This window comes from Escherichia sp. MOD1-EC5189 (assembly GCF_002966045.1).
Classification (GTDB): domain Bacteria; phylum Pseudomonadota; class Gammaproteobacteria; order Enterobacterales; family Enterobacteriaceae; genus Escherichia; species Escherichia coli_F.
In genome coordinates this window covers 1-212,491 of the sequence record NZ_PTRX01000008.1, presented here as the reverse complement: position 1 = coordinate 212,491, position 212,491 = coordinate 1, and the positions used below count along the sequence as shown (strand labels likewise).

Here is a 212,491-nt window from a genome sequence, read left to right as displayed (position 1 = left end):
CGGGTCGTTAGCTCAGTTGGTAGAGCAGTTGACTTTTAATCAATTGGTCGCAGGTTCGAATCCTGCACGACCCACCAATGTAAAAAAGCGCCCTAAAGGCGCTTTTTTGCTATCTGCAATATTTTCTTTCATGCTATCAAAGCATTAACTAATCTCTCCAGCGCTGGTGTTGCCTGTTGCTGTTCATAAACAATATACAAGTCTGCTGGAATACGTTCCTCGAGTGGACGAAATACCACCCCCGGCCAGCTCATTTGGGCATAGCTATCTGCCATTAATGTTACACCCAGCCCCATACTGATCATCGCCAGTACGGTTTGCGGCTCTACGGCCTCGCGGACGATCATCGGTGAAAACCCCGCCTGCTGACAGACACGCTGTAAAAACGCCCAGTCGGAATGGACCGATGGCAGCGTCACAAAGTATTCATTGCGTAATGCCATTAACGGGATAGCGTTTTCGCAAGCCAGATAATGATCTTCCGGTATTGCCACCAGAAACGATGATTCGTGTAATCGCAGGCTGGTAAATCCTACTGTTGGTTCAATCGCCATCCGCCAGATACCAGCGTCCAGTTCCCGCCGCTCAAGCAACGCCATTTGCATCCCTGGGGATTTTTCACGAAATGAGACATGAACATTAGGGCACTCTTTCAAAAACCGCCGCATTGCCGGACGCATTCGCCCCCACATCGCGGTTCCCACCACGCCCAGCTCAATACGCCCTGCTTCACCACGACCAATCTGTTCTACTCGAGCCAGCGCCTGGCTGGCGTTAGCCAGCAATCGACGTGACTCTTCCAATAAAATTTTTCCTGCATGAGTGAGCGCCACACTGCGCGAATGCCGAACGAACAGCAAAGTGCCCAACTGTTGTTCCAGATCTTTGATATGAATACTTAATGGCGGTTGCGACATATTCAGCCGCGCAGCGGCCCGCCCAAAGTGAAGTTCTTCTGCGACCGCAAGAAAATAGCGCAATAACTTGAGATCAATACGATGTGTACTTTCCATAATTATTGCGCTCCATACGGTATGGGTAAGGCTGCAAACTTAGCACATTGCAATCAAGGAAAACCCTGTTTACATCAGTGAGCCAATGATTTCTGTGCCATTTTTTCAGGTTCATGTTTATAACGGAAGAACAGGGCAAAAATCACCGCCAAGGCCAGTGCATACGCAGCAAATACCAGCCAGATGGTTTGCCAGTCTTTAACACCATCAACCGTGAAATAGTCAACCGCCATGCCACTCAGAAGAGAACCAACCCACGCCCCAACGCCATTGACCATGGTCATAAATAATCCCTGGGCGCTGGCGCGGATCCTGGAGTCCACTTCTTGCTCGACAAACACTGAACCGGAAATATTGAAAAAGTCGAACGCGCAGCCATACACAATCATCGACAGCAGCAATAATACAAAGCCACCTGGTGACGGATCTCCAAAAGCAAAGAATCCAAAACGTAATGTCCACGCTACCATACTCATCAACATGACGGTTTTGATGCCAAAACGCTTCAGAAAGAAAGGAATAGTCAGAATGAAGCCGACTTCCGCCATTTGTGATACCGAGAGCAGAATGGAAGGATATTTCACCACGAAGCTATCAGCAAACTCAGGGTTGCGGGCAAAATCATGCAGAAAAGGATTACCAAAAACGTTAGTAATTTGCAGGACCGCCCCTAATAACATGGCAAATAAAAAGAAAATCGCCATACGTGGATTTTTAAATAACACAAACGCATCCAGACCTAATTTACTGGAAAGCGTCGTACTGGCCTTATGTTCCGCCACTGGAATTTTCGGTAACGTTAACGCATAGACCGCTAGCACTAGAGATGCTCCGGAGGCGATATACAACTGCACACTGCTTAACTCCAGATGCAATAAACTCACCAGCCACATTGCGACAATAAATCCCACGGTACCATAAACACGGATTGGCGGAAAACTGGTGACCGGATCTAATCCGGCCTGCGCCAAACACGAATAGGAAACACTGTTGGATAACGCAATCGTGGGCATGAAAGCCATCGCGTTAAGCAACATCACCCAGAACATCATATTCGGTTCAGTTACAGAGGCGGCATAAAAAAGCACCCCGGCACAAATTAAGTGACACAGCATATAGGTACGTTCAGCCCGTAACCATTTATCGGCAATAATGCCCATAACGGCTGGCATAATAATGGCCGCAATACCTTTAGAACTGTATGCCATACCGACATCAGCCCCGGTAAAATGTAAGGTGTTTATCATGTAAGAGCCGAGGGTAACTAACCAACTCCCCCAGATAAAGTATTGTAAGAAAGACATTACCTTTAAACGCGTTGCGATATTCATTTTTTATTTCCTTATCGCAGTGAGATGGCCCCATCCGCGAGGCCATTTTTATTGTTTTCAGGCGATTTTGCGTAAGAATCCGCAAATCAGATTAATAAAGTTTTGCCGTGATAACTCCGCTGCAGCCAGGGTTTGGGCATGCGACAATTTCACATCACTTAAGCCTTCTGCCATATTGGTTATTGCGGACACGGCAACGACTTTCATTTCGCAATGACGTGCGCTAATCACTTCAGGCACTACAGACATACCCACAACATCGCCACCAATCAGCTGCATCATGCGAATTTCTGCCGCCGTTTCGAAGTTCGGCCCCGGATAAGAAACAAAAACCCCTTCTGTCAGCGGAAAACCTCCTTCCTGCGCGACGGTTTGTAAAACGGCGCGGTAATCAGCATCGTAAGCATTCGCTAATGAAAAAAAGCGTTCGCCAAAACGCTCATCATTAAGGCCTGTCATCGGTGTGCCTGGCATCGTATTAATGTGATCTTTCAGCGCAACCAGACTACCCGCACCGACTTCTGGACGAAGCGAACCTGCAGCGTTGGTGCAGAACAACAATTCACAGCCCAACAACTTGAACGTGCGAATAGCATCAGTCATGACTGTCATTCCCCGGCCCTCATAAAAATGACCGCGACCTTTCATGCAGGCTACAGGCACACCAGAGAGCACTCCGAGGACCAACTCTCCTGCATGGCCATGTACGGTGCTCACCGGAAACCCCGGCAAATCGCTATAAGAAATGGCAACAGCATCTTCTATTTGTTCAGCTAACGCTCCCAGCCCCGATCCCAAAATAAACACCACGCGTGGGGTAAAATCTGGTTTATGTCGACGAATGATATCTGCGCAATACCACGGGTTTTGTGAAAAATGAGGTTGGGTCATGGAAAGTCCTTATAATATGCATTATTCGTAAGATATGAGTCGCATCTTTTTATAACGAGAAAAAGTCGCGAGTGACCAATACATTTTCCTGTGATATTCAATATGATTTTGAAATCGATCATATCGTTCCCCAGCAGAGAAATATAACGGCCGTATAATTTTCTTTGGAGGTTAACCAAAAGCTGATTATCAGGCAATCACTCACCTGATAATCAGTAAAATTAACTATTATTTTTCTGTGTTACCAATCAATGTTTCAAGCTCCGCAAATGAATGCGCCACCGTTGACGACCAGGTAATCATTAAATTCAAATAATCTGTCGCGAGCGCAGATTGATACTTTTGTTGCTTGCTACAATAAACTATCGATTGCTGTCCTAATGCATAGGCAATACCATTCATAATACCGGTGTCGACATTCGGCTCGAAGGTATCGGAATAAAAGATGGCCTGTCTGGATTTTCTTAAGTTATCAATATCAGTCGCAATATCATTCATATTGTCGCCAACGATGAAAGTCTTACCTGCACTAATGATCGCATCTTTGATTTTCTCCAGTAAGCCCCGAGAGGGTTCGGTATACATAAAGTTAGGATCAAGATAATAGTCATACTCAATCGGCAATGGCGTAATCGGTACAGCGGGAGTAATCGTCGTGCCGAAGTCGGCGATTAAATTTTGTTGAAGAATTTGCAACGCACGCTTGATGATATCGTTGGTTTGTTCACGATAGTTGCTGATGCTAGCATCGGAATCTGACACCGAAACCACTTTTGCCACATAATTCATCAGCTTACTTATAGGGTAAAACTCTGAAGAATTCCCCGCTGCCCATATAAGAAAGTCTGTCGTTACCAAGTGAACAGGCATCCCTAAAGCCCATGCATAGCCTACTTCCCATGCACAACCGGAATCATAGGTTCCACCATCGAAATAACCGATAACCCCAACACTATTGTCCATATTCGCGACATCATTAACAAAAATCTCTTCTTCACTGGAGGCACCGGCATCATCACGATATGGAAGAAAAGTATGGATCAGGGGCGGCAACAGCCCCTCGTCAATCCATTGATCAATGATATCATTTAAATTCAAAGCATCTAATCGCCAGGGTGCACAATAAACCCGACACTGGTTATACAATTGATTTGCCATAATATCCTCCTTTGCTAATCCTATAAAACATTATTAATTTTGATAAATTCCGTATCAGGCGAAATGACCGGATGTTGTCGGGTTACTGTTGTGTTTATATTTAAACAACACCATAAATGCGAGAGCCAGAACCAGTGAATATCCGGCAAATACCAGCCAAATGGTTGACCACTGTGGATTGCCATCCGTTGTTAAATAATCGACGACTTTACCACTGATAAAACCGCCCAGAATACAACCAAAACCATTGGCCATCATCAGGAAAACGCCCTGAGCGCTGTTACGAATCGATGGATCAACTTCTTGTTCAACAAATACCGAGCCAGATATATTGAAGAAGTCAAAAGCACAGCCATAAACAATCATCGAAAGAATTAACAGAATGGTACCGCCGAATGAAGGATCGCCATAAGCGAATAAACCAAAACGCAGCGTCCAGGCCACCATGCTCATCAGCATGACATTTTTGATACCGTATTTTTTCAGGAAAAAGGGAATGGCAAGAATGAAGCAGACTTCGGATATCTGAGAAATTGATAACAAAATAGAAGCATGAGTTACAACAACGCTATTGGCAAACTCTGGAACACTCTCAAAACTGTGGAGAAATGTATTACCAAACATCCCGGTAATTTGTAGTTCTGCCCCAAGCAGCATGGCAAAGATAAAGAAAATCGCCATTTTGCTGTTCTTAAACAGTGCAAATGCACGCAGTCCGAGCACGTCTATCATTCCTTGCGCCTGGTTAGATTTCGCCACTGGTACAGTCGGTAATGTCAACGTGAACAGGCTCAAGCCTAACGAAGCTGCCGCGCCGATATACAATTGCATATGACTTAATTCAAAACCTGCCAAACTCACCGCCCACATCGCGACAATAAATCCAATCGTGCCCCAAATACGGATTGGTGGAAATTCTGTCACAATATCCATCCCCGCAGTTTGTATGCGGTAATAGGAAATTGTATTACTCAAACCGAGCGTTGGCATATACACGAGAGAGTTAAGTAAAATGACAATGAACATTGCCGAAGGCGTGGTAACCGATGCAGCGACAAATAATGTTATCGCGCCAAATAAATGACAAGCGGCATATATCCATTTAGCACTAATCCATTTATCGGCCACGATACCAAATAACGTTGATGTTATTAATGCTGCAATACCCAAGGTACTATAGACTGCACCAATATCCTCGCCTTTAAAACGCAGCGTGATAAACATATAGGAACCGAATGTATTGAGCCAACTTCCCCACAAAAAGAATTGCAGAAATGAAAGTACTTTTAATTGTAGTTTTAGATTCACCATCTTCTCCTTCGACTTTGAGCCCCCTTTAAATAACCGGAAATTCATCACATTTACCAATACTTTTTACCACGGATATCAATTGCAATTTGATATCAATCCTGAACACATTCAGATCGACACCCTATCATTACGTGATAATTATGTATTGGTTAGAGATGTCATAAATCTAATAAAATAGACATGCCAAATAATTACAGCATAAATATGTAAGCATATCACATTCATTAAATTTATTACTTAAGTGGAACATACTATGAAAAAACAGCTTCTTGCATTAAGCCTTGGTCTGGTTCCCATGGCTTTTCCGCAAATGTCTTATGCCGAGTTTAAAGGGGGCTTTGCTGACATTGGTCTGCATTATCTTGACTGGACATCCCGCACGACAGAGAAAACCAGTAATAAGTCCCATAAAGATGATTTTGGCTATCTGGAATTAGAAGGTGGTGCTAACTTTAGTTGGGGAGAAATGTACGGGTTCTTCGATTGGGAGAACTTCTATAATGGCCGACATTCAAAATCTGGCAGTGAACAACGTTATACTTTTAAAAGTACCAACCGCATTTATCTTGGTGATACAGGACTGAATCTTTATCTTCACGCTTACGGGACTTACGGTTCACCTGAACGTGTTAACTTCTATGATGATACATTCCTTTACGGGCTTGGATACAATTTTACGGGAAATGGTTACTGGTTTAAGCCATTCTTCGCGAAACGTTACACCGATCAAACCTATTATACCGGTGACAATGGCTATGTTTTGGGCTGGGTTGCCGGATACAGTTTCACGCTTGGTAGCGAAAAATTCAGCCTGACTAACTGGAATGAATACGAATTTGACCGCGACGCTACATATGCAGCAGGTAATGGCGGAAAAGAAGGTATAAACGGAGCAGTAGCGTTTTGGTGGAATGCGACACCGCATTTTACGGCAGGGATTCAATATCGCTACGCAGATAATAAACTGGGTGAAGCCTTCCTCCAGGATGGCATTATTTATTCAATAAAATATCAGTTCTAAACCTGCGTTGATAACACTAAAACGGCTACGGTCGTCAGCAATAATATTACAGCGGTCATCAAGCGCACTCATTGACCGCCCTTATTTGATTCGTTCGGATTTGCTTGCCCAACTCAGCCCGCCAGTCGAAGCGAGCCCCCACTCACTCTCCATTATCGCGCACAAATTGTTAAGCAATTCAGTTTTATTTATCAATCAGAAGAACGCACAATGAAAGCATCGATCATCTGGAGTCTTTATGAAACTTTTTCGTATCCTCGATCCTTTCACCTTAACCCTGATCACAGTGGTGTTGCTGGCCTCTTTCTTTCCGGCCAGAGGCGATTTCGTTCCCTTCTTTGAAAATCTGACCACTGCAGCGATTGCTCTGCTGTTCTTTATGCACGGCGCGAAGTTGTCGCGTGAGGCGATTATTGCTGGCGGTGGTCACTGGCGACTGCATTTGTGGGTAATGTGCAGCACCTTCGTGCTGTTTCCGATTCTGGGCGTGCTGTTTGCCTGGTGGAAACCGGTAAATGTCGACCCGATGCTCTACTCCGGTTTTCTCTACTTGTGCATTCTTCCTGCTACCGTGCAGTCTGCAATCGCCTTCACGTCAATGGCAGGCGGTAACGTCGCGGCGGCGGTTTGTTCTGCGTCGGCATCCAGCCTGCTGGGAATTTTCCTTTCACCGTTGCTGGTTGGTCTGGTGATGAATGTTCACGGTGCAGGGGGCAGCCTTGAGCAGGTTGGTAAGATAATGCTGCAACTGCTGCTGCCGTTTGTGCTGGGACATCTTTCTCGCCCTTGGATTGGCAACTGGGTGTCACGAAATAAAAAATGGATTGCGAAAACTGACCAGACGTCCATTCTGTTGGTGGTTTATACTGCGTTCAGCGAAGCCGTCGTTAACGGCATCTGGCATAAAGTTGGCTGGGGATCATTGCTATTTATCGTGGTGGTTAGCTGCGTTCTTCTGGCTATCGTGATTGTAGTTAACGTCTTTATGGCACGCCGACTGGGCTTCAATAAAGCAGATGAAATTACTATCGTCTTTTGTGGTTCGAAAAAGAGTCTGGCAAATGGCATCCCGATGGCAAACATTCTGTTCCCCACATCGGTGATCGGTATGATGGTGCTGCCTCTGATGATTTTCCATCAGATCCAATTGATGGTCTGTGCGGTGCTGGCGCGTCGATACAAACGCCAGACCGAACAGTTACAGGTGCAGCAGGAAAGCAGCGCCGATAAAGCTTAAAGTGGGCGTTTCAGGGGCTGGACCAGTTGCGTCAGCCCCTCGGTTTTAATCAGCAGCGTGATTTGCATTAGCTCACCGAGCTTCCCTGCCGGGAACTCATCTTTGCGGGCAAACCACAGAAGATACTCCTCCGGCAGGTCGATTAAGCGACGCCCTTTGTATTTGCCAAACGGCATTATCGTATTGGCTATTTCAATCAGCTGCTCTTTTTCCATCTCAGCTACCCAGCAAACGCAGCATTTCCGTTTCGTCGATGACTTCAATGCCCAGTTCCTGCGCCTTCGCCAGTTTAGATCCTGCAGCTTCACCCGCTATCACCAGATCGGTTTTCTTCGACACGCTGCCCGCGACTTTCGCCCCCAGTTCGACCAGTCGAGCTTTAGCGTCATCACGCGACATCTGGCTTAAGCTGCCCGTAAGCACCACGGTTTTACCAGCAAACGGACTGTCAATCTCTTCCGCGTTAATCACCACCGGCGCAGGCCAGTGAACGCCTTCCGCCAACAGCTCGCTGATGACATTGCGGTTGCTTTCTTCGGCAAAGAAGTTGTGAACGTGGGAGGCAACGACAATGCCAACATCAGGCACCTTTTGCAGCTCTTCAATCGAAGCGGCTTCCAGCGCTTCCAGCGTGCCGAAATATGCCGCCAGACCTGCTGCGGTGGCCTCGCCGACTTCACGGATACCAAGTGCATAGAGGAAGCGGGCAAAGGTAGTTTCTTTCGCTTTTTCCAGCGCGTTAACCACATTTTGTGCCGATTTCGGCCCCATGCGCTCCAGTCCGGTCAGTTTGCCTGCGGTGAGTTTGAACAGATCCGCCGGGGTATGGACATATTCTTTTTCAACCAGTTGATCGATGATTTTGTCGCCCATACCGTCAACGTCCATCGCACGGCGGGAAACAAAGTGTTTCAGCGACTCTTTACGCTGAGCACCACAAATCAGGCCTCCGGTACAGCGGGCAACCGCTTCACCTTCCACACGCTCGACGTCAGAACCACATACCGGACAATGCGTCGGGAATACAACCTCACGGGTATCTTCCGGGCGTTCAGAAAGCACGACGTTAACTACCTGCGGGATCACGTCGCCAGCGCGGCGAATCACCACTTTATCGCCAATGCGTAAACCAAGGCGTTCGATTTCGTCAGCATTATGCAGTGTGGCGTTACTCACCAGCACGCCAGCAACATGGACAGGTTCCAGACGCGCAACAGGCGTAATCGCGCCAGTACGCCCAACCTGAAACTCGACATCACGCACGAAGGTCATCTGTTCCTGCGCCGGAAATTTAAACGCTACTGCCCAGCGCGGGGCACGCGCGACAAAGCCAAGCTGTTCCTGCTGTGCCAGTGAGTTGACCTTAATTACCACGCCGTCGATATCAAAGCCCAGCGTCGGGCGGTCTTCTTCCACTTTGTGGTAGAACGCCAGCACCTCTTCCGCCGATTCACAAAGCGTTACCCGATCGCTGACCGGTAATCCCCACTTTTTAAATTGCAGTAAACGGCCAAGATGAGTATCCGGTAGCTCGCCACCTTCAAGAACACCGACGCCATAGCAGAAAAAAGTGAGCGGTCGCTTCGCTGTAATACGCGGATCAAGCTGACGCAGTGAACCTGCAGCCGCATTACGCGGGTTAGCAAACACTTTCCCGCCTGTGCGTCGCGCATCTTCGTTGATCTTTTCGAAGCCGGCCTGCGGCAGGAACACTTCACCACGAACTTCCAGACGCGCCGGGATATTCTCGCCGTGAAGCTTCAGCGGAATGGCGCGAATAGTACGCACGTTTGATGTAATGTCTTCGCCGGTAGTGCCATCGCCACGGGTCGCTGCACTGACTAAAACGCCATTTTCATACAGAATGCTGACGGCAAGACCATCCAGTTTCAGCTCACAGCACCAGGTCACTTTTTCGTTGCTTTTCAGACGATCCTGTACGCGTTTGTTGAAAGCAAGAAAGCTTTCTTCATCAAAGACGTTATCCAGCGACAACATGGGCACTTCATGGCGGATCTGGCTGAAAGCCGCCAGCGGCGCAGCACCTACACGTTGGGTAGGTGAATCAGGTGTAATCAGCTCTGGATGTTTGGTTTCCAGCTCGCGCAGTTCACGCATCAGCCTGTCATATTCAGCGTCGGGAATTTCCGGCGCATCCATCACATGATAAAGATATTCATGATGGCGAAGCGTCGTTCGCAGTTCTGTCAGTTGTTGTTCGATTGATTCCATATCGCACCATCAATGCTAAAAACCCCCGACAAGCGGGGGTTCGAAGAGGAGTTAATTTGCCTTAAGTGTATCAGGCGTTGGCGTCTTTGACTTCGCGGATGATGTCCTGGTACTCGCGCAATTTCTGCGGAGTCATCATACGGCGCTGATCGTCAAGCACTACACCGCCCACTTCATCGGCAATATGCTGCGCAGATTGCAGCATCAGCTTAAAGTTCTGCAGCTCGTCACCGTAAGACGGTACCTGCATAAAGATAGTGACACCCGGAGTAGTGAAATCCTTCATTTCAGGATCGAAGGTTCCCGGTTTCACCATATTCGCCAGGCTGAATAACGCCGGGCCGCTGCCATCCGGGCTAAGATGACGATGGTAAATGTTCATATCGCCAAAAATGAAGCCCGCTTGTTGAATGCTGTTAAGAAGCAGTTCACCGTTTAACTCGCTACCGTGATGCGCCGCGACGTTCATGATAATCACCGCTTCTTTGCGCTTCGGTTTATCCATAACTGGAGCCGGTTCCGCTACAGGCTCAGGCTGTGGTGCCGCTACAGGTTCTGCAGGCTGGAAAGCCTGTTGTGCCGGTTGCGGCGCTGAATGCACTGGCTGCGGCGCTGACGCGACCTGTGGCGCAACTGGCTGCTGCAACGGCTGTTCAGGCTGAGGCTGATAGGCAGGTTGCTGCACGGGTTGCTGCACCGGCTGCGTTGGACGCGGAGCATGTTGCGGCGGTACCTGCGCTTCAGGGGGCTGCTGGACCGGTTGACGCGGCTGCGCAGACGCATAAGGCGGTTGGTACTGGTGTTGCGGCGACGGACGAGCAGCCTCATGCTCCTGGGCGTTAGCCGGAGCATGATTTACGCGGTGAACACGAACCTCACCAACGCCCTCATCATCTTCGACATCCTCGTCATAAGAATCGTCGTCACGTTTTGACTTCATTCGTTTTAATGGCCGATCGCGGAACATAGAAGATCGTTCTTTACGGCTGGTCCAGAAACCATGTACCAGTAAAGCGATTATGGCGATCGCGCCAACAATGATTAATATCAGACGCAAATCCTGCATCATTATATTCTCTGTTGTTCTAACACCTTGCCACCACGGCAAACATTTACTCACTAAGAGTATTTGCCGATTACCTCAAGTGCAAGTGCACTATTAACTTTCACAGCACAAAGATAGATGAAATCGTGCTTTTTGCTGTTTTTTCGAACATATCCTAACTGTCCATTGCGCAATTACCCGGTAAAATACGCAGAATTTTCCTGGGATTGGTCAAAAGGAGCTCATCCTGATTATGGTTTCATCATTCACATCTGCCCCACGCAGCGGTTTTTACTATTTTGCGCAAGGCTGGAAGCTCGTCTCGCAACCTGGGATTCGGCGTTTTGTTATTTTACCGCTGTTGGTCAATATTTTGTTGATGGGGGGCGCATTCTGGTGGCTCTTTACGCAGCTCGATGTCTGGATCCCGACGCTCATGAGTTACGTTCCGGACTGGCTACAATGGCTGAGCTATGTGTTGTGGCCTCTGGCCGTCATCTCCGTGCTGTTAGTTTTTGGCTATTTTTTCTCCACGATTGCTAACTGGATTGCCGCTCCGTTTAATGGCTTGTTGGCAGAACAGCTGGAAGCACGATTGACTGGCGCTACGCCGCCAGATACCGGGATTTTCGGTATCATGAAAGATGTGCCGCGAATCATGAAACGCGAATGGCAAAAATTTGCCTGGTATCTGCCACGCGCAATTGTATTGCTAATTCTTTACTTCATCCCTGGCATTGGTCAAACCGTCGCGCCGGTACTGTGGTTCCTGTTTAGTGCCTGGATGTTAGCCATCCAGTATTGCGATTACCCCTTCGATAACCACAAAGTGCCGTTTAAAGAGATGCGCACCGCCCTGCGCACACGCAAAATCACCAATATGCAGTTTGGTGCTTTAACCAGCCTGTTTACGATGATCCCGCTGCTTAATCTGTTCATTATGCCCGTTGCCGTTTGTGGCGCGACGGCGATGTGGGTCGATTGCTATCGCGATAAACACGCGATGTGGCGGTAACAATCTACCGGTTATTTTGTAAAGCGCTTGTGTGAAACAGGGGTGGCTTATGCCGCCCCTTATTCCATCTTGCATGTCATTATTTCCCTTCTGCATATAGATATGCTAAATCCTTACTTCCGCATATTCTCTGAGCGGGTATGCTACCTGTTGTATCCCAATTTCATACAGTTAAGGACAGGCCATGAGTAAGATTTTTGAAGATAACTCGCTGACTATCGGTCACACGCCGCTGGTTCGCCTGAATCGCATCGGTAACGGACGCATTCTGGCGAAGGTGGAATCTCGTAACCCCAGCTTCAGCGTTAAGTGCCGTATCGGTGCCAATATGATTTGGGATGCCGAAAAGCGCGGCGTGCTGAAACCAGGCGTTGAACTGGTTGAACCAACCAGCGGTAATACCGGGATTGCACTGGCCTATGTGGCTGCCGCTCGCGGTTACAAACTCACCCTGACCATGCCAGAAACCATGAGTATTGAACGCCGCAAGCTGCTGAAAGCGTTAGGTGCAAACCTGGTGCTGACCGAAGGTGCTAAAGGCATGAAAGGCGCAATCCAAAAAGCAGAAGAAATTGTCGCCAGCAATCCAGAGAAATACCTACTGCTGCAACAATTCAGCAATCCGGCAAACCCTGAAATTCACGAAAAAACCACCGGTCCGGAGATCTGGGAAGATACCGACGGTCAGGTTGATGTATTTATTGCTGGTGTTGGGACTGGCGGTACGCTGACCGGCGTCAGCCGCTACATTAAAGGCACCAAAGGCAAGACCGATCTCATCTCTGTCGCCGTGGAGCCAACCGATTCTCCGGTTATCGCCCAGGCGCTGGCAGGTGAAGAGATTAAACCTGGCCCGCATAAAATTCAGGGGATTGGCGCTGGTTTTATCCCGGCTAACCTTGATCTCAAACTGGTCGATAAAGTCATTGGCATCACCAATGAAGAAGCTATTTCTACCGCGCGTCGTCTGATGGAAGAGGAAGGTATTCTTGCAGGTATCTCTTCTGGAGCGGCTGTTGCTGCAGCGTTGAAACTACAAGAAGATGAAAGCTTTACCAACAAGAATATTGTGGTTATTCTACCGTCATCGGGTGAGCGTTATTTAAGCACCGCATTGTTTGCCGATCTCTTCACTGAGAAAGAATTGCAACAGTAATGCCAGCTTGTTAAAAATGCGTAAAAAAGCACCTTTTCAGGTGCTTTTTTGTGGCCTGCTTCAAACTTTCGCCCCTCCTGGCATTGATTCAGCCTGTCGGAACTGGTATTTAACCAGACTAATTATTTTGATGCGCGAAATTAATCGTTACAGGAAAAGCCATAGCTGAATCGATTTTATGATTTGGTTCAATTCTTCCTTTAGCGGCATAATGTTTAATGACGTACGAAACGTCAGCGGTCAACACCCGCCAGCAAAGGACTGTATTGCGCTCTTCGTGCGTCGCGTCTGTTAAAAACTGGCGCTAACAATACAGGCTAAAGTCGAACCGCCAGGCTAGACTTTAGTTCCACAACACTAAACCTATAAGTTGGGGAAATACAATGTTCCAGCAAGAAGTTACCATTACCGCTCCGAACGGTCTGCACACCCGCCCTGCTGCCCAGTTTGTAAAAGAAGCTAAGGGCTTCACTTCTGAAATTACTGTGACTTCCAACGGCAAAAGCGCCAGCGCGAAAAGCCTGTTTAAACTGCAGACTCTGGGCCTGACTCAAGGTACCGTTGTGACTATCTCCGCAGAAGGCGAAGACGAACAGAAAGCGGTTGAACATCTGGTTAAACTGATGGCGGAACTCGAGTAATTTCCCGGGTTCTTTTAAAAATCAGTCACAAGTAAGGTAGGGTTATGATTTCAGGCATTTTAGCATCCCCGGGTATCGCTTTCGGTAAAGCTCTGCTTCTGAAAGAAGACGAAATTGTCATTGACCGGAAAAAAATTTCTGCCGACCAGGTTGATCAGGAAGTTGAACGTTTTCTGAGCGGTCGTGCCAAGGCATCAGCCCAGCTGGAAACGATCAAAACGAAAGCTGGTGAAACGTTCGGTGAAGAAAAAGAAGCCATCTTTGAAGGGCATATTATGCTGCTCGAAGATGAGGAGCTGGAGCAGGAAATCATAGCCCTGATTAAAGATAAGCACATGACAGCTGACGCAGCTGCTCATGAAGTTATCGAAGGTCAGGCTTCTGCCCTGGAAGAGCTGGATGATGAATACCTGAAAGAGCGTGCGGCTGACGTACGTGATATCGGTAAGCGCCTGCTGCGCAACATCCTGGGCCTGAAGATTATCGACCTGAGCGCCATTCAGGATGAAGTCATTCTGGTTGCCGCTGACCTGACGCCGTCCGAAACCGCACAGCTGAACCTGAAGAAGGTGCTGGGTTTCATCACCGACGCGGGTGGCCGTACTTCCCACACCTCTATCATGGCGCGTTCTCTGGAACTGCCTGCTATCGTGGGTACCGGTAGCGTCACCTCTCAGGTGAAAAATGACGACTATCTGATTCTGGATGCCGTAAATAATCAGGTTTACGTCAATCCAACCAACGAAGTTATTGATAAAATGCGCGCTGTTCAGGAGCAAGTGGCTTCTGAAAAAGCAGAGCTTGCTAAACTGAAAGATCTGCCAGCTATTACGCTGGACGGTCACCAGGTAGAAGTGTGCGCTAACATCGGTACGGTTCGTGACGTTGAAGGTGCTGAGCGTAACGGCGCTGAAGGCGTTGGTCTTTATCGTACTGAGTTCCTGTTCATGGACCGCGACGCGCTGCCCACTGAAGAAGAACAGTTTGCTGCTTACAAAGCAGTAGCTGAAGCGTGTGGCTCACAAGCGGTTATCGTTCGTACCATGGACATCGGCGGCGACAAAGAGCTGCCATACATGAACTTCCCGAAAGAAGAGAACCCGTTCCTCGGCTGGCGCGCTATCCGTATCGCGATGGATCGTAAAGAGATCCTGCGCGATCAGCTCCGCGCTATCCTGCGTGCCTCTGCTTTCGGTAAATTGCGCATCATGTTCCCGATGATCATCTCTGTTGAAGAAGTGCGTGCACTGCGCAAAGAGATCGAAATCTACAAACAGGAACTGCGCGACGAAGGTAAAGCGTTTGACGAGTCAATTGAAATCGGCGTAATGGTGGAAACACCGGCTGCCGCAACAATTGCACGTCATTTAGCCAAAGAAGTTGATTTCTTTAGTATCGGCACCAATGATTTAACGCAGTACACTCTGGCAGTTGACCGTGGTAATGATATGATTTCACACCTTTACCAGCCAATGTCACCGTCCGTGCTGAACTTGATCAAGCAAGTTATTGATGCTTCTCATGCTGAAGGCAAATGGACTGGCATGTGTGGTGAGCTTGCTGGCGATGAACGTGCTACACTTCTGTTGCTGGGGATGGGTCTGGACGAATTCTCTATGAGCGCCATTTCTATCCCGCGCATTAAGAAGATTATCCGTAACACGAACTTCGAAGATGCGAAGGTGTTAGCAGAGCAGGCTCTTGCTCAACCGACAACGGACGAGTTAATGACGCTGGTTAACAAGTTCATTGAAGAAAAAACAATCTGCTAATCCACGAGATGCGGCCCAATTTACTGCTTAGGAGAAGATCATGGGTTTGTTCGATAAACTGAAATCTCTGGTTTCCGACGACAAGAAGGATACCGGAACTATTGAGATCATTGCTCCGCTCTCTGGCGAGATCGTCAATATCGAAGACGTGCCGGATGTCGTTTTTGCGGAAAAAATCGTTGGTGATGGCATTGCTATCAAACCAACTGGAAACAAAATGGTCGCGCCTGTAGACGGCACCATTGGTAAAATCTTTGAGACCAACCACGCGTTCTCTATCGAATCTGATAGCGGCGTTGAACTGTTCGTCCACTTCGGTATCGACACCGTTGAACTGAAAGGCGAAGGCTTCAAGCGTATTGCTGAAGAAGGTCAGCGCGTGAAAGTTGGTGATACCGTGATTGAATTCGATCTCCCGCTGCTGGAAGAGAAAGCCAAGTCTACCCTGACTCCGGTTGTTATCTCCAACATGGACGAAATCAAAGAACTGATCAAACTGTCCGGTAGCGTGACTGTGGGTGAAACTCCGGTTATTCGCATCAAGAAATAATTCTTGCCGCAGTGAAAAATGGCGCCGATGGGCGCCATTTTTTTATGCTTCCGTCAGGGGCGGCAAAATCAATTCATCACTACCATGCTGCTGGGTATAGCGCATCACCTCCAGCACGCGTAATCCCGCGCTATGTACCGCGTCAGTTAATTCCTTACCTTTCAACAAGCCACTGATAAGCTGGGCGCAAAACAGATCGCCTGTTCCTTTAAGATCCGTCTTTACCCGAGAATGGGAAATGACATTCACGCTGTCGGCACTGACCACCACCACCTGCATCTCCTGATTTTCTTCGTTACCGGAGGCGCTGGTAATGACCACCCATTTTAAGGTGTCTGAAAGCAAACTTTTTGCTGCGGCAATGGCACTGTCGAGATCGCGGCAATCTTTACCGGTCAGGATTTCCAGCTCAAAGATATTAGGCGTAATACCCTGCGCCAGAGGCAGTAAATATTGTCGGTATGCCTCAGGAAGGTCAGGTTTGACATAAATTCCGCTATCAATATCGCCAATCACCGGATCGACCATAATCAATAAGTCAGGATGGTCTTTGCGTAGCGCAGTCAGCCACTCGGCAAGGATTTTGATTTGCGATGCCGTTCCCATATAGCCCGTGGTGACAGCGCGCAGCTGGCGCAGCGCATCACGCTCCTGAAGCGCACGCAAATAACCGCTAAACCATTCGTCCGGAATCGCACCACCGTAGAAAGTGTCATAATGCGGCGTATTGCTCAGCAATACCGTCGGCACGGCAAAGACATTCAGGCCGTTCTGTTTGATAGCAGGCACGGCAATGCTGTTGCCTACGCTGCCGTACACTACTTGCGACTGCACGGCGACGATATCCGCCTGCAATGCCCTGCTCTTATCGTTAAACAACAACAAACTACTCATTTAATTTTTTCTCCTTGCCGATGATCCTCATCGTATTCCAACCGAAACTTTACCTGATTCTGGCAGTCAAATCGGCTATCACAAAACAAGGATAAGGTAATTCAATGAAGAAAATCATTTGTCTGGTCATTACGCTGCTAATGACACTCCCCGCTTACGCGAAGTTAACCGCCCACGAAGAAGCCCGCATCAACGCCATGCTGGAGGGATTAGCACAGAAAAAGGATTTGATATTTGTGCGCAACGGCGATGAACATACCTGCGATGAAGCGGTTTCCCATTTGCGTCTGAAGCTGGGCAATACCCGTAATCGCATTGATACTGCTGAGCAATTTATTGATAAGGTTGCTTCGTCATCATCGATTAGCGGGAAGCCGTATATCGTGAAGATGCCCGGTAAGAGCGATGAAAACGCGCAACCTTTTTTACATGCGTTAATTGCGCAGACGGATAAAACGGTGCCTGCGGAAGGGAATTAATCCGCTTTGGCAAGGCATTTACAGGAGGTAACATGAAAAAATGCTTTATTTATAACGATGAAAAATCGAATAAATTTTGGTGGATAGATTACGAAGGGGATAGTTTAGCTATCAACTATGGCAAGGTAGGTAGTATTGGTAAATTCCAGACAAAAGAGTTCGATAATGAAGAACAGTGTCTGAAAGAAGCCAGTAAATTGATTGCCGCAAAAATGAAGAAAGGCTATCAAGAAGATCCAAACTTTAACTACATGGATCGCTACTATTTTGATGATGAAGAAATTGGGTTACATGTTAAAACGTCACACCCAAACTTCCAGTGCCATTTTACTGATCCACTTTATGTGTGTTGCTGGGATGAAGAATCTCCTTTTGGCAGCGATGAAGGTGCTGATGCTCTAAACGTTCTTGAAAATAGCCTGCGTAAAGAGCCGGATCTAGATTGTGCTGATTTCCCTCAAATGTTAATTGAAACTATCTGGGGTATGAAATATATCGCTATGGAAAGTATTCTTGAAGAGGATATTCGTGCGCAATTACTAGCCGATGAAATGAGCACTATCCAGAGCAATATGATTACCTACGCAACTGCATTCGGTCAGATTAAAGTCATGGGTAAAATCTCCCATAAACTTAAAAAGATGGGACTCAATGCACTAGCCCGTCATCAGCTTACCGCAAAAATTCTTCAATGGGGTGATGGTCAGGACTCACCAATACTTCAAAAAATGATTGATGACCTTACTACGTTTCCACACGAAAATTAAAAACTGCATTTGTCTGCAGCAACAACTGCCGACAAAGCAGATTATTGACAAAGTGCACTTTGTTTATGCCAGATGCAGCGTAAACGCCTTATTCGGCCTACAAAATATTGCTAATTCAATATATTACAGGAACCTTGTAGGCCTGATAAGCGTAGCGCATCAGGCAGTTTTGCGTTTGTCATCAGCCTCCAATGCTATTAATCCTTAAATGCCCGCCCCCTGACTAAAGTGCTCTTCCCCAAACACCCCGGTAGAAAGGTAGCGATCGCCACGATCGCAGATGATCGCTACCACCACTGCACCAGGGTTGGCTTTTGCCACCCGCAGTGCTCCGGCAACCGCGCCGCCGGAACTTACACCGCAGAAAATCCCTTCCCGCACTGCCAGTTCGCGCATGGTGTTTTCCGCATCACGCTGATGAATATCCAGCACCTCATCCACCAGCGAAGCGTTGAAGATGCCTGGCAGATATTCCTCAGGCCAGCGACGAATGCCGGGAATGCTGCTGCCCTCTTCCGGCTGCAGACCAACAATGGTCACCAGTTTGGATTGCTCGCGCATAAAGCGCGACACGCCGGTAATCGTACCGGTCGTCCCCATGCTGGAGACAAAATGGGTAATGCGACCGCCGGTTTGCTGCCAGATTTCCGGCCCGGTGGTGGTGTAATGCGCATAAGGATTATCGGGATTATTAAACTGATCGAGCAGCTTGCCTTCGCCACGATTCGCCATCTCCAGCGCCAGATCGCGCGCACCTTCCATGCCCTGCTCTTTGGTGACCAGAATCAGCTCCGCACCGTAGGCACGCATCGCCGCGCGACGCTCCTGGCTCATGTTATCGGGCATCAGCAATTTCATGCGATAGCCTTTTAGCGCAGCGATCATTGCCAGCGCAATCCCGGTGTTACCACTGGTGGCTTCGATTAACACATCACCCGGTTTAATTTCCCCGCGCTTTTCCGCCTCGACGATCATCGAAAGCGCCGCACGATCTTTCACCGAACCGGCCGGATTATTGCCTTCCAGCTTTAACCACACTTCACTGCCGTTATCCGGCCCCATTCGTTGTAATTTCACCAGAGGCGTATTGCCTATTGTTTGTTCTAATGTACTCACGATTTCTGTCCATACGTGGTGTTGCCTGATGCGACGTTTACGCGTCTTATCAGGCCTACAGGTTACAAAACCTTGCCATTAAAAAGCCCGGATCGCGGGAAGCGCCTCCGGGCGTTTAACATTCACTCAACCTATCAGGCGCTTTGTGCGAGAGCAAGTTCCTCATCGCGGGTTTCAATACGCTCGTCGCCGTTATACAGCCGCGCATGTTGCAGCCCGACGAACAAACGATCGCCGCGCACCGGCGCATCATCACCACGCATTACCACGGTGAGCGGATCTTCATACCACCCCAGCGGCTGCACGACTAATTGGGTGTAGTGACCTTTCGGGCTGGCTTCCAGCACCTGCACCGGCAGCGGCGAATCGAGGCTGGTGCGGCGGCTGATATCCACTTCCCACGGGCGCAGGAAGAGATCCACCGGCCCCTGATACGCAGGGGTGTATCCCAGCGGCCAGCGGTGCGCACCAACGTGGAACTGCCCACCGCGAATCGTTCCCTGCAAGCGGTTCACTTCGCCCATAAACTCCAGCACAAAACGGGTCGCCGGCTCGCGCCAGACCTGATCCGGTTCATCGGCCTGTTCGATATTGCCCTGGCTCATGACCACCACGCGGTTGGCGACTTCCATCGCTTCTTCCTGGTCGTGGGTCACGAACACGCTGGTGAATTTCAGCTCTTCATGCAACTGACGCAGCCAACGACGCAGCTCTTTACGCACCTGCGCATCCAGCGCGCCAAACGGTTCATCAAGCAGCAGAATTTGCGGTTCGACAGCCAGCGCCCGCGCCAGCGCCACACGCTGTTTCTGGCCGCCGGAAAGCTGGGCCGGATAACGATCCGCCAGATGCGCAAGCTGCACCATTTCCAGCAATTTTGTCACTTTCGCTTTGATGGCTGCGGCATTCGGGCGCTCGCGACGCGGCAGCACCGTCAGGCCGAAGGCGATATTGTCGAACACCGTCATATGGCGAAACAGGGCGTAATGCTGAAACACGAAACCGACTTTACGATCGCGCGCGTGAAGGCGGCTGACGTCGGTGCCGTGGAAACGAATATGCCCGCTGGTTTGATGCTCCAGCCCGGCGATAATCCGCAGCAGCGTGGTTTTCCCGGAACCGGACGGCCCCAGCAATGCGACCATCTGACCAGAAGGAATATCCAGTGAGATATCGTTCAGCACCTGGGTGCGACCAAACGACTTCTTAATATTGGCAATCTCAATGCTCATGATGCTCCTCCTGTTGCGCGCGTTTTTCCTGATTCTCCAGGCGCCACTGCAACATACTCTTTAAAAACAGGGTGATAATCGCCATCAGCGTCAACAGCGCCGCGGCGGTAAAGGAGCCGACGGTGTTGTAGTCCTGCTCCAGCAATTCAATCTGTAACGGCAGCGAAAGTGTTTCGCCGCGAATCGAGCCGGAAACCACCGACACCGCACCAAACTCGCCAATCGCGCGGGCGTTGGTCAGCACCACGCCATAAAGCAGCGCCCAGCGGATGTTCGGCAGCGTGACGCGCCGGAACATCTGCCAGCCAGACGCGCCAAGCAAAATCGCCGCTTCGTCTTCCTGGCTGCCCTGACTTAACATCACTGGCACCAGCTCGCGCACCACAAACGGACAGGTCACGAAGATGGTGACCAGCACCATTCCCGGCCAGGAGAACATAATTTGCAGATTATGTTCATCCAGCCAGCCGCCGAGCGGGCCATTAGAGCCGTAGAACAGCAGATAGACCAGACCGGCAACCACCGGGGACACGGCAAACGGAATATCCAGCAGCGTCAGCAATAACTGGCGTCCGGGGAAGTTAAAGCGCGTCACCAGCCACGCCAGCAGAATCCCGAACACCAGGTTTACCGGGACGGCAATCAGCGCAATCATCACCGTTAGCCAGATGGCATGTAGCATGTCCGGATCGGCCAGATTCTGTAAAACTGGCATCAGCCCTTTGCTGAATGCCTGCACGAAGATGTAAATCATCGGCACCAGCAGGATGAACGCCGAAACCAGCATCCCGATGCCAATCAGGAACCATTTGCCCCAGTTAATCGGGCGCGCGTCATAACGCTTCAACTGTGTCACTTCCGCCATTAATGACCTACCACACGCCGACCAAAGCGACTTTGCAGAGTGTTAATTGAGAACAGCAGCAGCAGTGACGCCGCGAGGATCACCGAAGCAATTGCGCTCGCCGCCGGGTAATCAAACTCCTGTAAGCGAACAAAAATCATCAGCGACGTCACTTCCGTCTTCCAGGCGATGTTCCCGGCGATAAAAATCACCGCACCAAACTCACCGAGACTACGGGTAAACGACAGCGCCACGCCCGCCACCAGCGCCGGAGAAAGTTCCGGCAGCACCACTTTGCAGAAACTCTGCCAGCGCGTTGCGCCGAGCGTTTCTGCGGCTTCTTCATATTCCGGGCCTAACTCCTCCAGCACCGGCTGCACGGTACGCACCACAAACGGAATACTGGTAAAGGCCATCGCCACCGCGATACCAAGCCACGTATAGGTGACTTTGATATCAAACTTCGCCAGCCACTCGCCGTAAAAACCGTTCACGGAAAAGAGCGAGGCCAGCGTTAAACCTGCTACCGCCGTTGGTAGCGCAAACGGTAAATCCATCAGCGCATCAAGCAGCGTGCGGCCCGGAAAGCGGTAGCGGGTTAAAATCCACGCCATCAGCAGGCCGAAAACGCCGTTAAAAATCGATGCCACAAACGCCGACAGCAGCGTCACTTTATAGGCCGCGACCACCTGCGGGTTGGTGATCACCTCCCAATACTGCGCCCAGCTCATCTGAGCCAGTTGCATCACCAGTGCGGAAAGCGGCAGCAGCAAAATCAGGCACACAAACAGCAGACTGGTGCCGAGGCTTAAGGTAAAGCCCGGCAGCACGCGTCTGGAAGAAACTGCAAACATTAGTTACGCCCCGCCGCTAACAGCTTGTCTAACTCGCCGCCGCTGTTGAAGTGGGTTTTCATCACTTCCGGCCAGGAGCCAAATTTATCTTCCACGCGAAACAACTCGGTCTGCGGGAATTTGTCTTTCAGTTTGTCCATGACTTCCGGGTTATTCACGCGGTAGTAATAATCGGTAATGATCGTTTGCGCCTGTGGGCTGTAGAGCCAGTTCAGGTAAGCTTTTGCCGCTTTTTCCGTGCCGTTGGCCTGCACGTTTTTATCGACCCACGCCACCGGGAATTCCGCCAGAATGTTGGTTTTCGGAATCACCACTTCAAAGCCCTGCGCTTCATACTGCTTGCGGATGTTGTTCACTTCCGATTCGAAGCTAATCAGCACATCGCCCAGCCCGCGCTCGGCAAAAGTAGTGGTCGCGCCACGACCGCCGGTATCGAACACTTCCACGTTTTTCAGGAACTGAGTCATAAACTGTTCGGTTTTGGCTTTGTCGCCTCCGTCGGCTTTATCCGCTGCGCCCCACGCGGCTAGATAGGTGTAACGCGCGTTACCGGAGGTTTTTGGGTTCGGGAAAATCAGCTTCACGTCGGAGCGCACCAGATCGTTCCAGTCGTGGATATTCTTCGGGTTGCCCTTACGCACCAGGAAGCCCATGGTGGAGTAAAATGGCGAGCTGTTATTCGGCAGACGCGACTGCCAGTCAGCCGGGATCAGCTTGCCTTTATCATGCAGGATCTGCACGTCGGTCACCTGGTTATAAGTGACAACGTCCGCTTTTAAGCCCTGCAAAATCGCCAGCGCCTGTTTTGATGACCCGGCATGAGATTGTTTTATCGTCAGTTTATCGCCGCCGTTGTCTTTGGCCCATTGTTGCTCAAACGGCGGATTCAGGGCAGCAAACAGCTCGCGGGAGACATCATAAGAACTGTTCAGCAGTTCCGTTGCCTGTACATGGCCCGCCAGCAGCAGAGAAGCGACCAGCGCGAGTGAGTTCTTTTTCAGTAAGTTAACGGCCATTGCGCACCCTTATTAATTAAATGACTTTCTATTAGTCATCATATTTATAACGGACGTGAAAGGAGTAACGGTTTTATATACCGTTTGGTGATTTGGAAGTTGAAAAGGGAATAAGAACTTGGTTCAACAGGCGTAATTGTTGCAGTCAGTTTGGACACGAACAGCGCGGAGAAACCGGAGCGTACACATAGTACGTGAGGATTTCGAGCACTGCCCGGGGCCAAAATGACAAATAAAATAGCCTGGTGAACTTAGTTCAAGACGAAATCCTCCCCACACATGCAGGGAGGAAACAGAGGTGAATCAGATGCCGACGCTAACCGTCTCCGGCAGTGTGCTGCCGCCATCAATCACATTCTGTGTACCGGTTAAATAGCTGGATTCATCGGATGCGAGGAAGGCCGCCAGTTCGCCAACTTCCAGCGGATCGGCGAGGCGACGCAACGGGATTGCTTTCGCCATTTCAGTCAGCACCGATTCCGGATCCTCCGGGTTCGACTGACGCGCGATGCTTTCCGCCATTGGCGTGCGAACATATCCTGGGCAGATGGCGTTAACGCGAATACCAGACTGCGCGTACTCCACCGCCAGCGATTTAGTCAGGCCAACAATCGCCGCTTTCGTTAAGGCATACGCCGTTTCGCCCGGATCGGCCACCATATCGCCAGTGACCGAAGACATCATCACAATGCGACCATCTTTGCGAGCAATCATCTCCGGCAGCACCGCCTTTGTGACGTTCCATACGCCTTTTATATTGATATCAATATGGAAATCGCGATCTTCATCGCTCATATCGAGGAAACTGCCCAGACGACAAACGCCTGCGTTATTCACCAGGATATCAATGCGCCCTTCTTTTTCCTTTGCGCGCTTGATAGCTGCGGCTACCGATGCCGGGTCACGCACATCGGCGACAACCGCCGTACAGCGATGACCACGACCACACAGTTCGTCCGCCAGCTTTTCGATCTCAGGGGAGATATCCAGCAAGATTAGGTTTGCGCCATGACGCGCAAAAGTTCTGGCAATTCCTTCGCCAATTCCCTGCAATGCGCCCGTAATCAGTGCTGTCTTGCCCGTGAGTTTACCCATTTTAATGCTCTCCTTGTTAATACAGAGCGTTACACTCCATTCCCTCTGAAAATACAGGATAAACAAAATATTGCTGCGGATCAGCTCACTAATTCAGGAAAATCTCAATCCAGTCGCTGCTTTATACATCATTTCAGGCGTTGTGTTAGCTCACTGCTGCGCTCAATCATTTTCAATGACTCGACATCATTAAGTTGTACCAGCCCAACAAACAGTAAATCGGTAACCGAATTTTGCGCCGTGCGGGTGGACATCGACGAGCTACGCCATTCGGTTTCACCAGAAACGGTATCGAGGGTGAAATGTGCCAACCGCCGCAGCGGAGAGTCAGTCAGTGAAGTAATGGCAATCACCGTTGCCCCCTGCTTTCGCGCTGCCTCGGCGCATAGCAAAATCTCTTTTTTACTGCCGCTGTAAGAGATAGCGATTTGTACATCACCTTTTTTCAACGCCTGGGAAACGGTAGCTTGTACGTGCGTGTCGGCCTCACAGGCCACGCGATAGCCAATTTTCATCAGTTTGAATGAAAGATCGCGCCCCACCAGCGCCGACCCGCCCAGGCCTGTTATCTGGATAAACGGCGCTTTATTGATGACCTCAATGATTTTTTGCAGCCGCGCGTAATCGAGTAACGCGCAGGTTTGTTCCAGTGCCAGCTCTTTTTCGCGATTCAGTTTGCGGGCAATCACTTCCAGCGAATCGTCACTGGTAATCGAACTGTGCAAGTGCAGCGCCGTGGCATTCGTTTTCTCCCGGCTGGCACTGTATTCGCCAATCAACGCCATACGCAATTCAGTAAATCCTTGCGCGCCGAGCTTCTGGGCAAACTTCACAATACTCGACTGGCTGATGCCGAGCTGTTTCGCCATCTTGCGCGAAGAGACGGATTTCAGCTCACTCACTTTGGCCTGCAGAAAGTCAGCTATTTTTTGCTCGTTCTCGGTAAATTCACTTTCTGCATTGCGTATTTTCGTCAGGTACAACATCTTCCACTCTCCTGGGCTGGCAGCAAAAATTCCGCTTAAGTTCTTATGACGCTCTTCACACTCTGCGAGTGTAGACTCAATGATTCCTTTAAGTCTGTCAATTCGGGATATATGATTCCATCCATCTGCAATTATTTGATCGTAAATAGTAAGGTCACCACCGATGCAACTTGAAAAGATGATTACCGAAGGCTCGAACGCCGCTTCGGCTGAAATTGACCGCGTATCAACGCTGGAAATGTGCCGGATTATCAACAATGAAGATAAAACCGTACCACTTGCCGTTGAGCGTGTACTGCCGGATATCGCCGCAGCGATCGATGTTATCCACGCCCAGGTAAGCGGCGGCGGTCGACTGATTTACATCGGTGCGGGGACTTCCGGTCGTCTGGGTATTCTTGATGCCAGCGAATGTCCGCCGACCTACGGCGTCAAACCGGGCCTGGTGGTTGGTTTGATTGCTGGCGGTGAATATGCCATTCAGCACGCGGTGGAAGGCGCAGAAGATAGCCGGGAAGGTGGCGTTAACGATCTAAAAAATATCGGCTTAACCACACAGGATGTAGTGGTTGGTATTGCTGCCAGCGGTCGCACACCGTATGTGATTGCCGGGCTGGAATACGCACGCCAACTCGGTTGCCGCACAGTGGGCATTTCCTGTAATCCGGGGAGCGCCGTTTCAACCACCGCTGAGTTTGCTATTACTCCGGTGGTTGGTGCCGAAGTGGTTACCGGTTCTTCGCGAATGAAAGCAGGCACAGCGCAGAAACTGGTGCTCAATATGCTCTCTACCGGGCTGATGATTAAATCCGGCAAAGTGTTCGGCAACCTGATGGTCGATGTGGTCGCCACCAACGAAAAATTGCATGTGCGCCAGGTCAATATCGTTAAAAACGCCACCGGATGTAACGCCGAACAAGCGGAAGCGGCGTTAATTGCCTGCGAGCGCAACTGCAAAACGGCCATTGTGATGGTGCTGAAAAATCTCGATGCCGCAGAAGCTAAAAAACGCCTGGATCAACACGGCGGCTTTATTCGTCAGGTTTTAGACAAGGAATAACCCATGGCCAAAGAGATCAGCAGTGAACTTCTGAACACCATCCTTACCCGTGTCGGCGGACCGGGGAATATCGCCAGTTGTGGTAACTGTATGACGCGCCTGCGTCTGGGTGTACATGACAGTTCACTGGTTGATCCCAATATCAAAACGCTGGAAGGCGTGAAGGGCGTCATTTTGACCAGCGATCAGGTACAGGTCGTTTTTGGACCAGGTAAAGCGCATCGTGCCGCCAAAGCGATGAGCGAACTGCTGGGCGAAGCCCCGGTACAGGATGCCGCAGAAATCGCCGCTCAGAATAAACGCCAGTTAAAAGCCAAACAGACCTCCGGCGTGCAACAGTTTCTTGCCAAATTCGCCACTATCTTCACGCCGCTGATCCCCGGTTTTATTGCTGCGGGTCTGTTGCTGGGGATAGCGACGTTAATTGCCACCGTGATGCACGTTCCGGCAGATGCTCAGGGAACGCTACCTGATGCGTTGAATTTTATGAAGGTGTTCAGCAAAGGTTTGTTCACTTTCCTGGTGATTCTGGTGGGCTATAACGCTGCCCAGGCATTTGGCGGCACGGGCGTCAATGGCGCAATTATCGCCGCGCTCTTTTTGCTCGGTTATAACCCTGCTGCCACCACCGGTTACTACGCCGGTTTTCATGATTTCTTCGGTCTGCCCATCGATCCGCGTGGCAATATTATCGGCGTGTTGATTGCCGCCTGGGCCTGCGCCCGCATCGAAGGCATGGTGCGCCGCTTTATGCCAGACGATCTCGACATGCTGTTGACCTCGTTAATCACTCTGCTGATCACCGCCACGCTAGCGTATTTGATCATTATGCCGCTGGGTGGCTGGTTATTCGAAGGCATGTCGTGGCTGTTTATGCACCTGAACAGTAATCCGCTCGGTTGTGCAGTTTTAGCAGGGCTATTCCTGATCGCCGTGGTGTTTGGCGTGCATCAGGGCTTTATTCCTGTTTACCTGGCGTTAATGGACAGCCAGGGATTCAACAGCCTGTTCCCCATCCTTTCAATGGCAGGCGCGGGCCAGGTGGGTGCGGCGCTGGCGCTCTACTGGCGGGCGCAACCGCACAGTGCATTACGCAGTCAGGTCCGCGGGGCAATTATTCCCGGTCTGTTGGGCGTTGGCGAACCGTTGATTTACGGCGTCACCCTACCCCGCATGAAACCGTTTGTTACCGCCTGTCTAGGCGGCGCGGCGGGCGGTTTGTTTATCGGCCTGATAGCCTGGTGGGGTCTGCCGATGGGCTTAAACAGCGCCTTTGGGCCGTCTGGCCTGGTGGCGCTGCCGCTGATGACATCCGCGCAAGGCATCCTTCCGGCAATGGCGGTTTACGCTGGCGGGATTCTGGTGGCATGGGTTTGTGGGTTTATTTTCACCACACTCTTTGGCTGCCGTAACGTCAATCTGGACTGATTATGAAACGGACAATGCTCTATTTTTCTCTGCTGGCTGTCAGCTGTAGCGTCAGCGCCGCAAAATACCCTGTTCTGACAGAAAGTTCGCCAGAGAAAGCAGGGTTCAACGTGGAACGGCTTAACCAGATGGATCGCTGGATTAGCCAGCAAGTTGATGCCGGTTATCCCGGCGTTAACCTGCTGATCATTAAAGATAATCAGATTGTGTATCGCAAAGCCTGGGGCGCGGCGAAAAAGTACGATGGCAGCGTGCTAATGGCGCAGCCTGTTAAAGCTACCACCGAGACGCTGTATGACCTGGCCTCAAACACTAAGATGTACGCCACAAACTTTGCTCTGCAAAAGCTGATGAGCGAAGGCAAGCTGCATCCTGACGATCGGATTGCGAAATATATTCCAGGGTTTGCCGACAGCCCGAACGATGCGATCAAAGGCAAAAACACGCTGCGGATTTCTGATCTGCTGCATCACAGCGGCGGTTTCCCGGCGGACCCGCAATATCCGAATAAAGCGGTCGCGGGCGCGTTATATTCCCAGGATAAAGGCCAGACGCTGGAGATGATCAAGCGCACGCCGCTGGAATATCAGCCCGGCAGCAAACATATCTACAGCGATGTCGATTATATGCTGCTTGGATTTATCGTCGAGTCAGTTACTGGTCAGCCGCTTGACCGCTATGTTGAAGAGTCGATTTATCGCCCGCTCGGCCTGACGCATACGGTGTTTAATCCGCTGCTGAAAGGCTTTAAACCACAGCAAATTGCCGCCACGGAACTGAACGGCAATACCCGCGATGGCGTGATTCACTTCCCGAATATCCGCACCTCCACTCTCTGGGGTCAGGTGCACGATGAAAAAGCATTCTATTCGATGGGCGGCGTTTCCGGGCACGCAGGTTTGTTTTCCAATACCGGTGATATTGCGGTGTTAATGCAAACGATGCTGAACGGCGGCGGCTATGGTGATGTGACGCTGTTCAGTGCGGAAACGGTTAAGATGTTCACCACCAGCTCAAAGGAAGACGCCACTTTTGGCCTCGGCTGGCGCGTGAATGGTAATGCCACCATGACGCCGACGTTTGGCACGTTGGCAAGCCCGCAAACCTACGGTCACACGGGCTGGACCGGGACGGTGACCGTTATCGATCCGGCCAATCATATGGCGATTGTGATGTTAAGCAACAAGCCACATTCGCCAGTTGCCGATCCACAAAAGAATCCCAATATGTTCGAAAGCGGTCAGTTACCGATTGCAACTTATGGTTGGGTGGTGGATCAGGTGTATGCGGCGTTAAAGCAGAAGTAATAAAAAGACCAGCCAGTTGTGTTACTGGCTGGCCTTTAATCATTGAATCAGAAGCGCTTACAGCGCCATCAGTTTGTCCAGCGACGGCGCGAAATAATAGCCGCCAGTGACTGGTTTGGTGAAACGCAACATCGCATCACGCTTACCATCGGTATCGCCAAACATACTCAGCAGTTGCTGCTCAATGTTATGTAAACGCGCGCAGTAGGCACAGAAATACAGACCGTGCGTGCCGCTGGCAGTGCCGTATGGCAGGCTCTGGCGAACAATCTTCAGTCCTTTGCCATCTTCTTTCAGATCAACGCGGGTCAGGTGAGAGGTTTCCGGACGCTCGTCGCCGTCGATCTCTTCGTTATCTTCTTTGGTGCGCCCGATCATCATCTCCTGATCGTGAACGCTCATCCGGTTGAGCTGCTTCAGGTTGTGCTCCCAACGCTGCACAAATACATAGCTGCCGCCCGCATCCACGCCGTCTTTGATAACCGCCACTTCGCGGCGCGTCTCTTCACCCGCCGGGTTTTCAGTACCGTCAACGAAGCCGCTCAGGTCACGCTCTTCAACCCAACGGAAGCCGTGAATCTCTTCTTTCACTTCAATGCAGTCACCAAAGGCTTCCATCGCCGCCTGAGCGACAGAGAAGTTTACGTCATGACGCAGAGAAAGAATGTGGATCAACACATCGAACTGGGTCGTCGGCGCAAGGCCTTTACCGTAGCCCGGAAAATCTTTCAGCTCTTCGGCCCCAACGCCGCCGCTCAGAGCACGCCAGGTGTTGTTACCAAAGGCAACTACCGCACCAAGATGCGCGTCCGGGAATTTCGCTTCAAAAGTTGCCAGTTTGTCGGCAAATGTTTTACTGGCCGCACGCAGGGCGTCAACTTCCCCTTTAACGTTGGCTTCGATCCAAATCGCCGCGCGGCAATGTTCTGGCAAAATGCCACTCTGAACCTGAGACATTGTTCCTCCTGAAAATAAGAATGCCACGCAATCCGTGGCATTGTTGGGCGCTATTTTACGTGTTTTTTTGCGGCGGCGGTTTGTTCAGACGCAAATTAACGCCGCCAGATAATTTTACTGACTTTCCAGTTTTTCAAGGTATCGTCCGAAGGCATTAACCCTTCAGGACCACTCCATTCCCCGCTGAACTGGTAGCTAATATGTTGACTGCCTTCAGCTTTACATTCGACGGCACGATTATCATCACCATCAGCTTTTTGGCAATTGCCAAATGCTTTGCTGTAAAGGTCGCTAAACGGTGTACCGATTTTAACACCGGTGTCAGCAGGAATATCGCTATCCAGCACATCAATGCGGCTGATCGTGCCCTGATCGCCGTTAATTACCATCGCCACGTTGTCGCCTTTCATCACTTCAAAAAAGCGCACCACGTTGCCGTTCGCGGTTTTCATTCCGCTGCGCAGGCGATAATCACCATCAAGCGCATCGGCAATAGCTTGTTCTTGCAGTGGTGTGGACGCCGTTAATTCACCCACGCCCTGCTCGCTCACTTTGGTGGACGACCCAAACCAGTTCCACGGATTAGCGGCAGACCAGTTAACTGACGACATCGTTGAACAGCCGGTCAGCATCAACGGCATAGCGCATAACATTAAACGCAGCGATTTCATGTCACTTCCTTTGGTTATTCAATAACGTTGCTTGGAGTGCAAATTCACCAAAAAGTGCCGTTATTCTTTTTCTTCATTAAAACAAGCGCGTAAACGTCGATTGGTCAAAAGCCAAATTAACGCCACAATATCCGCCACTACCAGCGCCAGACCGATACCGCTAACGGATTCACCGTTCAGCCACAGCCACGGTTGCCAGCAAAGTAAAACCACCTGCGCCAACAGCAACAGAAAATAGAGCACATGCCAGATACGGGGAAATGAAGCCCGCCGACCACTCAGCAAAAACGCCAGCACCGCCGGAATACCGGGAATCAACCCCAGCCAGAAATTATCGTGATCGGGATAAAACAGATTTAGCAGCGCAGTACCCTGCTCGCGCGACGCACCGGCAATGACAAACAGCACCCAGGTTCGCGCCTGAAGCAATAGCACAAGCCAGAAGAGCAAGGGTAAACGCAGGCGACCGTGCGCATCATAATGGACAGGATGAAACTCAGTACTCTTCATCTTCAATCAAACGCTTACCCAGACTCAGCACGTCGGCGTGTTCATATCCCAGGCGTTCATACATTCCGAGCACCATGTCGTTATCTTCCGGCACGTTGATCTGAATTTTCGGGCAGCCGCGAGCAATCAGCTTTTTCTCCAGCCGATTAAGCAACGCATTAGCAATCCCACGCCCACGAAACTCTGGATGCACGCCAAGATAATAAGCAGACCCGCGATGCCCGTCATAACCGCCCATCACCGTTCCGACCACTTCACCGTTTACCTCAGCGACCAGAAACAAACTGACGTCATGGTTCATCTTACGCTCGATGTCCATTTCCGGATCGTTCCACGGACGCAGCAAGTCGCAACGCTCCCAAAGGGTGATGACCTCTTCGAAATCTTCCTGGCGAAATACGCGTATCTCCATGGTATTCGTTACCTTTTTGCGGGTTAAAAGGCTGATTATGGCGTGAACGGTCGAATTAGCCAATATCTGACGAAAATCGGTTGAAAAAGTGGCATAATGGGGAGTTGTCAACTATTGAAATGAAAAGTAAAACAATTCTCAACAGCAAACGGTCGTAACGGATTACGCGATACGATATAACATCTGGAACTTTATTATTACAACTCAGGCCGTATGAGCACTTTTAAACCACTAAAAACACTCACTTCGCGCCGCCAGGTGCTGAAAGCCGGATTGGCTGCCCTGACGTTGTCAGGAATGTCGCAAGCCATCGCCAAAGAAGAACCTTTAAAAACCAGTAACGGACACAGTAAGCCGAAAGCCAAAAAAAGTGGCGGCAAACGTGTCGTTGTTCTCGATCCAGGCCACGGCGGAATTGATACCGGAGCGATTGGTCGCAATGGATCGAAAGAAAAACATGTGGTGCTGGCGATTGCCAAAAACGTCCGTTCCATATTGCGTAATCATGGCATTGATGCGCGTTTAACGCGTTCTGGCGATACGTTTATCCCGCTGTACGATCGCGTTGAAATCGCCCATAAACATGGCGCTGACCTGTTTATGTCAATTCACGCCGACGGCTTTACTAACCCGAAAGCTGCCGGTGCTTCGGTATTTGCTCTCTCTAACCGCGGCGCAAGTAGCGCAATGGCGAAATACCTGTCTGAACGCGAAAACCGCGCTGATGAAGTTGCCGGTAAAAAAGCGACTGACAAGGATCACCTATTGCAGCAAGTGCTGTTTGATCTGGTGCAAACCGATACCATTAAAAACAGCCTGACGCTTGGCTCGCATATTCTGAAAAAGATTAAGCCGGTGCATAAGCTGCACAGTCGCAATACCGAACAAGCCGCGTTTGTAGTGTTGAAATCGCCATCTGTTCCTTCGGTGCTGGTGGAAACTTCTTTTATCACCAACCCGGAAGAAGAGCGGCTGTTAGGCACGGCGGCATTTCGCCAGAAAATCGCCACAGCCATTGCCGAAGGCGTGATCAGTTATTTCCACTGGTTCGACAACCAGAAAGCACATTCGAAAAAGCGATAAGTGATGAAACCCGACGCACACCAGGTTAAACAGTTCCTGCTCAACCTTCAGGATACAATTTGTCAGCAGTTGACCGCTGTCGATGGCGCAGAGTTTGTCGAAGATAGCTGGCAGCGCGAAGCTGGCGGCGGCGGACGTAGCCGGGTGTTGCGTAATGGTGGTGTTTTCGAACAGGCGGGCGTCAACTTTTCACATGTCCACGGTGAGGCGATGCCTGCTTCCGCCACTGCTCATCGCCCGGAACTTGCCGGACGAAGTTTCGAAGCGATGGGCGTTTCGCTGGTAGTGCATCCGCATAACCCGTACGTTCCCACCAGCCACGCGAATGTGCGCTTTTTTATTGCCGAAAAACCGGGTGCCGATCCCGTCTGGTGGTTTGGCGGTGGATTCGACTTAACCCCTTTCTATGGCTTTGAAGACGATGCTATTCACTGGCACCGCACCGCCCGTGACCTGTGCCAGCCATTTGGCGAAGACGTTTATCCGCGTTACAAAAAGTGGTGCGACGAATACTTCTACCTCAAACATCGTAACGAACAACGCGGTATTGGCGGGCTGTTCTTTGATGACCTGAACACGCCAGACTTTGATCACTGTTTCGCCTTTATGCAGGCGGTAGGTCACGGCTACACTGACGCTTATTTACCGATTGTTGAACGACGCAAAGCGATGGAATACGGCGAGCGCGAGCGCAATTTCCAGCTCTACCGTCGCGGTCGCTATGTCGAGTTCAACCTGGTCTGGGATCGCGGAACGCTGTTTGGCCTGCAAACTGGCGGGCGCACCGAGTCTATCCTGATGTCAATGCCGCCACTGGTACGCTGGGAATATGATTATCAGCCAGAAGCAGGCAGCCCGGAAGCGGCGTTAAGTGAGTTTATTAAGGTCAAGGATTGGATTTAATATCATGAAAATAAAAGAAAAATAACCCTATGTTTGTGGCTTGAAATTAATTCTGTTTAATTTGTGTGCCATAGTGACACCCTAATATCTAATAATAATCTCTTTCGACTTAATATCCTCAGGCAAGGAGCGCCTCTATGACTCACCGTATTCCCTGTAAAAGCCCCGCTTGTACATCAACCATTCTTCCGGAAACCGCAGCGCGTACTAACGGATACTGCATGCCCTGCGAGCAGGCCCAACAGCAGCGTGAGCACGACGAATATATCAAGAAAAACAAAAAGATCGTGAATGCGTTTGCTGGGTTAAGCGATCCGGTTGCCATGCTTAAATTAATTCACCAACCGCGGAAATTCGATGCGTTAATCGACTGGACTCCCTGCCCCGTTCCCACCGATGCCCTGTATCAACAGTTGACCGCCGAGCAAGCGCAGCAAATGGCTGATTACGCCACAGAACGCTTTGCATCTGGTGAATATAAGCTCGCTCAGGAGATTTGCCTTTGTCTGGCGGCATTTACCCAGGCGAATCTGAATGCCTATTTCAGAGAATGGATCTCTTACGATGATTTGGACAGTGATTCTTATATGCCTTTCCACCGCGCCCCCACAGATGTACGCGACAGGCTGTTAGAACGGGTTGAGGATGATGCAGAAAACAGAAATTGTATTCTGCAATGTCTGGCATGGATTGGGGATGACATTGTCGTTGAACGTTTTGCCCAATGGCGCAATAGCCCACCGCCGTGGCGCAGCTCCCTTTACATCGCGCCTGAAGAATATGCGCATGAGGCCGGTTGGGAGTTAACCGCTGAAGATCAAAGGCGTAATCTCTATTTTCCTCAATGTTTTCATCTGGAGATGAAAAGCACCGGGTCTTGCGAAGCTTTGCGTGTTGTTGATGAACGCAACGATACCTGTCCAAATTGCGCATTGCCACTAACAAATCTTTTCGACGTTGACCTGAAGGCAACGGGTCTTAGCGATAACGGCAGTTTTCGCGTCGTGACTTGCGAATGTTGCACCGCCTATAGCACCATTTTCGGCTACATGGACTCAAAGGGTAACGCTCATTTGTCTGCAAAAAATATCCCGCCTGCCTGGCTGCCGGATGATGTATCGGAATGGCGTCGACTCCCTGTAAACAGCATGAGACAGGGAAACCTTAGGTCACCGTTATTTGCCGCAGACCCATTTTTACCTGTCTCTTTCTCGCAACTTGGCGGGCATCCAACCTGGATTCAGGACGCGGAATATCCTCTCTGTCCGCAATGTTCCCACACAATGATGTTTCTTGCGCAACTGGATTATGCCGATATTGAACAATATGGCGAAGGGATAATTTACGCGTTTATCTGCCCGGAGTGCCGGACAACAGCGACGTCTTATCAGCAATCTTAGAAATTATTTTGCGCCAGTTTGCTCACGGGAGCATTTAAGAATGTCAGACACATCACATAAAGAAAGTAAATGGCACCCTCATCTGGATATGAGTTTTCTGGGATGTGTGCTGGCATTTGCTATAGAAGTTTATTTTGAAGAACACATTTTTATTCCCCACGGTGGAGGAGCAAGTTTTGGATTGATAGCACTCATCGTTATTAATTTTATGACTATCCCGGTAGTGATCGTGGTAACAACACTATTTTGCTATTTATTTAAAATTTCGCGAAAGCGCGTAAATTGTATGTTGGTATTCCTGCTGGCGTGTATTTTGACAATTGTCGGTTTGTTTATCGCCTATCCCGTTGGGCAATAAAATACATAGCAATTCAACGTAATTTGTAACTTCACTATGGACCGGATCAAACACCATCCTCATCCGGCCCTCACCCTCACTCCAGTTCCTGCATCCGCTGATGCAGCGTCAGTGAAGGCTTTTCTGCAAACAATTGCTGATAATCCGTGGCAAACTGCCCAAGATGCCAGAATCCCCACTGCATGGCGGCATCTTTGACCGTTGTACTTTGCGACCACGGGCTTATCAGCTCGCGGCGTACGGCGTTCAGGCGAATGCGTTTCAGCCACGCATTCGGACCAATGCCTAAAATAGCGTGAAATGCGTTTTGCAAGGTGCGGCGACTGACGTGCAGTTGATTACACAAATCCAGCACCGTCACCGGTTCGGACATGTTTTCCAGCACATATTCACGGGCGCGGGAAAGCAACCGACGGTAACTCTGATGACTGATGCTTTCCACCGTCACCATTGGCTGCGCTTCTTCCAGCATCGCCCCCATCGCCATTAGCAAATTATCCCCCAGCACTTTTCGCACTGCAGGCTGATGGAGATTTTCCGGGTTCTCGCAAAATGTCGCCAGAGCCTGTTGGACAAAGCCCCACAGCGCGGCTTTATGCTGCTCTTTCACTTCCAGCGCCGACTGGTTACGTAACATATGCAGCACCCTTTCCGGGTTATGCAAAAAGTTAGCCTGCCGGGTGATGACATCTTCAGAAAGCACCACGCCAAGGATCGTGTAATCGTCCGGCGTACTTAATTCAAACTCGGTTCCTCCAGGGCGCGTCGCAATTTCTGCGCTTCCCAGACATTGCGAACCAATAAATCCCTGCTCACCGCGCGTCGCCGGAATGCCAAACCAGAACGAGTTCGGCCAGACCAGGCACGACTGACGCAGCGCCAGCCCCGTGTATTCACGGAAAACCTGAATATCATCGAGCAGTATTTCCGTAAATTCACCATGAAACTTGCCCGGATGCAGCTGATCGTAAATCTGCTGCCAGGCGGTAATCGTCAAAGCATGTTCATAGACATCCGTTGTCTGTCGTTGATGAACATTATCCACTTCGACCTTCGGCGTGAGCTTCAGGTTTTCGGGTAAGGGTTCATGATAAAGATGGTGCAAATTGGCTGTACAGGTCTTTTTCATGATGTTAATGCCGGGTGTTGTAGGACACCCGGCACCTCCGACAGGTTAATGGGGCTTGAGACGATAACGACTACTGCGTTTACGTAACGTCCCGGCAGAAAAGAGCTGTTCGAGCGCATTTCTGGCTTTTTCCAGCGGCCAGCCAAAGTGGGCAGCCACTTCTCCTGCCGTCATTCCCTGACGTACTGATGTTAACAGCGCCAACAACTCGTCAGCAGATTCCGCGACGATAACTGGCGCGTCGGGTTCCTTTACGGGTTGCTTCGGCTGGCGGTTAAAGCCAGTAACCAGCCACTGGGTGTCATCGTCTGGCCGACCGATCTCCTTACGGCTGATGACACGCCCGGTACGCATCGCGGCAGCACAACCTGCGTCCAGCGCCGCACGACACGCCGCCAGATCGCCTTCCACCACCAGCGTTAGGCGACCAGGGTCAAGCACTTCGTGACTGAGCAGACGAACGTTAGCTGCTTTGAGCATGGCATCAGCTGCATCTATCGCGGCGACCATGCCGTCCACTTCCAGCAATCCCAGTGCATTGATCATCGGCAACCTCCGTTACGCACGCTGGATTGGATTACGCGCGATTTCCAGCACTGCATCGGTAAAGGCGTTACAGGCTGCTTTACACGCGGCCTGGCTACCGGTTAAAAATGCTGCCGAGTAGTTGGTTTCAGACGGTGGCGGGACATAGGTCACCAGCTGCACGTCGGCAGATTTCAACGCTGCATCAATGCCGTAGGTCGCTTCCAGCGGCGGTGCCACCAGATACGCCAGCGGATCGCCAAGCGTGATCCCGGCGGTTGATGAGAGATAAGAGCCGGTACGCGAAACGACATGCGCCAGGAAGGCTGTGTTTTCTGCATCATTAGCCCACTGGAAAGCAGCGCCATTTTCAATATGCGCAACCATCGCATCCAGACCGGCACGCACTTCCGCCGGGTTTGGCCCCCCGAGCATAATCAGCACTTCACCGGCAGTCGGTGACGGCCCGTGTGCAGCTCCCGCATACAGCGAGCGACCATACACGACTTCAACCATCGCCTGCTTGGTCGCTTCGTCAGCCGCAATGTAGGTGACGTCATCGGAATCAGCAGAAATCAGCCCGAGGCTACGAATATGCGGCGGCAATTTCAGTTCACGCGCAAATTCGGCGTTAACAGAGGCTATCACCCGCATGGCGGTTACCGACGGTCGAATCAAATCTAAAGCTGGCATGATGCCTCCTTATCGGGTCATGTTGATGCCGGATGCTTTCTGCTCCAGCATACGTTTCGCCAAATCCACAATGACGGCTGCGGCTTCAACCGGCGGCGTGCCGCCCTGGTGAATGTTAGAGATACAGGTACGGTCGGCCTCAACGGTGGTTGCCATACGCGGCGAGTAAACGGCGTAGCAGGAGAGACTTTCTGACTGCCCCAACCCCGGACGTTCACCCACCAGCAGGATCACCACTTTCGCGCCAAGAAGTTCGCCAATCTGATCTTCAATCTTCACGCGACCGTAACGCACAAAGAACGGTGTGCCGACTTTCAACCCGGCCTGTTTCAGGCCCGCCATCAGCGGTGGCAGAATCTCTTCATAGTTCACGGTGATCGCATCAGTAGACAGACCATCGGAAATAACCACCTGTACGTCCGGATTGGCAACACACTGCGCTTTCAGCGCTTCAACAGCCTCTGCACACAAGCGGCGGCCCATATCCGGGCGAGTCAGATAGAGATTTTTGTCGCTAATTTCAGAGCGGACCTCCAGCAAGCCCTGCGCTTTCACCCACTCTTCCGGCACTTCTTTCAGTACGGTGTCTTTCGAACGAGAGTGATCGGCCAGGAAACGCAACAGCGCCTGGGTACGCGGACGCGGACCGGCACGACCGGTACAGACGCGAGCCACGGTGCTGCGGCGCAGTTCTGTTAATACGTCTGCGCGATGCGGGTTTTCAACGCCAATCCACGCTTTTGCTTCTGCGGAACCTAAATCCAGCGCGCAGCTTTCCGAGGTCACCGGTGCTGCACAGGTGGTAGTGGCGCATTTTGCTTCTGACGGCGCGGGGGCCGCTTGTCCCATTGACGCCATCACGCTGCGTACAATTTCTTCAATCTGTTTTTGATCCATGATGTGTTATCTCCGCGTCATCAGAAGAACAGTGACGGATCGCCCGCCCGTTTGGTCAGGCGAGCGTTTGCCATAATGCCCATGCTTTCCAGCCAGCGTTCAAACTCCGGTGACGGGCGCAAGTTGAGTAACTGACGCACAGTGGCAGTGTCGTGGAATGCGGTGGTCTGATAGTTGAGCATGATGTCATCGCCCAGCGGCATCCCCATGATGTAGTTGCAGCCTGCGGTGGCGAGCAGGATCATCAGGTTTTCGTTGAGGTTCTGGTCAGCGTCAGCGTGGTTGGTGTAGCAGCAGTCACAGCCCATAGAAATGCCGCTCAGTTTGCCCATAAAGTGATCTTCTAAGCCCGCACGGATAATCTGCCGGTCGTTGTAGAGATACTCTGGCCCAATAAAGCCCACTACGGTGTTGACGATAAACGGATCGTAATGACGTGCCAGCCCGTAGTTACGCGCTTCCATCGTTACCTGATCTGCACCGAAGTTAGCGCCCGCCGATAGCGCAGAACCCTGCCCGGTTTCGAAGTAGAGGCAGTTTTCCCCGGCGATACGGTTAAACTCTGCGCCCACTGCGCGTGCTTCATCGAGCATCGCCAGCTCCACGCCAAATTCTTTCAGCCCTTTTTCGCTGCCGCAGATGCTCTGGAAAATCAGCCCGCCCGGCGCGCCGCGACGGATCGCTTCAATCTGGGTAGTAACGTGCGCCAGCACGCAGCCCTGGGTCGGAATATTGAATTTGTCGATCACGCCATAGATGGTATCCAGCACACGGCTTAAGTTTTCCACGTCGTCCGTTACCGGGTTGACGCCGATCACCGCATCGCCCACCCCGAAGGAAAGCCCTTCGTAGATTTGCGCGGCGATACTTTGCACGTCGTCGCGGGTATCGTTTGGCTGCAAACGGGCGCTGAAGGTGCCCGGAATACCGATGGTGGTATTGGCCTTTTTGATCACCGGCATTTTCTTCGCGCCGTAGATCAGGTCCGCGTTAGAGCAAATCTTCGCTACCGCCGCGACCACTTCCGAGGTCAGCCCTTTGCGGGTAAAGGCAATGTCGTCCACGCTGGTTTCATCGCTCAGCACATACTCACGCAGTTCGCTGATGCTCCAGTTTTTAATCTGGTTGTAGGCCGTTTCGTTAACGTCGTCCTGAATCAGCCGTGTCACGCAGTCATCTTCATAGGCAATCACCGGATTATTGCGGATGTCCGCTACGGTCATTTCCGACAACACCTGCTTTGCCGCCACGCGCTCCTGTGAGCTTGCCGCTGCAACGCCCGCCAGCACATCCCCCGAACGCAGTTCGTTGGCTTTAGCCAGCACCTCTTTTACATCCTTAAACTGATATACATTGCCGAACAATGTGGTCTTTAGTTTCATAAGTCGTTCCCTCAGGAAGGAAATGCGAGTGATTTCACCGTCACCGGCACAACCGATCCGCCAAAAAGAGGCGTACCAATGTCGATATAGTCCCCCGCGCGGACAATCACTTCGTCAATGACTGCCAACGGGAGTTGTTGTAGCTGTGGGCGCAACAACATGCCCAGAGCTTTACCAAAGTCCTGCCCGGCCACCACCAGCAGGGGATGCGGATTCGGAAAACGCGTGACGAAATCGACCAGCGCGTTGATGACCGTCAGTACCGCGGCGTAACGCACAGGCAGCGAGGCGGGAAGCGCCAGCACGTACGCGTCAGTTTTGGGGCAAAGATCCAGCTGAATCAGCGCCTGTTGCCAGGCACTCACCAGATCCGTTTCATCAATTGGGATCGCCACCGGCAAATTGCGCAGCGGCAGTTGTACCCCCTCCAGCCAGATTGTGCTGCCAGAGAGCGAAAGGGTATGTGCACCCGCGCCAATCACCGTGGCGCGCACGGTTTGCGCTGGAAACTGCACGTTCATCTCACGCAGACGAGGATGCTCATGCAGCGCCGTTGCCAGAAGCGGGCCAGTATCGGCAAAACAGAACGGGTCAGCGGGCTGGTGGCGATAACATTCGCCCACGCCGCCAGAAAGCGTAATGATTTCTGGCGTAACACCTGCGGGCAGCAAACCGGTTTGCATCAATGCCTGCGCGAGCGGCGAGAGCGTTCCGTCAATCACTTCGACAATCAGTTCCGCCATCCGCCGGGTAACCTGCACCAGCTGCGCGCCGGTCAGTGAACGGGCGTCAGTGCCTGCACCGAAGCACTCATCCACAATCATCTGCCCCGGTATATGAGCGTAAACCACGCGCCCCTGGCTGTCGGTTTCCAGCAGGCGACCGCCGACGTTGAGGCAAGCGGTGCCGCTGATTTTTCCGGCATCGAACAGGGCGTAGTTCGCGGTGCCACCGCCAATATCGATATTCAGTACCCGACACAGCCGTTGTTCAGAAAGGGTTTGCGCCCCGGCACCGTGACCGGCGATCACGGATTCGAGATGCGGCCCAGCGCTGGCAACGACAAAATCGCCCAGCGACTGAGAGAGCGTCATCACCGCAGGGCGAGCATTGCGGGTTTTCGCGCTTTCACCGGTGATGATGATGGCACCAGAATCAACGCTTTCCGGCGCAATGCCCGCTGCCTGATATTGCTCGAGGATTAAGGTTTTCAGTTCCGCTTCTTTTAAACCGCCCTGTTTATCGACAGGGGTAAAGAACACCGGGCTTTGCCAGCTAATTTCGCGTTTGATGAATTCGTAGCGCGGCACCTGCGACACCGCCGCACGGTTAACCAGCTCCAGGTGGGAGAAGATCACCTGGGTGGTGGTAGTGCCGATATCGATACCGACGCTCAGTAGCTGGCGAGTGTTCACGATTGTGCCTCCGCTTCGGTTTTAGCCGCGGTCGCGTCTTCTTTTGGCACCAGCATCATCGCCACGCCAATCGCCGTTACGCCGCCGATCAACTTGCCGACAATCATCGGGAAGATCATGGCGTTCATGTTGGCAGCGGCGAAGCCTAAGTGGTCACCCAGGGCGAAAGCAGCGGAAACGGCGAAGGCACAGTTGATCACTTTGCCGCGGGTATCCATCTGCTTCATCATGCCAAACATCGGGATGTTGTTGGCAAGCGTTGCCACCATGCCGGCTGCCGCGATGTTGTTCATATTCAGCACTTTACCGACGCTCATCAGCGGTTTTTCAAACCAGCGGGTCAGCAGCAGCACCATCGGATACGCCCCTAACAGCACGCAGGAGATAGAACCGATAACTTCAATGGCGCGCATCACTTCACCGGGTTTATCGCCAGGGGCCATGAAGATCGGATCCAGACCGGGGATCAGTTCCCAACCGAGCAGGAATTTCACTACCGCAGCGGCAAGACCGAGGGTGATCAATGCAACGAGGAACTTGGCGAAGATCTGGAAGCCGTTGATCATTTTTTCCGGGATGAATTTCAGCCCCAACGCCACCAGTACCGCGACGATAAGTACCGGGATCATGTTCATCAGGATCAGGGCAAAGGTGAATTCCACCGGCTGACCGTTGATCTGCACACCGGAGTACATAGCCACCAGACCACCAGCAATACAGCCAATCGGAATGGTCACAATGCCCGCCAGCACGCCGAGCGCCAGATAACGACGGTCAGAAGGTTCGATAATGCCGAGCGCCACCGGAATGGAAAACACAATCGTTGGCCCCATCATCGACCCGAGAATTAACCCAGAGTATAGCCACGCTGCTACGTCGCCGCCCGCCAGCTCTTTGGCGAGGAAGAAGCCGCCCATATCGCACGCCAGCAGCGTTCCGGCGAACATTGACGGGTTTGCGCCGAGCATTTCGTAAACCGGGATAATCACCGGCCCAAGTACGTGGGCCAGTACTGGTGCCAGTGCGGTCATACCGACCATCGCCAGGCCCAGTGCGCCCATTGCCATAAAGCCTTCTTCGAACTGGCCGCCCGATCCTTCGATACTTTTACCAAACTTACCGAGGAAACGAGCCGAACCGCCGAACTGCGACAAGATCCTGTCTACGGCAGCTATCAGCATAAAGAACATCATGATGTACATGATGATTTCGTTAATTCCCATCGCCTTTACTCCCTGTTAATTGTTATTTATTAGCGGATGCGGCGTGAACACCTTATCCGCCCTACATGTGTAATCCCCAGGTCGGATAAGACGCGACAAGCGTCGCATCCGGCACTTGCACCGCGCCATTGGCGGATGCGGCGTGAACGCCTTATCCGCCCTACATGTGCAATCCCCCAGGTCGGATAAGACGCGACAAGCGTCGCATCCGGCATTTATTGCGCCGCTGCGTACAAGCCGACAATCTGCTCCAGGCTGGCGGTACGCGGGTTGCTGCGCAGACAAATATCTTCCAGCGCGGCCTGCGCCCATGCGCCGTAATGCGCAGATGCCGCACCAACATCGCCCAGTCGTTTACCAATCCCGACTTCCGCAATCAGCTCACTTACCGCGTTAATAGCGTCACGATCGTCTGATTTTTTAGTTCGCAGCGCCCGACCAATCTGACTAAACCGTTCGCGACAGACCATCCGGTTAAACTCCATCACCGTGGGCAGCAGCATGGCGTTCGCCAGTCCGTGCGGAATATGCAGCGCCGCCCCCGGCTGATGCGCCATCGCGTGACATAACCCAAGTCCGGCACTGGAAAATGCCATTCCCGCCATGCATGATGCGAGCAACATACTCTCGCGCGCGGCAAGGTCATGACCGTAACCCACTGCTTTCGGCAGTGATTTACCAATCATCGCAATTGCGCCAATCGCCAGGCTGTCTGTAAACGGTGTAGCGTTCAGCGCGCTGTACGCTTCAATGGCATGAGTTAACGCGTCGATACCGGTCATTGCCGTGACATGCGACGGCACACCTTCGGTCAGCGCGGCGTCGAGAATCGCCACATCCGGCATCAGCGAGGCATGGGCTAACACCTGCTTGCGCCCGCTCACCGCGTCGATAATCACCGTTACGTTGGTGGTTTCAGAGCCGGTTCCGGCGGTAGTTGGAATGGCAATCAGCGGCAGACGCGGTTGCAGAACGCTGGTTTCAGACATTTCTGCCAGCGTGCTGTCGGGGTTCGTCACCAGCAACGCAACGGCTTTTGCCGCATCCAGCACCGAGCCACCGCCAAACGCGATCACCCCGTCACAGCCTGATTCACGCAACTGCGCCACGGCGGCACACACGTCGGTGATGCACGGTTCGCCCACCGGACATGGCCAGAGCGTCATGGCGATGCCTTTAACGGCCAGGCTACGCGTCAGCCCGGCGGTCATCCCTGCCTGATGCAAAAAGCTGTCTGCCATCACGAACAGATGTTTCAGCCCACGCGTTTGCGCTTGCTGTCCGCAACTGCTCACCGCGCCCGGACCGCAAAGCGTCACCGGTGGAACGCTAAATGTTTTTACCCGTTGCAGATTCAGGGTATCGAACGCCTGAAAGAGCGCGGTCTGCAATTCATTTTGCATAGATCCCCTCCGCTTTCTCTCGCCCGCTACTGGCGATCGCCAGCGGGGTCATAAACAAACTGTGCTGCGGTAGATGCACCTGTAACGCCGGGAATTGTTTGCAAAACAGTTCCGCCACGCCCGGTTGCATACAGGAGCCGCCCGCCAGCCATAAATCAGTAATGCCCTGCCCTTCAATATGCCGGGCAACAATGTCCGCCATTTTTTCGTACACCGGCTTCACCGCAGGCCAAATCTCGTCACCGTGACCGCGCTTGTACTGCTCTGCCTCTTCCAGCGAAATACGGCGATTTCCGGCGAGAGTCAGAGAAATGTGATGTCCGCCAGTGGCTTCATCCGCCGAGTACGTCACTTTGCCCTTTTTCACGATGGCAATGCCGGTAGTGCCACCGCCGATATCCACTACGCCTGCGTTATCCAGTTGCAGTAGATCCGCGACTGCGGTTGGCTCATCCAGCACATGGCTCACTTCCAGCCCGGCAGACTCCAGCACGTTGATGGAAATACGCGGGTCCGTACCAGGAGGAAATGAGGTCGCCGCATGGCTAAAACGGCGACCAAATTGCTGCTCAAGGATATCGAGATGGCGACGAACAATGGTGACAGCACCGAAGAAATCCCAGACGATGCCGTCGCGGACCACATCGGCCCAGTCGAGGCATACCGCCACCGGCTGACCGTCGCCGTCGACAACCATCGACACCACATCGCAGGTGCCCAGATCCACCCCCAGCCACAGCGGAGATTCCGACGCGGCGGGCGTCTGGTTACACAGCGTTGCCGCCGTTTGCAGCCGCGGGGTAAGCCATTGTTCGTCGTGCGCCATCGGTTACTCCTTAAACAATGCGAAACGCATCGACTAATACACAGCGACGCAGACGGACAAACGTACGCGCGCTGGTTACCCCTTCACCGGTTGGCGTAGTGATGGTCATCGTGGTCCAGCCTTCCCCGCCCAGCCCCAGCCCGGCAATGCACGGTCCGTTCTTAACGAAAATACTGGTATCAATGGCGTTCGCCATTTGGTTCATGTTCTCGATATTGCGCGAGTGCATTGCCGCCGTGTGGTGGCAACCGCCTTCCAGTTTCACCGCCAGCGCAATGGCATCCTCCACGTTGGCGACGCGCACGACCGGCAGCACCGGCATCATCAATTCGGTTACGGCAAACGGATGTTCTTCGGTGGTTTCTACAAACAGCAAGCGCGTTTCTTGCGGCACGTTCAGGCCGATTGCCGCCGCGATTTTCGCCGCATCGCGCCCCACCCAGTCACGGCTGACGGTGCCTTTTCCGCGCTCGTCGATATTTTTCAGCAACACCGGTTGCAGTCGCTGCGCCTGTTCTGCGGTCAGTTTCACCGCGTGCTGGCCTTCCATCAGACTCATCAGTTCATCGGCTACGCTATCAACAACAATCAGTACCTTTTCATCGGCACAAATGATGTTGTTATCGAAAGAAGCGCCTTTGACGATGGACTGAGCGGCACGGGCGAGGTCGGCGGTTTCATCCACCACCACAGGCGGATTACCGGCACCTGCGGCAATCAGACGTTTATTGGTGTGTTTACGCGCCGCTTCTACTACCGCTTCGCCGCCGGTCACCACCAGCAGGCAGATGCCCGGAAACTTGAACAAGCGTTGCGCGGTTTCGATATCCGGGTTTGCCACGGTAACCAGTAAGTTTTCCGGCCCGCCTGCGGCAACAATCGCCTGGTTGAGCAGCGTAATCGCCCGCTGGGAGACTTTTTTCGCCGCCGGATGCGGGGCAAAAATGACGCTGTTGCCCGCGGCAATCAGGCTGATGGCGTTGTTAATTACGGTTGCCGCCGGGTTAGTGGAAGGCGTCACCGAAGCCACCACGCCCCAGGGCGCGTTTTCAATTAAAGTCAGGCCGTTGTCACCGGTCAGCACCTGTGGAGAGAGGCACTCAACGCCTGGCGTACCGCGTGCCTGAGCGACGTTTTTGGCAAATTTATCTTCTACGCGGCCCATACCCGTTTCACTGACGGCAAGTTCCGCTAAATCTCTGGCGTGTTTTTCGCCTGCTTCACGAATAGCAGCAATGGCTAACTGGCGCATTGCCACGCTTTTTAACCCTTGCTGGGCAATTTTGGCCGCCGCAACGGCGTCATCCAGGGAAGCAAAAACGCCCATCTCATGAACGGCGGCGGGCGACGTGTCACTGCTTTGCATTTTCAGCAGTACCGCTTTCACCACCTGTTCAATATCCTGTTGATTCATGATGTTCTGCCTTATTTGTGGAAAATTACCTGACCGCCAGAGACCACCTCATCGACAATGCCAATTACGCACAGATCGACCGGTGACGTTTCGCTTTTATGCGCCTGGCGGGCGGAACTGCCACTCACCAGCAACACCCACTCCCCGGTTCCCGCGCCAATATTGTCGATGGCGACAGCACATTGCCCATCAGGATTACCTTGTGGATCAATCATTTCCACCATCAGCAATTTGTCATGCGCCAGTCCGTGATGGCGTACGGTACAAACAATTTGTCCTGTGACGACTGCCAGTTTCATACCCGCCTCCGTGGCGTATTTCAGGTAAAAACTCCCCCTACCCTCCGCGGAAGGTAAAAGAAAAAGGAGAGAGCGTGACGCCCGGATCGACGTCACACAGGGTGATTACAGGTTGCTGCTATCGCCTTTCAGGCCGATCGGGAAGACCTCTTCCAGATCGCCGTGCGGACGCGGAATAACATGTACGGATACCAGTTCACCGATACGCTGTGCCGCTGCGGCACCGGCATCGGTCGCGGCTTTACAGGCTGCAACATCACCGCGAACCATGGCAGTACACAGGCCGCCGCCAATCTGCTTAACACCAACCAGTTTGACGCGCGCAGCTTTCACCATCGCATCAGAAGCCTCAATCAGTGCAACCAGGCCCCGGGTTTCGATCATTCCTAATGCTTCCATTGTGTTTTCCTCTTTATAGGGGTCCAGAACGGGACCGTTCATTCAACCAGTGTTTGTAAACTGCTTTCGCGGTTCACTTTTGTCTGACGCGGCACAGCTGCCACCAGCGCCAGCTCGATAATTTCCTGCACGCTACAACCACGAGAGAGATCGTGCATCGGCGCGGCAAGTCCTTGTATCAATGGCCCGACGGCACGATATCCGCCAAGTCGTTGTGCGATTTTGTAGCCAATATTTCCCGCCTCCAGCGACGGAAAAACCATCACATTGGCTTTGCCCTGTAGCGGGCTGGCTGGCGCTTTTTGCGCCGCCACTTCTGGCACAAAGGCGGCGTCAAACTGCAACTCGCCATCGACGACCAGCTGCGGTGCGCGCTCACGGACGATTTCTGTCGCTTGCTGCACGTTGGCAACGCAGGGGTGACGGGCGCTGCCGTTACTGGAGAACGACAACATCGCCACGCGCGGCTCTTCTCCGGTGATGGCTCGCCAGGTTTCGGCGCTGGCAAGCGCGATATCCGCCAGTTGTGCCGCCGTCGGCTGTGGCACTACGCTGCAATCGGCAAAGCCCAACGCTGGACCGCTGTACTGTGGCAGCATCAGGAAAATGGAGGAGAGCGTTTTACAGCCTTGCTGCAAGCCGATAATGCGTAATCCGGCACGCAGCACATTCGCCGTGGAAGAGAGGTTGCCCGCGATACAGACATCCGCTTTACCGGCGCTGACCATTGCGGCGGCGAACATCAGCGGATCGGTAAGTTTTTCCAGCGCATCCGGCGGCGTTTTTTCGCCCGCGCGGGCCAGCCAGCGATGAGCAAATTCTTCCCGCATTGCGAGGTTGCTATGAGGATCAATCACCAGTAGCCCGTCCATCGCCACGCCGTGGCTGAGCGCAAACTGGCGAAGTTCAAACGGATTGGCGATAAGAACGGGCGTCGCCAGACTTTGTTGATACAGATATTGCGCGGCTTTCAGCACGCGTTGGTCTAACGCATCAGGAAAAACCACTCTGGCGGGCGCTCGCAACGCCAGTTCACGACAACGTTCAATAATCATTGCGTTTCCCCCAGTCGTTGTTGGATCTGCTTCACCGTTAGCGGCTGCTTCGTTACGCTCAAAATCATCATCACGTAAACCGTGCTGGAAAGGCGGTTCAGCGCCTGCAAGATGTCCGGGCGTAATACTTCAAAACTACGCGTAATAAACACCTGCGCCGCGACGGTTTCGGTTTCCCGCACTTTGGTGCGTAGCAGATTCAGCAACGCCGCATCGCGTCCGTGGCTGGCTTCCGGCACCAGATGATCGTGACCAAGATAGCGCAGCGGCTGGTGAGAAAGCCGATGCAGATCTTCGTCAGAAAGCCCGACAATCGCCTGGCAGGCCAGCGGTTCCCCCAGCGCATCGGCGCGCATAATGTTGCCAAGACGCGAACGGATATCCGCCAGCCACGGCTGCCACGGTTCTGCCAGTTCAATTTGCAGCCACACTGCCAGCGCAATGGTGCTGTCGAGAACAGCGCGAAAACCCAGACGCGGATCGCTTTTGGCGACCATTTTTTCCGCCGACAGGTGAGTCAGCGTGTCCGGCTTTTTCGCCACTGGCTGGTGACACAGTTCGCAGCACGCCTGCGGATGTTCATCACTACTGGTCAGCACGTGAACGGGCTGTAGCTGCTGCTGTTCATCGTCAACAAACAGGCGGCCCTGCTCGTCAATAAACTTGATGCGCAGATGGCGGCTTTCCAGTAACTCCCGGGCAGAGGGCGTCAGGCGACTGTCCGCAGGGAGATGGATCTCTGCGCCTTCGCTGAGCGTATGGTTCGCTCTTAGCCATGCTTCGGTGATGAAATCTTTCATAGGGATTGCCAGTTAGCCGGCCAGGCGACATACAGGAATTTCACGCTGGATGTCGTACCAAATTCGATGCTGGAACCTTTCGGGATAAACATTACGTCGCCTGCTTTAGCGATCATGGTTTCGCCTTCATGGCGAACATGAAGCTCCCCTTCCAGTACCATGTCGATTTCGTCGTAGTTCAGGGTCCACGGGAAGAAGGCGTTCTCCCACTGCATAAAACCGGCGGCCATGCTGCTGCCGTCGTCTCCGGTCACGAGATCAGTCAAGCCTACGCAGTGCGGTTCCGCGCCATCGAAACGACCAAACTTCACGCTGCTGCCATCAATAACTTTGATGCCGCCTTTGCCGGTCACCGATTTAAAACTCGGCTGCATTGCCCCCTGCTCCAGCGACTGTTTTTCCTTCATCACTTTTTCCATCAGCTGCGCGACCAGGCTTTCGGTAAACTGGCCTTCCGGCAGCTGGGCGATGATGGTTTCGCGGATACGCTGGCTTTCAGTTTTATCGGCAGGCACGCTGACGGGAACAGATGCCGCTACTGGCGTCGATTCAGTGCATTCGGTGATGGTAAACCCCAGCAAGTCCGCCACTTCGCGGGCTTCCGGGGTAATAATGCTGGCGCGCAGAACCACAGACATTGCCTGTTCGCCGCGCGCATGTGCTTCACGAATATCATTCGCTGTGATGAGTTTTTTCACCTGCTTCCTCCTGTTCGGTGAGAGATGCCAGATAATTCACCAGTTGCTGCACGCTTTGCGGGTCGTGGCTGTTTAGCTCGAAAATCGGCTCTTCAAAACCAGTTTCAAGCAATAACTTTCGCGTTGCTGCGACGTCAGCATCCGGCATGTCCGTTTTACTGATGACGGCGATTTGCCGTTTGCTGGCACCAATATCCAGCAACCCGGCAGGCAATCGGCTTTCCGGGTCATTCGCGCCGTGGACATAAATCAGCATGTCCACATCCTGTAGCGTGGTAATTAAGGCGTGATACCAGCGGGGATGGCTAAAATATTCACCCGGCGTATCAATATCGCCCTTATCATTAAATTCCACGGCCTGTGTTTTTCTGGCGAGGGTATAATTCCCCTGCAACGCATTAAATAACGTTGTTTTTCCTGCCCCGACGGTACCCACAAACGCAATTCGTTTCATGAATGCCTCGTATTAACTTTTGGTCATTTCACACAGCGTATAATTTAATAAGCGACCTAAACCGCTGACGGTTTGTGATAACGCTTCTTCTACTGCGCCCACCGAGCCATAAATCACTAGTGCGCCGCTAAAACGGTCGAGGAAACCGATATGCACATCGGCAGCTTTCAGTGCTAAATCACCGGCGATCATCGCCGTTTCGCCGGGAGTTAGCGTCATAATGCCGATTGCGCCCGCATCCGGAACGCCGATTTTCTTCGCCAGTTCTTCGCCGGGATGCGCAATGAGATGCGCCAGTGTGACCTGTTTGCCGGGCACAAATTCCTGAATGATGCGTTCTTTATCCATGAGTCGCCGCCTGTGAAAAACTTACATGTATCGTGACAATTTTTCGTCAGAGTAAATAACAAAATTCGGCAAGCGCGTTTAAAAGGTGAGGTAGATCACTAAGAATGGAGAGATATTTACTGTGATGCATAAACTTTCATATGCAACGCATGAATATAAATAAAATAATATCGAGATAGTTTATATGCTGCTTTTTTATTACTCGAAAACTTAGTAATAAGCTTTACTAATATATTGCAGTAAAACCGCTTACCCTGAATATTCAGGGTAAGCGTGAGAGTTAAGAATGAATTACAGCGGTTGGGTTTGCGCTTCAACCACGGCCAGCGCCACCATGTTGACGATACGACGTACGGATGCGATTGGTGTTAACACGTGAACCGGTTTCGCCACACCCATCAGCACCGGACCGACAGTCACACCTTCCGAGCTGGAAACGCGCAGTAAGTTGTAACTAATACGGGCAGCTTCCATGTTCGGCATCACCAGAATATTGGCGGAACCTTTCAAAGGGCTGTCCGGCATACGATCGCTGCGAATCGCTTCCACCAGCGCTGCATCGCCGTGCATTTCACCATCAATCATCAGTTCTGGCGCACGCTCCCTGACCAGTTCCAGCGCTTGACGCATTTTGCTCGACGACGGGCAGTCAGAAGAACCAAAGTTGGAGTGTGACAACAGAGCCACACGCGGCTCAATACCAAAACGACGAACAGTTTCTGCCGCCATCAAGGTGATCTCCGCCAGCTCTTCTGCGTCTGGCTCGTCATTGACGTAGGTATCGGCAATAAAAGTGTTACCACTCGGCAATAGCAGCGCGTTCATTGCACCTGCGGTGTGAACGCCATCGCGATAACCAAAGACATTTTTCACCACGCTGAAGTGTTCATGATAATCACCCACCGTACCGCAAATCATTGCATCGGCTTCGCCACGCTGAACCATGATCGCGCCGATCACTGTCGGGTTACTGATCAGCGCCCGCTGTGCCTGCTCCTGAGTTACACCACGGCGCTTCATGATCTGGAAGTATTCGGTCCAGTATTCTTTAAAACGCGGATCGGATTCGTTATTGACGATCTCAAAATCAACGCCCGCTTTGATCTGCAAGCCCAGTTTTTGAATGCGCATTTCGATCACGTTCGGACGACCGATAAGGATCGGTTTCGCCAGTCCCAGAGTCACCAGTTCCTGAGTAGCATGCAGAACGCGAGCCTCTTCCCCTTCCGGCAAAACAACGCGCTTCGGCGCTTTGCGGGCCTGGGAGAAAATCGGCTTCATAAACAGGTTGGTTTTGTAAACGAACTCAGTCAGCTTGTCGATGTAGACGTCGAAATCAGCAATCGGACGCGTCGCCACACCCGACTCCATCGCCGCTTTAGCGACCGCAGGAGCGATCTTAACGATCAAACGCGGATCAAACGGTTTTGGAATGATGTATTCCGGACCGAAGCTCAGATCTTGATCGCCATACGCCGAAGCAACGACTTCGCTCTGTTCCGCATGGGCCAGTTCTGCAATCGCGCGTACCGCCGCCAGTTTCATTTCCTCGTTGATGGCTGTTGCACCAACGTCCAACGCGCCACGGAAGATGAATGGGAAGCAAAGCACGTTATTAACCTGGTTCGGGTAGTCGGAACGGCCGGTACAGATGATGGCATCCGGACGCACTTCTTTCGCCAGCGGCGGCAGAATTTCTGGTTCCGGGTTCGCAAGCGCCAGGATCATCGGCGCACGAGCCATTTTCTTAACCATTTCCTGGGTCAGCACTTTCGGGCCGGAACAGCCCAGGAAAATATCCGCGCCTTCAATTACATCATCGAGGGTACGTTTGCCGTCATCTACCACCGCATATGCGGCTTTGGTTTCCGCCATATTTGGCTCACGGCCCTGATAGATAACGCCTTTTGAATCACAAACCACGATGTTATGTTTTTGCAGCCCCAGCGCCACCAGCAGGTTCATACAGGCAATTGCTGCTGCACCCGCGCCGGAAACCACCATCCGCACGTCGGAGATGTTTTTCTCCACCACGCGCAATCCGTTGAGGATGGCTGCAGTGCTGATAATTGCCGTGCCGTGCTGATCGTCGTGGAATACTGGAATATTCATCCGCTCGCGCAGTTTCTGTTCAATATAGAAACATTCTGGCGCTTTAATGTCTTCGAGGTTGATGCCGCCGAAGGTCGGTTCGAGCGCAGCGACGACTTCAATAAATTTGTCCGGGTCAAGTTCATCAACTTCAATGTCAAATACATCAATCCCGGCGAATTTCTTAAACAGAACGCCCTTGCCTTCCATCACCGGTTTGCCTGCCAGCGCGCCAATGTTGCCTAACCCCAGCACCGCCGTACCGTTAGAGATCACCGCCACCAGGTTACCACGAGCGGTATATTTGTAGGCTTTTAACGGGTCTTTTTCGATTTCAAGACAAGGTGCGGCAACGCCTGGTGAGTAGGCCAGCGCCAGATCGCGCTGCGTTGCCAGAGGCTTGGTTGGAGAAACCTGGATTTTCCCTGGAACTGGAAATTCATGGAAATCAAGTGCACTTTGTTTTAACTGGTCATCCATTTGGTTGTTCCTTTCACGTAACGTTCACAAATAAAGTGTGTGGGCAACAGCCCCTGCCCACAACGTGGCGCACATTATTACCTTGCCGGAGTCTACAGACTTTGAGCAAGTCCAAACTCTCACCATTAACATAATGTTTTGGTAATAATCCTATAACACTGATGTTACCTGCTTAATCCAGCAATACCATGCCTGTCTGCTATGCTTTTTTGATGCGTTTAGCGAAATTTCTCAGAAGTGTGAATTAACGCACTCATCTAACACTTTACTTTTCAAGGAGTATTTCCTATGAACGAGTTAGACGGCATCAAACAGTTCACCACTGTCGTGGCAGACAGCGGCGATATTGAGTCCATTCGCCATTATCATCCCCAGGATGCCACCACCAATCCTTCGCTGTTACTCAAGGCTGCCGGATTATCACAATATGAGCATTTAATAGACGATGCTATCGCCTGGGGTAAAAAAAATGGCAAGACCCAGGAACAACAGGTGGTCGCTGCATGTGACAAACTGGCGGTCAATTTCGGTACTGAAATTCTCAAAATCGTACCCGGTCGCGTGTCAACAGAAGTTGATGCACGCCTCTCTTTTGATAAAGAAAAAAGTATTGAGAAGGCGCGCCATTTGGTGGACTTGTATCAGCAACAAGGCGTTGAGAAATCACGTATTCTGATCAAGCTGGCTTCAACCTGGGAAGGAATTCGCGCGGCAGAAGAACTGGAAAAAGAAGGTATTAACTGCAACCTGACGCTACTGTTTTCTTTTGCTCAGGCGCGGGCCTGTGCAGAAGCAGGCGTTTTTCTGATTTCGCCGTTTGTCGGGCGTATTTATGACTGGTATCAGGCGCGTAAGCCGATGGACCCGTATGTGGTGGAAGAAGATCCGGGCGTTAAGTCAGTGCGCAATATCTACGACTACTATAAGCAACACCACTACGAAACCATTGTAATGGGCGCGAGCTTCCGTCGCACCGAACAAATCCTCGCCTTAACCGGCTGCGATCGACTGACTATTGCGCCGAATTTGCTGAAGGAGCTGCAGGAAAAAGTTTCTCCAGTAGTGCGTAAATTAATCCCGCCTTCTCAGACGTTCCCACGCCCAGCCCCGATGAGCGAAGCGGAGTTCCGTTGGGAGCACAATCAGGATGCAATGGCGGTAGAAAAACTCTCTGAAGGCATCCGCCTGTTCGCCGTTGATCAACGCAAACTGGAAGATCTTCTTGCCGTCAAACTATAAACCAGCCACGGAGTGTTATATGTCCCGAAAAGACCTTGCCAATGCGATTCGCGCGCTCAGTATGGATGCGGTACAAAAAGCCAATTCTGGTCATCCCGGCGCGCCGATGGGCATGGCTGATATTGCCGAAGTGCTGTGGAACGATTTTCTTAAACATAACCCCACCGATCCAACCTGGTATGATCGCGACCGCTTTATTCTCTCCAACGGTCACGCGTCGATGCTGCTCTACAGTTTGCTTCATCTGACCGGTTACGACCTGCCGCTGGAAGAGCTGAAGAACTTCCGTCAGTTGCATTCGAAAACCCCTGGTCACCCGGAGATTGGCTATACGCCTGGTGTTGAAACCACCACCGGTCCACTTGGACAAGGTTTGGCGAACGCGGTCGGACTGGCGATTGCAGAACGTACACTAGCGGCGCAGTTTAACCAGCCGGATCATGAAATTATCGATCACTTCACCTATGTGTTTATGGGCGACGGCTGCCTGATGGAAGGTATTTCTCACGAAGTCTGTTCGCTGGCGGGCACGCTGGGGCTGGGCAAGCTGATTGGTTTTTACGATCACAATGGTATTTCCATCGACGGTGAAACCGAAGGCTGGTTTACCGACGATACGGCAAAACGTTTTGAAGCCTATCACTGGCATGTGATCCATGAAATCGACGGTCACGATCCGCAGGCGGTGAAGGAAGCGATTCTTGAAGCGCAAAGCGTAAAAGATAAGCCGTCGTTGATTATCTGCCGTACGGTTATTGGCTTTGGTTCACCCAATAAAGCGGGTAAAGAAGAGGCCCACGGTGCACCGCTGGGTGAAGAAGAGGTGGCGCTGGCACGACAGAAACTGGGCTGGCACCATCCGCCATTTGAGATCCCCAAAGAGATTTATCACGCCTGGGACGCTCGCGAAAAAGGCGAAAAAGCACAGCAGAGCTGGAATGAGAAGTTTGCCGCGTATAAAAAGGCTCATCCGCAACTGGCAGAAGAGTTTACTCGCCGGATGAGCGGTGGTTTACCAAAAGACTGGGAAAAAACGACGCAGAAATATATCAATGAGTTGCAGGCGAATCCGGCGAAAATCGCTACTCGTAAGGCTTCGCAAAATACGCTTAACGCTTACGGGCCCATGCTGCCAGAGCTGCTTGGCGGTTCGGCGGATCTGGCTCCCAGCAACCTCACCATCTGGAAAGGTTCTGTGTCGCTGAAGGAAGATCCAGCGGGGAATTATATTCACTACGGGGTACGTGAATTTGGCATGACCGCCATCGCCAACGGCATCGCGCACCACGGCGGCTTTGTGCCGTATACCGCGACGTTCCTGATGTTTGTTGAATACGCCCGTAACGCCGCGCGGATGGCGGCACTGATGAAAGCGCGGCAAATTATGGTTTATACCCACGACTCAATTGGTCTGGGGGAGGATGGTCCGACGCACCAGGCGGTTGAACAACTTGCAAGTCTGCGCTTAACGCCGAATTTCAGCACCTGGCGACCGTGTGATCAGGTGGAAGCTGCGGTGGGCTGGAAGCTGGCGGTCGAGCGTCACAACGGGCCGACGGCGCTGATCCTCTCAAGACAGAATCTGGCCCAGGTGGAACGTACGCCAGATCAGGTAAAAGAGATTGCCCGCGGTGGTTATGTGTTGAAAGACAGCGGCGGCAAGCCGGATATTATTTTGATTGCCACTGGTTCAGAGATGGAAATCACCTTGCAAGCAGCGGAGAAATTAGCGGGAGAAGGTCGCAATGTACGCGTAGTTTCCCTGCCCTCGACCGATATTTTCGACGCCCAGGATGAGGAATATCGGGAGTCTGTGTTGCCTTCTAACGTTGCGGCTCGCGTGGCGGTGGAAGCAGGCATCGCCGATTACTGGTACAAATATGTTGGTCTGAAAGGGGCAATTGTCGGGATGACGGGTTATGGGGAATCTGCTCCTGCGGATAAGCTGTTCCCGTTCTTTGGCTTTACCGCCGAGAATATTGTGGCAAAAGCGCATAAGGTACTGGGAGTGAAAGGTGCCTGATGGTGATCGCCGGATGCTGATTGCCGGATGCTGATTGCCGGATGCGACGCTGACGCGTCTTATCCGGCCTACCGCGTCTTATCCGGCCTGGCGCATCTTATCAGGCTTACATGTCCCCGCTATTATGTTTAACGGGTGATCCACAACGTGGGCCAGGCGTCTGGTCCATGCCAGTTATCGCAGGTGGGTTCTGCAGCGTAACGCACCAGGCGAAAACGCTGACCGTCAAAGCGCCAGCGCGCCTGAATGCCACAATCGCTTAATCCTCGCCCTTTCGCTAAGGTCACCAGTTCACGCGATTTTTCATCGAATGTTGCGTTCATCAGTTCGAGTTCATTGGTCTCCTGACCGTTGTTGAACGGCAAACGCAACCGTACCGGGCGCGAGGCCAGTGGCTTTTTACGCGACACAATCCACGCAAGATCAATGGTGTTATACGCGCCTGCTTCACAGCTAATCATCATTAATGCTTTATCGTCGGTCAGCGCAGTCACATTCACTTCACGACGCAACGGATCAAGCGAACAGCGCAGACCATTCATCCGCCAGTTACCGTAATCCAGCAAATCGTTACGTTCTTCACGAGAAAGCGGAGTCGGCGTCGGGTTCACTACCGCGACCTCTTTTAGCGCAGGCGCTGGCGGTACGCTGAGCGGCGGTTCGTCCCCTTTCTTGATCCACGCGGTTTCACTGCCGAGGCGCTTTTGCTGGGCATCAATAAACAACAACGCTGCTTTTAAGCCACTCAGTGAAATGGTCTGATCGCCGTCGCGTAAGGTGATCGCTTTCCCTTCCTGAATCATCTGCAAAAACGCGGTGATGGTTGTCGTATCATCGGTTACTAATAACCATGGTGAAATCCGCCACGTGTTACCACTCAACGCCAACGGCTCGCCATCTAACAGCAGCCGTGGCGCTATCTCCCCTTCCGACGCATCCGGCGACTTCAACCCGCCGCGCTCAATACGTAAAACGGCATCGGTATGCGCCCCGGCGCTGCGGCTCAGGGTCATCACCAGTCCATTATGATTGCCCGTATTGCGCGCCACACAGAAATTTTGATTATTACAGGTGACCTGCCAGTCGGAAAATGCCCGTTGCGCTGGTGCCGCCCACACCAAAGACGTCGGCAATAAAGCGAAAAAAAAGAGAAGAAAAATGCGATAGCGCATGGACGGTACGACCCCAGAAGTTCAAACAAACAGCACAAGTCGTATCTTCGTTGCGCAGGTAGCGCGGCTCAATCGGATTTATCGGATTGAGCCAATAATAAACAACGAAATATTATTGTTATTTTTCAGTCCATTAAATGTGATGTTTGCAAATAGTTAAGCAATAACACCGTCTTACCGTCACGTATCTCGCCGGTTTTGATCATCTCCAGCGCCTGGCTGAACGGCAGCTCGAGCACTTCAATATCTTCATCTTCGACACCACCGCCCGCATTAGCGCGCTGGCTGTCACTGTATTCGGCGATAAAAAAGTGGATTAGCTCAGTCACACCGCCTGGCGACATATACAGTTCAAATAATTTGCGCACTTCGCCAACTTCATAACCCGTCTCTTCAATCGCTTCTTTACGAATACACACTTCCGGTTCGTCGTTATCCAGCAGCCCGGCGCAGGTTTCAATCAGCTGCCCGCTTTCATTGCCATTAACCCAGGTAGCGACGCGGAACTGACGAATCAGAACCACGGTCTTTTTCTTCGCGTTGTACAGGAGGATCGTTGCACCATTACCGCGATCGTAAACTTCACGTTTATGGCGGATAACTTCGCCATCTTTTCGCGTGAGATCGTAAGTTATGTTGTGCAGGGTGAAATAGTTATCGGAGAGAATTTTGTCTTTGATGAGGGTGATTTGTTGCGTCATACCGACTCCACAGCGCGAAATGAACAATTATCTTACGCTGTGAAGCCGGATTTGTCTGCGCAGGCTATTAGTGAGATTTGACTGATTTTACCCCCAGCCAGTCAATGATCCCCTGTGCCGCATGACGTCCTTCTGCCATTGCGGTAACCACCAGATCCGCACCACGCACGGCATCGCCACCTGCGAAGATTTTCGGATTCGTGGTCTGGTAACGGTACTGGCTTTCAACGTCCGCTACGATGCGGCCCCATTTATCCACCGTTACACCGTGCGACTCCAGCCACGGCATACCATGAGGATTAAAACCAAATGCCATGATCACCGCATCGGCTGGCATCACAAACTCACTGCCTTCCACCGGCACCGGACGCCGACGCCCCTGGGCATCCGGCTCGCCAAGACGCGTACGCAGGAAACGAATTCCGCAAACATGACCTTGCTCATTCAGCTCAAGCGCCACCGGCTGGACGTTAAATTCGAAGTTTGCCCCCTCTTCGCGGGCGTTCTTCACCTCCTTCTTCGAGCCAGGCATGTTAGCTTCATCACGACGATAGGCACAGGTGACGTTACTCGCGCCATGGCGCAGCGCGGTACGCACACAGTCCATCGCGGTGTCGCCACCGCCCAGTACCACGACATTGAGTCCGGCGGTATTGATAAACGGCTCTTCAGGTAACTCTTCAAGTCCCATCACCTGTTTAGTGTTGGCGATGAGGAATGGCAGCGCGTCATAAACGCCCGGCGCATCTTCATTAGGTAAACCCGCTTTCATGGAACGGTAAGTGCCTACGCCAACGAAGACCGCGTCGTATTGTTCCAAAAGCGAATCCAAAGTGACATCTTTACCCACTTCACAATTGAGTTCGAAGTGAATCCCCATCGCGCTGAAGATTTCCCGGCGACGCGCCAGCAGGGACTTATCCAGTTTGAAAGAAGGAATGCCGAAGGTGAGCAGGCCACCGATTTCTGGATGGCGATCGTACACCGTCACCTCCACGCCATTGCGGATCAGAACATCCGCACAGGCTAGCCCTGCCGGACCTGCACCGATAATCGCCACCCGCTTATCCACTTTGGTGACATGGCTTAAGTCAGGACGCCAACCTTTCGCCAACGCCTGATCCGAAATGTAGCGTTCGATGTTGCCGATAGTTACCGCTCCGTGCTCATCGCGAATGGTGCAGGCTCCTTCGCACAGACGGTCTTGCGGACAAACGCGTCCGGTAATTTCTGGCAGGGTGTTGGTCTGGTGAGAAAGCTCGACGGCGGCGTCGATATTTCCGGCTTTCACCAGCTCTATCCACTGCGGAATGTGGTTATGCAGAGGGCAGGTCCATTCACAAACGCTGTGCTCGCCGCACTTCAGGCAACGCGAGGCTTCCCGTTGTGCCTGGTCGGCGCGAAATGGCAGATAAATTTCATCAAAACCAGTTTTGCGCGCTTCAATCGCCAGTTTATCCGGCTCGCCTCGCGCGGGGGTTGCCTGCATTTGCTCGACTTTACTCATCGCCGGCATTTCTGGTGCCCCAGTACTGGCATGCCACGGTTGATGCCCCTGACGTGCGGTGCGCAGGCGGCGAGATTTCGCTATGCCGGAAAGTGCGGCGTCAGTGACCAGTTGCAGAGCGTCCGCCGGACAATTCTCGACACAGGCAGGACCGCTTTCGCGACCTGCACAAAGGTCGCATTTATGCGCCGTGGCTTTAACTTTGCCTGCCGCGACGGGTGTCAGGACGATTTGCATCGTACCAAATGGACAAGCTACCACGCAGGATTTACAGCCAATACACTTTTGCTGATTGACCTGAATGCTGTCATCAACATGGCTGATCGCGCCATTAGGGCAACTACGGGCGCAGGGCGCATCTTCGCAATGGTGACAGGTCACCGCACTACGTTGCTGCTGATGTTTGATAACCGTAATTCGGGGATGAAAATGGTGTTGGCTCAGGACATGTTGCTCATCATTGTGAGCCATGACACAGGCGATTTCACAAGCATGACAACCCAGACATTGCTGACTGTTGGCCATAATAAAACGATTCATAACGACCTTCTTTTTTGGTTGTAAAAACCTTATTCTTTATATGAGTGTTGTTATTACCCGACTTACAGGGGAATCGGCAATGTTCATGTGCCCAGAATAAGTCACTATTTCGCTATAAACTGTGGCAGATCAAATAATCCCATCACTGATTAAATTGCATTTCAGCAAACTGGAACATTAATGATTTTATGTGGAGAAGACGCGTGTGATTGTTAAACGCCCCGTTTCGGCCAGTCTGGCCCGGGCCTTTTTTTACATTGTGCTGCTGTCGATTCTTTCCACGGGTATCGCTCTGCTAACGCTGGCGAGCAGTTTGCGCGACGCTGAGGCTATCAATATTGCCGGATCGTTGCGTATGCAGAGTTACCGCCTGGGCTACGACTTGCAAAGCGGCAGTCCACAACTCAATGCGCATCGCCAGCTGTTCCAACAGGCACTGCACTCACCGGTGTTAACCAATCTCAACGTCTGGTATGTGCCAGAGGCAGTAAAAACCCGTTATGCGCATCTGAATGCCAACTGGCTGGAGATGAATAATCGGCTCAGCAAGGGCGATTTGCCGTGGTATCAGGCCAATATTAATAATTATGTTAATCAGATAGACCTGTTCGTGCTGGCTTTACAGCACTACGCCGAACGCAAAATGCTGCTGGTGGTGGCGATCTCCCTGGCTGGCGGCATCGGTATTTTCACGCTGGTCTTTTTTACTCTGCGCCGCATACGCCATCAGGTGGTTGCCCCGCTGAATCAGCTGGTTACCGCCAGTCAGCGTATTGAACACGGCCAGTTCGATTCGCCGCCGCTGGATACCAGTCTGCCCAATGAGCTGGGACTGTTGGCCAAAACCTTTAACCAGATGTCGAGCGAGCTGCATAAATTGTATCGTTCGCTGGAAGCGTCAGTAGAAGAAAAAACCCGTGATCTCCACGAGGCCAAGCGTCGCCTGGAGGTGTTGTATCAGTGTTCGCAGGCGCTGAACACCAGCCAGATAGATGTGCATTGTTTCCGCCATATTTTGCAGATTGTTCGCGACAATGAAGCGGCTGAATATCTGGAGTTGAATGTCGGTGAAAACTGGCGGATTAGTGAAGGGAAACCAAACCCCGAATTGCCGATGCAGATTTTACCGGTAACGATGCAAGAGACGGTTTACGGCGAACTGCACTGGCAAAATAGCCACGTGTCATCATCAGAACCGCTGCTTAACAGCGTTTCGTCGATGCTGGGGCGCGGTTTGTACTTTAATCAGGCGCAGAAGCATTTTCAGCAGTTACTGTTGATGGAAGAACGTGCCACCATCGCACGGGAATTACATGATTCGCTGGCCCAGGTGCTTTCTTACTTACGTATCCAGTTGACGTTACTTAAACGTTCGATACCGGAAGATAACGCCACCGCACAAAATATCATGGCCGATTTCTCCCAGGCATTGAATGATGCTTATCGACAGTTACGCGAGCTGTTGACCACGTTCCGCCTGACGCTGCAGCAAGCGGATCTTCCCTCCGCGTTGCGGGAAATGCTGGATACGTTACAAAATCAAACCAGCGCAAAACTGACTCTCGACTGCCGTCTGCCAACACTGGCGCTGGATGCGCAAATGCAGGTGCATTTGTTGCAAATTATTCGCGAAGCGGTACTCAATGCGATGAAGCACGCCAACGCCAGCGAAATTGCCGTCAGCTGCGTCACCGCGCCGGACGGCAATCACACAGTCTATATCCGTGATAACGGGATTGGCATCGGAGAACCGAAAGAACCCGAAGGTCACTATGGTCTGAATATTATGCGCGAACGCGCGGAACGACTGGGTGGAACGCTGACTTTTTCACAACCTTCCGGTGGCGGCACGTTAGTGAGTATTAGCTTTCGCTCTGCGGAGGGTGAGGAAAGCCAGCTAATGTAATGCCACCTACTGACCAAAGAATACTTGCACTTAAGGTTCAGTATAAAAGGGCATGATAATTTACATTAACTCCTTTTTTTCTCCACGATTGGTCCGTACCTTGCCGCTACAGTGAAGCAAGGCATGCCAACAACAATACGCAGAAACACGAGGTCCTCTTTTAATGGCGAATTTCTTTATTGATCGCCCCATTTTTGCCTGGGTGCTGGCAATCCTGTTGTGTCTGACAGGAACCCTGGCGATTTTCTCATTGCCCGTTGAACAATACCCGGATCTTGCACCGCCTAATGTGCGAGTAACCGCTAACTATCCCGGCGCATCGGCTCAGACGCTGGAAAACACCGTGACCCAGGTTATCGAGCAAAATATGACCGGCCTCGATAATCTCATGTATATGTCGTCTCAAAGCAGTGGCACCGGTCAGGCATCTGTCACCTTAAGTTTTAAAGCGGGCACCGATCCGGACGAAGCAGTGCAGCAAGTACAAAACCAGCTGCAATCAGCCATGCGAAAGTTGCCGCAGGCGGTGCAAAATCAGGGCGTGACGGTGCGTAAAACCGGCGATACCAACATTCTTACCATTGCCTTCGTCTCTACCGATGGTTCGATGGATAAGCAGGATATTGCCGATTACGTTGCCAGTAATATTCAGGACCCATTAAGCCGCGTGAATGGCGTCGGGGATATCGATGCCTATGGTTCGCAATATTCAATGCGTATCTGGCTGGACCCGGCGAAACTCAACAGTTTTCAGATGACGGCTAAAGATGTCACTGATGCCATTGAGTCACAGAACGCGCAGATTGCGGTTGGGCAACTTGGTGGTACGCCTTCCGTCGATAAGCAGGCGCTCAACGCCACCATTAACGCCCAGTCACTGCTGCAAACACCAGAACAGTTCCGCGATATCACCTTACGGGTGAATCAGGACGGCTCAGAAGTAAGGCTGGGCGATGTCGCCACCGTCGAAATGGGGGCAGAGAAATACGATTATCTCAGCCGCTTCAACGGTAAGCCAGCCTCCGGGCTGGGGGTAAAACTGGCCTCCGGCGCGAACGAAATGGCAACAGCGGAGCTGGTACTCAATCGTCTCGACGAACTGGCACAGTACTTCCCACACGGACTGGAATACAAGGTGGCATATGAAACCACCTCATTTGTTAAAGCCTCCATTGAAGACGTGGTGAAAACGCTGCTGGAAGCTATCGCCCTGGTTTTCCTCGTTATGTATCTGTTCTTGCAAAACTTCCGTGCCACGCTGATACCCACTATCGCCGTGCCGGTGGTGTTGATGGGAACCTTCTCCGTACTTTACGCCTTCGGTTACAGCGTCAACACCTTAACCATGTTCGCGATGGTGCTGGCGATCGGTCTGCTGGTGGATGACGCCATCGTGGTGGTGGAAAACGTCGAACGTATTATGAGTGAGGAAGGACTCACTCCTCGCGAAGCCACACGTAAATCGATGGGGCAGATCCAGGGGGCACTGGTCGGGATTGCGATGGTGCTGTCGGCGGTATTTGTGCCAATGGCCTTCTTCGGTGGCACCACCGGAGCTATCTATCGCCAGTTCTCTATTACCATTGTTGCGGCGATGGTGCTGTCAGTACTGGTAGCGATGATCCTCACTCCGGCTCTGTGCGCCACGCTACTTAAGCCGCTGAAAAAAGGTGAGCATCACGGGCAAAAAGGCTTTTTTGCCTGGTTTAACCAGATGTTTAATCGTAACGCCGAACGCTACGAAAAAGGGGTAGCAAAAATTCTCCACCGTAGCCTGCGCTGGATTGTGATTTATGTCCTTCTGCTTGGCGGCATGGTGTTCCTGTTCCTGCGTTTGCCGACGTCGTTCTTGCCGCTGGAAGACCGTGGCATGTTTACTACCTCGGTACAGTTGCCCAGCGGTTCAACCCAACAACAGACCCTGAAAGTCGTTGAGCAAATCGAGAAATATTACTTCACCCATGAAAAAGACAACATCATGTCGGTATTTGCCACCGTTGGTTCTGGCCCTGGGGGTAACGGGCAAAACGTGGCGCGAATGTTTATCCGCCTGAAAGACTGGAGCGAACGCGACAGTAAGACCGGCACCTCGTTTGCCATTATCGAACGTGCAACGAAGGAATTTAATAAGATTAAAGAAGCTCGCGTTATCGCCAGCAGCCCGCCAGCAATTAGCGGCCTTGGCAGTTCTGCGGGTTTTGATATGGAGTTGCAGGACCACGCTGGTGCGGGTCACGATGCGCTGATGGCAGCACGTAACCAGTTGCTGGCTCTGGCGGCGGAAAATCCGGAGTTAACCCGTGTACGCCATAACGGCCTCGACGACAGTCCGCAGTTGCAGATTGATATCGATCAGCGTAAAGCTCAGGCGCTGGGCGTTGCTATCGACGATATTAACGACACGCTGCAAACCGCGTGGGGTTCGAGCTATGTGAATGACTTTATGGATCGCGGTCGCGTGAAGAAAGTCTATGTGCAGGCCGCTGCGCCATATCGCATGCTGCCAGATGACATCAATCTCTGGTATGTACGAAATAAAGATGGTGGCATGGTCCCCTTCTCTGCTTTCGCGACCTCACGCTGGGAAACAGGCTCGCCGCGTCTGGAACGCTATAACGGTTATTCAGCGGTAGAGATTGTCGGGGAAGCCGCACCGGGGGTCAGCACCGGTACGGCGATGGATATTATGGAATCGTTAGTGAAGCAGTTGCCAAGCGGCTTTGGTCTGGAATGGACGGCGATGTCGTATCAGGAGCGACTCTCCGGCGCGCAGGCTCCGGCGCTGTATGCCATTTCATTGCTGGTGGTATTCCTGTGTCTGGCGGCGCTGTATGAAAGCTGGTCAGTGCCGTTCTCAGTAATGCTGGTCGTGCCGCTGGGCGTTATCGGCGCGCTGCTGGCAACCTGGCTGCGCGGGCTGGAAAACGACGTTTACTTCCAGGTAGGCCTGTTAACGGTAATTGGTTTATCGGCGAAAAACGCCATCCTTATCGTCGAGTTTGCTAACGAGATGAACCAAAAAGGTCACGACCTGTTTGAAGCGACGCTCCACGCCTGCCGTCAGCGTTTACGTCCGATTCTGATGACCTCTCTGGCCTTTATCTTCGGCGTATTGCCAATGGCAACCAGCACAGGGGCCGGTTCCGGTGGCCAGCATGCGGTGGGTACTGGCGTAATGGGCGGGATGATTTCGGCCACGATTCTGGCTATTTACTTCGTGCCGCTGTTCTTTGTGCTGGTGCGCCGCCGCTTCCCGCTGAAGCCACGCCCGGAATAAGCAATTAAAAAGGCGACATACCAATGTGTCGCCTTTTTCAACTTTCCGATAAAGAACCTGTTCAGCAGGTACTTTCTGTTTGTACTTTGTCTCAGGAATTACTTACGAAGCATAACTTCGATAAAGTCTTTCCAGTTCCCCAGTTCACGTTCAATCATAACAACCTCTCTTATAATTATGGGTATTCTACGGAAACAATATACCGTGGTGAAGCTAATTTACTCGATTGCTGCGATGACTACCTCCGGGGGACAAACTTTATGTAAATACTATGGTCCTGCAGCAATGATTTGTATGTGATACACAGCAACATTTCGAGATATTCATACGGAATCTAGTACTGGTTTAATTCTGTTTAAAATACAGGCAGATAACAAGGTGAATATTCTTAATGCTTACGTTAAAAATGTTTAATATTATTTAATAGTTGTTAATTTGAATACTTCGATAATGTTATATTTCTTGATAATCATTTGCAGGCAAAATGTTTTCACCCTTAAATGAGTATTTATTCTCATAAATCGAAAAAGGATTCATTATGGTTACACTTTACGGCATCAAAAATTGTGACACCATTAAAAAGGCTCGCCGTTGGCTGGAAGCCAATAACATCGCCTATCGTTTTCATGATTACCGCATTGATGGGCTGGACAGCGGATTATTGAACGGTTTTATCAACGAATTAGGCTGGCAAGCGTTACTCAATACCCGTGGTACAACCTGGCGTAAACTGGATGAAACCACCCGCAATAAAATCACCGATGCGGCCTCTGCGGCGGCATTAATGACTGAAATGCCTGCAATTATCAAACGCCCATTGCTCTGTGCGCCCGGGAAGCCTATGCTGCTGGGTTTCAGTGATTCCAGTTATCAGCAATTTTTCCATGAGGTGTAGTCTATGTCGTGCCCGGTTATTGAGCTGACCCAGCAGCTTATTCGCCGCCCATCCTTAAGCCCTGATGATGCGGGATGTCAGGCAATCATGATCGAACGTCTGCAGGCGATCGGTTTTACCGTTGAACGCATGGACTTTGCCGATACGCAAAACTTTTGGGCGTGGCGTGGGCAGGGCGAAACGTTAGCCTTTGCCGGGCATACCGATGTGGTACCGCCTGGCGACGCCGACCGTTGGATTAATCCGCCGTTTGAACCAACCATTCGTGACGGCATGTTGTTCGGGCGTGGTGCGGCAGATATGAAAGGCTCACTGGCGGCGATGGTGGTAGCAGCAGAACGTTTTGTCGCGCAACATCCCAACCATACAGGCCGACTGGCATTTCTGATCACTTCTGATGAAGAAGCCAGTGCCCACAACGGTACGGTAAAAGTCGTCGAAGCGTTAATGGCGCGTAATGAGCGTCTCGATTACTGCCTGGTCGGCGAACCATCGAGCATCGAAGTGGTTGGTGACGTGGTGAAAAATGGTCGTCGCGGATCGTTAACCTGCAACCTCACCATTCATGGCGTGCAGGGGCATGTAGCCTACCCGCATCTGGCTGACAACCCGGTACATCGCGCAGCACCTTTCCTAAATGAGCTAGTGGCTATCGAGTGGGATCAGGGTAATGAATTTTTCCCGGCGACCAGTATGCAGATTGCCAATATTCAGGCGGGAACGGGCAGTAACAACGTTATTCCGGGTGAACTGTTTGTGCAGTTTAACTTCCGCTTCAGCACCGAACTGACTGATGAAATGATCAAAGCGCAGGTGATTGCCCTGCTTGAAAAACATCAACTGCGTTATACGGTGGATTGGTGGCTTTCCGGGCAGCCATTTTTGACCGCGCGCGGCAAACTGGTGGATGCGGTCGTTAACGCGGTTGAGCACTATAATGAAATTAAACCGCAGCTACTGACCACAGGCGGAACGTCTGACGGGCGCTTTATTGCCCGCATGGGGGCGCAGGTGGTGGAACTCGGGCCGGTCAATGCCACTATTCATAAAATTAATGAATGTGTGAACGCTGCCGACCTGCAGCTACTTGCCCGTATGTATCAACGTATCATGGAACAGCTCGTCGCCTGATGAGTGGTTCTGCAAGAGGAAATAAGCATGGACTGGCTGGCTAAATATTGGTGGATTCTGGTGATTGTCTTTTTGGTAGGCGTCCTGCTGAACGTGATTAAAGATCTCAAGCGCGTCGACCATAAGAAATTTCTCGCCAACAAACCGGAGCTTCCCCCGCATCGTGATTTCAACGATAAGTGGGACGATGACGATGACTGGCCGAAAAAGGATCAACCGAAGAAGTAAGCTAAGTGGCCGGATAAGGCGTTAATGCCGCATCCGGCAATGGTGAACGATGCCTGATGCGACGCTCACGCGTCTTATCAGGCCTACCAGGCTATTATTGCATCATTTCAATTACATCATCATCGCCAGGTTTGCCACCACTTAGCGCTTCGTCGAAATAATGTTTCGGAATGGTATAACGCAAGTGATCCAGGGCAAATTGCATACTGCGATTGTCGATTGCATGGCCTAAATCCTCTACAATATCCAGCGTCACATCACCACCTGCACTGATTAACGCTTCCTGCGCCGCAACCGCATGCGCCAGATCGATAACCGGATCTTCACCGCCATGAATCAAGTGAATTGTCGTGGCTGTAGACGCGGTTTCTGGCAAGCTGGCATAACGTCCGTTAAAGGCAATGACGCGCGAAGCAAGACCCGGTTCGGCTTTAATGCTCTCCAGCGCCATAATCGCGCCTTGTGAGAAACCGATTAGCGCCGTGGCGTTTGCCCCTACTCCGCTCTGTTTCTGCCAGTAGCGCACCGTCTCAATAAACGTCGGCATGATGGCATCCACACGCGCCTGGCGATTATCTTCCGTAATACCCTGCACCGAAAACCACTGACGCCCCGCCGGATTACCGCTCGGCTCCGCGCCACCGACGCTCACCACCAGTGCATCAGGAAACAGCGGCGCAAACCAGCTGCCGATCTCACCCATCGCTACCGGGTTATCCCCGACACCGTGGAAAAGCAGTAACAACTGTTGTGCAGGTTTATCCGGGCTTTGAACAACAAAATGGTCATGTTTCATGGCGAACTCCTTAACTGATGTCATTAATTTTACGCCGCTGACTCACAATGACCATGGGAGAAAATTGAAGGAGTCAGTGAAAAAATTACCATTGCGTTATGCGATCGCGCAAACGCTCAGTGCGAACATCATCAAGTGCGTATAGCGCCTGCGCGGCTTCTTCGCGTTGACGGACCAGTAACAGCTTACGGCCTGAAAGTTTAAGTGTGGTACATAACTGCGCGTCACTGGCGTTTTTCTGTAAACGACCACGCAGCGCCGGTAATGCCAGTTCACTGGTTTGTAGCAGACGCGTTAAGCAACCTAACGACGTTAATAGCGGACGATGAGCGAAAGCAAAACCGGCCAGTTCAAGCCAGTCGTCCTCAGAAAGGACGGCATCATTTCGTGGATCGACGGGGAGCCTTTCGCCATTCCACTGCGTGAGAGCATGCGCATCGCGACGTAAACGGTAATGCTCACGTTCAGCCAGTTGTTTACCCGCATCACTCATCGGTAACAGTGCCATCGCCGTATAGCAACCGCTGCTGGCTTCACGATGATTACCCATTCGCACCAGCACAAAACCGCAGCGTTGCCAGAAACGCCATAACTCCTCGGTGTAGCCAAAACTCACCGAAAGATAGTCGAGGTCATGCGTATAGTTTAAAGCACGGGCAATAAGCTGTTGCCCAACGCCTTCACGCTGACGAGCTGGATGAACTGCTATCCTGCTGACCCGCCGTCCGCGCAATGTCGCTGCCAGTGGATTGCTGCCGTGCGCCGCCAGCGACTGGGCTACCAGATTACCCCGCGGGCGACGAAAACCTGCCCATACCGCCTGGCTGAGTTCTTGAGATAATCCGCCCTCCTCGACCAGCCACAGCGCCCCGGCGATCTCGTTTTCGCCAGCCGCCTGGAAAAAATGTTGCCCAGGTACATCCATCATGCGGCGTAAATCCAGCGGCGAGGTCCGGTAGTGCGCGCCAGACAATAGCTGATATACCTTTAACGGTGTATCCGGATCGCTTCGCCATAAGGTCTGTTCAAAAGCGGAAATGACGATGTCACCTTGTGGTTCGTGAGTGAAGTTTTCATCGTCAAAAACCAGTGCCTCGCTGACCATTTTTTCCAGCGGGCATCCCTGCGCCCAGCGGATCGGCTGTTGCAATTCGAAACGGTGTAAATGCGGGAAACGCGCACAAAATTTCAGCAAAAAACCACGTCCGGTACCTTCGTAGCCCTGCACCGTAGTGGTTAACAACGTTCGAGGAAAACGCGACACCAGTTGATGCAACAACGGCGCAGGTATGGCTGCGGCTTCATCGACCACCAGCCAGTCGGCTTGCTCATCGCTGGCTAACAAGGCATCCGGCGCAATAAAGCGAAACTTTTCGCCCGCAAATTGTGCCAGTACATCCGTTGCCGCTTTTGCAGGCGCGGTGACAATCGCACTGCCCGCAATACGAGAAATGAGTTGCCCTGCCAGCGCCGACTTACCGCGCCCACGCGCAGCAGTTACCGCCGCCACGCCCGTCGGCATGGTGAGTAGCTGCTGTAAGAGTTGCTGTTGTTCTGGTTGTGGTGCGCCGGTCGCGGGGTGCCAGTCAGTACGGGGAGCAAAATGCGTCAACGTGAATGGCTGGTTTTGCCGCCAGAGGATAGCGCCGTGATCCGCCGTAAGTACGCGTTTGAGGTGCCGGACAAAATGCGGCGTGGCAATAGGGTCAAGGCAATCACTCCAGCGCAGCGAGTCGGCATCCGGTTGGTTTTCCCACTCTTCCCATACAGGGAGTAACAACACCAGCCAGCTTCCCGCTTTCAACGTTCCGCTAAGTGCCGCAAAGGCAGCGGCATCAAAGCCCTGGCGGGCGTCGAATATCGCATGCCGGAACTCGCGTCCAAGTAAAGTTTGTAGCGCCGAGGGAGTACAGTGGTTTTCAGCGACTGGCTGCGGTGAAACCCACAACCAGTCGCCAGGTAAAGCATCACGCAACTTAAGCGCAAGGTTAAAGCACCAACGTTCTTCCCCGCTCAACACCAGCAAGCGGCGGATCCCTTCACGTTTCATTTGCGCTGTTAATGGGTGAAGTGCAGTCAGTTCAGCCATCCCTGTCCCGAAAGTTAAATGCTTTTACCAAAAGTATTGCATTGTGCCGGATCGCCGCTGTCGAAACCACGTTTAAACCAGCTGTAGCGTTGCTGAGAAGTGCCATGAGTGAAACTGTCTGGTACGACTCGCCCCTGACTTTGCTGCTGTAAACGGTCATCGCCGATGGCCTGCGCCGCGTTCAGCGCTTCTTCCAGATCGCCGGTTTCCAGAACGCCTTGCTGCTGCATGCTATGCCCCCAGACACCGGCAAAACAGTCGGCCTGGAGTTCCATACGCACAGATAAGCGGTTCACTTCCGCCTGCGTCGCGTTTTGTTGCAGTTGACGGACTTTCGGCTCGATGCCTAACAGTTTCTGCACATGATGACCGACTTCATGGGCGATAACGTACCCCTGGGCAAAATCGCCATCCGCGCCAAGTTTGTCTTTCATGTCATCATAGAAGGAGAGATCGATATAAACTGTGCCATCCGCCGGGCAATAGAATGGCCCCATTATGGACTGGCCCGCCCCGCAGCCGGTACGCGTCATTCCACGGTACATGACCAGCTTCGGTTGCTGATAGGTTTTACCCATCTTCTCGAATTGCTGTCCCCAGGTGTCTTCCGTGGTTGCCAGAATCACCGAGGTGAATTTTGCGGCTTCGTCTTCATTAGGGCTAATTGACCGCGTTGATTGTTGTTGGGAAACCGGCTGTCCGGTCATCAATCCGGTTAAATCAACGCCATAGTAGCCTGCAACCAGCACGACTATCAGTAAAATCAGCCCGCCTTTACCGCTTGGCAGGCGAAAACCGGGACCGCCCATTGACGGACCACCGGAGCTATTGCGCCTGTCTTCAACATTGTCACTTTCACGTCGCCCTTGCCAACGCATAGATACCTCAACAATATATTCATTATAGAAATGATCGTAGGTGGTTCAGAGGAAGATTACCACAGGAAAGCGGGATGAAATGGCGGAGGAATGAGCGTTCAATGCACATCTTATGAGAGCGGTTGTCTTGCCGTGCCAGCAGCACGGCAAGATGATGAATAGAAAAATCAGTCCAGCTGTACACCCAGGCGGCGGGCAACGGCTTCATAGGCTTCGATCAGGCCACCGAGGCTCTGGCGGAAACGGTCTTTGTCCATTTTCTCCAGTGTTTCTTTGTCCCACAGGCGGCTGCCGTCCGGGGAGAACTCATCGCCCAGAACCACTTCGCCTTTGTACAGACCAAACTCCAGCTTGAAGTCGACCAGAATGAGACCAGCATCATCGAACAGTTTTTTCAGCACGTCGTTCGCTTTGTAGGTTAGCTCTTTCATACGCGCCAGATTCTCTTTGCTCACCCAGCCAAAGGTTTCGCAGTAAGATTCGTTGACCATCGGATCGTGCATGGCGTCGTTTTTCAGGAACAGATCGAACAGCGGCGGGTTCAGCTCAATACCTTCTTCGATTCCAAGACGTTTCACCAGAGAGCCAGCAGCACGGTTACGCACGACACACTCAACCGGCACCATATCCAGCTTTTTCACCAGACATTCGGTATCGGAGAGCAGACGCTCCATTTGAGTCGGGATACCCGCTTCAGCCAGTTTGCTCATAATGAAGTAGTTGAACTTGTTGTTCACCATACCTTTGCGATCAAACTGCTCAATGCGCGCGCCATCCCCTGCTGACGTATCATTGCGGAATTCGAGCACCAACAGGTCCGGGTTTTCCGTGCTGTATACGGTTTTCGCTTTACCACGATACAACTCAGCTTGCTTTTGCATCTTTATCACTCCTGGGTGTGAATTAACGTTTTAAAATCTTTTGCTGTCTGATGTGCCAGATGTTTTGTCGGATGCGGCAAGAACGCCTTATCCGACCTACGTCCGACAAACAAATTTCGTGCGAATTACCGCTAAAATCGCATTTTTCTGCCGACGCACACGTTTGCGTATCATATCAGAAAAAAGGGCCGGATGACTCCAGCCCTGTATTTTTACTTGCTAAACGCAGCCTGGAAGACAGCTACCAGCGCGTCGTTCTGACTCTGAGTCAGAGTATGACCTTTCGGATCGATGAACTGTAGGCTGCTGCGGTTATCTAAATCGCCAACCTGCAGTTTATAGTCACCGGATGCCAGGCCTGGATCGCTCGCGCCCAGTTCCTGCCAGTCGCTGTCAGATAGCGGCTTGTAAGTTACGGCCATGTTGCCCTGCGAACGGGTGCTGTCGGTCACTTTCATGCCCACTTTTTCCAGCGCCGCTGGCAGACGTTGCCAAACCACATTGAACGGCCCGCGTACGACCAGCATCGGTAAACCGGTGTCATCAGCTGCACTTTGTACGTCCATAGTGGTGGAGGCACGATTTTGCGCAGCGTTCGCGGCGTCAGTGGCAGATTTATCCAGACCGGCGGAAATAACGTTCATCATCTCCGTGCTGTAACGCTGCATGGAAGCCGCGTCTGCAACCGGTTTGCCCGCCTGTTCCAGGTTCAGCAGTTTAACCGTAACCGCCTGCTGATAACCTTGCGGTTTAACAGAGATTTGATAACGACCACGATACTGCTCGTCTTCGTCCAGACGGTTCCATTGTACCCAATCGGTGGTCAGCGTCTGACCCGCATCATCACGTTGGGTGATGGTGTAGTTTTTCGCCTGCAGCACGCTAACTACCTGCGGCCACAGAGTATTGCCACGACCATTTTCCACCAGCAATGAAGCGGTATCGCCCGTGAACTGGGTACGCGCGCCAGAAACCAGTGCCAGCGGCTGGGCTGGCGGACGAATGTCCAGCGCCTTACCGACAGCACCACTACCGTTGGTCACCGGGATTGCGTAATCACCGGAGGTCACCGGCAAAATCATTCCAGCCGGGGCATGAAGCTCCGCAAGCGGTGCTGCTTCCAGGTAGGATTCATCACCACTGACCTGGCGCTTATAGCGTGAGTCAGAACTACAGGCTGCGAGTAATAAAACAAGCGAAACACCCGCAACCTTTGCCAGGCGCGACTTTTGAACAGAGTAAGCCATCAAATCTCCCTAAACTTTACAGCAAACCGGCATGCTTAAGCGCCGCTCTGACCGTCTCACGACCACTGTCGGTGATTGGAGTCATTGGCAGGCGCAGCGTATCGGTCGCCACAAGACCCAATTCCTTACATGCCCATTTCACCGGGATTGGATTGGGTTCGACAAATAGTTTGTTGTGTAATGGCATCAGACGCTGATTAATAACGCGTGCCTCGGCAAAATGCCCTTCTGCCGCCAGTTTGCACATCTGGGCCATATCACGCGCTGCGACGTTAGCCGTAACGGAAATAACCCCATGACCGCCTAATTGCATGAAGTCCAGCGCGCTCGCATCATCGCCGCTCAGCAGAACAAAATCATCTGAAACCAGCTCTTTGATCTGGTTTACACGCGTTAAGTTCCCTGTAGCCTCTTTGATTCCGATAATATTTTTTACTTTCGCCAGACGGCCCACCGTTTCCGGGAGCAGATCGCAACCAGTACGGGACGGCACATTATACAGAATTTGCGGCAGGTCAGTATGTTCAGCGATGGCTTTGAAATGCTGATACAAACCTTCTTGCGACGGACGATTATAGTAAGGGGTTACCGTCAGACAGCCGACGATACCACTGTCATTGAAACGCTGCGTCAGGCTAATGGCTTCCGTAGTGGCATTAGCGCCGGTCCCTGCAATTACCGGAATGCGCCCGTCAGCCAGCTCCAGCGTCATCATCACCACATCAGCATGTTCGTCATGATTTAAGGTAGCGGACTCGCCAGTGGTGCCAACAGAAACGATCGCCGAAGTACCGCTGGCGACATGATAATCAATCAGTTTTTTCAAGCTAGCCCGACAGACATTACCTTTTTCATCCATCGGAGTAACAATCGCGACAATACTTCCCGTGAACATGGGCCATCCTCTGTGCAAACAAGTGTCTCAATGGTACGTTTGGTAAGGCATTAAAAGCAAGCAGACAGAACCGTTCTGATTGTTGTATGCATGTTTTTTTTATGCTTTCCTTAAGAACAACTCACCCCTTAAAGGAATAACCAGTTTGACACTGTCATCGCAACATTATCTGGTGATCACTGCGTTGGGTGCCGATCGCCCTGGAATTGTGAACACCATCACCCGTCATGTCAGTAGTTGCGGCTGTAATATCGAAGACAGTCGCCTGGCAATGCTGGGAGAAGAGTTCACGTTTATCATGCTGCTTTCCGGTTCATGGAATGCCATCACTCTGATTGAATCAACGTTACCGTTGAAAGGTGCCGAACTGGATCTTTTAATCGTGATGAAGCGCACGACGGCGCGTCCGCGTCCGCCAATGCCAGCATCTGTCTGGGTTCAGGTCGATGTGGCAGACTCCCCGCATTTAATTGAACGCTTCACGGCACTTTTCGACGCGCACCATATGAACATTGCGGAGCTGGTGTCGCGCACGCAACCTGCTGAAAATGAACGGGCTGCACAGTTGCATATTCAGATAACCGCCCACAGTCCCGCCTCTGCGGATGCAGCAAATATTGAGCAAGCGTTTAAAGCCCTATGTACAGAACTCAATGCACAAGGCAGTATAAACGTCGTCAATTATTCCCCACATGATGAACAGGATGGAGTGAAGTAATGAATCCACTGAAAGCCGGTGATATCGCACCGAAATTTAGCTTGCCGGATCAAGACGGAGAACAAGTTAATTTGACCGACTTCCAGGGACAGCGTGTTCTGGTTTATTTTTACCCAAAAGCCATGACTCCCGGCTGTACCGTACAGGCCTGCGGCTTACGCGATAACATGGATGAATTGAAAAAAGCGGGCGTTGATGTGCTGGGTATCAGCACCGATAAACCCGAAAAACTCTCCCGTTTTGCGGAAAAAGAGCTGCTTAACTTTACGCTCCTGTCTGATGAGGACCACCAGGTGTGCGAACAATTCGGCGTCTGGGGTGAAAAGTCCTTCATGGGCAAAACCTACGATGGTATTCATCGCATCAGCTTCCTGATTGACGCTGATGGCAAAATTGAACATGTCTTTGACGATTTCAAAACCAGCAATCACCACGACGTTGTGCTGAACTGGCTGAAAGAACACGCCTGATTACTTTACTCCATTCCGTGCTGGCTGCGCTTGCGGTCAGCACACCTCACTTCTAGTGATCAAGATCACATTCTCGCTTTCCCCTGCGACACGGGTGTCGAATCCATTTATTGCTGAACGTTAATGACCATCATTTTTGTACCGCTCAGAATCCAGTTAACACATAACTTATTGAATATATTAAATTAATCAGACTGGCATCCTTTATGCAATATGAAATGCAATGTTTCATATCATTTTCAAGGAGCCGACATGAACCGCTTTGTGGTGGCCGAACCACTGTGGTGTACAGGATGTAATACCTGTCTCGCTGCCTGTTCGGACGTGCATAAAACGCAAGGTTTACAGCAACACCCGCGCCTGGCCCTGGCGAAGACGTCAACACTCACTGCCCCTGTCGTGTGTCATCACTGTGAGGAAGCCCCTTGCCTGCAGGTCTGCCCGGTCAATGCCATCTCCCAGAGAGATGATGCGATCCAACTCAACGAAAGCCTCTGTATTGGCTGCAAGCTTTGCGCCGTGGTCTGCCCATTTGGCGCAATCAGCGCTTCAGGAAGCCGTCCGGTGAATGCCCCTGCGCAATATGTTTTTCAGGCTGACGGCTCACTCAAAGACGGCGAAGAAAACGCGCCGACCCAACATGCTTTGCTGCGCTGGGAACCGGGTGTCCAGAGCGTCGCGGTGAAATGCGACCTGTGTGATTTCTTGCCAGAAGGTCCGGCCTGCGTTCGCGCTTGCCCGAATCATGCGTTACGGCTGATCACCGACGATAGCCTGCAACGTCAGATGAAAGAAAAACAGCGCCTTGCCGCAAGCTGGTTTGCCAATGGCGGGGAGGATCCCCTTTCCCTCACTCAGGAGCAACGCTAATGGATGCCCTGCAATTATTAACCTGGTCGCTGATCCTCTATCTGTTTGCCAGTCTGGCTTCGCTGTTTTTACTCGGTCTGGACAGACTGGCTATTAAGCTTTCCGGCATCACATCGCTGGTGGGCGGCGCGATTGGCATCATCAGCGGAATTACGCAATTACATGCAGGCGTAACTTTAGTCGCCCGTTTTGCCACGCCTTTTGACTTTGCCGATTTAACCCTGCGAATGGATAGCCTCTCGGCATTTATGGTGCTGGTTATCTCCTTGCTGGTGATGGTTTGTTCGCTCTATTCATTGACTTATATGCGCGAATACGAGGGCAAAGGCGCGGCGGCGATGGGCTTCTTTATGAATCTTTTCATCGCATCGATGGTTGCCCTGCTGGTGATGGACAACGCTTTTTGGTTCATCGTGCTGTTTGAAATGATGTCGCTGTCTTCCTGGTTTCTGGTCATTGCCAGGCAGGATAAAACGTCAATCAACGCTGGCATGCTCTACTTTTTTATCGCCCACGCCGGATCGGTGCTGATTATGATTTCCTTCTTGCTGATGTGGCGCGAAAGCGGCAACCTCGATTTTGCCAGTTTCCGCACGCTTTCACTTTCTCCGGGGCTGGCGTCGGCGGTGTTCCTGCTGGCCTTCTTCGGTTTTGGCGCGAAAGCCGGGATGATGCCGTTGCACAGCTGGTTGCCGCGCGCTCACCCTGCCGCACCATCGCACGCTTCGGCGTTGATGTCTGGCGTAATGGTCAAAATCGGTATTTTCGGCATCCTGAAAGTGGCGATGGATCTGCTGGCGCAAACGGGTTTGCCGCTGTGGTGGGGCATTCTGGTGATGGCGATCGGCGCAATCTCCGCGCTCCTGGGCGTGCTGTATGCGCTGGCGGAACAGGATATCAAACGGCTGCTGGCCTGGAGTACCGTCGAAAACGTCGGCATTATTTTGCTGGCGGTCGGTGTGTCCATGGTCGGTCTGTCACTGCACGACCCGCTGCTCACCGTGGTTGGACTGCTCGGCGCACTGTTTCATCTGCTCAACCATGCGCTGTTCAAAGGGCTGCTATTTCTCGGCGCGGGTGCGATTATTTCGCGTTTGCATACCCACGACATGGAAAAAATGGGGGCACTGGCAAAACGGATGCCGTGGACAGCCGCAGCATGCCTGATTGGTTGCCTCGCGATATCAGCCATTCCTCCGCTGAATGGTTTTATCAGCGAATGGTACACCTGGCAGTCGCTGTTCTCACTAAGTCGTGTGGAAGCTGTAGCGCTACAACTTGCGGGTCCTATTGCTATGGTGATGCTGGCAGTCACTGGTGGGCTGGCAGTAATGTGCTTCGTCAAAATGTACGGCATTACTTTCTGTGGTGCGCCGCGCAGTACACACGCTGAAGAGGCACAGGACGTGCCAAATACGATGATCGTCGCCATGCTACTGCTCGCGGCACTCTGCGTATTCATTGCGCTTAGTGCCAGTTGGCTGGCACCGAAAATAATGCACATTGCCCATGCGTTTACCAATACCCCTGCCGTCACTGTCGCCAGCGGAATGGCACTTGTCCCCGGCACGTTTCATACACAGGTCACTCCCTCATTACTGTTGCTGTTACTACTGGCGATGCCTTTGCTGCCTGGCCTTTACTGGCTGTGGTGTCGTTCGCGCCGCGCAGCGTTTCGTCGCACAGGAGATGCCTGGGCATGCGGCTACGGCTGGGAAAATGCGATGGCCCCGTCAGGCAATGGCGTGATGCAGCCGCTGCGTGTGGTCTTTTCTGCGCTATTTCGTCTGCGTCGACAACTGGATCCCACCGAAGAGTTAAATAACGGTCTCACGGGATTAACCCGTACCGCGAAACGAACAGAACCCTTTTGGGATGAGCGGGTGATCCGCCCCATCGTGAGCGCCACCCAACGGCTGGCCAAAGAAATACAGCATCTGCAAAGCGGCGACTTTCGTCTCTATTGCCTGTATGTGGTCGCCGCACTGGTTGTGCTGCTAATCGCTATTGCCGTCTAAGGAAATCACCATGAGACAAACTCTTTGCGACGGATATCTGATCATTTTTGCGTTAGCACAGGCCGTGATTCTGCTGGCGCTAACCCCGCTTTTTACGGGGATTTCCCGGCAGATACGCGCGCGTATGCACTCCCGTCGCGGACCGGGGATCTGGCAGGATTATCGCGATATCCACAAACTGTTTAAACGCCAGGAAGTTGCGCCGACATCTTCAGGTCTGATGTTCCGCCTGATGCCGTGGGTATTAATCAGCAGCATGCTGGTGCTGGCGATGGCCCTACCACTATTTATTACTGTTTCCCCTTTTGCGGGCGGCGGCGATCTGATCACCCTTATCTATCTTCTTGCCCTGTTTCGTTTTTTCTTTGCTCTTTCCGGGCTGGATACCGGAAGCCCGTTTGCGGGAGTCGGTGCCAGTCGCGAGTTGACGCTCGGCATTCTGGTCGAACCAATGCTCATTCTCTCACTGCTGGTATTGGCGCTGATAGCGGATTCCACGCATATCGAGATGATCAGCAAGACGCTGGCGACGGGCTGGAACTCGCCACTAACCACCGTACTGGCGTTACTGGCCTGTGGTTTTGCCTGCTTCATTGAGATGGGAAAAATTCCCTTTGATGTTGCTGAAGCAGAACAGGAATTACAGGAAGGCCCGCTGACCGAATATTCCGGTGCCGGGCTGGCGCTGGCGAAGTTGGGGCTGGGGCTGAAACAGGTCGTGATGGCATCACTGTTTGTGGCCCTGTTTCTGCCCTTTGGGCGCGCGCAAGAGCTTTCTCTCACCTGCCTGCTGACTTCACTTGTCGTTACGCTGCTCAAGGTTTTGCTGATTTTTGTTCTGGCCTCTATCGCAGAAAACACGCTGGCACGCGGGCGTTTTTTACTCATTCACCATGTGACCTGGCTTGGCTTCAGCCTTGCTGCGCTTGCCTGGGTCTTCTGGTTAACCGGTCTGTAAGGAGCACTGACGGAATATGGAAAATCTTGCTCTGACGACGTTATTGCTGCCTTTTATCGGCGCACTGGTCGTTTCGTTTTCGCCACAACGTCGGGCCGCCGAATGGGGGATTTTGTTCGCCGCGCTGACCACGCTGTGCATGTTGTCGCTGATCTCCGCGTTTTATCAGGCCGATAAAGTTGCCGTCACGTTGACGTTGGTCAACGTGGGGGATGTGGCGTTGTTTGGCCTGGTCATTGATCGCGTGAGTACGCTGATTCTGTTTGTGGTGGTGTTCCTCGGTTTGCTGGTCACGATCTACTCCACGGGTTATCTGACGGATAAAAATCGCGAACACCCGCATAACGGCACGAATCGTTATTACGCATTTTTGCTGGTTTTTATCGGCGCGATGGCGGGACTGGTACTCTCCTCGACGCTGCTCGGTCAGTTGTTGTTTTTTGAAATTACGGGCGGCTGCTCCTGGGCGTTGATCAGTTATTACCAGAGCGATAAAGCGCAACGTTCAGCACTAAAAGCGTTACTTATCACTCATATCGGTTCGCTGGGGTTGTATCTTGCCGCCGCCACGCTGTTTTTGCAGACCGGAACGTTTGCGCTTAGCGCGATGAGCGAGTTACACGGCGACGCACGTTATCTGGTTTATGGCGGCATCCTGTTTGCCGCGTGGGGAAAATCGGCCCAGCTACCGATGCAAGCGTGGCTACCGGATGCAATGGAAGCGCCTACACCGATCAGCGCCTATCTCCACGCCGCATCGATGGTGAAAGTGGGCGTTTACATTTTTGCCCGCGCCATTATCGACGGCGGCAATATCCCGCATGTGATTGGCGGCGTTGGCATGGTCATGGCACTGGTCACCATTCTTTACGGCTTCCTGATGTATTTGCCGCAGCAGGATATGAAGCGGTTGCTGGCCTGGTCGACCATCACTCAACTTGGCTGGATGTTCTTCGGCTTGTCGCTCTCCATCTTCGGCTCGCGGCTGGCACTGGAGGGCAGCATCGCCTACATCGTCAACCACGCGTTCGCTAAAAGCCTGTTTTTCCTTGTAGCAGGTGCGCTGAGTTACAGCTGCGGCACGCGCTTGTTGCCGCGTCTGCGTGGCGTATTGCACACCCTGCCGTTGCCAGGCGTGGGTTTCTGCGTGGCCGCGCTGGCGATTACTGGCGTGCCGCCGTTCAACGGCTTCTTCAGTAAATTCCCACTGTTTGCTGCCGGTTTTTCGTTGTCAGTGGAGTACTGGATCCTGCTGCCCGCCATGATTCTGCTGATGATTGAATCGGTCGCCAGTTTCGCCTGGTTTATTCGCTGGTTTGGTCGCGTCGTGCCTGGCAAACCGAGCGAAGCCGTCGCCGATGCCGCACCGCTGCCAGGATCAATGCGCCTGGTGTTGATTGTACTGATTGTGATGTCGCTGATTTCCAGCGTATTCGCCGCGACCTGGTTGCAGTAAGGAGATGATGAATGACCGGTTCTATGATCGTAAATAATCTGGCGGGACTGATGATGCTGACATCGCTGTTTGTGATTAGTGTCAAAAGCTATCGCCTGTCATGCGGATTTTACGCCTGCCAGTCGCTGGTGCTGGTGTCTATTTTCGCCACCCTCTCGTGCCTGTTCGCCGCAGAGCAACTGCTGATCTGGTCCGCCAGCGCCTTTATCACCAAAGTACTGATGGTACCGTTAATCATGATTTACGCTGCACGAAATATTCCCCAGAACCTCCCGGAAAAAGCGTTATTCGGTCCGGCAATGATGGCATTGCTCGCGGCATTAATTGTCCTGCTTTGCGCATTTGTCGTTCAGCCCGTGAAGCTACCGATGGCTACCGGGCTGAAACCGGCGCTGGCGGTGGCGTTAGGTCATTTTCTGCTTGGCCTGCTGTGCATTGTCAGCCAGCGCAATATCCTGCGGCAAATTTTTGGTTACTGCCTGATGGAAAACGGCTCCCATCTGGTGCTGGCACTTCTTGCCTGGCGTGCACCGGAACTGGTGGAAATTGGTATCGCTACCGACGCCATTTTCGCCGTCGTTGTGATGGTGTTGCTGGCAAGAAAAATATGGCGTACCCACGGCACGCTGGACGTGAACAACTTGACCGCGCTGAAGGGATAATGAGATGAGTTATTCTGTGATGTTCGCTTTACTCCTGCTCACGCCGCTGCTTTTTTCGCTGCTCTGTTTTGCCTGCCGGAAACGGGGACACTCTGCGACTCGCACGGTGACAGTATTACATAGCTTAGGGATCACACTGCTGCTGATTCTGGCACTGTGGGTGGTCCAAACTGCCGCTGATGCGGGAGAAATATTCGCCGCCGGACTGTGGCTTCATATTGATGGTCTGGGCGGTTTGTTCCTCGCCATTCTTGGTGTGATTGGCTTTCTCACCGGTGTTTACTCGATTGGCTACATGCGTCATGAAGTGGCTCACGGCGAGATTTCACCCGTTACGCTGTGCGATTACTACGGTTTCTTCCATCTGTTTTTGTTCACCATGCTGCTGGTTGTTACCAGCAATAACCTGATTGTGATGTGGGCGGCAATCGAAGCCACCACCTTAAGCTCGGCGTTTCTGGTAGGCATTTACGGTCAGCGTTCATCTCTGGAAGCTGCATGGAAGTACATCATTATTTGTACTGTTGGTGTCGCTTTTGGTCTGTTCGGTACCGTGCTGGTATACGCCAACGCCGCCAGCGTTATGCCGCAGGCAGAAATGGCGATATTCTGGAGCGAGGTTCTTAAGCAATCGTCCTTGCTTGACCCAGCATTAATGCTGTTGGCCTTTGTGTTTGTGCTAATTGGCTTTGGCACCAAAACCGGGCTATTTCCCATGCACGCCTGGCTGCCGGATGCTCACAGTGAAGCGCCGAGTCCGGTCAGCGCCCTGCTCTCCGCCGTATTGCTGAACTGCGCGCTGTTGGTGCTGATTCGCTATTACATCATTATTTGCCAGGCCATCGGCAGCGATTTCCCCAACCGGTTGTTGCTCATCTTCGGCATGTTGTCGGTTGCCGTGGCGGCATTTTTCATTCTGGTACAGCGGGACATTAAGCGTCTGCTGGCGTACTCCAGCGTGGAGAACATGGGACTGGTCGCGGTGGCGCTAGGCATTGGCGGGCCGCTGGGAATTTTTGCTGCGCTGCTGCACACCTTAAACCACAGTCTGGCAAAAACGCTGCTGTTCTGCGGTTCCGGCAATGTACTGCTCAAGTACGGCACGCGCGATCTCAACGTCGTCTGCGGAATGCTCAAAATCATGCCATTTACCGCCGTGCTGTTTGGCGGCGGTGCGCTGGCGCTGGCCGGGATGCCGCCCTTCAACATTTTTCTTAGCGAATTTATGACCGTTACCGCCGGACTGGCTCGTAATCACCTGTTGATTATCGTCCTGCTGTTATTGCTGTTAACGCTGGTGCTGGCGGGCCTGGTACGGATGGCTGCGCGGGTGTTAATGGCGAAACCGCCGCAGGCCGTTAACCGGGGTGAACTTGGCTGGTTGACCACCTCGCCAATGGTGATTCTGCTGGTCATGATGCTGGCGATGGGAACGCATATTCCACAACCTGTCATCAGGATCCTGGCGGGCGCTTCCACTATAGTCCTCTCAGGGACGCACGACCTGCCTGCACAACGTAGCACCTGGCATGATTTTTTGCCTTCAGGCACCGCATCTGTTTCGGAGAAACACAGTGAACGTTAATTCATCGTCAAATCGTGGCGAAGCGATTCTCGCCGCCCTGAAAACGCAGTTCCCCGGCGCGGTGCTGGATGAAGAGCGACAAACGCCTGAACAGGTCACCATTACGGTGAAAATAAATCTGCTGCCTGACGTTGTACATTATCTTTATTATCAACATGATGGCTGGCTTCCGGTCCTGTTTGGCAACGACGAGCGGACACTTAACGGTCATTACGCGGTTTATTATGCCCTTTCAATGGAAGGGGCCGAAAAATGCTGGATCGTGGTGAAGGCACTGGTCGATGCCGACAGTCGGGAGTTTCCGTCAGTCACACCGCGCGTCCCTGCCGCGGTCTGGGGCGAGCGAGAAATTCGCGATATGTACGGGCTGATTCCGGTTGGCCTGCCGGATCAGCGTCGCCTGGTGTTGCCCGATGACTGGCCGGAAGATATGCATCCGCTGCGCAAAGACGCGATGGATTATCGACTGCGCCCTGAACCGACGACTGATACCGAAACGTATCCGTTTATCAACGAGGGCAACAGCGATGCGCGGGTGATCCCTGTTGGCCCGCTGCATATCACCTCCGATGAACCAGGTCACTTTCGCTTGTTTGTGGATGGCGAGCAAATTGTCGATGCTGATTACCGCCTGTTTTATGTCCATCGCGGCATGGAGAAACTGGCAGAAACGCGGATGGGCTACAACGAAGTGACGTTCTTGTCGGACCGCGTGTGCGGGATTTGCGGTTTTGCCCACAGTGTGGCCTATACCAACTCGGTTGAAAATGCACTGGGGATTGAGGTGCCGCAACGAGCGCATACTATTCGCTCGATTCTGCTGGAAGTCGAACGGCTGCATAGTCATTTGCTCAACCTTGGCCTCTCCTGCCATTTTGTGGGTTTTGATACCGGTTTTATGCAATTTTTCCGCGTGCGGGAAAAGTCGATGACGATGGCGGAATTGCTGACCGGGTCGCGTAAAACCTACGGTCTGAATCTGATTGGTGGTGTTCGCCGCGATATTCTCAAAGAGCAACGTCTGCAAACGATGAAACTGGTGCGCGAGATGCGCGCCGACGTGTCGGAGCTGGTAGAGATGCTGCTTGCCACGCCGAATATGGAACAACGCACTCAGGGCATTGGCATTCTCGACCGACAAATCGCCCGTGATTATAGCCCCGTAGGGCCGCTGATCCGTGGCAGTGGTTTTGCCCGTGATTTGCGCTTTGATCACCCCTACGCCGACTACGGCAATATTCCAAAAACGCTGTTTACCTTTACCGGCGGCGATGTCTTCTCCCGCGTGATGGTCCGTGTCAAAGAGACGTTTGATTCGCTGGCAATGCTGGAATTTGCCCTCGACAACATGCCGGATACCCCACTGCTGACCGAAGGCTTTAGCTATAAACCTCACGCATTCGCGCTGGGCTTTGTTGAAGCGCCACGCGGTGAGGACGTGCACTGGAGCATGCTCGGTGATAACCAAAAATTGTTCCGCTGGCGCTGTCGTGCCGCCACCTACGCCAACTGGCCAGTGCTGCGTTACATGCTGCGCGGCAATACCGTTTCTGACGCACCGCTGATTATCGGTAGCCTTGATCCCTGCTACTCCTGTACCGACCGTGTGACGCTGGTTGATGTGCGCAAGCGCCAGTCAAAAACCGTGCCGTATAAAGAGATCGAACGCTACGGCATTGATCGTAACCGTTCGCCGCTGAAGTAAGGACAGAAAATGCTGAAGTTACTGAAAACTATTATGCGCGCCGGAACCGCGACGGTGAAATATCCCTTCGCGCCACTGGAGGTCAGCCCAGGTTTTCGCGGGAAACCGGACCTGATGCCCAGCCAATGTATTGCCTGCGGTGCCTGCGCCTGTGCTTGTCCGGCAAATGCGCTGACTATCCAGACCGACGACCAGCAAAATACGCGCACCTGGCAGCTCTATCTGGGGCGTTGTATTTACTGCGGACGTTGTGAAGAAGTGTGCCCGACCAGAGCCATTCAGCTTACCAATAACTTTGAACTGACCGTCACCAATAAAGCCGATCTCTATACCCGCGCGACGTTCCATCTACAACGTTGCAGCCGTTGCGAACGCCCGTTTGCCCCGCAAAAAACCGTCGCACTGGCTGCAGAACTGTTGGCACAGCAACAAAATGCACCACAAAACCGCGAAATGTTGTGGGCGCAAGCGAGCGTCTGCCCGGAATGCAAACAACGCGCGACGCTGATCAACGACGACACAGATGAACCGCTGGTGGCTAAGGAGCAGCTATGAGTCCAGTGCTTACGCAACATGTCAGCCAGCCCATCACGCTGGACGAACAAACGCAAAAGATGAAGCAGCATTTGCTACAGGATATCCGTCGTTCGGCCTACGTTTATCGCGTGGATTGTGGCGGCTGCAACGCCTGTGAAATCGAAATTTTTGCCGCCATCACGCCAGTGTTCGACGCAGAACGTTTTGGCATTAAGGTTGTTTCATCACCTCGTCACGCCGATATTTTGTTATTTACTGGCGCAGTCACCCGGGCGATGCGTATGCCTGCACTTCGGGCATATGAGTCTGCCCCCGATCATAAAATCTGTGTTTCCTACGGCGCGTGCGGTGTCGGCGGCGGTATTTTCCACGATCTCTACAGCGTCTGGGGCGGCAGCGACACCATTGTCCCCATTGATGTTTGGATCCCCGGCTGTCCGCCAACACCGGCCGCCACCATTCACGGTTTCGCCGTGGCGCTCGGTTTGCTACAACAGAAGATTCACGCGGTGGATTATCGCGATCCCACCGGGGTGACCATGCAACCGCTGTGGCCGCAGATCCCGCCATCACAGCGTATCGCCATTGAGCGAGAAGCGAGGCGGCTGGCGGGCTATCGTCAGGGGCGAGAAATTTGCGATCGGCTCCTGCGCCATTTAAGCGACGCTCCTACAGGAAATCGGGTTAACACCTGGTTGCGCGAAGCCGACGATCCGCGTCTCAATAGTATCGTTCAGCAACTCTTTCGCGTTCTCCGGGGGTTACATGGCTGAGGAGTGTGGGGAAATTGTTTTCTGGACGCTGCGAAAAAAATTTATCGCCAGTAGCGACGAGATGCCGGAACACAGCTCCCAGGTAATGTATTACTCGTTGGCTATCGGTCATCACGTTGGCGTGATTGATTGTCTGAATGTCGCCTTCCGCTGCCCACAGACGGAATACGAAGATTGGCTTGCACAGGTCGAAGAGGAGCAAGCCCGACGTAAGATGCTGGGGGTGATGACCTTTGGTGAGATTGTTATTGACGCCAGCCACACCGCCCTGTTGACCCGGGCATTCGCGCCACTGGCAGATGACGCGACGTCTGTGTGGCAGGCGCGTAGCATTCAATTCATTCATCTGTTGGATGAAATTGTGCAGGAACCGGCCATCTATCTGATGGCCAGAAAAATTGCGTGAGAAGGATTTCTCATTAATAAGGACTGTTGATGGCTATGTCAGACGAGGCGATGTTTGCCCCGCCACAAGGAATAACAATTGAAGCGGTAAACGGAATGCTCGCGGAGCGGTTAGCTCATAAACACGGTAAGGCATCTTTATTACGTGCCTTCATCCCGCTGCCGCCGCCGTTCAGCCCGGTACAACTTATTGAACTGCATGTTCTCAAAAGCAACTTCTATTACCGCTACCATGATGATGGCAGCGATGTGACGGCAACAACTGAGTATCAGGGCGAGATGGTCGATTATTCGCGTCACGCCGTCCTTCTCGGCAGTAGTGGAATGGCGGAGCTCCGCTTTATTCGTACCCATGGCAGTCGTTTTACTCCCCAGGATTGCACACTGTTTAACTGGCTGGCACGAATTATCACCCCGGTTCTGCAATCATGGCTCAATGAGGAAGAACAGCTGGTGGCGCTGCGTTTGCTGGAGAAAGATCGCGATCATCATCGGGTACTGGTGGATATCACTAATGCAGTGTTGTCACATCTTGATCTCGACGATCTGATCGCTGACGTCGCTCGTGAGATCCATCATTTTTTCGGTCTGGCTTCAGTCAGTATGGTACTGGGCGATCATCGAAAGAACGAGAAGTTCAGCCTGTGGTGCAGCGATCTTTCTGCCTCACATTGTGCGTGTCTGCCACGCTGTATACCTGGCGAAAGTGTATTGCTGACACAAACGCTACAAACCCGACAACCGACCTTGACGCACCGTGCAGACGATCTGTTTCTCTGGCAACGCGACCCGTTATTACACTTACTTGCATCTAACGGCTGCGAATCTGCGCTCCTTATACCGCTCACCTTTGGCAACCATACACCGGGTGCATTGTTGCTGGCGCATACCTCTTCCACTCTCTTTAGTGAGGAAAACTGCCAGCTACTACAACATATTGCCGATCGCATCGCTATTACCGTTGGCAATGCCGATGCCTGGCGTAGCATGACCGATTTGCAGGAAAGCTTGCAGCAAGAAAACCACCAGCTTAGCGAGCAGCTCCTTTCGAATCTGGGCGTCGGTGACATTATCTACCAAAGCCAGGCAATGGAAGATTTACTCCAGCAGGTAGATATTGTGGCGAAGAGCGACAGTACGGTGTTGATTTGTGGTGAAACCGGAACCGGCAAAGAGGTGATCGCCAGAGCGATCCATCAACTTAGCCCACGACGCGACAAGCCACTGGTCAAAATCAACTGCGCTGCCATCCCCGCCAGTCTTCTGGAAAGTGAGTTATTCGGTCATGACAAAGGGGCATTTACTGGTGCGATTAATACCCATCGCGGTCGTTTTGAAATTGCCGATGGTGGCACGTTGTTTCTCGATGAAATTGGCGATCTGCCGTTAGAACTTCAGCCTAAACTGCTGCGCGTATTACAGGAGCGGGAAATTGAGCGTCTCGGTGGGAGTAGAACGATCCCGGTGAATGTCAGAGTCATTGCCGCCACCAACCGTGATTTGTGGCAAATGGTTGAAGATCGCCAGTTTCGCAGCGATCTCTTTTATCGCCTGAATGTCTTCCCACTGGAACTGCCGCCACTGCGCGACCGTCCGGAAGATATCCCTCTTTTAGCAAAGCATTTCACGCAAAAAATGGCGCGCCATATGAATCGCGCAATTGACGCCATCCCGACCGAGGCGCTACGCCAGTTGATGTCGTGGGACTGGCCGGGCAACGTGCGCGAGCTGGAAAACGTGATTGAGCGAGCGGTACTACTGACTCGCGGTAACAGTCTGAATTTACATCTTAATGTCCGACAAAGCCGTTTACTGCCGACGTTAAATGAAAATTCGGCGCTTCGCAGTTCAATGGCGCAGTTACTGCACCCGACGACGCCAGAGAATGACGAAGAAGAACGTCAGCGCATTGTTCAGGTATTGCGAGAAACCAATGGCATTGTTGCCGGGCCCCGTGGCGCGGCGACGCGATTAGGGATGAAGCGCACCACGCTGCTGTCACGAATGCAGCGGCTGGGGATCTCGGTTCGCGAGGTGTTGTAATCTGTTTTTGCAGGAGTATGCATGAGAAACAAACTCTCTTTCGACTTGCAGTTGAGCGCCAGAAAAGCGGCAATCGCTGAACGGATTGCCGCCCATAAAATTGCCCGCAGCAAAGTGTCGGTCTTTTTAATGGCGATGTCCGCAGGCGTGTTTATGGCGATCGGATTTACTTTTTACCTTACCGTTATCGCCGATGCCCCGTCTTCACAGGCATTAACCCATCTGGTGGGTGGCCTTTGCTTTACACTCGGCTTTATTTTGCTGGCGGTTTGCGGCACCAGCCTGTTCACCTCGTCGGTAATGACGGTGATGGCAAAAAGTCGGGGCGTTATTAGCTGGCGAACATGGCTGATTAATGCACTTCTGGTGGCCTGCGGTAATCTGGCAGGTATTGCCTGTTTCAGTTTGTTAATCTGGTTTTCCGGGCTGGTGATGAGTGAAAACGCGATGTGGGGAGTCGCGGTTTTACACTGCGCCGAGGGCAAAATGCATCATACATTTACTGAATCAGTCAGCCTCGGCATTATGTGCAATCTGATGGTTTGTCTGGCGCTGTGGATGAGTTATTGCGGACGTTCATTATGCGACAAAATCGTCGCCATGATTTTGCCCATCACCCTGTTTGTCGCCAGTGGCTTTGAGCACTGTATCGCCAATTTGTTTGTGATTCCGTTCGCCATTGCCATTCGCCATTTCGCCCCTACCTCCTTCTGGCAACTGGCGCACAGTAGCGCAGACAATTTTCCGGCACTGACGGTCAGCCATTTTATTACCGCCAATCTGCTCCCGGTGATGCTGGGTAATATTATCGGCGGTGCAGTGCTGGTGAGTATTTGTTATCGGGCTATTTATTTACGTCAGGAACCCTAAAAATCAGCCCGGCGAAACAGTTCGTCGGGCTGAAGATTATTCTTGCGCGATTTGCCCATCGGGCCAGGCGTGAATCACGGCTTTGATCAGCGTCGCCAATGGAATGGCGAAGAATACGCCCCAGAATCCCCACAAACCACCGAAGATCACTACTGATAAAATAATGACCAGCGGATGCAGGTTAACCGCTTCGGAGAACAACACAGGTACTAACAGGTTGCCGTCCAGCGCCTGAATGATCAGATACACCGCGAAGCAGCTCCAGAATTCCGTGCCAGCACCAAACTGGAATAGCGCCACGCCAACCACCGGAATGGTCACCACAAATGCACCAATGTACGGAATAAGTACCGAGAAGCCGACCAGCACCGCCAGCAGCAGCGAATAGTTCAGCCCGAAGAGTAAGAATCCCAGCCAGGTGGCAATCCCCACCACGATCATCTCCAGCACTTTGCCGCGGATATAGTTGGTGATTTGTTGATTCATCTCCTTCCACACCTGTCCTGCCAGTCCACGGTTACGCGGCAGCACCCGACGAACGGCGTTCAACATTTGCTCTTTGTCTTTCAGCAGGAAGAAGACCATCAATGGCACCAGCACCAGATAGACGGCAATGGTCAGCAAACCGACCAGCGAGGCGAGGGAAATTTTCACCACCGAATCGCCCATGGTGAGCATCCGGCTGCGCATATTTTCGGCCATTGCATCAATAATCCCCGCATCCATTAACGCCGGATAGCGGCGCGGCAACGTGGCGGCAAAATCAGAGAGCTTATTGAGCATCCCCGGCATATCGCGGATTAAGTAGATGCCCTGTTGCCAGGCGATAGGCATTACCACGAACGCCATCAATAGCAAAATACCGACGAAAACGACCAATACAATCGATGTCGCCCAACGTCGGGAGCAGCCTATTGATTGTAGGCGCACGGTTGGCCATTCCAGTAAATAGGCCAGCACAATCGCCACCAGCAACGGTGCGAGTAGGCCGCTAAAGAAAAAGATAATGCCAAATCCGGCAACTAAAATAACCAGCAAGGCAATCGCTTCCGGGTCGCTAAAACGGCGGCGATACCATTGCATCAACATTTCGAGCATAAAGACCTTCCCTGAACCTCAAGAGCGGGATTGCGATCCGCAATTGTATCGAAATGTCACAAAAAAGACTTCGCTTTTTATGACGAATTCAGGAAACTGAAAAGTCATTTGAGTGGGCTAATCTTCGCCGTTACACTCAAAGGCGGCGCGGCGGGAACGATATTTCACAGTATCGGTCAAATGACTATCTCCAGAAACACAGGACAGAGGTTATGTTCAGGCAGTTGAAAAAAAACCTGGTTGCTACCCTCATTGCTGCTATGACTATCGGTCAGGTAGCCCCGGCGTTTGCCGATAGCGCAGACACCTTGCCGGATATGGGAACCTCCGCAGGAAGCACGCTTTCCATTGGTCAGGAAATGCAGATGGGCGACTATTATGTCCGCCAATTACGCGGCAGTGCGCCGTTAATTAATGACCCGTTGTTAACGCAGTACATTAATTCACTAGGAATGCGTCTGGTTTCGCATGCCAATTCGGTTAAGACACCGTTTCATTTTTTTCTGATCAACAACGACGAAATTAACGCCTTTGCTTTCTTTGGCGGCAACGTGGTGCTGCACTCTGCCCTGTTCCGTTATTCCGATAACGAAAGTCAACTGGCTTCAGTTATGGCGCACGAAATCTCCCACGTCACCCAACGTCACCTGGCGCGAGCGATGGAAGATCAACAGCGCAGCGCACCGCTGACCTGGGTCGGCGCGTTAGGTTCAATTTTACTGGCGATGGCCAGTCCGCAAGCGGGGATGGCGGCGCTGACCGGTACACTGGCGGGAACGCGCCAGGGAATGATCAGCTTCACCCAGCAAAATGAACAGGAAGCGGACCGCATTGGTATTCAGGTGCTGCAACGCTCAGGATTCGATCCGCAGGCGATGCCGACCTTCCTCGAAAAATTGCTCGATCAGGCACGTTACTCCTCGCGTCCGCCGGAAATTTTATTGACTCACCCGTTGCCGGAAAGCCGTCTGGCGGATGCCCGTAACCGTGCCAATCAAATGCGTCCGATGGTGGTGCAATCGTCAGAAGATTTCTATCTGGCAAAAGCGCGTACGCTGGGGATGTACAATTCTGGACGTAATCAGCTCACCAGTGATTTGCTGGATGAATGGGCAAAAGGAAATGTTCGTCAGCAACGGGCCGCGCAATATGGTCGCGCTTTGCAGGCAATGGAAGCCAATAAATACGATGAGGCGCGAAAAACGCTGCAACCGTTACTGGCGGCTGAACCAGGCAACGCGTGGTATCTCGATCTGGCTACCGATATCGACCTTGGGCAAAACAAAGCCAATGACGCTATCAATCGCCTGAAAAATGCCCGCGATTTGCGCACCAATCCGGTGTTGCAGCTCAACCTGGCGAACGCTTATCTGCAAGGGGGGCAACCACAGGAAGCGGCCAATATTCTGAATCGCTACACTTTTAACAATAAAGATGACAGCAACGGCTGGGATTTACTGGCACAGGCGGAAGCCGCACTAAATAACCGCGATCAGGAACTGGCTGCGCGAGCAGAAGGTTATGCGCTCGCCGGGCGACTCGATCAGGCCATTTCCTTGTTGAGTAGCGCCAGTTCTCAGGTGAAATTAGGCAGCCTGCAACAAGCGCGTTACGATGCGCGCATCGACCAGTTGCGCCAGCTGCAGGAACGCTTTAAGCCTTATACCAAGATGTAATTCGCATTAAAGGAAGAACAATGACCAAACAGGTAAAAATCTACCATAACCCACGCTGTTCAAAGAGCCGGGAAACGCTGAACCTGCTGAAAGAAAACGGCGTGGAGCCAGAAGTGGTGCTCTACCTTGAGACACCCGCCGATGCGGCAACGCTGCGCGATTTGCTGAAAATGCTGGGAATGAATAGCGCTCGTGAATTGATGCGCCAGAAAGAGGATCTTTATAAAGAACTGAACCTGGCTGACAGTTCGCTTAGCGAAGAGGCGCTGATTCAGGCAATGGTGGATAATCCGAAGCTAATGGAGCGCCCGATTGTGGTCGCGAATGGCAAAGCGCGAATTGGTCGTCCACCGGAGCAGGTGCTGGAAATCGTGGGTTAAGAAGTGCTCCATCGCTAGTTGAAGCACATTGCCGGATGCGACGCTTGCCGCGTCTTATCCGGCCGACGAATACTATGGGTGCGCATCCGACAATAAACGTCTTGTCTACAGTTTCAGAATCTCTTTCACAAACGGAATGGTCAGCTTACGTTGCGCGGTAATCGACGCACGATCCAACTGATCCAACGTCATAAATAACGTGCGCATCTCTCTGTCGAGCCGCTTCAGCAAGAAACGCCCCACATCTTCCGGCAGTTCAAAACCACGCAAACGCGCGCGTAACTGTAGCGCCTGCAACTTATCTTCATCAGAAAGAGGCTGCAATTTGTAGATCTGCCCCCAGTCGAGTCGCGACGCGAGATCCGGTAATCCCAGATTCAACTGCCGCGGTGGACGATCGCCGGTGATTAACAACCGTGTTTTACCCGATTCCAGAATTCGATTGTAGAGATCGAAAATCGCCATCTCCCACAACTCATCGCCTGCAATACACTCAATGTTGTCGATACAGACCAGCGACAAATGCTCCATACCGTCGAGCACTTCCGGAACAAACCAGGTGCGTTTATCCAGCGGGACATAGCCCACCGCATCGCCACGCTGCGACAATTCCGCGCAAGCCGCGTGCAGCAGATGGCTGCGCCCCGCGCCTTCGCGTGCCCAGAGATAGATGTAACCGCTATGTTCCTGACGCAGCACGTTTTGCAGCGCGGCCAGTAAAGAGGAGTTATCCCCCGGCCAGAAACTTGCAAAGGTTTCGTCGTCAGGAAGATAAAGTGGCAAAGAGAGCTGTGCCGGTGTGTTCAGAGATACCTCAACCAGGATTTCACAAAATCGCGAGAAGTTTACCACAGAATCCCATGATGTTTGAACCGGGCAGCAACACTGCCCGGTCGGTACATTATTTGTCTGTTATATCCGCGTCTTCTGCGTCCAGCACCACTTCTTCAGGGCGCAGCACACTAATCAGTTTGAAGATCAAACTTAAGCCGATACCGACGATGGTCGCCAGCGCCATACCTTTCAGCTCCGCCGCGCCGATGTTTACCTTCGCGCCACTGACACCGATGATCAAAATCACGGAAGTCAGGATCAGGTTCTGTGCTTTGTTGTAATCCACTTTCGATTCGATCAAAACACGAATACCGGAAGCACCGATGACACCATAAAGCAGCAGCGAAACGCCGCCCATCACCGGCAATGGGATCATCTGGATAGCAGCAGCCAGTTTACCGACGCAGGAAAGCAGGATAGCGAAAATCGCCGCCCCGCCGATAACCCAGGTACTGTAAACACGGGTGATCGCCATCACGCCAATGTTTTCCCCGTAGGTAGTATTTGGCGTGGAGCCAAAGAAGCCGGAGATCACGGTCGACAAGCCGTTAGCAAACATCGAACGGTGCAGACCTGGATCGCGCAGCAGATCTTTTTTGACGATATTAGCCGTTACCACCAGGTGCCCTACGTGTTCGGCAATAACCACTAACGCCGCTGGCAGAATAGTCAGAATGGCAAACCACTCGAAGCGCGGCGTATAGAGAGTTGGCAGCGCAAACCAGTGGGCATTAATAATCGGCGTGGTATCGACAATTCCCATTGCGAAAGAGAGCGCGTAGCCCACCAGCACGCCAATTAAAATCGGGATAATTGCCAGGAAACCACGAAACAGCACGGAACCTAAAACCGTGACTGCCAGCGTGGTAATGGAGATGATGATGGTTTTGGAGTCTGGCGTTTGCCCTTCAGCCGGGAGTAAACCTGCCATACCGGCAGCTACGCCCGCCAACTCCAGACCGATGACGGCAACGATTGCGCCCATTGCCGCAGGTGGAAACAGCACGTCCAGCCAGCCAGTCCCCGCTTTCTTCACGATAAAAGAAACCAGGCAGAACAGCACGCCGCACATAATAAAGCCGCCCAGCGCGACTTCATAACCCAACGGCAATAGTAATAATACTGGCGAAATAAAGGCAAAGCTGGAACCAAGATAAGCCGGGATTTTCCCTTTACAGATGAAGAGATACAGCAGCGTCCCGATACCATTGAATAACAGTACAGTCGCCGGGTTAATATGAAATAAGACGGGCACCAGGACGGTTGCACCAAACATGGCGAACAAATGTTGCAAACTAAGCGGGATTGTTTGTAAAAGTGGCGGTCTTTCACTCACCCCGATAGCACGGCGCGTCATAGTATTATCCTCTGTATTATGTGTTATAGGCGCTTTACTCAAAAAAAAGCCGACTCTTAAAGTCGGCTTTAATTATTTTTATTCTTTATTTCGTACCAAAGATTTTGTCGCCGGCATCGCCGAGGCCCGGAATAATGTATCCGTGCTCGTTCAGTCCCTGGTCAATCGATGCAGTATACAGTTCGACGTCCGGGTGCGCTTTTTCCAGCGCTGCGATACCTTCTGGCGCAGCTACCAGCACCAGAACTTTGATGCTGCTGCAGCCCGCTTTTTTCAGCAGGTCGATGGTCGCGATAACGGAACCACCGGTTGCCAGCATTGGGTCAACGATCAGCGCCATACGCTCATCGATGTTAGAAACCAGTTTCTGGAAGTACGGTACCGGCTCCAGCGTTTCTTCATTACGGTACATGCCGACTACGCTGATGCGTGCGCTCGGAACGTTTTCCAGCACACCGTCCATCATCCCCAGACCGGCACGCAGAATTGGCACAACGGTAATTTTCTTACCTTTGATCTGATCGATTTCTACCGGGCCGTTCCAGCCTTCGATAGTTACTTTTTCCGTTTCGAGGTCGGCGGTCGCTTCGTAAGTCAGCAGGCTACCCACTTCGGAAGCGAGTTCGCGAAAGCGCTTGGTGCTGATATCTTGCTCACGCATCAGTCCCAGCTTGTGTTTGACGAGTGGGTGTTTGACTTCCACGATCTTCATACTCTTTCTCCTTTGAGGGGCAGCCACAAAAAAAATCGACGGATTATACCTCCTTTCTTCAAGGCGGCAATATTATTTTCGTTGACTTTAGTCAAAATGATAACGGTTTGAGATAAAGTTATTTTATATTCAAATGGTTATGGAAGAAGATTATTCCATCCGAAAACGATCCTTTGCCCTGGTACAAGTATTCATTTGCCGCGCGCCTGGGGAAAAGACGTACAAAAAGGTTGTGTAAAGCAGTCTCGCAAACGTTTGCTTTCCCTGTTAGAATTGCGCCGAATTTTATTTTTCTACCGCAAGTAACGCGTGGGGACCCAAGCAGTGACCGATAAAACCTCTCTTAGCTACAAAGATGCCGGTGTTGATATTGACGCGGGTAATGCTCTGGTTGGAAGAATCAAAGGCGTAGTGAAGAAAACGCGTCGTCCGGAAGTGATGGGCGGTCTGGGCGGCTTCGGTGCGCTGTGTGCATTGCCGCAAAAATATCGTGAACCCGTGCTGGTGTCCGGCACTGATGGCGTTGGCACCAAGCTGCGTCTGGCGATGGACTTAAAACGTCACGACACCATTGGTATCGATCTGGTCGCCATGTGCGTTAATGACCTGGTGGTGCAAGGTGCGGAACCGCTGTTTTTCCTCGACTATTACGCAACCGGAAAACTGGATGTTGATACCGCTTCAGCGGTGATCAGCGGCATTGCGGAAGGTTGTCTGCAATCGGGCTGTTCACTGGTGGGTGGCGAAACGGCAGAAATGCCGGGGATGTATCACGGTGAAGATTACGATGTCGCTGGTTTCTGCGTTGGTGTGGTAGAAAAATCAGAAATCATCGACGGCTCTAAAGTCAGCGATGGCGATGTGCTGATTGCACTCGGCTCCAGCGGTCCGCACTCGAACGGCTATTCGCTGGTGCGCAAAATTCTTGAAGTCAGCGGTTGTGATCCGTTAACCACCGAACTTGATGGTAAGCCATTAGCCGATCATCTGCTGGCACCAACCCGCATTTACGTGAAGTCCGTGCTGGAGTTGATTGAAAACGTTGATGTGCATGCTATTGCACACCTGACCGGCGGCGGCTTCTGGGAAAACATTCCGCGCGTATTGCCAGATAATACCCAGGCAGTGATTGATGAATCTTCCTGGCAGTGGCCGGAAGTGTTCAACTGGCTGCAAACGGCAGGTAACGTTGAGCGCCATGAAATGTATCGCACCTTCAACTGCGGCGTCGGGATGATTATTGCCCTGCCTGCTCCGGAAGTGGACAAAGCCCTCGCCCTGCTCAATGCCAACGGTGAAAACGCGTGGAAAATCGGTATCATCAAAGCCTCTGATTCCGAACAACGCGTGGTTATCGAATAATGAATATTGTGGTGCTTATTTCCGGCAACGGAAGTAATTTGCAGGCAATTATTGACTCCTGCAAAACCAATAAAATTAAAGGCACCGTACGGGCAGTTTTCAGCAATAAGGCCGACGCGTTCGGCCTTGAACGCGCCCGCCAGGCGGGTATTGCAACGCATACGCTCATCGCCAGCGCGTTTGACAGTCGTGAAGCCTATGACCGGGAGTTGATTCATGAAATCGACATGTACGCACCCGATGTGGTCGTGCTGGCTGGTTTTATGCGCATTCTCAGCCCGGCGTTTGTCTCCCACTATGCCGGGCGTTTGCTGAACATTCACCCTTCTCTGCTGCCGAAATATCCCGGATTACACACCCATCGTCAGGCGCTGGAAAATGGCGATGAAGAGCACGGTACATCGGTGCATTTCGTCACCGATGAACTGGACGGTGGCCCGGTTATTTTACAGGCGAAAGTCCCGGTATTTGCTGGTGATACGGAGGATGACATCACCGCCCGCGTGCAAACCCAGGAACACGCTATTTATCCACTGGTGATTAGCTGGTTTGCCGATGGTCGTCTGAAAATGCACGAAAACGCCGCGTGGCTGGATGGTCAACGTCTGCCGCCGCAGGGCTACGCTGCCGACGAGTAATGCCCCCGTAGTTAAAGCGCCAGCTCTGCCGCTGGCGTTTTTCAATTCACCTGTAAATCGCAAGCTCCAGCAGTTTTTTTCCCCCTTTTCTGGCATAGTTGGACATCTGCCAATATTGCTCGCCATAATATCCAGGCAGTGTCCCGTGAATAAAACGGAGTAAAAGTGGTAATGGGTCAGGAAAAGCTATACATCGAAAAAGAGCTCAGTTGGTTATCGTTCAATGAACGCGTGCTTCAGGAAGCGGCGGACAAATCTAACCCGCTGATTGAAAGGATGCGTTTCCTGGGGATCTATTCCAATAACCTTGATGAGTTCTATAAAGTCCGCTTCGCTGAACTGAAGCGACGCATCATTATTAGCGAAGAACAAGGTTCCAACTCTCATTCCCGCCATTTACTGGGCAAAATTCAGTCCCGGGTGCTGAAAGCCGATCAGGAATTCGACGGCCTCTACAACGAGCTGTTGCTGGAGATGGCGCGCAACCAGATCTTCCTGATTAATGAACGCCAGCTCTCCGTCAATCAACAAAGCTGGCTGCGTCATTATTTTAAGCAGTATCTGCGTCAGCACATTACGCCGATTTTAATCAATCCTGACACTGACTTAGTGCAGTTCCTGAAAGATGATTACACCTATCTGGCGGTGGAAATTATCCGTGGCGATACCATCCGTTACGCGCTGCTGGAGATCCCATCAGATAAAGTGCCGCGATTTGTGAATTTACCGCCAGAAGCGCCGCGTCGACGCAAGCCGATGATTCTTCTGGATAACATTCTGCGTTACTGCCTTGATGATATTTTCAAAGGCTTCTTTGATTATGACGCGCTGAATGCCTATTCAATGAAGATGACCCGCGATGCCGAATACGATTTAGTGCATGAGATGGAAGCCAGCCTGATGGAGTTGATGTCTTCCAGTCTCAAGCAGCGTTTAACTGCTGAGCCGGTGCGTTTTGTTTATCAGCGCGATATGCCCAATGCGCTGGTTGAAGTATTACGTGAAAAACTGACTATTTCCCGCTACGACTCCATTGTCCCCGGCGGTCGTTATCACAATTTTAAAGACTTTATTAATTTCCCCAACGTCGGCAAAGCCAATCTGGTGAACAAACCACTGCCGCGTTTACGCCACATTTGGTTTGATAAAGCCCAGTTCCGCAATGGTTTTGATGCTATTCGCGAACGCGATGTGTTGCTCTATTATCCTTATCACACTTTTGAGCATGTACTGGAACTGCTGCGTCAGGCTTCGTTCGACCCGAGCGTACTGGCGATTAAAATTAACATTTACCGCGTGGCGAAAGATTCACGCATCATCGACTCGATGATCCACGCCGCGCACAACGGTAAAAAAGTGACCGTGGTGGTTGAGCTACAGGCGCGTTTTGACGAAGAAGCCAATATTCACTGGGCGAAGCGCCTGACCGAAGCAGGCGTGCACGTTATCTTCTCTGCGCCGGGGCTGAAAATTCACGCCAAGCTGTTCCTGATTTCACGTAAAGAAAACGGTGAAGTGGTGCGTTACGCGCACATCGGGACCGGGAACTTTAACGAAAAAACCGCGCGGCTTTATACTGACTATTCGTTGCTGACCGCTGATGCGCGCATCACCAACGAAGTACGGCGTGTGTTCAACTTTATTGAAAACCCATACCGTCCGGTGACATTTGATTATTTAATGGTGTCACCACAAAACTCCCGCCGTTTGTTGTATGAGATGGTGGACCGCGAGATCGCCAACGCGCAGCAAGGGCTGCCCAGCGGTATCACTCTAAAGCTAAATAACCTTGTCGATAAAGGTCTGGTCGACCGTCTGTATGCGGCTTCCAGCTCCGGCGTGCCGGTGAATCTGCTGGTTCGCGGCATGTGTTCGCTGATCCCTAATCTGGAAGGCATTAGTGATAACATCCGTGCTATCAGTATTGTTGACCGTTACCTTGAACATGACCGGGTTTATATTTTTGAAAATGGCGGCGATAAAAAGGTTTATCTTTCTTCCGCCGACTGGATGACGCGCAATATTGATTATCGTATTGAAGTAGCGACGCCACTACTCGATCCACGCCTGAAGCAGCGAGTACTGGACATCATCGACATTTTATTCAGCGATACGGTCAAAGCGCGTTATATCGATAAAGAACTTAGTAATCGCTACGTTCCCCGCGGTAACCGCCGCAAAGTGCGGGCGCAGTTGGCGATTTACGATTACATCAAATCCCTCGAACAACCTGAATAACCCTATGCCAATACACGACAAATCCCCTCGTCCGCAGGAGTTTGCTGCGGTCGATCTTGGTTCAAACAGTTTCCACATGGTTATTGCCCGTGTGGTGGATGGCGCTATGCAGATTATTGGTCGCCTGAAACAGCGGGTCCATCTGGCAGACGGTCTGGGGCCAGATAATATGTTGAGTGAAGAGGCAATCACACGCGGATTGAACTGCCTATCGTTGTTTGCTGAACGCTTGCAGGGATTTTCGCCTGCCAGCGTTTGTATTGTTGGCACCCATACGCTGCGTCAGGCGTTGAATGCTACTGACTTTTTGAAACGCGCGGAAAAGGTCATTCCCTACCCGATTGAAATTATTTCCGGTAATGAAGAAGCCCGTCTGATTTTCATGGGCGTGGAACATACCCAGCCGGAAAAAGGTCGCAAACTGGTTATTGATATTGGCGGCGGATCTACGGAACTGGTGATTGGTGAAAATTTCGAACCGATTCTCGTTGAAAGCCGCCGGATGGGTTGTGTCAGCTTTGCCCAGCTTTATTTCCCTGGCGGGGTCATCAATAAAGAGAATTTTCAGCGCGCTCGCATGGCGGCAGCACAAAAACTGGAAACTTTAACCTGGCAATTTCGCATTCAAGGCTGGAACGTGGCAATGGGCGCTTCCGGTACCATAAAAGCCGCCCATGAAGTGTTAATGGAAATGGGCGAGAAAGACGGGATAATTACCCCGGAACGTCTGGAAAAACTGGTAAAAGAAGTTTTACGTCACCGTAATTTCGCATCGCTGAGTTTACCGGGTCTTTCCGAAGAACGGAAAACTGTCTTCGTTCCTGGACTGGCGATTTTATGCGGTGTGTTTGATGCCTTAGCCATCCGTGAACTGCGCCTTTCTGATGGGGCGTTACGCGAAGGCGTATTGTATGAAATGGAAGGACGTTTCCGTCATCAGGATGTGCGTAGTCGCACCGCCAGTAGTCTCGCTAACCAGTATCACATCGACAGTGAACAGGCCCGACGGGTGCTGGATACCACTATGCAAATGTACGAACAGTGGCGGGAGCAGCAACCGAAGCTGACGCATCCGCAACTGGAAGCGCTACTGCGATGGGCCGCCATGCTGCATGAGGTCGGATTGAATATCAACCATAGCGGTTTGCATCGCCACTCCGCTTATATCTTGCAAAACAGCGATTTACCGGGATTTAATCAGGAACAGCAGCTGATGATGGCGACGCTGGTACGCTATCACCGTAAAGCGATTAAGCTCGACGATCTGCCGCGCTTTACCTTGTTTAAAAAGAAACAGTTTCTGCCGCTGATTCAGCTATTGCGTCTTGGCGTCTTGCTCAACAATCAACGTCAGGCAACCACCACACCGCCAACATTAACGCTGATTACCGATGACAGTCACTGGACATTGCGTTTTCCGCATGACTGGTTTAGTCAGAATGCACTGGTACTGCTTGATCTGGAAAAGGAGCAAGAATACTGGGAAGGCGTGGCTGGCTGGCGATTGAAAATTGAAGAAGAAAGTTCACCTGAAATCGCTGCTTAATGCTTTGCGGGCCGACGAGAAATGTCGGCCCTCGCTGTTCAGGCACTTTCGCGAATGGGTTCGATTTCATTCAGCGTATCAATTAACGGTTGCGGCTTACCAATAAGATAACCCTGCATATAATCTATCCCTAAAGAAAGCACCGCCTCGCGGATCTCTTCGTTTTCAACGTACTCTGCCACTACCAGCATTTTCTTCATTCGCGCCAGGTGACAAATCGACGCCACTATCTGGTAATCCAGACTATTTGACACAATATTGCGGATAAAACTGCCGTCAATTTTAAGGAGATCGGCATTCACATTTTTAAGCCGCGCATAGCTGGCGTAGCCGGTGCCGAAATCATCAATCGCAATCTGGCAGCCTAATTCCTGAAGATGCTGCAAGGTGATTTGCGCCTGCTTAACATTGGTCAGCGCATTACTTTCGGTGACTTCAAAAATAAGTTGCCACGCTTCAATCTGGTATTTAGCCAGCAGCTGACTGACTTCAACAGGAAAACGAGCCTGACATACCGAGGTTGGCGACAGATTAATCGCAAAACGGTGAGCGGGCATCTTCGCTCTGTTTTCAGCCATAAATTGCAGCGTATGCTCAATGACCCACATGTCGATACTCGACGATAAACCAAATTCGTGCGCGACCGGCAAGAAGCTGTCGGGGCTGATCAGTTCATCATTATCACCTTTCATGCGCAGAAGGATCTCATGGTAGACATCACCACGCATACCGGTAATCGGCTGGGCCATCAGGAAAAAATGGTTGTGTTCCAGCGCCTGCTGTAGCCGATTCATCATCGCGACTTTATCTTTCAATTCGCGTTGCAAATACATTGCCCCGCGACGCTGCATATTTTCCGGGGCGTTGGTCACGATGGAAAGTTCGGCGACCGTATTTAGCTCTCCCAGCAGTAAGTAGATATGATTCACCGGCGAGCGCACATAGCAGTAACTGACGCCAATCTGCGGTTGCATCGGCATTCCATCCCAAAAGAAACGAAATTGCTTGAGATGGCTATCCAGTGCGGTAATGCGCTCCTGGTGCGATTCTGTATTCAGTCGCAGCGCGAGATCGTTACCCGAAAGCTGATAAACATCTTCACCCGGTTCCAGCAATGGTGACAGCCAGTGAGAAAGTTTTTGCTTGTATTGAATCCGTAGCATGATGCCATAGTTCTTAACCAGCATTTCCATGCCGGGGATGCGTAAATAACAAAGCGCAGACCAGGGGGCATCACGCAACGCGCGATTCAGGGCGCGAACATTTGGCAGATGAACCACCGGGTCCACATACGCAAGCCGCTGAATGCGTCTGACTACCGCTCGCTGACGGGTTGCCAGTACAGCCATATAATTGACAATAAAAGAGAATACCAGATAACTGGAGGAGGTTATGGTCAGTTGCGTGGTATAGCCAGGATAAATGGGAATGTAATTTTGATAGCTGTGGATGCTGATCATCAGCACGACCGCCCAGAGCAGCGAAATCAACTTATAACCATAGCGCATGGCTCCCCACATCATCAGGGGTAGCAATAATGACAAGGTATAATTGGTGCTGAAAATCGTGCTTTTTTCATTTAACGGCATGCATAACAGCAACAACAACGCACCTAATGCCAATAGCCAGAGCGCGAATTCTTTTTTGGTGACTTTGACATCAACTTGCTGTTTTAATTGCGAATAATAGCTGCGTAAATAAAACGGATTTCGCACCACCCGAATGATGAAGTAGCACAGCGGAACACCAATCAGATTGCCCACCAGTAAGGCCTGATAATTGATTAAGGTCCCGAGGTTAAAAGGCATGACGCCGACCAGATTTTCTCTACTCGCCAGTAACCCTACAAACGCAGCAAACTGGAAAAGTATCAGAAACAGCGTTGCAGGAAACACAATCTGCCAGAATATACGCTGGGAAATTAAACGGGTATCACCATGTGAAACGTTGTTACGCCGGGGAGTAAAGACCCTGTAACCGCCCCAACAGAGAATGATAATGATAATAAAATTAGCTGTTAATGAGAGCGTTTCGTAAAAACCCAGCTCTGAATATTTGCGGACAAAAATCCCTAAGGCGATCCCTGGCAATGCCGCCCAGCTGAAAAACATCATCATGCTGATCATCAGTGCCAAAGGCAGGTAAAAGAGAAAAACCTCACCGGAAGAAATATGCGCGAAAGTATTAATATGGGCGAAAATGGGCAAGATTAAAGAAGGCAGGAACAGCGGAAGCCCCCACCATTTATCACGTATTTTTATATAGGTTGCATTCAGTTTCATAGATGCTCAGCAGAATCCCCCACATCCTGAAGGAGGTGTATTCAGACAGGCATCCCACCTGACTTCGAATGATGATTATTCATCACTATAGAGAGCATTGATTCTAAGTGTCATATGAAAGTTCCAATTGATATATATCAAACAAAATAACCCTGATTAATGAATTATTACGTTTATCATGTTAATTCATCATTATTACATCATCATTGTAAATAATTAAATTAACTTCCATAACATTAAAATATGTATCCACTGACGCTTTTTTACATAACGAAGAATTGACCATTTTGTCCTGTTGTGCCTTAATGTAAGTACCGTCCACGGCGTGGGACATACTTCAAGGAACCTTTTGTGAGTCAGGCAACCAGTATGCGAAAACGACACCGATTTAACAGTCGCATGACCCGTATCGTACTGCTCATCAGCTTTATCTTCTTCTTTGGCCGTTTTATCTACTCGTCCGTCGGTGCATGGCAGCACCATCAGAGCAAAAAAGAAGCTCAGCAATCCACACTCTCCGTCGAATCACCGGTACAACGTTAGCGGTTACCTTCTCCACTTTCACAGAACATAACGGCACCTCGCTGTCGGATGCTTTTGCTCTTTGGGATTATCAAAGCGGCAGATATTCTTTCATCTTAAATTTTACGTCTTTGTCCTGACTGATGTTTATCCTGTTTGGCTGCGAAATAAATATAAAATTAATACATATGTTTTAATGATGTATTTTTATAAATTATTTTCCACATGAATTTTAATAAATTTAATCTATTCCTTTATACGCAATACATTTACTTTCCTCTTTTGATGATCTTAAATGTCTTATTTTTCGTAATGTGTATAACAAGGAATAGTGATGAAATTTAAAAAATGTCTTCTGCCTGTGGCAATGTTAGCGTCATTCACTCTGGCAGGATGCCAGTCAAATGCTGATGATCATGCCGCCGATGTTTATCAAACCGATCAACTGAATACCAAACAAGAAACTAAAACCGTTAATATTATTTCCATTCTTCCCGCAAAAGTTGCCGTAGACAACTCCCAAAATAAACGAAACGCACAAGCCTTCGGCGCGCTTATTGGTGCAGTCGCTGGCGGTGTTATCGGCCACAACGTGGGGTCTGGCAGCAATTCCGGAACGACGGCAGGTGCAGTTGGCGGCGGAGCTGTTGGCGCGGCAGCAGGTTCTATGGTGAATGATAAAACCTTAGTGGAAGGTGTTTCTCTAACGTATAAGGAAGGCACCAAAGTGTATACCTCCACCCAGGTGGGTAAAGAGTGCCAGTTTACGACAGGTTTAGCCGTTGTTATTACCACGACGTATAACGAAACGCGTATTCAGCCAAATACCAAATGTCCTGAAAAGAGCTAATAATCAGGAGGAGTCATGAAGAAAGTTTTTCTTTGCGCCATCTTAGCCTCCTTAAGCTATCCGGCTATCGCCTCATCATTGCAGGATCAACTCTCTGCTGTCGCAGAAGAGGAACAGCAAGGTAAAAATGAAGAGCAAAGGCAGCATGACGAATGGGTCGCGGAGCGCAACAGGGAAATCCAGCAAGAGAAGCAACGTCGCGCAAACGCCCAGGCCGCCGCTAACAAAAGAGCGGCAACGGTAGCGGCAAATAAGAAAGCTCGTCAGGATAAACTGGACGCCGAAGCCACTGCGGACAAGAAACGCGATCAAAGTTATGAAGATGAGCTACGCAGCTTAGAGATTCAGAAACAAAAACTGGCGCTGGCGAAAGAAGAAGCCCGCGTTAAGCGAGAAAACGAATTTATCGATCAGGAACTGAAGCACAAAGCTGCGCAAACCGATGTGGTGCAATCTGAAGCTGACGCAAACAGGAATATGACTGAAGGCGGTCGCGATCTGATGAAAAGCGTGGGCAAAGCAGAAGAGAACAAATCGGACAGCTGGTTTAACTAAGCGATGTCAGTAACTTCAATCCTATGATTCGTGAGTATAAAAAACCCTCTGTAGTAACAGAGGGTTTTGCTAATTCATAGTGCAGGGATCAAATCATTCCCACTCAATAGTCGCCGGTGGCTTGCCGCTGATGTCATACACCACGCGGGAAATACCGTTCACTTCATTGATAATGCGGTTGGAAACGCGACCAAGGAAATCGTACGGCAGATGCGCCCAGTGTGCGGTCATAAAGTCGATGGTTTCGACGGCACGCAGAGACACAACCCAGTCGTATTTACGACCATCGCCCATTACGCCAACAGAACGTACCGGCAGGAACACGGTAAACGCCTGGCTAACTTTGTCGTACAGGTCCGCTTTACGCAGTTCTTCAATGAAGATGGCATCAGCACGGCGCAGCAGGTCGCAGTACTCTTTCTTCACTTCGCCCAGCACACGAACGCCAAGCCCTGGTCCCGGGAACGGGTGACGGTACAGCATGTCGTACGGCAGGCCCAGCTCCAGACCAATTTTACGCACTTCGTCTTTGAACAGCTCTTTCAGCGGTTCAACCAGGCCCATCTTCATCTCTTTCGGCAGGCCGCCCACGTTGTGGTGAGATTTGATGACGTGAGCTTTACCGGTTGCAGACGCGGCAGATTCGATAACATCAGGGTAGATAGTACCCTGCGCCAGCCACTTCACATCTTCCAGTTTCAGCGCTTCTTCATCGAATACTTCAACGAAAACGCGACCGATGATTTTACGTTTTGCTTCCGGATCGTTTTCACCAGCCAGCGCTGACAAGAAGCGATCTTCTGCCGGAACGTGAACAATGTTCAGACCAAAGTGATCGCCAAACATATCCAGAACCTGCTCTGCTTCGTTGAGACGCAGCAGGCCGTTGTCGACGAATACGCAAGTCAGGTTTTTGCCGATTGCGCGGTGCAGCAGCATTGCAGTCACGGAGGAATCCACGCCACCAGAGAGGCCGAGGATCACTTTATCGTCGCCTACCTGCTCGCGGATACGGGCTACTGCATCGTCAATAATTTTCGCTGGCGTCCACAGGGCTTCACACTGGCAGATATCACGCACAAAACGCTCCAGCATGCGCATCCCCTGGCGGGTGTGAGTCACTTCCGGGTGGAACTGTACGCCATAGAAGCGTTTTTCTTCATTTGCCATGATGGCGAACGGGCAGCTTTCGGTGCTGGCTACGGTGATGAAGTCGGACGGGATAGCGGTAACTTTATCGCCGTGGCTCATCCAGACATCGAGCAGAGGTTTACCGTCTGCTGTCAGAGCATCTTCGATACCGCGAACCAGTGCGCTGTCGTTTACGACTTCAACCTGCGCATAGCCAAATTCACGTTCGTTAGAGGCTTCAACATGACCACCCAACTGCATTGCCATGGTCTGCATACCATAGCAAACGCCGAATACCGGTACGCCTGCTTCAAAGACATACTGCGGCGCACGCGGGCTGTTTTCTTCGGTGGTGCTTTCCGGGCCGCCGGAAAGAATAATGCCGCTTGGATTGAAGTCACGAATTTGTGCTTCTGTCACATCCCACGCCCACAGTTCGCAGTAAACACCCAGTTCACGCACGCGGCGCGCAACCAGTTGGGTGTACTGAGAACCGAAGTCCAGAATGAGGATGCGATGCTTATGAATGTTTTCCGTCATTGACGCTTATTCCGAGGCAAGTGAAACAGATAATATAAATCGCCCGACATGAAGTCGGGCGAAGAGAATCAGGAGCCCAGACGGTAGTTCGGGGACTCTTTAGTAATGGTCACGTCGTGAACGTGGCTTTCCTGAATGCCCGCACCGCTGATACGTACAAACTCCGCTTTAGTACGCAGTTCGTCGATAGTACCACAGCCGGTCAGGCCCATACAGGAGCGCAGGCCGCCCATCTGCTGGTGAATGATCTCTTTCAGACGACCTTTGTAGGCTACACGGCCTTCGATACCTTCCGGCACCAGTTTGTCGGCAGCGTTGTCGCTCTGGAAGTAACGGTCAGAAGAACCTTTGGACATCGCGCCCAGAGAGCCCATCCCACGGTAAGACTTGTAAGAACGGCCCTGGTAGAGTTCGATTTCACCCGGGGATTCTTCCGTACCCGCCAGCATGGAACCTACCATCACCGCGCTTGCACCAGCAGCGATAGCTTTCGCGATATCGCCAGAGAAACGAATACCACCGTCAGCGATAACCGGAATCCCGGTGCCTTCCAGGGCTTCTACTGCGTCAGCAACGGCAGTGATCTGCGGTACACCGACGCCAGTAACAATGCGGGTAGTACAAATAGAACCTGGGCCGATACCCACTTTAACGGCACTGCAACCGGCTTCTGCCAGCGCGCGGGCACCTGCAGCTGTTGCCACGTTGCCGCCGATGATTTGCAGGTCAGGATATTTAGCGCGAGTTTCACGGATACGCTGCAGAACGCCTTCAGAGTGACCGTGAGAGGAGTCGATCAGCAGAACGTCAACGCCTGCGGCAACCAGCGCATCAACACGCTCTTCGTTACCCGCACCTGCACCAACCGCTGCACCTACACGCAGACGGCCTTGTTCGTCTTTACAGGCGTTCGGTTTACGCTCCGCTTTCTGGAAGTCCTTCACAGTGATCATGCCGATCAGGTGGAATTCATCATCAACCACCAGCGCTTTTTCAACGCGTTTTTCGTGCATTTTTGCCAGCACAACTTCACGGGCTTCGCCTTCACGCACGGTTACCAGACGCTCTTTCGGCGTCATGTAAACGCTAACCGGCTGGTTCAGATCGGTAACAAAACGCACGTCACGACCGGTGATGATGCCGACCAGTTCGTTTTCTTCGGTAACTACCGGATAGCCTGCAAAACCGTTACGCTCGGTCAGTTCTTTCACTTCGCGCAGCGTCGTGGTTGGCAGAACAGTCTGCGGATCAGTCACCACGCCAGATTCGTGTTTTTTCACGCGGCGAACTTCTTCAGCCTGGCGTTCAATGGACATGTTTTTGTGGATAAAGCCGATACCGCCTTCCTGAGCCAGGGCGATAGCCAGGCGCGCTTCCGTTACGGTATCCATTGCTGCGGAGAGCATAGGAATATTCAGACGAATAGTTTTCGTCAGCTGGGTGCTGAGGTCAGCAGTATTCGGCAGAACGGTAGAATGAGCAGGAACGAGGAGAACGTCGTCAAACGTCAGAGCTTCTTTAGCGATACGTAGCATGGGCAATATCTCGACCAGAGTGGTTAATAAATATTGCCGCGGCATTATACAGAGCGTAACCGATTGCATCTACCCCTTTTTGCAAAAAATGCTTGCTATCCCCGGAGGGCGGGTTACTATCGACTGAATAACCTGCTGATTTAGAATTTGATCTCGCTCACATGTTACCTTCTCAATCCCCTGCAATTTTTACCGTTAGCCGCCTGAATCAAACGGTTCGTCTGCTGCTTGAGCATGAGATGGGGCAGGTGTGGATCAGTGGCGAAATCTCTAATTTCACACAACCGGCTTCCGGTCACTGGTACTTTACGCTTAAAGACGATAACGCCCAGGTGCGCTGCGCGATGTTCCGCAACAGCAATCGCCGGGTGACCTTTCGCCCGCAGCATGGGCAACAGGTTTTAGTTCGCGCCAACATTACGCTGTATGAACCGCGCGGCGATTATCAAATTATTGTCGAAAGCATGCAGCCCGCCGGTGAAGGTTTGCTGCAACAGAAGTACGAACAGCTTAAAGCGAAGTTGCAGGCTGAAGGGTTATTCGACCAGCAATTCAAGAATCCGCTACCGTCACCTGCGCACTGCGTGGGCGTTATCACCTCAAAGACCGGTGCTGCACTGCACGATATTTTGCATGTGTTGAAACGCCGCGATCCGTCTCTGCCGGTGATCATCTACCCGACCGCCGTTCAGGGCGATGACGCACCAGGGCAAATCGTTCGCGCCATTGAGCTGGCGAATCTTCGCAACGAATGTGACGTACTGATCGTCGGGCGTGGCGGTGGTTCGCTGGAAGATTTATGGAGTTTTAACGATGAACGCGTGGCACGGGCGATTTTTGCCAGCCGCATTCCGGTGGTCAGCGCCGTTGGGCATGAAACCGATGTGACGATTGCCGACTTTGTTGCTGATCTACGTGCGCCAACGCCGTCAGCCGCCGCCGAAGTGGTGAGCCGCAATCAGCAAGAGTTACTGCGTCAGGTGCAGTCTGCGCAGCAACGGCTGGAAATGGCGATGGATTACTACCTCGCCAACCGCACACGACGTTTTACGCAGATTCATCACCGTTTACAGCAGCAGCATCCACAGCTCCGGCTGGCGCGTCAGCAAACCACGCTTGAGCGTCTGCAAAAGCGGATGAGCTTTGCGTTGGAGAATCAGCTTAAACGCGCCGGTCAGCAACAGCAGCGATTAACACAGCGGCTGAATCAGCAAAATCCGCAGCCGAAGATTCACCGTGCGCAAACGCGGATCCAACAGCTGGAATATCGTCTCGCTGAAACACTTCGCGCACAGCTTAGCGCCACGCGCGAACGCTTTGGTAATACAGTGACGCACCTCGAAGCGGTGAGTCCACTCTCCACGCTCGCACGCGGTTATAGCGTTACCAGCGCCGCTGATGGCGCGGTGCTAAAACAGGTTAAGCAGGTGAAAGTGGGTGAGACACTGACCACTCGCCTGGGCGATGGCGTAGTGATCAGTGAAGTGAGTGCTGTGACGAAAAGCCGCAAGCCGCGCAAGAAAACCTAATGACGCATTGCGAATCTTATTTACATCTTGGCCCCCATTTACAGACCCGATAAGACTACTGGAAACAAGTCGCAAACCCTGCGGTACTGGATGCCTGAATACCGCAGTTTTGTGTCCCCGCCCCTTCATCCATACCACAATAGAACGAACCGGCCCGATCGGTAGAGAAATAGGGGAAGCTTATCGATGATGGCCATCCCAGCGCGCTAAAACCGCTATGCAATGACTGTAAATCGGTATAGCTCGGTGCTCTACTAAAGTCACCGCACTGCTTTGCAATATCCCATTTTTGAGCATCGATCACATGTGCCAGCGCCCAGATTTCATTATTCACCGTTGGCGCTACTGCCGCTGTAGCCCCTGACGGCAACTCTGATTTCAATAGCGGGCGATGTAACGTCTTGCCACTTACGGTGGCGGTATCCGCCATATGCCCCCAGAAATACGCCGTGGCGACATTCGGACTGGTCGGCACGGTGAAAATCGTGTCCAGCGTCGCCGTTATTGTGGCGTTATCCGTCAGCGTCACCGTCAACGGCGTTTTATATCCTGGCGTATTATCCTGACGAACGGTAAAACTTGCCGTACCGTCCGCCCCTGTCACACCGTCGACTGTATTCCCACTGTCAGCCAGCGTTACCACCGTCCCGCTGGCAGGTTGTACCGTCATATCATCCATCGCCGCAACATCACCATACAATGTCGCCCCGCTGTTACGCGGCACGGCATCACCACGTTTTAAGGTGAAAGCGACATTCGGTACCGGCTTCCCGGCGCTGTCTTTTACGGTAACAACGAGGGGCACGGCTTCACCTTTTTTTACCTTCGCTGCCTGCGTAGTGGCATCTATCGCCGTCGATGTCAGCGTGACGCTGGAGACGGTCGCGCGGGGATTGACCAGACATCCCTGATACCCCGTACTCGCCGTCGACGACTCAAAACCATTATTCAGACTGACAACCAGGGCATTCCCCTGCTTGTTATCCAGTGCCCACCATGCATACTTCGTAGACCAGCCGATTTGAGTCGTCAGCGTGTTCCCCGGATAGCGCGCGTAGAGCGATAATAAATCATCGCTCAATGGCCGACGTGCCGCTTCACAAGGACTGAGGCTGCTATCTTCCCTTTGCGTTGCCTTAAACAACGGCCACACTTCATTGTTATCCGTCACCTGACTGACTCCGGCGCTCGACGGCAGCTCTTTCAACAATTTAGGCCGTTCAAAGACCACGCCGTTTTCCGCCGTTACAGTATCCGGCATATGGCCCCAGTAGGTCGCCATTGCGGAATCCGGGCTGGTGACGACGGTAAAGATCGCATCAATGACGCTGGTAGTTGCGACATCTCGCGCCAGTATAGCGGTGAACGAGATGGCCAGGCCGATGGTCTCAGGCTGTTCAACATTGAAAGTGGCCGTACCATCACTGCCGGTGAAACCTTGCCATTGCGTATCGTGTGCGGCCAGAGAAAACTCCGCCGACACAGGTGTCAACTCTGTCAACGTCATTGCATTTGCCGGCGTGTTCACTCCTGCTCCTGAACGGCTCATCGCTGAACCACGCCTGAGCGTCACGGCCTCTCCCGCCAGCGGGTTACCATCACGGTCTTTGACCGTCACCACAATTGGCAGTGGGTTACCTTTTTTCACTGACGCGCTAGGCCGCCCGCCATTACTGAGGGTTCTGGTGTTATCCATTGCGGATGACGTCAACATTACGCTGACGCCTGCCGGATGCGGCTTCGTCAGGCAAAGCATCAGCGCGTTGTTTGCCGAGCTCTTCGCGATATCTCCTGCGCTCAGGCTGACAGTCTGATACTGCCACGTATATAAATCCGGCATGACCATATCATAAGCCCACCACTTGCCTGCATATATCGGCAGCCCCAGGTCAGTCATTATCGCGCCGTTGGGATGATCATTATACAAATCCAACAATTCATTACTGCGCGGTTGATTCTCCAGCGGACAATCTGTCGATGTTAAATTTTGAACGTTGCTCATATACGACCACACTTCACCATTGCCGTTAGTGCTAATCGATGACCCTGAAGTCGCTTCGGCTTTCAGGAGCGGTCGTCTGAAGGTGACGCCTGCCGAACTGGTAAAGGTGTCCGGCATGTGTCCCCAGAATTTCGCGCTCGGTGAGTCCGGGCTGGTTATCACCGTGTAGATAACATCCAGCGTAGCGGTTTTGGTTGTATCGCGCGCCAGCGTGACGGTTATCGGTGTCGCCAGACCGGTCGTGGCATTCTGGCTCACTTCAAAGGTGGCTGTGCCATCACTGCCCGTTGTTCTGAGCACTTTTGCCCCATTTGCCGTCAGCACAGCGTCACTGTTCGCGGGTATCAATGACTTCACGGTAAGATCGTCCGCACTCGAGTTAACGGTTGCTTTCGAGCGATCCAGCGTCGTTTCACGCGTGAGGGTAAAGTCGGCATAGGGTACCGGATTCCCGGCGCTATCACGTACGGTCACCGTCAGCGGAATCGTCTCACCTTTCTTCGCTACGGCGCTCGGTCGACCACCATTGCTGACCGTTTTTGCCGCATCCTGTGCTGTTGAAGTGATCTCTATCATCGCCGGAACGGTATGCGGTTCCACCAGGCACATCACTACCGCCGTATAACTGGACGATGCCTGAACTGTCTGACCATTAACGAGCGAATATGCCTGGTTGCTCCAGCTGCTGCCAGAAACCGTCATCATGTCGTAGGCCCACATATACCCAGCGGAAGTCGGCAAGCCGAGCACCGTGCCCAACTGGTTGTTAGGGTAATCCGCATACAACCCCTGCATGTCAGTCGTCAGCGGTTGATAACTCTCATCACATCCAGCCTTGCTGGCATCCGTTTTCTCCGTTGCTGTCAGGCGCGACCAGACTTCATTATTGGTCGTTACCGCCGTACCACCAGAAAGTTCAGCCTTGAGGAAAGGCCGTTTGAAGGTGACGCCTTCGCTGCTGGTAAAGGTTTCTGCCATATGCCCCCAGTAGGCCGCCAGCGGTGTATCCGGGCTGGTGACGACGGTGAAGATCACTGGCAAGGTGTTCGACGACACGCCGGTATCGTTCAACAGAGCATAAAAGTCGGTTTTGAGTCCAGTAGACGCATCCTGTCGGAGTGTCATCGTGGTGGTTCCGTCTGGCCCGGTCACGCCATACAGAATGGTCGATGCAGTGGTATCCACCGTCGTACCCGACGCAGTCGTGACCGACACTTTCTGCGATGTTGACGCCACATTTTGGCGATTGACCGGGTTAGCGTGTTTCAGGGCAAACGGCGTATTGCCGACTAAATTCCCCTGAGCATCTTTAGTCGAAATGCGGATCGACACGCTATCGCCTTTCTGCACTTTGATCGCGCTAAGCGTACTGTCAATGCTGACAAATTGCGCGGGGTCTGAGGCCTCCAGCGTAATCTGGCTAGCAGCCGTCAACGGCGTTGTGCGGCAGGTTTGTAGCACGACTGTGTTCGTCGAGATTTGTGAGACTGCACCAGTATTCAGTTGCACCACATTGTAGTAACGGCTCCCTGTTTGCGTATCACTCGGGGTATTGGTGAGATAGGTCGTTTTTACCGGCCATCCCTGCACCGTACTCATCACATTACCGCTATTGGCGTCATACAAAGACTTCAGTCCATCCAGCGTCGGCATATAATCTGTACCACACCCATTCATGCTGGTGTCAGCCGACTGAGTCCAGGTGAATCTTGCCCAATCTTCACCGTTTTCAGCCGTAGAATTTCGACCACTGGTGTTACTCAGCTCTTTCAACAACAGTGGTCGTTTATAGATTGTACCGTCGGAGGCCATCACCGTTTCGGCCATATGTCCCCAAAAATTCGCTTTTGGCGAATCCGGGCTGGTCACGACAGTAAAGACCACCGGTAGCGTCGCCTTGACGCTGCTGGACGTATCCAGTTTTGCCGTGAGATCGGTTCTTAACCCGGTACTGTTATCCTGTTTCAGGGTAAATGTCGTTGACCCGTCTGCACCAGTCACGCCGTAAATCGTTTCACTCGTCGACTGGAAATTATTTCGCGTATTTCCCCAGGCATCCGTCACCGTCAGCGCGCCCACGCTCGCGGTTGCTGATGCGTTAGCCCGACTCACGCTGTTGGCACGCGTCAGGATAAATGCCGTATTGCCCACCAGGTTGCCTTGCGTATCTTTGGTGGTGACGCGCACCACGGATTCTTCGCCTTTTTTCGCTTTTACCACGTTATAGGTGGTATCCAGCGTCGCCGGATCTGCCGCTTCCAGCAGAATTTGGCCCACCGTGGTTACCGGCGTGGTCTGGCAGGTCAGCAGTTGCAGCGCCGTTGATGACACTGCCGCACTCGTGCCATTGCTGAGATCTACCGCCTTGTAGTTACGCTGCTCCATGCTGCCGTTGTCGGACGTGTTGGACAAATAGCGTGTTGCCACCGGCCAGCCCTGCACGGTTTTCATGGTGTTGCCCGCATTATTAGCAAACAGTGAAGTCAGACCGGCTTGAGTCGGAATATAGTTGGTTCCACAGCCACTATACGTCGTGGAAGAACTCGCATAATTAATGTTAAACAACGCCCAGTTTTCATTGTCTTCAGACGTCGATGTTCGCCCAGTCTGATAGGCCAGTTCCTTCAACAACAGCGGGCGTTTAAATACCGTACCGTCCGCAGCCGTCACCGTTTCCGGCATATGGCCCCACATTTTCGCTTTGCTACTATCCGGGCTGGTGACCACAGTAAAGATCGTATCCAGGCTGTCTTTTTTCGTCGCATCAGAGTAAAGCGTCGCCGTCAGCGCCGTTTTGGTGCCGTGAGTATCCGGGCGGGTAATATTGAGGATTTTGCTGCCGTCGCTGCCGGTCATGGCAGTATAAAATCCCGCGGTGTCGTTCAACGTCGTTTCATCCGCCAGCCCACTGTTAATCACCACCGGTGCCACCAGCGCATCGCCACTACCGGCAATATGTTTTTCGCCCGTGCGGGTATAACCGTCTCCGCGACTCAGTTTAAATGGCATATCCGTGAGCGGATTACCCTGCGAGTCTTTTACCGTTACCTTAACCTGTAGCGTTTCGCCTTTTTTCAGCTTCGCCGCGTTATTTCCGGCAGCCCACTGTGCGTTATCAACCACATCCAGCGTAATGCTGCTGGCTGGTTTGTTCGCCGTCGTCAGGCAACTGACGTAAACCGGTGTATCGCCGCCGATGGCCTGTGCGCCGTTATCCAGGGCAATGGTGTAATAGTGCGGCGTTACATCCGCGGGGGAACTGCTCCAGTAGGGCTGACGCTGCGTCGGCCAGCCGTGTGTGGCTTGCACCGCATTACCGTTATTAGCGTCATAGAGCGCACTGAGCTGGGAGCGGCGCGGCAGCATATTGGTTCCGCAACCGCCTTTACTGGTAATGGCCGTACTGGCCTGGCTAACGCGCGCCCAGACTTCGTTTTTTTCCGTTAGTGTGCCATCCGGACTGGCGATTTCTGCTGCCAGCTTAGGCCGGGTAAAGGTTAATGAATCAACGGTAATCGTTTCATCCATATGGCCCCACATCTGCGCCCCACTAACATCCGGGCTGGTTGGGGTGGTAAAAATAACATTGTAATTAATGGCATTTGGTAGATGGGAATTGACCGGCGTAATGCTCAGCACGGTTCTTAACCCCACCCCCTGGGGTTGCTCTATTTCGACCGTTGCCACGCCTTGTGCATCTGTCGTACCTGTGTAGACCATCGACGGCTGTGATGTGCCGTATTGCGTGCCATTCATCGAGATTGCGCCGCTGCTCGGGTCATCAAACCCGCTCACCAGCCCCGCTCGGTTATACCCCATGCCTTTAGTGATGGTGAAGGCAGTAAAGGGTACCGGGGTATTATTGAGCGCGTTAACCGTACGCACGGTCATCACGACGGTGTCTCCCACTTTGGCCTGCGCTTTGGTGCCAGGGGTGACATCGTGATCGGTGCTCACTTCAACCTTCGCGACCATCTCATTGCCCGAACAGGAGAGGTAATTTCGCTTAAAGCCGGGGTAGCTGTCGACGTTTCCGTTCGCCAAATTCACCGATGAATGCGTGGCTTGCTCCACCGCGCTTAGGTAGTTCTGTTGTGCGGTGGGCCAGCCATACTCAGTGCCAATCGCGTTACCGGGATGGGCTGAAAAAAGGCTTTCCAGCCCACTCTGACTTGGCGTATGGCCGACGCCGCATTCAGCCTGCATACTGGTGTCTTGATCGAACAGCGCCCAGTCTTCGTTATTTTCCCGCACCGATCCCAGTTCATGCTCAGTTTCATCCGCCAGCACTGGGCGTTTGAACAGACTGCCAGATACAACAATGCCGCGCATATGGCCCCACATCCGCGCCTTGTCGCTGTCCGGGCTGGTGATCACAGTAAAAATCACGTCTTTGGCATCTGTAGCCGTAAAATTGCTGCGCATTTTCGCCGTGATATGGGTTTTCACGCCTGCGCCGTCGGGCTGACTCAGGGTTAGCGAAGCCTGACCGTTGACATCGGTCATGCCTTCATAGGTGTGAGCATCAACCTGTTGCAAATTCGAACCACCAGTAATCTGCACCGGATGGGCTTCCCAGGCGGAATCGGTTTGATTTTTGCGGTTAACGCCGTCATCCAGATGCAGCGAGAAGTAGTAATACGCCAGTGGTTGATCGTTATTTTTATTGTCGGTGATCGTCAGACGCATCGTGGCGTCTTCGCCCACCTGCGCTTTCATCGCCTGTGCCGTATCATCATAGTTTTCGGGCGTAAGGACGATTTTCGGTTCGACATCAGGCGCGGGTTTATCCACGCAGCTTACAAGAAACGGGGTGCTATCCGGCTTTTGCGTTTCACCACGGTTAGAGACATCCGCCGCATGGTGCTGCCCGGTGGTGCCCGCCAGCGATGACCAGTAATAATCCCCCTGCATCGGCCAGCCAAGGACAGCCTGCACCGACGTGGGGATAACGGTCGCCAGCGCGCCGAAGTGGCGCATGCCGGGCAGCACGGTGCAGTGGCTATCTGCGCCGCTCCAGGTGAAGGTGGACCAGGTTTCGTTGTGATCGACGACCGTGGCGCTTTCATTGCTGACTTCTGCCGCCAGCTTTGGTCGACTGAAGGTGTAACCGTGGGCTTCTACCGTCTCCGCCATATGGCCCCACATCGTGGCCTGCGCCACGTCCGGGCTGGTAAGTACGGTAAAAATCACCGCGGTTTCGCTGGTTTGCGCAATGCCGGAGATGCTAACCACCAGTGGCGTTTTGACGCCAGGGCCATTCGGTTGGCTCACCGTGATGGTGGCCGTGCCGTTGGCATCAGAGGTGCCATGGTATTCGGTAGCCGTCGTCGTTAACTCGGTGCTATCCAGTACCACTGGCGCACTATTATTCACTGCCCCCTGGCGATTTTCAGCATCTTTACGTTTGATAATAAACGGAATATTACCCGCGACGTTGCCCTGACAATCTTTAGTCGTGACGGTGAGCGTGATGGTGTCGCCAACGGTGGTTTTTGCCGCCGCGATCGTTTCGTTAAAACCACTGGCGCTCACCAAGATTAAGTCGCCCTGCGCGGGTGCGATGTTAAGGGTCACTTTCTGGTCCACCAGCGCCACCGTCCCCGCATAGGGATACCCGGTCGAGGTCAACAGGTAGAGCAGTGGGAGGGTTTGCTGCGCATCAATCTGCGGCCAGGCCACCAGCGAGCGTCCGGCGAGCCCCTGAGCACAAAAGCTACGGTTAGCAATGGGTTGTGGGTTAAGGGGCACATCGGGCGTGGCGGCATCGGCCCACACCAGGCTGACGGTAGGGGGTGTTTGATTTTCCCAGCGCAGCGCAGGTGGTGTGGAAAACTGGTCGCCTTCATTGTCCTGAGGATTAGCAACAATCAGGTTAGCGGCGTCATCGTCAACGCTAAATTCATTCGGTTTAGTAGAAAACCCGACATCATGAGATTCGCCAGGATTAAGCTGAACACTGCCCTGATAGACGGGTACGCTGGCGCTGTCGGCAAAAGGAACGGTTCCGTTAAACTCGCCTGTAGAATCAGGATATGTCTGCCATTCCACCCCTGCTCGTGCAAAGTCAGACAGCATAAACGCTGCCAACATGCCCAGAAGCATAATGATTTTCCCTGGTTTCAGACATACCGACATGTAGAAAACTCCAACATGATAAACAAAACATCAACCTGTTTTGCTTAACGCGTCGCTAAGCAAAACAGGCGGAAAACAGCATTCCCGTATGGGAATGCTGTTGTGCGCATTAGTGGTGTTTGTAAATGATAGACAGCGTATAGCCCTGAACGCCGTCGCCGTTTGCCGGGATCGCAAGACCACTCTTACCATTACGATCACTACCGTTAAGGCTGGTTCTTGCTTCTTCGTTAGTTTGTGGGATAACAATTTTATTGTTATCGAAGCTGGCATTAGCAATACCGCCTGCAGCACGGAGTTGTTTACTGTTACCGTTAAAGACCCATGCAAAGTCATAGTTAGCGGTAACGTCCATATCCGTACCCGCGTCATATTTACCGTTCTGGTTTTCATCCGAGTACAGTTTGGCCACATACGTTTTGTTAAGCGCAATGGCCGTATTACCACCGATAAGGTTGGTAGTGGTACCTTCCTCGAAGATGGCAACTTTCAGATTCTGGTTCACAACCGGGCCGGGATCGACATTGTCCGTATCGCTGCCGCCACCGCTGGCCGTTGAAATATCCAGCAGAGTCAGCGACGTTCCCTCGAAGGGATTACCGGTCTGGGTAATGGGCTGGATTTCAACACCGATATAACGCCCACGTTCGTCATTGGTGAGTTTATAACTCGTCTTACCCGCCGCTGCGGTCAGCTCCGTTTTACCGCCACCCGCATTATCGCTGTAGCTGTACCATTTGATAGTGGCTGTCGTTTTCGCATCAATGCCTGCGGGACCATCATCAATATCCCCTTCGGTATCGCCGATATCCCAACCCAGCGTGATGGTATCCCCTGAGTAAAGGCGTTTATCCGTCTCGCTACCCGGAGGACGGGTCCCTTTACCATCTGACGTCACTTTAATGTGATCCGCATCTTCCGAGTTAATCGTGGCATTCCCTCCTTCGCGATAGAGCCAGGGTATGGTCCCCTCGAATTCAGCGGTCGTTCCACTGGCGACCCAGGCGGCATCTTCCGCCATAGCGGCTGGTACGGCACAGTATCCAGCCAGCATCAGTGCCAGCGCGACTTTTGTCAGGCCACGTTTCATATGAGGTTTCATAAACACTCTCCTTGATTAATATTCAGCGGTGGCCCGATCAGCCATGGCGCCGACCCTATTTCTTGCTGTAATTGACCTGCAAACCGTATCCCTGCACACCATCGGTTACCTGAGCATTAAATTTTGCTGCCGCTTCCTTGTTGGTTGCCGGGATCTCTATATCGACGTTCGTGGTATTGGTTTGCGCGCCGGTATTGCCATTTACGCTATTCCCCGTGAATTCCCACTGATAGTCATACTGTTTCATCTCGTCGTCAGTGAGCTTCTCAGAAAGCTGGAACACGCCGTCTTTGTTAGCGTCGCGCCACAGCACAAAGCGATAGCGGCTATTGAGGGGCAACGGTTCTTTGTTGCCGATAAGATTGACGGGCTTAGCTGCACCAACGCGGTAGATAAAAGCATTCAGCCCGCCGATGTCAGAACCCAGGAACGTTACGTCAACATAGTTACTGTCATCGTAAGGGGCGGCTTTCGCCTTCCAGCGGAAAGTGCCGGGCAACGTACTGGAGAGCGTAACGGTCCCCTTTTCTTTATCTTGTTTGGCGATAAAAACGCACGGCACTTCGGTGGTGCAGGGTTTATTCGTCAGCGTCACTTTTTTATCGTTGGCATCAAACAGCTGCGGGCTGAGATTATCCTGCGGCAAGACATTACCGTTACGGTCAGTGTTGTCGCCAAAGCTATCGGTAACGTCGAGATCCATGACGACACCATCTACACCATCTGCTTGCGCACTGGCTTCGTGGCTGTGATTGTTCTCATCCGGTACATTGGCGATGTTGTTAACGATGAGCTCAATTTTACGGTCCTGCTGAACGGTAATTTCCACCACGCCGGAGTTCTGCCGATTGCCTTTTTCATCTTCCAGCGCCAGGCGTACCCGCCAGGTATTGAGTTTTTCCTGGTCGGCTTTATCAGAGCTGTACTGCCAGGCAGGCAGTACCAGATTCCAGTGGTTGTTGTTCCCTTCGGTAAGGGTGTTTTCTTTGATAACCGGCATCACCAGCGTACGTGCAGCATTGTTTTTCGCCTGCCAGGAGGCAGCAACGATTTTGTAATGATGATTAATGAGCGCGTTAATGGTCCACTTACATTTTTCCAGCCCGATGGCTGCTTCTGGCGTATCTTTAATCACGCACTCGGGATGTTCATTCGTCGCATCAGCTTTCAGCCACAAAGTGACATCGAGGGGATCTTTCTCTTTGTATTCCAGAACAATAAAGTTGTTACGTTCAACAAAGTCGTGACGGCTGCCCATGAGCGAGTGAGCCGCGCTTACTTTGTCAGGATCAAGCTGGTCTTTGAGCGGGACGCCAAACTGGTAGTTCAGCGTTGCGTTAACAGAAAGATCGGTATTATCGCCAGTGCCGGCTTTGAAATCCGTTCCTACGGCAATGAGCGGTACGGGCTGGTATTTCACACCCAGCGTGACGGCGAAGGGATCTTTCTCCAGATTATCGGTGCCAAAAAGCGCGACTTCATCACCGTAATACTGTTCGAAAACGATTTTACCGCCAAGCTGCGGGTAAGCAGGTAGCCAGGCTTCGGCGCGAATATCCCAGCCGCGCGCCGGGCGCTCCTCATAAAAATCGAAATCTTCGGAGTCTTTCCAGTCAGAAAGCGGATGATAATAGTTGCCAGAGAATTTTAAATAATCAGTCCAGGCTTCGGCACCTAAACCTAAACGGCGATGCCCACGGGTAAAATCATAATCATAAAATATATTTCCACCCAATAACCATCTATCAAAATTATGTCTTACACCAAGCCCAATATTCCCGGTCGTACGATCTTCTTTTCGTTGTGCAGAAAATTGGCTGAAATAAACAGTAGTTTGATTATCATACCAGGGAACAAAATAGTCGATGGAACTGCCATCCAGATCGCCGCCCTGACCAAGAGAAAGATTCGTTCGGACCTTACCGTAGGGGGAGAGTGTATCCTCAATATAAGATTGTGTCGTAGAGGTAATTTGACTTTGCAGATAGCTTCTGGCCTGGGACTCCAGCGCCTCGGGTGTCAGGTTTTCAAACCCTTGCGTGGCAGAGTTAATGACGTAATCGGCACCACGCTCTTTTAGCGATTTACCCTTGTTAGTTTGTTCTTCCTGTTGTGCGGCCTGACTACCTAAATCAGGTAACGATTCTTTATGCTCAACATTTATCTCTGGAGCCGCAAAAGCAGCTCCAGAGATAAATGTTAGCATAATACAGCGTTTCCATCGCAGCATGCACATCCCCTGTGACATTAATAATGCTTAAAATTAGCTCTAATATTCTATTCCAGATTATTCAGAAAGGCACGCTAGGAAAACTAAATATAATCTTAAATTTATAACACAGTGATTTCGCTCACTTACATTTGCGTTTCAACAAATAAAATAGGATGCAATCATTTATATTATGAATACAAATGATTACACCATATATTTAAATAATATTAAGCAACAATAAATTCAACGCGCTTTTTGGATATTAAACCGTGCCCATGCTGGCAGAAATAATCTACTGCACCACAAGCTTTTAACACCTGTAATGGCTGATGGCAGTCAGGACAAAGCGCCTGAATGGTGAAATCTTTGGCACAAGTTGCACAGTGGGCAGTTTCACCGTTGCGTTCGAGAGGGTTATGGCAGGTTGGGCAGTTGAATTCCATAAATACTCCTCGCCTGTTGTTCAGTTTCCCTCTCCGTTTGGAAAGGGAAACCAGATAAGTGATTACTTACTTTTCTTAATATGCTTCATCAAACGCTTACGCTTGCGCATCTGGGTCGGCGTCAGGGTGTTACGCTTGTTCGCATATGGGTTTTCCCCTTCTTTGAACTGAATACGAATCGGCGTACCCATCACGTCCAGAGACTTGCGGAAGTAATTCATCAAGTAGCGTTTGTACGAATCAGGCAGGTCTTTCACTTGGTTGCCGTGAATCACCACAATCGGCGGATTGTAACCACCGGCGTGGGCATATTTCAGCTTCACACGACGCCCGCGAACCAGCGGCGGCTGGTGATCTTCAACCGCCATGGTCATGATACGCGTCAGCATAGATGTCCCCACACGACGGGTGGAGCTGTCATACGCTTCACGTACTGACTCAAACAGGTTACCAACGCCGCTGCCGTGTAATGCAGAGATAAAATGCACACGGGCGAAGTCGATAAAGCCCAGACGGAAGTCCAGCGTCTCTTTTACTTGCTCTTTCACTTCCTGGCTCAGGCCGTCCCACTTGTTCACTACAATGACAAGTGAGCGCCCACTATTGAGAATAAAGCCCAGCAGGGAGAGATCCTGATCGGAAATACCTTCGCGAGCATCAATCACCAACATCACCACGTTGGCATCTTCAATCGCCTGCAATGTTTTGATTACGGAGAATTTCTCTACCGCATCGGTGATTTTGCCGCGTTTACGTACGCCCGCAGTGTCAATGAGTACATACTCACGCCCATCGCGTTCCATTGGAATGTAGATACTATCACGCGTAGTGCCCGGCATGTCGTAAACCACGACGCGTTCTTCGCCAATGATACGGTTAGTGAGTGTAGACTTACCGACGTTAGGACGACCCACTATCGCCAGTTTGATTGGCAGACTTTGCGGGTCAAAGTCGTCTTCCTCTTCTTCTTCGCCGTTCTCTTCCGCTTCAAATTGCGCCCAGTACTCAGCGTCTTCATCCACTTCTTCTTGTGGTGCGAGATCTTCCATCCACGGCAACAGCACGTGCTCCAGCAGACTTAATACGCCACGACCGTGAGACGCGGCGATAGGATAGATTTCACCTAAACCGAGCGAATAGAAATCAACAACGGCCTGATCCGGATCCAGACCATCGGTTTTGTTTGCCACCAGGAAGGTCGGTTTTTCGCGGGAGCGCAGATGTTTAGCAATCGCTTCATCCGCAGGCATCAGGCCCGCGCGCGCATCCACCATAAACAGTACGACGTCCGCTTCTTCAATCGCCAGCAGCGACTGTTCCGCCATGCGGGTTTCTACACCGTCTTCTGTTCCGTCAATCCCGCCGGTATCAATACAAATAAACTCGCGGCCTTCAATTTCCGCACGACCGTACTTACGGTCACGAGTCAGACCCGGGAAATCCGCAACCAGCGCATCTCGGGTGCGAGTTAGACGGTTAAATAACGTGGATTTTCCTACGTTAGGGCGCCCGACAAGCGCGACCACAGGTACCATGTTTAAAGCCTCATTTTTATAAATCATCAGACAACGCACGCTATATTCGTGTCGTTGTTAAAAACAGGAAAACGGCCCCTGTCCAGGAGCCGTTTTCAAAGTGAACGACAGAGACGATTAACGTGTAATAGAGTACACAGTCCCGTCTTTTGCCTGGATCAGCAGTTTGCCGTCAGCGGCAACCGGTTCAGTCTGGAAACCGGAGCTATCAACTTTTTGCTGGGCAACGAAACGACCATCTTCGACGTTGATCCAGTGCAGATAACCTTCACTGTCACCTACCACCAGGTTGCCATTATACAGCACCGGAGAAGTCAACAGGCGATGCAGCAGATCGCTTTGTGTCCACAGCGTAACGCCGCCATCAATGGTCAACGCCATCACCCGGTCATTTTGATCGACCAGATAGATGCGGTTGCCGTCGACGATGAAATCATTCACCGAACCCAGTTCGCGCTTCCACATAATCTGACCGCTGCGCAGATCAAGCGCCGTCAGGTTACCATTATAGGCCAGCGCGAAAACAACACCGTTAACAATGACGGGAGTCGTGTCAACATCGCTCAGGCGGTCAATTTCGGTAGAACCGGTCGCCTGGGAAATACGCTGCTGCCAAATCATCTGGCCCTGTTCCATTAGCACTGCGCTGACGCGACCATTATCGCCACCCACGACGGCCGCACCAAAAGCCGTTGCTGGCGCAGACTCGCCACGCAAAGAGAGTGAAGGCATATCGAGGTTAACTGTCCATTTGACAGCGCCGTCAGCTTCGTTCAGGGCTTGCAACTGACCGTTACTGGTGTGGATTAACACCAGACCGTCGCTGACCACCGGGCGAGAAAGCGCTTCACCCGCGACTTTAGTTTGCCATGCCACAGTACCATCGCTGGTATTCAGCGCGTAAACCTGCGCCTTTTCGCTACCAATGTAGACATGTCCGCCAGACACGGTCACGCCGCCAGAAAGTAATGCAGGCTCTTTAGAGAACCAGCCATCTTTCTCGGCCAGACTGACAGACCAGATTTCTTTGCCATCATCCGCATTCAGCGCTTTTACTAAACCAGCGCGGTCTGCTGCATAGACAACGTTGTCCGCCAGTGCCGGATGAAGATTGGAATAGAAGTTGCCAATGCCGCTACCCACGGAAGTGCTCCACGCCGTGGTCGGCGTAAACTGGTTTTCAACGGTCGGCAATGGGGACATCTTTACCACATCTTCTTCGCTGTTAAACAGCGAACAGCCGCTTAAAAGGGTAACGGAAAGCAGTCCTGGCAGCAGTAATTTACGCAATTGCATCGGGTCCCTCTCAGATGGACAAATTATTAATTTTCATCTGCATCATTTCGCTCAGTGCCGGGGTAACATCGCTTTTCACGCCAGCTTCCCATGCACTACGCGCACCTTGCTTATCACCTTTGCTCAGCAATGCTTCGCCACGCAGGTCGGCAACAATGGCAGCCCACCCTTCACCTTTGATGGTATCGAGGGTTTTCAGCGCGGCATCAGCCTGCTTGAGCTGTACCTGAACGCGGGCAAGACGCAGATTTATCACGGCTTTGAGATTTTCATCGCTCGTGTCCGCCAATCCCTGTTGTAACTGGGTGGCAGCTTTCTCTAGTTCATTTTTGTCAACAAATTGCTGCGCAAGTTCCAAAGAAGCCAGCGCACCATAGGTATTTTTATTTTCAGCAGCAAATTTTTCCGCCGCCGGGATGCTATCCGGTTTGCCTTCGCTCACTGCGGTAACCGCATTTTGATAGGCAAGAGAAGCGGAGCGTGTAGAATCAACCTGATGGCTGTTCCAGTAGCGCCAGCCAATCAATGCGCCAACGCCCAAAATCACCCCAACAGCCAGTGCTTTGCCATTTTCAGCAAAAAAGCGTTTAACCGCTTCAACCTGGTCGTTTTCGTTCTCGTAAATTTCCACGCTGTCCTTCTCCTTCCTTAACCCAGTAACGTGCGCAAATGCGCGGCTACGCTATCCTGCGCAACTGCCGTTTGCTCACCAGAGCGCAAATCCTTCACTACTGCTGTGCCGTTAGCCACTTCAGACTCACCCAGCACCACAGCAACGCGGGCGCCCCATTTATCAGCACGGGCAAACTGCTTCTTAAAGTTGCCGCCGCCGTGGTTGGTCATCAGTTTCACGCCCGGTAATTCATCACGCAGACGCTCTGCTAATGCCATAGCCGCAGATTGTGTGTCAGCACCTGAAGCCACCAGATATATATCGACAACAGGATCGGCTTTAAATTCCGGATTAACGGCCTGAACTAACAATACAAGACGTTCGAGACCCATCGCGAAACCGACTGCCGGTGTTGCACGACCACCCAGTTGTTCCACCAGACCGTCATAACGACCGCCTGCGCACACGGTGCCCTGGGAACCGAGGCTGTTAGTCACCCACTCAAAAACAGTACGGTTATAGTAGTCCAGACCACGCACCAGACGCTGGTTTACGGTGTAAGCGATACCCGCGCTCTCCAGCAGTTTGCACAGACCAGCAAAGTGCTCACGAGATTCCTCGTCAAGATAGTCACCTAATGCTGGGGCGTCGTTGAGAAGGGCCTGCACTTCCGGATTTTTGGAATCCAGCACGCGCAGCGGGTTAGTGTACATGCGGCGTTTGCAGTCTTCGTCCAGCTTTTCTTTATGCTGCTCAAGGAATGCAACCAGCGCATCGCGATAATTGGCGCGTGCTTCCAGCGAACCGATAGAGTTCAGCTCAAGAGTTACGTGTTCAGAGATACCCAGCGCACGCCACCAGCGGGCGGTGAGCATAATCAGTTCAGCGTCGATATCAGGACCTTGTAGACCGAAAACTTCGCAGCCCAACTGGTGGAACTGACGATAACGCCCTTTCTGCGGACGCTCGTGACGGAACATCGGCCCGATATACCACAGACGCTGTTCCTGATTGTACAGAAGACCATGCTCGATGCCGGCGCGTACACAGCCCGCCGTCCCTTCAGGGCGCAGGGTCAGGCTGTCGCCATTGCGATCCTCAAAGGTGTACATCTCTTTTTCAACCACGTCGGTGACTTCACCAATCGCACGTTTGAATAGCGGGGTCTGCTCTACAATCGGCAAGCGGATTTCACTGTAACCGTAGCTGCCGAGCACGTTTTTCAGTGTGCCTTCAATGCGCTGCCAGATGGCCGTTTCGCCAGGCAGGTAATCGTTCATGCCGCGAATGGCTTGAATGTTTTTTGCCACGTTTATTCTCTTTCTGAATATAAAAATGAACCCTCAACGCGCCCCTCAATATTTCGGGAGCCATGCGGGTTCAATCATACACGGGAAGCGAGGCGCTTCCCATCACGTTATTATTTTTCAACCTGCTGAACGTCAATTCGACGCGCTTCATCCAGTTGGCTGGCTTTCGCACGAATGCGCGCTTCCAGCTGGTCGATCATATCGTTGTTGTCCAGACGGTCTTTGCGCACGCCATCTTCATAGAGGCCGCTTTTCTTGTTGCCGCCGGTGACGCCGAGTGTAGAAACCAGCGCCTCACCTGGTCCATTCACCACGCAGCCGATAATCGAAACGTCCATCGGAGTGATGATATCTTCCAGGCGTTGCTCCAGGGCGTTAACCGTACCGATAACGTCAAACTCCTGACGCGAACAGGTCGGGCAGGCGATGAAGTTGATCCCGCGCGAACGGATACGCAGCGATTTCAAAATATCGAAACCGACTTTGATCTCTTCGACCGGATCGGCCGCCAGCGATACGCGCAGCGTGTCGCCGATGCCTTCAGACAGCAGCAGGCCTAAACCAATGGCAGATTTTACTGCCCCACTACGTGCGCCGCCCGCTTCGGTGATCCCAAGATGCAGCGGTTGATCAATCTGTTTTGCCAGCAGACGATAAGACTCTACAGCGAGGAAGACATCAGACGCTTTGACGCTGACTTTGAACTGATCGAAGTTCAGACGATCAAGATGATCAACATGGCGCATGGCAGATTCCAGCAATGCCTGCGGCGTCGGTTCGCCATACTTTTCTTGCAGATCTTTTTCCAGCGATCCAGCGTTAACGCCAATACGGATCGGAATGTTTTTATCGCGCGCGCAGTCAACCACCATGCGAATACGCTCTTCATTACCGATATTGCCAGGGTTAATACGCAAACAATCGACCCCGTATTCCGCTACTTTCAGCGCAATGCGATAGTCAAAGTGGATATCAGCCACCAGCGGTACGTTAACCTGCTGTTTGATGAGTTTGAACGCTTCTGCCGCGTCCATCGTCGGTACGGAGACACGGACGATATCAGCGCCAACACGTTCCAGCGCCTTAATTTGATTGACCGTAGCTTCGACGTCTGTCGTACGCGTATTGGTCATGGACTGTACGGCGATGGGGGCACCATCGCCAATCGGCACATTCCCAACGTAAATACGTGTTGATTTTCTACGTTGAATTGGAGCCTGGTTATGCATGAAAAATCTCCCGCGTTACCCGTCTGTTACTGCGCCGGTGATTGTTCGGCATTTAGGGTCAGACGCGCAACCTGGTTAGTTCTGATAAAACGACTCAGATCGACAGGTTTCCCTTGATACTGGATCTGTACTGCGGCTGGCGCACCAATTTTCAGTTTGTACGGAGCCTGGCCGGTTAAGTTCAAATTACCGTCTTTACGCTGCATACCGCTAAACAGTTTTTTACCGGTAGCGTCAGTGACTTCCAGCCAGCAATCGGCAGTAAAGTTCATCACCAACGCATTCGGATCAGCCGCTGGCGTGGTCACGCCAGCCTGATCGGTTGGCAACGGCGCAGCACCATCTGGCGTTGTTGTTGCCGTTGGTGCCGGGGTCGCAGCGGTATCAACATTTGCCTGCGAAGGTGAAACAACTGCATTCTGTTGTGAATCAACAGCTGGTGCTGGCGAAGTTATGGCAGGTGTTTGCGTGTTAGTTGCGGTAGTATCCACAGACGCTGGCGGCGTGGACGTCGTAGTCGGGTCTGTGGTTGTCGACGTATCTAACGGAACACTCTGCCCCTGTTCGTTATTACTGCTCAGTTCCGCAGAAGATTGATCGGCCATAGTAGTGATCTCTTCCTGCTGAGCTTTGTGGTCTTGCCACCACCAGGCACCGCTCAGGCCAATAACCACAAACAACACCAGCCAGGTGAAGGTCATCAGCCAGCCGTCACGTTTTTTGCGGCGTTTACCGAGGGAAAAACTCTGCATCGGCGCAACTTTTGCAGCTCGTAGTGGAGCCTGTTTTTCCAGCCCCGGTAGCAGTTCTTCTTCTGGAATATGTACCAGACGCGCATAAGAGCGGATATATCCGCGCAGGAATGTTGAAGCAAGATCGGCAGGTGCCTTATCTTCTTCAATGTCGCGTACCGTGGAAACCTTCAGGCAAAGTCGCTCAGCAACGGCCTGCTGACTAAGTCCTAGTTGTTCGCGAGCATTACGCAGGCGAGCGCCGGTAGTAAGTGCTTCATTTTGGTCGTGCGTGGCTTCAGTATTCATTCGCTGCAGGTACGTTTAAATGAGAATTGAGATGCCGGTGAACCATCATGCTCACCCACACCGCGAAACATCCGTTAAGTTAACCGTTATCATACAGTATAAGACCGTCTGTGTGCTCGTGACAAAGCCCACATTCACTAAGGCTAACTTACTGTTGCATCGTTACATACTGCCTTAAAGTCAGCAAAAACGCACCGTTAATATTGACCAGACAATTGCAACTTAATACTTCATTCATAAAAGATTACGCCACGGTACATAAAGTAACCGTGGCGTAATGGCTATCAGACCGCTTTAATGTCGATGGCCTCACCCTGCATTCGTTTACGCAGGGTACGTTTCGTACGGTCGATAACATCGCCCGCCAACTGACCACAGGCAGCATCGATATCATCACCACGAGTTTTACGCACAATAGTGGTGAAACCGTAGCTCATCAGCACTTTTGAGAAACGGTCGATACGACTGTTTGAGCTGCGTCCATACGGCGCGCCAGGGAACGGGTTCCACGGGATCAGGTTGATCTTACACGGCGTATCTTTCAGCAGCTCCGCCAGTTGGTGCGCGTGTTCAGTGCCGTCGTTAACGTGATCAAGCATCACGTATTCAATAGTGACTCGGCCCTGATTGGCGTTAGATTTCTCCAGATAGCGGCGCACCGCAGCAAGGAACGTTTCGATATTGTACTTTTTGTTGATCGGCACAATTTCGTCACGAATTTCGTCGTTCGGCGCGTGCAGGGAAATTGCCAGCGCAACATCAATCATATCGCCCAGTTTATCCAGTGCCGGAACCACACCTGAAGTAGAAAGCGTAACGCGACGTTTAGACAGACCAAAACCGAAATCATCGAGCATGATTTCCATCGCCGGAACGACGTTGTTCAGGTTGAGCAGCGGCTCGCCCATACCCATCATCACTACGTTAGTGATTGGGCGCTGACCGGTGACTTTTGCTGCGCCAACGATTTTCGCTGCACGCCACACCTGGCCGATAATTTCCGACACCCGCAGATTGCGGTTAAAGCCCTGCTGGGCGGTGGAACAGAATTTACACTCCAGCGCACACCCCACCTGCGAGGAAACGCAAAGCGTGGCACGGTCGTCTTCCGGGATATACACCGTTTCGACGCGCTGATCGCCAACGGCAATCGCCCATTTAATGGTGCCGTCAGATGAACGCTGTTCTTCAACCACTTCCGGTGCGCGGATTTCCGCCACCTCTTTTAGTTTGCCGCGCAACACTTTGTTGATGTCGGTCATCTCATCAAAGTTGTCGCAGCAATAGTGATACATCCACTTCATCACCTGATCGGCGCGGAAGGGTTTTTCACCTAAATCTTTAAAAAACTCCCGCATCTGCTGACGGTTGAGATCCAGCAGGTTGATTTTTCCATCTTTCGTGGTGACGTTTTCAGGTGTGACTAATTGTTCAGACATATGCTATTCCGGCCTCGTTATTACACGTTATGGCCCCTGGAGGGTTGAAAAAAGAAACGCCCCGGTGAGCGGCTGCTCGTCCGGGGGCGCTGCATTGTACAAATTCTGGCGCATGGATGCCACGTTTGCACGCGGCATTTACGAAATTATTAACGCGTGCGCGAGCACACTTCACCTTCGCCGAAGAAATAAGCGATTTCGCGAGCGGCAGATTCGACGGAATCAGAACCGTGAGTACCGTTTTCGGTCAGGCTGTCAGCGTAATCAGCACGCAGAGTACCAGCCAGTGCGTTTGCCGGATTGGTCGCGCCCAGCAGATCGCGGTGACGCTGAACGGCGTTTTCACCTTCCAGCACGGAAACCACGATCGGGCCAGAGGTCATGAATTCAACCAGACCATCAAAGAACGGTTTTCCATCGTGTTCAGCATAAAAGCCACGAGCCTGTTCAACGGTCAGGTGCAGCATTTTGGTGCCGACAATTTTGAACCCTGCAGCTTCAAAGCGCGCAAAGATATTGCCAATGACGTTTTTTGCTACCGCGTTCGGTTTGATGATGGAAAAAGTACGTTCAATAGCCATTTTTACCTCTGTAAATTATTCTGTTGTTGTCTGTACCAGCGTACGAGATGGCGCGGATTATAATGAGCAACAGGGCCGTTGACTATTGATGAAGGTAACATTTTTTTAAAATAAAACGAGTTTAAGCAACAAATATGAGCAAAACAGACTACTGCATGACAAATCTCACTGTCGCCACCTGCCCCATTTCGTCCATTACCAGCAATTGATAATCGCCTTTCTCTGTCAAACGCAGAGTCACGTTACGCCCGCGTTCCGCTAACGGTTCACCATTAAGAAACCACCAGCGTTCACCTGTTCCTCCGCTTAATTGTACTGGTAATGACGCATCAGTAGCTCCTGGCAGACGTTTGATAATTACGCCATCACGCACACCAATCAACTGTAAAGGTACCTGAGCATCGCGACCATAGGGCGGGCAATTTGTTGATGCTCCAGGTAAGCGCGCTACTCGTCGTTCAGCAGCAGGTAGCCAGGGTTCAAGTGGTAATGGCCAGACATTAATCATTTCTTGTCGAGCCTGAGGACAATCAGCAGCAACACGTTTACCTTGCTCATCAAGCCAGATGGGGAAACGAATCCCACTTATTCCTTCTTGCTCCGGTAAAAGTAATGTTGGTGGCTGGCTATCTTCGAGCAGCCAGGTGGCAAGACGACGGCGGCAATTGCTATCGCCTTCTGGCAATGATTGCCCACCCGGCCAGCAGATAACGCCACGGCTTACAGAATCAGGACGCGGGTCTTCCGGCAGATTCGCACTGCGCGACAGTAAGATATTATTGACCTGATTCAACAATGGTACGGCGCTGGCAAAGCCAAACTGACCGACAACGGGCGTACCGTCCGGTCTGCCAGTCCAGATCCCAATTACGTAACGAGCGTTAACGCCAATAGCCCATGCATCGCGATAGCCATAACTGGTTCCTGTTTTCCACGCCAGTGGTACGACGCGTGGCAAAGCGCCATCCGGAAGCGGCTGCGCTTCATCTGCCATAATACGGCGGATAATCCACGCGGCCCCCGGCGACATTAACGGTCGCTCAAGTAATGGGTCCCCCGGCTGTAAGCGCAACTTACCCGCCTTACCGTGGCGAGCAAATGCGGTATACGCTGCAGCCATATCCTCCAGTTTTGCACCTGCGCCGCCGAGAATGAGCGAAAGATTCGGTGCAGCGCCGTTGGGCAGATATAACGGCAATCCAACATTGCGTAACTTTGCCGCAAACCGTTTCGGCCCATAGGCTTCCAGCACCTGCACAGCAGGTAAATTCAGAGAGCGCACCAGCGCCTCGCTCATGCTGATCGGGCCATGAAAACCGCTGTCAAAGTTGCCTGGTCGATAATCACCAGTGCGCCGGGGAACGTCTTGCAACAGCGATGCAGGGTGGATCAAGCCTTCATCCAGCGCCAGACCATAAACAAACGGTTTGAGTACCGATCCCGGCGATCGGATCGCATTGACCATATCGACATGCCCAAAGCGGGAATCATCATTAAGATCAACCGATCCTACCCAGCCGCGCACACTCATATCAGTATGATCAACAACGATCATTGCCAACGAACTGCGCGGTGGCAATCGTCCTTTCCAGTTTTGCGCCAGTTCTTCCAGACGACGCTGTAAACCAGCATCCAGCGTAGTAACGATTTTGTCGCTTTTGCTTTTACCGAGCATCATGCGCGAAAACAGCGGTGCCAGTTGCGGCATTTGTCTGGGTGCCAACCAGATGGGCTCTTCACTAGATTCTTTTACCTGCTCACGGGACCACACACCTTGCGCAGCCATCCGATTGAGCACTTTATTACGTGCGGCCTCGGCACGTTCCGGCCAGCGATCCGGACGCAGTCGGCTGGGCGCTTGTGGTAACACCGCCAGCATTGCCGCCTCGGAATAGCTTAAATTCGCAGGCGATTTTCCGAGATATGCCCAACTTGCCGCACCGATCCCCTGCAACGTACCACCAAACGGAGCGCGATTAAGATACAAGGTCAGAATGTCACGTTTAGACAAGTGCCATTCCAGTTGAAACGCGCGCCAGAGCTGGCGAATTTTGCCGCCAAAAGTTTTGGGGTGAGGATCAAGCAGACGAGCAACCTGCATGGTGAGTGTGCTGCCGCCGGAAATAACCCGTCCCGAAGTGAGATCTTGCCATGCTGCGCGCGCCACCGAGAATGGATTCACCCCCGGATGCTTCCAGAACCAGCGATCTTCATAATTGATCAGTGCTTCAAGGTAACGCGGAGAGACATCTTCGATGGTTACCGGATAGCGCCAGATGCCCTCAGCATCGGCGAAACGCCAGAGTGGCGTACCATCCTGCGCCACGACTACGCGTGCGGGATTGACTTCATGCAATGGCAGGGGCCAGAGTTTATCTGCTCCCCACGCGGCAAAAAAAAGGAGAAAAGGCGCAGCTGCCAGCGCTATCCAGCAGCCGCGTTTGGTTAACAGGCGAGGCATTTACGGTCTGACAATCAACAGATCTTCAGCCGCGCCAGTCGCCCGCCAGTGGGGAACATACATCGATTCCACCATTGGTTGCGGAACATTGTATGTTCCCGGCGTTACCGCCCGCGCCAGATACACCAGCGTGACTGGTTGATATTCATCAACGGCAACCGCCGCCACAAAGCGATCGTCACGGAACTCAATGTGCTTAATGTTCGCTTGTTGCATTTGACTGAGTAGGTTTTGCACTTCGCTACCACTTTGCTCCAAGCTGGCGCTGCCGTTAGCCAGGTTCTGGTTTTCCAGTTCCAGGCCCGCAGGCAGTAAATCAACGACCAAAGCATCCGGCACGCTGTTACTGGCTTTGACCTGCAACCAGACCAGTACCAGATCGCCGCTACGTAACGAATCCAGCGATTTGCTCTTACCGTCAGTGCCAAGAATATGGCGCTCGATTTGCAGCACATTGCTCGCCGGTAAAGGGGCGGATTGCGGATAACCGCTGGCATCCACACGCAGCCATAACGGCTGATCGCCACTGTTGGTCACCTGTAAGGTGGCAAGTTGATCGCTATTCAGATTGCTGGTTTGCGCTTTCTCACCTGTCAGCAGCTCAGCAGAGAAAGACGTTTGCGCCTGCCATTTGCCCGGTAAATCCTGAATCGTACGGGCAGCCAGGAACAGCGCGTTACTTTCCTGAGTTGATAACCAGCGTTCACCGAACGCCTGCTGCGAAAGTGTGTTCAGCAGAGGGTACTGCTCATCGGGTAGCAATTTGTTCTCTTCCAGCAAGGAGAGCATCAATGCGTTGTCGCGCAGTGGACTACCGTAATCACCCAGCCATATCCGCTCATCACTATTGCGCGGCGTTTTCAGCGCCAGCACAATCGCTTCTTCACCACGCGTTGCATCGCCCATGGTTTTCAGCGCAACGCCAAGTTGCAGCAGCGGTAATCCAGACGCAGCATCGGCACGATGCTCCCAGATTTCACGCAGCGCACCCAGCGGTGCCTTTTGCTGACGGGCCAGCACCAGCGCAGCGTAAGACTGTACGGCGAATTTACTGGCTTTGAGATTATCCGCATACGGAATCGACATCATGCCCGGATCTTGTAAATAGCGCAGTAGACGCTCATTCCCCCGGTTAATGGCTTCTGTCGGCACGCTGTAACCCTGCTCACCTGCGCGGACCAGAAAATCCATCACGTAAGCCGTCAGCCAGTACTCTTCATCACCGTTTTTATCCCACAGCGCAAAGCCACCGTTATCACGTTGCATTTGCAGTAAACGAGAAATGCCGATATCGACTGCCGCACGGCGCTTCTCATCACTGTCGCCTTTGATTCCCAACGCCTGCAGTTGGGCTGCGTTGGTGTAAAGTGACGGGAACAGGCCGCTGGCGGTTTGCTCCAGACAACCGTACGGATACGCTTTTAACTCTTTGATATAACGTGCAATATTCAACGGTGGTTTGCCGCTCAACAACAATTGCCCTTCCAGCGTAACAGGCGAGAAGTTTTGCAATCCATCAGCTGGAATCGCCCATGTCTCACCAGGCTGCAACGCCGTACCGTAATTGACGGTTTGTGCCGGAAATGCCGGACGGACACCCATTTTCCACTGCTTATGCTGATCGGCAACGGTTTCGCCCGGTAACGCTAACCCGCTGATAGTGGCCTGAATTTCACCATCACCATAACCCGGCAATGCTCGCACCGGGATAAACAGCGTGGTTCGCACGCCCGGCGCTAATTCAACGGCTGCGGGTGAATCGCTAACCAGTTCAAGCAAGCCACTGGCGGTCAGAGCAACGTTCAGTTTTTGCGGTTTATCGGTAAGATTAGTGATATCCAGCGTCAGACGTGAGGTGTCACCGCTGGCCATAAAGCGCGGCATGTTCAGTTCTGCTATCACCGGTGCGGCAACAACCACTTTGCTTTCGTTGCTACCGAAATCATCTGCTGTCCATGCTTGTGCCATGACGCGCAATTCACCGTTAAAATCACCAATCGGCAATGTAACCGTGCCTTCGCCCTGTTCGTTGAGTGTTACCGGTAGCGCCTGTTGCGCAACAATATTGACGTGATTTACTGGCGGTTTACCACCGCGTTTCAGTTCATCACCATCGCCACCAAAACGCAGAGCTGCCAGACGCCCCTGACCTTCAATGACCTGACCGTAAATATCGTAAATATCTGCGCCATAGCGTTTCTGACCAAAGAATGCCTGCCACGGATCTGGCGTGACATAATCAGTAATATTCAACACACCGCTATCAACCGCAGACACCAGCACATTCACCTGTTTTGGCATCTCACCATTTTTATTGCTGGCTTTAATTTTCACGGTTAATGGCTGATTAGGGCGTATTTTCGCTGGAGTTTCCAGCGCCAGATCGAGACGACGGTTTTCATCGCCAAGCGGCAAATGCAACACGCCAACTGCGCGTTTTGGCGTCGCGGAGCGGGATTTATCGCCAGGACGTACCACCAGCGTACTTAAATAAAGATCATGACGATTCCAGGTTTTATCGACCGGAATCGTCAGATCCAGCCCTTGTGCCGGAACATCAATCTCCTGCCACCACAGCGGCCCTTCACTGGACTCGACCATCGCATAGCCTTTACCCGCCGTTGGCGCGGCAATGTGCAACTTAATGGTATCACCAGGGCGATAACTGGCTTTATCCAGTTTCAGCGTGACACGGTCTGGTCGCACAGCACCGCTACCGTCGCTATTGTCCTGCCAGCTATAGCCAGCCCAGAAACGCACACTACTGACCGCTTCATTCGGCGCTTTGACTTCCAGACGATAAGCGCCCCACTCTACCGGGAAACTGACTTTACCGGTTTCATCAGCCTGAAGATCCAGTGTTTGTTCATTTTCGATCAGATCTTTTTGATCAAACTGTGACTGCCAGCCTTCATCTTCTGACCAGTTCCAGTAGTAATCGCGGCGTTCGCGAATCAGGCGCACTTGTAAGCCAGACACAGCTTTTTTGACGCCCTGTGCATCGCTATAAACGATGTCAAAAGCGGCGTTACTGCCTTCATCAACAATGGGCTGTTTTACCGTACTGTCAGTGCGATAATCGTAAACCGATTTCGAGGCGAATTGCGGACGGATCCCCGGCAATGCATCGGCAGGCCAGATAGCCTGCTCAGCACGGCGCGTCACCGGGCGACCGCCAGACTCCAGCAAACTGCCCTGGAAAATAACCTGTAATGGGGAATGCGTTTCCTTCCACTGGCTTTCTGTAGAAACTTCGCCGCGCCCTTTATCATCCAGCGTCAACTGAACTTCATCCAGCGTGCGCGAAAGGTTTTCAGCAGCTATATCGCCGAATTCGAAACCAGGTAAGGCTGACACAGCTTCACGCAGTGGGCGCAGGAAAAGTTGCCCTTGCAAAGTATTACCATTAGCAGGCGCCCCGTACAGGTAGTAACCCACCACGGAGAATTTTACTTCATCTTTCGGCGTTAGCGGAGTTTTCTCACCGGTCAGATTCAGCGCCATGCGCTCTGGCATAAAATCTTCGACGTGGAAATCCCACATCCGATACTGGTTATCGCCCGTGTTGGCTCGGATATGCCACATGCCGGTGGCCGCATTACTATCGAGTGGCCAGGTAAAGTGATAGAGGCCATTCTCCGGCTGACTAACGACGCTCCTGAGTACCTGCCCGTCGGGTTTAATTACGTCCAGCTTGATGGGTTGATCGGGCAACGCTTTACCGTCTGCATCACGCAATAAACCATTAAGGATGACTGTTTCACCCGGGCGATAAAGATCGCGCGGGCCAAACATGAAAAACTGTTTGTTATAGCCTGGCGCGCCAGCAATGTTAAATTCTGCTAAGTCCAGCGCCGGAAGTTTTAAATCGAGTAGCGTTGTCTGACCGTCTTTACGCGCCAACAGTAATGCCGCGTTTTTATCATTTTCCAGCTGCACATGCCCCTGGGCATCACTGGTTGCCTGAGTCAGAGTCCGCCCTTTCTCATTTAATAATGAGACTTCAACTCCTTGCTGGGCCGCGCCGTTTTCCAGGCTTTGGGTAAAGATATCCAGACGATTGTGATAACGGTGGGCCGATACGCCGATATCACTTAATGTAAACAGCGTCGCGGGATTACTGTAATCGTAACGTCCAGCCTGATTCATCACAGCCAGATACACACCCGCCTGCTGAAGCGGTTTGATATCACCCAGCGGCAGCAATAATTTTTCACGGGTGTTACGCGCAGGATTGAGATCAAAACGTCCGGTATAAACCAGATCCGCCATTTGCAGCAGTTTGTCTGACTGCCAGTTCGCCAGCGAATTTCGGTATTCCCATTGGCTAATAAATGCTGGCAGAGATTCTGGCTTAACACGGAAGAAGTTAACATCGACATTGTTAACATTGAGCGCCATTACCGGCAGCCCTTCAATGACTTTTCCAGGCAGCAGCGAACCACGGCTGGCAAAACCGACGCTGGGCTGGATATCGCGGGTAGTTATAGTTTTTTCGTAATCTTTACTGAAGGTTGCGTTGTTGAGTGCCTTGACCTCCTTGCCAATAGTAACGATCAAATCACGTTTCGGCTCGAGGTGGCGTAAACGCAGCTCTTTAAGATTATCTGACAGCTCCCAGGCCCCATCCACTTTGCCGCTTTTTTTATCAACGACGTGAATAACGCGCGAGAAATCCTGATCCGGGTCGAGAGGGATAGAGAAGGTCAGCACCAGCGTGGCTGCGCCATCGAGTTGGACTTCAGAGAGATCCAGCAATGTCAGCGCCTTACCGGCACTCTGTTGTGCCAGTTTTTGTCGCTCCGGTGCAGAGAGTTTTGCTGAACTCGCGTTTTCTGAAGATGCCGCTTTAGTAACTTCAGAAGGTGCATCTTTTTTCACCGCTGTTGGCGCGTTATCGTTGTTGTCGCACCCTGCCAGCGCCAGCATTAGCATGCAGGCGGCTACGCGTAACTTTTTCATTTTTCATCCCTGCCACAATGGCCCGTTAGCAACGTCGAGTAATTATTATGCGTGAGAATTTACGTTATGTAATTCAGTATCGCGCCCATGGAATCCGAATTTTAGTGAGAATTGTGGCTCAGACAGCCAAATCAGCCTCTTTTGCTTGTCGCTTTTCACTAAACATCCGACAATTTAGCCTAACCCGGCAAAAATGGAGATGCCTATGTCCACGACATGGTTTGTAGGAGCCGACTGGCTCGCCGAACATATTGATGACCCGGAAATTCAGATTATCGATGCCCGCATGGCACCGCCTGGACAGGAAGATCGTAACGTTGCCCAGGAGTATCTGAATGGACATATTCCCGGCGCAGTGTTTTTCGATATCGAAGCGCTTTCTGATCACACTTCCCCGCTTCCGCACATGCTGCCGCGCCCGGAAACGTTCGCCGTGGCGATGCGAGAGTTAGGCGTTAACCAGGATAAGCACCTGATTGTCTATGACGAAGGTAATCTTTTCTCAGCCCCACGCGCATGGTGGATGCTGCGCACCTTTGGTGTAGAGAAAGTGTCGATTCTGGGTGGTGGACTTGCAGGCTGGCAGCGTGATGATCTGCTATTAGAAGAAGGCGCAGTAGAGCTGCCGGAAGGAGAGTTTAACGCCGCGTTTAATCCTGAAGCCGTGGTGAAAGTAACCGATGTATTATTGGCAAGCCATGAAAATACGGCGCAAATTATTGATGCCCGCCCGGCTACACGTTTTAACGCAGAAGTTGATGAACCTCGCCCAGGTTTACGTCGCGGACATATTCCCGGTGCATTGAACGTTCCGTGGACGGAACTGGTACGTGAAGGCGAACTAAAAACGACCGATGAACTGGATGCGATATTTTTTGGTCGCGGTGTCAGCTACGACAAACCAATTATCGTCAGCTGCGGTTCTGGTGTAACAGCAGCCGTGGTTTTGTTGGCACTCGCGACGCTGGATGTGCCAAACGTGAAACTGTACGACGGCGCATGGAGTGAATGGGGCGCACGGGCAGATTTACCGGTTGAGCCCGTAAAATAAGCTTTTTACAGGCAATAAAAAACCGCCGAATTTGGCGGTTTTTTATTGCTGGTCTGGTTCGCGGCCTTTCCAGCAGGTTGACTTGTGTTGCCGGAGCAACGCAGGCACCCCACAGTGTTGAAATACTCTCTTTTATGCCTGGCTAAGTCAAGATAATAAATAGAGTAATTATTCAAATATGAGAGTATTATTCGTGACGGCCCTTTTCGCCGTCTCGCAAACGGGCGCTGGCTTTAGGAAAGGATGTTCCATGACCGTAAATGCAGGCACCCCACAGCGCTTGCTATCGCGGCAATATCGCCAGTGGTGCTGTCGTGATGCGGTCTTCGCATGGACCGCACAATGAAGATACGGTGCTTCTGTATCGTACTTATTGTTTCTGGTGCGCTGTTTTCCGAAGTAAATAATAACCGGAGTCCCTCCGGCAACAATTTACTGATGGTTAACAACCTTCAGAACAGCAAGTAAGCCCGAATGCCGCCCTTTGGGGCGGCATATTTTAAATTATTCGATTCTGTTTAAAATCACGTAGGAATCCACCCCAGCGACGTTCATAGAATGGCGCAATATGTTCGGTAATAAAGTGGCTAATTCCTTTTTCCCCTTTTTTCACCTGGCAAATATCGATGGGTTCATCACCAGGTAATGTATCGGTCGCTACACCTCCCGCCGCCTGAATAATTTCTTCGATATCACCATCGGCTTCAATGCCAATAAGTAAATTAGGCTGTGCCTCTTCGTTCTCTTTAATTGAACAAATAAAAGCACGCTTCACCGGCTTAATGGTTTTAAATAAGGTGGTAAGTGAATCAATCATTTGCGCTGGCGGCTCTGCGACTTCCGATAATATCAGCGATTCACCGCCTTCCAGTACTTCCTGACTACTCAGCGGATTTCCTTCTTCACCAATCAACAAACTGATTTCACGCGGCATAAACTCTTTACCGGTTGGCAATTTGGCATTAAGGAAGAGCGTTTCGCCAAGGGTCATCTCAAACAGTGTGCGAACGGGCATTACGACAAACGCCTGTTCGTCTTCAACCGCCTGTTGCAGTGCTTCTAACGAGGTGAAAAAAGGAATGACGCTGGTACCGTCTTCTTTTTCCCAGTGCTGTAAATCAAGCGCGCTATCTTCAGCCACTGCCTCGCCCTGCGCCGCCGTACCTGGTACCCAGACAGTGGATTCCAGTAGAGTACGGAAAAAGGCCGGGCGGTGCGCCGGTTCGGTTGCAGCTTTTTCCAGCAGGTCTTCAAGTTCGTTTTTTGTTTCGGACATAAGAACCACAATTCATTCAACGTTCGGGGCACAAGTGCCTGATGCGCTACGCTTATCAGGCCTACAAGGGAATCGCAATCTATTGGATGTTCGCAATTTTGTAGGCCAAATAAGACGTTTACGCCGTTAACAGATTAGCAATCGTGCGCACACCCAGCCCGGTCGCACCCGCAGACCACTGTTCAACCGGTGCTTTACGGTAAGTCGCCGAACAGTCGATATGCAGCCAACCTTGCTGATAGTTCTCAACAAAGTGCGACAGGAAGCCCGCCGCCGTACTTGCACCTGCCGGATAAGCAGCACTGCCCGTGTTGTTCAGTTCGGCAAAGTTAGACGGCAGCTGGCTGCGGTGGAATTCAGCCAGCGGCAGACGCCAGAACGGTTCGTTCTCTTGTGAAGCACTCGCCAGCAAGCGACCGGCAAGCGCATCGTCAAAACTGAACAATGCGTGATAATCATTACCCAGCGCGGTTTTCGCCGCACCGGTGAGTGTCGCGGCATCGATAATCAGTTCCGGTTTCTGCGCACTGGCGTCAATCAGGCCATCAGCCAGCACCAGACGCCCTTCGGCATCGGTGTTCATCACTTCAACTTTTTTACCGTTGCGATAGGTAATGATATCGCCCAGCTTGAACGCATTGCCGCTGATCAGGTTATCCGCACAGCAGAGGAACAGCTTCACACGCTTGTTCAGACCGCGCGTAATGGCAAATGCCAGCGCCCCGGTAACCGTTGCCGCACCGCCCATGTCAGACTTCATTGAGTCCATAAACGCGGTCTGTTTGATGCTGTAGCCGCCGGAATCAAAGGTGATGCCTTTACCTACCAGGCACGCGTACACCGGCGCTTCTTTATCGCCAGTTGGGTTGTAATCCAGCGCCAGCAATACCGGGGAACGTTCTGAACCACGCCCGACAGTGTGCAGCCCCATATAACCTTGATCACGAAGATCTTCACCTTTGGTGATCCGGTAAGTCACACGATCGCCTGCGACGTTGCTGATCAGATCAACAGCACGCTGTGCCAGTTGCGATGGCCCCAGTTCTTCTGCCGGTGCGTTGATGGTGTCACGCACCCAGTCGATGATCATCAGGCGGTTATCCAATTCCTGACGCTGGGCATCGTCCAGATCCGGCCACTCCACTTTACGCGTGCCTTTCGGGGCTTTGTAACCTTGCCAGAATGCCCAACAACGATCCGCATCCCAGCCATCACCGCTTAGCTGAACATGCTTGATGCCCAGACCGTCAATCTTGCGCGCCGCACGCTGGATCAGCCCCAGATCGTCTGCCCCGTTCAAATGCAGGGTAATGCCGTCATTATTAATGCTGTAAGTTGCTTTTTCTCCCCAGCGCGCGTCGGCAGGTTGGGTAGAGAGGGTAATCTTCATCGCTTCTGTCATTTTAGTTATCCTTCTTTGTAAAAGGGCCGCCAGTTGGCAGCCCCAGGATTTTTCCGCTAAATGATTCGCGTTGCAGGAAGGCGGCAAGTGAGTGAAGCCCCAGGAGCATAGATAACTATGTGACTGGGGTGAACGAGCGCAGCCAACGCATCTGCGGCGTGAAGCATGACGCGGAAATTATTCGGCTTCGTCCAGCCAGACTAACAAAATCGCTTCGAGGATTTTCTCGTTGGATGCCTGCGGGTCGTCGTCGAAATCTTCCAGATCGCAAATCCACTGATGCATATCGGTGAATCGAACCGTTTTCGGATCAAGATCGGGATATGCATCGTACAGTGCTTCGCCAATTTCGCGGCTATCGGTCCACTTAAGTCCCATACTAACCTCTGTTAATGCTCACGCGCATGGTTGATAGTGTAACGCGGAATTTCGACCACTAAATCTTCGTCGGTAACGCGCGCCTGGCAGCTTAAACGGCTTTCCGGCTCCAGCCCCCAGGCTTTGTCCAGCATGTCGTCTTCCTGCTCTGAGCTTTCCGGCAGCGAATCAAAACCTTCACGAACGATGCAGTGGCAGGTGGTGCAAGCACAGGATTTTTCACAGGCGTGTTCAATCTCGATGCCGTTACGCAGCGCAACGTCGAGAATGGTTTCACCGCTATTCGCTTCCAGAACAGCGCCATCAGGACAGAGATCCTGATGAGGTAAAATAACAATCTTTGGCATATTAAACCTCGTCCACGGAATGGCCCTTCAGCGCACGACGAACCGACTGGTCCATGCGGCGAGCGGCGAAATCCTGGGTTTGTTTGTCTACGTTTTTAATCGCTTGTTCGATGGCGTCAACATCATCGCCCTGCGCCACTTCACTCAGGTGAGCGGCAGCATCGTCAATGACCTGACGTTCTGCGGCGCTTAACAGCGCGGCATCAGCAGCCAGCGCGCCGTGCAAACTTTCCAGCACACGCGCCGCTTCTACTTTTTGTTCAGCCAGCATACGGGCTTTTACGTCCTGCTCGGCATAGCTCATTGAGTCTTTGATCATCGAAGCGATTTCACTGTCGGTCAGACCATAAGACGGTTTAACCTGAATAGACGCCTCAACGCCGGTGGATTTCTCCATCGCCGTCACGCTCAAAAGACCATCAGCATCGACCTGAAACGTTACGCGAATATGCGCGCCGCCAGCCGGTAGCGCCGGAATACCACGCAGCGCAAAACGTGCCAGCGAGCGGCAGTCCTGCACCAGCTCACGCTCACCCTGCATTACATGGATAGACATCGCCGTCTGACCATCTTTAAAGGTGGTGAAATCCTGGGCGCGCGCCACCGGAATTGTGGTGTTACGCGGGATCACTTTCTCCACCAGGCCACCCATGGTTTCGAGGCCCAGCGACAGCGGGATCACATCAAGTAACAGCATTTCGCTGTCCGGCTTGTTACCCACCAGAATATCCGCCTGAATCGCCGCGCCAATAGCGACGACTTTATCCGGGTCGATGGAAGTCAGCGGTGGACGACCGAAAAATTCACCCACCCGTTCACGCACCAGCGGCACGCGGGTAGAACCACCAACCATCACCACTTCCAGTACGTCGTCAGCCTCAACGCCCGCGTCTTTCAGCGCACGACGACAAGCCAGTAAGGTTCGTTTTACCAATGGCGCGATCAGTTCGTTGAATTGTTCACGGCTGATTTCACCCTGCCAGCCCGCAACATTCACGGTCACAGAGTCCGCATCGCTCAGCGCGATTTTGGCCGCAATGGCGGCATCCAGCAGTTCACGCTGAACGCGGTTATCGCTACGGTCAGGAATGCCCGCCTGTTCGCGAATGTAATCTGCTAACAGATGGTCAAAGTCATCGCCGCCGAGCGCGGAATCACCGCCGGTCGCCAGCACTTCGAACACGCCGCGACTTAAGCGAAGAATGGAAATATCAAACGTCCCGCCACCGAGGTCATAAACAGCGATCACGCCTTCCTGACCGGAATCCAGCCCGTAGGCGATAGCCGCAGCGGTCGGTTCGTTAAGCAAGCGCAGAACATGTAGCCCCGCCAGACGCGCCGCGTCTTTGGTGCCCTGACGCTGGGCATCGTCAAAGTACGCCGGAACGGTGATAACGACACCATCCAAGTCGCCAGCCAGGGCTTCAGTTGCCCGCGCCGCCAGTGCTTTGAGGATGTCCGCAGAAACACGCACCGGGTTCAGCAGCCCCGCCGCCGTTTCAATCATCGGCAAGCCGTTTTCGCTGGCCTGGAATTGATAAGGCAAATGCGGGTAGCGTTGCTGGATATCAGCCAGCGAGCGCCCCATCAGGCGTTTAACAGAACTAATGGTGTTGGCGGTGTCAAGCGCTGCGTTAGTGCGCGCGTCATAACCCACCGAATGCCCCTGCTGTTGATAGTGAACAACAGAGGGCAGCAGGTGACGGCCTTCATGGTCGGCTAACGTTTCGGCCTGACCGCTGCGCACTGTCGCCACCAGCGAGTTGGTTGTGCCCAGGTCAATACCGGCCGCCAGACGACGCTGATGCGGCGCAGCACTCAAACCAGGTTCACTAATTTGTAATAAGGCCATGTTTAGCTTCCAGAAATTAAAAATCGAGCAGTTTTTCTTCGAGTTGTTCGGCACTGCTTCGCAGTTTATCGAGAAAACGCAGCTTACGCACGGTATCCGCCGCCGCGTCCCACGTCTCGTTGTCTAACTGTTCAACCATCAACTGATGGCGGGTATCAAACATCTTTTTCACACGTTTGATAAAGCTTTCCAGCCGCGCTTCATCTTTCGCCTGTTCGATCTCGTCCAGTTCTTCGCGCAGCTCCAGCTGTTCCATCAGGAACGCGGTGTCGCGCACAGTATGCTGCTCGCTGGCGAGCTCAAAACCGTGCAAAGAAAGTAAATATTCCGCGCGCATTAACGGATGACGCAGCGTTTGCCAGGCCTGGTTAATGGTTGCAGATTGCTGTACGGCGGCGAGTTGTTCCGCCTGGCTTCCGCTGGCGAATTTATCAGGATGATACTGACGTTGTAGATCCTGAAAACGCAGGCTCAGTGCCTGGGTATCGAGTTGATAACGGGCAGGCAAGCCAAAGAGGGTGAAGTAATCCATAACATTCTCAGGGCTGCGATCCGCCGCAATAACGACGAATCAGGTAAAACAAACCCCACGCGCAGCTGACCACGGTGGGGTTATCGGTATGCGCATCAAACGTGGAAGCTTTCGCCGCAACCACACTCATCTTTGACGTTCGGGTTGGTAAATTTAAACCCTTCGTTCAGGCCTTCTTTTACGAAATCCAGTTGCGTACCGTCCAGAAATTGCAGGCTTTTGCCATCGACCACGACTTTCACGCCTTTGTCTTCAAACACGATGTCTTCCGGCGTCGGTTCGTCAACAAATTCCAGTACATAAGCCATACCTGAACATCCGGAGGTTCTCACACCCAGACGCAGGCCAAACCCTTTGCCGCGGTTAGCCAGAAAGGTATTTACTCGCGCTGCTGCACTGTCGCTCAGTGTAATCGACATAACCAAACCTCAACTCTTATTTTGCTTCACGTTTGCTTTTATAGTCCGCAATGGCGGCTTTGATCGCGTCTTCTGCCAGAATAGAACAGTGAATTTTCACCGGCGGCAGTTCAAGTTCTTCAGCAATATCGGTGTTTTTGATCGCCTGTGCTTCGTCGAGAGACTTCCCTTTCACCCATTCGGTGACCAGGGAGCTGGAAGCGATAGCGGAACCGCAGCCGTAAGTTTTAAAACGCGCGTCTTCAATGATACCTTCATCGTTGACTTTAATCTGCAACTTCATCACGTCGCCACAGGCCGGTGCACCCACCATGCCGCTGCCCACGTTCTCGTCGTTGTTGTCGAAGGAACCCACGTTACGCGGATTCTCGTAATGATCGATAACTTTTTCGCTGTAAGCCATTATAAATTCTCCTGATTCCGATACCGATTAATGATGTGCCCATTCGATGCTGTTCAGATCCACGCCCTGCTTGTACATTTCCCACAGCGGAGAAAGGTCACGCAGACGACCGATGGATTTACGAACTAACTCGATGGTGTAGTCGATCTCTTCTTCAGTAGTAAAACGACCTAAAGAGAAACGGATAGAGCTATGTGCCAGCTCATCGTTCAGCCCCAGCGCGCGCAGCACGTAGGACGGTTCGAGGCTTGCTGACGTACAGGCAGAACCGGAAGAAACCGCAAGGTCTTTCAGCGCCATAATCAGCGACTCACCTTCAACGTAATTAAAGCTGACGTTGAGAATGTTCGGCGCACCGTGTTCCAGGTCACCGTTCAGGTAAACTTCTTCGATATCTTTGATGCCGTTCCACAGACGGTTACGCAGACCGCGCAGACGTTCCATCTCGGTCGCCATCTCTTCTTTCGCGATGCGATAGGCTTCGCCCATACCGACGATCTGGTGAACAGGCAGAGTACCGGAACGCATACCGCGCTCGTGACCGCCACCGTGCATTTGTGCTTCGATACGTACGCGCGGTTTACGACGCACATACAGCGCACCGATACCTTTCGGGCCATAGATTTTGTGACCGGAGAAAGACATCAGGTCAACTTTCAACTGGCTCAGGTCGATAGGCAGTTTGCCCACGCTCTGGGTTGCATCAACGTGATAGATAATGCCACGAGCACGGCACATTTCGCCGATAGCCGCGATATCCTGCACCACGCCGATTTCGTTATTTACGTGCATGATGGAAACAAGGATGGTGTCGTCACGCATCGCTGCTTCGAGTTCTTTCAGGTCGATAATACCGTTACGCTGCGGTGCCAGGTAAGTGACTTCAAAACCTTCGCGCTCCAGCTGACGGCAGGTATCCAGTACCGCTTTGTGTTCGGTTTTGCTGGTGATGATGTGCTTGCCTTTTTTCTGATAAAAGTTAGCAGCACCTTTGATCGCCAGGTTGTCAGATTCGGTAGCACCAGAGGTAAAGACGATTTCTCGCGGATCAGCGCCAACCAGATCGGCAATCTGATTACGAGCGATATCTACCGCTTCTTCAGCCTGCCAGCCGAAACGGTGAGAACGGGAGGCCGGGTTACCAAAAGTTCCGTCCATCGTCATAAACTGCATCATTTTCTCGGCAACACGCGGGTCCACCGGCGTGGTTGCGGAGTAGTCGAGATAAATCGGTAATTTCATTGCTCTATAAACTCCGTACATCACTCAATGCAAGGAACCAGGCTACCGGCTGGATGTACGACCGTGTTTACGGAGCGCGAGACGCCCCGGCCTGATTCTAATATCTTGTTATCTTTAACCTAACTGTTTCGGGTTTCAGCAAGTTGACAAACTTACGAATCTCCGGGAGCTTACATAAGTAAGTGACCGGAGTGAGTATGTGCAGTCAACGCAGATGCAACACGAAACAGGACGGTTAAATTAAGCGCGTAACTTAACGTCGATCGCGTCTTGTGTGCGGGTGCGTGGCGCGTCGTGAGTATGCTGACGACCAGATACATCCAGCACTTCCTGGTTATTAACCAGTTCGCCTAAAGTAATGTTGTTGAGAAAACCGGTGAGGCGGTCGCTCAAATCACGCCACAGCGCGTGGGTCAGGCATTTATCGCCACCCTGGCAGCCGCCTTTACCCTGACAACGGGTAGCATCTACAGATTCATCAACGGCGCTAATTACTTCGCCAACGGCGATGCTGCTGGCATCTTTGCCTAACAGATAACCACCGCCTGGTCCGCGTACGCTGGAAACCAGACCATTTTTACGCAGACGGGAAAACAGTTGTTCCAGATAAGAAAGGGAAATTCCCTGACGTTCGGAAATATCAGCCAACGGTACCGGGCCCGCTTCAGAGTTGAGCGCAACGTCAAGCATTGCGGTCACGGCATAGCGCCCTTTAGATGTCAGTCTCATGTCTTACTTCACCTCAAACTCGCCCCTGCCCGGGGTTTTTTATTGTAAAAGTGGGGGTATTGCATAGCAGGGTCAAGTCTGACATTCCCGAGTAAATTGGTCAACTATTTACTTGACTGATTTAGTCGGGTATTTAACCTTCAGTGCCATTTTTTTATCGTGGCGTTTGTACCTATTATCGGGTGCGGCGTAAACACTTTATCCGACCAGGGGTTCAGTACAATGTAGGCCTGACAAGACGCGTTAAGCGCCGCATCAGGCAACCTCGGTTATTCGGCCTTGTTACCTTTATTCTGCTGCTCAATAGAAGCCAGAATCCCGCGCAGGATATTCAACTCCTGGCTTTCCGGGCGCGCACGGGTAAACAGACGACGCAGCTTATTCATCACCTGCCCCGGATGGTTTTCACGGATAAAGCCGGTTGCCAGCAGCGTTTGTTCAAGATGACCGTAAAAACGTTCCAGATCATCGACCAGCGGATACGGCGTCTCGTCATGTTCAACCTGCTCGCTGTTCTCCTGAGTCGCCAGCCAGGCCATACGGACTTCATAGGCAATAACCTGAACAGCCATCGCCAGGTTCAGCGAACTGTATTCCGGGTTAGCGGCAATGGCGACATGATAATGGCACTTTTGCAACTCTTCATTGGTCAAGCCAACGCGCTCACGACCAAAAACCAGTGCCACCGGCGTATTTGCCGCTTCAGCGACGCTTTTCAAACCGCATTCGCGCGGGTCGAGCATCGGCCACGGCAGCGTGCGCGAGCGTGCACTGGTGCCAACCACCAGGCTACAACCGGCTAACGCTTCGTCGAGTGTATCGACAATGTGAGCATTACCAATCACATCGCTGGCCCCTGCTGCCAGAGCAATCGCCTGGGAGTCAGGTTTCACTAGTGGATTAACCAGCCACAGATTGGTTAAGCCCATTGTTTTCATGGCACGGGCAACAGAACCCATATTGCCGGTGTGTGACGTCTCCACCAGCACAATTCGAATATTTTGCAGCATTGTCTTTCTTCATCTAAAGATTATTTACGCATCTTATCATAAAACGAAGACAGATGCCGATCTCGCTGCTATACTCTGCGCCGTTTTCCCGTTCTTTAACATCCAGTGAGAGAGACCGATGCATCCGATGCTGAACATCGCCGTGCGCGCAGCGCGCAAGGCGGGTAATTTAATTGCCAAAAACTATGAAACCCCGGACGCTGTAGAAGCGAGCCAGAAAGGCAGTAACGATTTCGTGACCAACGTAGATAAAGCTGCCGAAGCGGTGATTATCGACACGATTCGTAAATCTTACCCACAGCACACCATCATCACCGAAGAAAGCGGTGAACTTGAAGGTACCGATCAGGATGTTCAATGGGTTATCGATCCACTGGATGGCACTACCAACTTTATCAAACGCCTGCCGCACTTCGCGGTATCTATCGCCGTTCGTATCAAAGGCCGCACTGAAGTTGCTGTGGTTTATGATCCTATGCGTAACGAACTGTTCACCGCGACTCGCGGTCAGGGCGCACAGCTGAACGGCTACCGTCTGCGCGGCAGCACCGCTCGCGATCTCGACGGTACTATTCTGGCGACCGGCTTCCCGTTCAAAGCAAAACAGTACGCTACCACTTACATCAACATCGTCGGCAAACTGTTCAACGAATGTGCAGACTTCCGTCGTACTGGTTCTGCGGCGCTGGATCTGGCTTACGTTGCCGCAGGTCGTGTTGACGGTTTCTTTGAAATCGGTCTGCGTCCGTGGGATTTCGCCGCAGGCGAGCTACTGGTTCGTGAAGCGGGCGGCATCGTCAGCGACTTCACCGGTGGTCATAACTACATGCTGACCGGTAACATCGTTGCCGGTAACCCGCGCGTTGTTAAAGCCATGCTGGCGAACATGCGTGACGAGTTAAGCGACGCCCTGAAGCGTTAATTTCTCTGGCGGGTGATTTCTCTCACCCGCCCTCGCCTTTCAGGCGCTATTCCGAAATGCTTCCTCACTGCTTTACTTTCTTTCGTCACTCTCCCACCATCTTTCCCCGATTAATGGATGATAAAGAAGTCGCAAGGAAAGGTTATGGCACTGCCAGTGAACACACGCGTTCTCAAAATTCTGTTTATTCTCTTTGTTGTTGCCTTCTGCGTTTATTTAGTGCCGCGCGTTGCCATCAACTTCTTCTATTATCCCGACGACAAAATTTACGGTCCCGACCCCTGGTCGGCGGAATCCGTCGAATTTACAGCTAAGGACGGTACTCGTCTGCAAGGCTGGTTTATCCCTTCTTCGACAGGCCCCGCTGACAACGCCATCGCAACCATCATTCATGCTCACGGCAATGCCGGAAATATGTCCGCCCACTGGCCGCTGGTCAGTTGGTTACCTGAGCGTAATTTCAACGTTTTTATGTTTGATTATCGCGGGTTTGGTAAATCAAAAGGCACGCCGTCTCAGGCCGGATTGTTGGACGATACGCTAAGTGCCATCAATGTGGTGCGCCATCGCAGTGATGTAAACCCACAACGACTGGTGCTGTTCGGGCAGAGTATTGGCGGGGCGAATATTCTTGATGTCGTTGGTCAGGGTGATCGTGAGGGCATACGTGCAGTGATCCTCGACTCCACATTTGCCTCTTATGCAACCATTGCCAACCAGATGATCCCCGGCAGTGGCTACTTACTTGATGAGAGTTACAGCGGCGAAAATTACATCGCCAGCGTCAGCCCGATCCCAGTTTTACTCATTCACGGTAAGGCCGATCACGTTATCCCATGGCAGCACAGCCAAAAGTTGTATGATCTGGCAAAAGAGCCAAAACGTTTAATCTTAATCCCTGACGGCGAACACATTGATGCTTTTTCCGATCGTCACGGTGATGTTTATCGCGAACAAATAGTGGATTTTATCCTTAGCACGTTGAATCCGCAGAACTAACCCATGATCGCTAGCACGATAATCATTCACAAATCCACCTTTAGACGAGCTAATACACTGGTAAGAACGGTTTAAGATGAGAAAAATTCTGTGACGCTTGCCAACATTTCTGATGATTAGCATTCCCTTCGCCATTTCACTGGGCAAACTTTAGCTATTCTTATCAATTATGCTTATGGGAGATCTACAGATGATGCCTACGCTTGCTTCACCATCTGTCCTTTCGGCTCCCCAGCGCCGCTGCCAGATCTTGCTGACACTCTTTCAGCCGGGGTTGACCGCCACCACGGCAACCTTCAGCAAGCTTAATGGTGTGGATGATGATATTGCCAGTCTTGATATCAGCGAAACAGGACGGGAGATCCTGCGCTATCATCAACTCACACTGACTACTGGTTATGACGGTAGCTACCGGGTTGAAGGCACAGTGCTTAACCAACGTTTGTGTTTATTTCATTGGCTACGACGTGGTTTCCGTCTGTGTCCGTCATTTATTACCAGCCAATTCACACCCGCTCTGAAGAGTGAACTAAAGCGGCGCGGAATTTCGCGTAACTTTTACGACGATACCAATCTACAAGCGTTAGTGAATCTCTGCTCTCGACGGCTACAAAAACGCTTTGAATCGCGCGATATTCATTTCCTGTGTCTGTATCTGCAATATTGCTTGCTGCAACACCACGCTGGCATTACGCCTCAGTTTAATCCGCTCCAACGTCGCTGGGCAGAATCCTGCCTGGAATTTCAGGTAGCGCAGGAAATTGGACGCCACTGGCAGCGTCGGGCGCTCCAGCCTGTACCGCCTGATGAGCCACTATTTATGGCATTACTTTTTTCCATGTTGCGAGTTCCCGATCCAATTCGGGATGCGCATCAGCGGGATAGACAATTGCGTCAGTCTATCAAACGTCTGGTAAACCATTTTCGTGAGCTGGGAAATGTTCGTTTTTATGATGAACAGGGGTTATGCGATCAGCTTTATACTCACCTCGCCCAGGCGTTAAATCGCAGTTTGTTTGCCATCGGTATTGATAACACCCTGCCAGAAGAGTTCTCCAGACTGTACCCACGCCTGGTGCGCACCACCCGCGCGGCGCTGACCGGATTTGAAAGTGAATACAGCGTCCATCTTTCTGATGAGGAAAGCGGTCTGGTCGCGGTGATTTTCGGTGCCTGGCTAATGCAGGAAAACGACCTGCATGAAAAACAGATTATTCTACTGACCGGGAATGATAGCGAGCGTGAAGCGCAGATTGAGCAGCAGTTACGTGAACTAACGTTACTGCCGCTCAACATTAAGCATATGTCGGTAAAAGCATTTTTGCAGAGAGGTGCTCCACGCGGCGCGGCACTGATTATTGCGCCTTACACCACGCCGTTACCGCTCTTTTCACCACCGCTGATCTACACAGATCTGACGCTGACAACACACCAACAGGAGCAGATCCGCAAAATGCTCGAATCAGCATGAGGGAACAACTTTCGGGCGCAAGAACATTGCCGGAAGCGCCACCAGCGCCATCACCCAGAACACGCCGTGGCCCAGATATTGATACAGGAAACCGGCGAAGACGGTCATGATGGCGATACTACCGCCCATTGCAACGGCAGAGTAAACCGCCTGCAAACGAATGACTTCGCTACCCTGGCGGGCGGCAATATAACGCATGGCCGCCAGGTGGCAGACCGTGAAGGTGCCGCAATGCAGAATTTGCACCACTATCAACCACGGCAACGCCGTCGTTGCTCCCATAATTCCCCAGCGCATTACGCCGCTAATCGCCGAGATCAGCAGCATATCGCGTGCACTACAACGGCGGAAAAGTTTATTACTCAGCGCAAAAATAATGACTTCTGCCACCACGCCCAGCGACCACAAATAGCCCACCGCTGAAGCAGAATACCCAGCTGCCTGCCAGTAAATAGCGCTAAAACCGTAATAGGCTGCATGCGCTCCCTGTAATAAACAAACGCAGGCCAGAAAGCGCCAGTTCTGGCGGACCAGTGTCAGCCAGGCTGGCCCTCCCGTGCTCTCCTGCTGACGGCTAGCCCCTTGTGGCTGAATCGTTGGACGAATGAGAAATCCGAGCAGCATGGACGCCACGCCCAACGTCAACAGCGCGAGGATCACCCGATAATCCAACATACTGACCAGTTTGCCTGTCAGCGCCGAGCCAATGACAAACGCCACCGAGCCCCACAGTCGCACTTTGCCGTAATCAAGCGGGAACTGTTTTTGCCATGTATTCGCCAGTGCATCGGTCAACGGTACCAGCGGTGAGAAAAAGAGGTTAAAGCCAATCATCACCACCATCAACCACGCTACATGCGCCCCCGCCCAGAAGGCGACAGCAAAGAGAAGTGTCAGCAGTGCCAGTACGCGCAAGGCGGAAATCAGGCGGGAAGGATCGCTAACGCGGGGGGCGATGATCAAACTCCCGAGAAAACGGGCAACCAGACCAGCCCCCAATAACAGGCCGATAGTTTCTGGCGTTAAGCCAATCCCCTTAAGCCAGACGCTCCAGAAAGGTAGAAAAATGCCGTAACTAAAAAAGTATGTGAAATAACCGAGCGCCAACCAGCGCGTGGATTGCAAAACCATGAGTCCCTCCCGTCAGGAGGCGTTAGTCTGGGGTTAATCGAATGTTGGTGCAAGTTGAAAAATAAGAATATTCGAGCCTGCTTCCCGATGTCTGTAACGCCTGTTCGCAAGCACTAAAAAAGCTGCGCCCCACAACGCACCTTGCAAAATTATTGCGTATTTATGCCGTTACGCTTGCCAAACGTTCCTGCACAATGGCGATGAAATCGCGTAATGCCGGTTTCATTTCGCCTTTCTTCCACGCCATTAGTAGGGCAATGGAAGGCACATTTCCGGCAATTGGCCGAAATACCACCTGCCCGGTATTAAAATTATTCATATAACCGGGTATCAAAGTTACGCCAAGCCCCATCCCCACCAAATTCATCGTTACCAGAATATTGGTTGCCACCTGGACGATATTCGGCTGGCTGTTTTCTTGCGCAAACCACTCCTTAACGATCGGCGCAAGCGAACCGGAATACGCCGGATCGGTACTAACGAAATTCACGCCATCCAGCTGCGCGGCGGTGATCTCTTTTTCTTGTGCTAAAGGATGATCAACCGGCAACACTACCACTAATGGTTCGTCAAAAAGTTCCAGATAATCAATCTCCGGGCTATAGACAGGATGGCGCATTAAGCCGACATCCAGTTCACCACGGCGAATTTTTTCTTCCTGTTCCGTGGTAATTAAACTCACCAATTCGATCAAAGTTTCTGGCTGTTTCAGTCGGAACATGGGCAATACTTTTGGCAGTAAATTCACTTCCGCCGATGGCACAAAACCGATGATTAAATGCTTATCTTCCTGAACAATTTTCCGCGCCCGTTGTTTGGCATTTTCCGCTTGTTCCAGGATTGCCTGCGCGTCCTGGAGAAAACATTCTCCCGCCGCCGTCAACGCGACTTTACGTTTATCACGTACCAGTAGCGGAACACCAACACAGTTTTCGAGATCGCGGATCTGGCTGCTTAACGAAGGCTGTGAGGTATGCAGTTTTTCCGCCGCACGGGTAAAGTTCAGTGCCTGCGCCACTGCGACGAAATAGCGTAAATGCCGTAGTTCCATCACCTTCCCCTTGTTATCGAAAAAACGTCTCAGTTGGTAGAAATTAACTATTTCACATATCAGCAACCAACCAGCAACATCCTTATGGCACAAAAATAGAAGGTCAATACATCTTATCTTTCAGGATTAAAAAATATGACCACACCCTCAGATTTGAACATTTACCAACTGATTGACACCCAAAACGGTCGGGTCACTCCGCGTATTTATACCGACCCGGATATTTACCAACTGGAGCTTGAGCGCATTTTCGGTCGTTGCTGGCTATTTCTCGCCCACGAAAGCCAGATCCCTAAACCCGGTGATTTTTTTAACACCTACATGGGAGAAGATGCGGTTGTCGTGGTGCGCCAGAAAGACGGCAGCATCAAGGCGTTTCTCAACCAGTGCCGCCACCGGGCCATGCGTGTGAGTTATGCCGATTGCGGCAACACTCGCGCCTTTACCTGCCCGTATCATGGCTGGTCTTATGGTATTAACGGCGAGTTGATTGATGTACCGCTGGAACCTCGCGCCTACCCACAAGGGCTGTGTAAATCTCACTGGGGGTTAAACGAAGTTCCCTGTGTGGAGAGTTATAAGGGGCTGATTTTTGGCAACTGGGATACCTCCGCGCCGGGCCTGCGTGATTACCTGGGTGACATTGCCTGGTATCTGGATGGCATGCTGGATCGTCGCGAAGGCGGTACCGAAATTGTCGGCGGCGTACAAAAGTGGGTGATCAACTGCAACTGGAAATTCCCGGCAGAGCAGTTCGCCAGTGACCAGTATCACGCCCTGTTCAGCCATGCTTCTGCCGTACAGGTATTAGGGGCGAAAGATGATGGCAGCGATAAGCGTCTCGGCGATGGACAAACCGCCCGCCCGGTATGGGAAACCGCTAAAGATGCCCTACAATTCGGTCAGGACGGACACGGTAGCGGTTTCTTCTTTACCGAAAAGCCAGACGCCAATGTCTGGGTCGATGGTGCAGTTTCCAGCTATTACCGCGAAACCTACGCCGAAGCAGAACAGCGTTTAGGCGAAGTTCGCGCCCTACGCCTGGCAGGTCATAACAACATATTCCCCACACTTTCCTGGCTCAACGGCACTGCCACACTCCGCGTCTGGCATCCGCGCGGCCCTGATCAAGTTGAAGTGTGGGCGTTCTGTATTACTGACAAAGCCGCCTCTGATGAAGTTAAAGCCGCTTTTGAAAACAGCGCCACCCGCGCTTTTGGTCCTGCTGGTTTTCTTGAGCAGGATGACTCGGAGAACTGGTGTGAAATTCAGAAATTGCTGAAAGGCCACCGCGCCCGCAACAGTAAACTTTGTCTGGAAATGGGGCTTGGTCAGGAAAAACGTCGCGACGACGGCATTCCAGGCATTACAAACTATATCTTCTCAGAAACGGCCGCCCGTGGAATGTATCAACGCTGGGCCGATCTCCTGAGCAGCGAAAGCTGGCAGGAAGTGCTCGATAAAACCGCCGCATACCAGCAGGAGGTGATGAAATGAGTGCGCAGGTTTCACTGGAGTTACATCACCGCATTAGCCAGTTTCTCTATCACGAAGCCAGTCTGCTGGATGACTGGAAATTTCGTGACTGGCTGGCGCAGCTCGACGAAGAGATTCGTTACACCATGCGCACCACGGTTAACGCGCAAACGCGTGACCGCCGCAAAGGCGTTCAGCCACCGACAACCTGGATTTTTAATGACACCAAAGACCAGCTGGAGCGGCGAATCGCGCGTCTGGAAACGGGCATGGCCTGGGCGGAAGAGCCGCCGTCACGCACCCGTCACTTAATCAGCAACTGCCAGGTAAGCGAAACCGACACCCCAGACGTGTTTGCTGTGCGGGTAAATTATCTGCTTTATCGGGCACAAAAAGAGCGCGATGAAACATTCTATGTCGGGACTCGTTTTGACAAAGTTCGCCGTCTGGAAGATGACAACTGGCGCTTGCTGGAACGGGATATCGTCCTGGATCAAGCGGTGATCACGTCCCATAATCTGAGTGTACTGTTCTGATGAATCGAATTTATGCGTGTCCCGTTGCGGATGTGCCGGAGGGTGAGGCTCTCCGGATCGATACCTCGCCCGTCATCGCCCTGTTCAACGTTGGCGGCGAGTTTTATGCCATTAACGATCGTTGCAGTCATGGTAATGCGTCGATGTCAGAAGGGTATCTGGAAGATGATGCTACGGTAGAGTGCCCACTGCACGCTGCCAGTTTTTGCCTGAAAACGGGGAAAGCGTTATGCCTGCCCGCCACCGATCCGCTAACCACTTATCCAGTACACGTTGAAGGTGGTGATATCTTCATCGACTTACCGGAGGCGCAGCCATGAGCGATCTGCATAACGAGTCCATCTTTATTACAGGTGGCGGATCGGGATTAGGACTGGCACTGGTCGAGCGATTTATCGAAGAAGGTGCGCAGGTTGCCACGCTGGAACTGTCGGCGGCAAAAGTCGCCAGTCTGCGTCAGCGATTTGGCGAACATATTCTGGCGGTGGAAGGTAACGTGACCTGCTATGCCGATTATCAACGCGCGGTCGATCAGATCCTGACTCGTTCTGGCAAGCTGGATTGTTTTATCGGCAATGCGGGCATCTGGGATCACAATGCCTCACTGGTTAATACTCCCGCAGAGACGCTCGAAACCGGCTTCCACGAGCTGTTTAACGTCAACGTACTCGGTTACCTGCTGGGCGCAAAAGCCTGCGCTCCGGCGTTAATCGCCAGTGAAGGCAGCATGATTTTCACACTGTCAAATGCCGCCTGGTATCCCGGCGGCGGTGGCCCGCTGTACACCGCCAGTAAACATGCCGCAACCGGACTTATTCGCCAACTGGCTTATGAACTGGCACCGAAAGTGCGGGTGAATGGCGTCGGCCCGTGTGGTATGGCCAGCGACCTGCGCGGCCCACAGGCGCTCGGGCAAAGTGAAACCTCGATAATGCAGTCTCTGACGCCGGAGAAAATTGCCGCCATATTACCGCTGCAATTTTTCCCGCAACCGGCGGATTTTACGGGTCCGTATGTGATGTTGGCATCGCGGCGCAATAATCGCGCATTAAGCGGTGTGATGATCAACGCTGATGCGGGTTTAGCGATTCGCGGCATTCGCCACGTAGCGGCTGGGCTGGATCTTTAAGGAAGCACGATGAAAGAAAAAACGATCATTATTGTCGGTGGCGGGCAAGCGGCGGCAATGGCTGCGGCCTCGCTACGCCAGCAAGGGTTCACCGGTGAGTTGCATCTGTTTTCCGATGAGCAACATCTTCCTTATGAACGCCCCCCGCTCTCGAAATCCATGTTGCTGGAAGATTCCCCGCAGTTACAGCAGGTGTTACCTGCTCACTGGTGGCAGGAAAACAATGTTCATCTGCATTCCGGTGTAACCATCAAATCGCTGGGCCGCGACACAAGAGAGTTAGTGTTAACCAACGGCGAAAGTTGGCACTGGGATCAGCTGTTTATGGCAACCGGCGCGGCAGCCCGACCGCTGCCATTGCTTGACGCACTGGGAGAACGCTGCTTTACCCTGCGCCATGTCGGTGATGCCGCCAGACTACGAAAAGTTCTGCAGCCCGAACGGTCAGTCGTAATTGTCGGTGCCGGAACTATTGGTCTGGAACTGGCTGCCAGCGCCACGCAGCGTGGATGTAAGGTGACAGTGATTGAACTGGCGGCAACCGTCATGGGCCGTAATGCACCACCGCCCGTGCAACACTATCTTTTACAGCGCCATCAGCAGGCTGGTGTGAGCATTCTGCTCAATAATGCCATTGAACATGTGGTCGATGGTGAAAAAGTAGAACTGACGCTGCAAAGTGGCGAAACGCTTCGGGCCGATGTGGTGATTTACGGTATTGGTATCAGCGCCAACGACCAACTGGCTCGCGAGGCCAACCTTGATACTGCCAATGGTATTGTCATTGATGAAGCTTGCCGCACCTGCGATCCCGCGATCTTTGCCGGTGGCGATGTGGCAATCACCCGTCTTGATAATGGTGCACTACACCGCTGCGAAAGCTGGGAAAACGCCAATAACCAGGCGCAAATTGCCGCTGCCGCAATGTTGGGGCTACCGCTTCCGCGACTGCCGCCGCCGTGGTTCTGGAGCGATCAGTACAGTGATAACTTACAGTTTATTGGCGATATGCGTGGCGATGACTGGATTTGTCGTGGCAACCCGGAAACTCAGAAGGCGATTTGGTTTAATCTGCAAAACGGCGTGCTTATCGGTGCGGTAACACTGAATCAGGGCCGTGAGATTCGCCCAATCCGCAAATGGATCCAGAGCGGCAAAACGTTTGATGCGAAACTGCTGATAGATGAGGACATCGCGCTTAAATCACTGTAACCAGGATAATTAGCGAATATCTCAACGCCTGGGGCGTGGCGAGGTACCAGAGTGTGTATTACGTTTAAATCACATTATCTTGCAAAGGGATTGGTTATGAACACACTACGTTATTTTGATTTTGGTGCTGCCCGCCCCGTTTTGTTATTAATTGCCCGTATCGCCGTGGTCTTAATTTTCATTATTTTTGGTTTTCCCAAAATGATGGGCTTTGACGGTACGGTCCAATATATGGCCTCGCTGGGCGCGCCAATGCCGATGCTGGCAGCGATTATTGCGGTAGTTATGGAAGTGCCCGCCGCGATTTTAATCGTACTTGGCTTTTTCACCCGTCCGCTGGCGGTGCTGTTTATTTTCTACACGCTGGGTACGGCGGTGATTGGTCACCATTACTGGGATATGACCGGCGATGCGGTTGGGCCAAATATGATTAATTTCTGGAAGAATGTCAGTATCGCTGGCGCATTCCTGCTGTTGGCAATTACCGGGCCGGGGGCAATTTCTCTCGATCGGCGTTAGGAAAGATGCCGGATGCGGCGTGAACGCCTTATCCGGCATTTTATAAATTACAGTAACGCAACCCGCAACGACATCTCTGACGTTGTTGATTCCCCCGGCGCAAGCGCAATGAGGTCACCTCCTTCCGGGCGATGATGGTCATCCGGCGCATGGCTCATCGGTTCCAGACAGAAGAAATCAAACGCATATCCTTTATCAAACGCCGGGTCGGAAACAAAGATGAAATAACATGGTGCAGGCGGCGTCGTTTCCATGATGATGGCATAACCCTCCTGCGACTGCTCAATGCGGGCCTGACCATTCCATCCGGCAAAGCCATTGTTCACCCACTGGTGCGGCAACGGCGCGAGCTGGTTGAAATCCAGCTCCTGCGGTAGCTGCTCGCAAAACTCACCCGCCAGCCACTGCTCCCGCTCCAGCCAGTAACCGCTCGCCTGCGCCTGAATCCGCGTTTGTGGTGACAACGGAAAATAAGGATGCCAGCCGGTACCAAATGGCAGCGTCTCTGCCCCTTGATTGGTGACAGAGAGCGTCACCGTCAGCGTATCTGCCGTTAAATGAAACGCCTGACTTACCCGATAGTGATAAACACCGCTGCGATGTTCATACACCAGACACAAGCTATCATCGCTGCGCGAGACACATTGCCACTGCCCCAGCCAGCCGTCGCCGTGCAGATAGTGCGCATCCCACTCAACATTCGGTTGCAGTTGATACTCACGCCCCTGCCAGACAAAACGGTTGCCACTCACCCGGTTTGCAAACGGCACCAGCGGAAAACAAGAGGCATCGGTTGCCACACCGCTTTTTTTACCGGGACGTAAGAGCGGCGTCGCGTCACGCCAGAAGCCTTCGATGACGCCGCCCCGGTCAGAAACGTCCAGCTTTAGCGGCCCGTGAGATAAGGTATAGATGGTCATCCGCTGACTCCTTAATCCGGGAAGTTAATCACAACTTTCCCGCATTTGCCGCTCGCCATCAGCGCATAGGCATCACCTGCCTGTTCCAGCGTGAAGCGGTGGGTAATGGCGTTACGCGGCCACAGTTTCCAGTCAGTCAAATCATGGGCACATTTTTCCATATGGAACAAACTGGTCACCCAGGAACCAATAATCCGCCGTTGATGGTGCATCAGGTCGGCGCTAACCTCGAACTCGACTTTTCCGGTTTCTCCGATGTAAACCACGCGTCCCCAGTCAGCGGTGGATTGCAAAGCCAGTAAGCGACCTGCGGCATTACCGGAACAATCGAGCGCAACATCCGCGCCACCGTGGGTGAGTTCGGCGATAATCTGCGGCAGACCTTCGGTCGTTGCTAAATAGCCGTGATCCATCACCCCTAACTGTTTCGCCATCGCCAGACGTTCCGGCAGCATATCAACGCCGATGATCCTTTTTGCACCGCGACCTTTCGCCAGCATCATCGCCATCATGCCGACCGGCCCCAGACCGACCACCAGCACGTTATCACTGCCGGAAACTTCGCCGCGCAAAATCCCTTCATACGCTGTACCAACGCCGCAACTGATAAACGCACCATCTTCATAGCTCAGCGCGTCCGGCAGAAGGATCAGATCTTTTTCTTCCGCCAGCAGGTATTCGGCATGACCGCCGTCACGCTGCCAGCCGTAAGCGGCTTTTCCTTCGCCAGTACAAGAGATAGGAAAACCGCGACGGCAGTTCGGGCAAAAACCACAGCCAGAAATGTGATACACCAGCACGCGGTCGCCCTCTTTAAAATGGCGACAACCTTGCCCCATCGCCACAATTTGCCCGCACGGTTCATGACCGTTGATAAATCCCTGGTATAACGGTTTATCGGGAGCCGCCGCTGTGGCGCGGTGTTGATGATAGATATAGTGGACATCGCTTCCGCAAATCCCGGAGGATTTCATTTTAATCAGTACCTGGTTAATCCCCGGTGTCGGCACCGCAACTTCCCGCAGATCGACGGTCGAATTTCCTGGTAAATAAGCTGCCAGCATCGTTTTCATAATTCCCTCATTAACAATACGATTAATTTTCATCCCTGCCGCACCCGCGCCAGGGGCGTTAAGGTTTAGCGTTTCGCTTTACTGCTTCGCTGGGTCAGCAAGATATTCGCCAGAACCGCCACCACGATGATGACGCCGCGCACCACCTGCTGGAAAAAAGAGTTAATCCCGAGCAACACCAGACCGTTACCGATTAGCGTAATCACCAGCACACCAAGCAACGTACCGAACAAGGAACCGCGACCGCCGGAAAGTGCCGTACCGCCGACCACGACCGCAGCGATGACGTCAAACTCCAGACCGTTTGCCGCACCTGCGTTACCAGAACCGAGGCGAGCTGCCAGCAAAATGCCGGTCACCGCCGCTAATAATCCCGAAAGGGTAAAAATAAGAATGCGCACCCGACGAACGTTGATACCGCACAACTGCGCTGCCGTCGCATTACCGCCAACAGCAAAAACCGAGCGCCCGAAGGCGGTTTTGCGGCTGATGAACACAAACAGTGCAAACAACACCATCATGATCAGCGCGGATACTGGCACACCGAGAAATTGTCCCCCCAGCCAGTCCAGTACCTCGTTTTCGTCAATCGGCACTGGCAGGGCGTTAGTCATAAACAGCCCCATTCCGCGCAGGGCGCTCCACAGCCCCAGCGTGGCAACGAAACTGGGCACGTTAAACACGCCGCGCAGCACGCCGGCCAGCGTCCCCATCAGCGCGCCTAACAGCAACACCAGCAGACAAGCAATCGCCAGCGGAACGTTAAATTGCAGCAAAAATGCCAGGCACACCGAGACAAAAGCCACCATCGGTCCAACGCTGACATCAATTTCACCGGAGATAATAATCAGCGTCATCGCCCAGGCGGCGATCCCGATGGTGGCAGCATCGCGCAGCACGTTCATTTGGTTATTCAATGAGATAAAGCCCGGTGCGTTCAGGGAGAAGACCAGATAAAGAATGGCGATTACCACCAGCAAACCAATCTCATTAATATGGCGACTGACAAATTGTTTGAGCGAGACGCTCTTGCCCTGCGGCAATGATAATGACGAAGCAGACATCTTCAGGTTCCTCGGTAAAATTCATCAGTGCACAGACAGAATGGCGGACATCAGCTCATCCACATTGACCGGCGAGTGAAACTCCTGCGAGAACGTACCGTGCTGTAATAACAGGATGCGGTCGCACACCAGCGGCAACTCCTCCACTTCACTGGAGATAAACACCACGCTTTTCCCTTCGGCAGCCAGCTCGCGGACAATACGGTAAATCTGCTGTTTGGCTTCGATATCGACGCCGCGCGTTGGCTCGTCGAGCAATAAAATCTGGCTGGCGGCATAGACCCAACGACCGATCACAACTTTTTGCTGATTGCCGCCAGAAAGCGTGCCAATAGGCGTTTCGCTACTGGCTGCCTTGACCGTCATCCGCTGCATCACCTCTTCGGTCAGGCGGCGGATGGTGGACCATTGCAGCACACCGTTGGCGCTGATTTTTTGCCGATTGGTCAGCACTGTATTTTCGTCAACGCCCAACCAGGGAATGATCCCCGCTTCTTTGCGGTTTTCTGGCGTATAGCCAATGCCGCGTTTCAGCATGTCGCCGTAATCGGGGCGCGTGATTTTCTCGCCGTTGATAACAATTTCGCCCTGTTCATACGTCTCCAGTCCAACAATCGCCTTCAGCAATTCACTGCGCCCTGCCCCCAGCAGGCCAGCAATGCCGAGCACTTCGCCACGACGCAGGGAAAAACTGATCTCCGTAAGTTTTGGTCTGTGGCGTAACGCGCGAACTTCCAGTACGGTCTGGTCCGCAATCTCCTGAGCTACAACCGGTGCAAGATCAACGTGATCGCGCCCGAGCATCAGCGACACAATATGACGGGTTGAGGTGTTTTCGAGCATCACATCGCCCGCCACCTGACCATCGCGCATAACGGTGGCACAGGAGGCAATGCGGCGAATTTCTTCCATCCGGTGGCTGACATAAATCACCGCCACGCCCAGTGCTGACATTTTTTTCACAGCGCTGATCACCAGTTCAACTTCCGTACTGGCAAGCGAGCTGGTCGGTTCATCAAGGATGACCACGCGCGGCTCGCCTTTCATCACCCGCGCAATTTCCACCAGTTGCTTTTGCGCCGGGCTTAGTGTCGAAACAAGTTGTTCAGGGCTAACATCGACGCCCAACGCCTGTAAACAACGTCGGGCATCCTGCGCCATTTGCGGGTAATCAATCATGCCGTTGCGGCGGGGCCATTGACCAAGGCTGAGGTTTTCCGCCACCGTCAGCCCCTCCACCAGACTTAATTCCTGATAAACCGCGCGTACCCCCAGTTCAACGGCACGGCGAGTCAGCGTAGCTTCGTCGCCTTCCAGTCGCGTCTCGCCAATCCAGATATCACCGCTATCCGGACGTTCGCTACCGGTAAGCATTCGAATGAGGGTCGATTTTCCCGCACCGTTTTTACCTAACAGCGCGCGAACTTCGCCTTTATTGAGCGTGAAGTTAACGTTATCCAGCGCAACGACACCGGGGTAACGCTTATTTCCTGCCACCACTTTTGCTACCGGAACTGCCTCTGTTGCCGTGAACATAGGGACCTCTGCGAATCAGCTATTAGGGCAGACCATCAACGTGCGTTGCCAGCCACTGTTTACCGTCTTCCGTTTTGGTATAGAGATCGATTGGCACCTGAATCACTTTTTCACCGTCGGCTTGTTTATTGATAACCTTCAATGTTTGCGCGAAAACAGCATTGCCCATTTTCTTACCGGAAATATCCACTACCGCTTTCAGCACCTGGTTATTTTCCAGTTCCTGTGCAATTTCAGTGGTCATATCCGAACCGAAAACGGCAATTTTTCCAGCCTGATTTTGATTACGTACCGCTTTTACCGCACCGAGTGTCGCTCCACCCGATTCCCCCATAATGGCATTGAGATCTGGCGTGGAGATAATCAGTTTTTCACCAACAGAAATCGCTTTATCTAAAACAGTCCCTTCCTGATTAGCGACAATTTGCGCGCCGGGAACGCGGGCTTTTAATACTTCCTCAAATCCTTTACGGCGCTGCACACAAACTTCAAAGGCTTCGCAATTGATGACAGCAATTTTCGGCTGGTCAATTTTGTTGGCAATAAAATAATCGGCGGCAGCGTTACCCAGTTTTTTACCAAATTCCAGCGGATCGCCAACCAGATATGCCGAGACATATTTATCGACACCCTTTTGATTAATACAGGTGTTGTAGCAAATCACCGGAATACCCGCCTCACTGGCGCGGCGAACGGTGCGGCTACTGCCATTTTCGGACACTGCCGACAAAATAATGGCATCGACATTACGCGCCACGAGGGTATCAACAAAGGTACTTTCTTTCGAAATATCGCCCTGGGCGTTAGTTTCAATTAACTGTACCTGTACTGAAGAATCTTTTGCCGCATCCTGAACGCCCTGGCGCACTCCGGCGTAATATCCCTGGGTATCAAGGTATATTGCACCAATGGTCATTTCTTTTTCCGCAGCGTTGGCAAATAGTGTGCTACCTAATAGCGTAGCCATTAATAATAGATTACGGGTTGTTCTCATTTTTTTAGGCATAGTGCCTCCTGTAGGGTTTTTATTTACAACGGCTTATTTTAATTATTTGAGCGTGAGCGGCAGCGCGTGCCGCTCAAATATTACAGTTAATAGTGTTTAGTGAACGTAGCTAAAAATAAAAGGCATCACGGTGGTGAATAATGCCGCTTTCGGCCAGGCTGGATTAATCGCCGTCAATTCAGCGCGAGCAGATTCGTATTGCGCAATCTCGCCTAATCCCGCAGCCGCCAGCATCGCCACCATCAGACATTTTTCTTTATGTTGCTGTTGTAAATCGCCATACAGCGATAACAAGTCAGGTTGCGAGACGGCAAAGAAATCCGCTTCGATACTGGTTTTCGCCATCTCTTGCGCCCACTGTTTCATTTCAATAAACAGTTGCTGTGCGGTTTGTTGTTCGCCCAGTAATCGCAACGCCATCCCTTGCCAGAAGAGATAATCAACCGGTTGATCGTTGTAATAACTGTGAATGTTAATGGTGCGATCGCCAGTCGCCGCCAGACGTAAACAGCGCGTTGCTGCAGTTTCATCGCCCTGGGCTTTGGCACATATCGCCAGCCAGAACCAGATGTCGTTGTCAGTTTGCCCCGGTAAACGGCCTTCGCTTAAATTCTCCGGATAGTGCAGCGCGGCATGAAGCAGTTCGCTGGCCTGCTGCGGTTGTCTGGCATCAAGGTATTGCCAGGCACGTAACAACTGGTTGAGGATAAACTGACTGGTGACTTTCCCTTCTCCGCCTTCCCACGGATGGAATTTACGCGTGGCGAGAATCTCTGCCGCTTTGTCGGCCTGACCAGTGAGATGCCACAAATTGAGCAATTCTGCGGTCATGTCATCACGTTTCAGGGCGATTTCCAGATTAGCTTCCAGACGCGCCAGACGTTTTTCTGGTGCAGCACCGGTTAACTTATCCAGCAAATCCCGTTCAAAAAGCAGACGAGCATCCTGCGGCGCAAGCTGATAAGCACTATCAAGATAACGCGCGGCCAGTTCATAATCATGCTGCTTATTCCACGCATGGATTGCCAGCCCACGCCAGCCGTCGGCAAACTCCGGCGACATCTCAACGCAACGTTGCCATAAGGCAATTGCTTTGCCGTAGCTGCGCTTGTTGTAGTAGAAACAGGCCAGTAAATGCCGGGCAAACCAGCACTCTTCGATACTCTCCAGCGCCGCCACTTCTTCCAGCGTATTAGGGAAACGGACAAACTGCGGGAAAACATCAATGGCTTTTGCGACCAGTTCTCCGCGTTCAGCTTTTGGCAGCAAACTGGCTTGCAGGTAAAGCGGTAGCGTGCGCTGACAGTCCAGTGCGTTCAGCATCTCTGCCGCCAGAGCGGGCATGCCCCAGTTAATCAGTTGCCCGGCGGTCATCAGGGCGTTAACGTCGCGTCCCTGACACAGACCTCGCCACTGTACGAGGGCAGATTCGCTACGACCATCGAACCAGGTCAGCCACCACAGAGTGGCGTTCAGCGGATAATCACGCAGCAACTTCTCTCGCTGCAAACACGCGTTGTCCTGACGACCACTTAACACCAGCAGCAGGTTATGCAGGCAAAGCACTTCCTGATTGGTTGGGCAGGCGCGAAGACTTTGTTGGCAAAAATCCAGACCAGTGTCGAAGTGACCATTACGCGCCGCCAGTCGTGCCAGACCATAATAGCCACCGGCTTTACTGTTTCCGCTCCAGACCGCACGCCAGAAATCCTCTTCGGCTTGTTGATATTGCCCCTGACGTTCGTAAGCACTGGCGCGAATCAAACTCGCCTGTCCGCACTGCGGGTTTTTGTTCAGCACATGTGCGCGTTTCAGCGCCTGAGTGGCATACGCCACCGCTTGTGGGTAATCGGCGCGGTTATATTCCAGCATTGCCAACGCCAGGTTACAGCGATAATCCAGCTGATCCAGCGCCACACCGCGCAGGTAGTAATCGAACGGTGAACGGCTGGCATGATGATATTGCTCCAGATGCTGACCGATAAACCAGGCTTCATCTGTACTGGTAATCTCTTGTGCTGCCAGTGGCGCTTTGGCGACGTCCGGCAACGGCAACTCTTGTGGCTGATGTTCCTGATAACTCAGTACGATATTGCCATCGGCATCGGAGAGTTCAATGGTTAGTCTGTCAGGATTGATACCATGCAACACGCCCTGAATGGCGGTCGCTGGCGTCAGAGCCACGGCATCGTCGAGTAACGCGTTGCATTTGCCGATTTCGCGGATCGCCAGGCGGCATCCTTTCAACGGGGAGATGGCATACAGCCCCCACTCAATCCCCCGCTCGCTACGCTGGAGTTTAATCACCGCATCGCGGGAGGCGTTTTGCACCATGCCCAGAGAATGATAAGGCAGGAAATACTGCTCGAAACGCTTCTCTTCGTAAGCATCAAGCCAAGTAAAATCGGGCTGGTTATCGGCAAAAATACCCGTCATCAGTTCGATATACGGGCCGTTATTGTCGGTCAGGCTCTTATCCCACGCCTGGCCGAATTCACTGTGTCCCCAGCTCCACTGTTTTTTACCTGGCGCGATGTGGTGATTGGCAACGTGTAGCAAACCGCCATCTTCATCGTGACACCATGCGCCAACAAAATCGTACTGCGATTTTTCGGCCATATACGAAGTCGGCACTGGCACATTTTTATAGCGAGAAATATCCACTCCGGCGGAGTAGTCCACTTTGTAGTAAGTGCCGGTAGCGATAGGGAAAGCTGAAACAGCCCGTTTGCCGTGATCAAACACCGCCGTTACATCCGGCGGGAAAACGCTCTGATGCCCTTCGCCACCTTTCACTGCCGGGTTAGCCCACCACAAGAAATGACGCGGCGTGGCATTGCCGTTATAGACGCGACTGGCAATCTCCAGCGCCGCCCGGTCAGGGCGTAGTGTGAAACCGGTCATCACCTGTAAACCGTGCATCGGCTCCGTTTCGCCGACCCACACCGTCTGTGCGCCGTCTTCATGGGCTTCGATGGTGAAATCAACGGGCATAAAGGTAGTCGGGCGATGGTGTTGTGGCCAGTTAAACTCAATCCCGCCCGAAATCCACGGCCCCAATAGCCCTACCAGCGCCGGTTTAATCACCTCATTGTGATAGACAAAATCGCGCTGTTTCACTTTATCCCACGCGCGATGCACCCGACCGCCCAACTCCGGCAGGATCATCACTTTGATATAGTCGTTTTCCAGCCACACCGCTTGCCAGGATTTCAGGACTTTCTGCTCGCTCAGCGTATCGGTCACGCCGTAGGGATAAACCGCACCGGACGATCCCTGATAAACGCGATTTTCCAGGAACATAGGGTGTATATCCTGCGGACCTGTTTCATAAGTCGGGATCTCAACGCGCTCTTGCCACACTTTTACTGGAGTCATGGTGCCCTCAATATTAACAAGACATACTGAATTAAAAGATTTGTGGCAGTGTATTGAACAATCTGGCAATGTTTTCGCGGAATAATCACGCAATTAACTAAACAAGGTTTAGTGAAGATGAGAGCCTGCATTAACAATCAACAGATCCGCCACCATAACAAATGCGTGATTCTGGAACTGCTGTACCGGCAAAAGCGCGCCAATAAATCAACGCTGGCCCGGCTGGCGCAAATTTCGATTCCGGCAGTCAGTAATATTTTGCAGGAGCTGGAAAGCGAAAAACGGGTGGTGAATATCGACGATGAAAGCCAGACGCGCGGGCACAGTAGCGGTACATGGCTGATCGCGCCGGAAGGTGACTGGACGCTGTGCCTGAACGTGACGCCCACCAGCATTGAGTGTCAGGTCGCTAATGCCTGTTTAAGTCCGAAAGGCGAATTTGAATATTTTCAGATTGATGCACCGACACCGCAGGCTCTGTTGTCCGAAATCGAAAAATGCTGGCATCGCCATCGTAAACTGTGGCCAGACCGTACCATCAACCTGGCGCTGGCTATCCACGGTCAGGTTGATCCAGTGACTGGCGTGTCGCAAACCATGCCGCAAGCGCCGTGGACAACGCCGGTTGAGGTGAAGTATCTGCTGGAAGAGAAGCTGGGCATTCGGGTGATGGTCGATAATGACTGCGTGATGCTGGCGCTGGCGGAGAAATGGCAAAATAATTCGCAAGGACGGGATTTCTGCGTGATCAACGTTGATTACGGTATTGGCTCGTCATTCGTGATTAACGAGCAAATTTATCGCGGCAGTTTGTATGGTAGCGGACAGATTGGTCACACCATCGTTAATCCGGATGGCGTCGCCTGCGACTGTGGACGTTATGGCTGCCTGGAAACCGTCGCCTCGTTAAGCGCATTAAAAAAACAGGCGCGAGTATGGCTAAAATCACAACCGGTGAATACTCAGCTTGATCCTGAAAAATTGACAACCGCACAATTAATCGCTGCCTGGCAGAGTGGAGAACCGTGGATCACCAGCTGGGTTGACCGCAGTGCCAACGCCATTGGTTTGAGTCTGTATAACTTCCTCAATATCCTCAATATTAATCAGATTTGGCTGTATGGTCGCAGCTGCGCCTTTGGTGAGAACTGGCTTAATTCCATTATTCGCCAGACAGGATTTAACCCGTTCGACCGTGACGAAGGACCGAGCGTGAAAGCGACGCAAATTGGCTTTGGGCAATTAAGCCGCGCACAACAGGTGCTGGGGATTGGCTATTTGTATGTTGAGGCGCAGTTACGACAGATTTGATGACGCGATAACGTAACAAGGCTTCCCTAAGGAAGCCTTGATGATCACAAACGAAAAAATGCCTGATGCGCTACGCTTATCAGGCCTACACGGAGATTGCAATATCTTGAATTTGCAATAATTTGTAGGCCGGATAAGGCGTTCACGCCGCATCCGGCATGAACAACGAGCACATTGTCAGCAAATCACCGTTTCGCTTATGCGTAAACCGGATAACGTGCGCAGATGTCGAGAACTTTACCTTTGATGCGCTCGATAACGGCTTCATCATTGATGCTGTCCAGCACGTCACACATCCAGCCAGCCAGTTCTTTCGCTTCGGCTTCTTTAAAGCCACGACGTGTAATCGCCGGAGTACCCACGCGAATACCGGAGGTTACAAACGGGCTCTTCGGATCGTTCGGTACGCTGTTTTTGTTGACGGTGATGTTAGCACGGCCCAGAGCGGCGTCAGCTTCTTTACCGGTCAGGTTTTTATCAACCAGATCAACCAGGAACAGGTGGTTATCAGTACCGCCGGAAACCACTTTGTAACCGCGCTCCAGGAATACTTCTACCATCGCTTTAGCGTTTTTCGCGACCTGCTGTTGGTAAGTTTTGAACTCAGGTTCCATCGCTTCTTTCAGAGCAACCGCTTTACCAGCGATTACGTGCATCAACGGGCCGCCCTGACCACCAGGGAAAACGGCAGAGTTCAGTTTTTTGTACAGTTCTTCGCTACCGCCTTTCGCCAGGATCAGGCCGCCGCGCGGACCCGCCAGGGTTTTGTGAGTGGTGGTAGTCACTACGTGAGCATGAGGAACCGGGTTCGGGTAGACGCCAGCAGCGACCAGTCCCGCAACGTGCGCCATATCAACGAACAGGTAAGCACCGATGCTGTCAGCGATTTCACGCATTTTCGCCCAGTCAACCACGCCGGAATATGCAGAGAAGCCACCGATGATCATTTTCGGCTTGTGTTCTTTGGCTTGTTTTTCCAGATCGGCGTAGTCGATATGACCGGTAGCATCGATACCGTAAGGAACGATGTTGTACAGTTTACCGGAGAAGTTAACCGGAGAACCGTGAGTCAGGTGACCGCCATGCGCCAGGTTCATACCCAGAACGGTGTCGCCGGGTTCCAGCAGCGCGGTGTAGACCGCAAAGTTCGCCTGGGAGCCGGAGTGCGGCTGGACGTTAGCGTAGTCAGCGCCGAACAGTTCTTTCGCGCGATCGATCGCCAGTTGTTCAACGATATCAACATACTCGCAACCGCCGTAGTAGCGTTTGCCCGGATAACCTTCAGCATATTTGTTGGTCAGCTGAGAACCCTGCGCCTGCATTACGCGCGGGCTGGTGTAGTTTTCGGAGGCGATCAGTTCGATGTGCTCTTCCTGACGTACTTTTTCCTGCTCCATAGCCTGCCACAGTTCGGCATCATAATCGGCAATGTTCATTTCACGCTTTAACATCCGCATCTCCTGACTCAGCTAACAATAAAATTTTCGGCCTTTATAGGCGGTCCTGTTGGACAACGGCGAACAGTATAACCGAATCATTGTGCGATAACAGGTCTTGACAAAGGAATTTACGCAAACGATTACCTTCAGGCTGCGCAAGGCTTTGGAGAATAAAGAGCTTGCAACCGTAAACGGATTTCTTTTCAGGTTTGTGATGCAAATTTTTCACTTCATCACATTCTTCATGAAAAACACCAAAGAACCATTTACATTGCAGGGCTATTTTTTATAAGATGCATTTGAGATACATCAATTAAGATGCAAAAAAAGGAAGACCATATGCTTGACGCTCAAACCATCGCTACAGTAAAAGCCACCATCCCTTTACTGGTGGAAACAGGGCCAAAGTTAACCGCCCATTTCTACGACCGTATGTTTACTCATAACCCAGAACTCAAAGAAATTTTTAACATGAGTAACCAGCGTAATGGCGATCAACGTGAAGCCCTGTTTAACGCTATTGCCGCCTACGCCAGCAATATTGAAAACCTGCCTGCGCTGTTACCAGCGGTAGAAAAAATCGCTCAGAAACACACCAGCTTCCAGATCAAACCGGAACAATACAATATCGTCGGTGAACACCTGTTGGCGACGCTGGACGAAATGTTCAGCCCGGGCCAGGAAGTACTGGACGCGTGGGGTAAAGCCTATGGCGTACTGGCTAATGTATTTATTAATCGCGAGGCGGAAATCTATAACGAAAACGCCAGCAAAGCCGGTGGCTGGGAAGGTACTCGCGATTTCCGCATTGTAGCTAAAACACCGCGCAGCACGCTTATCACCAGTTTCGAACTTGAGCCGGTGGACGGCGGCGCAGTGGCGGAATACCGTCCAGGGCAATATCTCGGCGTCTGGCTGAAGCCGGAAGGTTTCCCACATCAGGAAATTCGTCAGTACTCTTTGACGCGCAAACCGGATGGCAAAGGCTATCGTATTGCAGTGAAACGCGAAGAGGGTGGGCAGGTATCAAACTGGTTACACAATCACGCCAACGTTGGCGATGTCGTGAAACTGGTCGCTCCGGCAGGTGATTTCTTTATGGCTGTCGCAGATGACACGCCGGTGACGTTAATCTCTGCCGGTGTCGGTCAAACACCAATGCTGGCAATGCTCGACACGCTGGCAAAAGCAGGTCATAGCGCTCAGGTAAACTGGTTCCATGCGGCAGAAAATGGCGATGTTCATGCCTTTGCCGATGAAGTTAAGGAACTGGGGCAAGCACTGCCACGCTTTACCGCGCACACCTGGTATCGTCAGCCGAGCGAAGCCGATCGCGCTAAAGGTCAGTTTGATAGTGAAGGTCTGATGGATTTGAGCAAACTGGAAGGTGCGTTCAGCGATCCGACAATGCAGTTCTATCTCTGCGGCCCGGTTGGCTTCATGCAGTTTGCCGCGAAACAGTTAGTGGACCTGGGTGTGAAACAGGAAAACATTCATTACGAATGCTTTGGCCCGCATAAAGTGCTGTGATTTGAGGTTGCCGGATGGAGACATCCGGCAACCCTGACGCGGTTTAAATTGCCGCGTCGTCCTCTTCGCCAGTACGGATACGAATGACCCGTGCCACGTCAAAGACGAAAATTTTACCGTCACCGATTTTGCCGGTTTGCGCCGTGAGAATAATCGTATCTACGCAGATATCGACAATGTCGTCCGGCACGACAATCTCAATTTTCACTTTCGGCAGAAAATCCACCATATACTCCGCGCCGCGATACAGCTCGGTATGGCCTTTCTGGCGGCCAAAACCTTTCACCTCGGTGACCGTCATGCCGGTAATGCCGACTTCAGCCAGTGCTTCGCGGACATCGTCCAGCTTGAAGGGTTTAATAATCGCATCAATCTTTTTCATGCTATTCCTTGAAAAGGTCGCCTGTCTTTTGATCTGCTAAACGTAACACATAACGCCAATTCATTCCTTGAAATCGTTTGCATCCAGCTCGTGTCGGGAAAGCAGTTTATAAAATTCTGTCCGGTTGCGCCCCGCCATTCTCGCCGCGTGGGTGACATTACCTTTGGTGATTTGCAGCAGCTTACGCAAGTAGTTGAGTTCAAACTGATTACGCGCCTCAACAAAGGTTGGCAGAGCCGTATTTTCGCCCTCCAGCGCCTGCTCGACTAACGCATCACTAATCACCGGAGATGATGTTAGCGCCACGCACTGTTCAATCACGTTGACCAACTGGCGCACATTACCCGGCCAGCTCGCGGTCATCAGTCGTTTCATTGCATCGGTGGAGAATGCGCGGACAAACGGTTTATGTCGCTCTGCCGCCTGGCGCAATAAGTGGTTTGCCAGTAGCGGAATGTCTTCTGTGCGCTCCGCCAATGCCGGAATTTTCAGACTGACAACGTTGAGGCGATAGTAGAGATCTTCACGGAATTCCCCGCGCGCCATCGCCTTTGGCAGGTCACGGTGAGTGGCGGAAATAATCCGCACGTCGATATCAATATCGCGGTTGCTGCCCAGCGGGCGCACTTTGCGCTCCTGCAACACGCGTAGCAGTTTGACCTGCAACGGTGCGGGCATGTCGCCAATCTCATCGAGAAACAGCGTACCGCCTTCTGCAGCCTGGAATAAGCCTTCGCGATTGCTGACAGCGCCAGTAAACGCGCCACGCGCATGACCAAACAGCTCCGACTCCAGCAATTGCTCGGGCAATGCGCCACAGTTAATAGCAATAAACGGTTTGCTGTTGCGCGGGCTGGCGTTGTGGATCGCCTGGGCAAAAATCTCTTTCCCGGTACCGCTCTGACCGTTAATCAAAACGCTAACATCTGACTGCGCCACCAGCCTCGCCTGTTCCAGCAAACGCAGCATCAGCGGGCTGCGAGTGACAATCGCCTCGCGCCAGCGTTCGTCGGTAGTGGGAGCTGATTGCTCCAGAGCATCGTCAATTGCCTGATACAGCGCGTCTTTATCGACAGGCTTGGTGAGGAAACTGAACACGCCCTGCTGTGTCGCGGCAACGGCATCGGGAATGGAACCATGGGCGGTAAGAATAATTACCGGCATTCCCGGCTGCACTTTCTGGATTTCGGCAAACAACTGCATACCGTCCATTTCATCCATCCGCAGGTCGCTGATGACTAAATCTACTTTTTCGCGATTCAGTACCCGCAATCCTTCAGCTCCACTTTCTGCCGTGACCACGCTGTAGCCTTCGCTGGTCAGACGCAAGCCAAGCAGTTTCAGCAATCCTGGATCGTCATCGACCAGTAATAAATGCGCAGGTTTATGGCTCATCAGGAGTGACCTCATGGGTAGATGGCACGGGATTTTCACTCTCGTGCGGCGTATCCGGCGAGAAATTGCCAGCCGGTTTGCGGGTCGAGAGCTGGCGTTCAATATCGGTCAGGTTTTCCAGCTTGCGGGTAGTGAGTTCCAGTTGCTGTTGTAGAACGTGATGTTGCTGGCGCAAAGTATCCAGTTCGCTGTCGCTGGACTGCTGGAGTTTGCTGTAGCGTTGGCGCTCTTCCGCCAGCTGCAGTTGCAGCGCCTGACCGTCGCGCCAGAGTTGATACAGTGGGCGAACCTGTGCCGGGATCTCGGTACTTAACGCATCAATGCGCGCGACCAGCTGGCGGCGCTCATAAGGCGTAATTTTGGCGTCAGCGAGCAAAATCCCTTGTTTGAAGATATTTTGCCAGCTGCCGTCGTCATATTGGCGTGCTTGCTGACGCGACTGCGCAGGCATTAAACGATCAGCACAATCCATCGCCCGCAGCCAGTAAAGCGGATTGGTTTCGGTTGATTTACCTTGCAGTGCCCAGATGTCGCTACATTCAGTAGAAAGATAGTCAGCCAGTTGATAAACCGGAATTTTTTCTTCTGCTGGCGTATCAATAGCTGGCTTATTGTGACTCTGCACGCAACCCAGCAATGCCAGACATGGCAGCCCTGCCAGCCATAGCCGTCGGGGCAATAATCGTTGAAAAATGTGTCGCATATTCACCAGACTTAAAACCTATCCCAGTGGGCGTAATTGTTGCAGGCAGTTTGGACATGGACAGCGCGGAGAAACCGGAGCGTACACGTAGTACGTAAGGATTTCGAGCACTGCACGGGGCCAAACTGGCAAATAAAATAGCCTGATGGGATAGGCTCTTAACATTATTTCGTGTTTTTCGACGACGGTAATTCAATGCGGAAGCAAACCTCTTGCCCGCTCTCGTCGACCAGATACAGTTCCCCCTGCATACGGCGAATACAATCCCTGGCAATGCTTAATCCCAGACCGCTGCCCTTCACCGCCCCTTTTCGCTGGTGGCTTCCCTGAAAAAAGGGTTCGAAGATCATGGCGCGTTCCTCTTGCGGAATTGGTGTGCCCGTATTGATGACATCAATATAAACCCGCGCGCCATGTAAACTGCTGCGAAGGCAAATGTTACCGGATTCAGCCCCGTAGTGCACCGCATTGGAGTAAAGATTATCCAGTACGCTCATCAGCAGCATTGGCTCCGCCAGGCAAGCAGTTGCTTTGAGATCGACGTCGGTATGCATCATTTTAGCCCGTGCGGGCAGGCTATGAGCAGAAACCACCATTTCCACCAGCGGTGCTAACTCTACACTCTCCAGTTCCACTGCACCGTCCGCCTGTTTACGGTTGTAATCAAGCAGTTGTTCGATCAGTTTTTGCAAATTGCGGCTGCTGCTATCAAGGATGCTCACCACCTCTTTTTGCTCGGGCGTAAGCGGCCCGACAACCTGGTCAGCCAGTAATTCAGTGCCCTCTCGCATACTCGCCAGCGGGGTCTTTAATTCATGAGATAAATGTCTTAAGAATTGATGGCGCTGGGACTCCAGCCATGAGAGGCGCTCGCTTAACCAAAGAATACGTTGACCAACCGAGCGTAACTCACTCGGTCCACTGAACGAAACGCTATTGCCCAGAGAACGCCCTTCCCCCAGACGGTTGATCATCCGTTCAATATTTTTCACCGGGCCGATAATCATCCGCGTGAAGAGCAGTACCATCACCAGACTTACCAGAAATAACACCAGCGATTGCCAACCAAAATATTGCCCACGTTCGGCGATTTCACGCTGAAGCTGCTGTCCGCGAGAGAACACCACTGTGCGCGTGGCCTGTACCATTTCGGTATTGGCACTGGCAAAGGCTTCCAGACGCGCGGCGGCAGCAGCATCGGGACCGCTGTTGTTACACTGAAGTTGAGCCAGATTGTTCAAATCCTGACGCAATGCCTGGTAAAGTTTATCGTCCGGCAGTACGCCTGCGTGGGCATCGAGCATTTCGCTGTAACGCTTGCGCTGGCTTTGATAAACCTTCGCCAGAGTTGGGTCGTCCAGCACGCAATACTGACGGTAGCTACGCTCCATCTCCAGCGCCGCGTTGGTCATCGCTTCACTGCGCCGGGCATCAATAAGCGTAGTGCGGTTAACCAGCGCCGCCTGATCGCTAAGCGCATTCAGGCTTTGCCAGGCTTGCCATGCCAGCACCAACAGGGGTAGCAGAATCAGCAAAAATGCCAGCATTACCAGTTGTCGTAATGAGCGGGGAAAAACGGGCCAGCGTTTCAAGGTGTTACTCTCGTCAGACGCGAATAGCCTGATGCTAACCGAGGGGAAGTTCAGATACAACAAAGCCGGGAATGACCCGGCTTTGTTATGGAATAAGGCGGTGCCTAACTCGACGTTTCGCCCGAGGGTTGATATAGCTAAGCTGATATCAGAAGTTGGACGGCAGGCACCTTGTTGTGCGTCATTCGAATTTTATGTAGCACGTCCCGAAGGGGCTGACATAAGTCGGTGAATGAGCCACTGATTACTATTATGCAGTAACTGTGCCAATAAATAAAATAGTTTGATAACGTACTGATTATACGTTGTTTTGATGGATTTATGACTTCTTCGCTATTTGGCTGTAAATCAGCCATTGTGTCGCTAAAAAGAGACAGCTTAAGATAAATTTATTAGATCCAAATAAAATCAATCAATTAAATGTCGCCAAAAAGCGACACGGTAAACCACCCATTGTCGTGATTTACAGACACAAAAAAAAGCTCCCGGAGCTGGGAGCTTATGATAGAGGTCGGCGTTTAATGCCGGATGCGGCGTGAATGCCACATCCGGTCAGCAAAACCAATAGTTTGACGACTTACCCCAACTGCTTACGCGCATTGCGGAAAATACGCATCCATGGGCCATCCTCGCCCCAGTTTTCCGGATGCCAGGAGTTACTGACAGTACGGAAAACACGTTCCGGGTGCGGCATCATAATGGTGACTCGACCACTTTCAGTCGTGACCGCCGTAATACCATTCGGAGAACCGTTCGGGTTAGCCGGGTAGGTTTCAGTGACTTTGCCGAAGTTATCGACATAGCGCAGTGCCACCAGCCCTTTGCTTTCCAGTGCCGCCAGATGCGCCGCATCGCGCACTTCCACGCGCCCTTCGCCGTGAGAGACAGCAATCGGCATCTGCGAACCCACCATCCCTTGCAACAGCAGAGACGGGCTTTGGGTCACTTCTACCAGGCTGAAACGCGCTTCAAAGCGATCGGAGGTGTTACGCACGAAACGTGGCCACAACTCGCTACCTGGGATCAGTTCGCGTAGGTTAGACATCATCTGGCAACCGTTACATACCCCCAGCGCCAGCGTTTGCGGACGGTGGAAGAAGGTTGCAAACTCATCGCGTACACGGTCATTGAACAGGATAGACTTCGCCCAGCCTTCACCAGCACCCAGCACATCACCGTAGGAGAAACCGCCGCACGCTACCAGAGCGTGGAAATCCTCCAGGCCCGTGCGTCCAGCCAGCAGGTCGCTCATATGCACATCGATTGCATCGAAGCCTGCACGGTGGAAAGCTGCCGCCATTTCAACATGCGAGTTCACCCCCTGCTCACGCAGCACGGCAACTTTCGGACGCGCACCAGTGGCAATATACGGTGCTGCCACATCTTCGTTGATATCAAACGACAGTTTCACATTCAGGCCCGGATCGGCGTCGTTAGATTTCGCCTGATGTTCCTGATCGGCACACTCCGGATTGTCACGCAGGCGCTGCATCTGCCAGGTAGTTTCTGCCCACCAGACACGCAACGTGGTGCGGCTTTCGCTGAATACAGTCTGCCCGTTGGCGGTAATTACAAAACGGTCACCGGAAACCGCCTGCCCAACATAATGGACGCAATCAGCAAGCCCATGCTGTGCCAGTACCGCTTCAACTGCTTCACGGTCAGCGGCTCGAACCTGAATCACCGCACCCAGTTCTTCGTTAAACAACGCCGCCAGGCGATCGTCGCCCAGAGAGGCGATATCCGCTTCAATACCGCAATGACCGGCAAACGCCATTTCCGCCAGCGTCACCAGCAGGCCACCGTCAGAGCGGTCGTGGTACGCGAGCAGCTTACGCTGTGCAACCAGCGCCTGAATCGCGTCATAGAAGCCTTTCAGTTGCGCGACATCGCGTACATCTGCCGGTTTGTCGCCAAGCTGACGATAAACCTGCGCCAGCGCCGTTGCACCCAGCGCGTTATTGCCTTTGCCCAGATCAATCAGCAGCAGTGCGTTATCTTCGGTAGAAAGCTGCGGCGTGATGGTGTGACGCACATCTTCCACGCGGGCAAATGCAGAAATCACCAGCGACAGCGGCGACGTCATTTCGCGCTCTTCGCTACCTTCCTGCCAGCGGGTTTTCATCGACATGGAGTCTTTACCCACCGGAATCGTCAGGCCCAGCGCCGGACAAAGCTCTTCGCCCACCGCTTTAACGGCTTCATACAGGCCCGCGTCTTCACCTGGATGACCTGCTGCCGCCATCCAGTTAGCGGAAAGTTTAATGCGTTTGATATCGCCAATCTGCGTAGCGGCGATGTTAGTTAACGCTTCACCGACCGCCAGGCGGGCAGAAGCGGCGAAATCCAGCAGTGCAACTGGCGCACGTTCGCCTATTGCCATCGCTTCACCGTAGTAGCTGTCGAGGCTGGCGGTAGTGACTGCGCAGTTAGCGACCGGCACCTGCCACGGACCCACCATCTGATCGCGCGCCACCATGCCGGTTACGCTGCGATCGCCGATGGTCACCAGAAAGGTTTTCTCCGCCACAGTCGGCAGATGTAACACACGTTTCACCGCGTCAGCGATGGTGATCCCTTCACGGGCCAGCGCGTCGCCTTTCGCTTTCAGCGTTTGCACATCGCGGGTCATCTTCGGCGTTTTGCCAAGTAGAACGTCGAGCGGCAGATCGATGGGTTGATTATCAAAATGACGATCGTGCAGAGAAAGATGTAATTCTTCGGTGGCCTCACCAATCACCGCGTACGGTGCGCGCTCACGCTTACACAGTTCGTCAAACAGCGGTAACTGATCGGCAGCAACGGCCAGCACGTAGCGTTCCTGGGATTCGTTACACCAGATTTCCAGCGGGCTCATGCCCGGTTCGTCGCTCAGGATATCGCGCAGTTCAAATTTACCGCCGCGTCCGCCGTCGCTCACCAGCTCCGGCATGGCGTTAGAAAGACCGCCTGCGCCGACGTCGTGGATAAACAGAATCGGGTTCGCGTCGCCAAGCTGCCAGCAGCGGTCGATCACTTCCTGGCAACGACGTTCCATTTCCGGGTTATCGCGCTGAACGGACGCGAAATCGAGATCCGCGTCAGACTGGCCGGAGGCCATGGAAGAGGCCGCGCCGCCGCCAAGACCGATGTTCATTGCCGGGCCGCCGAGAACGACCAGTTTCGCACCGACGTTGATCTCGCCTTTTTGTACGTGATCGGCGCGAATGTTGCCGATCCCACCCGCCAGCATGATCGGTTTGTGATACCCGCGCAGCTCTTCGCCGTTGTGGCTATTCACTTTTTCTTCATAGGTACGGAAGTAGCCGTTCAGTGCCGGACGACCAAATTCGTTGTTAAATGCCGCGCCGCCCAGCGGACCTTCTGTCATGATGTCCAGCGCGGTGACAATGCGCTCAGGCTTACCGAAATCTTCTTCCCACGGTTGTTCAAAGCCAGGAATACGCAGGTTGGATACGGAGAAACCGACCAGGCCAGCTTTCGGCTTCGCGCCGCGGCCGGTGGCACCTTCATCGCGAATTTCGCCACCGGAACCGGTTGCCGCCCCCGGCCACGGAGAAATCGCCGTTGGGTGGTTGTGGGTTTCGACTTTCATCAGGATGTGCGCCGGTTCCTGATGGAAATCGTAGCGGCCCGTTTCGTGGTCAGCAAAGTAGCGGCCCACTTCAGAACCTTCCATTACGGCGGCGTTATCTTTATAAGCCGAGAGAACGTGATCCGGCGTGGTTTCGAAGGTGTTTTTGATCATCTTGAACAGCGATTTCGGTTGCTGTTCACCGTCGATAATCCAGTCGGCGTTAAAAATTTTATGACGGCAGTGCTCAGAGTTCGCCTGGGCGAACATATACAGCTCGATGTCGTTCGGGTTACGACCCAGCTTTGTGAACGCATCCTGCAGATAGTCAATTTCATCTTCCGCCAGTGCCAGGCCAAGACGCAGGTTAGCGTCGATTAGCGCCTGACGGCCCTGCCCCAGCAAATCAACGCTGGTGACCGGAGTCGGTTGATGGTGTGCAAACAGCTGCTCTGCATCATCTAAAGCAGAAAAGACCGTTTCCATCATGCGGTCGTGCAGTTCAGCGGTCACCTGCTGCCATTGTTGATGGGTCAGCGTACCGGCTTCTATATAGTAAGCAACGCCGCGCTCAAGGCGGTTTACCTGTTGCAGCCCGCAGTTATGGGCGATATCGGTCGCTTTCGAAGACCAGGGAGAGATGGTACCAGGACGCGGAGTCACCAGCAGGAGTTTGCCTTGCGGGGCGTGGCTGGCGAGTGCCGGGCCATATTTCAGCAGGCGTTCAAGTTGTGCGTGCTCATCATCGTTTAACGGCGCATTGAGGTCAGCAAAATGGACATACTCGGCGTAAATATTGTGAACCGGGAGCCTGGCAGCCTGAAAACGTGCCAGCAGTTTGTTGATTCGGAATGCCGACAATGCAGGCGAACCACGCAGAATTTCCATCATAAGTCTCTCGTCTTCTAAGCTTTCGGTGTACCCAAGGGGGGGAAACGGGCGTCATTATAAAGAATCTGATGCGCTGACGAAACCGTTTGCGTGGAAATAAAATCACCATTGTGAATTAGCAACGCGTGCCGCCAATGGCTGTAATAAGTTGCCAACTGGCGCTGGTTTACGCAAAATGCCGCTCATTTATGAGTAAACCTTTCACTATTATTACGTTTTTTCAAGCTGGGATGCGCACGACACAGAGAATTAACTAATTGAAAAAATTAAAGATTAATTATCTGTTCATCGGCATTCTGGCACTGCTGCTCGCGGTCGCTCTCTGGCCATCCATTCCCTGGTTTGGTAAAGCCGACAACCGTATCGCCGCCATTCAAGCGCGGGGAGAGTTGCGTGTGAGCACTATTCATACCCCACTGACTTATAACGAAATCAACGGGAAACCTTTTGGCCTGGATTACGAACTGGCGAAACAGTTTGCCGAGTACCTCGGCGTAAAACTGAAAGTGACCGTGCGGCAGAATATCAGCCAGCTGTTTGACGACCTCGATAACGGCAACGCCGATCTGCTGGCTGCAGGACTGGTTTATAACAGTGAGCGGGTAAAAAACTATCAGCCTGGCCCTACCTACTATTCCGTGTCACAACAACTGGTTTATAAAGTGGGTCAGTATCGCCCGCGTACGCTGGGCAATCTGACAGCGGAGCAACTTACCATCGCACCAGGCCATGTGGTGGTTAACGATCTCCAGACCCTGAAAGAAACAAAATTCCCGGAATTAAGCTGGAAGGTAGACGACAAAAAAGGCTCAGCAGAACTAATGGAAGATGTCATCGAAGGAAAACTCGATTACACCATTGCTGATTCTGTCGCCATCAGCCTGTTTCAGCGCGTTCACCCGGAACTCGCTGTAGCGCTTGATATCACCGACGAACAGCCGGTGACATGGTTTAGCCCGTTAGATGGCGATAATACCCTTTCTGCCGCTCTGCTCGACTTCTTCAACGAAATGAATGAAGACGGCACGCTGGCACGCATTGAAGAGAAATACCTGGGGCATGGCGATGATTTTGATTACGTCGATACGCGCACGTTTTTACGCGCCGTCGATACCGTACTGCCGCAGTTGAAACCGCTGTTTGAGAAGTACGCCGAAGAAATTGACTGGCGTTTGCTGGCCGCTATTGCTTATCAGGAATCGCACTGGGATGCACAGGCCACTTCACCGACGGGCGTGCGCGGCATGATGATGTTAACCAAAAATACCGCGCAAAGCCTCGGCATTACGGATCGTACCGATGCCGAACAGAGCATCAGCGGCGGTGTGCGTTATTTGCAGGATATGATGAGTAAAGTGCCGGAAAGTGTGCCGGAGAACGAACGGATCTGGTTTGCCCTCGCCGCGTACAATATGGGCTATGCGCATATGCTGGATGCCCGCGCCCTGACGGCAAAAACTAAAGGTAATCCTGACAGTTGGGCTGACGTGAAACAGCGCCTGCCTTTACTTAGCCAGAAACCCTATTACAGCAAGCTGACTTACGGCTACGCACGTGGGCATGAAGCCTACGCTTATGTCGAAAATATTCGTAAGTATCAGATTAGCCTGGTGGGGTATCTGCAAGAGAAAGAGAAGCAGGCTACAGAAGCGGCGATACAACTGGCGCAGGATTATCCGGCAGTATCGCCAACGGAGCTGGGCAAAGAGAAATTTCCTTTTCTCTCGTTTCTTTCCCAGTCGTCATCAAACTATTTGACCCACTCTCCCTCTCTGCTGTTTTCGAGGAAAGGGAGTGAAGAGAAACAAAATTAATCCGTCGAGGATTGCGCTTTTTTCTGCGCTTTAATTTCCTGTCGGCGCATGCGAAAGAAGTCACTGAGCAACGCCGCGCACTCATCCGCCAGTATTCCTTCTGTAATTTCCACTCGGTGATTCATACCCGGATGGTGCAGCACATCCATTAAAGATCCCGCAGCGCCCGTTTTCGCGTCACGCGCACCAAAGACCACGCGACCAATGCGACTGTGGATCATTGCTCCGGCACACATTACACAGGGTTCAAGCGTGACATACAACGTGGCGTCGATCAGACGATAATTTTGCATCACCAGACCGCCCTGCCGCAGAGCCATGATTTCTGCATGTGCGGTGGGATCATGTCGACCAATCGGACGGTTCCAGCCTTCGCCGATTACCCGATTGTTATGCACTAATACCGCGCCGACCGGTACTTCCCGCTCATCCCAGGCACGCTTCGCCAGCGTCATTGCATGACGCATCCAGTATTCGTGGCTAAATTCGACTTCAGACAAAAAGAAAACTCCGGTTATAAAAGCGCGGCGCATTATACACGGACGCTATGCTTTACTCTATTCCAGTTGCTGGAGTTCACCGCGCGGGGTTACCCGCCAACGATGCTGGCAGAAATAAAGCAGCGGGTTGTCCTGATTACTGTCGCTATAGCCACTGTACAGCCGCAGCGGCGTGCCAATTTTGCGCTCCAGTTGCGCGACCTTTTCATGTCCCAGACAACGCATCGTCAATATCCAACCACCATAGCCACGCTGAATTTGGCTGGCGATAAGATTAACCCGCGGCAGCCAGGGCGTATCGAAATAAACCGCTTCAACCAGCGGCTGCGGAGATCCTGTGATCAACCAAATATCCGCATCGGAACTTAACAGGTAGGTAGTCAAACGCTCCTGAACCAGCGGAAAAGCGGTAACATTGTCGCGAAACCAGTGCACAAAATCGGCCTGCAACGCTTGTAAGCGCGCTTCACTGTGACCAAAAGTGCATCCCCAAAGAAGCAGACTCATCGGCCAGCGTGCTGCACGACCTTTTATCAATAACGCGATGGCAATGACCGGCAACAACGGCAGGACAAGTAATGCATTCAGCGGTTGGCGACGCAGTAAATAACGCAAAAAACTGCCGAACATATCCTGCTGATGCAATGTTCCATCTAAGTCAAAAAACACCACACGACGCTCGTGAGTTGCCAAACCATACTCCTCTGGACTGAAACATCCTGATTAATCTTCGCTACTACATAGCCTAACAGATAGATCATCACTTTTCCGGCAACAATCGACTGCATCATGGCTATCTGGAATTTTTAATTCATGGCAATTAGCAGCAATGGAATATAAAATTCACTCGCGTGTGTTTCATATTGCCTGTTGTCGCCATAATTTCATCGCGAGGAAAGATATGAACGGCTTACTTCGTATCCGTCAGCGTTACCAGGGGCTTGCCCAGAGTGATAAAAAACTGGCGGATTATCTGCTGCTACAACCTGATACGGCGCGCCATTTAAGCTCTCAGCAACTGGCCAACGAAGCCGGAGTCAGTCAGTCCAGCGTCGTGAAGTTCGCGCAAAAACTCGGCTATAAAGGTTTTCCGGCATTGAAGTTGGCGTTGAGTGAAGCGCTGGCAAGCCAGCCGGAATCCCCTTCTGTGCCCATTCATAACCAAATCCGTGGTGATGATCCGTTACGGCTGGTCGGCGAAAAACTGATTAAAGAAAATACTGCCGCCATGTACGCAACGCTAAACGTTAATAGTGAAGAGAAACTGCATGAATGCGTAACAATGTTGCGCTCTGCACGGCGGATAATTCTGACCGGTATTGGCGCTTCGGGTCTGGTGGCGCAAAACTTTGCCTGGAAGCTGATGAAGATTGGCTTCAATGCCGCCGCAGTGCGCGATATGCATGCGCTACTCGCCACAGTCCAGGCGTCGTCCCCTGACGATCTGTTATTAGCCATTTCCTACACTGGTGTACGACGCGAGTTAAACCTGGCGGCAGATGAGATGCTGCGAGTGGGCGGAAAAGTACTGGCGATTACCGGCTTTACTCCCAATGCCCTGCAACAACGCGCTTCTCACTGCCTGTATACCATTGCCGAAGAACAAGCGACAAACAGTGCTGCAATCTCTGCTTGTCACGCTCAGGGAATGTTAACGGATTTACTGTTCATTGCGCTGATTCAGCAGGATCTGGAACTGGCACCAGAACGTATTCGTCATAGTGAAGCGCTGGTGAAAAAACTGGTTTGAGTAAAGAATGCGCGTATAATGCCCGCCCGGTTTGTGTTGTTTTGAGAGTTTCCTTATGGCGCTGTTAATCACTAAAAAATGCATCAATTGTGATATGTGTGAACCCGAATGCCCGAATGAGGCGATTTCGATGGGTGAACATATCTACGAGATTAACAGCGATAAGTGTACCGAATGCGTAGGCCACTACGAGACGCCCACCTGCCAGAAGGTGTGCCCGATCCCCAATACCATTGTGAAGGATCCACAACATGTCGAGACGGAAGAACAGTTGTGGGATAAATTTGTGCTAATGCACCACGCGGATAAGATTTAATATTTTGCTCTATGAGCAGGATATTGCTTATTTGCTCGTATAAAAGCGAAAGTTACATATTCATTTCCATGATGTCATTAATGAATATATTCATTAAATGAATTCCGATAATATATACGCCGACACTTACGTCTAATTATTAAAGGCGCGCCTGGCTGGTTAACCTGACGCGCCTTAAGTACGTTTCCTGGTGTTACAAGAACAGAAGGATCAGCTGTAAAACAGCAATGACGACTTTAATGACCCGTTTAATCAGGTATCGGCAATCAGTCATTCGTTTTTCCTTAAACAAGGAATGCAGCCGTTCAGATTAGCCCTTACATCTCCCCAAAACTGAACGTGCGAGTTATTGGAATCGAGTGCCGCACTCCACACCAGAGCTTTGACGACACCACTCGTTTCAATGGGGGAATTCAGTGGCATGGCGTAGAACACAGCAAAATATCCAATAACGACGCCGATTCTAATGTACTTATCAAAAAGCGGTCACGTTAATCTTTTCATCAATATCGATTTCTTCGTAAAGGCTCGAGTTTTTATGCTAAAGATTGCAAGTTGCTTGTACAGGATAACTAAATTGATCCATAATCATTTTTGTTGGAATCGTGTGCTGCACAAAATTAAAGTTGTAAAGTAAAACCCCCGTTCCTTACCAGTTCGGGGGTTTTACTTTTTAAAGAGAACGATATTATTTTAACTTTCGATAATTACCGTGGCACAAGCATAGTGGCGCTCATCTGCCAGCGTTACATGCATATTTACAACGCCGAGTTTTTCCGCCAGTTTTAACGCCTCACCCCATAGCCGCAACCGTGGTTTGCCGAGCTCATCGTTGAATACTTCAAACTGATTAAACGCCAGACCATTGCGGATCCCGGTGCCAAACGCTTTTGCTGCCGCTTCTTTCACAGCAAAACGCTTCGCCAGAAAACGCACTGGCTGGTGGTGCGTTTTCCAGATTTCCCATTCGTTATCGCTTAATACGCGGCGAGCCAGGCGCTCACCGGATCGGGCGATCACCGCTTCTATGCGAGCGATCTCCACGATATCCGTGCCTAAACCTAATATTGCCATTAGCCACGCGCTTCCAGCATCAAACGCTTCATTTCTGCCACCGCATCTTTCAGTCCGGTCATCACTGCACGACCAATAATGGCATGACCGATATTCAGTTCATGCATCTCAGGGATGGCGGCAATGGCTTTCACGTTGTGATAGGTCAGACCGTGACCAGCGTTAACTTTCAGACCGAGACTTGCGGCAAAGGCCGCGGCTTTGGCGATACGCGCCAGCTCTTGCGCCTGTTCGGCGTCAGTTTTGGCATCAGCATAGCAACCGGTGTGGATCTCGATGAACGGTGCGCCAACCTCTGCCGCGGCTTTGATCTGCTCTTCATCGGCGTCGATAAACAGAGAAACCAGGATCCCGGCCTCCGCCAGACGTTTGCAGGCATCGCGCATTTTTTCACGCTGTCCAGCGACGTCCAGGCCGCCTTCGGTTGTTACTTCCTGGCGCTTTTCAGGTACCAGGCAGCAAAAATGCGGCTTTGTTTCAACGGCGATCCCCAGCATCTCTTCGGTCACCGCCATCTCCAGATTCATGCGGGTATCCAGCGTCTGACGCAGGATGCGCACGTCGCGGTCGGTAATGTGGCGACGATCTTCACGTAGATGCACGGTAATGCCATCCGCCCCCGCCTGCTCAGCAATAAACGCCGCCTGCACCGGATCCGGGTAAGCAGTACCACGTGCGTTACGCAGCGTTGCAATATGGTCAATGTTGACGCCTAACAGTAATTCAGCCATGACAATCCTCATCATTCATAATGTGTTTTCACCGTTCGCTTAGGCATAAACTGCCGGAACAGTTCCCTGCTCTTTAATGGTTTACCGCCAAGATACGGCTTAAGCGCCATGCGGGTAAAGCGTTTCGCGGCGCGTAGTGTGTCTGCGTCAGGAAATTCCCGCGCGTTTAACGCTTTTAACTGCCTTCCAGTGAACGTTTTATTGTCGATAACGACGCTTGCGATAAACCCTTTTTCTTCGCGATAACGATACGTCATGGTGTCATCTACCGGCTCGCCGCTACCCGCACAATGGGTAAAATTGACGCCATAACCCAGATGACCGAGCAGTGCCAGTTCAAAGCGGCGCAGCGCGGGTTCTGGCGTACCAGTGGCACCTGCAAGAGACTGAATGCAGTGCAAGTAATCGAAAAAGAGTTCAGAGAAGCGCGTCTCGTATTCCAGCACGCGGGAAAGAAGTTCGTTGATGTACAAACCGCTGTAAAGGGTGATACCGCTTAATGGCAGCGCCAGCGAGACAGCTTCGGCACTGCGCAGCGTTTTGACTTCGCCACGCCCGCCAAAACGTAGCAAGAGAGGGGTGAAAGGCTGTAATGCACCTTTCAGAGTAGAGCGTTTAGAGCGTGCGCCTTTGGCAACCAGACGCACGCGACCCGATTCCTCCGTGAAGACGTCCAGCATCAGGCTGGTTTCGCTCCACGGGCGACTATGCAATACGAATGCGCGCTGCCAGCCTTCCATCATACTCGTCGCCTTTCAAGTTGCAGGTGCCTTGGCTGCACCCGTTCACCCTGGTCACTTACTTTAGTAAGCTCCCAGGGATTCACGGTCTTGCCGCCTTCCTGCACCTCGAAAGTCATAGAGTATGCTAATTAAAGATCGTCAACGTAACCGAGACTGCGCAGTGCGCGTTCGTCGTCGGCCCAACCGGATTTCACTTTTACCCACAGCTCAAGGTGAACAGGCGCTTCGAACATTTCCTGCATGTCTTTACGCGCTTCAATCCCGATGGTTTTGATCTTGGCCCCTTTGTTGCCAATAACCATCTTCTTCTGCCCTTCACGCTCAACGAGAATCAAACCGTTGATGTCATAACCACCGCGTTCGTTAGAGACGAAACGTTCGATCTCCACGGTCACGGAGTACGGCAGTTCAGCGCCGAGGAAACGCATCAGTTTTTCGCGGATGATTTCAGACGCCATAAAACGCTGTGAGCGATCGGTGATGTAATCTTCCGGGAAGTGATGGGTAGCTTCAGGCAGATGCTTACGCACGATTGCCGCGATAGTGTCGACATTCAGCCCGGTTTCGGCAGAGATCGGCACGATATCGAGGAAGTTCATCTGGCTTGCCAGGAACTGTAAATGCGGCAGCAGATCGGCTTTTTCCTGCACGTTATCCACTTTGTTCACCGCGAGGATTACCGGCGCTTTGCCATCGCGCAGTTTGTTGAGCACCATTTCATCGTCCGGCGTCCAGCGGGTGCCTTCAACGACAAAAATCACCAGCTCAACGTCGCCAATGGAACTGCTCGCCGCTTTGTTCATCAGGCGGTTAATGGCGCGTTTTTCTTCCATATGCAGGCCTGGGGTATCGACGTAGATCGCCTGATACGCGCCTTCAGTATGGATCCCCACAATGCGGTGACGAGTTGTCTGCGCCTTGCGGGAGGTGATGGAGATTTTCTGCCCCAACAATTTATTCAACAATGTGGATTTGCCAACGTTCGGACGTCCGACGATAGCAATAAATCCGCAGTAACTTTTATCGTTGCTCATTCCAGCTCCAGTTTTTTCAACGCCTGTTCGGCGGCAGCCTGCTCAGCCTTACGACGGCTTGAACCTGTGCCAACCACCGGTTCACTCAGGCCGCTGACCTGGCAGTGGATAGTAAATTCCTGATCGTGCGCTTCGCCACGTACCTGAACTACCAGATAAGTCGGCAGCGGCAGATGGCGACCCTGCAAATATTCTTGCAAGCGCGTTTTCGGATCTTTTTGTTTATCGCCTGGGCTAATTTCGTCCAGACGGGTTTGATACCAGTTAAGGATTAATTTCTCGACGGTTTGAATGTCACTGTCGAGGAATACGCCACCAATTAATGCTTCGACGGTGTCGGCGAGAATTGACTCACGACGAAATCCACCGCTTTTAAGTTCACCTGGCCCTAAACGTAAGCACTCACCTAACTCAAATTCGCGCGCCAGTTCAGCCAGCGTATTGCCACGGACCAGCGTGGCGCGCATCCGGCTCATATCGCCTTCATCCACGCGAGGGAAACGGTGATAAAGCGCATTGGCGATAACGTAGCTCAGAATAGAGTCGCCTAAAAATTCTAAACGCTCGTTATGTTTGCTGCTGGCACTACGATGGGTTAATGCCTGCTGCAACAGTTCCTGATGATTAAAAGTGTAGCCCAGCTTCCTTTGAAGCCGATTAATTACGATGGGGTTCATGCGATACCAATAAATAAATGCGTCAACAATTCAGCACACGAAACAGACCTGATATACATGGCTCTGCTAACTGCTTCGCTGCAGTTTCAGTTTACCGGTATATGGGGACCAACGCTGTTTCGTGTGCCGTGGCAACCTGGAGGTGCCAACCTTAAACTTCGGGGGAATATTCTATACACAACGACGGGGGATGTCGTTAGCCACGGGGGATTTATCTCATAAATAATTCACGTTGTCGCCATAACGGCGACAACGTGAACGAAGATAAGCTATTAATGGATGCCGCCAATACGACTTAAGCGCACACCAGTCGGCCATTCGCCTTCTTGCTTATCGAAACTCATCCAGATAGCCGTTGCCCGACCTACCAGATTCGCTTCCGGCACAAAGCCCCAGTAACGGCTGTCCGCGCTGTTGTCACGGTTGTCACCCATCATGAAGTATTGGCCCGGTGGAACAATCCAGGTTGCCAATTGTTGCCCTGGCTGCTGGTAATACATCCCTACCTGATCCTGGGCAATCGGCACTGTCAAAATACGGTGCGTCACATCACCCAGAGTCTCTTTACGCTCGGAAAGACGAATTCCATTTTCTTTGGTTTCGTTTTTCGGCACTTCAAAGAATCCGCTGGTTGCTTCCCCACCATTACGGCGCGAGAAGGTCTGAACGAAATCGCTGGGTTCCACGTTTGAGTAGGTGACCGGCAGCGCGTTTTCACACGCCTGACCGGAACTGCATCCCGGCTGAATCGTCAGCTCTTTTGAAACCGGATCGTAAGTGACTTTATCGCCCGGTAAACCCACCGCACGCTTGATGTAATCAAGCTTTGGATCTTCCGGGTATTTAAAGACCACGATATCGCCACGTTTCGGATGACCGGTTTCGATCAGCGTTTTCTGGTAGATAGGATCTTTAATGCCGTAAGCAAACTTTTCTACCAGAATAAAGTCACCGATTAACAGAGTCGGCATCATCGAACCTGACGGGATCTGGAACGGTTCATAAATAAACGAACGCACAATCAATACAATAGCCAGCACCGGAAAAACAGAAGCCCCGGTTTCCAGCCAACCTGGCTTCGGCGCAACTTTTTTCAGCGTTGCTTTATCCAGTGAGTCACCGGCAGCCGCTTGAGCCGCTGCCTGACGTTCCCGTCGCTTAGGTGCGAAAAAGAATTTATCCACGCACCATAAAATGCCCGTCACCAGTGTGGCAATCACCAGAATCAGGGCAAACATATTCGCCATGCCAACTCCTAAGGGTTATTTGTTGTCTTTGCCGACGTGCAGAATGGCGAGGAACGCTTCCTGCGGCAGCTCGACGTTACCGATCTGCTTCATGCGTTTCTTACCTTCTTTCTGCTTCTGCAGCAGCTTTTTCTTACGGCTGATATCGCCACCATAACATTTAGCCAGTACGTTTTTACGCAGCTGTTTCACGGTGGAGCGCGCAATGATGTGCGTACCAATCGCTGCCTGAATGGCGATATCAAACTGCTGGCGCGGGATCAGATCTTTCATCTTTTCCACCAGCTCGCGACCACGGTTTTGCGAATTATCACGGTGGGTGATCAGCGCCAGCGCATCAACACGTTCACCGTTGATTAATACGTCTACACGTACCATGTCGGACGCCTGGAAGCGTTTGAAGTTGTAATCCAGAGACGCATAACCACGAGAGGTAGATTTCAGGCGATCGAAGAAGTCGAGCACCACTTCCGCCATCGGGATCTCGTAAGTCAACGCCACCTGGTTACCGTGGTAAACCATGTTGGTTTGTACGCCACGTTTTTCTACGCACAGCGTAATAACGTTACCGAGATATGCCTGCGGCAATAGCATGTGACACTCTGCAATCGGCTCGCGCAGTTCGTAGATGTTATTTACCGCTGGCAGCTTCGATGGGCTGTCGACGTAAATAACTTCTCTTGACGTGGTTTCAACTTCATACACTACGGTCGGCGCAGTGGTGATCAGATCCAGATCGTATTCACGTTCCAGACGTTCCTGAATGATCTCCATGTGCAGCAGGCCGAGGAAGCCGCAGCGGAAACCAAAGCCCAACGCGCTGGAGCTTTCCGGCTCATAGAACAATGAGGCATCATTCAGGCTGAGTTTGCCCAGCGCGTCACGGAAGGCTTCATAGTCGTCAGAGCTTACCGGGAACAAGCCTGCGTAAACCTGCGGTTTGACTTTCTTAAAGCCAGGCAGCGCCTTTTCTGCCGGATTACGCGCCAATGTTAAGGTATCACCTACCGGTGCACCGTGGATATCTTTGATCGCACATACCAACCAGCCAACTTCACCGCATTTCAGTTCAGTGCGGTCAACCTGCTTCGGCGTGAAAATACCCAGACGGTCGGCGTTATAGGTCTGCCCGGTACTCATGACTTTCACTTTGTCGCCCTTACGCAGGGTGCCGTTTTTAATACGGATAAGTGAAACAACGCCCAGGTAGTTGTCGAACCAGGAGTCGATAATTAGCGCCTGTAACGGGCCTTCCGGATCGCCTTCCGGCGGCGGAATATCGCGCACCAGACGTTCGAGAACGTCCTGCACACCAACGCCGGTTTTCGCTGAGCAGCGCACTGCGTCGGTGGCGTCGATACCAACGATATCTTCAATTTCTTCTGCTACGCGTTCAGGATCAGCTGCCGGCAGGTCAATCTTGTTCAGTACCGGCACTACTTCGAGATCCATTTCCATCGCGGTGTAGCAGTTTGCCAGGGTTTGCGCTTCTACGCCCTGCCCGGCGTCGACCACCAGCAATGCACCCTCACAGGCAGCCAGCGAACGGGAAACTTCATAGGAGAAGTCTACGTGGCCCGGGGTGTCGATAAAGTTAAGCTGATAGGTTTCGCCATCAGACGCTTTGTAATCCAGCGTCACGCTTTGCGCTTTGATGGTAATGCCACGCTCACGCTCAAGATCCATGGAATCGAGAACCTGCGCCTCCATTTCACGGTCAGACAGGCCACCGCAGATCTGGATAATACGGTCAGACAGCGTCGATTTACCGTGGTCAATGTGAGCTATGATCGAAAAGTTACGTATATTCTTCATAAAGTATGATTATTGTGCCTTAATGCCCGGTTAACCAGGCTTTTAGAAGTCGCTGTTCTGAGCTTAACGTCTGTATTAATAGAAACGCCGCATTCTACACTACAACATTGAGGCGAGGAAATGTTCATACGGTATGGATTGTGGTATCTGGAAACGTCCTCGCATTTGTTATGCAAAATGCAACAAAGCCAGTGAAATCACTGGCTCGCGTCTTCCGAAGATGTTTCAAATCGCACAAGGCCTGGCGGCAATGCCACGCTTAAGATGATCGGTTGCCATTCCGCCCGGGCAGCAAACTTTCGCGAGTAGCCGCGTGCAATCAGGAATCCACCAACGCCGCCGAGAATCGCACCGCATAATGCTGCAATATCTGAAGCAAAGAGTAGCTGAAATAACGAAGCGATGAGGAATAATCCCACCAACGGCGACATATAAACCAGTAATGCGGAGCTAAGCAGGCTGCCTTCGGTGATTCCTAATTCCACTTTTTGCCCCGGCACTAATGGTTCATCACAGGGTACGACAATGGTATGCGTGGTTTGTGGGCCAAGTTTATTCAGCACGCGGCTACCGCAACCGACACGGGAAGCACAGCTGCTGCATGAGGCTTTAACATCACAACTGACCAGCGCCTGCCCGTTTTGCCAGGAGACGACAGTAGCCCACTCTTTGATCATTGCGCTGCCCCAAACTTAATATTCTCGGCAATGCGTTTCGCCGTTTGTGGCGGCAGTTCGCCGACAATGGTGATTTCGGCGTTATCACGTACGCTTGTACTGACGGTTCTGCGTCCGGTGCGCAACATCTGATCGGTGCTCGATGGCGTAGCGCGGTTAACGTTTACCGAGAAACTGAATAATCCGTCGGAATAGAGACGTGATTCGATAGGCATGTTGTCCATCGTCGGTAACGGACGTCGGCTGCTGGAAACTTCACTAAACCCCTGTGGCAACCAGGTTGGCGTCCAGCTGAATTTAGCTTTTTCACCTACAGGAACAGAAAGCAGCGGCGGCAGATTTGCTTTCGCCAGCGTCTGCATACTGCTGCTGATATCCTGATTAACGTTAAAAGCAATCACGCGAAATTGTTCCAGCGTTTCACCATCGCGATCAAGGAGATCAACCCGCATCGGTAATTTCGATTCGGTGTCCATCCACACGATGTAGCTATAGCGTGTGCCATCACGGGCCACCACGCGAATGACTTCGCAAAGACGATCAGCAATACGCGTGCGTCCCACGGAGATAAAATCGTAGTAAGGAGAAAGGCGTTTGAAATCGGTATAGATGAGCGATGGCAGAGAATCAACAATGTAATCGCCATTAAGCGTGAACGGTTCAAGGCCCGGTTCAAAGTAGCTGATTTCATTGCCGCGCTGTACCACTTCCCGGCGCGGGCCATCCATTTGCAACAATTGTGCAAGAGGACGGTTATCGAGGCGTGCATGTCGATAACGCAGAGACTCAACACCCTGTTTATTGATGCTGATGAATGACAGCTCGTAATTCAGTGACTGACTGGCCAGGTTCATCTGCTGTAATAACGCCCCGGACGCGGGAGTGGCCGAGGCGTTAGCAGAGAATAACAGGCTACCTGTCACTAATGACATGGCAAACCAAAGTTGCTTCATTACTGCGATTGCGTTCCTAAAGTTTGAATTCCTGGCACCTGTACAGCGGCTTGCTGTGTTTGGGCCTGCTCAAACTGAAGCTGTTCAGAGTGGAGTCGACGTTGCAGTTCGTAATCCTGCAACATTGCATTAATGCGACGACGCTGCTCCTGTACCTGCTGCTGTTGACCATTGTTTGCAGTCGCTTCAGAAGGTACTCCCAGGCTAACCGGGCTGGCTTTACCCATCATCGGCAGTGTATTAAATACTGGCGTTTCGGGCTGCTGGGACGTTTCAGATTGCCCATTATAGTGCTGGACGCCAACGATAACTGCAAGCGATACGCATGCTGCTACGCCCATTTGGGTAAGCTGTGCAGCCCATGGACGTACTTTCTGCCAGAATGGCATTTTCTGCCATTGATGCGGCGCAGGCTGGGCCTCTGGGATCAGTGTCGCCGGTTGACGTACTGGCTCTTCTTCAATGGCGGCCATTACGCGTGAAGAGATATCGAAATGGAGCACCTCGGGAGTATCACCCCGCATTGAGTCACGGATTAAGTGATAGCTTTCCCAGGTTTTCTGCATTTCTGGGTTATGAGCCAGTTCGTTAAGCAGCTCACTATCCAGCGTTTCGCCATCCATTAAAGCGGAAAGTTGTTCTTTCTGCATGCCTAATACCCTTATCCAGTATCCCGCTATCGTCAACGCCTGATAAGCGGTTGAACTTTGTTATCAATAGCTTCCCTCGCTCGGAAGATACGTGAACGCACCGTACCTACCGGACAATCCATGATAGCGGCTATCTCTTCATAGCTCAGGCCATCCAGCTCCCGCAAGGTTATTGCCATGCGTAAATCTTCCGGGAGGGACTCAATAGTTCGGAAAACTATCTGTCTCAGTTCTTCTGACAACATTAAGTTCTCAGGGTTCGAAATTTCTTTCAACGCGCCGCCACTTTCGAAGTTTTCAGCTTCAATGGCATCCACATCACTGGAAGGTGGACGGCGTCCCTGAGCAACCAGGTAATTTTTCGCTGTATTTACAGCAATCCGATACAGCCATGTATAAAAAGCGCTATCTCCCCGGAACGAATCCAGCGCACGATAGGCTTTAATAAAAGCTTCTTGTACCACATCGGGAACATCACCCGACGGCACATAGCGGGAAACCAGACTCGCCACTTTATGCTGATAGCGCACTACCAGTAAGTTAAAGGCTTTCTGATCTCCCTTCTGGACCCGTTCAACCAGGACCTGGTCCGTTAACTGCTCGCTCATCCGAGGTAAAGTCTCCCCAAACCAAATTTCCACGCGCTATCGAAACGCCACTCCATTAGCTGCAATTTGAGCAAGCAAAGGGTTAGAGTGTCTCGTTTTTGTAAAGTTCCGTAACGCATCTGTTTTTGTTTGTCATGCTGTAGACGGATCATTATCTATCATTATAAGTCTACAGAATCTGAACATCGCATTATCTGTGTAGAAATGCCCATTTAACTGCCTGAAGAGTAACCCAACGGCCTTTTTATTTCACCACCTAATCCTTCGCCAGCCAGTAACTTCTCGTTTTCTCGTCGCCGTGATTCGGTCTGTTTAGCCTCTGTAACAAAAATTAAAATAGCAGGTGTTTAATCGCACAACATGATGCTATGCTGACCAAACCGTGTTTAGTAAATTAAACAAAAAAATGAATACTCTCCCTGAACATTCATGTGACGTGTTGATTATCGGTAGCGGCGCAGCCGGGCTTTCACTGGCGCTACGTCTGGCTGATCGGCATCATGTCATCGTTCTAAGTAAAGGCCCAGTCACGGAAGGTTCAACATTTTATGCCCAGGGCGGAATTGCCGCCGTGTTTGATGAAACTGACAGCATTGATTCGCATGTGGAAGACACAATGATAGCCGGTGCTGGTATTTGTGATCGCCATGCAGTTGAATTTGTCGCCAGCAATGCGCGTTCCTGTGTGCAATGGTTAATCGACCAGGGGGTGTTGTTTGATACCCACGTTCAATCGAATGGCGAAGAAAGTTACCATTTGACCCGTGAAGGTGGACATAGTCACCGACGAATTCTTCATGCTGCGGACGCCACCGGTAAAGAAGTAGAAACCACACTAGTGAGCAAGGCGCAGAACCATCCGAATATTCGCGTGCTGGAGCGCAGCAACGCGGTTGATCTGATTGTCTCTGACAAAATTGGCCTGCCGGGCACGCGACGAGTTGTAGGCGCGTGGGTATGGAACCGAAATAAAGAAACGGTGGAAACCTGCCACGCAAAAGTGGTTGTGCTGGCAACCGGCGGTGCGTCGAAGGTTTATCAGTACACCACCAATCCGGATATTTCTTCTGGCGATGGCATTGCTATGGCGTGGCGCGCGGGCTGCCGGGTCGCCAATCTCGAATTTAATCAGTTTCACCCTACCGCGCTCTATCACCCACAGGCACGAAATTTCCTGTTAACGGAAGCACTGCGCGGCGAAGGTGCTTATCTCAAGCGCCCGGATGGCACGCGTTTTATGCCCGATTTCGATGAGCGCGGCGAACTGGCCCCGCGCGATATTGTCGCCCGCGCTATTGATCATGAAATGAAACGCCTCGGTGCGGATTGTATGTATCTCGACATCAGCCATAAGCCTGCCGATTTTATTCGCCAGCATTTCCCGATGATCTATGAAAAGTTGCTCGGGCTGGGGATAGATCTCACGAAAGACCCTGTGCCGATTGTGCCTGCTGCACATTATACCTGCGGTGGTGTAATGGTTGATGATCATGGGCGTACGGACGTCGAAGGTTTGTACGCCATTGGCGAAGTGAGTTATACCGGCTTACACGGCGCTAACCGCATGGCCTCAAATTCATTACTGGAGTGTCTGGTTTACGGCTGGTCGGCGGCGGAGGATATTACCAGGCGTATGCCTTATGCCCACGACGTCAGTACGTTACCGCCATGGGATGAAAGCCGCGTTGAGAACCCAGACGAGCTGGTGGTGATTCAACATAACTGGCACGAGTTACGTCTGTTTATGTGGGATTACGTTGGCATTGTGCGCACAACGAAGCGCCTGGAACGCGCCCTGCGGCGGATAACCATGCTCCAACAAGAAATAGACGAATATTACGCCCATTTCCGCGTCTCAAATAATTTGCTGGAGCTGCGTAATCTGGTACAGGTTGCCGAGTTGATTGTTCGCTGTGCGATGATGCGCAAAGAGAGCCGTGGCCTGCATTTTACGCTGGATTACCCACAGCTACTCACGCATTCCGGTCCATCGATCCTTTCCCCCAGCAATCATTACATAAACAGATAAAAAGCCTGGGTCAGCGCAGTGTACGCTTCGGAATAGCTCTGGTCTGGCCCACGAATCACTAAGCGATCGCTATAGCATTCTCCCGTCTGTGGGGAGAATGCCAGCAGCACCCGATGCGGCTGTCGCGTTTCGTTTTCCGCCACATCCGTCCGTAAACGTAAATGCCAGCCCATTCTTAATGCCAGCTCAGTAAAACCATTACCAATCTGCTCTGGCAACACCACGCAAAAAAATCCCTCTTCAGTAATGCACTCCGCCGCGCAGGTTAGCAACGATTGATGATCAAGCGTAGTGGTATAGCGTGCCTGTTCCCTCTGCGGCGTAGCGCACTCAACGCCCTGCTGATAATAAGGCGGGTTACTGATGATTAAATCAAAGCGTGCTGTCTGCTGTGTGATCCACTGCTGAATATCCGCCGGATAGACATTAATCCGCTCTGCCCACGGGGACTGGTTGATATTTTCCTGCGCCTGAGTCGCAGCTTCACTTTCCAGTTCAACGGCATCAATCATCACGCTGTCATCGGTTCGCTGCGCCAGCATTAATGCCAGCAACCCGCTACCCGCGCCGATATCAAGGCAACGTTTTACCCCAGCCACCGGTGCCCATGCGCCCAGCAAAATGCCATCCGTTCCCACTTTCATCGCACAGCGATCGTGAGCAACAAAAAACTGTTTAAAAGTAAATCCATTACGACGAAGCACGGATGTAGACTGTGACATGAAAATAAAACCTTGCAGGAAAAACGGCGATAGCACCGGGTGAGAACAATACCCGAGAAGCGATATCCATACAAACAGATGAAGATTGCAGCCGTAACGTCTATAATCAGCGCCCCACACAGAGGTAGAACATGACTGTAACGACTTTTTCCGAACTTGAACTCGACGAAAGCCTGCTGGAAGCCCTCCAGGATAAAGGTTTCACTCGCCCGACCGCCATTCAGGCTGCCGCCATTCCGCCTGCGCTCGATGGCCGTGATGTACTCGGTTCTGCGCCGACAGGCACCGGTAAAACGGCGGCGTATCTGCTGCCAGCGTTGCAGCACCTGCTCGATTTTCCCCGTAAGAAATCCGGCCCGCCGCGTATTTTGATCCTCACCCCAACTCGCGAACTGGCGATGCAGGTGGCCGATCATGCCCGCGAACTGGCGAAACATACGCATCTGGATATCGCCACCATCACCGGCGGCGTAGCCTATATGAACCACGCGGAAGTATTCAGCGAAAACCAGGATATCGTGGTTGCCACGACCGGACGTCTGCTGCAATACATAAAAGAAGAGAACTTCGATTGCCGCGCGGTTGAAACGCTGATCCTCGACGAAGCAGACCGTATGCTGGATATGGGTTTTGCTCAGGATATCGAACATATTGCAGGCGAAACGCGCTGGCGTAAACAGACCCTGCTCTTCTCGGCAACGCTTGAAGGCGATGCCATTCAGGATTTTGCCGAGCGTCTGCTTGAAGATCCGGTGGAAGTTTCTGCGAATCCATCCACCCGTGAGCGCAAAAAGATTCATCAGTGGTATTACCGCGCCGATGACCTGGAACATAAAACCGCATTACTGGTGCATCTGTTAAAACAACCGGAAGCGACCCGCTCAATTGTATTTGTGCGTAAGCGTGAGCGTGTGCATGAACTGGCAAACTGGCTGCGCGAAGCGGGCATCAACAACTGCTATCTCGAAGGTGAGATGGTACAAGGCAAGCGTAACGAAGCGATCAAGCGTCTGACCGAAGGTCGCGTAAACGTACTGGTTGCCACCGATGTTGCCGCGCGCGGTATCGACATTCCGGATGTCAGCCATGTCTTTAACTTCGATATGCCACGCAGTGGCGATACTTATTTACACCGTATCGGACGTACTGCTCGCGCTGGTCGTAAGGGAACCGCGATTTCACTGGTTGAAGCTCATGACCATCTGCTGCTGGGCAAAGTAGGCCGTTATATTGAAGAGCCAATTAAAGCTCGCGTAATTGATGAGTTACGCCCGAAAACGCGTGCGCCAAGTGAGAAGCAGACCGGCAAGCCATCGAAGAAAGTACTGGCAAAACGCGCCGAGAAGAAAAAGGCTAAAGAGAAAGAGAAGCCGCGGGTGAAAAAACGCCATCGCGACACCAAAAATATTGGTAAGCGCCGTAAACCAAGCGGAACGGGCGTGCCACCGCAAACGACAGAAGAGTGATCTTAATTCCGGGTTTAAGCCCGGAATTAAAAGTGCTGGCAAACGCAAAACTGCCTGATGCGCTACGCTTATCAGGCCTACATGGCTCATGCAATATATTGAATTTGCACGATCTTGTAGGCCGGATAAGGCGTTCACGCCGCATCCGGCATGAACAAAACGCACTTCGTCGACAAGTTAGGTGCCGGGTTTAAGCCCGGCATTATTTTTATCCCGGCAAAAAACACTCTTCAACACACTGAATAAAAGTGTGCATCGCCGGGCTAACCGCTTTCCCGGCATGGTGAGCGCACATTGCCGTAATAGTCTGCGACTGTTCGCCAAAAGGCAATTCGATTAATTCGCCACTCGCAAGTTCATTTGCCACTGCAAAGCGCGGCAGGTAACTGACCCCGATATTTGCCGCGACACAACGCTTGATGCTTTCAATGCTTATAAGCTCAATGGTGTTTTCCACCGTGATCCGTCGCTGGCGCAACGCGCTCTCAAATATCTGCCGGAAGACACATTGTGGTTCGTTGATAATAAAGCTACAGGCGTTATGTCTTCCAGGCTGAGTAAAATCGACATCTGCAATTTGCGGTGAAGCCACCAGCACCAGCGATTGTTCACCCAATTCTCGTCGATTCAGAGCATCATCATTTCCTACGCGATAAAAAACACCGACGTCGGCCTCATCATTCAGTAGAGCATCACGGATCACGTAACAGTTCAGCGACTGCAGTGATAAACGCACTTTTGGTGCACGTTGCCGAAAACGCTGCAACACCTGCGGCATTCGGTAAGAGAGCAACGTTTCGCCCGAAACAACGCGTAGTTCCCCGTCCGGTTCCGACTCTTTTTTGGCAGCCTCACGAAGCGTATCCATCACTCTGGTGAGTTCATAGATGTGCGGCAGCAACTTTTTGCCTTCGCGAGTGAGGCACATCCGTCGGCCAATTTTCTCAAACAATTGTACTGAGAACTCCTGTTCAAGCTGCTGAATATGAAAAGTCACCGTCGATTGTGTGCAACACAATTTTTGCGAAGCTCGCAAAAAGGAACCCTCTTCCACCACGGTTTTAAGCGTAATAAAACGGCGCAGATCCATAACTCCAAACCTATCGAAAATATCGAATTTAGAATGTGAAAACATTCATTTTTTTAAATGTTTCGTGTCGGGTACTGTCTACCAAAACAGAGGAGATAACAAGTGACACCGACCCTTTTAAGTGCTTTTTGGACCTACACCCTGATTACCGCCCTGACGCCAGGACCAAACAATATACTCGCTCTTAGCTCTGCCACGTCGCATGGATTTCGTCGGAGTACCCGCGTGCTGGCAGGGATGAGTCTGGGATTTTTGATTGTGATGTTACTGTGTGCAGGAATTTCATTTTCACTGGCTGTTATCGACCCGGCAGCGGTGCACCTTTTGAGTTGGGCAGGAGCAGCATATATTGTCTGGCTGGCGTGGAAAATCGCTACCAGTCCAACCAAGGAAGACGGACTTCAGGCCAAACCGATCAGCTTTTGGGCCAGCTTTGCTTTGCAGTTTGTGAACGTCAAAATTATTTTGTACGGCATTACAGCACTGTCGACATTTGTCCTGCCACAAACGCAGGCGTTAAGCTGGGTGATTGGCGTCAGCGTTTTGCTGGCAATGATTGGGACGTTTGGCAATGTGTGCTGGGCGCTGGCGGGGCATCTGTTTCAGCGATTGTTTCGCCAGTATGGTCGCCAGTTAAATATCGTGCTGGCGTTGTTGCTGGTCTATTGCGCGGTGCGCATTTTCTGTTAATGAAAAAAAGCGGAAGGGGTCGCCCTCTTCCGCTTCTGAAAAATCTGACTTAAGCCTTACAGGCTTTCAGTAAAGGTACGAGCGATAACATCGCGCTGCTGTTCCGGAGTCAGAGAGTTAAAGCGAACTGCATAACCGGATACACGGATGGTCAGCTGCGGATATTTTTCCGGATGCTTAACTGCATCTTCCAGAGTTTCACGACGCAGAACGTTTACGTTCAGGTGCTGACCACCTTCAACGCGAACTTCTGGTTTAACTTCTACTGGAACTTCACGGTATTCAATGTCACCCAGTTTGCTTACTGCAACCACTTCGTCTTCTGCAAAACCTGCTTTCGCAACGATGCAACGCGCTTCGCCTTTTTCGCTGTCCAGCAGCCAGAAAGAGTTCAGCAGATCGTCGTTAGCGGCTTTAGTAATCTGGATACCTGTAATCATGTGATGCCTCCCCGGCAAAATTATTTGATTTGTTCAGCCTGTCGCGGCCAATTGGTAAAACCATTGTTGCTTGAGTGTATATATACTCCTCAAACACCCTTGATTCTTTGATTTAAATCAATAAAAACCACATATCGAATGTGGTCACAAATGGATTTTATTGTTTTACATCAACTTATGCAGGTGTGAAATTTTACCAATTTACATTTTTTTGCATGTCTTTTTGTCTATAAAATGAGCATGATTTTGTTCTGTAGAAAGAAGCAGTTAAGCTAGGCGGATTGAAGATTCGCAGGAGAGCGAGATGGCTAACGAATTAACCTGGCATGATGTGCTGGCTGAAGAGAAGCAGCAACCCTATTTTCTTAATACCCTTCAGACCGTCGCCAGCGAGCGGCAGTCCGGCGTCACTATCTATCCACCACAAAAAGATGTCTTTAACGCCTTCCGCTTTACAGAGTTGGGTGACGTTAAAGTGGTGATCCTCGGTCAGGATCCTTATCACGGACCGGGACAGGCGCATGGTCTGGCATTTTCCGTTCGCCCCGGAATTGCGACACCGCCGTCACTGCTGAATATGTATAAAGAGCTCGAAAATACTATTCCCGGCTTCACCCGCCCTAATCATGGTTATCTTGAAAGCTGGGCGCGTCAGGGCGTTCTGCTGCTCAATACCGTCTTGACGGTTCGCGCAGGTCAGGCGCATTCCCACGCCAGCCTCGGTTGGGAGACCTTCACCGACAAAGTCATCAGCCTGATTAACCAGCACCGCGAAGGCGTGGTGTTTTTGTTGTGGGGATCACATGCGCAAAAGAAAGGGGCGATTATAGATAAGCAACGCCACCACGTACTGAAAGCGCCGCATCCATCGCCGCTTTCTGCACATCGTGGATTCTTTGGCTGCAATCATTTTGTGCTGGCAAATCAGTGGCTGGAACAACGTGGCGAGAAACCGATTGACTGGATGCCAGTATTACCGGCAGAGAGTGAGTAAATTTGAGGGAAAACGCCGGATGGCAGAATTGCCACCCGGCTGATTTATCAGGCTTTGTTCTGACGCCACCATTCGCCAAGCAAAACGCCGGTTGCAACAGAGATATTCAGCCCGGCAACATTCCCAGTTCCGTCAATCTTCACGCGCAAATCGTTCGGATCGCGTGCGGCATCCGGTAACCCTTCATATTCCTGACCCAGCACCAGCACCATTTTCTCTGGCAGACTGGTTTTGAACAGCGGTTTACCCTGCTCGCTGGAGGTGGTCACTACGGTGTAACCCGCCTGGCGGAAGTCATCCAGCACGTTAACAATGTTGTCGCCAGTAATCGGCTGGACATGCTCTGCACCGCCTTCTGCGGTACGGATAGCCGCACCGGATTCCAGCAACGCCGCATCCTGCACCACAACGCCTTTCACGCCGAAGTGCGCGCAACTGCGCATCATGCCACCCAGGTTATGCGGGTTAGATTCGTTTTCCAGTGCCAGTACACAATCCTGCGCACCTGCCTGACTTACCCACTGCTGCACGGTTGTACCGTTACGCTTTTTGATCAGGAAGCAAACGCCGCCGTGATGTTCCGTGCCTGACGCTTTGGTCAGTTCCGCTTCATCCACCACATGATACGCTTTGCGGTTTGCCGCCATCCAGCGCAATGCTTCTTTAAAACGTGGCGTTACGCTCTGAATAAACCAGGCGCGAACAATCGCTTCGGGGCGGCTCTGGAACAGTGCCTGACAGGCGTTTTCGCCGTAGACGCGGGTTTCTTCCGCACGCTGACGACGCAACACTTCCGGATCAATAAAACTTTTACCACTGATGCCACCGTGATCGGCCTTTTCCGGCGTCTCATCACCCGGCGCGCGGGAAACCGTGCGCCACGGAGACTCTTCCCACTTGCGGTCACGGGGCTGACTTTGTTTGTCATCGCGGGCGGGGCGACGGCCACCGTCGGCACGAGATTTTCCTGGACGCCCGCCCCCTTTCCCGGTACGCGGGTTATGGGTACGTTTATCAGAATCATCATCACTGCGGACATACATCACTTTGACCTTGCCGCTTTTACCTTTCATCTCATCGTTCATGCTTTTCTCCACCAGCGCTGCGCGAAGCGCGCAGATTACCCGAAGTGCGCGCGGTTCGCCATGATTTCGTACCAAAGCCTGCGACTATCATACCTATTGAATAAAACAGATTGTTGTCTGGAACAATGTCCCCGATAATATGTAACATATTAGAAACATACCGGCGTCGTTGCCGATAAGTCTCCTTACTCATCCCGAGGTTAGTTATGAATACCGTTTGTACCCATTGTCAGGCCATCAATCGCATTCCCGACGATCGGATCGAAGATGCGGCAAAATGCGGACGCTGCGGTCACGACTTGTTTGACGGAGAGGTGATTAATGCGACCGGTGAAACGCTCGACAAATTGCTGAAAGATGATCTGCCTGTGGTGATCGACTTCTGGGCGCCGTGGTGCGGCCCCTGCCGTAATTTCGCACCAATTTTTGAAGATGTTGCGCAAGAGCGTAGCGGTAAAGTGCGCTTTGTGAAAGTGAATACCGAAGCTGAACGTGAATTAAGCAGCCGCTTTGGTATTCGTAGCATTCCGACAATCATGATTTTCAAAAACGGTCAGGTTGTCGACATGCTTAATGGCGCAGTACCAAAAGCACCTTTCGATAGCTGGCTGAACGAATCGCTTTAATCTTGTCGGGGTGCATCTTGTGCCCCGTTTTCTCCTCTGCGACAATGGCGTTTTTTCGACGCTCTCTTATGACCGAAAACGCTGTTCTCCAGTTACGCGCCGAGCGTATTGCGCGCGCAACACGTCCTTTTCTTGCCCGCGGTAATCGCGTTCGTCGCTGCCAACGCTGTCTTTTGCCAGAGAAATTATGTCTCTGTTCGACAATTACTCCAGCGGAAGCTAAAAGTCGCTTTTGTTTGCTGATGTTCGACACCGAGCCAATGAAGCCCAGTAACACCGGGCGTCTGATTGCCGATATCTTGCCAAATACCGTCGCGTTTCAATGGTCCCGTACCGAACCCTCGCAGGATTTGCTGGCTCTGGTACAAAACCCGGATTATCAGCCAATGGTGGTCTTTCCCGCCTCGTATGCTGATGAGCAACGGGAAGTGATTTTTACACCACCTGCTGGTAAGCCACCGCTGTTTATCATGCTCGATGGTACCTGGCCGGAAGCTCGCAAGATGTTTCGTAAAAGTCCGTATCTGGATAATCTTCCCGTCATTTCCGTCGATCTTTCCCGGCTATCTGCCTATCGCCTGCGTGAAGCCCAGGCTGAAGGCCAATACTGCACTGCCGAAGTTGCCATCGCACTGTTAGATATGGCCGGCGATACCGGAGCGGCGGCAGGTCTAGGCGAGTATTTCACCCGCTTTAAAACACGCTATCTAGCAGGAAAAACGCAACATCTGGGTAGCATCACAGCAGAACAGTTAGAAAGCGTTTAAAATCATTCGGTCACTTCTGCGGGAGACCGATATGAGTCAGCGAGGACTGGAAGCACTACTGCGACCAAAATCGATTGCGGTAATTGGCGCATCGATGAAACCCAATCGCGCAGGTTACCTGATGATGCGTAACCTGCTGGCGGGGGGATTTAACGGGCCGGTACTCCCGGTGACGCCTGCCTGGAAAGCGGTGTTGGGTGTGTTGGCCTGGCCGGATATTGCCAGCCTGCCCTTTACACCCGATCTTGCGGTTTTATGTACCAATGCCAGCCGCAATCTTACTCTTCTGGAAGAGCTCGGCGAGAAAGGCTGTAAAACCTGCATTATTCTTTCCGCCCCGGCATCGCAACACGAAGATCTCCGCGCCTGCGCCCTGCGCCATAACATGCGTCTGCTGGGGCCAAACAGTCTGGGATTACTGGCCCCCTGGCAAGGCCTGAATGCCAGCTTTTCGCCTGTACCGATTAAACGCGGCAAACTGGCGTTTATTTCGCAGTCTGCCGCCGTCTCCAATACCATCCTCGACTGGGCACAACAGCGGGAAATGGGCTTTTCCTACTTTATTGCTCTCGGCGACAGTCTGGATATCGACGTTGATGAATTGCTCGATTATCTGGCGCGCGACAGCAAAACCAGTGCAATCCTGCTCTACCTCGAACAATTAAGTGATGCGCGACGTTTTGTTTCGGCTGCACGTAGCGCCTCACGTAATAAACCGATTCTGGTAATTAAAAGCGGACGTAGCCCGGCGGCGCAACGACTACTGAACACCACGGCAGGAATGGATCCTGCTTGGGATGCAGCTATTCAGCGCGCCGGTTTGTTGCGAGTGCAGGATACCCACGAGCTGTTTTCGGCAGTCGAAACCCTTAGCCATATGCGCCCGCTACGTGGAGAGCGGCTGATGATTATCAGCAACGGTGCAGCACCTGCCGCACTGGCGCTGGATGCCTTATGGTCACGCAATGGCAAGCTGGCTACGCTCAGTGAAGAAACCTGCCAGAAATTGCGCGATGCACTGCCAGAACATGTGGCAATCTCTAACCCACTCGATCTTCGCGATGACGCCAGCAGTGAGCATTATATTAAAACGCTGGATATTCTGCTCCACAGTCAGGATTTTGATGCGCTGATGGTTATTCATTCGCCCAGCGCCGCTGCTCCCGCAACAGAAAGCGCACATGCATTAATTGAAGCGGTAAAGCATCATCCCCGCAGCAAGTATGTTTCTCTGCTGACGAACTGGTGCGGCGAGCACTCCTCGCAAGAGGCACGACGTTTATTCAGCGAAGCCGGGCTGCCGACCTACCGCACCCCGGAAGGAACCATCACCGCTTTTATGCATATGGTGGAATACCGGCGTAATCAGAAGCAACTACGCGAAACGCCGGCGTTGCCCAGCAATCTGACCTCTAATACCGCAGAAGCGCATCTTCTGTTGCAACAGGCCATTGTCGAAGGGGCAACGTCGTTCGATACCCATGAAGTTCAGCCTATCCTGCAAGCGTACGGCATGAACACACTTCCCACCTGGATTGCCACTGACAGCACCGAGGCTGTGCATATTGCCGAACAGATTGGTTATCCGGTGGCACTAAAATTACGCTCGCCGGATATTCCACATAAATCAGAAGTTCAGGGCGTCATGCTCTACTTGCGTACAGCCAATGAAGTCCAGCAAGCCGCAAATGCTATTTTCGATCGCGTAAAAATGGCCTGGCCGCAGGCGCGTATCCACGGCCTGCTGGTACAAAGTATGGCTAACCGTGCTGGCGCTCAGGAGTTGCGAGTAGTGGTTGAGCACGATCCGGTTTTCGGACCGTTGATCATGCTGGGCGAAGGCGGTGTGGAGTGGCGTCCTGAAGATCAAGCCGTCGTCGCACTACCGCCGCTGAACATGAACCTGGCACGTTATCTGGTCATTCAGGGGATCAAAAGTAAAAAGATTCGTGCGCGTAGTGCGCTACGCCCGCTGGATGTGGCGGGATTAAGCCAGTTACTGGTGCAGGTTTCTAACTTGATTGTCGATTGTCCGGAGATTCAGAGGCTGGATATTCATCCTTTGCTGGCTTCCGGCAATGAATTTACCGCACTTGATGTCACGCTGGATATCGCGCCGTTTGAAGGCGATAACGAGAGTCGCCTGGCTGTGCGCCCTTATCCGCATCAGCTGGAAGAATGGGTAGAATTGAAAAACGGTGAACGCTGCTTGTTCCGCCCGATTTTGCCAGAAGATGAGCCACAGCTTCAGCAATTCATTTCGCGAGTCACCAAAGAAGATCTTTATTACCGCTACTTTAGCGAGATCAACGAATTTACCCATGAAGATTTAGCCAACATGACGCAGATCGACTACGATCGGGAAATGGCTTTTGTGGCGGTACGACGTATTGATCAAACAGAAGAGATCCTCGGCGTCACGCGTGCGATCTCCGATCCTGATAACATCGATGCCGAATTTGCCGTGCTGGTTCGCTCGGATCTCAAAGGGTTAGGCTTAGGTCGACGCTTAATGGAAAAGTTGATTACCTATACGCGAGATCACGGACTGCAACGTCTGAATGGTATTACGATGCCAAACAATCGTGGCATGGTGGCGCTGGCCCGCAAGCTCGGGTTTAACGTTGATATCCAGCTCGAAGAGGGGATCGTTGGGCTTACGCTAAATCTTGCCCAGCGCGAGGAATCATGAGTAAGGTACTGGAAATGTTGACCACTTAATCGGGACTGGTGTTATTATTGCCCGCTTATGTCGTCTGCATTGCACAGAGGACCCTTCAATGAACAGAGAAGAAATGCACTGTGATGTTGTCAAAATTTAAGCGTAATAAACATCAACAACACCTTGCCCAACTACCCAAGATTTCTCAATCAGTTGATGATGTCGATTTCTTTTACGCTCCCGCCGACTTCCGGGAGACGCTGCTGGAAAAAATAGCCAGCGCGAAGCAGCGCATTTGCATTGTCGCCCTGTATCTCGAACAGGATGACGGTGGCAAAGGCATTCTGAACGCGTTGTATGAGGCTAAACGGCAGCGTCCGGAACTGGATGTACGGGTGCTGGTCGACTGGCATCGTGCACAACGTGGACGCATTGGCGCTGCGGCATCTAACACTAACGCTGACTGGTACTGCCGCATGGCACAGGAAAATCCGGGCGTAGATGTTCCAGTTTATGGCGTTCCAATCAATACCCGTGAGGCCCTTGGTGTTCTGCACTTTAAAGGCTTTATCATCGACGATAGCGTACTTTATAGCGGTGCCAGCCTGAACGATGTTTACCTGCATCAGCACGATAAATATCGCTACGACCGTTATCATCTGATCCGTAACCGTAAGATGTCAGACATTATGTTTGAATGGGTTACACAGAATATTATGAATGGCCGCGGCGTTAATCGTCTGGATGATGTTAATCGGCCAAAAAGCCCGGAAATCAAGAACGATATTCGTCTGTTCCGCCAGGAGCTGCGTGATGCCGCTTATCATTTCCAGGGCGATGCTGACAACGATCAGCTTTCCGTAACGCCGTTGGTAGGTCTGGGGAAATCGAGTCTGTTGAACAAGACCATTTTCCACCTTATGCCTTGTGCCGAGCAGAAACTAACCATCTGTACGCCATACTTCAACCTGCCAGCAATCCTTGTGCGCAATATCATCCAGTTGCTGCGCGAAGGGAAAAAGGTCGAAATTATTGTTGGTGATAAAACCGCGAATGACTTCTACATTCCGGAAGATGAACCTTTCAAGATAATTGGCGCATTGCCTTATCTCTATGAGATCAATCTGCGTCGTTTCCTGAGCCGTTTACAGTATTACGTCAACACTGACCAGTTAGTGGTTCGGTTATGGAAAGACGACGACAACACCTATCACCTGAAAGGGATGTGGGTTGATGATAAGTGGATGCTGATCACCGGCAATAACCTGAACCCACGCGCCTGGCGTCTGGATCTGGAAAACGCCATTTTGATTCACGATCCGCAACTGGAGCTTGCGCCACAGCGAGAGAAAGAACTGGAGCTGATCCGCGAGCATACCACCATCGTTAAGCACTATCGCGATCTGCAAAGTATTGCCGATTATCCGGTGAAGGTTCGTAAACTCATTCGCCGTTTGCGCCGTATCCGCATCGACCGATTAATTAGCCGCATCCTGTAATCACAACCCCGTCCTGTACGGGGTTTGTTTTTGGAGGCCACGTTTTGCGTATTCTTTTTGTCTGTTCGCTATTGTTACTTTCTGGATGCAGCCATATGGCTAACGATAGCTGGAGCGGGCAGGATAAAGCTCAACACTTTATCGCCTCGGCGATGCTTTCCGCTGCCGGAAATGAATATTCACAGCATCAGGGGATGAGTCGCGATCGCAGTGCCACTTTCGGGCTGATGTTCTCTGTTGGGCTGGGCGCGTCAAAAGAACTTTGGGATAGCCGCCCCGAGGGGAGCGGCTGGAGCTGGAAAGATTTTACCTGGGATGTCGCCGGTGCAACTACTGGCTATACCGTCTGGCAACTGGCGCATCACTAAAGACGCATCCCTTTTCCTTTACGGTGCAATGTTAGTGAAACCAGAAACGCCACCACGGCCATCAAGGTCACATACCAGAAGAAGGCTGTTTCCATTCCTATTGATTTCAGTGACAACGCTACGTACTCCGCCGAACCACCAAATATAGCATTGGCGACCGCATATGACAGACCAACGCCTAATGCGCGAACCTGTGCCGGGAACATCTCAGCCTTCAGTATTCCACTGATTGAAGTATAAAAACTCACTATCAGCAGGGCGCACATCACTAGACCAAAAGCGGCATAAGGCGAAGAAACGTTCTGCAATGCTGAGAGAATAGGAACGGTAAAAATGGTTGCCAGAGAACCGAAACATAACATTGAGGTACGACGACCAATCTTATCCGACAGCGCGCCAATAAGTGGTTGAATAAGCATGAATACAAACAATGCGGCAGTCATAATGCCACTCGCCACGTTGGCATGCATTCCCGCAGTATTTACCAGATACTTCTGCATATAAGTGGTGAAGGTATAGAAACAAAGGGAGCCCGCAGCGGTAAAACCGAGAACCATGATGAATGCACGGCGATTGCGCCATAATCCTTTCAGAGATCCAGCTTCTTTTAAAGCGCGTGTTTCTTGTTGTGAAGTTTCATCTAACTGACGACGTAACCACAACGCCACAACAGCTAACACAGCTCCTAACGCGAAAGGAATACGCCATCCCCACTCTCTGAGTGCAGCGTCTTCCATGGTGTGTTGTAAAACCACGACAACCAGTAGAGCTAGCAGTTGCCCGCCGATCAACGTCACATACTGAAATGATGCGTAAAAACCTTTGCGCCCTTCAACGGCAACTTCACTCATATAGGTGGCGCTGGTGCCATATTCTCCGCCAACGGATAATCCCTGGAATAAACGAGCGAGAAGCAATAATGCCGGAGCCCAGGTACCGATTGTTTCGTAGCCTGGCAAACAGGCGATAACCAGTGAGCCGAAACACATCATACACACCGATAATAGCATCGATTTTTTGCGACCATGTTTATCGGCTATGCGGCCAAATAGCCAACCGCCTATTGGGCGCATCAGGAATCCAGCAGCAAAAACACCTGCTGTTTGTAGTAGTTGAGTCGTCGTGTTCCCGGAAGGGAAGAAGATGTGAGCGAAGTAGAGTGAACAGAACGAGTAGACATAGAAATCGAACCACTCGACCAGATTACCTGAAGAGGCCCCCACAATTGCCCAAATGCGGCGACGAGTATCACTACTTGTCAGTTTGCTGTCTGCCGTTACAGTACTTTCAGTCATGCCATTATGTCTCCTGCCGTAATCCGATGCTTTATCGGTTATCGTTATTTTTTAGCAAAGAAAATGTTATACATTTGTTGCATGTAATTATGCAACCTTAACCATGAATTTAGTTAGCAGGGGAATAGTTATTGAGGATCTTCAGTATAGAATTCAGGTATGGAGGACGTATAGAAGTGGGCAAGTTGGGGAAGCCGTATTCGCTGTTGAATCTGGCTTATGTGGGAGCGTAGGACGGATAAGATGCAGCCAGCGTCGCATCCGGCATTTTTTCCGCACCAGCGCAAAAAGGCCATCCTGACGGATGGCCTTCTGCTTAATTTGATGCCTGGCAGTTCCCTACTCTCGCATGGGGAGACCCCACACTACCATCGGCGCTACGGCGTTTC

Annotated in this window: 187 protein-coding genes and 1 tRNA gene; 73 read left to right on the top strand and 115 right to left on the bottom strand. The window is 52.0% G+C overall.

The features are described 5' to 3' along the window. Position 1: 1 nt before the first annotated feature. Positions 2–77: transfer RNA gene (locus ATB02_RS09865), tRNA-Lys, on the top strand. Between the two features lie 51 nt (positions 78–128). On the opposite strand, the gene ATB02_RS09860 is transcribed toward ATB02_RS09865, so the two are convergent. The 5 genes from ATB02_RS09860 to ATB02_RS09840 all read right to left on the bottom strand — a co-directional run bounded on the left by ATB02_RS09860 (position 129) and on the right by ATB02_RS09840 (position 5,701). Then, positions 129–1,013, bottom strand: a complete 885-nt coding sequence (locus tag ATB02_RS09860) for a LysR family transcriptional regulator (RefSeq protein ID WP_032184818.1) — start codon at positions 1,011–1,013, stop codon at positions 129–131. A 74-nt stretch (positions 1,014–1,087) separates the two neighbouring features. Beyond that, positions 1,088–2,344: a nucleoside permease gene (locus ATB02_RS09855; RefSeq protein ID WP_105271492.1), complete on the bottom strand. Its 1,257-nt coding sequence runs from the start codon at positions 2,342–2,344 to the stop codon at positions 1,088–1,090. 57 nt (positions 2,345–2,401) lie between these two features. Next, positions 2,402–3,235 (bottom strand): xanthosine phosphorylase, encoded by an 834-nt coding sequence (gene xapA / locus ATB02_RS09850; protein WP_105271491.1) that lies wholly within the window; start codon positions 3,233–3,235, stop codon positions 2,402–2,404. Positions 3,236–3,463: 228 nt separating this feature from the next. Continuing rightward, positions 3,464–4,393, bottom strand: coding sequence for a nucleoside 2-deoxyribosyltransferase (locus ATB02_RS09845; protein ID WP_000013329.1), 930 nt, complete (start codon positions 4,391–4,393; stop codon positions 3,464–3,466). Positions 4,394–4,447: 54 nt separating this feature from the next. Beyond that, positions 4,448–5,701 carry a nucleoside permease gene (locus tag ATB02_RS09840; protein WP_021521569.1) on the bottom strand — a complete coding sequence of 418 codons (1,254 nt, stop codon included), beginning with the start codon at positions 5,699–5,701 and terminating at the stop codon, positions 4,448–4,450. A 256-nt stretch (positions 5,702–5,957) separates the two neighbouring features. Here ATB02_RS09840 and ATB02_RS09835 point away from each other — a divergent pair, with 256 nt between their 5' ends. Next, positions 5,958–6,725, top strand: a complete 768-nt coding sequence (locus tag ATB02_RS09835; protein WP_000744400.1) for a nucleoside-specific channel-forming Tsx family protein — start codon at positions 5,958–5,960, stop codon at positions 6,723–6,725. A 238-nt stretch (positions 6,726–6,963) separates the two neighbouring features. Continuing rightward, on the top strand, positions 6,964–7,962 hold the full coding sequence (locus tag ATB02_RS09830) for a bile acid:sodium symporter family protein (protein ID WP_105271490.1): 999 nt from the start codon (positions 6,964–6,966) through the stop codon (positions 7,960–7,962). Here the strand turns inward: ATB02_RS09830 and ATB02_RS09825 are convergent. The 3 genes from ATB02_RS09825 to zipA form a co-directional block, all read right to left on the bottom strand. Then, positions 7,959–8,177 (bottom strand): DUF3820 family protein, encoded by a 219-nt coding sequence (locus tag ATB02_RS09825; RefSeq protein WP_000410201.1) that lies wholly within the window; start codon positions 8,175–8,177, stop codon positions 7,959–7,961. The two genes, ATB02_RS09830 and ATB02_RS09825, sit on opposite strands and share 4 nt — an antisense overlap. Position 8,178: 1 nt before the next feature. Continuing rightward, entirely contained in the window at positions 8,179–10,194 is a 2,016-nt protein-coding gene (ligA, locus tag ATB02_RS09820; protein WP_000443686.1) for an NAD-dependent DNA ligase LigA, read from the bottom strand. A gap of 70 nt (positions 10,195–10,264) precedes the next feature. Then, a complete protein-coding gene (gene zipA, locus ATB02_RS09815; RefSeq protein ID WP_105271489.1) occupies positions 10,265–11,263 on the bottom strand; it encodes a cell division protein ZipA in 999 nt (332 codons plus the stop codon). Between the two features lie 229 nt (positions 11,264–11,492). Between zipA and cysZ the strand changes: the two genes are divergently transcribed. From cysZ to crr, 5 genes are all read left to right on the top strand, one after another. Further along, complete coding sequence (gene cysZ, locus ATB02_RS09810) at positions 11,493–12,254, top strand: sulfate transporter CysZ (protein WP_105271488.1); 762 nt, start codon at positions 11,493–11,495, stop codon at positions 12,252–12,254. A 184-nt stretch (positions 12,255–12,438) separates the two neighbouring features. Then, entirely contained in the window at positions 12,439–13,410 is a 972-nt protein-coding gene (gene cysK / locus ATB02_RS09805; protein ID WP_000034402.1) for a cysteine synthase A, read from the top strand. A 383-nt stretch (positions 13,411–13,793) separates the two neighbouring features. Further along, positions 13,794–14,051, top strand: a complete 258-nt coding sequence (ptsH, locus tag ATB02_RS09800) for a phosphocarrier protein Hpr (protein WP_000487600.1) — start codon at positions 13,794–13,796, stop codon at positions 14,049–14,051. A gap of 44 nt (positions 14,052–14,095) precedes the next feature. After that, positions 14,096–15,823 (top strand): phosphoenolpyruvate-protein phosphotransferase PtsI, encoded by a 1,728-nt coding sequence (ptsI, locus tag ATB02_RS09795; RefSeq protein WP_000623136.1) that lies wholly within the window; start codon positions 14,096–14,098, stop codon positions 15,821–15,823. Between the two features lie 40 nt (positions 15,824–15,863). Continuing rightward, a complete protein-coding gene (gene crr / locus ATB02_RS09790; RefSeq protein WP_000522247.1) occupies positions 15,864–16,373 on the top strand; it encodes a PTS glucose transporter subunit IIA in 510 nt (169 codons plus the stop codon). Positions 16,374–16,415: 42 nt separating this feature from the next. Here crr and pdxK read toward each other — a convergent pair whose 3' ends face one another. Next, positions 16,416–17,267 carry a pyridoxine/pyridoxal/pyridoxamine kinase gene (gene pdxK, locus ATB02_RS09785; protein ID WP_000096641.1) on the bottom strand — a complete coding sequence of 284 codons (852 nt, stop codon included), beginning with the start codon at positions 17,265–17,267 and terminating at the stop codon, positions 16,416–16,418. Positions 17,268–17,371: 104 nt separating this feature from the next. Between pdxK and ATB02_RS09780 the strand changes: the two genes are divergently transcribed. Beyond that, positions 17,372–17,746, top strand: a complete 375-nt coding sequence (locus tag ATB02_RS09780) for a YfeK family protein (protein WP_105271487.1) — start codon at positions 17,372–17,374, stop codon at positions 17,744–17,746. A gap of 32 nt (positions 17,747–17,778) precedes the next feature. Beyond that, positions 17,779–18,513, top strand: coding sequence for a WGR domain-containing protein (locus ATB02_RS09775; protein ID WP_000710497.1), 735 nt, complete (start codon positions 17,779–17,781; stop codon positions 18,511–18,513). A 204-nt stretch (positions 18,514–18,717) separates the two neighbouring features. Here the strand turns inward: ATB02_RS09775 and cysM are convergent, their stop codons facing one another. From cysM to murR, 7 genes are all read right to left on the bottom strand, one after another. After that, positions 18,718–19,629: a cysteine synthase B gene (gene cysM / locus ATB02_RS09765; protein WP_105271485.1), complete on the bottom strand. Its 912-nt coding sequence runs from the start codon at positions 19,627–19,629 to the stop codon at positions 18,718–18,720. Positions 19,630–19,763: 134 nt separating this feature from the next. Then, a complete protein-coding gene (gene cysA / locus ATB02_RS09760; RefSeq protein WP_000021028.1) occupies positions 19,764–20,861 on the bottom strand; it encodes a sulfate/thiosulfate ABC transporter ATP-binding protein CysA in 1,098 nt (365 codons plus the stop codon). Next, positions 20,851–21,726: a sulfate/thiosulfate ABC transporter permease CysW gene (cysW, locus tag ATB02_RS09755; RefSeq protein WP_000852686.1), complete on the bottom strand. Its 876-nt coding sequence runs from the start codon at positions 21,724–21,726 to the stop codon at positions 20,851–20,853. The genes cysA and cysW overlap by 11 nt, the downstream gene beginning before the upstream one ends. Beyond that, positions 21,726–22,559: a sulfate/thiosulfate ABC transporter permease CysT gene (cysT, locus tag ATB02_RS09750; RefSeq protein ID WP_000458406.1), complete on the bottom strand. Its 834-nt coding sequence runs from the start codon at positions 22,557–22,559 to the stop codon at positions 21,726–21,728. The genes cysW and cysT overlap by 1 nt, the downstream gene beginning before the upstream one ends. Then, positions 22,559–23,575, bottom strand: coding sequence for a thiosulfate/sulfate ABC transporter substrate-binding protein CysP (cysP, locus tag ATB02_RS09745; protein ID WP_000290221.1), 1,017 nt, complete (start codon positions 23,573–23,575; stop codon positions 22,559–22,561). Before cysP ends, cysT begins: the two co-directional genes overlap by 1 nt. Before the next feature lie 303 nt (positions 23,576–23,878). After that, on the bottom strand, positions 23,879–24,670 hold the full coding sequence (gene ucpA, locus ATB02_RS09735) for an SDR family oxidoreductase UcpA (RefSeq protein WP_000517442.1): 792 nt from the start codon (positions 24,668–24,670) through the stop codon (positions 23,879–23,881). A 128-nt stretch (positions 24,671–24,798) separates the two neighbouring features. Beyond that, positions 24,799–25,656, bottom strand: a complete 858-nt coding sequence (murR, locus tag ATB02_RS09730) for an HTH-type transcriptional regulator MurR (protein WP_105271484.1) — start codon at positions 25,654–25,656, stop codon at positions 24,799–24,801. A 163-nt stretch (positions 25,657–25,819) separates the two neighbouring features. On the opposite strand from murR, the gene murQ reads away from it, so the two are divergent. The 3 genes from murQ to pbp4b are packed head-to-tail and all read left to right on the top strand — an operon-like array spanning position 25,820 to position 29,451. After that, the gene (gene murQ / locus ATB02_RS09725) at positions 25,820–26,716 is read left to right on the top strand and encodes an N-acetylmuramic acid 6-phosphate etherase (RefSeq protein WP_032184831.1); all 897 of its coding nucleotides are present in this window, start codon (positions 25,820–25,822) and stop codon (positions 26,714–26,716) included. 3 nt (positions 26,717–26,719) lie between these two features. Continuing rightward, positions 26,720–28,144, top strand: coding sequence for a PTS N-acetylmuramic acid transporter subunit IIBC (gene murP, locus ATB02_RS09720; protein WP_001040487.1), 1,425 nt, complete (start codon positions 26,720–26,722; stop codon positions 28,142–28,144). A 2-nt stretch (positions 28,145–28,146) separates the two neighbouring features. Further along, complete coding sequence (pbp4b, locus tag ATB02_RS09715) at positions 28,147–29,451, top strand: penicillin binding protein PBP4B (RefSeq protein ID WP_105271483.1); 1,305 nt, start codon at positions 28,147–28,149, stop codon at positions 29,449–29,451. A gap of 57 nt (positions 29,452–29,508) precedes the next feature. On the opposite strand, the gene yfeX is transcribed toward pbp4b, so the two are convergent. The 4 genes from yfeX to ATB02_RS09695 form a co-directional block, all read right to left on the bottom strand. Beyond that, a complete protein-coding gene (yfeX, locus tag ATB02_RS09710) occupies positions 29,509–30,408 on the bottom strand; it encodes a porphyrinogen peroxidase (protein WP_001295462.1) in 900 nt (299 codons plus the stop codon). 95 nt (positions 30,409–30,503) lie between these two features. After that, positions 30,504–31,079: an RpoE-regulated lipoprotein gene (locus tag ATB02_RS09705; protein ID WP_000838945.1), complete on the bottom strand. Its 576-nt coding sequence runs from the start codon at positions 31,077–31,079 to the stop codon at positions 30,504–30,506. A gap of 60 nt (positions 31,080–31,139) precedes the next feature. Further along, positions 31,140–31,589, bottom strand: coding sequence for a DUF2919 domain-containing protein (locus ATB02_RS09700; RefSeq protein ID WP_001296281.1), 450 nt, complete (start codon positions 31,587–31,589; stop codon positions 31,140–31,142). Continuing rightward, positions 31,576–32,001, bottom strand: a complete 426-nt coding sequence (locus ATB02_RS09695) for a GNAT family acetyltransferase (protein WP_000406000.1) — start codon at positions 31,999–32,001, stop codon at positions 31,576–31,578. The genes ATB02_RS09700 and ATB02_RS09695 overlap by 14 nt, the downstream gene beginning before the upstream one ends. Before the next feature lie 213 nt (positions 32,002–32,214). Between ATB02_RS09695 and amiA the strand changes: the two genes are divergently transcribed. The 4 genes from amiA to ATB02_RS09675 all read left to right on the top strand — a co-directional run bounded on the left by amiA (position 32,215) and on the right by ATB02_RS09675 (position 35,745). Beyond that, the gene (gene amiA / locus ATB02_RS09690) at positions 32,215–33,084 is read left to right on the top strand and encodes an N-acetylmuramoyl-L-alanine amidase AmiA (RefSeq protein ID WP_097483046.1); all 870 of its coding nucleotides are present in this window, start codon (positions 32,215–32,217) and stop codon (positions 33,082–33,084) included. Positions 33,085–33,087: 3 nt separating this feature from the next. After that, positions 33,088–33,987, top strand: coding sequence for an oxygen-dependent coproporphyrinogen oxidase (gene hemF, locus ATB02_RS09685; RefSeq protein ID WP_105271482.1), 900 nt, complete (start codon positions 33,088–33,090; stop codon positions 33,985–33,987). A 137-nt stretch (positions 33,988–34,124) separates the two neighbouring features. Beyond that, entirely contained in the window at positions 34,125–35,387 is a 1,263-nt protein-coding gene (locus ATB02_RS09680; RefSeq protein ID WP_105271481.1) for a DUF1963 domain-containing protein, read from the top strand. A gap of 40 nt (positions 35,388–35,427) precedes the next feature. Continuing rightward, entirely contained in the window at positions 35,428–35,745 is a 318-nt protein-coding gene (locus ATB02_RS09675) for a hypothetical protein (protein WP_032184838.1), read from the top strand. A gap of 76 nt (positions 35,746–35,821) precedes the next feature. On the opposite strand, the gene eutR is transcribed toward ATB02_RS09675, so the two are convergent. From eutR to maeB, 18 genes are all read right to left on the bottom strand, one after another. Beyond that, positions 35,822–36,874, bottom strand: a complete 1,053-nt coding sequence (gene eutR, locus ATB02_RS09670) for an HTH-type transcriptional regulator EutR (RefSeq protein WP_105271480.1) — start codon at positions 36,872–36,874, stop codon at positions 35,822–35,824. Positions 36,875–36,919: 45 nt separating this feature from the next. Further along, positions 36,920–37,420 carry an ethanolamine utilization microcompartment protein EutK gene (eutK, locus tag ATB02_RS09665; protein WP_001295463.1) on the bottom strand — a complete coding sequence of 167 codons (501 nt, stop codon included), beginning with the start codon at positions 37,418–37,420 and terminating at the stop codon, positions 36,920–36,922. 12 nt (positions 37,421–37,432) lie between these two features. Beyond that, positions 37,433–38,092, bottom strand: a complete 660-nt coding sequence (gene eutL / locus ATB02_RS09660; RefSeq protein WP_001111034.1) for an ethanolamine utilization microcompartment protein EutL — start codon at positions 38,090–38,092, stop codon at positions 37,433–37,435. Positions 38,093–38,101: 9 nt separating this feature from the next. Next, positions 38,102–38,989 (bottom strand): ethanolamine ammonia-lyase subunit beta, encoded by an 888-nt coding sequence (eutC, locus tag ATB02_RS09655; RefSeq protein ID WP_000372324.1) that lies wholly within the window; start codon positions 38,987–38,989, stop codon positions 38,102–38,104. Between the two features lie 20 nt (positions 38,990–39,009). Continuing rightward, positions 39,010–40,371, bottom strand: coding sequence for an ethanolamine ammonia-lyase subunit alpha (gene eutB, locus ATB02_RS09650; RefSeq protein ID WP_105271479.1), 1,362 nt, complete (start codon positions 40,369–40,371; stop codon positions 39,010–39,012). Between the two features lie 11 nt (positions 40,372–40,382). Beyond that, positions 40,383–41,786, bottom strand: coding sequence for an ethanolamine ammonia-lyase reactivating factor EutA (eutA, locus tag ATB02_RS09645; RefSeq protein ID WP_105271478.1), 1,404 nt, complete (start codon positions 41,784–41,786; stop codon positions 40,383–40,385). Then, positions 41,783–43,009, bottom strand: coding sequence for an ethanolamine utilization protein EutH (gene eutH, locus ATB02_RS09640; protein ID WP_000512386.1), 1,227 nt, complete (start codon positions 43,007–43,009; stop codon positions 41,783–41,785). The genes eutA and eutH overlap by 4 nt, the downstream gene beginning before the upstream one ends. A gap of 215 nt (positions 43,010–43,224) precedes the next feature. Further along, positions 43,225–44,412: an ethanolamine utilization ethanol dehydrogenase EutG gene (gene eutG / locus ATB02_RS09635; protein WP_047643791.1), complete on the bottom strand. Its 1,188-nt coding sequence runs from the start codon at positions 44,410–44,412 to the stop codon at positions 43,225–43,227. Beyond that, positions 44,402–45,238, bottom strand: coding sequence for an ethanolamine utilization protein EutJ (eutJ, locus tag ATB02_RS09630; protein WP_105271477.1), 837 nt, complete (start codon positions 45,236–45,238; stop codon positions 44,402–44,404). The genes eutG and eutJ overlap by 11 nt, the downstream gene beginning before the upstream one ends. 10 nt (positions 45,239–45,248) lie before the next feature. Continuing rightward, the gene (locus tag ATB02_RS09625; protein WP_105271476.1) at positions 45,249–46,652 is read right to left on the bottom strand and encodes an aldehyde dehydrogenase family protein; all 1,404 of its coding nucleotides are present in this window, start codon (positions 46,650–46,652) and stop codon (positions 45,249–45,251) included. Between the two features lie 11 nt (positions 46,653–46,663). Then, positions 46,664–46,951 (bottom strand): ethanolamine utilization microcompartment protein EutN, encoded by a 288-nt coding sequence (gene eutN, locus ATB02_RS09620; protein ID WP_000762196.1) that lies wholly within the window; start codon positions 46,949–46,951, stop codon positions 46,664–46,666. Between the two features lie 105 nt (positions 46,952–47,056). Continuing rightward, complete coding sequence (eutM, locus tag ATB02_RS09615; protein WP_000387713.1) at positions 47,057–47,350, bottom strand: ethanolamine utilization microcompartment protein EutM; 294 nt, start codon at positions 47,348–47,350, stop codon at positions 47,057–47,059. A gap of 38 nt (positions 47,351–47,388) precedes the next feature. Beyond that, the gene (gene pta / locus ATB02_RS09610) at positions 47,389–48,405 is read right to left on the bottom strand and encodes a phosphate acetyltransferase (RefSeq protein WP_105271475.1); all 1,017 of its coding nucleotides are present in this window, start codon (positions 48,403–48,405) and stop codon (positions 47,389–47,391) included. Next, entirely contained in the window at positions 48,402–49,205 is an 804-nt protein-coding gene (eutT, locus tag ATB02_RS09605) for an ethanolamine utilization cob(I)yrinic acid a,c-diamide adenosyltransferase EutT (RefSeq protein ID WP_105271474.1), read from the bottom strand. Before eutT ends, pta begins: the two co-directional genes overlap by 4 nt. Further along, on the bottom strand, positions 49,202–49,903 hold the full coding sequence (eutQ, locus tag ATB02_RS09600) for an ethanolamine utilization acetate kinase EutQ (RefSeq protein ID WP_000733930.1): 702 nt from the start codon (positions 49,901–49,903) through the stop codon (positions 49,202–49,204). Before eutQ ends, eutT begins: the two co-directional genes overlap by 4 nt. Then, entirely contained in the window at positions 49,878–50,357 is a 480-nt protein-coding gene (gene eutP, locus ATB02_RS09595; protein ID WP_032184851.1) for an ethanolamine utilization acetate kinase EutP, read from the bottom strand. Before eutP ends, eutQ begins: the two co-directional genes overlap by 26 nt. A gap of 12 nt (positions 50,358–50,369) precedes the next feature. Next, the gene (eutS, locus tag ATB02_RS09590) at positions 50,370–50,705 is read right to left on the bottom strand and encodes an ethanolamine utilization microcompartment protein EutS (protein ID WP_000356956.1); all 336 of its coding nucleotides are present in this window, start codon (positions 50,703–50,705) and stop codon (positions 50,370–50,372) included. A gap of 291 nt (positions 50,706–50,996) precedes the next feature. Next, the gene (maeB, locus tag ATB02_RS09585; RefSeq protein WP_000342645.1) at positions 50,997–53,276 is read right to left on the bottom strand and encodes an NADP-dependent oxaloacetate-decarboxylating malate dehydrogenase; all 2,280 of its coding nucleotides are present in this window, start codon (positions 53,274–53,276) and stop codon (positions 50,997–50,999) included. Positions 53,277–53,564: 288 nt separating this feature from the next. On the opposite strand from maeB, the gene tal reads away from it, so the two are divergent. Further along, positions 53,565–54,515: a transaldolase gene (tal, locus tag ATB02_RS09580; RefSeq protein ID WP_001003725.1), complete on the top strand. Its 951-nt coding sequence runs from the start codon at positions 53,565–53,567 to the stop codon at positions 54,513–54,515. A 19-nt stretch (positions 54,516–54,534) separates the two neighbouring features. Then, positions 54,535–56,538 (top strand): transketolase, encoded by a 2,004-nt coding sequence (gene tkt / locus ATB02_RS09575; RefSeq protein ID WP_032184853.1) that lies wholly within the window; start codon positions 54,535–54,537, stop codon positions 56,536–56,538. A gap of 128 nt (positions 56,539–56,666) precedes the next feature. Here the strand turns inward: tkt and ATB02_RS09570 are convergent, their stop codons facing one another. From ATB02_RS09570 to aegA, 3 genes are all read right to left on the bottom strand, one after another. Then, a complete protein-coding gene (locus tag ATB02_RS09570) occupies positions 56,667–57,710 on the bottom strand; it encodes a DUF1176 domain-containing protein (protein WP_105271473.1) in 1,044 nt (347 codons plus the stop codon). A gap of 125 nt (positions 57,711–57,835) precedes the next feature. Beyond that, positions 57,836–58,411 carry a GDP-mannose pyrophosphatase NudK gene (gene nudK / locus ATB02_RS09565; protein WP_001330582.1) on the bottom strand — a complete coding sequence of 192 codons (576 nt, stop codon included), beginning with the start codon at positions 58,409–58,411 and terminating at the stop codon, positions 57,836–57,838. A 67-nt stretch (positions 58,412–58,478) separates the two neighbouring features. Then, the gene (gene aegA / locus ATB02_RS09560) at positions 58,479–60,458 is read right to left on the bottom strand and encodes a formate-dependent uric acid utilization protein AegA (RefSeq protein ID WP_105271472.1); all 1,980 of its coding nucleotides are present in this window, start codon (positions 60,456–60,458) and stop codon (positions 58,479–58,481) included. 205 nt (positions 60,459–60,663) lie between these two features. Between aegA and narQ the strand changes: the two genes are divergently transcribed. Then, entirely contained in the window at positions 60,664–62,364 is a 1,701-nt protein-coding gene (narQ, locus tag ATB02_RS09555; RefSeq protein WP_001353046.1) for a nitrate/nitrite two-component system sensor histidine kinase NarQ, read from the top strand. A gap of 163 nt (positions 62,365–62,527) precedes the next feature. Next, on the top strand, positions 62,528–65,641 hold the full coding sequence (gene acrD / locus ATB02_RS09550; RefSeq protein ID WP_001273157.1) for a multidrug efflux RND transporter permease AcrD: 3,114 nt from the start codon (positions 62,528–62,530) through the stop codon (positions 65,639–65,641). Positions 65,642–65,739: 98 nt separating this feature from the next. Here the strand turns inward: acrD and ypfM are convergent, their stop codons facing one another. Next, positions 65,740–65,799: a protein YpfM gene (gene ypfM, locus ATB02_RS09545; protein ID WP_001386977.1), complete on the bottom strand. Its 60-nt coding sequence runs from the start codon at positions 65,797–65,799 to the stop codon at positions 65,740–65,742. 380 nt (positions 65,800–66,179) lie between these two features. Here ypfM and ATB02_RS09540 point away from each other — a divergent pair, with 380 nt between their 5' ends. The 3 genes from ATB02_RS09540 to ATB02_RS09530 are packed head-to-tail and all read left to right on the top strand — an operon-like array spanning position 66,180 to position 67,895. Further along, positions 66,180–66,536, top strand: a complete 357-nt coding sequence (locus tag ATB02_RS09540; RefSeq protein ID WP_000258228.1) for an ArsC family reductase — start codon at positions 66,180–66,182, stop codon at positions 66,534–66,536. Between the two features lie 3 nt (positions 66,537–66,539). After that, positions 66,540–67,667 carry a succinyl-diaminopimelate desuccinylase gene (gene dapE / locus ATB02_RS09535; RefSeq protein ID WP_105271471.1) on the top strand — a complete coding sequence of 376 codons (1,128 nt, stop codon included), beginning with the start codon at positions 66,540–66,542 and terminating at the stop codon, positions 67,665–67,667. A 27-nt stretch (positions 67,668–67,694) separates the two neighbouring features. Then, positions 67,695–67,895 carry a YpfN family protein gene (locus tag ATB02_RS09530; RefSeq protein ID WP_000383836.1) on the top strand — a complete coding sequence of 67 codons (201 nt, stop codon included), beginning with the start codon at positions 67,695–67,697 and terminating at the stop codon, positions 67,893–67,895. Positions 67,896–67,989: 94 nt separating this feature from the next. Here ATB02_RS09530 and ypfH read toward each other — a convergent pair whose 3' ends face one another. The 6 genes from ypfH to dapA all read right to left on the bottom strand — a co-directional run bounded on the left by ypfH (position 67,990) and on the right by dapA (position 74,681). After that, positions 67,990–68,691, bottom strand: a complete 702-nt coding sequence (gene ypfH, locus ATB02_RS09525; RefSeq protein WP_000679813.1) for an esterase — start codon at positions 68,689–68,691, stop codon at positions 67,990–67,992. Positions 68,692–68,776: 85 nt separating this feature from the next. Then, the gene (tmcA, locus tag ATB02_RS09520; RefSeq protein ID WP_105271470.1) at positions 68,777–70,780 is read right to left on the bottom strand and encodes a tRNA cytosine(34) acetyltransferase TmcA; all 2,004 of its coding nucleotides are present in this window, start codon (positions 70,778–70,780) and stop codon (positions 68,777–68,779) included. A 14-nt stretch (positions 70,781–70,794) separates the two neighbouring features. Continuing rightward, positions 70,795–71,658: a KPN_02809 family neutral zinc metallopeptidase gene (gene ypfJ / locus ATB02_RS09515; RefSeq protein WP_001267498.1), complete on the bottom strand. Its 864-nt coding sequence runs from the start codon at positions 71,656–71,658 to the stop codon at positions 70,795–70,797. Positions 71,659–71,825: 167 nt separating this feature from the next. Continuing rightward, positions 71,826–72,539, bottom strand: a complete 714-nt coding sequence (gene purC / locus ATB02_RS09510) for a phosphoribosylaminoimidazolesuccinocarboxamide synthase (RefSeq protein WP_001295467.1) — start codon at positions 72,537–72,539, stop codon at positions 71,826–71,828. A gap of 212 nt (positions 72,540–72,751) precedes the next feature. Then, positions 72,752–73,786 (bottom strand): outer membrane protein assembly factor BamC, encoded by a 1,035-nt coding sequence (gene bamC / locus ATB02_RS09505; RefSeq protein ID WP_032184860.1) that lies wholly within the window; start codon positions 73,784–73,786, stop codon positions 72,752–72,754. Positions 73,787–73,802: 16 nt separating this feature from the next. After that, positions 73,803–74,681: a 4-hydroxy-tetrahydrodipicolinate synthase gene (gene dapA, locus ATB02_RS09500; RefSeq protein WP_001592471.1), complete on the bottom strand. Its 879-nt coding sequence runs from the start codon at positions 74,679–74,681 to the stop codon at positions 73,803–73,805. Between the two features lie 145 nt (positions 74,682–74,826). Here dapA and ATB02_RS09495 point away from each other — a divergent pair, with 145 nt between their 5' ends. The 14 genes from ATB02_RS09495 to focB all read left to right on the top strand — a co-directional run bounded on the left by ATB02_RS09495 (position 74,827) and on the right by focB (position 89,751). Continuing rightward, positions 74,827–75,399 carry a glycine cleavage system transcriptional repressor gene (locus ATB02_RS09495; protein WP_000176186.1) on the top strand — a complete coding sequence of 191 codons (573 nt, stop codon included), beginning with the start codon at positions 74,827–74,829 and terminating at the stop codon, positions 75,397–75,399. Beyond that, positions 75,399–75,869: a thioredoxin-dependent thiol peroxidase gene (bcp, locus tag ATB02_RS09490; RefSeq protein ID WP_001068682.1), complete on the top strand. Its 471-nt coding sequence runs from the start codon at positions 75,399–75,401 to the stop codon at positions 75,867–75,869. Before ATB02_RS09495 ends, bcp begins: the two co-directional genes overlap by 1 nt. 252 nt (positions 75,870–76,121) lie before the next feature. Next, the gene (gene hyfA, locus ATB02_RS09485) at positions 76,122–76,739 is read left to right on the top strand and encodes a hydrogenase 4 subunit HyfA (RefSeq protein ID WP_001354812.1); all 618 of its coding nucleotides are present in this window, start codon (positions 76,122–76,124) and stop codon (positions 76,737–76,739) included. Next, positions 76,739–78,757: a hydrogenase 4 subunit B gene (hyfB, locus tag ATB02_RS09480; protein WP_105271469.1), complete on the top strand. Its 2,019-nt coding sequence runs from the start codon at positions 76,739–76,741 to the stop codon at positions 78,755–78,757. Before hyfA ends, hyfB begins: the two co-directional genes overlap by 1 nt. A 10-nt stretch (positions 78,758–78,767) precedes the next feature. Next, positions 78,768–79,715, top strand: a complete 948-nt coding sequence (gene hyfC, locus ATB02_RS09475) for a hydrogenase 4 subunit HyfC (RefSeq protein WP_001353042.1) — start codon at positions 78,768–78,770, stop codon at positions 79,713–79,715. A gap of 16 nt (positions 79,716–79,731) precedes the next feature. Then, positions 79,732–81,171: a hydrogenase 4 subunit HyfD gene (hyfD, locus tag ATB02_RS09470; RefSeq protein ID WP_000429082.1), complete on the top strand. Its 1,440-nt coding sequence runs from the start codon at positions 79,732–79,734 to the stop codon at positions 81,169–81,171. A gap of 11 nt (positions 81,172–81,182) precedes the next feature. Next, positions 81,183–81,833 carry a hydrogenase 4 membrane subunit gene (hyfE, locus tag ATB02_RS09465; protein ID WP_000147996.1) on the top strand — a complete coding sequence of 217 codons (651 nt, stop codon included), beginning with the start codon at positions 81,183–81,185 and terminating at the stop codon, positions 81,831–81,833. Between the two features lie 4 nt (positions 81,834–81,837). Further along, positions 81,838–83,418, top strand: a complete 1,581-nt coding sequence (gene hyfF, locus ATB02_RS09460; protein ID WP_105271468.1) for a hydrogenase 4 subunit F — start codon at positions 81,838–81,840, stop codon at positions 83,416–83,418. Next, positions 83,408–85,123, top strand: a complete 1,716-nt coding sequence (gene hyfG / locus ATB02_RS09455) for a hydrogenase 4 catalytic subunit HyfG (protein WP_001102313.1) — start codon at positions 83,408–83,410, stop codon at positions 85,121–85,123. Before hyfF ends, hyfG begins: the two co-directional genes overlap by 11 nt. Before the next feature lie 9 nt (positions 85,124–85,132). After that, on the top strand, positions 85,133–85,678 hold the full coding sequence (gene hyfH, locus ATB02_RS09450; RefSeq protein ID WP_000916074.1) for a hydrogenase 4 subunit H: 546 nt from the start codon (positions 85,133–85,135) through the stop codon (positions 85,676–85,678). After that, positions 85,675–86,433, top strand: a complete 759-nt coding sequence (gene hyfI / locus ATB02_RS09445; protein WP_105271467.1) for a hydrogenase 4 catalytic subunit HyfI — start codon at positions 85,675–85,677, stop codon at positions 86,431–86,433. The genes hyfH and hyfI overlap by 4 nt, the downstream gene beginning before the upstream one ends. Next, entirely contained in the window at positions 86,426–86,839 is a 414-nt protein-coding gene (hyfJ, locus tag ATB02_RS09440) for a hydrogenase 4 assembly chaperone HyfJ (RefSeq protein ID WP_000796783.1), read from the top strand. The genes hyfI and hyfJ overlap by 8 nt, the downstream gene beginning before the upstream one ends. A 29-nt stretch (positions 86,840–86,868) precedes the next feature. Beyond that, entirely contained in the window at positions 86,869–88,881 is a 2,013-nt protein-coding gene (gene hyfR / locus ATB02_RS09435) for a DNA-binding transcriptional regulator HyfR (protein ID WP_105271466.1), read from the top strand. Between the two features lie 21 nt (positions 88,882–88,902). Continuing rightward, on the top strand, positions 88,903–89,751 hold the full coding sequence (focB, locus tag ATB02_RS09430; protein WP_001244755.1) for a formate transporter FocB: 849 nt from the start codon (positions 88,903–88,905) through the stop codon (positions 89,749–89,751). A 36-nt stretch (positions 89,752–89,787) separates the two neighbouring features. Here focB and ATB02_RS09425 read toward each other — a convergent pair whose 3' ends face one another. After that, positions 89,788–90,849, bottom strand: coding sequence for an AI-2E family transporter (locus ATB02_RS09425; protein WP_000892051.1), 1,062 nt, complete (start codon positions 90,847–90,849; stop codon positions 89,788–89,790). A 212-nt stretch (positions 90,850–91,061) separates the two neighbouring features. Here ATB02_RS09425 and bepA point away from each other — a divergent pair, with 212 nt between their 5' ends. Both bepA and arsC read left to right on the top strand, forming a co-directional pair. Beyond that, on the top strand, positions 91,062–92,525 hold the full coding sequence (bepA, locus tag ATB02_RS09415) for a beta-barrel assembly-enhancing protease (protein WP_000489665.1): 1,464 nt from the start codon (positions 91,062–91,064) through the stop codon (positions 92,523–92,525). 20 nt (positions 92,526–92,545) lie between these two features. After that, complete coding sequence (gene arsC / locus ATB02_RS09410; protein WP_000166449.1) at positions 92,546–92,905, top strand: arsenate reductase (glutaredoxin); 360 nt, start codon at positions 92,546–92,548, stop codon at positions 92,903–92,905. 105 nt (positions 92,906–93,010) lie between these two features. On the opposite strand, the gene ATB02_RS09405 is transcribed toward arsC, so the two are convergent. The 3 genes from ATB02_RS09405 to upp all read right to left on the bottom strand — a co-directional run bounded on the left by ATB02_RS09405 (position 93,011) and on the right by upp (position 95,808). Then, a complete protein-coding gene (locus ATB02_RS09405; RefSeq protein ID WP_001307333.1) occupies positions 93,011–93,712 on the bottom strand; it encodes a DnaA inactivator Hda in 702 nt (233 codons plus the stop codon). Positions 93,713–93,806: 94 nt separating this feature from the next. Further along, positions 93,807–95,096 (bottom strand): uracil permease, encoded by a 1,290-nt coding sequence (gene uraA, locus ATB02_RS09400; protein ID WP_000198328.1) that lies wholly within the window; start codon positions 95,094–95,096, stop codon positions 93,807–93,809. An 85-nt stretch (positions 95,097–95,181) separates the two neighbouring features. Then, a complete protein-coding gene (upp, locus tag ATB02_RS09395) occupies positions 95,182–95,808 on the bottom strand; it encodes a uracil phosphoribosyltransferase (protein ID WP_001295473.1) in 627 nt (208 codons plus the stop codon). Positions 95,809–96,132: 324 nt separating this feature from the next. Here upp and purM point away from each other — a divergent pair, with 324 nt between their 5' ends. From purM to ppx, 4 genes are all read left to right on the top strand, one after another. Next, positions 96,133–97,170, top strand: a complete 1,038-nt coding sequence (purM, locus tag ATB02_RS09385) for a phosphoribosylformylglycinamidine cyclo-ligase (RefSeq protein ID WP_105271463.1) — start codon at positions 96,133–96,135, stop codon at positions 97,168–97,170. Continuing rightward, entirely contained in the window at positions 97,170–97,808 is a 639-nt protein-coding gene (gene purN / locus ATB02_RS09380) for a phosphoribosylglycinamide formyltransferase (RefSeq protein ID WP_032184872.1), read from the top strand. The genes purM and purN overlap by 1 nt, the downstream gene beginning before the upstream one ends. Before the next feature lie 171 nt (positions 97,809–97,979). Further along, positions 97,980–100,046, top strand: coding sequence for a polyphosphate kinase 1 (gene ppk1, locus ATB02_RS09375; protein ID WP_105271462.1), 2,067 nt, complete (start codon positions 97,980–97,982; stop codon positions 100,044–100,046). Positions 100,047–100,050: 4 nt separating this feature from the next. Next, on the top strand, positions 100,051–101,592 hold the full coding sequence (gene ppx / locus ATB02_RS09370) for an exopolyphosphatase (protein WP_105271461.1): 1,542 nt from the start codon (positions 100,051–100,053) through the stop codon (positions 101,590–101,592). A 38-nt stretch (positions 101,593–101,630) separates the two neighbouring features. Here the strand turns inward: ppx and pdeF are convergent, their stop codons facing one another. Then, a complete protein-coding gene (pdeF, locus tag ATB02_RS09365) occupies positions 101,631–103,874 on the bottom strand; it encodes a cyclic-guanylate-specific phosphodiesterase PdeF (protein ID WP_105271460.1) in 2,244 nt (747 codons plus the stop codon). Between the two features lie 181 nt (positions 103,875–104,055). Next, positions 104,056–104,208 carry a hypothetical protein gene (locus ATB02_RS26445; RefSeq protein WP_000017552.1) on the bottom strand — a complete coding sequence of 51 codons (153 nt, stop codon included), beginning with the start codon at positions 104,206–104,208 and terminating at the stop codon, positions 104,056–104,058. 17 nt (positions 104,209–104,225) lie between these two features. On the opposite strand from ATB02_RS26445, the gene ATB02_RS09355 reads away from it, so the two are divergent. The 3 genes from ATB02_RS09355 to ATB02_RS09340 all read left to right on the top strand — a co-directional run bounded on the left by ATB02_RS09355 (position 104,226) and on the right by ATB02_RS09340 (position 105,801). Beyond that, on the top strand, positions 104,226–104,417 hold the full coding sequence (locus tag ATB02_RS09355) for a YfgG family protein (RefSeq protein ID WP_000076001.1): 192 nt from the start codon (positions 104,226–104,228) through the stop codon (positions 104,415–104,417). Between the two features lie 310 nt (positions 104,418–104,727). Beyond that, entirely contained in the window at positions 104,728–105,246 is a 519-nt protein-coding gene (locus tag ATB02_RS09345) for a glycine zipper 2TM domain-containing protein (protein ID WP_001295476.1), read from the top strand. 15 nt (positions 105,247–105,261) lie between these two features. Next, entirely contained in the window at positions 105,262–105,801 is a 540-nt protein-coding gene (locus ATB02_RS09340; protein WP_105271459.1) for a DUF5384 family protein, read from the top strand. Between the two features lie 93 nt (positions 105,802–105,894). On the opposite strand, the gene guaA is transcribed toward ATB02_RS09340, so the two are convergent. Continuing rightward, complete coding sequence (gene guaA, locus ATB02_RS09335) at positions 105,895–107,472, bottom strand: glutamine-hydrolyzing GMP synthase (RefSeq protein ID WP_000138270.1); 1,578 nt, start codon at positions 107,470–107,472, stop codon at positions 105,895–105,897. 68 nt (positions 107,473–107,540) lie between these two features. Continuing rightward, positions 107,541–109,007 carry an IMP dehydrogenase gene (gene guaB, locus ATB02_RS09330; protein WP_001299507.1) on the bottom strand — a complete coding sequence of 489 codons (1,467 nt, stop codon included), beginning with the start codon at positions 109,005–109,007 and terminating at the stop codon, positions 107,541–107,543. 161 nt (positions 109,008–109,168) lie between these two features. Here guaB and xseA point away from each other — a divergent pair, with 161 nt between their 5' ends. Next, the gene (gene xseA / locus ATB02_RS09325) at positions 109,169–110,536 is read left to right on the top strand and encodes an exodeoxyribonuclease VII large subunit (RefSeq protein WP_105271458.1); all 1,368 of its coding nucleotides are present in this window, start codon (positions 109,169–109,171) and stop codon (positions 110,534–110,536) included. A 55-nt stretch (positions 110,537–110,591) separates the two neighbouring features. On the opposite strand, the gene ATB02_RS09320 is transcribed toward xseA, so the two are convergent. From ATB02_RS09320 to yfhM, 14 genes are all read right to left on the bottom strand, one after another. Beyond that, positions 110,592–118,676, bottom strand: coding sequence for an adhesion domain-containing protein (locus ATB02_RS09320; RefSeq protein WP_105271457.1), 8,085 nt, complete (start codon positions 118,674–118,676; stop codon positions 110,592–110,594). 109 nt (positions 118,677–118,785) lie between these two features. Then, entirely contained in the window at positions 118,786–119,778 is a 993-nt protein-coding gene (locus tag ATB02_RS09315) for a SinI family autotransporter-associated protein (RefSeq protein WP_105271456.1), read from the bottom strand. Positions 119,779–119,833: 55 nt separating this feature from the next. Further along, positions 119,834–122,008, bottom strand: a complete 2,175-nt coding sequence (gene sinH / locus ATB02_RS09310; RefSeq protein ID WP_105271455.1) for an intimin-like inverse autotransporter SinH — start codon at positions 122,006–122,008, stop codon at positions 119,834–119,836. Between the two features lie 209 nt (positions 122,009–122,217). Continuing rightward, the gene (locus tag ATB02_RS09305; protein ID WP_105271454.1) at positions 122,218–122,433 is read right to left on the bottom strand and encodes a zinc ribbon domain-containing protein; all 216 of its coding nucleotides are present in this window, start codon (positions 122,431–122,433) and stop codon (positions 122,218–122,220) included. A gap of 62 nt (positions 122,434–122,495) precedes the next feature. Beyond that, positions 122,496–123,968 (bottom strand): ribosome biogenesis GTPase Der, encoded by a 1,473-nt coding sequence (gene der, locus ATB02_RS09300; RefSeq protein WP_105271453.1) that lies wholly within the window; start codon positions 123,966–123,968, stop codon positions 122,496–122,498. Positions 123,969–124,085: 117 nt separating this feature from the next. Next, positions 124,086–125,264, bottom strand: a complete 1,179-nt coding sequence (bamB, locus tag ATB02_RS09295) for an outer membrane protein assembly factor BamB (RefSeq protein ID WP_001177040.1) — start codon at positions 125,262–125,264, stop codon at positions 124,086–124,088. A gap of 10 nt (positions 125,265–125,274) precedes the next feature. Next, positions 125,275–125,895 carry an ancillary SecYEG translocon subunit YfgM gene (gene yfgM / locus ATB02_RS09290; protein ID WP_000409211.1) on the bottom strand — a complete coding sequence of 207 codons (621 nt, stop codon included), beginning with the start codon at positions 125,893–125,895 and terminating at the stop codon, positions 125,275–125,277. Positions 125,896–125,912: 17 nt separating this feature from the next. Beyond that, on the bottom strand, positions 125,913–127,187 hold the full coding sequence (gene hisS, locus ATB02_RS09285; protein WP_001107167.1) for a histidine--tRNA ligase: 1,275 nt from the start codon (positions 127,185–127,187) through the stop codon (positions 125,913–125,915). A gap of 110 nt (positions 127,188–127,297) precedes the next feature. After that, the gene (ispG, locus tag ATB02_RS09280) at positions 127,298–128,416 is read right to left on the bottom strand and encodes a flavodoxin-dependent (E)-4-hydroxy-3-methylbut-2-enyl-diphosphate synthase (protein ID WP_000551807.1); all 1,119 of its coding nucleotides are present in this window, start codon (positions 128,414–128,416) and stop codon (positions 127,298–127,300) included. Between the two features lie 26 nt (positions 128,417–128,442). Then, entirely contained in the window at positions 128,443–129,456 is a 1,014-nt protein-coding gene (gene rodZ / locus ATB02_RS09275) for a cytoskeleton protein RodZ (RefSeq protein ID WP_032184883.1), read from the bottom strand. Positions 129,457–129,740: 284 nt separating this feature from the next. After that, positions 129,741–130,895 carry a bifunctional tRNA (adenosine(37)-C2)-methyltransferase TrmG/ribosomal RNA large subunit methyltransferase RlmN gene (locus ATB02_RS09265; RefSeq protein WP_000003317.1) on the bottom strand — a complete coding sequence of 385 codons (1,155 nt, stop codon included), beginning with the start codon at positions 130,893–130,895 and terminating at the stop codon, positions 129,741–129,743. 149 nt (positions 130,896–131,044) lie between these two features. After that, positions 131,045–131,476, bottom strand: a complete 432-nt coding sequence (gene ndk, locus ATB02_RS09260; protein ID WP_000963838.1) for a nucleoside-diphosphate kinase — start codon at positions 131,474–131,476, stop codon at positions 131,045–131,047. 148 nt (positions 131,477–131,624) lie between these two features. Then, positions 131,625–133,937 carry a peptidoglycan glycosyltransferase PbpC gene (pbpC, locus tag ATB02_RS09255; RefSeq protein WP_105271452.1) on the bottom strand — a complete coding sequence of 771 codons (2,313 nt, stop codon included), beginning with the start codon at positions 133,935–133,937 and terminating at the stop codon, positions 131,625–131,627. Further along, the gene (gene yfhM / locus ATB02_RS09250; protein WP_105271451.1) at positions 133,938–138,899 is read right to left on the bottom strand and encodes an alpha2-macroglobulin; all 4,962 of its coding nucleotides are present in this window, start codon (positions 138,897–138,899) and stop codon (positions 133,938–133,940) included. It lies immediately after the preceding gene. A gap of 205 nt (positions 138,900–139,104) precedes the next feature. Between yfhM and sseA the strand changes: the two genes are divergently transcribed. After that, on the top strand, positions 139,105–139,950 hold the full coding sequence (gene sseA, locus ATB02_RS09245) for a 3-mercaptopyruvate sulfurtransferase (protein ID WP_105271450.1): 846 nt from the start codon (positions 139,105–139,107) through the stop codon (positions 139,948–139,950). A gap of 342 nt (positions 139,951–140,292) precedes the next feature. Continuing rightward, positions 140,293–140,418, top strand: coding sequence for a small toxic inner membrane protein TimP (timP, locus tag ATB02_RS26905; RefSeq protein ID WP_265327849.1), 126 nt, complete (start codon positions 140,293–140,295; stop codon positions 140,416–140,418). A 31-nt stretch (positions 140,419–140,449) separates the two neighbouring features. Here timP and sseB read toward each other — a convergent pair whose 3' ends face one another. The 11 genes from sseB to trmJ all read right to left on the bottom strand — a co-directional run bounded on the left by sseB (position 140,450) and on the right by trmJ (position 149,540). After that, positions 140,450–141,226, bottom strand: coding sequence for an enhanced serine sensitivity protein SseB (gene sseB, locus ATB02_RS09240; protein ID WP_105271449.1), 777 nt, complete (start codon positions 141,224–141,226; stop codon positions 140,450–140,452). A gap of 118 nt (positions 141,227–141,344) precedes the next feature. Further along, on the bottom strand, positions 141,345–142,628 hold the full coding sequence (gene pepB / locus ATB02_RS09235; protein WP_000133557.1) for an aminopeptidase PepB: 1,284 nt from the start codon (positions 142,626–142,628) through the stop codon (positions 141,345–141,347). 177 nt (positions 142,629–142,805) lie between these two features. Continuing rightward, entirely contained in the window at positions 142,806–143,006 is a 201-nt protein-coding gene (gene iscX, locus ATB02_RS09230) for a Fe-S cluster assembly protein IscX (RefSeq protein WP_000523616.1), read from the bottom strand. An 11-nt stretch (positions 143,007–143,017) separates the two neighbouring features. Further along, positions 143,018–143,353, bottom strand: coding sequence for an ISC system 2Fe-2S type ferredoxin (fdx, locus tag ATB02_RS09225; protein WP_001124471.1), 336 nt, complete (start codon positions 143,351–143,353; stop codon positions 143,018–143,020). A 1-nt stretch (position 143,354) separates the two neighbouring features. Next, on the bottom strand, positions 143,355–145,205 hold the full coding sequence (hscA, locus tag ATB02_RS09220; protein ID WP_032184890.1) for a Fe-S protein assembly chaperone HscA: 1,851 nt from the start codon (positions 145,203–145,205) through the stop codon (positions 143,355–143,357). Positions 145,206–145,221: 16 nt separating this feature from the next. Beyond that, a complete protein-coding gene (gene hscB / locus ATB02_RS09215) occupies positions 145,222–145,737 on the bottom strand; it encodes a co-chaperone HscB (protein ID WP_105271448.1) in 516 nt (171 codons plus the stop codon). Between the two features lie 95 nt (positions 145,738–145,832). Continuing rightward, positions 145,833–146,156, bottom strand: coding sequence for an iron-sulfur cluster assembly protein IscA (gene iscA, locus ATB02_RS09210; protein ID WP_000028953.1), 324 nt, complete (start codon positions 146,154–146,156; stop codon positions 145,833–145,835). A 16-nt stretch (positions 146,157–146,172) separates the two neighbouring features. After that, positions 146,173–146,559 carry a Fe-S cluster assembly scaffold IscU gene (iscU, locus tag ATB02_RS09205; protein ID WP_000331707.1) on the bottom strand — a complete coding sequence of 129 codons (387 nt, stop codon included), beginning with the start codon at positions 146,557–146,559 and terminating at the stop codon, positions 146,173–146,175. 27 nt (positions 146,560–146,586) lie between these two features. Continuing rightward, positions 146,587–147,801: a cysteine desulfurase gene (gene iscS, locus ATB02_RS09200; protein WP_001295373.1), complete on the bottom strand. Its 1,215-nt coding sequence runs from the start codon at positions 147,799–147,801 to the stop codon at positions 146,587–146,589. A 240-nt stretch (positions 147,802–148,041) separates the two neighbouring features. Beyond that, entirely contained in the window at positions 148,042–148,530 is a 489-nt protein-coding gene (iscR, locus tag ATB02_RS09195; protein ID WP_001241357.1) for a Fe-S cluster assembly transcriptional regulator IscR, read from the bottom strand. Between the two features lie 269 nt (positions 148,531–148,799). Beyond that, a complete protein-coding gene (gene trmJ, locus ATB02_RS09190) occupies positions 148,800–149,540 on the bottom strand; it encodes a tRNA (cytosine(32)/uridine(32)-2'-O)-methyltransferase TrmJ (protein WP_000940023.1) in 741 nt (246 codons plus the stop codon). Between the two features lie 118 nt (positions 149,541–149,658). Here trmJ and suhB point away from each other — a divergent pair, with 118 nt between their 5' ends. The 3 genes from suhB to csiE all read left to right on the top strand — a co-directional run bounded on the left by suhB (position 149,659) and on the right by csiE (position 152,932). Then, positions 149,659–150,462, top strand: a complete 804-nt coding sequence (suhB, locus tag ATB02_RS09185) for an inositol-1-monophosphatase (RefSeq protein WP_000553451.1) — start codon at positions 149,659–149,661, stop codon at positions 150,460–150,462. Positions 150,463–150,606: 144 nt separating this feature from the next. After that, positions 150,607–151,461 carry an alpha/beta hydrolase gene (locus ATB02_RS09180; RefSeq protein WP_105271447.1) on the top strand — a complete coding sequence of 285 codons (855 nt, stop codon included), beginning with the start codon at positions 150,607–150,609 and terminating at the stop codon, positions 151,459–151,461. 190 nt (positions 151,462–151,651) lie between these two features. Continuing rightward, positions 151,652–152,932: a stationary phase inducible protein CsiE gene (csiE, locus tag ATB02_RS09175; RefSeq protein WP_032184892.1), complete on the top strand. Its 1,281-nt coding sequence runs from the start codon at positions 151,652–151,654 to the stop codon at positions 152,930–152,932. On the opposite strand, the gene ATB02_RS09170 is transcribed toward csiE, so the two are convergent. After that, entirely contained in the window at positions 152,924–154,063 is a 1,140-nt protein-coding gene (locus ATB02_RS09170; protein ID WP_000244171.1) for a 3-phenylpropionate MFS transporter, read from the bottom strand. The two genes, csiE and ATB02_RS09170, sit on opposite strands and share 9 nt — an antisense overlap. A gap of 160 nt (positions 154,064–154,223) precedes the next feature. Further along, a complete protein-coding gene (hcaR, locus tag ATB02_RS09160) occupies positions 154,224–155,114 on the bottom strand; it encodes a DNA-binding transcriptional regulator HcaR (RefSeq protein ID WP_000423269.1) in 891 nt (296 codons plus the stop codon). Between the two features lie 135 nt (positions 155,115–155,249). Here hcaR and hcaE point away from each other — a divergent pair, with 135 nt between their 5' ends. From hcaE to ATB02_RS09130, 6 genes are all read left to right on the top strand, one after another. Next, positions 155,250–156,611 (top strand): 3-phenylpropionate/cinnamic acid dioxygenase subunit alpha, encoded by a 1,362-nt coding sequence (gene hcaE, locus ATB02_RS09155; RefSeq protein ID WP_000211172.1) that lies wholly within the window; start codon positions 155,250–155,252, stop codon positions 156,609–156,611. Further along, the gene (gene hcaF, locus ATB02_RS09150; protein WP_032184894.1) at positions 156,608–157,126 is read left to right on the top strand and encodes a 3-phenylpropionate/cinnamic acid dioxygenase subunit beta; all 519 of its coding nucleotides are present in this window, start codon (positions 156,608–156,610) and stop codon (positions 157,124–157,126) included. The genes hcaE and hcaF overlap by 4 nt, the downstream gene beginning before the upstream one ends. Next, positions 157,126–157,446: a bifunctional 3-phenylpropionate/cinnamic acid dioxygenase ferredoxin subunit gene (locus tag ATB02_RS09145; protein ID WP_001080102.1), complete on the top strand. Its 321-nt coding sequence runs from the start codon at positions 157,126–157,128 to the stop codon at positions 157,444–157,446. Before hcaF ends, ATB02_RS09145 begins: the two co-directional genes overlap by 1 nt. Next, a complete protein-coding gene (gene hcaB, locus ATB02_RS09140) occupies positions 157,443–158,255 on the top strand; it encodes a 3-phenylpropionate-dihydrodiol/cinnamic acid-dihydrodiol dehydrogenase (protein WP_001281377.1) in 813 nt (270 codons plus the stop codon). The genes ATB02_RS09145 and hcaB overlap by 4 nt, the downstream gene beginning before the upstream one ends. Positions 158,256–158,264: 9 nt before the next feature. Beyond that, the gene (gene hcaD, locus ATB02_RS09135; protein WP_105271446.1) at positions 158,265–159,467 is read left to right on the top strand and encodes a phenylpropionate dioxygenase ferredoxin reductase subunit; all 1,203 of its coding nucleotides are present in this window, start codon (positions 158,265–158,267) and stop codon (positions 159,465–159,467) included. A gap of 96 nt (positions 159,468–159,563) precedes the next feature. Then, positions 159,564–159,986 (top strand): DoxX family protein, encoded by a 423-nt coding sequence (locus tag ATB02_RS09130; protein ID WP_001094726.1) that lies wholly within the window; start codon positions 159,564–159,566, stop codon positions 159,984–159,986. Positions 159,987–160,033: 47 nt separating this feature from the next. Here ATB02_RS09130 and ATB02_RS09125 read toward each other — a convergent pair whose 3' ends face one another. From ATB02_RS09125 to ATB02_RS09100, 6 genes are all read right to left on the bottom strand, one after another. After that, positions 160,034–160,906, bottom strand: a complete 873-nt coding sequence (locus tag ATB02_RS09125) for an aldose 1-epimerase (RefSeq protein ID WP_105271445.1) — start codon at positions 160,904–160,906, stop codon at positions 160,034–160,036. 11 nt (positions 160,907–160,917) lie between these two features. Continuing rightward, positions 160,918–162,012 (bottom strand): zinc-dependent alcohol dehydrogenase family protein, encoded by a 1,095-nt coding sequence (locus tag ATB02_RS09120; protein ID WP_000700837.1) that lies wholly within the window; start codon positions 162,010–162,012, stop codon positions 160,918–160,920. Between the two features lie 32 nt (positions 162,013–162,044). Next, on the bottom strand, positions 162,045–163,043 hold the full coding sequence (locus tag ATB02_RS09115) for an ABC transporter permease (RefSeq protein WP_039020969.1): 999 nt from the start codon (positions 163,041–163,043) through the stop codon (positions 162,045–162,047). A gap of 24 nt (positions 163,044–163,067) precedes the next feature. After that, positions 163,068–164,579, bottom strand: a complete 1,512-nt coding sequence (locus tag ATB02_RS09110) for a sugar ABC transporter ATP-binding protein (RefSeq protein WP_105271444.1) — start codon at positions 164,577–164,579, stop codon at positions 163,068–163,070. 22 nt (positions 164,580–164,601) lie between these two features. Then, complete coding sequence (locus ATB02_RS09105; RefSeq protein ID WP_032184901.1) at positions 164,602–165,585, bottom strand: substrate-binding domain-containing protein; 984 nt, start codon at positions 165,583–165,585, stop codon at positions 164,602–164,604. A 96-nt stretch (positions 165,586–165,681) separates the two neighbouring features. After that, on the bottom strand, positions 165,682–168,963 hold the full coding sequence (locus tag ATB02_RS09100) for a DUF5107 domain-containing protein (RefSeq protein ID WP_105271443.1): 3,282 nt from the start codon (positions 168,961–168,963) through the stop codon (positions 165,682–165,684). A gap of 117 nt (positions 168,964–169,080) precedes the next feature. Between ATB02_RS09100 and ATB02_RS09095 the strand changes: the two genes are divergently transcribed. Beyond that, positions 169,081–170,274: an ROK family protein gene (locus tag ATB02_RS09095; protein ID WP_001354820.1), complete on the top strand. Its 1,194-nt coding sequence runs from the start codon at positions 169,081–169,083 to the stop codon at positions 170,272–170,274. 197 nt (positions 170,275–170,471) lie between these two features. On the opposite strand, the gene glyA is transcribed toward ATB02_RS09095, so the two are convergent. Continuing rightward, entirely contained in the window at positions 170,472–171,725 is a 1,254-nt protein-coding gene (gene glyA, locus ATB02_RS09090) for a serine hydroxymethyltransferase (RefSeq protein ID WP_000919159.1), read from the bottom strand. Between the two features lie 327 nt (positions 171,726–172,052). On the opposite strand from glyA, the gene hmpA reads away from it, so the two are divergent. Continuing rightward, positions 172,053–173,243: an NO-inducible flavohemoprotein gene (hmpA, locus tag ATB02_RS09085; RefSeq protein WP_105271442.1), complete on the top strand. Its 1,191-nt coding sequence runs from the start codon at positions 172,053–172,055 to the stop codon at positions 173,241–173,243. A gap of 43 nt (positions 173,244–173,286) precedes the next feature. Here hmpA and glnB read toward each other — a convergent pair whose 3' ends face one another. The 5 genes from glnB to purL all read right to left on the bottom strand — a co-directional run bounded on the left by glnB (position 173,287) and on the right by purL (position 181,780). After that, entirely contained in the window at positions 173,287–173,625 is a 339-nt protein-coding gene (glnB, locus tag ATB02_RS09080; RefSeq protein ID WP_105271441.1) for a nitrogen regulatory protein P-II, read from the bottom strand. Between the two features lie 60 nt (positions 173,626–173,685). After that, complete coding sequence (gene glrR, locus ATB02_RS09075; protein ID WP_012599921.1) at positions 173,686–175,020, bottom strand: two-component system response regulator GlrR; 1,335 nt, start codon at positions 175,018–175,020, stop codon at positions 173,686–173,688. Further along, complete coding sequence (qseG, locus tag ATB02_RS09070; RefSeq protein ID WP_105271440.1) at positions 175,010–175,723, bottom strand: two-component system QseEF-associated lipoprotein QseG; 714 nt, start codon at positions 175,721–175,723, stop codon at positions 175,010–175,012. The genes glrR and qseG overlap by 11 nt, the downstream gene beginning before the upstream one ends. Positions 175,724–175,887: 164 nt before the next feature. Continuing rightward, positions 175,888–177,315, bottom strand: coding sequence for a two component system sensor histidine kinase QseE/GlrK (qseE, locus tag ATB02_RS09065; RefSeq protein WP_001353026.1), 1,428 nt, complete (start codon positions 177,313–177,315; stop codon positions 175,888–175,890). A gap of 577 nt (positions 177,316–177,892) precedes the next feature. After that, positions 177,893–181,780: a phosphoribosylformylglycinamidine synthase gene (purL, locus tag ATB02_RS09060; RefSeq protein WP_105271439.1), complete on the bottom strand. Its 3,888-nt coding sequence runs from the start codon at positions 181,778–181,780 to the stop codon at positions 177,893–177,895. Between the two features lie 257 nt (positions 181,781–182,037). Between purL and mltF the strand changes: the two genes are divergently transcribed. After that, complete coding sequence (mltF, locus tag ATB02_RS09050) at positions 182,038–183,594, top strand: membrane-bound lytic murein transglycosylase MltF (RefSeq protein WP_105271438.1); 1,557 nt, start codon at positions 182,038–182,040, stop codon at positions 183,592–183,594. Here mltF and tadA read toward each other — a convergent pair. Then, positions 183,591–184,094 carry a tRNA adenosine(34) deaminase TadA gene (tadA, locus tag ATB02_RS09045; RefSeq protein WP_001301544.1) on the bottom strand — a complete coding sequence of 168 codons (504 nt, stop codon included), beginning with the start codon at positions 184,092–184,094 and terminating at the stop codon, positions 183,591–183,593. The two genes, mltF and tadA, sit on opposite strands and share 4 nt — an antisense overlap. Positions 184,095–184,151: 57 nt before the next feature. Further along, positions 184,152–184,787 carry a phosphatidylglycerophosphatase C gene (gene yfhb, locus ATB02_RS09040; protein WP_105271437.1) on the bottom strand — a complete coding sequence of 212 codons (636 nt, stop codon included), beginning with the start codon at positions 184,785–184,787 and terminating at the stop codon, positions 184,152–184,154. A gap of 208 nt (positions 184,788–184,995) precedes the next feature. On the opposite strand from yfhb, the gene ATB02_RS09035 reads away from it, so the two are divergent. Together ATB02_RS09035 and yfhL are read left to right on the top strand one after the other, a co-directional pair. Next, complete coding sequence (locus tag ATB02_RS09035; RefSeq protein WP_103253356.1) at positions 184,996–185,844, top strand: MurR/RpiR family transcriptional regulator; 849 nt, start codon at positions 184,996–184,998, stop codon at positions 185,842–185,844. A gap of 55 nt (positions 185,845–185,899) precedes the next feature. Continuing rightward, positions 185,900–186,160 carry a 4Fe-4S dicluster ferredoxin YfhL gene (yfhL, locus tag ATB02_RS09030; RefSeq protein ID WP_001196297.1) on the top strand — a complete coding sequence of 87 codons (261 nt, stop codon included), beginning with the start codon at positions 185,900–185,902 and terminating at the stop codon, positions 186,158–186,160. A gap of 193 nt (positions 186,161–186,353) precedes the next feature. Here the strand turns inward: yfhL and shoB are convergent, their stop codons facing one another. From shoB to rseD, 13 genes are all read right to left on the bottom strand, one after another. Continuing rightward, positions 186,354–186,434 (bottom strand): type I toxin-antitoxin system toxin ShoB, encoded by an 81-nt coding sequence (shoB, locus tag ATB02_RS09025; protein ID WP_000128779.1) that lies wholly within the window; start codon positions 186,432–186,434, stop codon positions 186,354–186,356. Between the two features lie 419 nt (positions 186,435–186,853). Then, positions 186,854–187,234, bottom strand: a complete 381-nt coding sequence (gene acpS / locus ATB02_RS09015; RefSeq protein WP_000986038.1) for a holo-ACP synthase — start codon at positions 187,232–187,234, stop codon at positions 186,854–186,856. After that, complete coding sequence (gene pdxJ / locus ATB02_RS09010) at positions 187,234–187,965, bottom strand: pyridoxine 5'-phosphate synthase (RefSeq protein WP_105271436.1); 732 nt, start codon at positions 187,963–187,965, stop codon at positions 187,234–187,236. The genes acpS and pdxJ overlap by 1 nt, the downstream gene beginning before the upstream one ends. An 11-nt stretch (positions 187,966–187,976) precedes the next feature. Beyond that, the gene (recO, locus tag ATB02_RS09005; protein ID WP_000399393.1) at positions 187,977–188,705 is read right to left on the bottom strand and encodes a DNA repair protein RecO; all 729 of its coding nucleotides are present in this window, start codon (positions 188,703–188,705) and stop codon (positions 187,977–187,979) included. 131 nt (positions 188,706–188,836) lie between these two features. Then, positions 188,837–189,742, bottom strand: a complete 906-nt coding sequence (gene era, locus ATB02_RS09000; RefSeq protein WP_000063883.1) for a GTPase Era — start codon at positions 189,740–189,742, stop codon at positions 188,837–188,839. After that, the gene (gene rnc, locus ATB02_RS08995) at positions 189,739–190,419 is read right to left on the bottom strand and encodes a ribonuclease III (protein WP_001068343.1); all 681 of its coding nucleotides are present in this window, start codon (positions 190,417–190,419) and stop codon (positions 189,739–189,741) included. The genes era and rnc overlap by 4 nt, the downstream gene beginning before the upstream one ends. A gap of 272 nt (positions 190,420–190,691) precedes the next feature. Next, positions 190,692–191,666, bottom strand: coding sequence for a signal peptidase I (gene lepB / locus ATB02_RS08985; protein ID WP_000002542.1), 975 nt, complete (start codon positions 191,664–191,666; stop codon positions 190,692–190,694). A 15-nt stretch (positions 191,667–191,681) separates the two neighbouring features. Beyond that, on the bottom strand, positions 191,682–193,481 hold the full coding sequence (lepA, locus tag ATB02_RS08980) for a translation elongation factor 4 (RefSeq protein ID WP_000790168.1): 1,800 nt from the start codon (positions 193,479–193,481) through the stop codon (positions 191,682–191,684). 197 nt (positions 193,482–193,678) lie between these two features. Next, entirely contained in the window at positions 193,679–194,158 is a 480-nt protein-coding gene (gene rseC, locus ATB02_RS08975; protein WP_000589076.1) for a SoxR-reducing system protein RseC, read from the bottom strand. Then, a complete protein-coding gene (gene rseB / locus ATB02_RS08970; protein WP_000812053.1) occupies positions 194,155–195,111 on the bottom strand; it encodes a sigma-E factor regulatory protein RseB in 957 nt (318 codons plus the stop codon). The genes rseC and rseB overlap by 4 nt, the downstream gene beginning before the upstream one ends. Further along, positions 195,111–195,761: an anti-sigma-E factor RseA gene (gene rseA, locus ATB02_RS08965; protein ID WP_001168459.1), complete on the bottom strand. Its 651-nt coding sequence runs from the start codon at positions 195,759–195,761 to the stop codon at positions 195,111–195,113. The genes rseB and rseA overlap by 1 nt, the downstream gene beginning before the upstream one ends. Before the next feature lie 32 nt (positions 195,762–195,793). Further along, the gene (gene rpoE, locus ATB02_RS08960) at positions 195,794–196,369 is read right to left on the bottom strand and encodes an RNA polymerase sigma factor RpoE (RefSeq protein WP_001295364.1); all 576 of its coding nucleotides are present in this window, start codon (positions 196,367–196,369) and stop codon (positions 195,794–195,796) included. Next, positions 196,366–196,521, bottom strand: coding sequence for a rpoE leader peptide RseD (rseD, locus tag ATB02_RS26075; protein WP_001303621.1), 156 nt, complete (start codon positions 196,519–196,521; stop codon positions 196,366–196,368). The genes rpoE and rseD overlap by 4 nt, the downstream gene beginning before the upstream one ends. A gap of 254 nt (positions 196,522–196,775) precedes the next feature. Here rseD and nadB point away from each other — a divergent pair, with 254 nt between their 5' ends. Beyond that, entirely contained in the window at positions 196,776–198,398 is a 1,623-nt protein-coding gene (gene nadB / locus ATB02_RS08955; protein ID WP_105271493.1) for an L-aspartate oxidase, read from the top strand. Here the strand turns inward: nadB and trmN are convergent. Continuing rightward, positions 198,383–199,120: a tRNA(1)(Val) (adenine(37)-N(6))-methyltransferase TrmN gene (gene trmN / locus ATB02_RS08950; protein ID WP_105271435.1), complete on the bottom strand. Its 738-nt coding sequence runs from the start codon at positions 199,118–199,120 to the stop codon at positions 198,383–198,385. The two genes, nadB and trmN, sit on opposite strands and share 16 nt — an antisense overlap. Positions 199,121–199,251: 131 nt before the next feature. Here trmN and srmB point away from each other — a divergent pair, with 131 nt between their 5' ends. Further along, positions 199,252–200,586, top strand: coding sequence for an ATP-dependent RNA helicase SrmB (gene srmB, locus ATB02_RS08945; protein ID WP_000219193.1), 1,335 nt, complete (start codon positions 199,252–199,254; stop codon positions 200,584–200,586). Between the two features lie 208 nt (positions 200,587–200,794). Here srmB and ATB02_RS08940 read toward each other — a convergent pair whose 3' ends face one another. Further along, positions 200,795–201,676 (bottom strand): LysR family transcriptional regulator, encoded by an 882-nt coding sequence (locus ATB02_RS08940; protein WP_105271434.1) that lies wholly within the window; start codon positions 201,674–201,676, stop codon positions 200,795–200,797. Positions 201,677–201,778: 102 nt separating this feature from the next. On the opposite strand from ATB02_RS08940, the gene eamB reads away from it, so the two are divergent. Beyond that, entirely contained in the window at positions 201,779–202,366 is a 588-nt protein-coding gene (gene eamB / locus ATB02_RS08935) for a cysteine/O-acetylserine transporter (RefSeq protein WP_032303583.1), read from the top strand. Between the two features lie 56 nt (positions 202,367–202,422). Here eamB and grcA read toward each other — a convergent pair whose 3' ends face one another. Beyond that, entirely contained in the window at positions 202,423–202,806 is a 384-nt protein-coding gene (gene grcA / locus ATB02_RS08930) for an autonomous glycyl radical cofactor GrcA (RefSeq protein ID WP_000627804.1), read from the bottom strand. A 304-nt stretch (positions 202,807–203,110) separates the two neighbouring features. On the opposite strand from grcA, the gene ung reads away from it, so the two are divergent. Further along, a complete protein-coding gene (gene ung, locus ATB02_RS08925; protein ID WP_001262721.1) occupies positions 203,111–203,800 on the top strand; it encodes a uracil-DNA glycosylase in 690 nt (229 codons plus the stop codon). 47 nt (positions 203,801–203,847) lie between these two features. Here the strand turns inward: ung and ATB02_RS08920 are convergent, their stop codons facing one another. Further along, complete coding sequence (locus ATB02_RS08920) at positions 203,848–204,885, bottom strand: tRNA/rRNA methyltransferase (RefSeq protein WP_000997419.1); 1,038 nt, start codon at positions 204,883–204,885, stop codon at positions 203,848–203,850. Positions 204,886–205,091: 206 nt separating this feature from the next. On the opposite strand from ATB02_RS08920, the gene trxC reads away from it, so the two are divergent. The 5 genes from trxC to ATB02_RS08890 all read left to right on the top strand — a co-directional run bounded on the left by trxC (position 205,092) and on the right by ATB02_RS08890 (position 210,807). Further along, positions 205,092–205,511 (top strand): thioredoxin TrxC, encoded by a 420-nt coding sequence (gene trxC, locus ATB02_RS08910; protein ID WP_001098726.1) that lies wholly within the window; start codon positions 205,092–205,094, stop codon positions 205,509–205,511. Between the two features lie 68 nt (positions 205,512–205,579). Continuing rightward, positions 205,580–206,278, top strand: a complete 699-nt coding sequence (gene tapT, locus ATB02_RS08905) for a tRNA-uridine aminocarboxypropyltransferase (protein WP_032184923.1) — start codon at positions 205,580–205,582, stop codon at positions 206,276–206,278. A gap of 31 nt (positions 206,279–206,309) precedes the next feature. Then, the gene (gene patZ / locus ATB02_RS08900) at positions 206,310–208,970 is read left to right on the top strand and encodes a peptidyl-lysine N-acetyltransferase PatZ (RefSeq protein WP_105271433.1); all 2,661 of its coding nucleotides are present in this window, start codon (positions 206,310–206,312) and stop codon (positions 208,968–208,970) included. A gap of 113 nt (positions 208,971–209,083) precedes the next feature. After that, on the top strand, positions 209,084–210,439 hold the full coding sequence (pssA, locus tag ATB02_RS08895) for a CDP-diacylglycerol--serine O-phosphatidyltransferase (protein WP_000949265.1): 1,356 nt from the start codon (positions 209,084–209,086) through the stop codon (positions 210,437–210,439). A 44-nt stretch (positions 210,440–210,483) separates the two neighbouring features. After that, positions 210,484–210,807 (top strand): YfiM family lipoprotein, encoded by a 324-nt coding sequence (locus tag ATB02_RS08890; protein ID WP_072004035.1) that lies wholly within the window; start codon positions 210,484–210,486, stop codon positions 210,805–210,807. Here the strand turns inward: ATB02_RS08890 and kgtP are convergent. Then, positions 210,804–212,102 carry an alpha-ketoglutarate permease gene (gene kgtP, locus ATB02_RS08885; RefSeq protein WP_105271432.1) on the bottom strand — a complete coding sequence of 433 codons (1,299 nt, stop codon included), beginning with the start codon at positions 212,100–212,102 and terminating at the stop codon, positions 210,804–210,806. The genes ATB02_RS08890 and kgtP overlap by 4 nt on opposite strands. Between the last annotated feature and the right edge of the window lie 389 nt (positions 212,103–212,491).

What these genes read in the sequence shown, in the direction of transcription:
- ATB02_RS09860 (WP_032184818.1), bottom strand. Translation starts at nt 1,013, where the DNA reads ATGGAAAGTACACATCGTATTGATCTCAAGTTATTGCGCTATTTTCTT.
- ATB02_RS09855 (WP_105271492.1), bottom strand. Translation starts at nt 2,344, where the DNA reads ATGAATATCGCAACGCGTTTAAAGGTAATGTCTTTCTTACAATACTTT.
- xapA (WP_105271491.1), bottom strand. Translation starts at nt 3,235, where the DNA reads ATGACCCAACCTCATTTTTCACAAAACCCGTGGTATTGCGCAGATATC.
- ATB02_RS09845 (WP_000013329.1), bottom strand. Translation starts at nt 4,393, where the DNA reads ATGGCAAATCAATTGTATAACCAGTGTCGGGTTTATTGTGCACCCTGG.
- ATB02_RS09835 (WP_000744400.1), top strand. Translation starts at nt 5,958, where the DNA reads ATGAAAAAACAGCTTCTTGCATTAAGCCTTGGTCTGGTTCCCATGGCT.
- ATB02_RS09830 (WP_105271490.1), top strand. Translation starts at nt 6,964, where the DNA reads ATGAAACTTTTTCGTATCCTCGATCCTTTCACCTTAACCCTGATCACA.
- ATB02_RS09825 (WP_000410201.1), bottom strand. Translation starts at nt 8,177, where the DNA reads ATGGAAAAAGAGCAGCTGATTGAAATAGCCAATACGATAATGCCGTTT.
- ligA (WP_000443686.1), bottom strand. Translation starts at nt 10,194, where the DNA reads ATGGAATCAATCGAACAACAACTGACAGAACTGCGAACGACGCTTCGC.
- zipA (WP_105271489.1), bottom strand. Translation starts at nt 11,263, where the DNA reads ATGATGCAGGATTTGCGTCTGATATTAATCATTGTTGGCGCGATCGCC.
- cysZ (WP_105271488.1), top strand. Translation starts at nt 11,493, where the DNA reads ATGGTTTCATCATTCACATCTGCCCCACGCAGCGGTTTTTACTATTTT.
- cysK (WP_000034402.1), top strand. Translation starts at nt 12,439, where the DNA reads ATGAGTAAGATTTTTGAAGATAACTCGCTGACTATCGGTCACACGCCG.
- ptsH (WP_000487600.1), top strand. Translation starts at nt 13,794, where the DNA reads ATGTTCCAGCAAGAAGTTACCATTACCGCTCCGAACGGTCTGCACACC.
- ptsI (WP_000623136.1), top strand. Translation starts at nt 14,096, where the DNA reads ATGATTTCAGGCATTTTAGCATCCCCGGGTATCGCTTTCGGTAAAGCT.
- crr (WP_000522247.1), top strand. Translation starts at nt 15,864, where the DNA reads ATGGGTTTGTTCGATAAACTGAAATCTCTGGTTTCCGACGACAAGAAG.
- pdxK (WP_000096641.1), bottom strand. Translation starts at nt 17,267, where the DNA reads ATGAGTAGTTTGTTGTTGTTTAACGATAAGAGCAGGGCATTGCAGGCG.
- ATB02_RS09780 (WP_105271487.1), top strand. Translation starts at nt 17,372, where the DNA reads ATGAAGAAAATCATTTGTCTGGTCATTACGCTGCTAATGACACTCCCC.
- ATB02_RS09775 (WP_000710497.1), top strand. Translation starts at nt 17,779, where the DNA reads ATGAAAAAATGCTTTATTTATAACGATGAAAAATCGAATAAATTTTGG.
- cysA (WP_000021028.1), bottom strand. Translation starts at nt 20,861, where the DNA reads ATGAGCATTGAGATTGCCAATATTAAGAAGTCGTTTGGTCGCACCCAG.
- cysW (WP_000852686.1), bottom strand. Translation starts at nt 21,726, where the DNA reads ATGGCGGAAGTGACACAGTTGAAGCGTTATGACGCGCGCCCGATTAAC.
- cysT (WP_000458406.1), bottom strand. Translation starts at nt 22,559, where the DNA reads ATGTTTGCAGTTTCTTCCAGACGCGTGCTGCCGGGCTTTACCTTAAGC.
- cysP (WP_000290221.1), bottom strand. Translation starts at nt 23,575, where the DNA reads ATGGCCGTTAACTTACTGAAAAAGAACTCACTCGCGCTGGTCGCTTCT.
- ucpA (WP_000517442.1), bottom strand. Translation starts at nt 24,670, where the DNA reads ATGGGTAAACTCACGGGCAAGACAGCACTGATTACGGGCGCATTGCAG.
- murR (WP_105271484.1), bottom strand. Translation starts at nt 25,656, where the DNA reads ATGTTGTACCTGACGAAAATACGCAATGCAGAAAGTGAATTTACCGAG.
- murQ (WP_032184831.1), top strand. Translation starts at nt 25,820, where the DNA reads ATGCAACTTGAAAAGATGATTACCGAAGGCTCGAACGCCGCTTCGGCT.
- murP (WP_001040487.1), top strand. Translation starts at nt 26,720, where the DNA reads ATGGCCAAAGAGATCAGCAGTGAACTTCTGAACACCATCCTTACCCGT.
- pbp4b (WP_105271483.1), top strand. Translation starts at nt 28,147, where the DNA reads ATGAAACGGACAATGCTCTATTTTTCTCTGCTGGCTGTCAGCTGTAGC.
- yfeX (WP_001295462.1), bottom strand. Translation starts at nt 30,408, where the DNA reads ATGTCTCAGGTTCAGAGTGGCATTTTGCCAGAACATTGCCGCGCGGCG.
- ATB02_RS09705 (WP_000838945.1), bottom strand. Translation starts at nt 31,079, where the DNA reads ATGAAATCGCTGCGTTTAATGTTATGCGCTATGCCGTTGATGCTGACC.
- ATB02_RS09700 (WP_001296281.1), bottom strand. Translation starts at nt 31,589, where the DNA reads ATGAAGAGTACTGAGTTTCATCCTGTCCATTATGATGCGCACGGTCGC.
- ATB02_RS09695 (WP_000406000.1), bottom strand. Translation starts at nt 32,001, where the DNA reads ATGGAGATACGCGTATTTCGCCAGGAAGATTTCGAAGAGGTCATCACC.
- amiA (WP_097483046.1), top strand. Translation starts at nt 32,215, where the DNA reads ATGAGCACTTTTAAACCACTAAAAACACTCACTTCGCGCCGCCAGGTG.
- hemF (WP_105271482.1), top strand. Translation starts at nt 33,088, where the DNA reads ATGAAACCCGACGCACACCAGGTTAAACAGTTCCTGCTCAACCTTCAG.
- ATB02_RS09680 (WP_105271481.1), top strand. Translation starts at nt 34,125, where the DNA reads ATGACTCACCGTATTCCCTGTAAAAGCCCCGCTTGTACATCAACCATT.
- ATB02_RS09675 (WP_032184838.1), top strand. Translation starts at nt 35,428, where the DNA reads ATGTCAGACACATCACATAAAGAAAGTAAATGGCACCCTCATCTGGAT.
- eutR (WP_105271480.1), bottom strand. Translation starts at nt 36,874, where the DNA reads ATGAAAAAGACCTGTACAGCCAATTTGCACCATCTTTATCATGAACCC.
- eutK (WP_001295463.1), bottom strand. Translation starts at nt 37,420, where the DNA reads ATGATCAATGCACTGGGATTGCTGGAAGTGGACGGCATGGTCGCCGCG.
- eutL (WP_001111034.1), bottom strand. Translation starts at nt 38,092, where the DNA reads ATGCCAGCTTTAGATTTGATTCGACCGTCGGTAACCGCCATGCGGGTG.
- eutC (WP_000372324.1), bottom strand. Translation starts at nt 38,989, where the DNA reads ATGGATCAAAAACAGATTGAAGAAATTGTACGCAGCGTGATGGCGTCA.
- eutB (WP_105271479.1), bottom strand. Translation starts at nt 40,371, where the DNA reads ATGAAACTAAAGACCACATTGTTCGGCAATGTATATCAGTTTAAGGAT.
- eutH (WP_000512386.1), bottom strand. Translation starts at nt 43,009, where the DNA reads ATGGGAATTAACGAAATCATCATGTACATCATGATGTTCTTTATGCTG.
- eutG (WP_047643791.1), bottom strand. Translation starts at nt 44,412, where the DNA reads ATGCAAAATGAATTGCAGACCGCGCTCTTTCAGGCGTTCGATACCCTG.
- eutJ (WP_105271477.1), bottom strand. Translation starts at nt 45,238, where the DNA reads ATGGCGCACGACGAACAATGGCTTACCCCGCGGCTGCAAACGGCGGCA.
- ATB02_RS09625 (WP_105271476.1), bottom strand. Translation starts at nt 46,652, where the DNA reads ATGAATCAACAGGATATTGAACAGGTGGTGAAAGCGGTACTGCTGAAA.
- eutN (WP_000762196.1), bottom strand. Translation starts at nt 46,951, where the DNA reads ATGAAACTGGCAGTCGTCACAGGACAAATTGTTTGTACCGTACGCCAT.
- eutM (WP_000387713.1), bottom strand. Translation starts at nt 47,350, where the DNA reads ATGGAAGCATTAGGAATGATCGAAACCCGGGGCCTGGTTGCACTGATT.
- pta (WP_105271475.1), bottom strand. Translation starts at nt 48,405, where the DNA reads ATGATTATTGAACGTTGTCGTGAACTGGCGTTGCGAGCGCCCGCCAGA.
- eutT (WP_105271474.1), bottom strand. Translation starts at nt 49,205, where the DNA reads ATGAAAGATTTCATCACCGAAGCATGGCTAAGAGCGAACCATACGCTC.
- eutP (WP_032184851.1), bottom strand. Translation starts at nt 50,357, where the DNA reads ATGAAACGAATTGCGTTTGTGGGTACCGTCGGGGCAGGAAAAACAACG.
- eutS (WP_000356956.1), bottom strand. Translation starts at nt 50,705, where the DNA reads ATGGATAAAGAACGCATCATTCAGGAATTTGTGCCCGGCAAACAGGTC.
- maeB (WP_000342645.1), bottom strand. Translation starts at nt 53,276, where the DNA reads ATGGATGACCAGTTAAAACAAAGTGCACTTGATTTCCATGAATTTCCA.
- tal (WP_001003725.1), top strand. Translation starts at nt 53,565, where the DNA reads ATGAACGAGTTAGACGGCATCAAACAGTTCACCACTGTCGTGGCAGAC.
- tkt (WP_032184853.1), top strand. Translation starts at nt 54,535, where the DNA reads ATGTCCCGAAAAGACCTTGCCAATGCGATTCGCGCGCTCAGTATGGAT.
- ATB02_RS09570 (WP_105271473.1), bottom strand. Translation starts at nt 57,710, where the DNA reads ATGCGCTATCGCATTTTTCTTCTCTTTTTTTTCGCTTTATTGCCGACG.
- nudK (WP_001330582.1), bottom strand. Translation starts at nt 58,411, where the DNA reads ATGACGCAACAAATCACCCTCATCAAAGACAAAATTCTCTCCGATAAC.
- aegA (WP_105271472.1), bottom strand. Translation starts at nt 60,458, where the DNA reads ATGAATCGTTTTATTATGGCCAACAGTCAGCAATGTCTGGGTTGTCAT.
- acrD (WP_001273157.1), top strand. Translation starts at nt 62,528, where the DNA reads ATGGCGAATTTCTTTATTGATCGCCCCATTTTTGCCTGGGTGCTGGCA.
- ATB02_RS09540 (WP_000258228.1), top strand. Translation starts at nt 66,180, where the DNA reads ATGGTTACACTTTACGGCATCAAAAATTGTGACACCATTAAAAAGGCT.
- dapE (WP_105271471.1), top strand. Translation starts at nt 66,540, where the DNA reads ATGTCGTGCCCGGTTATTGAGCTGACCCAGCAGCTTATTCGCCGCCCA.
- ATB02_RS09530 (WP_000383836.1), top strand. Translation starts at nt 67,695, where the DNA reads ATGGACTGGCTGGCTAAATATTGGTGGATTCTGGTGATTGTCTTTTTG.
- ypfH (WP_000679813.1), bottom strand. Translation starts at nt 68,691, where the DNA reads ATGAAACATGACCATTTTGTTGTTCAAAGCCCGGATAAACCTGCACAA.
- tmcA (WP_105271470.1), bottom strand. Translation starts at nt 70,780, where the DNA reads ATGGCTGAACTGACTGCACTTCACCCATTAACAGCGCAAATGAAACGT.
- ypfJ (WP_001267498.1), bottom strand. Translation starts at nt 71,658, where the DNA reads ATGCGTTGGCAAGGGCGACGTGAAAGTGACAATGTTGAAGACAGGCGC.
- purC (WP_001295467.1), bottom strand. Translation starts at nt 72,539, where the DNA reads ATGCAAAAGCAAGCTGAGTTGTATCGTGGTAAAGCGAAAACCGTATAC.
- bamC (WP_032184860.1), bottom strand. Translation starts at nt 73,786, where the DNA reads ATGGCTTACTCTGTTCAAAAGTCGCGCCTGGCAAAGGTTGCGGGTGTT.
- dapA (WP_001592471.1), bottom strand. Translation starts at nt 74,681, where the DNA reads ATGTTCACGGGAAGTATTGTCGCGATTGTTACTCCGATGGATGAAAAA.
- bcp (WP_001068682.1), top strand. Translation starts at nt 75,399, where the DNA reads ATGAATCCACTGAAAGCCGGTGATATCGCACCGAAATTTAGCTTGCCG.
- hyfA (WP_001354812.1), top strand. Translation starts at nt 76,122, where the DNA reads ATGAACCGCTTTGTGGTGGCCGAACCACTGTGGTGTACAGGATGTAAT.
- hyfB (WP_105271469.1), top strand. Translation starts at nt 76,739, where the DNA reads ATGGATGCCCTGCAATTATTAACCTGGTCGCTGATCCTCTATCTGTTT.
- hyfC (WP_001353042.1), top strand. Translation starts at nt 78,768, where the DNA reads ATGAGACAAACTCTTTGCGACGGATATCTGATCATTTTTGCGTTAGCA.
- hyfD (WP_000429082.1), top strand. Translation starts at nt 79,732, where the DNA reads ATGGAAAATCTTGCTCTGACGACGTTATTGCTGCCTTTTATCGGCGCA.
- hyfE (WP_000147996.1), top strand. Translation starts at nt 81,183, where the DNA reads ATGACCGGTTCTATGATCGTAAATAATCTGGCGGGACTGATGATGCTG.
- hyfF (WP_105271468.1), top strand. Translation starts at nt 81,838, where the DNA reads ATGAGTTATTCTGTGATGTTCGCTTTACTCCTGCTCACGCCGCTGCTT.
- hyfH (WP_000916074.1), top strand. Translation starts at nt 85,133, where the DNA reads ATGCTGAAGTTACTGAAAACTATTATGCGCGCCGGAACCGCGACGGTG.
- hyfI (WP_105271467.1), top strand. Translation starts at nt 85,675, where the DNA reads ATGAGTCCAGTGCTTACGCAACATGTCAGCCAGCCCATCACGCTGGAC.
- hyfJ (WP_000796783.1), top strand. Translation starts at nt 86,426, where the DNA reads ATGGCTGAGGAGTGTGGGGAAATTGTTTTCTGGACGCTGCGAAAAAAA.
- hyfR (WP_105271466.1), top strand. Translation starts at nt 86,869, where the DNA reads ATGGCTATGTCAGACGAGGCGATGTTTGCCCCGCCACAAGGAATAACA.
- focB (WP_001244755.1), top strand. Translation starts at nt 88,903, where the DNA reads ATGAGAAACAAACTCTCTTTCGACTTGCAGTTGAGCGCCAGAAAAGCG.
- ATB02_RS09425 (WP_000892051.1), bottom strand. Translation starts at nt 90,849, where the DNA reads ATGCTCGAAATGTTGATGCAATGGTATCGCCGCCGTTTTAGCGACCCG.
- bepA (WP_000489665.1), top strand. Translation starts at nt 91,062, where the DNA reads ATGTTCAGGCAGTTGAAAAAAAACCTGGTTGCTACCCTCATTGCTGCT.
- arsC (WP_000166449.1), top strand. Translation starts at nt 92,546, where the DNA reads ATGACCAAACAGGTAAAAATCTACCATAACCCACGCTGTTCAAAGAGC.
- uraA (WP_000198328.1), bottom strand. Translation starts at nt 95,096, where the DNA reads ATGACGCGCCGTGCTATCGGGGTGAGTGAAAGACCGCCACTTTTACAA.
- upp (WP_001295473.1), bottom strand. Translation starts at nt 95,808, where the DNA reads ATGAAGATCGTGGAAGTCAAACACCCACTCGTCAAACACAAGCTGGGA.
- purN (WP_032184872.1), top strand. Translation starts at nt 97,170, where the DNA reads ATGAATATTGTGGTGCTTATTTCCGGCAACGGAAGTAATTTGCAGGCA.
- ppk1 (WP_105271462.1), top strand. Translation starts at nt 97,980, where the DNA reads ATGGGTCAGGAAAAGCTATACATCGAAAAAGAGCTCAGTTGGTTATCG.
- ppx (WP_105271461.1), top strand. Translation starts at nt 100,051, where the DNA reads ATGCCAATACACGACAAATCCCCTCGTCCGCAGGAGTTTGCTGCGGTC.
- pdeF (WP_105271460.1), bottom strand. Translation starts at nt 103,874, where the DNA reads ATGAAACTGAATGCAACCTATATAAAAATACGTGATAAATGGTGGGGG.
- ATB02_RS26445 (WP_000017552.1), bottom strand. Translation starts at nt 104,208, where the DNA reads ATGTCCCACGCCGTGGACGGTACTTACATTAAGGCACAACAGGACAAA.
- ATB02_RS09340 (WP_105271459.1), top strand. Translation starts at nt 105,262, where the DNA reads ATGAAGAAAGTTTTTCTTTGCGCCATCTTAGCCTCCTTAAGCTATCCG.
- guaA (WP_000138270.1), bottom strand. Translation starts at nt 107,472, where the DNA reads ATGACGGAAAACATTCATAAGCATCGCATCCTCATTCTGGACTTCGGT.
- guaB (WP_001299507.1), bottom strand. Translation starts at nt 109,007, where the DNA reads ATGCTACGTATCGCTAAAGAAGCTCTGACGTTTGACGACGTTCTCCTC.
- xseA (WP_105271458.1), top strand. Translation starts at nt 109,169, where the DNA reads ATGTTACCTTCTCAATCCCCTGCAATTTTTACCGTTAGCCGCCTGAAT.
- ATB02_RS09320 (WP_105271457.1), bottom strand. Translation starts at nt 118,676, where the DNA reads ATGTCGGTATGTCTGAAACCAGGGAAAATCATTATGCTTCTGGGCATG.
- ATB02_RS09315 (WP_105271456.1), bottom strand. Translation starts at nt 119,778, where the DNA reads ATGAAACCTCATATGAAACGTGGCCTGACAAAAGTCGCGCTGGCACTG.
- sinH (WP_105271455.1), bottom strand. Translation starts at nt 122,008, where the DNA reads ATGCTGCGATGGAAACGCTGTATTATGCTAACATTTATCTCTGGAGCT.
- ATB02_RS09305 (WP_105271454.1), bottom strand. Translation starts at nt 122,433, where the DNA reads ATGGAATTCAACTGCCCAACCTGCCATAACCCTCTCGAACGCAACGGT.
- der (WP_105271453.1), bottom strand. Translation starts at nt 123,968, where the DNA reads ATGGTACCTGTGGTCGCGCTTGTCGGGCGCCCTAACGTAGGAAAATCC.
- bamB (WP_001177040.1), bottom strand. Translation starts at nt 125,264, where the DNA reads ATGCAATTGCGTAAATTACTGCTGCCAGGACTGCTTTCCGTTACCCTT.
- ispG (WP_000551807.1), bottom strand. Translation starts at nt 128,416, where the DNA reads ATGCATAACCAGGCTCCAATTCAACGTAGAAAATCAACACGTATTTAC.
- rodZ (WP_032184883.1), bottom strand. Translation starts at nt 129,456, where the DNA reads ATGAATACTGAAGCCACGCACGACCAAAATGAAGCACTTACTACCGGC.
- ATB02_RS09265 (WP_000003317.1), bottom strand. Translation starts at nt 130,895, where the DNA reads ATGTCTGAACAATTAGTCACACCTGAAAACGTCACCACGAAAGATGGA.
- ndk (WP_000963838.1), bottom strand. Translation starts at nt 131,476, where the DNA reads ATGGCTATTGAACGTACTTTTTCCATCATCAAACCGAACGCGGTAGCA.
- pbpC (WP_105271452.1), bottom strand. Translation starts at nt 133,937, where the DNA reads ATGCCTCGCCTGTTAACCAAACGCGGCTGCTGGATAGCGCTGGCAGCT.
- yfhM (WP_105271451.1), bottom strand. Translation starts at nt 138,899, where the DNA reads ATGAAAAAGTTACGCGTAGCCGCCTGCATGCTAATGCTGGCGCTGGCA.
- sseA (WP_105271450.1), top strand. Translation starts at nt 139,105, where the DNA reads ATGTCCACGACATGGTTTGTAGGAGCCGACTGGCTCGCCGAACATATT.
- timP (WP_265327849.1), top strand. Translation starts at nt 140,293, where the DNA reads ATGAAGATACGGTGCTTCTGTATCGTACTTATTGTTTCTGGTGCGCTG.
- sseB (WP_105271449.1), bottom strand. Translation starts at nt 141,226, where the DNA reads ATGTCCGAAACAAAAAACGAACTTGAAGACCTGCTGGAAAAAGCTGCA.
- pepB (WP_000133557.1), bottom strand. Translation starts at nt 142,628, where the DNA reads ATGACAGAAGCGATGAAGATTACCCTCTCTACCCAACCTGCCGACGCG.
- iscX (WP_000523616.1), bottom strand. Translation starts at nt 143,006, where the DNA reads ATGGGACTTAAGTGGACCGATAGCCGCGAAATTGGCGAAGCACTGTAC.
- fdx (WP_001124471.1), bottom strand. Translation starts at nt 143,353, where the DNA reads ATGCCAAAGATTGTTATTTTACCTCATCAGGATCTCTGTCCTGATGGC.
- hscA (WP_032184890.1), bottom strand. Translation starts at nt 145,205, where the DNA reads ATGGCCTTATTACAAATTAGTGAACCTGGTTTGAGTGCTGCGCCGCAT.
- hscB (WP_105271448.1), bottom strand. Translation starts at nt 145,737, where the DNA reads ATGGATTACTTCACCCTCTTTGGCTTGCCTGCCCGTTATCAACTCGAT.
- iscA (WP_000028953.1), bottom strand. Translation starts at nt 146,156, where the DNA reads ATGTCGATTACACTGAGCGACAGTGCAGCAGCGCGAGTAAATACCTTT.
- iscU (WP_000331707.1), bottom strand. Translation starts at nt 146,559, where the DNA reads ATGGCTTACAGCGAAAAAGTTATCGATCATTACGAGAATCCGCGTAAC.
- iscS (WP_001295373.1), bottom strand. Translation starts at nt 147,801, where the DNA reads ATGAAATTACCGATTTATCTCGACTACTCCGCAACCACGCCGGTGGAC.
- iscR (WP_001241357.1), bottom strand. Translation starts at nt 148,530, where the DNA reads ATGAGACTGACATCTAAAGGGCGCTATGCCGTGACCGCAATGCTTGAC.
- trmJ (WP_000940023.1), bottom strand. Translation starts at nt 149,540, where the DNA reads ATGCTGCAAAATATTCGAATTGTGCTGGTGGAGACGTCACACACCGGC.
- suhB (WP_000553451.1), top strand. Translation starts at nt 149,659, where the DNA reads ATGCATCCGATGCTGAACATCGCCGTGCGCGCAGCGCGCAAGGCGGGT.
- ATB02_RS09180 (WP_105271447.1), top strand. Translation starts at nt 150,607, where the DNA reads ATGGCACTGCCAGTGAACACACGCGTTCTCAAAATTCTGTTTATTCTC.
- csiE (WP_032184892.1), top strand. Translation starts at nt 151,652, where the DNA reads ATGATGCCTACGCTTGCTTCACCATCTGTCCTTTCGGCTCCCCAGCGC.
- ATB02_RS09170 (WP_000244171.1), bottom strand. Translation starts at nt 154,063, where the DNA reads ATGGTTTTGCAATCCACGCGCTGGTTGGCGCTCGGTTATTTCACATAC.
- hcaR (WP_000423269.1), bottom strand. Translation starts at nt 155,114, where the DNA reads ATGGAACTACGGCATTTACGCTATTTCGTCGCAGTGGCGCAGGCACTG.
- hcaE (WP_000211172.1), top strand. Translation starts at nt 155,250, where the DNA reads ATGACCACACCCTCAGATTTGAACATTTACCAACTGATTGACACCCAA.
- hcaF (WP_032184894.1), top strand. Translation starts at nt 156,608, where the DNA reads ATGAGTGCGCAGGTTTCACTGGAGTTACATCACCGCATTAGCCAGTTT.
- ATB02_RS09145 (WP_001080102.1), top strand. Translation starts at nt 157,126, where the DNA reads ATGAATCGAATTTATGCGTGTCCCGTTGCGGATGTGCCGGAGGGTGAG.
- hcaB (WP_001281377.1), top strand. Translation starts at nt 157,443, where the DNA reads ATGAGCGATCTGCATAACGAGTCCATCTTTATTACAGGTGGCGGATCG.
- hcaD (WP_105271446.1), top strand. Translation starts at nt 158,265, where the DNA reads ATGAAAGAAAAAACGATCATTATTGTCGGTGGCGGGCAAGCGGCGGCA.
- ATB02_RS09130 (WP_001094726.1), top strand. Translation starts at nt 159,564, where the DNA reads ATGAACACACTACGTTATTTTGATTTTGGTGCTGCCCGCCCCGTTTTG.
- ATB02_RS09125 (WP_105271445.1), bottom strand. Translation starts at nt 160,906, where the DNA reads ATGACCATCTATACCTTATCTCACGGGCCGCTAAAGCTGGACGTTTCT.
- ATB02_RS09120 (WP_000700837.1), bottom strand. Translation starts at nt 162,012, where the DNA reads ATGAAAATTAATCGTATTGTTAATGAGGGAATTATGAAAACGATGCTG.
- ATB02_RS09115 (WP_039020969.1), bottom strand. Translation starts at nt 163,043, where the DNA reads ATGTCTGCTTCGTCATTATCATTGCCGCAGGGCAAGAGCGTCTCGCTC.
- ATB02_RS09110 (WP_105271444.1), bottom strand. Translation starts at nt 164,579, where the DNA reads ATGTTCACGGCAACAGAGGCAGTTCCGGTAGCAAAAGTGGTGGCAGGA.
- ATB02_RS09105 (WP_032184901.1), bottom strand. Translation starts at nt 165,585, where the DNA reads ATGCCTAAAAAAATGAGAACAACCCGTAATCTATTATTAATGGCTACG.
- ATB02_RS09100 (WP_105271443.1), bottom strand. Translation starts at nt 168,963, where the DNA reads ATGACTCCAGTAAAAGTGTGGCAAGAGCGCGTTGAGATCCCGACTTAT.
- ATB02_RS09095 (WP_001354820.1), top strand. Translation starts at nt 169,081, where the DNA reads ATGAGAGCCTGCATTAACAATCAACAGATCCGCCACCATAACAAATGC.
- glyA (WP_000919159.1), bottom strand. Translation starts at nt 171,725, where the DNA reads ATGTTAAAGCGTGAAATGAACATTGCCGATTATGATGCCGAACTGTGG.
- hmpA (WP_105271442.1), top strand. Translation starts at nt 172,053, where the DNA reads ATGCTTGACGCTCAAACCATCGCTACAGTAAAAGCCACCATCCCTTTA.
- glnB (WP_105271441.1), bottom strand. Translation starts at nt 173,625, where the DNA reads ATGAAAAAGATTGATGCGATTATTAAACCCTTCAAGCTGGACGATGTC.
- glrR (WP_012599921.1), bottom strand. Translation starts at nt 175,020, where the DNA reads ATGAGCCATAAACCTGCGCATTTATTACTGGTCGATGACGATCCAGGA.
- qseG (WP_105271440.1), bottom strand. Translation starts at nt 175,723, where the DNA reads ATGCGACACATTTTTCAACGATTATTGCCCCGACGGCTATGGCTGGCA.
- purL (WP_105271439.1), bottom strand. Translation starts at nt 181,780, where the DNA reads ATGATGGAAATTCTGCGTGGTTCGCCTGCATTGTCGGCATTCCGAATC.
- ATB02_RS09035 (WP_103253356.1), top strand. Translation starts at nt 184,996, where the DNA reads ATGAACGGCTTACTTCGTATCCGTCAGCGTTACCAGGGGCTTGCCCAG.
- yfhL (WP_001196297.1), top strand. Translation starts at nt 185,900, where the DNA reads ATGGCGCTGTTAATCACTAAAAAATGCATCAATTGTGATATGTGTGAA.
- shoB (WP_000128779.1), bottom strand. Translation starts at nt 186,434, where the DNA reads ATGACTGATTGCCGATACCTGATTAAACGGGTCATTAAAGTCGTCATT.
- acpS (WP_000986038.1), bottom strand. Translation starts at nt 187,234, where the DNA reads ATGGCAATATTAGGTTTAGGCACGGATATCGTGGAGATCGCTCGCATA.
- pdxJ (WP_105271436.1), bottom strand. Translation starts at nt 187,965, where the DNA reads ATGGCTGAATTACTGTTAGGCGTCAACATTGACCATATTGCAACGCTG.
- recO (WP_000399393.1), bottom strand. Translation starts at nt 188,705, where the DNA reads ATGGAAGGCTGGCAGCGCGCATTCGTATTGCATAGTCGCCCGTGGAGC.
- era (WP_000063883.1), bottom strand. Translation starts at nt 189,742, where the DNA reads ATGAGCAACGATAAAAGTTACTGCGGATTTATTGCTATCGTCGGACGT.
- rnc (WP_001068343.1), bottom strand. Translation starts at nt 190,419, where the DNA reads ATGAACCCCATCGTAATTAATCGGCTTCAAAGGAAGCTGGGCTACACT.
- lepB (WP_000002542.1), bottom strand. Translation starts at nt 191,666, where the DNA reads ATGGCGAATATGTTTGCCCTGATTCTGGTGATTGCCACACTGGTGACG.
- lepA (WP_000790168.1), bottom strand. Translation starts at nt 193,481, where the DNA reads ATGAAGAATATACGTAACTTTTCGATCATAGCTCACATTGACCACGGT.
- rseC (WP_000589076.1), bottom strand. Translation starts at nt 194,158, where the DNA reads ATGATCAAAGAGTGGGCTACTGTCGTCTCCTGGCAAAACGGGCAGGCG.
- rseB (WP_000812053.1), bottom strand. Translation starts at nt 195,111, where the DNA reads ATGAAGCAACTTTGGTTTGCCATGTCATTAGTGACAGGTAGCCTGTTA.
- rseA (WP_001168459.1), bottom strand. Translation starts at nt 195,761, where the DNA reads ATGCAGAAAGAACAACTTTCCGCTTTAATGGATGGCGAAACGCTGGAT.
- rpoE (WP_001295364.1), bottom strand. Translation starts at nt 196,369, where the DNA reads ATGAGCGAGCAGTTAACGGACCAGGTCCTGGTTGAACGGGTCCAGAAG.
- rseD (WP_001303621.1), bottom strand. Translation starts at nt 196,521, where the DNA reads ATGATCCGTCTACAGCATGACAAACAAAAACAGATGCGTTACGGAACT.
- nadB (WP_105271493.1), top strand. Translation starts at nt 196,776, where the DNA reads ATGAATACTCTCCCTGAACATTCATGTGACGTGTTGATTATCGGTAGC.
- trmN (WP_105271435.1), bottom strand. Translation starts at nt 199,120, where the DNA reads ATGTCACAGTCTACATCCGTGCTTCGTCGTAATGGATTTACTTTTAAA.
- srmB (WP_000219193.1), top strand. Translation starts at nt 199,252, where the DNA reads ATGACTGTAACGACTTTTTCCGAACTTGAACTCGACGAAAGCCTGCTG.
- ATB02_RS08940 (WP_105271434.1), bottom strand. Translation starts at nt 201,676, where the DNA reads ATGGATCTGCGCCGTTTTATTACGCTTAAAACCGTGGTGGAAGAGGGT.
- grcA (WP_000627804.1), bottom strand. Translation starts at nt 202,806, where the DNA reads ATGATTACAGGTATCCAGATTACTAAAGCCGCTAACGACGATCTGCTG.
- ung (WP_001262721.1), top strand. Translation starts at nt 203,111, where the DNA reads ATGGCTAACGAATTAACCTGGCATGATGTGCTGGCTGAAGAGAAGCAG.
- ATB02_RS08920 (WP_000997419.1), bottom strand. Translation starts at nt 204,885, where the DNA reads ATGAACGATGAGATGAAAGGTAAAAGCGGCAAGGTCAAAGTGATGTAT.
- trxC (WP_001098726.1), top strand. Translation starts at nt 205,092, where the DNA reads ATGAATACCGTTTGTACCCATTGTCAGGCCATCAATCGCATTCCCGAC.
- tapT (WP_032184923.1), top strand. Translation starts at nt 205,580, where the DNA reads ATGACCGAAAACGCTGTTCTCCAGTTACGCGCCGAGCGTATTGCGCGC.
- patZ (WP_105271433.1), top strand. Translation starts at nt 206,310, where the DNA reads ATGAGTCAGCGAGGACTGGAAGCACTACTGCGACCAAAATCGATTGCG.
- pssA (WP_000949265.1), top strand. Translation starts at nt 209,084, where the DNA reads ATGTTGTCAAAATTTAAGCGTAATAAACATCAACAACACCTTGCCCAA.
- kgtP (WP_105271432.1), bottom strand. Translation starts at nt 212,102, where the DNA reads ATGACTGAAAGTACTGTAACGGCAGACAGCAAACTGACAAGTAGTGAT.